201 protein-coding genes and 7 pseudogenes (2 of these 208 cut by a window edge) are annotated in these 230686 nt (G+C 60.6%); 121 read left to right on the forward strand and 87 right to left on the reverse strand.

The window, feature by feature from the left end; translation table 11 throughout:
* A protein-coding gene (locus CS390_RS00980; protein ID WP_065759791.1) for a LysR substrate-binding domain-containing protein crosses the window boundary here: on the reverse strand, positions 1–31 show its 5' portion. 854 nt of this gene lie to the left of the window's left edge; only the first 31 of its 885 coding nucleotides appear in the window; it begins with the start codon at positions 29–31; its stop codon lies beyond the left edge, outside the window.
* Positions 32–161: 130 nt separating this feature from the next.
* Between CS390_RS00980 and CS390_RS00985 the strand changes: the two genes are divergently transcribed.
* Entirely contained in the window at positions 162–1652 is a 1491-nt protein-coding gene (locus CS390_RS00985) for an aldehyde dehydrogenase family protein (protein WP_065759790.1), read from the forward strand.
* Positions 1653–1759: 107 nt separating this feature from the next.
* A complete protein-coding gene (locus CS390_RS00990; protein WP_099773270.1) occupies positions 1760–3046 on the forward strand; it encodes an FAD-binding oxidoreductase in 1287 nt (428 codons plus the stop codon).
* On the opposite strand, the gene CS390_RS00995 is transcribed toward CS390_RS00990, so the two are convergent.
* The gene (locus CS390_RS00995; RefSeq protein WP_099773271.1) at positions 3043–4473 is read right to left on the reverse strand and encodes a mechanosensitive ion channel family protein; all 1431 of its coding nucleotides are present in this window, start codon (positions 4471–4473) and stop codon (positions 3043–3045) included. The genes CS390_RS00990 and CS390_RS00995 overlap by 4 nt on opposite strands.
* 289 nt (positions 4474–4762) lie before the next feature.
* Between CS390_RS00995 and CS390_RS01000 the strand changes: the two genes are divergently transcribed.
* The gene (locus tag CS390_RS01000) at positions 4763–5068 is read left to right on the forward strand and encodes a DUF6124 family protein (RefSeq protein ID WP_099773272.1); all 306 of its coding nucleotides are present in this window, start codon (positions 4763–4765) and stop codon (positions 5066–5068) included.
* Positions 5069–5313: 245 nt separating this feature from the next.
* Here CS390_RS01000 and CS390_RS01005 read toward each other — a convergent pair.
* The 6 genes and pseudogenes from CS390_RS01005 to CS390_RS01030 form a co-directional block, all read right to left on the reverse strand.
* Positions 5314–5523: pseudogene (locus tag CS390_RS01005) on the reverse strand (IS5/IS1182 family transposase); the annotation flags it as partial.
* A 51-nt stretch (positions 5524–5574) separates the two neighbouring features.
* A complete protein-coding gene (locus CS390_RS01010; RefSeq protein WP_099773273.1) occupies positions 5575–8280 on the reverse strand; it encodes an HD domain-containing phosphohydrolase in 2706 nt (901 codons plus the stop codon).
* A 274-nt stretch (positions 8281–8554) separates the two neighbouring features.
* Positions 8555–8914, reverse strand: a pseudogene (locus CS390_RS01015) (ATP-binding protein); the annotation flags it as partial.
* 26 nt (positions 8915–8940) lie between these two features.
* Positions 8941–10434, reverse strand: coding sequence for a YifB family Mg chelatase-like AAA ATPase (locus CS390_RS01020; RefSeq protein WP_099773274.1), 1494 nt, complete (start codon positions 10432–10434; stop codon positions 8941–8943).
* A gap of 193 nt (positions 10435–10627) precedes the next feature.
* A complete protein-coding gene (locus CS390_RS01025) occupies positions 10628–12106 on the reverse strand; it encodes an APC family permease (RefSeq protein WP_065758065.1) in 1479 nt (492 codons plus the stop codon).
* Between the two features lie 55 nt (positions 12107–12161).
* Positions 12162–13655, reverse strand: a complete 1494-nt coding sequence (locus CS390_RS01030) for an aldehyde dehydrogenase (protein WP_065758064.1) — start codon at positions 13653–13655, stop codon at positions 12162–12164.
* A 244-nt stretch (positions 13656–13899) separates the two neighbouring features.
* On the opposite strand from CS390_RS01030, the gene CS390_RS01035 reads away from it, so the two are divergent.
* The 3 genes from CS390_RS01035 (at position 13900) to CS390_RS01045 (ending at position 15941) form a co-directional block, all read left to right on the forward strand.
* Positions 13900–14655: a FadR/GntR family transcriptional regulator gene (locus CS390_RS01035; RefSeq protein ID WP_099773275.1), complete on the forward strand. Its 756-nt coding sequence runs from the start codon at positions 13900–13902 to the stop codon at positions 14653–14655.
* Positions 14652–15377 carry a cache domain-containing protein gene (locus tag CS390_RS01040; RefSeq protein WP_099773276.1) on the forward strand — a complete coding sequence of 242 codons (726 nt, stop codon included), beginning with the start codon at positions 14652–14654 and terminating at the stop codon, positions 15375–15377. The genes CS390_RS01035 and CS390_RS01040 overlap by 4 nt, the downstream gene beginning before the upstream one ends.
* A 78-nt stretch (positions 15378–15455) precedes the next feature.
* Positions 15456–15941 carry an ester cyclase gene (locus CS390_RS01045; RefSeq protein ID WP_065758061.1) on the forward strand — a complete coding sequence of 162 codons (486 nt, stop codon included), beginning with the start codon at positions 15456–15458 and terminating at the stop codon, positions 15939–15941.
* 103 nt (positions 15942–16044) lie between these two features.
* Here CS390_RS01045 and CS390_RS01050 read toward each other — a convergent pair whose 3' ends face one another.
* The 3 genes from CS390_RS01050 to CS390_RS01060 form a co-directional block, all read right to left on the reverse strand.
* A complete protein-coding gene (locus CS390_RS01050; protein WP_099773277.1) occupies positions 16045–16776 on the reverse strand; it encodes a hypothetical protein in 732 nt (243 codons plus the stop codon).
* Positions 16773–17021: a hypothetical protein gene (locus CS390_RS01055; protein ID WP_065758059.1), complete on the reverse strand. Its 249-nt coding sequence runs from the start codon at positions 17019–17021 to the stop codon at positions 16773–16775. The genes CS390_RS01050 and CS390_RS01055 overlap by 4 nt, the downstream gene beginning before the upstream one ends.
* Positions 17022–17287: 266 nt before the next feature.
* Positions 17288–17563 (reverse strand): accessory factor UbiK family protein, encoded by a 276-nt coding sequence (locus CS390_RS01060; RefSeq protein ID WP_065758058.1) that lies wholly within the window; start codon positions 17561–17563, stop codon positions 17288–17290.
* Positions 17564–17971: 408 nt separating this feature from the next.
* On the opposite strand from CS390_RS01060, the gene glnK reads away from it, so the two are divergent.
* From glnK to sutA, 3 genes are all read left to right on the forward strand, one after another.
* A complete protein-coding gene (gene glnK, locus CS390_RS01065) occupies positions 17972–18310 on the forward strand; it encodes a P-II family nitrogen regulator (protein WP_002555808.1) in 339 nt (112 codons plus the stop codon).
* Between the two features lie 41 nt (positions 18311–18351).
* Positions 18352–19683 (forward strand): ammonium transporter, encoded by a 1332-nt coding sequence (locus CS390_RS01070; RefSeq protein ID WP_065758057.1) that lies wholly within the window; start codon positions 18352–18354, stop codon positions 19681–19683.
* 467 nt (positions 19684–20150) lie between these two features.
* Positions 20151–20471 carry a transcriptional regulator SutA gene (sutA, locus tag CS390_RS01075; protein WP_099773278.1) on the forward strand — a complete coding sequence of 107 codons (321 nt, stop codon included), beginning with the start codon at positions 20151–20153 and terminating at the stop codon, positions 20469–20471.
* 56 nt (positions 20472–20527) lie between these two features.
* On the opposite strand, the gene CS390_RS01080 is transcribed toward sutA, so the two are convergent.
* The 6 genes and pseudogenes from CS390_RS01080 to CS390_RS01105 form a co-directional block, all read right to left on the reverse strand.
* Positions 20528–21223, reverse strand: coding sequence for an HAD family hydrolase (locus CS390_RS01080; protein ID WP_065758055.1), 696 nt, complete (start codon positions 21221–21223; stop codon positions 20528–20530).
* On the reverse strand, positions 21220–22119 hold the full coding sequence (gene xerC, locus CS390_RS01085; RefSeq protein WP_065758054.1) for a tyrosine recombinase XerC: 900 nt from the start codon (positions 22117–22119) through the stop codon (positions 21220–21222). The genes CS390_RS01080 and xerC overlap by 4 nt, the downstream gene beginning before the upstream one ends.
* Before the next feature lie 2 nt (positions 22120–22121).
* Complete coding sequence (locus tag CS390_RS01090) at positions 22122–22856, reverse strand: DUF484 family protein (protein ID WP_099773279.1); 735 nt, start codon at positions 22854–22856, stop codon at positions 22122–22124.
* Positions 22857–22869: 13 nt separating this feature from the next.
* On the reverse strand, positions 22870–23700 hold the full coding sequence (gene dapF, locus CS390_RS01095) for a diaminopimelate epimerase (protein WP_065758052.1): 831 nt from the start codon (positions 23698–23700) through the stop codon (positions 22870–22872).
* A gap of 4 nt (positions 23701–23704) precedes the next feature.
* A complete protein-coding gene (lysA, locus tag CS390_RS01100; protein ID WP_099773280.1) occupies positions 23705–24952 on the reverse strand; it encodes a diaminopimelate decarboxylase in 1248 nt (415 codons plus the stop codon).
* Positions 24953–24964: 12 nt separating this feature from the next.
* A pseudogene (locus CS390_RS01105) lies at positions 24965–25099 on the reverse strand (lipoprotein); the annotation flags it as partial.
* 177 nt (positions 25100–25276) lie between these two features.
* Here CS390_RS01105 and cyaY point away from each other — a divergent pair.
* The 3 genes from cyaY to rnk all read left to right on the forward strand — a co-directional run bounded on the left by cyaY (position 25277) and on the right by rnk (position 26387).
* Positions 25277–25609, forward strand: coding sequence for an iron donor protein CyaY (cyaY, locus tag CS390_RS01110; protein WP_065758050.1), 333 nt, complete (start codon positions 25277–25279; stop codon positions 25607–25609).
* A 1-nt stretch (position 25610) separates the two neighbouring features.
* A complete protein-coding gene (locus CS390_RS01115) occupies positions 25611–25832 on the forward strand; it encodes a DUF1289 domain-containing protein (protein WP_065758049.1) in 222 nt (73 codons plus the stop codon).
* Between the two features lie 144 nt (positions 25833–25976).
* Entirely contained in the window at positions 25977–26387 is a 411-nt protein-coding gene (gene rnk, locus CS390_RS01120; protein WP_065758048.1) for a nucleoside diphosphate kinase regulator, read from the forward strand.
* Positions 26388–26394: 7 nt separating this feature from the next.
* Here rnk and CS390_RS01125 read toward each other — a convergent pair whose 3' ends face one another.
* The 3 genes from CS390_RS01125 to CS390_RS01135 all read right to left on the reverse strand — a co-directional run bounded on the left by CS390_RS01125 (position 26395) and on the right by CS390_RS01135 (position 30038).
* Complete coding sequence (locus tag CS390_RS01125) at positions 26395–29232, reverse strand: class I adenylate cyclase (protein ID WP_099773281.1); 2838 nt, start codon at positions 29230–29232, stop codon at positions 26395–26397.
* Positions 29233–29432: 200 nt separating this feature from the next.
* Positions 29433–29681, reverse strand: a complete 249-nt coding sequence (locus CS390_RS01130) for a TIGR02647 family protein (protein WP_065758046.1) — start codon at positions 29679–29681, stop codon at positions 29433–29435.
* 69 nt (positions 29682–29750) lie between these two features.
* Positions 29751–30038 carry a hypothetical protein gene (locus CS390_RS01135; RefSeq protein WP_099773282.1) on the reverse strand — a complete coding sequence of 96 codons (288 nt, stop codon included), beginning with the start codon at positions 30036–30038 and terminating at the stop codon, positions 29751–29753.
* 144 nt (positions 30039–30182) lie between these two features.
* Between CS390_RS01135 and CS390_RS01140 the strand changes: the two genes are divergently transcribed.
* Entirely contained in the window at positions 30183–30845 is a 663-nt protein-coding gene (locus tag CS390_RS01140) for a glutathione S-transferase family protein (protein WP_099773283.1), read from the forward strand.
* A 45-nt stretch (positions 30846–30890) separates the two neighbouring features.
* Here CS390_RS01140 and argH read toward each other — a convergent pair whose 3' ends face one another.
* Positions 30891–32285, reverse strand: coding sequence for an argininosuccinate lyase (gene argH, locus CS390_RS01145; RefSeq protein WP_065758043.1), 1395 nt, complete (start codon positions 32283–32285; stop codon positions 30891–30893).
* Between the two features lie 221 nt (positions 32286–32506).
* Between argH and CS390_RS25200 the strand changes: the two are divergent.
* From CS390_RS25200 to CS390_RS01180, 8 genes and pseudogenes are all read left to right on the forward strand, one after another.
* Positions 32507–32614 (forward strand): annotated as a pseudogene (locus CS390_RS25200) (sensor histidine kinase); the annotation flags it as partial.
* Positions 32611–33357, forward strand: coding sequence for a LytTR family DNA-binding domain-containing protein (locus CS390_RS01150; protein ID WP_065758042.1), 747 nt, complete (start codon positions 32611–32613; stop codon positions 33355–33357). The pseudogene CS390_RS25200 and the gene CS390_RS01150, both read left to right, overlap by 4 nt.
* A gap of 118 nt (positions 33358–33475) precedes the next feature.
* Positions 33476–34417, forward strand: coding sequence for a hydroxymethylbilane synthase (hemC, locus tag CS390_RS01155; protein ID WP_065758041.1), 942 nt, complete (start codon positions 33476–33478; stop codon positions 34415–34417).
* Positions 34414–35181 (forward strand): uroporphyrinogen-III synthase, encoded by a 768-nt coding sequence (locus tag CS390_RS01160; RefSeq protein ID WP_099773284.1) that lies wholly within the window; start codon positions 34414–34416, stop codon positions 35179–35181. The genes hemC and CS390_RS01160 overlap by 4 nt, the downstream gene beginning before the upstream one ends.
* A gap of 46 nt (positions 35182–35227) precedes the next feature.
* Positions 35228–36349, forward strand: coding sequence for a uroporphyrinogen-III C-methyltransferase (locus CS390_RS01165; protein WP_099773285.1), 1122 nt, complete (start codon positions 35228–35230; stop codon positions 36347–36349).
* On the forward strand, positions 36346–37587 hold the full coding sequence (locus CS390_RS01170) for a heme biosynthesis HemY N-terminal domain-containing protein (RefSeq protein ID WP_099773286.1): 1242 nt from the start codon (positions 36346–36348) through the stop codon (positions 37585–37587). Before CS390_RS01165 ends, CS390_RS01170 begins: the two co-directional genes overlap by 4 nt.
* 223 nt (positions 37588–37810) lie before the next feature.
* A complete protein-coding gene (locus tag CS390_RS01175) occupies positions 37811–38338 on the forward strand; it encodes a disulfide bond formation protein B (protein WP_099773287.1) in 528 nt (175 codons plus the stop codon).
* Positions 38339–38602: 264 nt separating this feature from the next.
* Positions 38603–39073, forward strand: coding sequence for an Rsd/AlgQ family anti-sigma factor (locus CS390_RS01180; protein ID WP_065758036.1), 471 nt, complete (start codon positions 38603–38605; stop codon positions 39071–39073).
* 4 nt (positions 39074–39077) lie between these two features.
* On the opposite strand, the gene CS390_RS01185 is transcribed toward CS390_RS01180, so the two are convergent.
* Positions 39078–39743: an FKBP-type peptidyl-prolyl cis-trans isomerase gene (locus CS390_RS01185; RefSeq protein WP_099773288.1), complete on the reverse strand. Its 666-nt coding sequence runs from the start codon at positions 39741–39743 to the stop codon at positions 39078–39080.
* A 226-nt stretch (positions 39744–39969) separates the two neighbouring features.
* Between CS390_RS01185 and CS390_RS01195 the strand changes: the two genes are divergently transcribed.
* Positions 39970–40911: an AlgP family protein gene (locus tag CS390_RS01195; protein ID WP_099773290.1), complete on the forward strand. Its 942-nt coding sequence runs from the start codon at positions 39970–39972 to the stop codon at positions 40909–40911.
* Here CS390_RS01195 and CS390_RS01200 read toward each other — a convergent pair.
* A complete protein-coding gene (locus CS390_RS01200; RefSeq protein ID WP_099773291.1) occupies positions 40887–41369 on the reverse strand; it encodes a TIGR02444 family protein in 483 nt (160 codons plus the stop codon). The two genes, CS390_RS01195 and CS390_RS01200, sit on opposite strands and share 25 nt — an antisense overlap.
* Before the next feature lie 50 nt (positions 41370–41419).
* On the opposite strand from CS390_RS01200, the gene CS390_RS01205 reads away from it, so the two are divergent.
* The 3 genes from CS390_RS01205 to CS390_RS01215 all read left to right on the forward strand — a co-directional run bounded on the left by CS390_RS01205 (position 41420) and on the right by CS390_RS01215 (position 44633).
* Positions 41420–43330, forward strand: a complete 1911-nt coding sequence (locus tag CS390_RS01205; RefSeq protein ID WP_099776501.1) for an ATP-binding cassette domain-containing protein — start codon at positions 41420–41422, stop codon at positions 43328–43330.
* Positions 43330–43917 carry a mechanosensitive ion channel family protein gene (locus tag CS390_RS01210; RefSeq protein ID WP_065758032.1) on the forward strand — a complete coding sequence of 196 codons (588 nt, stop codon included), beginning with the start codon at positions 43330–43332 and terminating at the stop codon, positions 43915–43917. Before CS390_RS01205 ends, CS390_RS01210 begins: the two co-directional genes overlap by 1 nt.
* Before the next feature lie 83 nt (positions 43918–44000).
* Positions 44001–44633, forward strand: coding sequence for a LysE family transporter (locus tag CS390_RS01215; protein ID WP_099773292.1), 633 nt, complete (start codon positions 44001–44003; stop codon positions 44631–44633).
* Between the two features lie 65 nt (positions 44634–44698).
* Here CS390_RS01215 and CS390_RS01220 read toward each other — a convergent pair whose 3' ends face one another.
* Genes CS390_RS01220 through CS390_RS01235 form a run of 4 tightly spaced genes read right to left on the reverse strand, consistent with a single transcriptional unit; the run spans position 44699 to position 47836 of the window.
* The gene (locus CS390_RS01220; RefSeq protein ID WP_065758030.1) at positions 44699–45439 is read right to left on the reverse strand and encodes a penicillin-binding protein activator LpoB; all 741 of its coding nucleotides are present in this window, start codon (positions 45437–45439) and stop codon (positions 44699–44701) included.
* Positions 45440–45442: 3 nt separating this feature from the next.
* Positions 45443–46030 (reverse strand): penicillin-binding protein activator LpoB, encoded by a 588-nt coding sequence (gene lpoB, locus CS390_RS01225; protein WP_065758029.1) that lies wholly within the window; start codon positions 46028–46030, stop codon positions 45443–45445.
* Positions 46031–46054: 24 nt separating this feature from the next.
* The gene (locus CS390_RS01230; protein WP_065758028.1) at positions 46055–46429 is read right to left on the reverse strand and encodes a YcfL family protein; all 375 of its coding nucleotides are present in this window, start codon (positions 46427–46429) and stop codon (positions 46055–46057) included.
* A gap of 15 nt (positions 46430–46444) precedes the next feature.
* Positions 46445–47836, reverse strand: a complete 1392-nt coding sequence (locus tag CS390_RS01235; protein WP_099773293.1) for a COG3014 family protein — start codon at positions 47834–47836, stop codon at positions 46445–46447.
* A 349-nt stretch (positions 47837–48185) separates the two neighbouring features.
* Here CS390_RS01235 and CS390_RS01240 point away from each other — a divergent pair, with 349 nt between their 5' ends.
* Both CS390_RS01240 and CS390_RS01245 read left to right on the forward strand, forming a co-directional pair.
* Positions 48186–50084, forward strand: coding sequence for a cytochrome c/FTR1 family iron permease (locus CS390_RS01240; protein WP_099776503.1), 1899 nt, complete (start codon positions 48186–48188; stop codon positions 50082–50084).
* 59 nt (positions 50085–50143) lie between these two features.
* Positions 50144–50605, forward strand: coding sequence for a YaiI/YqxD family protein (locus CS390_RS01245; protein ID WP_065758026.1), 462 nt, complete (start codon positions 50144–50146; stop codon positions 50603–50605).
* A gap of 6 nt (positions 50606–50611) precedes the next feature.
* Here CS390_RS01245 and elbB read toward each other — a convergent pair whose 3' ends face one another.
* Entirely contained in the window at positions 50612–51277 is a 666-nt protein-coding gene (gene elbB / locus CS390_RS01250) for an isoprenoid biosynthesis glyoxalase ElbB (RefSeq protein ID WP_099773294.1), read from the reverse strand.
* Between the two features lie 191 nt (positions 51278–51468).
* Here elbB and CS390_RS25205 point away from each other — a divergent pair.
* Positions 51469–51969 (forward strand): annotated as a pseudogene (locus tag CS390_RS25205) (sterol desaturase family protein); the annotation flags it as partial.
* 549 nt (positions 51970–52518) lie between these two features.
* Here CS390_RS25205 and CS390_RS01260 read toward each other — a convergent pair.
* A complete protein-coding gene (locus tag CS390_RS01260; RefSeq protein WP_177442388.1) occupies positions 52519–53199 on the reverse strand; it encodes a DedA family protein in 681 nt (226 codons plus the stop codon).
* A 208-nt stretch (positions 53200–53407) separates the two neighbouring features.
* Between CS390_RS01260 and hemB the strand changes: the two genes are divergently transcribed.
* Positions 53408–54418, forward strand: coding sequence for a porphobilinogen synthase (hemB, locus tag CS390_RS01265; RefSeq protein ID WP_065758023.1), 1011 nt, complete (start codon positions 53408–53410; stop codon positions 54416–54418).
* Between the two features lie 19 nt (positions 54419–54437).
* Positions 54438–56678, forward strand: a complete 2241-nt coding sequence (gene ppk1 / locus CS390_RS01270) for a polyphosphate kinase 1 (RefSeq protein ID WP_099773296.1) — start codon at positions 54438–54440, stop codon at positions 56676–56678.
* On the opposite strand, the gene ppx is transcribed toward ppk1, so the two are convergent.
* Positions 56665–58167, reverse strand: coding sequence for an exopolyphosphatase (ppx, locus tag CS390_RS01275; RefSeq protein ID WP_065758070.1), 1503 nt, complete (start codon positions 58165–58167; stop codon positions 56665–56667). The two genes, ppk1 and ppx, sit on opposite strands and share 14 nt — an antisense overlap.
* A gap of 241 nt (positions 58168–58408) precedes the next feature.
* On the opposite strand from ppx, the gene trxA reads away from it, so the two are divergent.
* The 5 genes from trxA to CS390_RS01300 all read left to right on the forward strand — a co-directional run bounded on the left by trxA (position 58409) and on the right by CS390_RS01300 (position 63713).
* Positions 58409–58738: a thioredoxin TrxA gene (gene trxA, locus CS390_RS01280; protein WP_099773297.1), complete on the forward strand. Its 330-nt coding sequence runs from the start codon at positions 58409–58411 to the stop codon at positions 58736–58738.
* Between the two features lie 229 nt (positions 58739–58967).
* Positions 58968–60227 (forward strand): transcription termination factor Rho, encoded by a 1260-nt coding sequence (rho, locus tag CS390_RS01285; RefSeq protein ID WP_065758020.1) that lies wholly within the window; start codon positions 58968–58970, stop codon positions 60225–60227.
* Between the two features lie 127 nt (positions 60228–60354).
* Positions 60355–61821 (forward strand): 4-hydroxy-3-polyprenylbenzoate decarboxylase, encoded by a 1467-nt coding sequence (gene ubiD / locus CS390_RS01290; protein WP_099773298.1) that lies wholly within the window; start codon positions 60355–60357, stop codon positions 61819–61821.
* Positions 61821–62792: a CDP-6-deoxy-delta-3,4-glucoseen reductase gene (locus tag CS390_RS01295; protein ID WP_099773299.1), complete on the forward strand. Its 972-nt coding sequence runs from the start codon at positions 61821–61823 to the stop codon at positions 62790–62792. Before ubiD ends, CS390_RS01295 begins: the two co-directional genes overlap by 1 nt.
* A 273-nt stretch (positions 62793–63065) precedes the next feature.
* Positions 63066–63713 carry a gamma-glutamylcyclotransferase gene (locus tag CS390_RS01300; RefSeq protein ID WP_099773300.1) on the forward strand — a complete coding sequence of 216 codons (648 nt, stop codon included), beginning with the start codon at positions 63066–63068 and terminating at the stop codon, positions 63711–63713.
* A 45-nt stretch (positions 63714–63758) separates the two neighbouring features.
* Here CS390_RS01300 and CS390_RS01305 read toward each other — a convergent pair whose 3' ends face one another.
* Positions 63759–66134, reverse strand: a complete 2376-nt coding sequence (locus CS390_RS01305; protein ID WP_099773301.1) for a penicillin acylase family protein — start codon at positions 66132–66134, stop codon at positions 63759–63761.
* Positions 66135–66241: 107 nt separating this feature from the next.
* Entirely contained in the window at positions 66242–66811 is a 570-nt protein-coding gene (locus CS390_RS01310) for a DUF6436 domain-containing protein (protein ID WP_065758015.1), read from the reverse strand.
* 97 nt (positions 66812–66908) lie between these two features.
* On the opposite strand from CS390_RS01310, the gene CS390_RS01315 reads away from it, so the two are divergent.
* Complete coding sequence (locus CS390_RS01315; RefSeq protein WP_065758014.1) at positions 66909–67850, forward strand: alpha/beta hydrolase; 942 nt, start codon at positions 66909–66911, stop codon at positions 67848–67850.
* Here the strand turns inward: CS390_RS01315 and CS390_RS01320 are convergent.
* Positions 67843–68592 (reverse strand): DUF2059 domain-containing protein, encoded by a 750-nt coding sequence (locus CS390_RS01320; protein WP_065758013.1) that lies wholly within the window; start codon positions 68590–68592, stop codon positions 67843–67845. The two genes, CS390_RS01315 and CS390_RS01320, sit on opposite strands and share 8 nt — an antisense overlap.
* Before the next feature lie 113 nt (positions 68593–68705).
* Between CS390_RS01320 and CS390_RS01325 the strand changes: the two genes are divergently transcribed.
* Together CS390_RS01325 and CS390_RS01330 are read left to right on the forward strand one after the other, a co-directional pair.
* Positions 68706–69338 (forward strand): 2OG-Fe(II) oxygenase, encoded by a 633-nt coding sequence (locus CS390_RS01325; RefSeq protein WP_065758012.1) that lies wholly within the window; start codon positions 68706–68708, stop codon positions 69336–69338.
* Between the two features lies 1 nt (position 69339).
* Positions 69340–69828 (forward strand): DUF523 domain-containing protein, encoded by a 489-nt coding sequence (locus CS390_RS01330; RefSeq protein ID WP_099773303.1) that lies wholly within the window; start codon positions 69340–69342, stop codon positions 69826–69828.
* Here CS390_RS01330 and CS390_RS01335 read toward each other — a convergent pair.
* Entirely contained in the window at positions 69825–70595 is a 771-nt protein-coding gene (locus tag CS390_RS01335; protein WP_065758010.1) for a transporter substrate-binding domain-containing protein, read from the reverse strand. The two genes, CS390_RS01330 and CS390_RS01335, sit on opposite strands and share 4 nt — an antisense overlap.
* 232 nt (positions 70596–70827) lie before the next feature.
* Here CS390_RS01335 and CS390_RS01340 point away from each other — a divergent pair, with 232 nt between their 5' ends.
* Positions 70828–71301 carry a DUF4399 domain-containing protein gene (locus tag CS390_RS01340; protein ID WP_065758009.1) on the forward strand — a complete coding sequence of 158 codons (474 nt, stop codon included), beginning with the start codon at positions 70828–70830 and terminating at the stop codon, positions 71299–71301.
* A gap of 59 nt (positions 71302–71360) precedes the next feature.
* On the opposite strand, the gene serA is transcribed toward CS390_RS01340, so the two are convergent.
* Positions 71361–72590: a phosphoglycerate dehydrogenase gene (gene serA / locus CS390_RS01345; RefSeq protein ID WP_065758008.1), complete on the reverse strand. Its 1230-nt coding sequence runs from the start codon at positions 72588–72590 to the stop codon at positions 71361–71363.
* 172 nt (positions 72591–72762) lie between these two features.
* Between serA and CS390_RS01350 the strand changes: the two genes are divergently transcribed.
* From CS390_RS01350 to CS390_RS01365, 4 genes are all read left to right on the forward strand, one after another.
* Positions 72763–74160, forward strand: a complete 1398-nt coding sequence (locus tag CS390_RS01350; protein ID WP_099773304.1) for an FAD-binding oxidoreductase — start codon at positions 72763–72765, stop codon at positions 74158–74160.
* Between the two features lie 42 nt (positions 74161–74202).
* A complete protein-coding gene (locus tag CS390_RS01355; protein WP_065758006.1) occupies positions 74203–74868 on the forward strand; it encodes a fumarylacetoacetate hydrolase family protein in 666 nt (221 codons plus the stop codon).
* A gap of 177 nt (positions 74869–75045) precedes the next feature.
* A complete protein-coding gene (locus CS390_RS01360) occupies positions 75046–75978 on the forward strand; it encodes an SdiA-regulated domain-containing protein (RefSeq protein ID WP_099773305.1) in 933 nt (310 codons plus the stop codon).
* A gap of 80 nt (positions 75979–76058) precedes the next feature.
* The gene (locus CS390_RS01365; protein ID WP_099773306.1) at positions 76059–76973 is read left to right on the forward strand and encodes an SdiA-regulated domain-containing protein; all 915 of its coding nucleotides are present in this window, start codon (positions 76059–76061) and stop codon (positions 76971–76973) included.
* Positions 76974–77020: 47 nt separating this feature from the next.
* On the opposite strand, the gene rpiA is transcribed toward CS390_RS01365, so the two are convergent.
* On the reverse strand, positions 77021–77692 hold the full coding sequence (rpiA, locus tag CS390_RS01370) for a ribose-5-phosphate isomerase RpiA (protein WP_099773307.1): 672 nt from the start codon (positions 77690–77692) through the stop codon (positions 77021–77023).
* Between the two features lie 136 nt (positions 77693–77828).
* Between rpiA and ilvA the strand changes: the two genes are divergently transcribed.
* Together ilvA and CS390_RS01380 are read left to right on the forward strand one after the other, a co-directional pair.
* Positions 77829–79343, forward strand: a complete 1515-nt coding sequence (gene ilvA / locus CS390_RS01375; protein ID WP_065758002.1) for a threonine ammonia-lyase, biosynthetic — start codon at positions 77829–77831, stop codon at positions 79341–79343.
* Positions 79344–79390: 47 nt separating this feature from the next.
* Complete coding sequence (locus CS390_RS01380; RefSeq protein WP_099773308.1) at positions 79391–79801, forward strand: DUF2269 family protein; 411 nt, start codon at positions 79391–79393, stop codon at positions 79799–79801.
* Positions 79802–79875: 74 nt separating this feature from the next.
* Here the strand turns inward: CS390_RS01380 and CS390_RS01385 are convergent, their stop codons facing one another.
* Entirely contained in the window at positions 79876–80532 is a 657-nt protein-coding gene (locus tag CS390_RS01385; RefSeq protein ID WP_099773309.1) for an HAD family phosphatase, read from the reverse strand.
* 140 nt (positions 80533–80672) lie between these two features.
* Between CS390_RS01385 and CS390_RS01390 the strand changes: the two genes are divergently transcribed.
* Both CS390_RS01390 and ptsP read left to right on the forward strand, forming a co-directional pair.
* Positions 80673–81152 (forward strand): RNA pyrophosphohydrolase, encoded by a 480-nt coding sequence (locus tag CS390_RS01390; protein WP_065757999.1) that lies wholly within the window; start codon positions 80673–80675, stop codon positions 81150–81152.
* A gap of 22 nt (positions 81153–81174) precedes the next feature.
* Entirely contained in the window at positions 81175–83454 is a 2280-nt protein-coding gene (gene ptsP / locus CS390_RS01395) for a phosphoenolpyruvate--protein phosphotransferase (protein ID WP_065757998.1), read from the forward strand.
* A gap of 87 nt (positions 83455–83541) precedes the next feature.
* On the opposite strand, the gene CS390_RS01400 is transcribed toward ptsP, so the two are convergent.
* Positions 83542–84288: an NRDE family protein gene (locus CS390_RS01400; RefSeq protein WP_065757997.1), complete on the reverse strand. Its 747-nt coding sequence runs from the start codon at positions 84286–84288 to the stop codon at positions 83542–83544.
* 112 nt (positions 84289–84400) lie between these two features.
* Between CS390_RS01400 and CS390_RS01405 the strand changes: the two genes are divergently transcribed.
* From CS390_RS01405 to CS390_RS01415, 3 genes are read left to right on the forward strand one after another with little or no spacing between them, the layout of a single operon-like run.
* On the forward strand, positions 84401–85183 hold the full coding sequence (locus CS390_RS01405; protein WP_099773310.1) for a sulfite exporter TauE/SafE family protein: 783 nt from the start codon (positions 84401–84403) through the stop codon (positions 85181–85183).
* Between the two features lie 16 nt (positions 85184–85199).
* Positions 85200–86012 (forward strand): prolipoprotein diacylglyceryl transferase, encoded by an 813-nt coding sequence (gene lgt / locus CS390_RS01410; RefSeq protein ID WP_099773311.1) that lies wholly within the window; start codon positions 85200–85202, stop codon positions 86010–86012.
* Between the two features lie 48 nt (positions 86013–86060).
* Complete coding sequence (locus CS390_RS01415; protein ID WP_099773312.1) at positions 86061–87032, forward strand: thymidylate synthase; 972 nt, start codon at positions 86061–86063, stop codon at positions 87030–87032.
* A gap of 53 nt (positions 87033–87085) precedes the next feature.
* Here the strand turns inward: CS390_RS01415 and lysA (CS390_RS01420) are convergent, their stop codons facing one another.
* On the reverse strand, positions 87086–88324 hold the full coding sequence (lysA, locus tag CS390_RS01420; protein ID WP_218195303.1) for a diaminopimelate decarboxylase: 1239 nt from the start codon (positions 88322–88324) through the stop codon (positions 87086–87088).
* Between the two features lie 194 nt (positions 88325–88518).
* On the opposite strand from lysA (CS390_RS01420), the gene CS390_RS01425 reads away from it, so the two are divergent.
* Complete coding sequence (locus tag CS390_RS01425) at positions 88519–89442, forward strand: LysR family transcriptional regulator (protein ID WP_065757993.1); 924 nt, start codon at positions 88519–88521, stop codon at positions 89440–89442.
* A 6-nt stretch (positions 89443–89448) separates the two neighbouring features.
* Here CS390_RS01425 and cadR read toward each other — a convergent pair whose 3' ends face one another.
* Positions 89449–89892: a Cd(II)/Pb(II)-responsive transcriptional regulator gene (gene cadR / locus CS390_RS01430; protein WP_065757992.1), complete on the reverse strand. Its 444-nt coding sequence runs from the start codon at positions 89890–89892 to the stop codon at positions 89449–89451.
* A gap of 82 nt (positions 89893–89974) precedes the next feature.
* Here cadR and CS390_RS01435 point away from each other — a divergent pair, with 82 nt between their 5' ends.
* The 5 genes from CS390_RS01435 to CS390_RS01455 all read left to right on the forward strand — a co-directional run bounded on the left by CS390_RS01435 (position 89975) and on the right by CS390_RS01455 (position 97184).
* A complete protein-coding gene (locus CS390_RS01435) occupies positions 89975–92230 on the forward strand; it encodes a heavy metal translocating P-type ATPase (RefSeq protein ID WP_065758068.1) in 2256 nt (751 codons plus the stop codon).
* A 6-nt stretch (positions 92231–92236) separates the two neighbouring features.
* Entirely contained in the window at positions 92237–93106 is an 870-nt protein-coding gene (locus CS390_RS01440) for a LysR family transcriptional regulator (protein WP_099773313.1), read from the forward strand.
* A gap of 225 nt (positions 93107–93331) precedes the next feature.
* Positions 93332–94396 (forward strand): putative 2-aminoethylphosphonate ABC transporter ATP-binding protein, encoded by a 1065-nt coding sequence (locus CS390_RS01445; protein ID WP_065757990.1) that lies wholly within the window; start codon positions 93332–93334, stop codon positions 94394–94396.
* A 1-nt stretch (position 94397) separates the two neighbouring features.
* Positions 94398–96122, forward strand: a complete 1725-nt coding sequence (locus CS390_RS01450; RefSeq protein WP_065757989.1) for a putative 2-aminoethylphosphonate ABC transporter permease subunit — start codon at positions 94398–94400, stop codon at positions 96120–96122.
* A 36-nt stretch (positions 96123–96158) separates the two neighbouring features.
* Positions 96159–97184, forward strand: coding sequence for a putative 2-aminoethylphosphonate ABC transporter substrate-binding protein (locus CS390_RS01455; protein WP_099773314.1), 1026 nt, complete (start codon positions 96159–96161; stop codon positions 97182–97184).
* A 10-nt stretch (positions 97185–97194) separates the two neighbouring features.
* Here CS390_RS01455 and CS390_RS01460 read toward each other — a convergent pair whose 3' ends face one another.
* Entirely contained in the window at positions 97195–98559 is a 1365-nt protein-coding gene (locus CS390_RS01460; protein ID WP_099773315.1) for a GTPase/DUF3482 domain-containing protein, read from the reverse strand.
* Positions 98552–99943 carry a DUF2868 domain-containing protein gene (locus CS390_RS01465; protein WP_099773316.1) on the reverse strand — a complete coding sequence of 464 codons (1392 nt, stop codon included), beginning with the start codon at positions 99941–99943 and terminating at the stop codon, positions 98552–98554. Before CS390_RS01465 ends, CS390_RS01460 begins: the two co-directional genes overlap by 8 nt.
* A 63-nt stretch (positions 99944–100006) precedes the next feature.
* On the opposite strand from CS390_RS01465, the gene CS390_RS01470 reads away from it, so the two are divergent.
* Entirely contained in the window at positions 100007–100528 is a 522-nt protein-coding gene (locus CS390_RS01470; RefSeq protein ID WP_099773317.1) for a dihydrofolate reductase, read from the forward strand.
* Between the two features lie 15 nt (positions 100529–100543).
* Here CS390_RS01470 and CS390_RS01475 read toward each other — a convergent pair whose 3' ends face one another.
* Positions 100544–101935, reverse strand: coding sequence for an L-cystine transporter (locus CS390_RS01475; protein WP_099773318.1), 1392 nt, complete (start codon positions 101933–101935; stop codon positions 100544–100546).
* A 927-nt stretch (positions 101936–102862) separates the two neighbouring features.
* Between CS390_RS01475 and CS390_RS01480 the strand changes: the two genes are divergently transcribed.
* On the forward strand, positions 102863–103183 hold the full coding sequence (locus tag CS390_RS01480; protein WP_065757983.1) for a DUF3077 domain-containing protein: 321 nt from the start codon (positions 102863–102865) through the stop codon (positions 103181–103183).
* Positions 103184–103313: 130 nt separating this feature from the next.
* On the opposite strand, the gene rpoH is transcribed toward CS390_RS01480, so the two are convergent.
* From rpoH to ftsY, 4 genes are all read right to left on the reverse strand, one after another.
* Complete coding sequence (gene rpoH, locus CS390_RS01485) at positions 103314–104168, reverse strand: RNA polymerase sigma factor RpoH (protein ID WP_065757982.1); 855 nt, start codon at positions 104166–104168, stop codon at positions 103314–103316.
* A gap of 113 nt (positions 104169–104281) precedes the next feature.
* Positions 104282–105310 (reverse strand): permease-like cell division protein FtsX, encoded by a 1029-nt coding sequence (ftsX, locus tag CS390_RS01490; RefSeq protein ID WP_065757981.1) that lies wholly within the window; start codon positions 105308–105310, stop codon positions 104282–104284.
* On the reverse strand, positions 105307–105978 hold the full coding sequence (ftsE, locus tag CS390_RS01495) for a cell division ATP-binding protein FtsE (RefSeq protein WP_010222191.1): 672 nt from the start codon (positions 105976–105978) through the stop codon (positions 105307–105309). The genes ftsX and ftsE overlap by 4 nt, the downstream gene beginning before the upstream one ends.
* On the reverse strand, positions 105975–107405 hold the full coding sequence (ftsY, locus tag CS390_RS01500; RefSeq protein WP_099773319.1) for a signal recognition particle-docking protein FtsY: 1431 nt from the start codon (positions 107403–107405) through the stop codon (positions 105975–105977). Before ftsY ends, ftsE begins: the two co-directional genes overlap by 4 nt.
* A 230-nt stretch (positions 107406–107635) precedes the next feature.
* On the opposite strand from ftsY, the gene CS390_RS01505 reads away from it, so the two are divergent.
* The 6 genes from CS390_RS01505 (at position 107636) to CS390_RS01530 (ending at position 115038) form a co-directional block, all read left to right on the forward strand.
* Positions 107636–108991, forward strand: a complete 1356-nt coding sequence (locus tag CS390_RS01505) for a pitrilysin family protein (RefSeq protein ID WP_065758165.1) — start codon at positions 107636–107638, stop codon at positions 108989–108991.
* On the forward strand, positions 108984–110480 hold the full coding sequence (locus CS390_RS01510) for a pitrilysin family protein (protein ID WP_099773320.1): 1497 nt from the start codon (positions 108984–108986) through the stop codon (positions 110478–110480). Before CS390_RS01505 ends, CS390_RS01510 begins: the two co-directional genes overlap by 8 nt.
* On the forward strand, positions 110480–111073 hold the full coding sequence (gene rsmD / locus CS390_RS01515) for a 16S rRNA (guanine(966)-N(2))-methyltransferase RsmD (RefSeq protein ID WP_065758167.1): 594 nt from the start codon (positions 110480–110482) through the stop codon (positions 111071–111073). Before CS390_RS01510 ends, rsmD begins: the two co-directional genes overlap by 1 nt.
* Positions 111074–111192: 119 nt before the next feature.
* Entirely contained in the window at positions 111193–112545 is a 1353-nt protein-coding gene (locus tag CS390_RS01520; RefSeq protein ID WP_099773321.1) for a pitrilysin family protein, read from the forward strand.
* Positions 112538–113980, forward strand: coding sequence for a pitrilysin family protein (locus tag CS390_RS01525; protein ID WP_099773322.1), 1443 nt, complete (start codon positions 112538–112540; stop codon positions 113978–113980). The genes CS390_RS01520 and CS390_RS01525 overlap by 8 nt, the downstream gene beginning before the upstream one ends.
* A 59-nt stretch (positions 113981–114039) precedes the next feature.
* Positions 114040–115038 carry a hydrolase gene (locus CS390_RS01530; protein WP_099773323.1) on the forward strand — a complete coding sequence of 333 codons (999 nt, stop codon included), beginning with the start codon at positions 114040–114042 and terminating at the stop codon, positions 115036–115038.
* On the opposite strand, the gene CS390_RS01535 is transcribed toward CS390_RS01530, so the two are convergent.
* Positions 115035–115889 (reverse strand): sulfurtransferase, encoded by an 855-nt coding sequence (locus CS390_RS01535; protein ID WP_065758171.1) that lies wholly within the window; start codon positions 115887–115889, stop codon positions 115035–115037. The genes CS390_RS01530 and CS390_RS01535 overlap by 4 nt on opposite strands.
* 51 nt (positions 115890–115940) lie before the next feature.
* Positions 115941–116606: a TetR/AcrR family transcriptional regulator gene (locus CS390_RS01540; RefSeq protein ID WP_065758172.1), complete on the reverse strand. Its 666-nt coding sequence runs from the start codon at positions 116604–116606 to the stop codon at positions 115941–115943.
* Positions 116607–116760: 154 nt separating this feature from the next.
* On the opposite strand from CS390_RS01540, the gene CS390_RS01545 reads away from it, so the two are divergent.
* From CS390_RS01545 to ggt, 6 genes are all read left to right on the forward strand, one after another.
* Complete coding sequence (locus CS390_RS01545; protein WP_099773324.1) at positions 116761–118197, forward strand: coniferyl aldehyde dehydrogenase; 1437 nt, start codon at positions 116761–116763, stop codon at positions 118195–118197.
* A gap of 57 nt (positions 118198–118254) precedes the next feature.
* Complete coding sequence (locus CS390_RS01550) at positions 118255–118746, forward strand: twin-arginine translocation pathway signal protein (RefSeq protein ID WP_099776506.1); 492 nt, start codon at positions 118255–118257, stop codon at positions 118744–118746.
* Between the two features lie 22 nt (positions 118747–118768).
* Positions 118769–120367 (forward strand): GMC family oxidoreductase, encoded by a 1599-nt coding sequence (locus CS390_RS01555; protein WP_065758174.1) that lies wholly within the window; start codon positions 118769–118771, stop codon positions 120365–120367.
* A gap of 112 nt (positions 120368–120479) precedes the next feature.
* A complete protein-coding gene (gene coaD, locus CS390_RS01560; protein WP_065758175.1) occupies positions 120480–120959 on the forward strand; it encodes a pantetheine-phosphate adenylyltransferase in 480 nt (159 codons plus the stop codon).
* Between the two features lie 107 nt (positions 120960–121066).
* Positions 121067–121318 (forward strand): YfhL family 4Fe-4S dicluster ferredoxin, encoded by a 252-nt coding sequence (locus CS390_RS01565; RefSeq protein ID WP_065758176.1) that lies wholly within the window; start codon positions 121067–121069, stop codon positions 121316–121318.
* Positions 121318–123006 carry a gamma-glutamyltransferase gene (gene ggt, locus CS390_RS01570; RefSeq protein ID WP_099773325.1) on the forward strand — a complete coding sequence of 563 codons (1689 nt, stop codon included), beginning with the start codon at positions 121318–121320 and terminating at the stop codon, positions 123004–123006. Before CS390_RS01565 ends, ggt begins: the two co-directional genes overlap by 1 nt.
* 6 nt (positions 123007–123012) lie before the next feature.
* Here the strand turns inward: ggt and mutM are convergent, their stop codons facing one another.
* Positions 123013–123825, reverse strand: a complete 813-nt coding sequence (gene mutM, locus CS390_RS01575) for a bifunctional DNA-formamidopyrimidine glycosylase/DNA-(apurinic or apyrimidinic site) lyase (RefSeq protein WP_099773326.1) — start codon at positions 123823–123825, stop codon at positions 123013–123015.
* A gap of 3 nt (positions 123826–123828) precedes the next feature.
* Entirely contained in the window at positions 123829–124695 is an 867-nt protein-coding gene (locus CS390_RS01580; protein ID WP_099773327.1) for an HDOD domain-containing protein, read from the reverse strand.
* A 181-nt stretch (positions 124696–124876) separates the two neighbouring features.
* On the opposite strand from CS390_RS01580, the gene CS390_RS01585 reads away from it, so the two are divergent.
* The gene (locus CS390_RS01585; RefSeq protein ID WP_065758180.1) at positions 124877–126073 is read left to right on the forward strand and encodes a class I SAM-dependent rRNA methyltransferase; all 1197 of its coding nucleotides are present in this window, start codon (positions 124877–124879) and stop codon (positions 126071–126073) included.
* A 39-nt stretch (positions 126074–126112) separates the two neighbouring features.
* Here the strand turns inward: CS390_RS01585 and CS390_RS01590 are convergent, their stop codons facing one another.
* Positions 126113–127795, reverse strand: coding sequence for a DUF4153 domain-containing protein (locus CS390_RS01590; protein WP_099773328.1), 1683 nt, complete (start codon positions 127793–127795; stop codon positions 126113–126115).
* A gap of 306 nt (positions 127796–128101) precedes the next feature.
* On the opposite strand from CS390_RS01590, the gene ilvD reads away from it, so the two are divergent.
* Positions 128102–129943 carry a dihydroxy-acid dehydratase gene (gene ilvD / locus CS390_RS01595; protein WP_065758182.1) on the forward strand — a complete coding sequence of 614 codons (1842 nt, stop codon included), beginning with the start codon at positions 128102–128104 and terminating at the stop codon, positions 129941–129943.
* A 148-nt stretch (positions 129944–130091) separates the two neighbouring features.
* Here the strand turns inward: ilvD and mtgA are convergent, their stop codons facing one another.
* Positions 130092–130814 carry a monofunctional biosynthetic peptidoglycan transglycosylase gene (mtgA, locus tag CS390_RS01600; protein WP_065758183.1) on the reverse strand — a complete coding sequence of 241 codons (723 nt, stop codon included), beginning with the start codon at positions 130812–130814 and terminating at the stop codon, positions 130092–130094.
* 84 nt (positions 130815–130898) lie between these two features.
* On the opposite strand from mtgA, the gene CS390_RS01605 reads away from it, so the two are divergent.
* The 4 genes from CS390_RS01605 to trmB all read left to right on the forward strand — a co-directional run bounded on the left by CS390_RS01605 (position 130899) and on the right by trmB (position 133151).
* Entirely contained in the window at positions 130899–131270 is a 372-nt protein-coding gene (locus CS390_RS01605; RefSeq protein WP_065758184.1) for a DUF423 domain-containing protein, read from the forward strand.
* A gap of 103 nt (positions 131271–131373) precedes the next feature.
* On the forward strand, positions 131374–131574 hold the full coding sequence (gene thiS, locus CS390_RS01610; protein WP_065758231.1) for a sulfur carrier protein ThiS: 201 nt from the start codon (positions 131374–131376) through the stop codon (positions 131572–131574).
* Between the two features lie 50 nt (positions 131575–131624).
* On the forward strand, positions 131625–132419 hold the full coding sequence (locus CS390_RS01615) for a thiazole synthase (RefSeq protein ID WP_065758185.1): 795 nt from the start codon (positions 131625–131627) through the stop codon (positions 132417–132419).
* A gap of 9 nt (positions 132420–132428) precedes the next feature.
* Positions 132429–133151 carry a tRNA (guanosine(46)-N7)-methyltransferase TrmB gene (gene trmB / locus CS390_RS01620; RefSeq protein ID WP_065758186.1) on the forward strand — a complete coding sequence of 241 codons (723 nt, stop codon included), beginning with the start codon at positions 132429–132431 and terminating at the stop codon, positions 133149–133151.
* 36 nt (positions 133152–133187) lie between these two features.
* Here trmB and CS390_RS01625 read toward each other — a convergent pair whose 3' ends face one another.
* From CS390_RS01625 to CS390_RS01665, 9 genes are all read right to left on the reverse strand, one after another.
* Positions 133188–133511, reverse strand: coding sequence for a DUF3392 domain-containing protein (locus tag CS390_RS01625; RefSeq protein WP_065758187.1), 324 nt, complete (start codon positions 133509–133511; stop codon positions 133188–133190).
* 9 nt (positions 133512–133520) lie between these two features.
* Positions 133521–134735, reverse strand: a complete 1215-nt coding sequence (hemW, locus tag CS390_RS01630; protein WP_065758188.1) for a radical SAM family heme chaperone HemW — start codon at positions 134733–134735, stop codon at positions 133521–133523.
* Complete coding sequence (rdgB, locus tag CS390_RS01635; protein WP_065758189.1) at positions 134732–135328, reverse strand: RdgB/HAM1 family non-canonical purine NTP pyrophosphatase; 597 nt, start codon at positions 135326–135328, stop codon at positions 134732–134734. The genes hemW and rdgB overlap by 4 nt, the downstream gene beginning before the upstream one ends.
* Entirely contained in the window at positions 135325–135759 is a 435-nt protein-coding gene (locus tag CS390_RS01640; RefSeq protein WP_065758190.1) for a DUF4426 domain-containing protein, read from the reverse strand. Before CS390_RS01640 ends, rdgB begins: the two co-directional genes overlap by 4 nt.
* Before the next feature lie 26 nt (positions 135760–135785).
* Entirely contained in the window at positions 135786–136406 is a 621-nt protein-coding gene (gene metW, locus CS390_RS01645; RefSeq protein ID WP_065758191.1) for a methionine biosynthesis protein MetW, read from the reverse strand.
* A gap of 7 nt (positions 136407–136413) precedes the next feature.
* The gene (locus tag CS390_RS01650) at positions 136414–137553 is read right to left on the reverse strand and encodes a homoserine O-acetyltransferase (RefSeq protein ID WP_065758192.1); all 1140 of its coding nucleotides are present in this window, start codon (positions 137551–137553) and stop codon (positions 136414–136416) included.
* A 152-nt stretch (positions 137554–137705) separates the two neighbouring features.
* Positions 137706–138296: a YggT family protein gene (locus CS390_RS01655; protein WP_099773329.1), complete on the reverse strand. Its 591-nt coding sequence runs from the start codon at positions 138294–138296 to the stop codon at positions 137706–137708.
* Positions 138297–138306: 10 nt separating this feature from the next.
* On the reverse strand, positions 138307–139125 hold the full coding sequence (proC, locus tag CS390_RS01660) for a pyrroline-5-carboxylate reductase (RefSeq protein WP_099773330.1): 819 nt from the start codon (positions 139123–139125) through the stop codon (positions 138307–138309).
* A gap of 36 nt (positions 139126–139161) precedes the next feature.
* A complete protein-coding gene (locus CS390_RS01665) occupies positions 139162–139848 on the reverse strand; it encodes a YggS family pyridoxal phosphate-dependent enzyme (RefSeq protein ID WP_099773331.1) in 687 nt (228 codons plus the stop codon).
* Between the two features lie 65 nt (positions 139849–139913).
* Here CS390_RS01665 and CS390_RS01670 point away from each other — a divergent pair, with 65 nt between their 5' ends.
* Entirely contained in the window at positions 139914–140948 is a 1035-nt protein-coding gene (locus CS390_RS01670; protein ID WP_099773332.1) for a type IV pilus twitching motility protein PilT, read from the forward strand.
* Here CS390_RS01670 and CS390_RS01675 read toward each other — a convergent pair.
* Complete coding sequence (locus tag CS390_RS01675; RefSeq protein WP_099773333.1) at positions 140945–141568, reverse strand: C40 family peptidase; 624 nt, start codon at positions 141566–141568, stop codon at positions 140945–140947. The genes CS390_RS01670 and CS390_RS01675 overlap by 4 nt on opposite strands.
* A 155-nt stretch (positions 141569–141723) precedes the next feature.
* Between CS390_RS01675 and CS390_RS01680 the strand changes: the two genes are divergently transcribed.
* A complete protein-coding gene (locus CS390_RS01680; protein ID WP_065758198.1) occupies positions 141724–142143 on the forward strand; it encodes a TM2 domain-containing protein in 420 nt (139 codons plus the stop codon).
* 21 nt (positions 142144–142164) lie between these two features.
* Here CS390_RS01680 and CS390_RS01685 read toward each other — a convergent pair whose 3' ends face one another.
* The 3 genes from CS390_RS01685 to CS390_RS01695 all read right to left on the reverse strand — a co-directional run bounded on the left by CS390_RS01685 (position 142165) and on the right by CS390_RS01695 (position 146983).
* The gene (locus tag CS390_RS01685) at positions 142165–142860 is read right to left on the reverse strand and encodes an SPOR domain-containing protein (protein ID WP_065758199.1); all 696 of its coding nucleotides are present in this window, start codon (positions 142858–142860) and stop codon (positions 142165–142167) included.
* A 1-nt stretch (position 142861) separates the two neighbouring features.
* Complete coding sequence (gene argS / locus CS390_RS01690) at positions 142862–144598, reverse strand: arginine--tRNA ligase (RefSeq protein ID WP_065758200.1); 1737 nt, start codon at positions 144596–144598, stop codon at positions 142862–142864.
* 165 nt (positions 144599–144763) lie between these two features.
* On the reverse strand, positions 144764–146983 hold the full coding sequence (locus tag CS390_RS01695) for a primosomal protein N' (RefSeq protein WP_065758201.1): 2220 nt from the start codon (positions 146981–146983) through the stop codon (positions 144764–144766).
* Positions 146984–147150: 167 nt separating this feature from the next.
* Between CS390_RS01695 and rpmE the strand changes: the two genes are divergently transcribed.
* The 3 genes from rpmE to CS390_RS01710 all read left to right on the forward strand — a co-directional run bounded on the left by rpmE (position 147151) and on the right by CS390_RS01710 (position 149639).
* A complete protein-coding gene (rpmE, locus tag CS390_RS01700; RefSeq protein ID WP_065758202.1) occupies positions 147151–147366 on the forward strand; it encodes a 50S ribosomal protein L31 in 216 nt (71 codons plus the stop codon).
* 35 nt (positions 147367–147401) lie between these two features.
* The gene (locus CS390_RS01705) at positions 147402–148190 is read left to right on the forward strand and encodes a thermonuclease family protein (protein WP_256587612.1); all 789 of its coding nucleotides are present in this window, start codon (positions 147402–147404) and stop codon (positions 148188–148190) included.
* Positions 148191–148370: 180 nt separating this feature from the next.
* Positions 148371–149639 carry a malic enzyme-like NAD(P)-binding protein gene (locus CS390_RS01710; protein ID WP_065758203.1) on the forward strand — a complete coding sequence of 423 codons (1269 nt, stop codon included), beginning with the start codon at positions 148371–148373 and terminating at the stop codon, positions 149637–149639.
* A 214-nt stretch (positions 149640–149853) separates the two neighbouring features.
* Here CS390_RS01710 and CS390_RS01715 read toward each other — a convergent pair whose 3' ends face one another.
* Complete coding sequence (locus CS390_RS01715) at positions 149854–152280, reverse strand: penicillin-binding protein 1A (RefSeq protein WP_371918251.1); 2427 nt, start codon at positions 152278–152280, stop codon at positions 149854–149856.
* Between the two features lie 183 nt (positions 152281–152463).
* On the opposite strand from CS390_RS01715, the gene pilM reads away from it, so the two are divergent.
* From pilM to CS390_RS01775, 11 genes are all read left to right on the forward strand, one after another.
* Complete coding sequence (pilM, locus tag CS390_RS01720) at positions 152464–153387, forward strand: type IV pilus biogenesis protein PilM (RefSeq protein ID WP_065758205.1); 924 nt, start codon at positions 152464–152466, stop codon at positions 153385–153387.
* Complete coding sequence (locus CS390_RS25030) at positions 153387–153929, forward strand: PilN domain-containing protein (protein ID WP_065758206.1); 543 nt, start codon at positions 153387–153389, stop codon at positions 153927–153929. The genes pilM and CS390_RS25030 overlap by 1 nt, the downstream gene beginning before the upstream one ends.
* Entirely contained in the window at positions 153926–154867 is a 942-nt protein-coding gene (locus CS390_RS01730) for a pilus assembly protein PilP (protein ID WP_099773335.1), read from the forward strand. Before CS390_RS25030 ends, CS390_RS01730 begins: the two co-directional genes overlap by 4 nt.
* 45 nt (positions 154868–154912) lie before the next feature.
* Positions 154913–156145 carry a type IV pilus secretin PilQ gene (locus CS390_RS01735; RefSeq protein ID WP_256587613.1) on the forward strand — a complete coding sequence of 411 codons (1233 nt, stop codon included), beginning with the start codon at positions 154913–154915 and terminating at the stop codon, positions 156143–156145.
* A gap of 4 nt (positions 156146–156149) precedes the next feature.
* Positions 156150–156668, forward strand: coding sequence for a shikimate kinase AroK (gene aroK / locus CS390_RS01740; protein WP_065758209.1), 519 nt, complete (start codon positions 156150–156152; stop codon positions 156666–156668).
* A gap of 94 nt (positions 156669–156762) precedes the next feature.
* On the forward strand, positions 156763–157860 hold the full coding sequence (gene aroB / locus CS390_RS01745; protein WP_099773337.1) for a 3-dehydroquinate synthase: 1098 nt from the start codon (positions 156763–156765) through the stop codon (positions 157858–157860).
* A 16-nt stretch (positions 157861–157876) separates the two neighbouring features.
* Positions 157877–159550: an AAA family ATPase gene (locus CS390_RS01750; RefSeq protein WP_099773338.1), complete on the forward strand. Its 1674-nt coding sequence runs from the start codon at positions 157877–157879 to the stop codon at positions 159548–159550.
* 363 nt (positions 159551–159913) lie between these two features.
* On the forward strand, positions 159914–164359 hold the full coding sequence (gene gltB, locus CS390_RS01760) for a glutamate synthase large subunit (protein ID WP_099773339.1): 4446 nt from the start codon (positions 159914–159916) through the stop codon (positions 164357–164359).
* Positions 164360–164391: 32 nt separating this feature from the next.
* Positions 164392–165810, forward strand: a complete 1419-nt coding sequence (locus tag CS390_RS01765) for an FAD-dependent oxidoreductase (RefSeq protein WP_099773340.1) — start codon at positions 164392–164394, stop codon at positions 165808–165810.
* 193 nt (positions 165811–166003) lie between these two features.
* Complete coding sequence (gene hemE / locus CS390_RS01770) at positions 166004–167068, forward strand: uroporphyrinogen decarboxylase (RefSeq protein ID WP_099773341.1); 1065 nt, start codon at positions 166004–166006, stop codon at positions 167066–167068.
* A 110-nt stretch (positions 167069–167178) separates the two neighbouring features.
* Positions 167179–167523 carry a YgiW/YdeI family stress tolerance OB fold protein gene (locus CS390_RS01775; protein ID WP_099773342.1) on the forward strand — a complete coding sequence of 115 codons (345 nt, stop codon included), beginning with the start codon at positions 167179–167181 and terminating at the stop codon, positions 167521–167523.
* Positions 167524–167542: 19 nt separating this feature from the next.
* On the opposite strand, the gene CS390_RS01780 is transcribed toward CS390_RS01775, so the two are convergent.
* Entirely contained in the window at positions 167543–168697 is a 1155-nt protein-coding gene (locus tag CS390_RS01780) for an MFS transporter (protein ID WP_099773343.1), read from the reverse strand.
* Between the two features lie 225 nt (positions 168698–168922).
* On the opposite strand from CS390_RS01780, the gene CS390_RS01785 reads away from it, so the two are divergent.
* Together CS390_RS01785 and CS390_RS01790 are read left to right on the forward strand one after the other, a co-directional pair.
* Positions 168923–169825 carry a LysR family transcriptional regulator gene (locus tag CS390_RS01785; protein WP_065758218.1) on the forward strand — a complete coding sequence of 301 codons (903 nt, stop codon included), beginning with the start codon at positions 168923–168925 and terminating at the stop codon, positions 169823–169825.
* Positions 169826–169878: 53 nt separating this feature from the next.
* On the forward strand, positions 169879–170652 hold the full coding sequence (locus tag CS390_RS01790; RefSeq protein WP_065758219.1) for a ParA family protein: 774 nt from the start codon (positions 169879–169881) through the stop codon (positions 170650–170652).
* On the opposite strand, the gene trxC is transcribed toward CS390_RS01790, so the two are convergent.
* The 4 genes from trxC to CS390_RS01810 form a co-directional block, all read right to left on the reverse strand.
* Positions 170649–171083: a thioredoxin TrxC gene (trxC, locus tag CS390_RS01795; protein ID WP_099773344.1), complete on the reverse strand. Its 435-nt coding sequence runs from the start codon at positions 171081–171083 to the stop codon at positions 170649–170651. The two genes, CS390_RS01790 and trxC, sit on opposite strands and share 4 nt — an antisense overlap.
* A 108-nt stretch (positions 171084–171191) precedes the next feature.
* On the reverse strand, positions 171192–172652 hold the full coding sequence (selO, locus tag CS390_RS01800; RefSeq protein ID WP_065758220.1) for a protein adenylyltransferase SelO: 1461 nt from the start codon (positions 172650–172652) through the stop codon (positions 171192–171194).
* Positions 172653–172710: 58 nt separating this feature from the next.
* On the reverse strand, positions 172711–176058 hold the full coding sequence (gene mscK, locus CS390_RS01805) for a mechanosensitive channel MscK (protein WP_099773345.1): 3348 nt from the start codon (positions 176056–176058) through the stop codon (positions 172711–172713).
* A 40-nt stretch (positions 176059–176098) separates the two neighbouring features.
* On the reverse strand, positions 176099–177841 hold the full coding sequence (locus CS390_RS01810) for a potassium/proton antiporter (RefSeq protein ID WP_065758222.1): 1743 nt from the start codon (positions 177839–177841) through the stop codon (positions 176099–176101).
* Positions 177842–178004: 163 nt separating this feature from the next.
* On the opposite strand from CS390_RS01810, the gene CS390_RS24880 reads away from it, so the two are divergent.
* Both CS390_RS24880 and CS390_RS01815 read left to right on the forward strand, forming a co-directional pair.
* Positions 178005–178145 carry a hypothetical protein gene (locus CS390_RS24880; RefSeq protein WP_157767109.1) on the forward strand — a complete coding sequence of 47 codons (141 nt, stop codon included), beginning with the start codon at positions 178005–178007 and terminating at the stop codon, positions 178143–178145.
* Positions 178146–178169: 24 nt separating this feature from the next.
* A pseudogene (locus CS390_RS01815) lies at positions 178170–180221 on the forward strand (dermonecrotic toxin domain-containing protein); the annotation flags it as partial.
* Between the two features lies 1 nt (position 180222).
* Here CS390_RS01815 and betA read toward each other — a convergent pair.
* From betA to betI, 3 genes are all read right to left on the reverse strand, one after another.
* On the reverse strand, positions 180223–181920 hold the full coding sequence (gene betA, locus CS390_RS01820; RefSeq protein ID WP_065758224.1) for a choline dehydrogenase: 1698 nt from the start codon (positions 181918–181920) through the stop codon (positions 180223–180225).
* 78 nt (positions 181921–181998) lie between these two features.
* On the reverse strand, positions 181999–183471 hold the full coding sequence (betB, locus tag CS390_RS01825; protein ID WP_065758225.1) for a betaine-aldehyde dehydrogenase: 1473 nt from the start codon (positions 183469–183471) through the stop codon (positions 181999–182001).
* A 29-nt stretch (positions 183472–183500) separates the two neighbouring features.
* Positions 183501–184166: a transcriptional regulator BetI gene (gene betI / locus CS390_RS01830; protein WP_099773347.1), complete on the reverse strand. Its 666-nt coding sequence runs from the start codon at positions 184164–184166 to the stop codon at positions 183501–183503.
* Positions 184167–184589: 423 nt separating this feature from the next.
* Here betI and betT point away from each other — a divergent pair, with 423 nt between their 5' ends.
* From betT to CS390_RS01845, 3 genes are all read left to right on the forward strand, one after another.
* The gene (betT, locus tag CS390_RS01835; RefSeq protein ID WP_065758227.1) at positions 184590–186593 is read left to right on the forward strand and encodes a choline BCCT transporter BetT; all 2004 of its coding nucleotides are present in this window, start codon (positions 184590–184592) and stop codon (positions 186591–186593) included.
* Between the two features lie 131 nt (positions 186594–186724).
* Positions 186725–187465: an ABC transporter substrate-binding protein gene (locus CS390_RS01840; protein ID WP_065758228.1), complete on the forward strand. Its 741-nt coding sequence runs from the start codon at positions 186725–186727 to the stop codon at positions 187463–187465.
* A 104-nt stretch (positions 187466–187569) separates the two neighbouring features.
* On the forward strand, positions 187570–192318 hold the full coding sequence (locus CS390_RS01845) for a dermonecrotic toxin domain-containing protein (RefSeq protein ID WP_099773348.1): 4749 nt from the start codon (positions 187570–187572) through the stop codon (positions 192316–192318).
* Positions 192319–192346: 28 nt separating this feature from the next.
* On the opposite strand, the gene CS390_RS01850 is transcribed toward CS390_RS01845, so the two are convergent.
* The 4 genes from CS390_RS01850 to gpmI all read right to left on the reverse strand — a co-directional run bounded on the left by CS390_RS01850 (position 192347) and on the right by gpmI (position 197472).
* Positions 192347–193114 (reverse strand): divergent polysaccharide deacetylase family protein, encoded by a 768-nt coding sequence (locus tag CS390_RS01850; protein ID WP_256587553.1) that lies wholly within the window; start codon positions 193112–193114, stop codon positions 192347–192349.
* 1 nt (position 193115) lies between these two features.
* Positions 193116–194435, reverse strand: coding sequence for a S41 family peptidase (locus CS390_RS01855; RefSeq protein WP_065762004.1), 1320 nt, complete (start codon positions 194433–194435; stop codon positions 193116–193118).
* An 87-nt stretch (positions 194436–194522) separates the two neighbouring features.
* Entirely contained in the window at positions 194523–195809 is a 1287-nt protein-coding gene (locus CS390_RS01860) for a murein hydrolase activator EnvC (protein ID WP_099773349.1), read from the reverse strand.
* A 127-nt stretch (positions 195810–195936) separates the two neighbouring features.
* The gene (gpmI, locus tag CS390_RS01865; RefSeq protein ID WP_099773350.1) at positions 195937–197472 is read right to left on the reverse strand and encodes a 2,3-bisphosphoglycerate-independent phosphoglycerate mutase; all 1536 of its coding nucleotides are present in this window, start codon (positions 197470–197472) and stop codon (positions 195937–195939) included.
* Positions 197473–197685: 213 nt separating this feature from the next.
* Between gpmI and CS390_RS01870 the strand changes: the two genes are divergently transcribed.
* From CS390_RS01870 to secB, 3 genes are read left to right on the forward strand one after another with little or no spacing between them, the layout of a single operon-like run.
* On the forward strand, positions 197686–198099 hold the full coding sequence (locus CS390_RS01870) for a rhodanese-like domain-containing protein (RefSeq protein WP_065761542.1): 414 nt from the start codon (positions 197686–197688) through the stop codon (positions 198097–198099).
* 3 nt (positions 198100–198102) lie between these two features.
* The gene (gene grxC / locus CS390_RS01875; protein ID WP_065761543.1) at positions 198103–198357 is read left to right on the forward strand and encodes a glutaredoxin 3; all 255 of its coding nucleotides are present in this window, start codon (positions 198103–198105) and stop codon (positions 198355–198357) included.
* 39 nt (positions 198358–198396) lie between these two features.
* Complete coding sequence (secB, locus tag CS390_RS01880; protein ID WP_065761544.1) at positions 198397–198885, forward strand: protein-export chaperone SecB; 489 nt, start codon at positions 198397–198399, stop codon at positions 198883–198885.
* Positions 198886–198933: 48 nt separating this feature from the next.
* Here secB and trmL read toward each other — a convergent pair whose 3' ends face one another.
* A complete protein-coding gene (gene trmL, locus CS390_RS01885; RefSeq protein ID WP_065761545.1) occupies positions 198934–199389 on the reverse strand; it encodes a tRNA (uridine(34)/cytosine(34)/5-carboxymethylaminomethyluridine(34)-2'-O)-methyltransferase TrmL in 456 nt (151 codons plus the stop codon).
* Here trmL and CS390_RS01890 point away from each other — a divergent pair.
* Positions 199388–199825, forward strand: coding sequence for a hypothetical protein (locus CS390_RS01890; RefSeq protein WP_099773351.1), 438 nt, complete (start codon positions 199388–199390; stop codon positions 199823–199825). The genes trmL and CS390_RS01890 overlap by 2 nt on opposite strands.
* Positions 199826–200120: 295 nt before the next feature.
* Here CS390_RS01890 and ntrC read toward each other — a convergent pair whose 3' ends face one another.
* From ntrC to glnA, 3 genes are all read right to left on the reverse strand, one after another.
* Positions 200121–201557 carry a nitrogen regulation protein NR(I) gene (ntrC, locus tag CS390_RS01895; RefSeq protein ID WP_099773352.1) on the reverse strand — a complete coding sequence of 479 codons (1437 nt, stop codon included), beginning with the start codon at positions 201555–201557 and terminating at the stop codon, positions 200121–200123.
* Positions 201554–202639 carry a nitrogen regulation protein NR(II) gene (gene glnL, locus CS390_RS01900; RefSeq protein ID WP_065761548.1) on the reverse strand — a complete coding sequence of 362 codons (1086 nt, stop codon included), beginning with the start codon at positions 202637–202639 and terminating at the stop codon, positions 201554–201556. The genes ntrC and glnL overlap by 4 nt, the downstream gene beginning before the upstream one ends.
* 514 nt (positions 202640–203153) lie before the next feature.
* On the reverse strand, positions 203154–204560 hold the full coding sequence (gene glnA, locus CS390_RS01905; protein ID WP_065761549.1) for a glutamate--ammonia ligase: 1407 nt from the start codon (positions 204558–204560) through the stop codon (positions 203154–203156).
* Between the two features lie 330 nt (positions 204561–204890).
* On the opposite strand from glnA, the gene thiI reads away from it, so the two are divergent.
* Both thiI and typA read left to right on the forward strand, forming a co-directional pair.
* Positions 204891–206345: a tRNA uracil 4-sulfurtransferase ThiI gene (thiI, locus tag CS390_RS01915; RefSeq protein ID WP_065761550.1), complete on the forward strand. Its 1455-nt coding sequence runs from the start codon at positions 204891–204893 to the stop codon at positions 206343–206345.
* A gap of 127 nt (positions 206346–206472) precedes the next feature.
* Positions 206473–208296 carry a translational GTPase TypA gene (gene typA, locus CS390_RS01920; protein ID WP_099773353.1) on the forward strand — a complete coding sequence of 608 codons (1824 nt, stop codon included), beginning with the start codon at positions 206473–206475 and terminating at the stop codon, positions 208294–208296.
* A gap of 97 nt (positions 208297–208393) precedes the next feature.
* Here typA and CS390_RS01925 read toward each other — a convergent pair whose 3' ends face one another.
* Positions 208394–208798, reverse strand: a complete 405-nt coding sequence (locus CS390_RS01925; RefSeq protein WP_065760654.1) for a YkgJ family cysteine cluster protein — start codon at positions 208796–208798, stop codon at positions 208394–208396.
* Positions 208799–208994: 196 nt separating this feature from the next.
* On the opposite strand from CS390_RS01925, the gene CS390_RS01930 reads away from it, so the two are divergent.
* The 3 genes from CS390_RS01930 to CS390_RS01940 all read left to right on the forward strand — a co-directional run bounded on the left by CS390_RS01930 (position 208995) and on the right by CS390_RS01940 (position 213199).
* On the forward strand, positions 208995–211445 hold the full coding sequence (locus tag CS390_RS01930) for a glycogen/starch/alpha-glucan phosphorylase (protein WP_099773354.1): 2451 nt from the start codon (positions 208995–208997) through the stop codon (positions 211443–211445).
* A 142-nt stretch (positions 211446–211587) separates the two neighbouring features.
* Positions 211588–212598, forward strand: coding sequence for a class 1 fructose-bisphosphatase (locus tag CS390_RS01935; protein ID WP_065760634.1), 1011 nt, complete (start codon positions 211588–211590; stop codon positions 212596–212598).
* 4 nt (positions 212599–212602) lie between these two features.
* A complete protein-coding gene (locus CS390_RS01940) occupies positions 212603–213199 on the forward strand; it encodes a DUF924 family protein (RefSeq protein WP_065760635.1) in 597 nt (198 codons plus the stop codon).
* 36 nt (positions 213200–213235) lie between these two features.
* Here CS390_RS01940 and CS390_RS25555 read toward each other — a convergent pair whose 3' ends face one another.
* Together CS390_RS25555 and CS390_RS25560 are read right to left on the reverse strand one after the other, a co-directional pair.
* A complete protein-coding gene (locus CS390_RS25555; RefSeq protein ID WP_371918252.1) occupies positions 213236–214066 on the reverse strand; it encodes a methyl-accepting chemotaxis protein in 831 nt (276 codons plus the stop codon).
* A gap of 24 nt (positions 214067–214090) precedes the next feature.
* Positions 214091–215128 (reverse strand): annotated as a pseudogene (locus tag CS390_RS25560) (cache domain-containing protein); the annotation flags it as partial.
* A 225-nt stretch (positions 215129–215353) separates the two neighbouring features.
* Here CS390_RS25560 and CS390_RS01950 point away from each other — a divergent pair.
* Together CS390_RS01950 and CS390_RS01955 are read left to right on the forward strand one after the other, a co-directional pair.
* Positions 215354–215608, forward strand: coding sequence for a hypothetical protein (locus tag CS390_RS01950; RefSeq protein WP_065760637.1), 255 nt, complete (start codon positions 215354–215356; stop codon positions 215606–215608).
* Positions 215605–216177, forward strand: coding sequence for a lipocalin family protein (locus CS390_RS01955; protein WP_099773356.1), 573 nt, complete (start codon positions 215605–215607; stop codon positions 216175–216177). Before CS390_RS01950 ends, CS390_RS01955 begins: the two co-directional genes overlap by 4 nt.
* Positions 216178–216213: 36 nt before the next feature.
* Here the strand turns inward: CS390_RS01955 and CS390_RS01960 are convergent, their stop codons facing one another.
* Entirely contained in the window at positions 216214–217578 is a 1365-nt protein-coding gene (locus CS390_RS01960; protein ID WP_099773357.1) for a formimidoylglutamate deiminase, read from the reverse strand.
* Between the two features lie 143 nt (positions 217579–217721).
* Here CS390_RS01960 and hutC point away from each other — a divergent pair, with 143 nt between their 5' ends.
* The 11 genes from hutC to mdoH form a co-directional block, all read left to right on the forward strand.
* Positions 217722–218432, forward strand: a complete 711-nt coding sequence (gene hutC / locus CS390_RS01965) for a histidine utilization repressor (RefSeq protein ID WP_177442432.1) — start codon at positions 217722–217724, stop codon at positions 218430–218432.
* The gene (locus CS390_RS01970) at positions 218429–219001 is read left to right on the forward strand and encodes a HutD family protein (RefSeq protein WP_099773358.1); all 573 of its coding nucleotides are present in this window, start codon (positions 218429–218431) and stop codon (positions 218999–219001) included. Before hutC ends, CS390_RS01970 begins: the two co-directional genes overlap by 4 nt.
* A 369-nt stretch (positions 219002–219370) precedes the next feature.
* A complete protein-coding gene (gene hutU / locus CS390_RS01975; RefSeq protein ID WP_176717446.1) occupies positions 219371–221035 on the forward strand; it encodes a urocanate hydratase in 1665 nt (554 codons plus the stop codon).
* A 67-nt stretch (positions 221036–221102) separates the two neighbouring features.
* Positions 221103–222635, forward strand: coding sequence for a histidine ammonia-lyase (gene hutH, locus CS390_RS01980; RefSeq protein WP_065760642.1), 1533 nt, complete (start codon positions 221103–221105; stop codon positions 222633–222635).
* An 85-nt stretch (positions 222636–222720) separates the two neighbouring features.
* The gene (locus CS390_RS01985) at positions 222721–224124 is read left to right on the forward strand and encodes an amino acid permease (RefSeq protein ID WP_099773359.1); all 1404 of its coding nucleotides are present in this window, start codon (positions 222721–222723) and stop codon (positions 224122–224124) included.
* Between the two features lie 15 nt (positions 224125–224139).
* Positions 224140–225345 carry an imidazolonepropionase gene (gene hutI, locus CS390_RS01990; protein WP_099773360.1) on the forward strand — a complete coding sequence of 402 codons (1206 nt, stop codon included), beginning with the start codon at positions 224140–224142 and terminating at the stop codon, positions 225343–225345.
* Between the two features lie 11 nt (positions 225346–225356).
* Positions 225357–226160, forward strand: a complete 804-nt coding sequence (gene hutG, locus CS390_RS01995) for an N-formylglutamate deformylase (protein ID WP_099773361.1) — start codon at positions 225357–225359, stop codon at positions 226158–226160.
* A 101-nt stretch (positions 226161–226261) separates the two neighbouring features.
* On the forward strand, positions 226262–227233 hold the full coding sequence (pip, locus tag CS390_RS02000) for a prolyl aminopeptidase (RefSeq protein WP_065760646.1): 972 nt from the start codon (positions 226262–226264) through the stop codon (positions 227231–227233).
* Positions 227230–227667: a D-aminoacyl-tRNA deacylase gene (gene dtd, locus CS390_RS02005; protein ID WP_065760647.1), complete on the forward strand. Its 438-nt coding sequence runs from the start codon at positions 227230–227232 to the stop codon at positions 227665–227667. The genes pip and dtd overlap by 4 nt, the downstream gene beginning before the upstream one ends.
* Positions 227668–227930: 263 nt before the next feature.
* On the forward strand, positions 227931–229643 hold the full coding sequence (locus CS390_RS02010; protein WP_065760648.1) for a glucan biosynthesis protein G: 1713 nt from the start codon (positions 227931–227933) through the stop codon (positions 229641–229643).
* Positions 229636–230686 carry the 5' end (the start) of a glucans biosynthesis glucosyltransferase MdoH gene (gene mdoH / locus CS390_RS02015; RefSeq protein WP_099773362.1) on the forward strand. 1523 nt of this gene lie beyond the right edge of the window, so the window shows 1051 of its 2574 coding nt (coding positions 1–1051); it begins with the start codon at positions 229636–229638; the stop codon falls past the right edge of the window. The genes CS390_RS02010 and mdoH overlap by 8 nt, the downstream gene beginning before the upstream one ends.

The following is a 230686-nucleotide window of genomic DNA, read 5'->3' on the forward strand; positions in this document are numbered from 1 at the left end:
CGGCCATCGAGGGCACGAGGCGTTTGGACATGGTGTTCTCGTTAATCATTACCTGGCGGAATGATGTGCTGAGTAAAGGTCGTTTGTTGTGCCAGAGTAATCGGATTAATACTGACCTCCGTCATTGAAATCAACTACTCATCGTATGCAGGAGAACAAAAATGGTTGATGGACTGCTTGATCGCCTGGGTGTACCGGCCAGTGCCTACACCAACGGCAACCATCCCATTCACACCCCCATCGATGGCAGCGTCATTGCCTCGGTCCACCTGGAGAGCAAAGCCCAGGTCGTGGGCAAGATCGACCAGGCTGAAAAAGCCTTCCAGGCCTGGCGCAATGTCCCAGCGCCACGCCGTGGCGAGTTGATTCGTCTGTTCGGCGAAGTGCTGCGTGAGCACAAGGCGCAGCTCGGCGAACTGGTGTCTGTCGAAGCGGGCAAGATCACCCAGGAAGGTCTGGGTGAAGTACAGGAAATGATCGACATCTGCGACTTCGCTGTTGGCCTGTCGCGTCAGCTGTACGGTTTGACCATCGCATCCGAACGCCCAGGCCACCATATGCGTGAAACCTGGCACCCGCTGGGTGTGGTCGGCGTGATCAGCGCGTTCAACTTCCCGGTTGCAGTCTGGGCGTGGAACACTGCGCTGGCCCTGGTCTGCGGTAACGCCGTAGTCTGGAAACCGTCGGAGAAGACGCCGCTGACGGCCTTGGCTTGCCAGGCCCTGTTCGAGAAAGCCCTGAAAGCCTTCGGTGATGCACCGGAAGGCCTCAGCCAGTTGATCGTTGGTGACCGTGAAGCGGGCCAGGTACTGGTCGACGACCCTCGCGTACCCTTGGTCAGCGCTACCGGTAGCACCCGCATGGGCCGCGAAGTCGGCCCACGTGTGGCCGCGCGTTTCGGTCGCAGCATCCTCGAGCTGGGCGGCAACAACGCCATGATCCTGGCGCCAAGCGCCGACCTGGACCTGGCTGTTCGCGGCATCCTGTTCAGTGCCGTTGGTACTGCTGGCCAGCGTTGCACCACCCTGCGCCGCCTGATCGTGCACCGCTCGATCAAGGACGAGGTGGTCGCACGCGTCAAAGCCGCCTACGGCAAGGTACGTATCGGTGACCCACGCAAAGACAACCTGGTCGGCCCGCTGATCGACAAGCAATCCTTCCAGGCCATGCAGGACGCCCTGGCCCGTGCCCGCGACGAAGGCGGCACGGTATTTGGCGGTGAGCGCCAACTGCAGCAGGACTATCCGAACGCCTACTACGTGGCCCCGGCCATCGTTGAAATGCCGGCCCAGAGTGAAGTCGTGCGTCACGAAACGTTCGCGCCGATTCTGTATGTGCTGGCCTACGACGAGTTCGAAGAAGCCCTGCGCCTGAACAACGAAGTGCCACAAGGCCTGTCCTCGTGCATCTTCACCACCGACCTGCGTGAAGCCGAGCGCTTCCAGAGTGCTGCCGGCAGTGACTGCGGCATCGCCAACGTCAACATCGGCACCAGCGGTGCAGAGATCGGTGGCGCTTTCGGTGGCGAAAAGGAAACGGGCGGTGGCCGTGAGTCGGGTTCCGATTCCTGGAAGGCCTACATGCGTCGTCAGACCAACACCGTGAACTACTCGCGTGAGCTTCCGCTGGCGCAGGGCATTGTGTTCGACTGATAGCCACTCAGGCCCTCGTCGCCGGTAACGCCTGCCTCTAATGGGCGCAGGCCTTGCCGGCGACGGGGTTTCCACCGATTAAAAAGATCAATAAAGCGGAGCCGACCATGACCGACCTGCGTCAAGAGTGTCTATGGGAGTTCGTTACACCGGCGGCGGCCCCGTCTGCCGAGTTGAGCGCGGACATCAAGGCCGATGTGTGCATCATCGGCGGCGGTATTACCGGCTTGTCCGCTGCGATCCATTTGCTCGAGCAAGGCAAGCGCGTGGTGCTGCTGGAGGCCTGGAAGATCGGCCACGGCGGCTCGGGACGCAACGTTGGCCTGGTCAACGCAGGCACCTGGATTCGTCCGGATGACGTTGAAGCGACCCTTGGCCAGCAACAAGGCAGCCGCCTGAACAAGGTACTTGGCGAAGCACCGGCCGAGGTGTTTGCCACCATCAAGCGTCTGGGCATCGATTGCCAGGCCCGTAACGAAGGCACGCTGCACATGGCGCACAATGCCAACGGTGTGGCCGATCTCGAGGCACGGCATGCCCAATGGAGCCGCCGTGGTGCCGACGTCGAGCTGCTCACCGGGGCTCGTTGCCAGGAATACTGCGGTACCGACAAGATTTCCGCCGCGCTGCTCGACCGCCGCGCCGGCACCATCAACCCGATGGGTTACACCCGTGGCCTGGCTGCTGCCGTGGCGCGCCTGGGCGGGCAGATTCATCAGCAGTCCGCAGTTCAGGGGCTGGAGCGCGAAGGCAGCGCCTGGCGGGTCAAGACCGCCAAGGGTTCGGTCTGCGCCGACAAGGTCATCATCTCCACCGGCGCCTACACCGAAGGTGACTGGACCGACCTGCAGCGCAACTTCTTCCGTGGTTACTACTATCAGGTAGCCTCGGTGCCGCTGACCGGTGCCGCAGCGGACAACGTGCTCAAGCATGGTCAGGGGTCCTGGGATACCCGCACCGTGCTCAGCAGCATTCGTCGTGACGATCAGGGCCGTCTGCTACTGGGCAGCCTGGGGCGTGTCGACAACAAACCGACCTGGTTCATTCGCAGCTGGGCCGACCGCATCCAGGGCCATTACTTCCCGCAACTGGGCAAGGTTGAATGGGAAATGCACTGGACCGGTTGCATCGACTTCACCCCCGATCACCTGATGCGGCTGTTCGAGCCGGCCCCGGGCATTGTGGCGGTAACCGGCTACAACGGGCGTGGCAACACCACCGGCACAGTGATTGGCAAGGCGTTCGCCGAGTACCTGCTCAAGGACAACCCGGACGAACTGCCGATTCCATTCTCGCCGATGAAACCGGTGACGGGCGCTTCGCTGCGTACCGGCTTCTACGAGACCGGGTTCTCGCTGTACCACGCCGGCCAGTGCCTGCGAGTCGTGCTTTAGTGCGGCTTTAGCCAGCTCAGGAAGCCGCCTTTCTTGAGCGCAGCCGGTCGCTGTAACAACAGCGACTGGCTGGCTTGCTGACGATGGCGCTGCAACTTGCTCAGCGCGCTTTTCACCTCTTCGCGTTGCTCCAGGCAACTGCGTACGGCGGTTTTCTCGATCCGGTAGAGCAGGCAGTTGGTCAGGCTGCGGAACTCCGCATTGGAGTCGTTACCGTCCAGCAGGCCCTCGGCACCGAGAATTTCCCCCGGCCCCATCCGTCCGGCTTCGACACTGCGCTCCCCGTCGCGAATTGACGCCGAGACCACCCCCGTACCGATCACCAGCAAGTAATCAGAGGCCTCATTGAGCCCCAGAATCACCTGATCGGCCAGGTACTCAACCGGCATCATGCGTTGGCTCAGGCTGTCCTTTTCCTCATCACTGAGCGAGCGAAAAATACGCACATCTTCCAGCAAACTGCGCTGACGGCTCCAGGGCTTGGGCACGGCGTCCGGGTTCCAGTTGACCCCGGCGGCTTCCAAGTGGCGGTGGGCGAGGTCGAACAGGTAATTGCGTGTTTCGGTTTTCGTACCCATGGCCGCGACGAAACCACTGGCCTCGTACTCCACCGACTCCAGGCTGACGCTCTTTACCGTGGCCTTGGCTTTGGGCATGGCGAGCAGGGCGCTGGTGCCCTGCAGGGCCTTTTCCAAGGCATCGAGGACGCGTCGCGGGCGAATCTGCGAGGGCACCACGACACTGATCGATACCCCATGAACATCGTTCGGGCGGCTGAAGTTCAACAGCTTGGCCTTGGCCGCCACCGAGTTTGGAATCACCGCCATACTGCCGTTGGCCGTGAGCAAACGGGTTGCACGCCAGTCGATATCCAACACCTTGCCTTCGGTGCCGTCGATGGAGATCCAGTCATCGATTTGATAGGGCCGCGTGGTGTTCAACACAATGCCGGAGAACACGTCGCTCAGGGTGCTCTGCAAGGCCAGGCCGACGATGATCGCCATGGCGCCCGAGGTGGCCAGCAGGCCCTTGACCGGCAACTGCATGACGTAGGCCGCCGCCGCAACGATCGCGATCAGGAAAATGACCGCCCCCAGCACATCCTGCAACAGCCGGCCGGTATGCCCGCTGCGAGCAATCAACATCAACCCGAGTACCACCGTCAACGTCCGCGCGGCGAACAGCCACCAGACGATCTCCAGCACGGTTGCCAGTAGATTGCGCGGTACATCCTCAACCCAAGGGGCCGGTTGCAGCGGGCTCATCCCTGCACTGATCAACACCCAGCTGAACAACAGAAAGGCCAGCAAACGTGCCGCCGTACGCGCATTGCGCCGCTCCGCCGGAATCGCGCGCCAAAGCAGCAGGTCGATCAGCAGCAGGGTCGTGCCGATCAGCAAGGGCCAGTTGTGGATAAGTTCAAACATGCGCGTCTCGGCTCGGTGAGCTGCTGAAAGTAAAGAGCAGAATCCGGGGAAATCCAGAGCGATCTGGGGGAAGCCATCTTGCTTGCGAGGGTATCAGTGAAGTGGGCGGTGGTGCGTGGTGGCTGTACGCTGGCCTTTATCGGTGCTTCTATCACCGTGTTATGGCGGCTGTACGTGGGGCACCTTCGGGTGCGCCGGTTCCTATGCCCGGTCTGCGAACCCGCGTACAGCTGCCACCCATTTCGTTTCGCAGCGAACGTGGCCGCTCCCTCCGCATAGGAGTTTTCCCATGAAGAAGCCTGTTCCTGATCCCCCTGCATTTGACCTCGCCAACACCGTCACCGTCGCCAAGCCTTTCGGGGCGATGGACGTGAATATCAAACAAATGTTCTCAGTGCGTGAAGGCATCTGCAGCGAAGACGCATTGATGCATGCCAGTGTGCTGCTCAGCTTTGTCGAGGCCACAGCCAGCGACGCCGCTGACCACTTGAGTTTGAACGATAAGGCGTTGGTGTTGAGCATTGCCCAACACGCGGAAATGGCGCGGGCGCTGGTGAATGCGGTGTTGGAGGGGGCGGGCTCGGTAGGGGTGTAGTACGGTCGTTGGCAAGGTTGGCTCTTCACGGTCTATGTGGTGAGCAGGCTTGCCTGCAAGGGCATCCGTGATGTGTCAGGTGCTGCAGGTTTTTAAATTGCGGCAGGGTATTTTGGGACGTCCAGTTTCACGCACACGTACATCGAAATGTGGCGCTACCAATTTTGGCAATTTCTTTGATTACCCCGAGTCGTGATTCGTTTGGCACCGCTATGTCGATTTGTGGCTTGGGGTAAAGGCTCGACGCTGTAAGTTCGTTCCACTACCCAGCGCTTGGGCATAACCATAAAACCACTCGGTGCTGGCACTGCCGTGAACAGGTCGCCTTGTTCTGAATGCCATTTCCCGGTACGGCGATTATTCGGTCCTCTTATGACCTGAACCTGGACAGCATGAGTGTCTTGCGTCCGCTGAGCCCACTTTCCTGCGTAGGCACTGTCAACGAACAGAGTAGTTCACGGATGGCTACTTGATCATCGAGGATGTCACCCTATCCCGCCACTTCATCAGTACCTCAAGAACTCATCGGCATAGCGCGCGGGAATCTCTGAGTGCGCAAACAACTCGAATAGTTCAACATCGAGATGCCCCCCATGCGCCATCTTGCGCATGATGTCGAGCGACTCTTCAGCGCTTTTCCCCGTTTTATAAGGGCGATCAGTTGCTGTGAGTGCTTCAAACACATCTGCAATGGCCATCATTCGCGCAGGGATGCTCAGGGAACCCGCAGGAATTGCGCGGGGGTAACCGCGGCTATCCATGCGCTCATGGTGCCCACCGGCGATTTCGGGCACATTCGTCAGATGCCTTGGGAAGGGAAGGGCCTCAAGCATCTTGATGGTCAGCACAATATGCTCATTGATTTTATAGCGCTCTTCTTCTGTCAGAGTTCCTCGCTGAATTGACAGGTTTTTCACCTCGCCGCGGTCATATAACAGCTCCGGTATCTGCATTTTGAAGCCCCATGGGTTGTCGTCGCCAAATGCCTGTCCGGGCGGGCGCGCGATCTGGTGTTCCGGTTGATCGCTAAGCAAATATTCCCGAATCGGCAATGCGGCGGCACCTTGATCTGAACGGCGGCTGATTTCGTCATGAGAAAGCCCTAGGCGGTCGTCAAGTGTTCGAAACCAGGTTCTGGCAGCTATTTCCTTGATGCGTTTGATGGCCTCTTCAGACATTGCTTCGCTACCCAGATTGCACTCGGCCACAAATGCAAATTCATCATCCAGCGCTTTTAGCTCGAGTGCGAGTTGTTCATTTGCCGAAGCAAGCAAGCCCTGGGGATAGGCAAGGCGCCAGTGCGCCAGTTCTGCATCGCGTTTGCAAACTTCAAAGCGCATGCGTATTTCGTGAATCCGATCGTATAATGTCTCGAGCTTGGTGGCCTTATCAACCACATATTCAGGTGTGACGATTTTCCCACAATCATGCAGCCATGCGGCTATATGAACAGCTTCGCGCATCTCGTTGTCTAGAGTAAAGTTGGCCACACATGGCGCGTCACTGCTTGCTGCTAGCTCAACCAGCCATTCGGTCAAGATTGGCACTCGATGGCAATGGCCCCCTGTATGAGGACTTTTTGCATCCACCGCTTCTGCAAGCAGCTTGATGAAGGATTCAAAAAGTTGCTTCTGCTGGGCAATGAGTTCTCTTGATTCCAGCGCCAGTGCAGCAAAACCGGAAATCGCCCCGACAAAACTTCTCTGATGGTCACTAAAAGGCGTTGAGCGTTCTACGATCAGGAGGCCAAGCAAATGACCGCGCCGCCCGAACAAAGGAACGAACAATACGTAAAGACCGTTGCATGATTTGACCGTAGGCTGCTTATCACCAAACCACTCCGCCAGCCAGTTTCGATCTGACGCCAGCCCGCGATGCGCGCGCAAACTCCAGGACTCGCCGTCATAAGTATGAAGCCATGCACTTTCCCCTTTAGCAACTTTGCTCGTTTCTTCGAGCACCAAGGGTAGGAAGCTTTCAAGGTCTGTCTCTCGAGAAACTTTATCCAATAAATTTAAAAAATTGGAGGTGGTCACTCGCGCTTGTTCAAGCCCAGCTTCCAGTTGAGAAATTTCAACAATATTGGCATTCGATAGCTCAATTGTTCTGAAATCAAAGTTGGTCAGGAAATTCGCTCTTTCTGCAAGCGTCTGCAGTACCGCCGCGACCTGGTTTGCGTTTCTTCGGGCAAGCAATAGCGTGACTGCCGTCAGTAACAGGGTCGCCATTAACAAGGCGTTGCGCAGTCGTTGCGCCTTGGCTAACAACCTGTCTCGCGGTACGGCAACATGGAGTTGAATTTCATCGAACTGTTCCAGTTTGATCTTCGCTTCACCTACCCACCAGGATTGCCCCTCTGGATCCACCATCCACTTGAATGCATTGCCGTCGTTATTCCATGGCGCAGCCACAAGCTTATTAAAAAAAGCTTCTTTCCCATTCTCGATGATGTCTGCAGAAATTACTGCGCCAGTATTTTCGAGCAAGGCAATACGTGCAGCTTGCTCTTTTGATAATCTGGCCAACTCGGGTTCAAGGCTCTCGACTCGGATATCCATGGCGATTACCCAGCCCTGTCCCATGTGCTTCGCGAGCGTGATGCCGCTTTTTTCAGTGGCAAAAAAATGATACACCGGGGTCCGCAGCACACCATCGCTTTCACGGCTGGCTTGATACCACGGGCGTGTCCGTGAGTCGTAATTATCCCAGAATGACGCAGGCTGACGACTCAGAACATTGAACTGCTCATCCAGACTTACCCAGTACTGCACCTCGCCCTCGGCCGGGTTGACTCGCTGCAATTGCAACAGCCAGCGAGACTGTGGTGGAGCATGAAACCGCTTCCGATCCCAGTCATCTCTTAAACTTCGTAGCAGCAGAAACTGACCGCCAGGGCCGCCAACGTAAATACTCGTCAACATCTTGTTGTCGCGCAGTATCGACGCCTGTGCGGGTAACCGGACTACCCAGTCCTGCTCCTTGCCGGTCTTAAGGTCAGGTACATTGGCAAGAAGATTCAATAGGGTTGTTGCCGGCTGGAGTAAACGATCGACAGCGTACCCTGACTCGCTAGTAATTAGCTTTAATGTCCTCTCGGCCTCATCTTCAGCCACTCTGCTGAGTAACAGATAGCCACCCATGCTGAATATCAGGCCGATGAGCAGAACAAGGCCTCCCATGCGATATTGCATGTACCTACGAATCTTGATCATGAGCTACCTTAGGCGCGAGATCAGAACAAATTCCCTTTAAACAAGGCACCTGTTTCGTCAAGACACTCAATGGGGGGCAAAAATGGGGCAGATCGTGTCAGGAGATTAGAGCATTGTGCTATGACCAATCAACTGGAGCGCCCCTGCTTTCCTAGGATTCTTGAAAATGTTTTCGCAATGTTAGGTGCACTCAACTCTAGGTGGAACGACAGGTTACGAATACGAGCCTGCTTCAGTCGCGTCTATTTCGAAAAAATCGCATTTAATTCGAAAACCTACAGCCACCGCCCACCAGCGCCGCCCCGGAGGCCGAGTGATGTGGGTGGCGAAACGGGCGCTGCGGCCAGCTGTTCAGCGGTACCGGGCTGGCCACCGACTGGATCGCCGCTACCTCCAGAGCTTCCCGCTCGTCCAGTGGTGGCAACAGGCCGGGCAAGCGGCTGGCGAGGAGCGTCTTGCCGGTGCCGGGCGGGCCGCTGAACAACAGGTTATGCGCCCCGGCCGCCGCCACCAACAATGCGCGCTTGGCAGCAATCTGGCCTTGCACTTCACTCAGCTCGGGGCAGGGCCGGCTTTGCTGGATCAAGCTGTTGGCGTGGTAGGGCGAGAGCGGCTCTTGAGCGTTGAAGTGTCCGCCATCTTTGGGCAAGCCTGCTCGCCTTACTGCGTTGCCGGACGATACTGCAGGGCTTCGGCCAGGTGCGCGCGGCTGATCTGCTCGGCCTGCTCCAGGTCCGCGAGGGTGCGCGCCACTTTGAGCAAGCGGTGGGCCGAGCGTAATGACAAGGTCAGGCGTTCGCAGGCGCTTTCCAGCCAGCGCTCGTCGGTTGTGGATAACGGGCAATGCATGCGCAGGCCGGGCAGGTCGAGGAAGGCGTTGGCGCAGCCTTGGCGTTGTTGCTGCAGTGCGCGGGCGGCGGCGACCTGGGCGGCAGCGTTGGCGCTGTTGTCATCACTGTGGGCGGTTGGTGCCAGCGCCGTGGCTTCGCGGGCAACGGTCAGGTGCAGGTCGATACGGTCCAGCAGCGGGCCGGAGAGTTTGTTGCGGTAACGCTGGACCTGCTCGCTGCTGCAGCGGCAGCGCCCGTTCGGGTCGCCCAGGTAGCCGCAGGGGCAGGGGTTCATCGCCGCCACCAGTTGGAAGCGCGCCGGGAAACGGATTTTGTCACGGGCCCGGGCGATCACGATTTCGCCCGATTCCAGGGGTTCGCGCAGCACCTCAAGTACGCGCCGCTCGAACTCCGGCAGTTCATCGAGAAACAACACGCCATGATGGGCCAGGGTGATTTCACCGGGTTGCGGTCGGCTGCCACCGCCCACCAGTGCCGCCCCCGAGGCCGAGTGATGTGGGTGGCGAAACGGGCGCTGAGGCCAGCTGTTCAGCGGTACCGGGCTGGCCACCGACTGGATCGCCGCTACCTCCAGCGCTTCCCGCTCGTCCAGTGGTGGCAACAGGCCGGGCAAGCGGCTGGCGAGGAGCGTCTTGCCGGTGCCGGGCGGGCCGCTGAACAACAGGTTATGCGCCCCGGCTGCGGCCACCAGCAATGCGCGTTTGGCGGCAATCTGGCCTTGCACTTCACTCAGGTCGGGGTAGGGCCGGCTTTGCAGGATCAGGCCGTTGGCGCGGTAAGGCGAGAGTGGCTCCTGAGCGTTGAAATGCCCGACCAGTTCCAGCAGGTGTTCGACGGCGAATACGGTGAGCCCGGAGGCCATGCAGGCTTCTTCGGCATTTTCCTTCGGCACCACCAGCGCCCGTCCGGCATCGCGTGCGGCCAGCGCTGCTGGCAACACACCCTGCACCGGGCGAATCGCCCCGGACAGCGCCAGTTCGCCAAGGCATTCAACGTCATGTAGCGCCATGATGGGGATCTGCCCGTTGGCAGCAAGAATGCCCAGCGCGATGGCCAGATCGAAGCGTCCGCCATCCTTGGGCAGGTCGGCAGGGGCGAGGTTGAGCGTGATTCGTCGGGCGGGAAACTCCAGGCTGGAGTTGAGTATCGCACTGCGTACCCGGTCTTTGCTTTCCTTGACCGTGGCTTCGGGTAGCCCAACCAGGGTGAGCGTGGGCAGGCCGTTGGCCAGGTGCGCCTCGACGGTAACGGCCGGGGCCAGCACGCCAACCTGGGCGCGGCTGTGAACGATAGCAAGAGACATGTTCGCTCCATGATCAGTACGGGGCCGCGTCCTGCGGCTAAGGCAAGGATAGTGGGGCAGGGCAGGGATGCTGGAGGGAGAGTGATGCTGGAGATTGCGAGGCAGGTAGCAGGTCACGTCTGATACTGGCCCCGAAAAACAAAGAAGGCCGTGCATTGCTGCAAGGCCTTCTTTTTTTAAGCGTACCAAGGCGCTACTTTTTGTGTAGCTCCCACGCATCAGCAAACGGTGCCGTGCCTTTGTCGTATGGCTTGAACAGGGTCATGTAGAGCAAGCCGAAGACGATCACGACGGCGGCGGTCAGCAAGATGCCGTAGTTGCTGTACCAAGGCGCCTCCGGGGTACGTGGCCAGGACATGTTGGCGACCGCCAGCAAGCCGTAGACCAGCGCCAGGATGTTCACGATCCAGCCCCAACCGCCAAGGGTGAATTGACCTGCTGGTTTCCAGCCGCGGATTCGAGCGAACAGCGCTCCGCCCACGATCATCTGGAAGGACAGGTAAATGCCAATGGCTGCGAAGCTGACGACGATCGCGATGGCGTTCTCCAGGAAAAAGCCTGCGCAGACGATGAATGCCGGGATCACACCGCAGGTGATCAGTGCAGCCGTTGGCACACGTGTTGTCGGCGAAAGACGCTTGAGTACATTGCTGCCCATGACCATCTCGTCCCGTGCAAAGGAGTAGAGCAACCGGCTGGCGGCAGCCTGCAAGCTCAGTACGCACGACACGAAGGAAATGGTGATGACCGCCGTCACGACGCGCCATCCGGTTGGCCCGAACGCATTGGCCATGATGGTGGACATCGGGTCTTTGTCATCGCCCGAGAGCACCTTGGCGATGTCCGGGACCGCCAGAATCAGTGCCAGTGCCGCAAAAATCGCGGCACCACCACCAATGTAGATGGTCATGCGCATGGCCTTGGGAATGCGTTTGCTCGGGTTGGGGGTTTCTTCCGCGACGTCGCCGCACGCCTCAAAGCCGTAGTAGAGGAACATGCCTGCCAGCGATGCGGTCAGGAATGCGGGCCAGTAGCTGCCGTCGATGCTGATGTCGAAGGTATTGAACAGCACCGAGAACGGCTGGTGGCGCTCGAAAATCAGCAGGTAACCACCGATGACAATGGCGCCCAGCAGTTCGCAGATAAAGCCGAACATGGCCACTTTTGCCAAGAGGCTGGTCCCGCTCAGGTTCAGCACGGTGGCCATTGCGGTGAGCGCCAGCGCGATCAGGGTGTTGGTCACCGGGCTGGGCTCGAAGCCCAGCATGGCGGCGATGTAGGGCCCTGCGCCCAGCGATACGGCAGCAATGGTCACACACAATGAGACGGAATAGATCCAGCCCACCATCCAGGCCCAGCGCTTGCCCACCAGGCGACGCGCCCACGGATAAACGCCCCCGGAGATCGGGAATTGTGAAACGACCTCGCAGAAAATCAGGCACACCAGCATTTGCCCGAGACCGACCAGTAAGTACGACCAGAACATTGGCGGCCCACCCGCCGCCAAACACAGGCCGAACAGCGTATAGACGCCGACCACCGGGGAGAGGTAGGTGAAGCCCAGGGCAAAGTTTTCCCAGAGGCTCATGCTTCTTTCAAAGTTGGACGTGTAGCCAAGCGCCCTTAACTGGGCGGCATCGCTATCAGCCATGGAAAATTCAGAGCTGTTCATGTTGTTGTCCTGAAAAGTGTGTCCTGCCGGCTGTTTTTGCTGTTGTCTTGCTGCCTTACAACTTGATCCAGGTGGCCTTCAGTTCGGTGTACTTGTCGAAGGCATGCAGCGACTTGTCACGGCCATTGCCCGACTGTTTGAAACCACCGAAGGGCGCGGTCATGTCACCGCCGTCGTATTGGTTGATCCAGACGCTACCGGCGCGCAAGGCCTTGGCGGTCAGGTGGGCCTTGGAGATATCGGCGGTCCAGATGGCCGCGGCCAGGCCGTACGGGGTGTCATTGGCGATCCGGATGGCATCGTCGACGTTGTCGAAGGCGATCACCGACAATACTGGGCCAAAGATCTCTTCCTGAGCGATCTTCATGGCGTTGCTGACGCCGTCGAAGATGGTCGGTTCAACGTAGGTGCCACCGGTTTCCTGCAAGATGCGCTTGCCGCCGGCTACCAGTTTGGCGCCCTCGGTATGGCCCGACTCGATGTACGAGAGCACGGTGTTCATCTGCTGGGTGTCGACCAGCGCGCCAACGGTGGTCGCCGGGTCCAGTGGGTTGCCTGGCTTCCAGTACTGGAGGGCCTCGATCACCCGTGGCAGGAAGGCGTCCTTGATCGAACGTTCTACCAGCAGGCGCGAGCCGGCGGTGCACACTTCGCCTTGGTTGAAGGCGATGGCCGCGGCAGCAGACTCGGCAGCGGCTTGCAGGTCCGGGGTATCGGCGAAGACGATGTTCGGGCTTTTGCCGCCGGCTTCGAGCCAGACGCGTTTCATGTTGGATTCGCCAGCATAGATCATCAGTTGCTTGGCGATTTTGGTTGAGCCGGTGAACACCAGTGTGTCGACGTCCATGTGCAGGGCCAGCGCCTTGCCGACGGTGTGGCCGAAGCCTGGTAATACGTTCAGCACGCCCGCCGGAATGCCTGCGTCAATCGCCAGCTGGGCAATGCGAATGGCGGTCAGCGGTGATTTTTCCGAGGGTTTGAGGATTACCGAGTTGCCGGTGGCCAAGGCCGGGCCCAGTTTCCAGCAGGCCATCATCAACGGGAAGTTCCACGGCACGATGGCGACCACGACACCGACCGGTTCGCGTGTTACCAGGCCCAATTGATCATGGGGGGTTGCCGCCACTTCGTCGTAGATCTTGTCGATCGCTTCGCCGCTCCAGCTCAGCGCTTGCGCTGCTTGCGGCACATCGACCGCCAGTGAGTCGCTGATCGGCTTGCCCATGTCCAGGGTTTCCAACAGCGCCAACTCGTCGGCGTTGGCCATCAGCAGGTCGGCGAAGCGCACCATGATCTGCTTCCTGTCCGCTGGCGCCATGCGCGACCAGACGCCAGAATTGAACGTGGCGCGAGCAACGCTGACAGCATGGTCGGCGTCGGCGGCCGTGCAACTGGCGACTTTGGTCAGCAGTCGACCGTCGACCGGGCTCAGGCAGTCAAACGTTCCGCCTTCGATCGCGTGGGTGTATTCCCCACCGACAAAGGCCCGCCCTTCTATCTTCAGTTCTCGTGCCCGGGTTTCCCATGTGCTTAGCGTTGGATTCGTCATGATCTGCCATTCCTCTGTGTCGATGCCAATGGCCCCTCAGCGCTATCGGTGAGTCGCGGAGCCGGGCTGCCTAGTAAACATTTAAAACCATATCTTATGAATTTGAGCCTGCCAATTGACCTGTCGTTTTTGCCTAAAAACGACATTTGAGCGACTGATTTTTGTTTGGCTTGTGCATTCCTGTTGAGTTTTTAAGCCGATATGGCTAAAAGAAAACTGGTTTCATATTTTTAGTGGCGAGTAGATGACTCAACTGAACAAAGTGAACCGCCTGTCCCTGTTGCAAGTCAGCCAGGAGGGCAAGCCCGAGGAAGTGGCTCGCCGACTGATCGAGGTCATTGAGCTGGGGCTGATTGGTGAAGGTGAGCAGTTGCCCAGTGAGAGTGAACTGGCGACTCGCTTCGGCGTGGCGACCGTGACATTGCGCGACGCGTTGGCGATTTTGCGTCAGCGGGGTGTTGTTGCAACCAAGCGCGGCAGAAACGGCGGCAGTTTCGTCTGTGCCCCTGTGGAGGTTTCCGATGACTTCCTCAAGGCCAGGCTCAGTGCGATGAGTTCGCTGGAGCTTCGCGACCTGTGCGACGAGCAAATCGCTATTTCGGCTACTGCCGCAGGCTTGGCGGCCAGCCGATCTACCAGTGCCCAGCATCAAAGGCTGGAGCATTTCGTGACGGCGCTCCAAGAGGCCACGACCCGAAGCGAGCTTCGCCGGGCGGATGCACGATTTCATATCGAGGTTGCGGTTGCTGCGCAGTCAGTGCGATTGACGCACGCAGAAATGCGCCTTCAGTCCCAAATGGGCGAGTTGCTATGGATCTCTATGGCGGACGCTCAAAAGAGTACGGTCATTGCGGAGCACCGGGCGATCCTGCAGGCCGTGATGGCCGGTGAGTCTAATCTGGCCAGTGCGCTGACAGAGGCTCATGTCAAAGAGGGCATAAAACGCCTGATGGATTTGCGCTACGCACTGCTTGAGCTGCAAGAGGCTACATCACCATGATCACAGTCGAACAAAACGAAGAGCTTCATCAGTGTGCCCAGCGATTGGAAGCGATCTTCTGCACCCTGTTCGAGCAATTGAACAGCTTGGCCGGGGAAGTGGTAACGGTCTGGGAGGCGCTGGATGCCGAAGGGCGGAAGCCGACCTCCAAAGACCTCGCTTTTCTTCAGGCGACCATTGAAGCGCGGCTGTTGGCAAACGACAGCTATATCCACGGGACGGGGGTGGTGCTGGAGCCGGGTGAGCTTGCGGACCAAGAATTGTTTCTTGAGTGGTTCTACCGCCCCTCCAGCGGCAAAGTCGCCCCGATGATGCTGAACTTCAATCGTCAAAGCGAGAGTTTCTACAACTACCAGGGCATGCCTTGGTTTACGCGTCCTAAACTGACGGGTGAAGCGTCGGTCGAGGGGCCGTTCGTGGACCTGTACGGTACAGAGCTTTACATACTGGCCTTCTCCGTTCCGATTGTTGCCAAGGGGCATTTTGTCGGCGTTGCCGCAGCGGATATCGCCCTGCACGAATTCGATCAGTTGCTCACCCGGTGCCTGCTGCGGATGAAAAACGAGGCGTTCATCATCAATGCTGAAGGCCGAATCGTTGCCGCCAATTCGGCCAACTGGTTCGTGGGGAACATTGCCAGCCGCCCTGCAGCTGCCAACGTGCGAAAGCTTGAACCGTTATCGATCGAGTGGTCATTGGTTGAACTGCCAACGCCGCGATAGGCCGTGGCCTACCCTCAACGCACCACTGATACCTGTTTCCGTTTCTACCACAACAGCAACAATCGAAGAGGAAATACCATGCGTCGACTGTCGATACGTCTCGTTAGCCTCCTTTGCATGCTCTTGTTCGCCCAGTTGTCGATTGCAGCGGAAAAACAGAGCACCCGGAGCATCATCGATGCTTACATGAGTGCCTGGAACAAGCATGACCCCAATGCGGCGGCGCAGTACTTCGCTGAAAACGGGGAGTTTCTGGATGCGTCCGTAGGGATCCCTCAAGTCGGCCGGGAAACGGCCAGGGATAAAGTCATCAAGCTGTTTATCGATGCCGTGCCGGATTTGAAGTGGCAGATGGTTGGCGAGCCGATCATTGAAGGCGACAACATTGCCTTTGAATGGCAGTTCGATGGCCATAACACCGGTGCCTGGGCACCTGAAACCCCTGCGACCAACAAGCCGTTGAGTTTCAAAGGGGTCAGCTTCATCCGCCTGAAGGATGGCAAGATCGCGACGCAGCATGATTACTACGATGCGTTGTCGTTCAACAAGCAGTTGGGCTGGTAAGCGGGCCGCGAGCGGGGCTGGTCAGCCCCGTTCGCTGTTTTCTGCCAGACGTTTCTGAACAAGATTGGCGGGTCGTTGCTCTGTTGCGCCGGCCTTTTCTGCGCTAGGTCGAGACTTTGTCTACATAGGCAGCCATGAACCAGTCCGGCATTTCTTCTGTTCGGAACTGTAAAGCTGTTCCGTCTGTAATCTCGGCAAGTAACACCAGATCAGGGCCCGAGTTGTCAAAAATATAGGCACGATTTGCTGCGGCTATTGCTGATGGCAGCAGATCCAGGCTGCGTGAGTAGCGCTGGATGATTTTGTCCCTTGGAACGTTATGGCCACCGGAGTCTACGCGGATCTTGACCCGGTTAATATTGATGTACGGGTCTTCTGTGGCCACAAAGTAAAGGTAGGTTCTATACCCTAGTGCTTTTGCCTTCAGCATGAACTCGATTTTGTCCTTTGAGGACATCACGGTCTCGAATGTAAACGAGAGGCATGCCTGAAGGAGTTTGTTTCTGATGAAGTCGGACGCCACGGAGGCAAAGTAGGAGTTTATCTGAACAGACCGAAAGTCCAGGCAGTTGTTACTGACGGTAAGTTTGCTGGCCTGTTCGGTCAGATTGGCGTTCAGGATCAGTCGATGATTCAGAAAAAAATCCAGAACCTCAGATGGTTCGACCTCTAGCTGAAAGTCACTAAATGACAGGAGGCCACTTTCGTTTGCCGTCTTCTCGATTTCGTCAGGATTGATGTAGATCCCAATCAGATGATGCGGAATCGCGCTCTTCATGGTGCTTTTTCCGGAACCGTTGGGGCCGGCAAAGACACGCAGACGAGGGATTTTCATGAAACCCGGCGCACGTTAATTACAGATCCAACGCTCACTTTATGTTTGGGCTTGGTTGAGCAGATCACTTTTCGATCACCGTCCGCAGAGGTCTCGACGATCATGCCGTCCACTACCTCAGCCACAGCACGACCCGAACCCAAAGCATTGATATAGGCAGAGCTGATAGCACCCGCAGCCATACCTGGGATCTTGTCCTCAAGGCAGTTCAGGAGGTCTTCATTCAATGCTTTGTCGGCTTTCATGTCTGCTCCGTATGGTCAGGGCGTGTGCTCTGCTCATCATCTTAGCCCCGCGTCTCAGGCTTTGACAGCATGGCTCTGTATAGGCTGCCACTCGCTGTCAGACGCTTCTGAAGCATGCCCTATCCGGGGGTGTTGTTATGTTGCGCTCGCCTTCTGCGCTGGTGAATGGATGGCTGGGGTTACTGGGGTGTCGCGCAGTCGCCGGTAAGGCACCTCACACCTGTAGGTGTCGGCCTTGCTGGCGATTAGCCGCTGCGCGTGGGTGATTACTGCTCGGTGGCTGTTTCTACCGGCGGGGTCATCCGCGCTTCCAGTTCCAGTACTTTGGCTTCCAGCGCCTCCAGGCGGGCGCGGGTACGGGCCAGTACCACCATCTGGCTGTCGAACTCTTCGCGGCTGACCAGTTCAAGCTTGCTGAAACCGCTTTGCAGCAGCGCCTTGAACTGGCTTTCCAGTTCACTGCGAGGCTGTGAGGTGTCGCTGCTGAAAAGGCGCGAGGCCTGGTCGCTCAGGGCATCGAGAAAGGCTTTGGGCGCGAGCATGGGCAGTATCCAGAAAATTCCACAAGGCCGGCAGTGTATCACGCAAGGAAACCGGGCTCGCATTGCACACTTTTTGCGCATCGCGGCGCAATGCCGCGCACCGTAGTTGTGCGCCCGAACCTTGCTGGCGAATGGCCAAACTGACCGGGTTGCCGTAAGTCGTTGTAATTGGTGAATTTGTCGGACATGGCAAGGTTTCTGCTTAGACCACTGTGACCCATGCACCGATGCTGTCGCTGTGACGATGCAGTGCGCAAATGGAGCGAAGGACGTGTTTCGTAAGACGTGGTTTGTGGCGTCGGCTTGATGATGAGTGGTCGACGACGCGTTACAAAGCCAAGCGCTGCGCTTAGACTTGAGTCGGGTTTGTTTTCCTGGGGCAAGTCCACCAATTCGGGAGAAAGTTTCATGAAGCTAGTCACTGCCATCATCAAGCCGTTCAAATTGGACGACGTGCGCGAGTCGTTGTCTGAAATCGGCGTGCAGGGCATTACCGTTACCGAAGTCAAAGGTTTCGGTCGGCAGAAAGGCCACACCGAGCTGTATCGCGGTGCGGAGTATGTGGTCGATTTCCTGCCCAAAGTGAAGATTGATGTCGCCATTGACGACAAGGATCTGGACCGGGTCATCGAAGCCATCACCAAGGCGGCCAATACCGGCAAGATCGGTGACGGCAAGATCTTTGTGGTGAATCTGGAACAGGCTATCCGTATTCGTACCGGCGAAACCGATACCGACGCGATCTAACAAAAAGCCGCCCCAAACCCAACGCCCCAGGAGATAACATCATGACTCTGCGTCAGTTCGCAGGGCTAGGAGCCCTTTTGTCCCTCGTAATGCCTGGCCTGGCCCTGGCAGAGGACGCAGCACCTGTGCTCAACTCCGGCGATACCGCCTGGATGTTGACCTCTACAGCCTTGGTGCTGTTCATGACCATCCCCGGCCTGGCGCTGTTTTACGGCGGCATGGTGCGGTCCAAGAACGTCCTGTCGGTGATGATGCAGTGTTTCGCGATCACTGGCCTGATCAGCATTCTCTGGGTCGTTTATGGCTACAGCATGGCGTTCGATACCACCGGTATGGAACAGGGCGTAGTCAACTTCAATTCTTTCGTCGGCGGCATGTCCAAGGCGTTCCTCGCCGGTGTGACGCCATCGAGCCTCACCTCCGCGACGGCGTTGTTTCCGGAAGCCGTGTTCATCACCTTCCAGATGACCTTCGCGATCATTACGCCGGCTCTTATTGTCGGTGCCTTTGCCGAGCGCATGAAGTTTTCGGCCATGCTGATCTTCATGGCCATCTGGTTCACCGTGGTCTATGCGCCTATTGCGCACATGGTCTGGAGTGGCAGCGGCGGCCTGATGTGGGACTGGGGCGTGCTGGACTTCGCGGGCGGCACCGTGGTGCATATCAACGCCGGTATCGCCGGCCTGGTGGCTTGCCTGGTGCTGGGCAAGCGTAAAGGCTTCCCGATCACCCCCATGGCGCCCCATAACCTGGGTTACACCCTGATGGGTGCGGCCATGCTCTGGGTCGGCTGGTTCGGCTTCAACGCCGGCTCTGCCGCCGCCGCCAATGGCACCGCCGGTATGGCCATGCTGGTCACCCAGATTGCCACTGCCGCCGCTGCGCTGGGCTGGATGCTTGCCGAGTGGCTGACGCACGGTAAACCAAGCGCTCTGGGTATCGCTTCGGGTGTGGTTGCAGGCTTGGTAGCCATCACCCCGGCCGCTGGCACTGTAGGCCCGATGGGGGCGCTGGTGATCGGCCTGGTGGCTTCGGTGATCTGCTTCTTCTGCGCTACCAGCCTCAAGCGCAAACTGGGCTATGACGACTCGCTGGATGCCTTCGGTGTACACGGCATCGGCGGTATTGTCGGCGCGCTCCTGACCGGTGTGTTTGCTGCGCCGTCCCTGGGTGGTTTCGGCACCGTCGAGGACATCGCCGCGCAAGTCTGGATTCAGGCCAAGGGCGTAGGCTTTACCGTGATTTACACCGCAATCGCCACCTACGTGATCCTCAAGGTTCTGGACCTGGTCATGGGCCTGCGGGTCAACGAAGAAGAAGAGTCGGTCGGCCTCGACCTGGCTCAGCACAATGAGCGTGGTTACGCACTGTAATCGCCAGAAAAAAACTGCCCGGTTCGCCGGGCATTTTTTTGCCTGCGATTTGAGCCGGAAATTACACGCAAACGGTTTCCTCAAATACTTGCGCAGGTACTGCCCTGAAGCGTTTGCCCTTAAGCACAAGACTTACAGGCAACAAGGATATTTAGACACTTTGTTTTTTCCCACAGCACGCTAGAATGCGCGCCGAAGGGTGCTTATCAGTGGTCCGCATACTTCGGTACCCTTTGCTAGGCTTGTCAATGGGCATGCCCATGACGCCAGGGTGGGCCGGCTCGGTGTCGCCGGTGGCTCTTTACTTTTTGTCGGGCTCGGTGTGTGTCGGGCTCGCATGGCGCTTGCCGGTAGGGCGAGCGTTGCAGGTGATGGGGCTTCATCACCTTTGAATTTTGCCCGGCGGCTGCGCTATTTGCGCCGCGGGTCCATAACTAATGTGCTTTTCGCAAGTCATGAGGTAGAACATGAGCGACGACGATCTGGAAAATGATGACCTCGAAGTAGGCGACGAAGACGAAGGCGACGAAGGCCTGGAAGCCGCTGCCGAAGACGTGGCAGACGACGGTGACGACAGTCCCGTACCGGTCGCCAAAGGCAAATCCAAGGCGGCTGTCTCGGTTGACGAGATGCCAAGCATGGAAGCCAAGCAGAAAGAGCGTGATGCCTTGGCCAAGGCCATGGAAGAGTTCCTGGCTCGCGGTGGCAAGGTGCAGGAAGTTGAGCCGAATGTGGTCGCTGACCCGCCCAAGAAGCCGGACAACAAATACGGTAGCCGCCCTATCTGAGTGGTTGTCGTAACAAAAAGCCCGCTGTCGCTGCGGGCTTTTTTGTGTGCGCTGTTTTAGCGCCAGCGGGACAGGATTTCAGGAAGCTGCGAGAGGCGCTGGATTTCGGCATCCGGGTGTTGTTCGGCCTCCCAGGTCTTGCCTTGAGGGTTGAACCAGATCGCCCGCAGGCCTGCTTGTTGGGCGCCCGCGATGTCGTCGCCGGGGTGATCGCCAATATGTACCGCCGCACTGGCTTCTACCTGGCCACGGCGAAGGGCTTCCTGGAAGGGCTGCGGGTCGGGTTTGCCGATGCCCAGGTCTTCTGCGCACAAGGTGAACTTGAAATAGTCGGCCAGCCCCAGGCGGCGCACATCGGCGTTGCCGTTGGTGACGACGCCCAGGCTGTAGTGACGGCAGAGCAATTCCAGCACCGGCTGCACTTCCGGAAAAATGTCGATTTGATGGCGGGCATGCAGGAAGACTTCAAAGCCCTCGTTGGCCAGCTCCCGGGCGTGCGCCTCACTGTAGCCAACCTCTTCCAGTGCATGGAACAGCACCCGGCGCCGTAGTGCGCTGATGCGGTGCTTGAGCCCCGGTTCGGCCTGTACCAGGCGCTCGCGAATGGCATACAGGTGCTCGACCGGCACGGGGCCCAGGTTGGGGGCATTGGCCGCCAGCCAATCTCGCAGTACGGCTTCGGCGCTGACAATAACCGGGGCGGTGTCCCACAGGGTGTCGTCCAGGTCGAAGGTGATCAGCTCGATACTCATGTGTCGCTGTCCTTACTGCGCTTGGCCCGTGGATGGGCGCTGTCGTAAACCGCAGCCAAGTGTTGGAAGTCCAGGTGAGTGTAGATCTGCGTGGTGGCGATGTCGGCATGGCCGAGCATTTCCTGGACGGCGCGCAGGTCTTGGGAGGACTCCAGCAGGTGGCTGGCAAAAGAGTGCCGTAACATGTGTGGGTGCAGGTTTTGCCCCAGCTCCCTTACGCCGGCGGCCTGTACCCGCAGTTGGATCGCCCGACGGCCAAGGCGACGGCCCTGGCGGGTGACAAACACCGCGCCATCTTCAGGCGCGCTCATGCCGCGCAATTTGAACCACTGTTGCAGGGCCTCGCGGGCTTTGCGGCCCACCGGCAGTACGCGGGTCTTGCTGCCTTTGCCATGCACCTGTACCAGGCCTGCGGCGAGGTCCAGTTGCTCCATGTTCAGGCTGGTCAGCTCCGACAGGCGCAGCCCGGAGGAGTAGAACAACTCCAGGATGGCCTGATCGCGCCGGCCGATGAAGTCGTCTTCAACGGCTCCGTCGAGCAATTGCAGGGCGCGGTCGGTGTCCAGGGTCTTGGGCAGGCGCCGCTCGCCTTTGGGGGCCGACAGACCGGTGGCCGGGTCGTGGCTGCATAACCCTTCACGGTTGAGGTAGCGATAGAAACCGCGCACGGCCGAGAGCATGCGGGCCAGGCTACGTGAGGACTGCCCGTGTTGATGCTGACGGGCAACGAACTGACGCAGCTGTTGGATCTGCAGGTCGTTCCAGCTGTTGATGCCGGCCTTGGCGCAGTACGCCAGGACATTGTCGAGGTCGCTCCGGTAGGCCAGTTGGGTATGCGGTGACACCTGACGTTCGTTACGCAGGTATGCACAGAACGCGTCCAACTGGCGTTGCATGGTTAGCGCACCGAACGCAGGGTTTGCGTGAAGCGTGGAACGACACGGCCCAGGACTTCGGCAATGTAGCCCAGGAACAGGGTGCCGACACTGCTCTTGTAGTGCTGCGGATCTCGGCTGCCGATCGCCAGCACGCCATGCAGGCCCTGATGGTTGAGTACGGCGACGGCGCTGGAGCCGACTTCTTCACGCTGCTCTTCACCGAACAGGAAGTCCAGCTCATGGTCGCGCAGCGAGCCGCTGACGGTCTTGCCGCCGCAGAGCAAGCTGCCAATGGCTTGTTGGGCCTCGGTACTGTTGACCCAGCGGCCCACCGAAGTGGCGTTGTCACTGAACAGTATGAGGCTGACAAACGGCACCTTGAACTCCTGGCGCAGGCTGTCTTCGACGGCCATGACCACTTCCTCGAGGCTGTTGGCATCGAGCAGGTCGAGGATCAAGCGGCGGGTCTTGTCGAACAGGCGGTCATTGTCGCGGGCGACGTCCATCAGCTGTGACAGGCGATGGCGCATCTCGATGTTGCGATCACGCAGGAGCTTGAGCTGGCGCTCGACCAGCGAGACGCTATCGCCACGCTGGTGAGGGACGTGCAGTTCCACCAGCAGTTCATCATGCTCGGTGAAAAATGCCGGGTTGGCGCGCAAGTAGGCGGCCACGGCCTCGGCCCCAAGGGCCGGTGTCATGCCCTGATCACTCGGGGCGGGGTGTTCGACGGGGGCCTGGGGCTGATCGGTCATGGCTGATACTCACTCATAGACGAACCTGTCCTTCGAAAACGCGCACGGCCGGCCCGGTCATCATCACCGGGTGGCCAGGTCCTGCCCATTCAATCGACAGGCGCCCGCCTGGCAGGTCGATAAGCAGGGGTGAATCCATCCAGCCTTGGCTGATCGCGGCCACTGCAGCAGCGCAGGCGCCGGTACCGCAGGCCTGGGTTTCCCCGGCGCCACGTTCCCAGACCCGCAGTTGTGCGCGGTGCCGATCAATGACCTGGATAAAGCCGACATTCACACGTTGCGGGAAGCGTGGGTGGTGTTCGATCTTCGGCCCCAGGGTATGTACCGGTGCCTGGTTGATGTCATCGACACGCAGCACGGCGTGCGGGTTGCCCATGGAGACGGCGGCCATTTCGACCTGCTGGCCGTCCACATCCACCGAATAGCTCAGGGCTTGTTCGGGGGCCTGGAACGGAATATCGGCCGGGACCAGCCGTGGTGGGCCCATGTCGACACAGATCTGCCCATCGCTACGGACATTGAGCTCAATGACGCCGCTACGGGTTTCGACGCGGATCTGTTTCTTGGCGGTCAGGCGTTTGTCCAGCACGAAGCGGGCGAAGCAACGTGCACCGTTACCGCACTGTTCTACTTCGGAGCCGTCGGCGTTGAAGATCCGGTAGCGAAAGTCCACGTCCGGATTGCTCGGTGCTTCGACGATCAGTAACTGATCGAAGCCGATACCGGTATGCCGGTCGCCCCATTGCTTGGCGTGCTTGGGCAGAATGTGTGCATGCTGGCTGACCAGGTCGAGGACCATGAAGTCATTGCCCAGGCCATGCATTTTGGTAAAACGCAGCAGCATGGGGTTACTCCGGCAACTGGCTTTCGCCTGCGAACAGTTCGGCTACGGTCTCGCGACGACGCACTTCAAAGGCCTTGTCGCCATCGACCAGAACTTCGGCGCAGCGGCCACGGGTGTTGTAGTTTGAGCTCATGACAAAGCCATAGGCACCCGCTGAATGCACAGCCAGCAGGTCGCCCTCGGCCAGGTTCAGTTGACGCGCTTTGGCCAGGAAGTCGCCGGTTTCGCAGATCGGTCCGACCACGTCATAGGTGCGTGGCTCGCCCGCACGCGGCTGCACGGCTGTCACGTCCATCCAGGCTTGATACAGGGCTGGGCGGATCAGGTCGTTCATCGCCGCATCGACGATGGCGAAATCCTTGTGTTCCGTGTGCTTGAGGTACTCGACACGGGTCAGCAGCACGCCGGCATTGGCGACGATGTAACGACCCGGCTCGAAGACCAGGGTCAGGTCACGTTCGCCGACACGCTCGCGTACGGCCTTGATGTAGTCGGCAATAAGCGGTGGCTGTTCGTCGTTGTAACGCACACCAACACCACCACCCAGGTCCAGGTGACGCAGGTGGATGCCACATTCGGCCAGGCGGTCGATCAGCGCCAGCAGGCGGTCGAGTGCGTCGAGGAACGGGGCGAGGGTGGTCAGCTGCGAACCGATATGGCAGTCGACACCCACCACTTCCAGGTTCGGCAGTTGAGCTGCGCGCAGATAGACGGCCTCGGCATCGGCGATGGCAATGCCGAACTTGTTCTCTTTCAGCCCGGTGGAAATGTACGGGTGGGTACCGGCATCGACGTCAGGGTTGACCCGCAGCGAAATCGGCGCGCGTACGCCCATCTCGGCGGCGACGACCTGCAGGCGTTCCAGTTCGTCAGTGGACTCGACGTTGAAGCAGTGTACGCCGACTTCCAGGGCCCGACGCATGTCTTCACGGGTCTTGCCAACGCCGGAGAACACCACGCGGTCGGCGCGTCCGCCAGCGGCCAGGACGCGTTCCAGCTCACCGCCGGAGACGATGTCGAAGCCTGCGCCCAAGCGGGCGAGCACGTTCAGCACGGCCAGGTTGGAGTTCGCCTTGACTGCAAAGCAGACCAGGTGCGATACGCCTTCCAGGGCATCGGTATAGCTGCGGTAGCGCTCTTCGATATGGGCGCGCGAGTAAACGTACGTCGGCGTTGCGAAGCGCGCGGCGATGGCTGACAGCGCTACGTCTTCCGCGAACAGTTCACCTTCGCGGTAGCTGAAAGCGTCCATGGGATTCCCTTATTGGTGCTGGTGCGATTGCGATTTTTTGCCATCTTTGCTGTCGTCAGGCAGGTACAGAGGACCCTTTTGACCACAGGCGGAGACGAGGCAGGCAACCGCGACGAGCGCCGCGAGGGAGGAGATCAGGCGCTTCATGGCGAAATCCTTTGAAATAAGCAGTATTGCGCCCGAGTATACCGAGCGCCCAGCGCCTTGCCTATGTGGCTTGCCCGCCATCGGACAGGGGCGGTGGTCGGTATCCTTTGCATTCGTCGCGCTGGCCTCGTATCGTGCCCGGCTTGCGCGTGAGCAGAAAATTTCGAGGTTCTTGCAATGAGTTTGAGCGAAGCACGTTTTCATGACCTGGTCGATGCCACCCAGCAGGCGCTGGAAGACCTGTTCGACGAAAGCGGCCTGGACCTGGACATGGAAAATTCGGCCGGTGTCCTGACCATCAAGTTCGATAATGGCAGCCAGTTGATCTTCAGCCGGCAGGAGCCTTTGCGTCAGCTGTGGCTGGCTGCCCGTAGCGGCGGTTTCCATTTCGACTACGACCCGGAAAGCAAGAAGTGGATGTGCGATACCACTGACGAACTGTTGGGCGAAATGCTGGTGCGCATCGTCTTTGAGCAGTCTGGCGAGAAGCTCGACTTCGACGAGATTTGAAATGAGTGTTGCCAGCAAACCGGCTAAGCCGCTGTACAGCAATGTCAGCCCGGCGGTGCCTTCGCCGTGTATCAGCCTGTGCCGGCTCGATGAGCAGAAGGTCTGTCTGGGTTGTTTCCGGCATGTCGAGGATATTCGTCAGTGGCGTTCGGCGGATGACGAGCAGCGTCGTCAGATTTGCCGCGAAGCAGGTGCCCGGCGCACCCAGGCCGAGGCTCGCTGAGCCAGGGCTGCCTGCCTCCCCTCTTGTGTATTTGCCGGGCTGTGGTAGTGTCGAACGTATATCGGCACTGCCGAATTCCTGAAAACCCCGCCCTTGGGCGGGGTTTTTCTTTATATCGCCTAGAAAAAGGAGTCTGACTGGATCATGAGCACCAAGCCTTCCCTTATCCTCACCCGATTGGACGTACAACGTCTTGAGCGTTTGATCGATAGCCTCGACGAAAACGTGCCGGGTGTGCTCGCCTTGCAGGACGAGCTGGACCGCGCCGAGCAGGTGGTCGGTCACGAGGAGGTCCCGGCCGGTGTGGTGACCATGAACTCCCGCGTGCATTGCCGCGAGGAAGCCAGTGGCAAGGACTATCACCTGACCCTGGTCTACCCGAAGGATGCGGGTGCCGAAGGCAGCGTATCGATCCTGGCGCCGATTGGCTGCGCATTGCTGGGCCTGTCGGTCGGCGAGCAGATCGATTGGCCAGCACCGGGCGGCAAGACCCTCAAGCTCAAGCTGCTGGAGGTTGAGTACCAGCCGGAAGCCGCTGGTGACTTTGACCTCTGAACCTGGCTTAGAGCAGGGCCATGGCGTCGTTCAGGCGCGCCTCCAGTTCGTCCTTGTAGCGCAGGTAGCGGATGCTTGAACCTGGGCTTTCAGCGAGCAGGTCGGACAGGTCCAGGTCAGTGATGTAGCAGCGGTAGGGCGCAGCTTCACGGCGCTGCTCGACGATCTCGCGCGCAACCATGGCATACAGTTGGTCGCCATGGTCGAGCGCTGAAAATTCCTTTTGATTACAGTACAGCGTGACGTGAGCTGACTCGGTTGCGCTCGTCTGTAGGATCGCCTGTACGTCGTAGAAAAACCTGCCGCTGCTGTCCTGTGGCGCGGGGCGGGGTTCGACCCGGCGCGCTCGGCCTCCGCCCGAGGGCATAATCTGGTAGTAATGGATTGCCAGCGAGCCTTGCGCCAGTGGCCGGCGCGCGTTCTGACGAAAAACCACCGCCTGCAGGAAGCGCTGCAACGGCAGCAGCAGGCTGCTCTCGTCATGCATCGGCAGGCGTTGCTGCCACAACACGTTATGTTCATCCAGCACGTAGACATCGGCCCAGTCATCCCACAGGCGGTAGAACACCTGAAGGGCGTGCGGCTGGCCAAGCGCAAGCACTTGTGCCAGGTCATGCTCCTGCAGTGCATTGGCATCCAGGTGCAGGTGGCTGTAACTGCTCCGCTCCTGGCCCAGATACGCCAGAAGGGCCGCGTGGTCGTTCAGTGTGGCTATTTCGGTTGCGCCAGGTTGCAGGTTGAGCACGTGGGTATGCTGCTGAACCTGAATCAGGTAGCGGTACTCGAGGGGTTGCTCCAGGAGTGCCTGAGCGCTCATGAACACTTCTTCGACACGCAGGGCAATGGCCTGGGCCCGGTTATGACAGAAGCAGCGTACCCTCAAGCGTGGCGCAGGTGCGCCGCGCTCAAGGCTGCTCAGGTAATCGCGCAGGCAGCGCAGCAGGGCATGTTCGCCGTCATAGCGTTGAACCTGCACTTCGTTCCAACTGTTGAGTGTGACCTGGTCGAGGGTCAGTACCAGGTTCTCGCGCACGCCAGCGTAGCTCAGCGAGTCGGTACGCTCGGTGGTCATCAGGATGTTCAGGTCGCGGTGTTGGCGCAGTGGGTCGATGCCGACATTCACCAGCAACAGCACCTCCTCGGCTACGCTGGGTTGCAGCAGGCGTTCCTCACTGACACGGGGCAGTGGCAGGGCTACGCTGTGCTGCAGGCTGCCGAGCAGGTTGAACAGCTCGTACTCGCTCAGGTCGCTGCTGCCTGGATACAGCGCTAGTCGCGTACTGCTGTCGATCACGCCATTGCGATGGGCCCAGGTCAGCAGTTCAAGTAACCCGCGGCACCGTTTGATCGGGGCGAAGTGCTCCCATTCCTGCGGGCCGAGGTTGCCGCTGTAGAGTGTCCATTGAATCCGCTCCGGTGCGTTGCCGGTACTTGATTGGACCAGCGTCAGGGTGTCTTCGGCCAGGTCAGGGGCCACGCCTGGGTTGATGAAGTCGACTTTGCCGGCCCGGCGCCCGAAAGCTGCATGCAAGCGTCGGCCAAGCACGTTGAGGTCGCGTTGGTCGATGCGATTGCTCGCCTGTTGGCTGCGTGCGAACTGGTTGAGAAAGCGGTAGCCGTAGTTCAACTCATCGACCAGCACCCGCCGCTCGCTCTCGACCTGACGAACTTTCCATTGGCTGCGGCTGTCGAGCAGGGCCAATTGGCGTTCGTCCCAACCCCATTCCTGGCAAAGGCGTGCAAGCTGCTCGCGTTGCCAGCCACTCACGCGCTGGCGTGCAAGGTTGCTGAGTTTCTTGTTGACCTTCAGGTACAGGCTGCGTCGCACCAGCTCCAGCCGCTGGCTGTCGCCGCTGGCCTTCAGGTAGCGCTCGATGCGCCGGTAAACCATCACGTAGGGGTCGAGTTCGTCTGGGTCCAGGCGGTTGGCGAACACGGCCTGTTTGAACTGCAGGCTGAGGCAGTGTACCTGTGGATGCTCGCTGGCATAGGCTTCGGTCAGTAGCAGTTTAAGTACAGATTTGTAGGGCGACTCAATCCCTTTGTACAACTGCCAGAGCCCGGCACCGATGAACTCGCCGGCCGGGATATGGGCCAGATGGCCAAGATCCAGAACCTCTTCTTCGCGGACAAACCGTTTGGACAGCAGCGTGCGGGTGAATTCGGCATAGCGCGCTTCTTCGTGCACAGGTACCAGCCACCAAAGCGGTGTGCGGCCGGCCAGCCAGATGGCGGTGCGGTAGAACTCATCAAGTAGCAGGTAATGCTGAGTGGTGCCGCAATCTTCCGAACTGAGCCTGGTGTTGCGTTCGCCCTGAACGAATCGCTGCGGGTCGATCAGGAACATGTGTGCTTCGGCGCCCTGGCTGGCGGCCCAGATCTCCAGCAACGTGCACTTCTTGCGCAGCTCGGCCAGGGCGGTGTCGTCCAGGTCGCAAGCGTGGCATACCCACACATCCATGTCGCTTTGTTCGGCCTGGGCCAGGGTGCCGAGGCTGCCCATCAGGAACAGCCCATGAATGGGGCGTGGCGGGTTGCCGTGGCGAGGCCTGTAGCTGAACGAGCGCGTCAGGCGCTGCGCTTCAGCCAACTGCTGTGCATCGGGCTCGTAACCGGAGACACCCGCTGGGGTAGAGCCTGATACATAGCCGGGAAACAGTGGGTGATTGACGTGGAAGAGCAGCGGTAGCAGGTTAAGGACGAGTTGCTGTCTGCTCGACAAACCGTCCATTGCGCGTGCCAGGCGACCTTCGTTCAGGCGCAGAAAACGCGCGCGCAACTGATTGAGCACCTTGCGGTCGATGCCTGCATCCAGGTCCGGGCGGATTTCATAGGGGTGGTTCATTATGGATTCAAACCGGCCTACAGGCTCGACAAGGGAACGTCAGTTAGCACTGGCGAGTTTAGCCCTAGTAATGCAGTCGGTTTAAGCCGTATTTGGTTTTTGACGCCATTTTTTCGTGGGCGGTGCAGCGTCGTGTACGGCCCGAAGGCCGTGCAAGACGCTGGCGCGTGAGGCTTGCCGGTGAAGGTGTCGGCGGGTATTCAGGCTGTTTCGGTCACGTTAAGGATGGTCAGCAGCTGCTGTGCATGCTCGGCGGCGTCCAGGCCCAGGCTGGTCAGGTAACCGCCATCGGGTTGGGTGATCAGTTCCTTGTCATGCAGGCGTTTGGCGGCGGCAATGGCTTGGGGCGCTGCCGTCTTGGTGTGAATTTTCAGGCCTTCCTGGGTATTGGCCAGGTTGAACAGTGCAAGTATTTCCAGTTCGGCAACCAACTCGGGGGTAAATGACATAGGTACTCCGACATTTCCTGAATTTGCGGTTGGCACCTTGGTAACGGATGCCTGGCTTTGGAGTGTAGTTCAGTCTTTTTCCGGCGGTAGTTCGGGCAGTGCGCGCAGGGCAGTTTCGTACCATTCGGTGTTGAATGCACGGTCTTCATCGAGCATGGCGTCAATCTCGATAGCCAGTACATGAGCCATCAGGTTGAGGATGTCTTCGCGCTCATAGCCCACCAGCGTCAGCTTGTTGAAAGCCGCCTTGGCGGCCGGCGGCTCACCGGACTCGATCTGATTCTCGATGGCCTGGGTCAGGGTGGCTTCGGCGAAGGTTTCTTCGTCGTCGCTGTCGATTTTGTTCTGTTCGCTCATGGTGATTCCTCGCGTTGAGTCTGCAGTTTGCCATGAGCGCACAGGTCATGTCGCAGTATCGACACGATCCATGATGCTGGTCAGCCCGGGCCAATCGTTCTATAACACCCCGGGCCAACTCCTTACGGCCTGGAGGCTGTTTTCATGCTCAAGCTTCATGGTTTTGCAGTCAGCAACTACTACAACATGGTCAAACTGGCACTGCTGGAAAAGGGCCTGCCCTTTGAAGAGGTGCCGTTCAACGGTGGCCAGAGTGATGACGCTCTGCAGGTCAGCCCGCGGGGCAAGGTCCCGGTACTGGAAACCGAGCACGGCTTTATCAGTGAGACCAGCGTGATCCTCGAGTACATCGAGCAGGTGCATCCTGAGCATGCCTTGCTGCCTGCCGAGGCCTATGCGCGTGCCAAGGTGCGCGAGCTGGCCAAGGAAATCGAGCTGTATATCGAACTGCCGGCACGGGCTTGTTACCCCGAGGCGTTTTTCGGCATGCAGGTGGACGCGGTCATCAAGGAAAAGGCCAAGGGCGAACTGTTGGCGGGGCTTGATACCCTCAAGCGCAACGGCGTGTTCTCGCCTTACGTTGCTGGTAACACGCTGACCCTGGCCGACCTGTATTTCTTCTACAGTGTCGATCTGGCGCGCGGTGTCGGCCTCAAGATATTTGGCCAGGACTTGCTGGAAGGCTTCCCGCAGGCCAAGGCACTGTTCGCCCGGCTCAAGGAGAACCCGCATGTGCAGAAGATCGCAGCGGACAAGGAAGCGCAGATGCCCGCCTTCCTCGAGATGATTCGCAGCGGCAAGCGCTGAGTTGAAACAGGCTCGCCGTGCTGCCCGGCGAGCCTGTATCGAGGCTTAACGGCTGGCCAGCAGGGCCTTGCCGCGTTGCACCGCAGCCCGTACCTGGGCTGGAGCGGTACCGCCAATGTGGTTACGGGCGTTGACCGAGCCTTCCAGGGTCAGGACGGCAAACACGTCTTGCTCGATCTGGTCGCTGAACTGGCGCAGTTCGTCCAGGCTCATTTCCGCCAGGTCCTTGCCGGTGTCGACGCCGTATTTTACTGCATGGCCGACGATTTCGTGGCAGTCACGGAACGGCAGGCCGCGCCGTACCAGGTAGTCGGCCAGGTCGGTGGCGGTGGAGAAGCCGCGCAGTGCGGCTTCGCGCATGATCGCATGACGCGGCTTGATGGCCGGGATCATGTCGGCGAAGGCCCGCAGCGAGTCGCGCAGGGTGTCGGCGGCGTCGAACAGCGGCTCTTTGTCTTCCTGGTTGTCCTTGTTGTAGGCCAGTGGCTGGCCTTTCATGAGGGTCAGCAGGCCGGTCAGGGCGCCGAATACACGGCCGCTCTTACCGCGCACCAGCTCTGGCACGTCCGGGTTTTTCTTTTGCGGCATGATCGAGCTGCCGGTGCAGAAGCGGTCAGGCAGGTCGATGAACTGGAATTGCGCACTGGTCCACAGCACCAGCTCTTCGGAGAAGCGCGACAGGTGCATCATCGCCAGGCTGGCGGCAGCGCAGAATTCAATGGCGAAGTCGCGGTCAGAGACGCCGTCCAGCGAGTTGCCGGCCACGGCTTCAAAGCCCAGCAGTTGGCAGGTCAGTTCACGGTCGATCGGGTAGGTGGTACCGGCCAGTGCGGCACTGCCCAGCGGCATGCGGTTGGTGCGCTTGCGGCAGTCGACCAGGCGCTCGTAGTCACGGCTGAGCATCTCGAACCAGGCCAGCAGGTGGTGGCCGAAGGTCACTGGTTGCGCGGTCTGCAGGTGCGTGAAGCCCGGCATGATGGTTTCCGCTTCGCGCTCGGCTTGCTCCAGCAGGCCTTGTTGCAGGCGGGTGATCTCAGCGAGGATCAGGTCGATTTCGTCACGCAGCCACAGGCGGATATCGGTGGCAACCTGGTCGTTACGGCTACGCCCGGTGTGCAGCTTCTTGCCGGTGATCCCGATGCGATCGGTCAGGCGCGCCTCGATGTTCATGTGAACGTCTTCGAGGTCGATGCGCCAGTCGAAGTTGCCGGCTTCGATTTCGCTCTGGATGGTTTTCAGCCCGTCGATGATGCTGTCGCGCTCGGCATCGGTGAGAACGCCGACCTTCGCCAACATGGTGGCGTGGGCGATCGAACCCATGATGTCGTGGCGATACAGGCGCTGGTCGAAGTTGACGGAAGCGGTGAAGCGGGCGACGAAAGCGTCGACGGGCTCACTGAAGCGGCCGCCCCAGGACTGGTTGGTCTTGTCAGTGCTCATGGATTCGCTCGTTGAAGGCGTGAACGGGAAAAGTGGCGCCGATAATAGCAGGATTGGCAGCATTGACGGCGTTCGGCGGTCGGCATAAATGGGTGATCGAGGTTCTGGCTGTCGCCGTTGAAGGTGTGTTCTTGACAGGATATTTGGCGAATGAACGGCAGCGTTCCGGCAACCGTCTACAGTTGGACTGAGGATTGGCATCTTTACTGCCGACCCAGTGAATTTTTAGCCATCGTGCGAGTCTGAGCGTGGATCGCCGTGACGGTCGTCACTTCACCTGTCTACGCTATCCTTGTGCGAGACTCACGCAGGAATCCAGCGCAATATGAATGTCCTGATCGTTGATGACGAACCCCAAGCCCGCGAACGCTTGAGCCGCATGCTCGGCGAGCTTGAGGGGTATACCGTGCTGGAGCCTAGCGCCACCAATGGTGAAGAGGCCCTGGCACTGATCGACAGCCTTAAACCCGATGTCGTCCTGCTCGACATTCGTATGCCAGGCCTGGATGGCCTGCAGGTGGCAGGTCGCTTGTGCGAGCGTGAAGCACCACCGGCGGTGGTGTTCTGTACGGCGGATGATGAGTTCGCGGTAAACGTATTCAAAGACAGCACCCTGGGCTGCCTGATCAAGCCGGTACGCGCCGAGGAGTTGCGGGACAGCTTGCGCAGGGCAGAGCGTCCCAGCCGGGTGCAGTTGGCGGCGTTGACGCGCCCGGCCGCTGAGAGCGGCATCGGGCCTCGCAGTCACATCAGTGCGAGAACCCGCAAAGGCATCGAAATGATCCCGCTGGATCAGGTCATTTACTTCATCGCCGATCACAAATACGTCACCCTGCGCCATGAGTCCGGCGAAGTCTTGCTGGATGAACCACTCAAGGCCCTTGAGGATGAGTTCGGTGACCGCTTTGTCCGTATCCACCGCAATGCGTTGGTCGCGCGTAACCGTATTGAACGCCTGCAGCGCACGCCGCTAGGGCATTTCCAGCTTTATCTGAAAGGGCTCAATGGCGATGCGCTGGTGGTCAGCCGTCGGCATGTGGCGGGCGTGCGCAAGATGATGCAGCAGCTCTAAAGGACAGTGCTGGAGCGAATCGTGCCAAGGACGGCGACCTTATCCGATAATTTAGATCTGCTAGCGCGTTGGACTGAGCTGTTATCATCCGTAGCAACTCTCTCGTACGGATCGTTCCATGTCCACTCGCGAAATCCGCATTGCCACCCGCAAAAGTGCCCTTGCCCTCTGGCAGGCTGAATATGTCAAAGCCCGTCTAGAGGAAGCCCATCCCGGCCTGCTGGTGACGCTGGTGCCAATGGTCAGCCGCGGTGACAAGCTGCTTGACTCACCGCTGTCGAAGATTGGCGGCAAGGGCCTGTTCGTCAAGGAACTGGAAACTGCACTGCTTGAGCGCGAAGCCGACATTGCGGTGCACTCGATGAAAGACGTGCCCATGGACTTCCCCGAAGGCCTGGGCCTGTATTGCATCTGCGAGCGCGAAGACCCGCGCGACGCGTTTGTTTCCAACACCTTCCCAAACCTCGAAAGCCTGCCGGCGGGCAGCGTGGTCGGTACCTCCAGCCTGCGCCGTCAGGCACAGTTGCTGGCGCGTCGCCCCGACCTGCAAATCCGCTTCCTGCGGGGCAACGTCAATACCCGCCTGGCCAAGCTCGATGCGGGTGAGTACGACGCGATCATCCTGGCGGCTGCCGGCTTGATCCGCCTCGGCTTTGAAGACCGTATCAGCTCTACCATCAGTGTCGATGACAGCCTGCCCGCCGGCGGCCAAGGTGCCGTGGGGATCGAATGCCGCAGTGCCGACAGTGAAATCCATGCGTTGCTGGCGCCGCTGCACCATCGCGACACCGCCGACCGTGTCAGCGCCGAGCGGGCGTTGAACAAGCACCTCAACGGCGGTTGTCAGGTACCGATTGCCTGTTATGCCGTGCTTGAAGGTGATCAGCTATGGCTGCGCGGCCTGGTAGGTCAACCCAGCGGTGGCACGTTGCTCAACGCCGAAGCGCGTGCGCCACGCGCCGATGCCGAGGCGCTGGGTGTTCGGGTCGCCGAAGACCTGCTCAAGCAGGGGGCCGGTGAGATCCTCAAGGCTGTTTATGGCGAGGCCGGTCACCCGTGAGCAGCTGGCGTCTGCTGCTTACGCGGCCGGCCGAAGATGGTGCAGCGCTGGCGCAAACGCTAGCGCAGAGCGGCGTCTTCAGCAGCAGTTTGCCTTTGCTGGAAATCGAACCACTGGCGCTTGATGCCGCGCAGCGCAGCACGGTGGCCCACCTGGATCGCTACTGTGCGGTTATCGTCGTGAGCAAACCGGCGGCGCGCCTGGGCTTGGCGCAGCTTGATCACTACTGGCCGCAACCGCCGCAGCAAGCCTGGTTCACGGTCGGCGCTGCTTCGGCGCAGATTCTGGAAGCGCATGGCCGGGAGGTGCATTACCCCCGCACTGGCGATGACAGCGAGGCACTTTTGCAGTTGCCCGCCTTGCATGAGGCGATTAACCGGCCCGATGCGCGTGTATTGATCATGCGCGGTGAGGGCGGGCGTGAGTTGTTGGCCGAGCGTTTGGCCGAACAAGGTGCTAGTGTCGACTACCTCGAATTGTACCGACGTTGCCTGCCTGTCTACCCGCCGTCGGCATTGCAGCGGCGTGTCGAGGAAGAGCGTTTGAATGGCCTGGTGGTCAGCAGCGGCCAAGGGTTTGAACATTTGCAGCAATTGGCCGGCGAGGACTGGCCGCAGTTGGCGCGGTTGCCTATTTTTGTGCCGAGCCCTCGGGTGGCAGCCCAGGCCCGTGCAGCCGGTGCCCTGAATGTAATAGATTGTCGCGGTGCCAATGCCGCGGCCTTGCTGGCGACGTTGCGGGAAACTCCTGCACCTGCCCTCTAAGGCGCTAAGCTGATTGGCGACGTGCCTCAATGCAAAGGATGGATACGTGAGCGAAACTGTCTTGCCCAACGATGAAGTGCAGTCGGCGCCCGAGGCGCCAGAACAAACGCCTGCCGCAGCGGCAAAGCGCGGCGGTAATGGTTTGGCGATTCTCGCGCTGTTGCTGGGTGCCGCGGGTGTAGCCGTGGGGGGCTGGGGCGTATGGCAAGTACGTCAGCTTCAAGGCGCCGATCAGGCCCAGGGCGAACACTTGCAAGCGCTGAACACCTTGGCCGAGGCTCTGCAAACACGTGAGCAGCAGCTTTCGGCGCAGCTTGCCGGCCTGCCACCGGCCGCCGAGCTGGAAGACCGTCGCCGCCTGGTCGCGCAGTTGCAGGGCGACCAGCAACGCTTGAGTCAGCGCCTGGAAAGTGTGTTGGGGGCGAGCCGCAAAGACTGGCGGCTGGCAGAGGCCGAGCACCTGTTGCGTCTGGCCAGCCTGCGTTTGTCGGCGTTGCAGGACATTGCCAGTGCCCGCGCCCTGGTTCAGGGTGCTGATGACATTCTGCGTGAGCAAAGCGACCCGGGTGCTTTCGCCGCCCGCGAGCAGTTGGCCAATAGCCTGGCCGCACTGCACAGCGTAGAGCAGCCAGACCGTACCGGGCTGTTCCTGCAATTGGCCGCGCTGCGTGATCAAGTGGTGCAGTTGAGCGCACTGGCCCCAGACTTCCAGGTCAAGGCTGAAGGCGATTCAGCCTTGATCGCCGATGGTGATGGCGCAAGCCGTTGGTCGCAGTGGTGGGACAAGATTTCCCGCTACATTCGCATCGATTTCAATGCCGATGAAAACATCCGGCCATTGTTGGCCGGGCAGGCGCTGAATCAGGTTCGTCTGGCCTTGAGCCTGACGCTTGAGCAAGCCCAGTGGGCTGCGCTCAATGGCGAGCCGAAAGTGTATGCCCAGGCGCTGGCAGAAGCGCGCAGCGTGCTGCTGGCCAACTTCAACCCTGATCATGCACAAAGCCGGATCATGCTTGAGCGTTTGCAGGCCTTGGCTGACGCGCCGGTATCGGTTGTCACGCCGGATCTGGCGCAAAGTCTGAGTGCGGTTCAGGCGTATATCGAGCGTCGTCATCTGCCTGCCGAAGAAGTGCCAGCCGGCAAGGCAACTGAGGAGGCGCGCCCATGAAGCGTGTCTACCTGTTGACGGTCGTGGCGATTGCGGTGGCCGCGCTGGTAGGTATCGGCATGGCACACCACAGTGGCTACGTGTTGATTTCCTACGGCAACTTCTTCCGCTACGAGTCCAGTGTGTGGGCAACGCTGGCGGTATTGCTTGGGGTGTGGCTGCTGTTTTTGCTTGTTCGCTACCTGCTCAGTGTGGTGTTCGTCTCGGGTGGGGTGGTCAACCCATGGTCTCGGCGTAACCGCGACCGGCGTACTCGCCTGGCCATCGAACAGGGCCAACTGGATCTGGCCGAAGGCCGTTGGGCCAGCGCCCAGCGCAACCTGCACCGTGCCGCCGAAGCTGAGCGTCAGCCCTTGCTCTACTACCTCGGTGCTGCCCGTGCTGCCAACGAACTTGGCCGTACCGAAGACTGCGACAACCTGCTGGAGCGTGCCCTGGAGCGTCAGCCCCAGGCCGAACTGGCCATCGCCCTGAGTCATGCCCAGTTGCAAACCGACCGTGGCGACCTCGATGGAGCGTTGGAGACCCTGCAAGCCATGCATGATCGCCATCCGCACAGTGTTCAGGTGCTGCGCCAGTTGCAACGCCTGCATCGACAGCGCGGCGACTGGTCTGCTTTGATCCGTTTGTTTCCGGCCTTGCGCAAGGAAAAAGCCCTGCCGGCTGCCGAGCTGAGCGAGTTGGAGCAGCGCGCCTGGGGTGAGAACCTGTCACTGGCAGCCCGCCGTGAAAACGACGACCAGACCGGGCTTCAATCATTGGCGCGTGCCTGGGAACAGTTGACCTCGGCGCAGCGCCAGGAGCCGCAACTGGTGCTGGCCTACGCCGAGCAACTGCGCCAGTTGGGTGCCGAGGCTCAGGCTGAAAAGGCGTTGCGTACGGCGCTCAAACGTCAGTACGAGAGCCATCTCGCCCGTCTTTATGGGCTGGTCCGGGGTGAAGATCCTGTACGTCAGTTGCAGACAGCCGAAGGCTGGTTGAAGCTGCACCCTGATGACCCAAGCCTGTTGTTGACCCTCGGTCGTCTGTGCCTGCAAAACCGCCTGTGGGGTAAGGCACGTGACTACCTGGAAAGCAGCCTGAACCTGCAGCGTAACCCCGAGACCTGTGCCGAGCTGGCGCGTTTGCTGGCGGGGTTGGGTGATACCGAGCGCAGCAATCAGTTGTTTCAGGAAGGCTTGGTGCTGCTGGACGAGCGTCTGCTGGCGCTCCCCTTGCCTGAGGGTGTTCGCAGCTAGCAACACTGTGTGCAGGCCCGCCTGGCACGGCGGGTCTGTACGACTGGGTAATTATTCCTACGGCATGTGGTTTATTGTGCCTTCGGCGGCCTCTCGCCAGTCCCTTCTGGTTTGCCGTACTTTCTGCTTTTTGTTGGCGAAGAGTCCCGAAGGGCTCGTATTGAAAGGGGTTGTGGCTTTCCTCTACCGTTGATGCCCCTTCATTCCGCTCTTGGAATTCTTCATGCCGTTGGTTCGTTTGCGCTCCTTGTTCCTCCTGGCCTTTGTGGCATCGCTGGCCATATTGGGGGGGACGTTCTACCTGGAGTTAGGTCTCGGCCTGGTGCCGTGTCCCTTGTGCCTGAGCCAGCGCATCCTGCTGTCGTTGTTCGCCATTGTCTGTCTGGGCGCGTTACTGCAGCGACCACGACTGCGCGGGCTGTGTCGCTACGCTGCTGTGGCCTTGGTGTGTGCCGTGCTCGGGGTCTTGCTGGCGGCCCGGCATATCTGGCTGCAAAGTGCTTCATTCGTGCCTGAAATGGAGTGTCATCCGCCCTTGGGCTACCTGGTCTACACACGGTCCTGGAGTCAGGTGCTGGAGGCCATGCTGCTGGGGAGCCCGGACTGCGTGCGAATCAGTTGGACCTTCATGGACCTGAGTGTTCCTGAATGGAGCCTGCTGGCGTTCATGGTCTTGACGCTTTTTACCCTGACCGTGACGTTTGTTGGCCTGCGTATACGGATGGCCCGTAGGCGAATGGCACGCCTCTGACCCCTTGGCAGCATGCTCGGCAGTATCGCAAGTCGCTGATTCGATTGACCTGGAACAGCTTTGTAGATGAGCGGCGCTACGTCGCAGGATTAAACACTTGTATGAACTTTGTCGCCTGCGTACCTTGAAGGCATGGGCGCACGGGAATAATCTCCCCAGCACGCAGACAAAAAAACTACGCTATGCCGGTTTGCTGCTTTCAACCGGTCACAACAATGCGTGACGCGGTGTAGTGCAGCACGACCCTGAAGGGAAGAGATCGCCATGCTCGATAGTTGTCAGAATGCTCAGGAACGCTGGGGTGGGGTTCATCGGCTGATTGACCGCTGGCTGGAGGAGCGGGCGGAGCTGGTGGAAGCCTTCCGTAAGCTGCGCGATGCAAAGCCGGCCTTCGCCGACAAGGACATGAATCGGGATTTCTGTGCGGTGCTGGTGGACTATGTGTCGGCCTGGCACTTCGAGGTGCAGGAGCAACTGGTCAGCGAGGCCAAGGCTTTTGGTGATAACCGCAGCCTGGAGTTGGCCGAACAGATCAGCCCGCGTATCGACGACATTACCCAGATTGCCCTTGCCTTTAACGATCACTGCGACAAAGGCAACTGCAACGACCCCGAGCGTTTCGCCAAGAAACTCCAGGAACTGGGCGGCCTGTTGCATGAGCGTTTTGAGCTGGAAGACTGCCTGATCGAGGTGCTGCACAACGCGCACAAGGAAGAGGGCGCGGTTCAGGCCTGAACCGTCAATTTGCTACGCCGAGCAGTTCAATCTCGAACGTCAGAGGCGTGTATGGCGCAATCAAGTCCCCTGCACCTTCAGCGCCATATGCGAGCGCTGAAGGAATGACCAGCCGCCATTTTGAGCCTGTCGCCATCTGCGGCAAGCTCACCTGCCACCCTTCAATCACGCTGTTCAGGCTGAACCACTGCGGTTGTTCGCTTCGGTCGAAGACCGTACCGTCTGGAAGTGTGCCGACATAGCGAACCTGAACCTTGCCGCCGCTGGTGGGCTTGGCCCCAGTGCCTGCTACCAGCTCGCTGACCAGGACACCTTCCGGCAACTCTCGTACGCCGGCCCTGGCACGTTCAGTGGCCATGAAGCGGCGTTCAACTCCGAGTAGCTGTTCGCTCTGCGCCTGTGCTGCGGCGTCGTTGGCCTGGGCATCGTGCTGGCTGAGCAGTGCCTCCATGCGCGTTTTACTCAGGGCCAGTGGTTTGTTCTGATAGGCCTGTTGCAGGCCGTCGATCAATGCCTTGAGTTGCAGGTCCGGGACTTCTTCGCGCAGGCGTTCTCCGAGGCTGGCGCCCAGGCTGTAAGCCAGGTCATGAGCGTCGTTGGCATTGCCATCTGCCTGCGCCATGGCCGGTGACAGCAAGACAAGAAACGGCAGTAGAAAGTAGCGCGGCATGGCAAGGGTCCAGGTTTCGGAGAAGCACAATTATGCCAGCCTGAAAGTATTGTCCAAGGCTTTATCGGCAGTGTTTCCAGCAGCATCTACACTTGCCTCCAGCGGCAACGATACGCACTTTGCCCAGGCATGCAACGCGGCGCATCCATTACGGTCAACATGCCCTAGCGGCGATAGCAGCAGAAGACTAGTATGAGCCGCAACTACATCAGCCAGGAGGTAAGCCATGTCGGCCAATAAGAAGCCAGTAAGTACGCCGTTACACCTGCTCCATCAACTCTCCAGCAGCCTGCTTGAGCATTTGGAAAACGCCTGCTCGCAAGCGCTGGCTGATGCAGAAAAACTGTTGGCCAAGTTGGAAAAACAACGTGGCAAGGCACAGGAAAAACTTCATAAAGCCCGCCTCAAACTTCAGGACGCTGCCACTGCAGGCAAGGCCAAGGCACAGAACAAGGCCAAGAATGCCGTAGCGGAGCTTGAGGAATTGCTCGATGCATTGAAGGAGCGTCAGGCGCAAACCCGCACCTATATCCTTGAGCTCAAGCGCGATGCTCAGGAAAGCCTGAAGCTTGCCCAGGGCGTGGGCAAAGTAAAAGAGGCTGCCAGCAAAGTCCTGACCCTGCGTAGCGACAAGGCAGCGGTTACCGCTACCGCCGCCAGCAAACCGACCACTGCCAAAGCAGTTGCCAAACCGGCTGCAACCAAAGCGCCGGCCAAACCTGCGACCGCCAAGGCACCTGCCCGAGCTGCAGCCAAGCCAGCCACCGCTGCGAAGGCCCCGGCCAAACCTGCCGCTAAAACTGCTGCTGCCAAGCCTGCTGCGGTCAAAGCCCCCGCTCGCGCTGCAGCCAAGCCTGCCGCTGCTGCCAAGGCGCCTGCTCGCGCTGCTGCCAAGCCTGCCGCTAAACCTGCCGCCGCCAAGGCGCCAGTCAAGGCCGCTGCCAAACCAGCTGCCGCTGCGAAAGCCCCAGCCAAGCCTGCCGCCAAACCAGACGCGGCCAAGGCTCCAGTTCGAGCGGCTGCGAAACCTGCTGCCAAAGCCCCAGCCAAGCCTGTCGCTGCCAAGCCTGCAAGTCCGGCCACGCCAGCACCAGCCGCCGCTGCACAACCGGCTGCACCTGCAAGCCCGGTAGCCCCTGCTGCTCAGTCGCCGTCGACCGCGTCTTGAGTGCTTGCTGCCGCGACGCGTAGCTTCTGCAACGCGTCGCGGTACGCCTTAACGCCATCCGGCGACAGTCGTTCCAGCCAATCCGACTCAGTCACTTCTGCGACTGGCCACGCCAGCGAGGCCGTTTGCAGGCGCTCTAGCAGCTCGCGTTCAGCAGCCAACTCCAGTGCCTTGAGTTGTTCGCGCAGGTGAGCCTGCGCTGGGTCCAGGCTTGCCGCTTCGCGCCATTGCTGGCGCAGTGAGCGTAGTGGCGTCACCACTTGGCGGTGCCAGGGTTCGGCCAACTGTTGCAACTGTGCCACGCGTGAGGCATCGGGCTTTACACCACGGGCTTCCAGCCAGGTAGCACAGAGCAGCAGGCAGACATTCCCCCCCTGGTCCTGCAGGCTCAGGCAGGCCGCTTCCACGCCTGGGCGGGCATAGAGGCTCACGGCAAAACTCCACAGGTCGGTGTACATGGTCCCACTCGCGCCAGTTGGCGGCGAAGCTGGTAGACTTCGCGGCCATTATGATCAGACTATCGAACCTCACTTTACAGCGTGGTCCACAGCGCCTGCTAGAAGGCGCTGAGCTCACGCTGCACCCCGGCCAGAAAGCCGGCCTGATCGGCGCCAATGGTGCCGGTAAATCCAGCCTGTTCGCATTGCTGCGCGGTGAGCTGACGCCCGACGCCGGTAACTGTCAGCTGCCGGGCGATTGGCGTATCGCGCATATGCGTCAGGAGGTCGATACCCTCGAGCGCCTGGCCGTGGACTATGTGCTCGATGGTGATGAGCGCCTGCGCACTATCCAGCGCGATCTGGAGGCAGCGGAGTCGGCTCACGACGGCACCGCTGTGGCCCGCCTGCATATCGAACTCGACAGTGCCGACGGTTACACGGCTGATGCCCGTGCCCGCAAGTTGCTGGCGGGTCTTGGCTTCAGCAATGAGCAGATGGAACGCCGGGTAGGTGACTTCTCCGGTGGCTGGCGGATGCGCCTGAACCTGGCGCAGGCGCTGATGTGTCCGTCCGACCTGTTGCTGCTCGACGAACCGACCAACCACCTTGACCTGGATGCGATCCTTTGGCTGGAAGACTGGCTCAAGGGTTACCCCGGCACCTTGCTGTTGATCTCCCACGACCGCGATTTCCTTGATGCGGTGGTCGACCATGTGGCCCATGTCGAGCAGTGCAAACTGACCCTCTACCGGGGTGGTTACAGCGCGTTCGAGCGTGCCCGTGCCGAACGCCTGGCGCAGCAACAGCAGGCCTATGAGAAGCAACAGGCCCAACGTGCGCACATGGAGAAGTACATCGCACGGTTCAAGGCACAGGCCACCAAGGCCCGTCAGGCACAAAGCCGGATCAAGGCCCTGGAGCGGATGGAGGAGTTGTCGGCGGCCCATGTCGACTCGCCGTTCGACTTCACCTTCCGCGAATCAGAGAAAATCTCCAGCCCCTTGCTCGACCTTTCTGAAGCGCGGCTGGGCTATGGCGATAAAACCATTCTGGAGAAGGTCAAGCTGCAGTTGGCGCCAGGTGCGCGCATCGGCTTGCTTGGCCCTAACGGTGCGGGCAAGTCGACCCTGATCAAGAACCTCGCAGGCGAGCTTGAGCCGCTGGCTGGACGCCTGGTGCGCGGTGAGAACCTGGTGGTGGGCTACTTCGCCCAGCACCAACTCGACTCGCTGGACAGCAAAGCCAGCCCATTGCTGCACCTGCAACGCCTGGCACCGACCGAGCGTGAGCAGACCTTGCGCGACTTCTTGGGTGGTTTCGACTTCCGTGGTGGTCGACTCGACGAGCCGGTACTGAATTTTTCCGGTGGCGAGAAAGCCCGCTTGGCGCTGGCGTTGATTGCCTGGGAGCGGCCGAACCTCCTGCTGCTCGACGAACCGACCAACCATTTGGACCTGGAAATGCGCCTGGCGTTGACCATGGCGTTGCAGGAGTTCAGCGGTGCAGTGTTGGTTGTATCCCACGACCGTCACCTGCTCAAGAGCACCACCGACGAGTTCCTGCTGGTGGCCGACGGCAAGGTCGACACCTTCGATGGAGACCTGGACGACTACACCCGCTGGCTGGCGGAGTACCGTCAGCGTAATGCCCCGGTCAGCAGTGCGCCGGCCAACGCCGACAAGACCGACAAGAAAGCCCAGCGTCAGGCGGCGGCAGCGCTGCGTCAGCAGTTGGCGCCGCACAAGCGCGAAGCGGAAAAGCTCGAGCGTGAGCTGGGTACCGTGCATGAGCAGTTGGCGAAAGTCGAAGCCAGCCTCGGCGACAGTGCCCTTTACGAAGCTGCCCGCAAGGATGAGTTGCGTGAGCTGCTGGCCCGCCAGGGCCAGCTCAAGGGCCGTGAGGCCGAGCTGGAGGAGGCCTGGATGGAGGCGCTGGAAGTGCTGGAGACCATGCAGGCGGAGCTGGAGGCACTGTCGTGATGGCGGCGTTGCGACAGTTGCTGCCGGTGGAGTGGATCGAGCCCTTGTGGCTCGGTTTGCAGATCCTGCTGATCCTGGTCGCGGCCTTTTTCCTGCAGCGCGTGGTCGCACGCTGTTTGAGCCGGCTGGCGCAACGCTACCCGTTGCCGCCAGAGTTGATAATGCCGCTGCGCGGTGGCCTGCGCTGGCTGATCATGGGCAGCGCACTGATTGTCGTGCTGGAGCGTCTGGGGGTGTCGGCCACCGTGCTCTGGACCGCACTGTCGGGGTTTGTCGCCGTCGCAGCGGTCGCATTCTTTGCCATGTGGAGTGTGCTGTCCAACCTGCTCTGCGCGGTGCTGATCTTCACTGTTGGGCCGTTCCGTCTGGGGGATGTGGTCGAGCTGGTGGATACCACTGACAAGCCGGGCGTCAAAGGCCGTGTCATTGCCATCAACCTGTTGTTCACCACGTTGGTCGAGCTGCCCGAGACTGGCGGTGCACTGGTGCAGGTGCCCAACAGCCAGTTCTTCCAGAAGTCGGTACGGCGTTGGCGCGGCGCTGATGCACTACCGCTGGTGGGTGAGGATGCGCCGAAGGGCAACTGATCGGCGGTCAAAAAAACCGTGGCGTTTTTTCCAGCGGCGCATTAGCGTTGGGCTTTGTACTAGAGTCCCCGCTGAGGTGTGTCATGTCGCTGGAAACATGGTTGGCGTTCTTTGTTGCATGTTGGGTGATTAGCCTGTCTCCGGGCGCTGGCGCCATTGCCTCGATGTCCTGTGGCCTGCAGTATGGCTTCTGGCGGGGCTACTGGAATGCGCTGGGCCTGCAATTGGGGTTGATCATGCAGATTGCGATCATCGCCGCGGGCGTGGGGGCGGTGCTGGCGGCATCCGCCACGGCCTTCCAGTTCATCAAGTGGTTCGGGGTCTGCTACCTGGTCTACCTGGCCGTCAAACAATGGCGTGCATTGCCCGCCGACCTCAGTGACAACGCCGCCGTGCGGCCGATTGGCAAGCCACTGAGCCTGGTGTTCCGCGGCTTTCTGGTGAACATCAGCAACCCCAAGGCGCTGGTCTTCATGCTGGCGGTACTGCCACAGTTCATTAACCCACACCTGGACCTGCTGCCGCAGTACCTGATCATCACGGCCACCATGGTGGCGGTCGACTTGCTGGTCATGGCGGGTTACACCGGCTTGGCGGCACGGGTGCTGCGCTTGCTGCGTACTCCGAAGCAGCAGCGGCGCATGAACCGTACCTTTGCCGGCTTGTTCGTGGGCGCTGCTGCGCTGCTGGCGACCCTGCGTCGGGCGACGGTCTGAGTTCCGGGCGCCAACTGCCCCGGTAGAAACAAGAAAGGCGACCCCAGGGTCGCCTTTCTTGTTGTTTAGCGCAGGATCTGCGCCGGTTCGTCCGGCGGCAGGTTGTTGCGCATCGGGCGCCGCTCGTGTTCCGGCATTGCCTGGCCAAGCTGCTCGCTCAGTTGCCGAGCCACATCCATGCCCAGCTCCTTGGAGACTTCACGGACCACACGTGGCCGGTTCAGGGTGACCCGCACATCGTCACCATTGACCAGCTTGGTGTCCTGGCCTTCGCCCATGGCGGTAAACGCCGAGGTAATTTCGAAGGTTTTGGTGTTGATCAGGCTGAAGTCGGCGACCAGGGTCAGGCCGAGCACTGCGGAGTAACTGTCAGTGCGATCCAACGAGGTGATATCACGCTGGAAGTCGATGTCCGACAAGGTGCCGAACAGCACATAGTCAGCACCCTTGAAATTACCATTCTTGATCCGTTTGATGACGTCGTAGACGTCTTCTTTGGCCTTGGCGGTATAGGGTGTGCCTTGTACCAGCTGAAACATTCCAGTTTTGAGAATCTCACCCTTGATGTCACCGCTGAACTTGCGCAGTTCGGTCTGCTCGACGTAGCTCTGGCTGCTCTCGTACTCGTTGTAGCTCGACGAGCTGTTGGCCGAGTACATGCTTGCGTTGGAGCTCTGTTGCGCGGAAACGGTGTGGATGTATTCCTCCACACGTTCCTGATAGGCGAGGTCGGTGACCGCGACTTTAGGGGCCGCGTGTGCGCTGAACGCACACGCCAGGCCGAGGCTTGCAATCCATGCACGCATTGCTTAGCGCTCCGTGGTCTTACGGATTTCTTTTTCGTCCATCCACTCGGCCAGACCGCTTTCGACGTCGATCAATTGCAGGCTGAACTTGTAGAAGACGTCCTTGTAGTCGCTGCTGCGTTTGACGATCGAGCTGATCGAGCCTTCCAGACGGTACTTGGCCGCGATCATGTTGCCGGTCTTGGCCACGGTGTTTTTCTTGTACAGACCGCTCTGGTTCTGCAGTTTCAGTTGGTCGACCTGGCTTTGCATCTGGGTGTTGTCGCTGGCGAAGCGCGCAGTGCCGGACTTCATCAACTGGGTCTTGATCGACGTGGTGATTTCGCGGGTATCAATGTACTCGCTGGTCTTGTTCTTCACATCGTAGACCTGCACGACAGGGCGGCCTTGAAGGATGCCGGACTGGGCCAGCGACCGGGTCATGCTCTCGGCGATCATTTGCAGGTCAGTGGAGCCGAACTCGTTGGTGACCAGTTCGACGGCCTTGCTGTCACCGTAGCCAATGTTCTTGCCACCCAGAACAGGGGAGTTGTTGGCGCAACCGCTGGCCAGGGCGACGACAACGGCGAGGATCGAAAAACGTGCGAACATAAAATGGATCTCCTGAAAATCGAATTACTGCGACTGGACTTCGAGACGGAAGTCGGTGGCTTGTGGCACGGGCGCGATGGCCGGCAGAATGCTGGATTGCGACCCGTACAGGGTCAGGGTTTTCCAGCCTTCTTCGTCGGCTACAGGGAAGCCATCGTTACCCAACCAGGCAAAGCGGTAGAACATCGCCTTGTTGCTGCTACTGGTGTTGTTCAGTGACACCTTGACGGTGAGAAAGCCGTTCTCGCGGGCAACCCGCATCTGGCCGACCTCAATGTTTTTCAACTTGCCCATGACCACGACTTTACTGGCGGCGCTGCCGGGTGCTGGTGGCGGCGGGGTCGCGCAGCCGGCCAGCAGGGCAACGGTGGTCAAGGCTGCGAGGAGTTTGATTCGCATGGCGCTTCCTTTGGGTTACTTGATGCTGGCGACAGCCTGGGCAGCGGTGTTCGGGATGACTTGGGTAGCAGGGCCGCCGGCGTAGACCTGGCTGCCGACCACGCGCAGGGTCACAACCTGATAGGGTCGCTCGATTTTGACCTTGACCTGTGTGCCGCCCAGGTTCGAAGGCAGGCTCAGGGTATGCTCGCCCTGGCTCATGCGTACGCGGACCACTTGGGTATCGTCTGGCAGGGTGCGCCAGGTGCGGGTGTCGGCACCTTCGACGACAGCCGAGGCGATGCCGACGGCCAGACCGGCCAGCGGGTTGGTGTCGTTGAGCTGCTTCTGGGCGACGCCGCGGCTGATCGCACGCACGCTGGTGCGCAGGATGATACCGGGCATGTCATCGCGCAGTGCGCGGCGAGACATGGCAGTGGTACTGTTCAGGGCCGTCAGCTCAAGGGTGTTGCGGTCCAGCCCGATTTGCGAAAACCGCGGCGTGGAAGTGTCTTCCTTGATGATCGGGAAGGAGAGCGGGGTGATCACCAGATTACCGCTGATGGGCAGTGGCAACGGCACGCGAATCGAGTCACGGGCTGGCGCCAGACCGCTTTGCACCACGATCAGCACGTCACTGTCGTTGTTTTTGGCCGCAGGTTTGTCCAGGTCGAGAAGCGCCTGCTCCAACAGTGGGGTGTTCGGGCGCAATTCGGCAGCCTTGCGGTAGCCAGGCGCGGCCAGACCACGTTCGCCCAAGGCTTCATAGACGTAACCGGACAGGTAGTGGCTGAAGGCACTCTGGTAGCTGTTTTTCAAACCGACCACTTCTGGCGCGTCGAGCGCGGCAACCGGATAACCCTGCAGGTCTTTGTACTCGGTCTTGATGCCTTCTTTCTCGGCGTCTTCTTCGCGCTTGAGGTATTCCTTGTCGCGCAGTTCGGCAATGACCGCTTCACGCTCATGGGTCTTCTTGATTTCGGTACGGGCAGCATCGAAGTCATTCAGGGCCAGCAGGTTCAGCGCCATCTGGGTGCTGAGCATGACTTTTTCGTAGTCGTAGCCTTCATAACGGCGCACCTTGTCATTGACCAGGTAGCTGCCGAACTGGGCCAGGTACTTGCCGGTGTCCAGCTTTACCGACTCTTCCCATTTGAACACGACATTGTCGGCCTGGTGCCACGCCTGTTGGCTGGCCGCCAGATCGCCTTTGGAGCGCAGCAGTTCGCCTTTCTCGAAGTAGTAGAGCAGGTCCTTGTCTTCGCCTTTATTGTTTTTTTCCAACAAAGCGAGGGCCGCATCGACGTTGCCACTGCTCAAGTGTTGGTTGGTTTGTTGGAGTTCACTGTCGTAGTTGCGAAAAGCCGCGCAACCAGTGAGTTGGACGATCGCACAGAGTGATGCGACGGTAAGGACACGGGATGCCATCTGAAACCTTCTTCCCTGATCAATGAAGAGCCACAACAGGCGGGAGGCTGTTATCCCTTTGAACGGCTAGTTCCAAATCCTCATTAACAGAGGAGCCTAAATTTCCATTCGCTATATGAAATGGCGCGGCATTATAAGCGCAATTTGCTGGCTAATTAATGGCGTTTTGACTCGGGATCTTCCTGTTTTGCCATCAGAGAATACGACCCGACGGGCGGCGGATTACACGCAGGGCGTTTACCACCTGATTTTGTGACAATTTTTTTCAAGGCAGACCTTCGCAAGCCTTGAGTGTGAATCAATGGAAGTGAACAATGTAATGCCACGCATTCTTGTTCGAGATTCGCTCATGACTTCCCGCTTCCGTTTGCTTGCCTGGTTGCTTTGGCCAGTGTTGGCGTTGAGCAGCACCTCTCTGTTTGCCGGTACGGTTGAGGGCGCCGCCCAGGCATTGCACCTGCTCGATTACATTGGCGCCGATTACCCGGCAACCGTTGAGGCAGGGAAGGTGGTAGACCCTTCTGAGTACCGTGAGCAGCTTGAATTCCTGGGGGTGTTGCAGGGTTTGATCAGTGCGCTGCCGCAGCGCCCTGAGCGCCAGGCACTGGAGCAGGGTGTGGCGCAATTGCGTGAGGCGGTCAGCCAGCGTGAGGAAGCAACCGTGGTGGCCACTCAGGCCCGGCAATTGGGGGCTCAGTTGGCGGCGGCGTATGAGGTAAGCCAGGCACCGGTCATCACGCCTGACCCTGTTCGTGGCGCCCCGTTGTATGCCCAGCATTGTGCTGTCTGTCACGGTGACAACGGTGTGGGTGACGGCCCGGCAGGTGTAGGCCTGACGCCGCCGCCCGCCAACCTGACCAGCAGCGAGCGGCTGGACCGGTTGAGCCTGTTTGACCTCTACAACACCCTCGGCCTGGGTATCGAAGGCACGGACATGCCGTCGTTTGCCGATCAGCTTGATGAGCGTCAGCGTTGGGATTTGGCTGCCTACATCGCAGGTTTCACCGCCGACCCGGCCAAGGCCAAGAGTGACAGGAAATTCAACCTCGCTGATCTGGCGCGGCATACCCCTCTGGAGGTCCAGGCCAACGAAGGGGCTGATGCCGTCGCCGTGTTCCGCGCCCAGCGAGCCCAGCCGCCGCAGGTGCAGCGTGGCGCCTCACAACTGTTGGGTTATACCGCCAGTACGCTGGACAAGAGCCTGGCAGCTTACCGGGCCGGTGATCGCGAACAGGCCTACGACCTTTCCGTTGCCGCCTACCTGGAAGGCTTCGAACTGGTCGAAAGCTCGCTCGATAACCTCGACACCAACGCGCGCAAGGACACCGAGCGGGCGTTGATGGCCTACCGGCAGTCGCTGCAGGACGGTTTGCCAGTGGCTCAGGCTGCCCAGAAGCTTGAGGTTGCCAAGAGCAAGCTGGCCAAAGCCGAAGAACTGCTCGGTGGCGGTGGCCTGAGTCAGTCGTTGAGCTTTGTTTCCGGTCTGTTGATTCTGCTGCGCGAGGGCCTGGAGGCCATTCTGGTGTTGGCCTCTGTCATTGCCTTTTTGCGCAACACCGGCCAGGCCGCAGCGGTGCGCGGGGTGAACATTGGTTGGGGGCTGGCGTTGCTGGCGGGGTTGGCAACCTGGGCATTGGCCGCCTATGTGATTGATGTCAGCGGCGCCCAGCGCGAACTGCTTGAAGGCTGCACGGCACTGTTTGCCAGTGTGATGGTGCTCTGGCTTGGCGTGTGGATGCATGATCGCCGTCATGCGGCTGCCTGGCAGGATTACATCAAGAGCAGCCTGGTCAGTGGCGGTGGGCGTTTTGGCTTTGCCTTGCTGGCATTCTTTTCGGTTTACCGCGAGCTGTTTGAGGTCGTGCTGTTTTACGAAACCCTCTGGCTGCAAGCGGGCCCGGCGGGCCACAACGCGGTGCTGGCCGGTGGGGCCACGGCACTGGTGCTGTTGGTTGGTTTGGCCTGGGTGATTCTGCGTGGCTCGGCGAAGCTGCCGTTGGCCCTGTTCTTCAGCATCAATGCCGGCCTGCTCTGCGCCCTTTCGGTAGTGTTTGCCGGGCATGGGGTCAAGGCGCTGCAAGAGGCCGGTGTCTTCGGTACTCGGCCTGTGGCGTTCTTTGAGTTCGACTGGCTGGGCATTCACGCTGACGCCTATTCGCTGGCGGCTCAGGCTGTGGCGCTGCTGGCGGTTGCGACACTGTATGGGCGCAGCCGCCTGGCTGAAAAGCGCCGGGTGCAGGTCGGTTGATTTGAAGCCGGGCAGGCGAGCAGGGATACTGTTCGCCTGTTCTTCCGGAAAATATAACCATGCGTGTCTGGATCGATGCCGATGCCTGCCCCAAGGCAGCCAAGGATCAGGTCGTCAAATTCGCCCTCAAGCGCCAACTCGAGGTGGTGCTGGTCGCTGGGCAAAGCCAGATCAAGCCCGCGTTTGCGTGTGTCAGGCTGATCGTGGTGCCGAGTGGTCCGGATGCTGCCGACGATTACCTCGTCGAACATGCGGTTCCCGGCGAGTTGGTGATTTGCAGCGATGTGCCGTTGGCCGATCGCCTGATCAAGAAGGGTGTCGCCGCGCTCGACCCACGTGGGCGTGAGTTTGACCCACACAACATGGGCGAGCGCCTGGCGGTGCGTAACCTGTTTACCGATCTGCGTGAGCAGGGCCAGGTGGGGGGTGGCCAGGCGCCTTACGGTGATCGCGAGAAGCAGGCATTCGCCAACTCGCTGGACCGCATCCTCACGCGCCTGGCACGCGAGTTCCCGGGGTAGGGCGACTCAGTCGTCCTGCGAGGCCAGCTCCAGCACCCGGTCCACCAGCTTGTTGATACCCGCGGCTGCTTCGCTGATCGATTGGGCCAGCATGTAGGCCGGGGTGCTTACCAGCTTGCGTGCAGTGTCTTCGACGATCTCATCGACCGGGCATTCCTGGTGGGTGCCGCCCATTTTTTCGATCGCTGCGCGGGTGCCGGCATCGTTGCCGATGGTGCAGATCACTCCCGGGCCATAGATCTTGGCTGCCAGGGCCGGCGAAATGCAGATCAGCCCCACCGGTTTACCGGCTTCGGCGAACGCTTCGGCCACGGCCAGCACGTCTGGGTGCACGCTGCAGCCCGCGCCTTCGGTGGCAAAATTCGACAGGTTCTTTGCTGCCCCGAAACCACCAGGCACGATCAGGGCATCGAAGTCCTTGGCATCGGCCTCTTGCAGGTCCTTGATACTGCCGCGGGCAATGCGAGCCGACTCCACCAGCACGTTACGCGACTCGGGCATCGTTTCGCCGGTCAGGTGGTTGATCACATGCATCTGGGCAATGTTCGGTGCAAAGCACTGCACCTGGGCGCCGCGCTGATCGAGGCGCAACAGGGTGATCACGCTCTCGTGGATTTCCGCACCGTCGTAGACGCCGCAGCCGGACAGAATTACTGCAACTTTTTTAGTCATGCTTACTCCTCCCGATTCGAGGCGCTAAATGTCCTCTAATTTGGCAGTTGTCGCCATAGGGATTCCAGCGAACCCGGCCTAATCTGGGTGAACAACCTGACGGTGGACGGGCCATGGACTTCATCCTCTATGCGGTGCCTTTTTTCTTTGTGCTGATTGCGCTGGAGCTGCTGGCCGACCATTGGCGGGGCATGCGCAATTACCGCGTGGCCGATGCTATCAATAGTCTCAGCACAGGTGTGCTGTCGACCACCAGTGGTTTGCTGACCAAGGGCGTTGGCTTGGTAACGTACGCCGTGGCCTGGGAGCATCTGGCGCTGTTTGCCCTGCCTGCCGAGCGCTTCTGGGTGTGGGGGCTGGCCTTTGTTGGCTATGACTTCTGTTACTACTGGCTGCACCGCTTCGGGCATGAGCGCAATGTGCTCTGGGCGGCACATTCGGTGCACCACCAGAGCGAGGACTACAACCTTTCCACTGCTTTGCGCCAGACCAGCACTGGCTTCATTTTCTCCTGGATCTTCTACTTGCCGTTGGCTGTCCTGGGTGTGCCACCACTGGTATTTGTCAGCGTCGCGGCGCTGAACCTGCTGTACCAGTTCTGGGTGCATACCCGGCATATTCCCAAGCTCGGCTGGTTTGAGTGGGTGTTTGTTACACCGTCCAATCACCGTGTACACCATGCTCAGAACCCTGTGTACCTGGACCGTAACTATGGTGGCGTGTTCATTTTCTGGGATCGCCTGTTCGGCACGTTCCGTGAGGAAGACGACAAGGAACCGGTTGTTTTCGGTGTGACCACGCCCTTGGCCAGTTGGAACCCGCTTTGGGCCAACCTGCAGGTTTATGCGCAGTTGTGGGCAGACGCCCGGCGCGCTGAGCGCTGGTGGGACGCGGTGCGAATCTGGTTCATGCCGACTGGCTGGCGCCCGGTCGATGTGGCTCGGCGTTATCCGCATGCCAAGCAGGACCTGAGTCGTTTCCAGAAGTTCGAGGTCCCGTTGGGCTGGCCAACGCAACTGTACGGGGTGGTGCAGTTTGCCGTTTACGTCGCCTTTGGCAGCTACCTGCTGGCGCAGGGTGAGCAGTTGTCGCTGGCGGCGCTTGGCCTGGGCTGGTGCCTGATGGCGTTGGGTTTGTATGCACTGGGCGCCGTGCTGGAGAATCGGCCCTGGGCCTTTCGGCTGGAATGCGCGCGGTTGCTACTGAATCTGCCGGCCATGGCGCTGGCCGGGCAGGTGGGGTTATGGGCTGTTACGACGCCGGGGTGGCTCATGCTGCTCGCTTACAGCGGCGTCAGTGTCCTCGCCCTGATCGGCCTCCACACCAGCCGCCATATTGGCTTGCAGCGCGTCAGCCGCTTCTTTCCTGGCAATACGAGCGGCCCTGAAGCGCCGACGCAACCACAACAGGCCACCCAGCAGCAGCAAACCGCCGAGCACCCATAGTTCGTAACGCTTCACGTTACCCAACAGGCCTTCGAGGATGGCCCCGAAGTGGTACGCAGCTGCGCCCAGTGCCGCAGCCCAGATGGCGGCACCGAGGCCATTGAGCAGCAGATAGCGGCGTGGCGGGTAGCCGGACAGGCCAATGGCGACTGGCATGACGGTACGCAAGCCGTAGACAAAACGGAAACTGAGTACCCAGATGTCCGGGTGACGGCGAATATGTTCCAGTGCGCGGTCGCCCATCAGTTGCCAGCGCGGCTTGCGCGCCAGCAGCTTGCGCCCGTGCCTGCGGCCCATGAAGTACCAGAGCTGGTCGCCGGCGTAGCTGCCGAAGAAAGCAACTAATACCACCAGATTGATGTCCATATATCCGCGGAACGCAAGGAATCCGGCAAGCACCAAAATGGTCTCACCTTCAAAAAAGGTACCGAGAAAAAGGGCAAAGTAGCCGAAATCCTGTAGGAATTGTTGGAGCATTTTCTGGAAGCTGGGCGAAATGAACGCGCAGCCTACCCCTTCGAGCGCGTTCGGGAAAGTGTCCAAATGTGTCTCGACGTGAACATTTCCTACAAGGACAATGTCTGCGTCCTCAAGTCGCAGGGTTGCCCATAGCTGTCATACACGCGTCATAATGGCTGCTTATAACTGTCGCGCTCGCCCGCCTGCGCGGGCTCAGGAGTCTGCCGTGAGCTTTACCCCCGCTAACCGTTTGTTTCCTGCCACCCGCCTGCGTCGCAACCGTCGCGATGATTTTTCCCGTCGTCTGGTTCGCGAAAATGTTCTGACTGTCGATGATTTGATCCTGCCGGTATTCGTGCTGGACGGCGAGAATCGCCGTGAAGAAGTCGCGTCGATGCCCGGTGTCGAGCGTCTGAGCATCGACCTGCTGCTCGAGGCAGCCGACGAATGGGTCAAGCTGGGCATTCCGGCGCTGGCGCTGTTCCCGGTCACGCCGGCCGAGAAGAAGTCGCTGGACGCTGCCGAGGCCTGGAACCCCGAGGGTATTGCCCAGCGTGCAACCCGTGCATTGCGCGCACGCTTCCCTGAGCTGGGTGTGATCACCGACGTCGCGCTGGACCCGTTCACGACCCATGGTCAGGACGGCATCCTCGACGAAGAAGGTTATGTGCAGAACGACATCACCGTCGATGCCCTGGTGCGTCAGGCTCTGTCCCATGCCGAAGCGGGTGCGCAGGTGGTTGCGCCCTCTGACATGATGGACGGTCGCATCCAGGCGATTCGCGAGGCGCTGGAGCTGGCCGGTCACGTCAATGTGCGGATCATGGCTTATTCGGCCAAGTACGCCAGTGCCTATTACGGCCCGTTCCGCGATGCGGTCGGGTCGGCACTTAACCTGGGCAAGGCCAACAAGGCCTCCTATCAGATGGATCCTGCCAACAGCAACGAAGCCTTGCATGAGGTGGCCGCCGACCTGGCCGAAGGTGCTGATATGGTAATGGTCAAGCCCGGCATGCCGTATCTGGATATCCTTTACCGGGTCAAGGAAGAGTTCAAGGTTCCGACCTTCGTCTACCAGGTCAGTGGCGAGTACGCCATGCACATGGCAGCCATTCAGAATGGCTGGCTCAGCGAAGGGGTTATCCTTGAGTCGCTCACCGCTTTCAAACGAGCAGGTGCTGATGGCATCCTGACTTATTTCGCTGTTCGCGCTGCTCAATTGATGAGAGGGCAGTAACGCCCTTCAGGAACGCTAGATGAATAACGAAGTGCTTAATGACGCTGCTATGAAGGATGCCCAGCCAGTGCCTGAGCCGATGGTAGAAACACCGCCAGAGCCGGCAGCGGTTCTGGCACCTGTGGTGGAAGCGCCCGTGGTCGAGGCCCCTGTGGTGGCTGCCGCCCCGGCAATCGCCATTCCGGGCCTGGACGACAGTAGCCTGTATATCCATCGGGAACTGTCGCAACTGCAGTTCAACATTCGGGTGCTGGAACAGGCGCTGGACGAGTCCTATCCACTCTTGGAGCGGCTCAAGTTCCTGCTGATCTTCTCCAGCAACCTGGATGAGTTCTTCGAAATTCGTGTAGCGGGCCTGAAAAAGCAAATTACCTTTGCCCGTGAACAGGCGGGTGCCGATGGCCTGCAGCCGCATCAGGCGCTGGCGCTCATCAGCGAGCTGGTTCACGGCGAAGTCGAGCGCCAGTATGCGATCCTCAATGACGTGTTGCTGCCGGAGCTGGAGAAGCACCAGATCCGTTTCATCCGCCGTCGCTACTGGAACACCAAGCTCAAGACCTGGGTGCGGCGCTACTTCCGTGACGAGATCGCTCCGATCATTACACCGATCGGTCTCGACCCGACGCACCCGTTCCCGTTGCTGGTGAACAAGAGCCTGAACTTCATTGTCGAGCTTGAAGGGATTGACGCCTTTGGTCGCGATTCCGGCCTGGCGATCATCCCGGCACCGCGTTTGTTGCCGCGAGTCATCAAGGTGCCGGAAGACGTTGGCGGCCCGGGCGACAACTATGTGTTCCTCTCGTCGATGATCCATGCCCACGCCGATGACCTGTTTCAGGGCATGAAGGTGAAGGGCTGCTATCAGTTCCGACTGACCCGAAACGCCGACCTGGCGCTCGATTCCGAGGACGTCGAAGACTTGGCGCGGGCCCTGCGTGGCGAGCTGTTCTCGCGTCGTTACGGCGATGCGGTACGCCTGGAAGTGGTCGATACCTGTCCCAAGCACCTGTCGGATTACCTGCTCAAGCAGTTCAGCCTGAGCGAGAGCGAGCTGTACCGGGTCAATGGGCCGGTCAACCTGACCCGACTGTTCAGCATTACCGGCCTGGATAGCCATCCTGAGTTGCAATACAAGCCGTTCACTCCGGCCATCCCCAAGCTGTTGCAGAACAGCGAGAATATTTTCAGCGTGGTCAGCAAGCAGGACATCCTCCTGATGCACCCCTTTGAGTCGTTCACTCCGGTGGTCGATCTGTTGCGCCAGGCCGCCAAGGACCCTCATGTCCTGGCCGTGCGCCAGACGCTTTACCGCAGTGGGGCCAACTCGGAAATCGTTGACGCGCTGGTCGACGCGGCGCGTAACGGCAAGGAGGTCACTGCGGTGATCGAATTGCGCGCGCGTTTCGATGAAGAGTCAAACCTGCAGATGGCCAGCCGCCTGCAGGCCGCAGGTGCCGTGGTGATCTACGGTGTGGTCGGTTTCAAGACCCACGCCAAGATGATGCTGATCCTGCGCCGCGAAGCCGGTGAGATCGTTCGCTACGCGCACTTGGGTACGGGTAACTACCATGCTGCCAACGCCCGCCTGTACACCGACTACAGCCTGCTGACCTCTGACGATGCCCTGTGCGAAGACGTCGGCAAGCTGTTCAGCCAGTTGATCGGCATGGGCAAGACCCTGCGCATGAAGAAGCTGCTGCACGCGCCGTTTACCCTGAAAAAGGGCATGCTCGACATGATCGCGCGTGAAACCCAGTTTGCCCTCGACGGCAAGCCGGCGCACATCATCGCCAAGTTCAACTCGCTGACCGATCCGAAGATCATCCGTGCGTTGTACAAGGCAAGCCAGTCCGGGGTGCGTATTGATCTCGTGGTGCGCGGCATGTGCTGCCTTCGCCCAGGTATCGCTGGTGTGTCGCATAACATCCATGTGCGCTCGATCATCGGTCGCTTTCTCGAGCACACGCGGGTGTTCTACTTCCTTAATGGCGGCGAGGAGCAGATGTTCCTTTCCAGTGCCGACTGGATGGAGCGCAACCTCGACAAGCGTGTGGAGACCTGTTTCCCGGTCGAGGGCAAGAAGCTGATCCTGCGGGTGAAAAAGGAGCTGGAAGGCTACCTGACCGACAACACCCACGCCTGGATTCTGCAGTCGGACGGCCGCTACGTACGCAGCATGCCAACCGGCAACCAGAACCCGCGCAGTGCCCAGGCGACTCTGCTTGAGCGCCTGAGCAACCCGGTCCTCAGCGTACGCTGAGGACGAAGCCGACCCGGGCCAGCCACTCCGCCTCAAGGGCGAAGTCGGCCTGGGTCAGCTGGTTCTGCTCCAGCCAGCCCTTCGGGAACTCCACGTCGAGGCTATCGCCTGCGGCATGCAGGGTGACTTGCGGCATCTGTTGAGTGCCACGAATGTGGTGGAACAGGATGGCAAAGCGCAGCAGCACGCACAGACGAATCAGCTTGACGCCGTCGTCGCCGAACTCGGCAAATTTGTCCTTGGGAATATTGCGCCGGTGACCGCGTACCAGTAGCGCCAGCATTTGCTGGTCTTCGCGGGAAAACCCGGCCAGGTCCGAGTGCTCGATCAGGTAGGCGCCGTGCTTGTGGTAGTGATAGTGGGCGATATCCAGGCCCACCTCATGCACCTTGGCTGCCCAGCTCAGCAGTTCACGCCAGATGCCGTCTTCCAGATCCCAGGCCGCCGCTACCTGATCGAAGGCATGCAGGGCCTTGCGCTCGACGCGCGCGGCCTGGCCTTGATCGACGTGGTAGCGCTCCATCAGCGAGCCGAGCGTGCGTTCACGCACGTCTTCGTGATGATGGCGGCCCAGCAGGTCGTACAGCACACCTTCGCGCAGGGCACCTTCGCAGTGATCCATGCGCTGCAGTTCCAGGGCGTCGAAGATGGCTTCGAGGATGGCAAGGCCGGCCGGGAAGATGGTCCGGCGATCTGGCTTGATCCCTTCAAAGTCGATTTTCTCGACATCGCCGAGCTTGAACAGCTTGCGCTTGAGCCACGCCAACCCTTCGGCATTGACCTCGCCCGAGCCCTGGCCACCTGATTTCAGGGCCAGGCCAATGGCGCGGATGGTGCCGGACGAGCCAATGGCTTCATCCCAGGTCAGGCGGTGCAAGGCGTTCTCGATGCTCATCAGCTCCAGCCGTGCTGCCGTGTAGGCCTGGGCATAACGAGCGGGCGTGATCTTGCCGTCGCGGAAGTAGCGCTGGGTGAAGCTGACGCAGCCCATTTGCAGGCTCTCGCGCAGCAGCGGCTCGAAGCGCTGGCCAATGATGAATTCGGTACTGCCGCCGCCGATATCGGCAACCAGGCGCTTACCCGGCGTATCGGCCAGGGTGTGGGAGACGCCCAGGTAGATCAGGCGGGCTTCTTCGCGACCGGAAATGACTTCGACCGGGTGGCCGAGAATGGCCTCGGCGCGGCGGATGAACTCACCGCGGTTGCGGGCCTCGCGCAGGGCGTTGGTACCGACGATACGTACGGCGCCGTCAGGCATGCCGTTGATAAGCTGGGCAAAGCGCTTGAGGCAATCGAGCCCGCGCTGCATGGATTCTTCGCTGAGCTGGCGCTCTTCATTGATGCCGGCGGCCAGCTGAACCTTTTCACCGAGCCGCTCAAGAATGCGGATCTCGCTGTGGATGGCCTTCGCGACGACCATATGAAAACTGTTGGAGCCCAGGTCGATAGCAGCGATCAAGGACAGGTTCTTGGCTGTGGTTTGCGGCATGATCATGGGTTCTCGGTCTTTAACCCGCCAATCCTGACATGATCCATCGCTGACGCCAACGCGCAGTGTAGGAAGGCTTGATATGGCGCAGGTTGCACGGGGGAATGTGACGTTGTTGTGACAAATCGATATGCAAAGTCATCCACAACTATAGTTACACTCAATCGCCTGCGACTTCCTGTCCGCCATCTGGGCAGCTATGATGGGCGACGTTTTTTTGCTTACGACCTTGGAGACTTCCATGAGCAGCGATCTTATCAAACACGTCACTGACGCCAGCTTCGAGCAGGAAGTGCTGAAGGCTGAGGGCCCAGTGCTGGTGGACTACTGGGCTGAATGGTGCGGCCCTTGCAAAATGATCGCTCCAGTGCTGGACGACATCGCCGCCACTTATGAGGGCAAACTGACCGTCGCCAAGCTGAACATCGACGAAAACCAGGAAACGCCAGCCAAGCACGGCGTGCGTGGTATTCCTACCCTTATGCTGTTCAAAAACGGCAACGTCGAGGCCACCAAGGTCGGCGCACTGTCGAAGTCTCAGCTGGCGGCCTTCCTGGACGCCAATATCTGAGTCAAAAAAGCCCCGCATTTGTCGGGGCTTTTCTTTGCTCGGTGACTAGACGCCAGAAAAAGCAAGTGGTACATTCGGCCTCGCACTGTTTCTTCGGTGCCCTCTGCACGCCGTCGCCGACGCATCCCCAATTCGAATCAGTACGCGATCCTGTCGCCTTCTTTGCGGCGCGGCTTCATTAAGCCAGAAGCTTAATTCTCCCTTCTTACATGATTACGTCACTCCCCTTATGAACCTGACTGAACTCAAGCAAAAGCCGATTACCGATCTGCTCGAAATGGCCGAACAGATGGGCATAGAAAATATGGCCCGTTCGCGCAAGCAAGATGTGATTTTCTCCCTGTTGAAAAAGCATGCGAAAAGCGGCGAGGAAATCTCCGGTGATGGCGTGCTGGAGATTCTCCAGGACGGTTTCGGTTTCCTGCGTTCGGCGGATGCCTCTTACCTGGCCGGCCCCGACGATATCTACGTTTCGCCTAGCCAGATCCGCCGCTTCAACCTGCGCACCGGTGACACCATCGTTGGCAAGATCCGCCCACCGAAAGAAGGTGAGCGTTACTTCGCACTGTTGAAAGTCGACACCATCAACTTCGACCGTCCAGAAAACGCGAAGAACAAGATCCTGTTTGAAAACCTGACGCCGTTGTTCCCGAACGTGCGCCTGAAGATGGAAGCCGGTAACGGTTCCACCGAAGACCTTACTGGCCGGGTCATTGACCTCTGCGCGCCAATTGGTAAAGGTCAGCGCGGCCTGATCGTCGCACCGCCAAAAGCGGGCAAGACCATCATGCTGCAGAACATCGCGGCCAACATCACCCGTAACAACCCCGAGTGCCACCTGATCGTTCTGCTGATCGACGAGCGCCCGGAAGAAGTGACCGAAATGCAGCGCACGGTGCGTGGCGAAGTGGTTGCCTCGACCTTCGACGAGCCGCCAACCCGCCACGTACAAGTGGCTGAAATGGTGATCGAGAAGGCCAAGCGCCTGGTCGAGCACAAGAAGGATGTAGTCATCCTGCTCGACTCCATCACCCGTCTGGCCCGTGCCTACAACACCGTCATCCCGAGCTCCGGCAAGGTACTGACCGGTGGTGTCGATGCCCACGCCCTGGAGAAGCCAAAGCGTTTCTTCGGTGCTGCGCGTAACATCGAGGAAGGCGGTTCGCTGACCATCATCGCCACTGCGTTGGTTGAAACCGGTTCGAAGATGGACGAAGTGATCTACGAAGAGTTCAAGGGCACCGGTAACATGGAACTGCCTCTGGACCGCAAGATCGCTGAAAAACGCGTCTTCCCGGCCATCAACATCAACCGTTCCGGTACTCGCCGCGAAGAGCTGTTGACCGCCGACGACGAACTGCAGCGCATGTGGATTCTGCGCAAGCTGCTGCACCCGATGGACGAAGTTGCGGCCATTGAGTTCTTGATCGATAAGCTCAAGCAGACCAAGACCAACGACGAGTTCTTCCTCTCGATGAAGCGCAAGTAAATTCGAGCAGGTCGCAAGAGCCGGGGAAACCCGGCTTTTTGCTATCTGCACATTGGCTATTCTGGCCGACCGGGTATAAGGCTACACTTTGCCACCCCGTCCGATACGGCCAACATGAGGCTTACGCATGCAGTATCGCGATTTGCGCGACTTTATCCGCGGCCTGGAACAGCGTGGCGAACTCAAGCGCATCCAGGTTCCGATTTCTCCTGTCCTGGAAATGACCGAAGTCTGCGACCGCACCCTGCGGGCCAAAGGCCCGGCCCTGCTCTTCGAGCGACCTACCGGGCATGATATTCCGGTGCTTGGCAACCTGTTTGGCACGCCTGAGCGCGTGGCCATGGGCATGGGTGCCGAGTCGGTCAGCGAGCTGCGCGAAATCGGCAAGTTGCTGGCTTTCCTCAAGGAGCCAGAGCCACCGAAAGGCTTGAAGGACGCCTGGTCGAAACTGCCGATCTTCAAGAAGGTCGTGTCGATGGCACCCAAGGTCGTCAAAGACGCGGTCTGCCAGGAAGTGGTTATCGAGGGTGATGATGTCGACCTGGGCATGCTGCCGGTGCAGACCTGCTGGCCAGGCGACGTCGCGCCGCTGATTACCTGGGGCCTGACGGTTACCCGCGGGCCTAACAAGGATCGCCAGAACCTCGGCATCTATCGTCAGCAGGTGATTGGCCGCAACAAGGTCATCATGCGCTGGTTGAGCCACCGAGGCGGTGCGCTCGACTACCGTGAGTGGTGCGATAAGAACCCGGGCAAGCCATTTCCGGTGGCGGTGGCCTTGGGCGCTGACCCGGCAACCATTCTCGGCGCTGTGACCCCGGTTCCCGACACCCTCTCCGAATACGCCTTTGCCGGCCTGCTGCGGGGCAACCGCACCGAGCTGGTCAAATGCCGTGGCAGTGATCTGCAAGTGCCGGCGAGCGCCGAGATCATACTGGAAGGGGTGATTCATCCTGGTGAAATGGCCCCAGAGGGGCCTTATGGCGACCATACCGGCTATTACAACGAAGTCGACAGCTTCCCGGTGTTCACCGTCGAGCGAATCACCCACCGGACCAAGCCGATCTACCACAGCACCTATACCGGGCGGCCGCCGGATGAGCCCGCGATTCTCGGTGTGGCACTCAACGAAGTGTTCGTCCCGATCCTGCAGAAGCAGTTTCCGGAGATCACCGACTTCTACCTGCCGCCGGAAGGCTGTTCCTACCGCATGGCGGTAGTGACCATGAAGAAGCAGTACCCGGGGCATGCCAAGCGGGTGATGTTGGGTGTGTGGTCGTTTTTGCGACAGTTCATGTACACCAAATTCGTTATCGTCACTGATGATGACATCAATGCCCGCGACTGGAATGACGTGATCTGGGCCATTACCACGCGCATGGACCCCAAGCGCGACACGGTGATGATCGACAACACGCCAATCGATTACCTGGATTTCGCTTCGCCGATCTCCGGGCTGGGTTCGAAGATGGGCCTGGACGCAACCCATAAGTGGCCAGGCGAGACCACCCGTGAGTGGGGCCGCGTCATCGTCAAGGATGAGGCTGTCACACGGCGAATCGATGAGTTGTGGAACCAGTTGGGAATAGACTGATGCAGGTAACGTTGCAGCCTTCCGGTGCGGTATTGACGATCAAACCCGGAGAACGGATTCTGGAAGCGGCGCAGCGTCTCGGTTACGACTGCCCACAGAGCTGTCGCAATGGCAACTGCCATGTCTGCGCCGCACTGCTGGTTGACGGTCGTGTGCGCCAGGAAGGGCAGGTGCGTGATCACGGCGAACTGTTCACTTGTATTGCCGAACCCCTCGAGGATTGCACCTTGCTATGGGACGGTGTGTTGGCGCTGGGCGAGCTGCCAGTGCGCAAGCTGGCTTGCCAGGTGAGTGAGTGTGTCGAGCTTGGCGGTGACGTCTGGCGCGTGCGCCTGCGTGCGCCTGCCGGCAAGCCACCGCGCTATCACGCTGGGCAGTACCTGATGATCGAGCGGGAAAACGGCGAGAAATCGGCTTTTTCCCTGGCCTCGGCGCCACATTGTGGGCGTGATCTGGAGTTGCACGTGCTGGCCCGTGAGAACAGTGCGCGTGATTTGATTGCCCAACTGCAGCGTCAGGGCATGGCCCGTGTTGAGCTGCCGTTCGGTGATACGCACTTGGCCGAGTTGCCGGAAGGCCCGTTAGTGTTGATCGCTGCAGGCACCGGTATGGCGCAGATGCACAGCCTGATCGAGCATTGCCGCGCGCAAGGTTTCAAGTACCCGGTGCACCTGTACTGGGGTGTGCGTCGTCCAGAAGATTTCTACGCGCTTGAGCACTGGGACGAGTGGCAGCAGCTACCTAACCTGTACCTGCACAAGGTCGTCAGTGACCTGTGTGGCTGGGAGGGGCGCTGCGGCCTGTTGCACGAAGCCGTGTGTGAAGACATTACCGAACTGTCTTCGGTACAGGTCTACGCCAGCGGTTCGCCGGCCATGATCTATGCCACGCTCGATGCTTTGGTGAGTGCCGGCATGGATGCGCATCAAATGCGTGCCGATGTCTTCGCCTATGCGCCGCGAAACGGCTAACGGGATCAAGGCGCGCTGCAATAGCGCGCCTTACTAACTAACCGTTATTGTCGCTTGTCATTATGAGTGGCTATTGTTGCAGGGGCTGAAATTAACTTTCGCGGCACTTGCAAGTGTCTGCTATTACTTGCTGAAACACTTGTACAGTGGCCCTGGCAGGCCGTTTGAGGGCTTGTTTTTCGTGGGCCATCTGCCGTACGGTAACTGCGCGGACTGTGTATTTGTTTTAGAGTGAGTTACTTAATTAACTCACGGGGAATTCTGGCGACGACTATGTCGGCAATTGAAACTGCATCTGTGAATGTGGCGTATCCTCCCTTGCTTGATTTCGGGTCGCAATTGACTCAAGAGCAACTTCTGCACTCGGTTCATCGCACCATGGCCTTGCATCAAGGGGGGCCGGTCTGGCTATTTGCCTACGGTTCGTTGATCTGGCGTCCAGAGTGCTCCGCCGAGGAGCGGCGTCGGGCGCGGGTGCATGGTTATCATCGCGGCCTCTACCTGTGGTCCCATGAGCACCGTGGCACGCCGGAGTGCCCAGGGCTGGTCTTTGGCCTGGACCGCGGCGGCTCCTGCAGCGGGTTTGCCTACCGTCTGCCGGAAGAGCATCTGCACGATTCGTTGCTGGCGCTCTGGCAGCGAGAAATGCCCTATCCGGCCTATCGGCCACATTGGCTGAGTTGCCGACTGGATGACGGCAGCAAGGTTCAGGCACTGGGTTTTGTCCTGGAGCGGCACTTGCCGTGTTACGCCGGCAATCTGCCGGATACGTTGCTCAGCCAGATCTTTGCCCAGGCCAAGGGGCGGTATGGCAGCACCCGCGACTATGTCGAGCAGACCTTGAACGCCCTGCGCAGCCATGCCATGCCCGATCGCAATCTGGAAGCACGCTTTCGTCGCTGTCATTCCCGCGAGGTGTAGCGGCCAGCAAGGCTGGCCTCTACCGACTTGCTGGTCGCAGGGCTGTCAGGGCTCCGGTGTCAGATGCAATATGCTTTTCGCTGGGATCACCCCCATTTGCGCCCGCTGGTACTTCCCGTCCATGTAATCCCGGGCCTGGTCGGCATAGTGGGTATCGAACAACACGCCACTTTGCCCAACCGGGTTGATGCTCAAGGACTGGCCTGCATCGGCAAAGTCGATCAGGCGGCGTGTCGAGGGGCCATAGGTCACCGGCCATGGTGCCGGGCCAATCTTCGCCGAGAAGTTGTTCGGCACTTCATGGCTGCCTGGGGCATTGAACGGCCCTACGTTAAACAGCCTGTCCAGCGGTTTCTGTTGGCCCAGCGGGTGGCCGTGGGTCAGGGTGTGTGCTTTGCCCCATTGCCAGCTTGCCGGGTCGTTGCCAAGGGTTTTGCGCAGGTGCGCCAGGCTGTTATGCCAGGCTTGGACAACAGCATCCTTGCGGCTGCCACGTTCGTTGCTGCCTCTATGCTCCCACCACGGCGAGTCAGGGTCAGCGGCCAGGCGCGGTAGCGCTGCGTCAATGACGCGGGTCGAGATCAGGGTGTCAAACCACAGATCGCCCAGCTCATCGTGCAGGGCGGCGCGGCTCAGCTCATAGAGGAATTGGTTGAACACGGTGGCGCTGATCGAATCCAGCGGATAGTCGCCAGGCCAGGCGGCCAGTTGCTCGACCAGTTCCTTTTCCTGTTCCCCCTCGGCGACTTCTCGCAGTACCGACAACAGCGGTGCGAGGGTGCGCGGGCCATAGCCGGTGGTGGTGCCCAACTGCAATGCCTGGCTGTTGTGTATATCCCATTGGGTCTGGTCGGTTGCAAGGTGGTGGGCCAGCTGTTGACCACGGTCGGCCGGGTTGTAATAGCCGGGAATGGGCATGCCGGTCGGTGACTGTGGCTGGGCATTGGCCGAGACGATATAACCGCTGGCCGGGTTTTCCTGTTGGGGGTTGGCGCTGAACGGGTAGAAGCCGAGCTTGTCGGCTTGTGCACTGCTGCCATCGAGGATGAATGCCGGGTTGACGCCCTCCGGACGGATCGGCAACCGGGCGGCGGCCCACCAGCCGATGTCGCCGCGGGCATTCGCCCAGACCAGGTTCAGGCCTGGCGCGTGGATCTTCGCGGCAGCGCTGCGCATTTTTTCCCGGGTATTGGCGCGGTTGATTTCGTAGAAACCATCCAGTATCGGGTTTTCACTTTCGAGAAACGTCCACCACATGGCGATCGGGGTGGTGCTGGCGGTTTTGCCTAGCACGTCGTTGACGATTGGCCCATGCGGTGAGCTGCGCAGTGCGAGGGTCACCGGGTGTTCGCCCTTGACCATGATCTGCTCTTCGCTACGTGTCAGCGCTTGCCATTGGCCGTTGATACGAACCTCATTGGGCTGTGTCGGGTTGACCTGTTCGGCGATCAAGTCGAGGTCGTCGTTCTGGAACATGGTCAGGCTCCAGCCGAACTCGCGGTTATGCCCCAGCGAGGCAAAGGGGTTCAGCGCCTGGTGGTAGCCGTACAGATTGAAGCCGGGTGCGGACAGCTCGGCTTCGTACCACACGGCTGGCACGGCAAAACTGATATGCGGGTCGCCTGCCAGCAGCGGCATACCGCTACGGGTGTGGCTACCGGCCACGGCCCAGGCGTTACTGCCTTCGAATTGCGGGATACCCGCGTCAAACAGTGCCTGCTGGCTGCGTTGGGCTAGCAGGTTGAGGCTTTGCCAGTCGGCGGCAGCGAGCTTGGGTGCTGCCTGTACCGCGCCTTCAGGGTGCCAGTCCAGGTCGAAGATTTTCAGGTAGTCCGGGCCCAGTTGGTCGCGGATATAGGTGAGCACCGGTTCGGTCCTGAAGGCGGCAGCAAAGCTGTACGCCATGTAGCCGGCGATGCTCAGGGTGTCCTCGGCCGTAAAGGGGCGTGGCGTGATACCCAGTATGTCGAACTCTATCGGTTTGGGGTGGGAGGCCTGCCAGGCGTTAACGCCGTCCAGGTAGGCTTGCAGGGCTATCCAGGCGGGCGATTGTTTGTCCTGACGGCTCACCATCAGTTTGGCCTGGTCGCGGATGCGCAGACTGCGGAACAGCGTGTCGGTTGGCACCAGTTTCGGCCCGAGCACCTCGGCCAGTTCACCTCTGGCCAGGCGGCGCATGATTTCCATCTGGAACAGGCGGTCCTGGGCATGTACGTAGCCCAGTGCTCGGTAAAGGTCGGTCTCGTTACGCGCTCGGATATGCGGTACGCCACGCTCGTCATAGCGTACGCTGACGGGGGCTTGCAGGTTGGCCAGGGTTACCTCGCCCTGACGTTGCGGCAATTTGCTCTGTACATACCAGAAGCCACCGGCGGCCAGTGCCGTGAGAGTGACGGCGAGTAAGCTCAGGCTGCGTTTCATCGAGACTCCTTGTGTGTGGCGAGTGACGGCTTCAACAACGGGCGCGTGTGTTTTCGGACAGAGGATAGACGTTGCAAACTCAACCCATCGGCAAGGGGGGTGAGAAATCAGGCGCCCCATGGGCAGTAGCAGCCCACTGCCAAGGTGTGCGTGGCGCTGACTGAGCGTCCTTGGCTCAGCGCCTGCAGAATCGGCTCGATAAAGCTGTTGCTCGAATTGCAGGTCGCGCCTTCGCTGTAAGGGCCGAAGTAGGCCAGCTTGCCGTCTCGGTCCCAGATCGCCACGGCCGGGCTGGCGGGCAGCTGTTCAGCGCCTGGCAGTGTCGGCAAGGGCTTCAGGGCGCTCAGGTTGGGCGGCAACTGGCCGTGGCTGCCTGCTTTCTGTACCGCATAGAAGGCTACGCCTTGGGGCGCAAAATGTGCGATCAACTCACCCAGGTGCTGTTGGTTGCCAACATTGCACGGGCAGGCCGGGTCCCAGAAGTGCACCACGCGGATCGGCCCGGGGCCGGCGAGGTCGGCAGGCAGGTGCAGGTTGTCACCGGCAAACAGTGCGGTCTGGTTGTCGAACGTGCGCAGGTAGCGGCTCTGGAAGCTGTCATAGGCCCACCACAGGATGGCTGCGCAAAGCAGCAGGGTCAGGCCGGTTAACAGCGTTTTTGCACGTGGTCGAGGCATGTCCATGGGTCCACAAAAGGGCGCATAGCTTGCCATGCCAGTGACGACAGATGAATATCGTGGATCAATCCTTTGTTTTTGTGCCTGGATGCCCGCTATGTCCGCTTCGTTCCAGCCAGATGCTTTGCGCGCCAGCTTGCAGCCGCTATCGGCTCGTCAGCCGCTGTCAGCGCAGGCGGCGGCGTATCAGCACTTTTATGGTCTGGACCTGCCGGCGCGCCCGGTACCGGTGGAGCGCTGGTTGGGGCGATTCCAGGTGGCCGGCTATGACGTGGTCGGCCAGGTCTGGCTGGCGCCGGCCCCGGTGGCGACACTGATCCTGTTGCACGGCTTCTACGACCATATGGGCTTGTACCGGCATGTCATCGACTGGGCGCTGGACCAGGGCTTCAGTGTGATTGCCTGTGACCTGCCCGGGCATGGCCTGTCCAGTGGCGAGCGGGCCAGTATCGATGACTTCGCGGTGTATCAACAGGTGCTTGAGGCCTTGTTCGCGCAAGCGGCCGCACTAGGCCTGCCACAGCCCTGGCACCTGTGCGGGCAAAGTACGGGCGGCGCCATCGTGATCGACCATGTACTGAATCACGGCGATGACAGCCCGATCCAGGGCCGGGTGATTTTGCTGGCACCGCTGGTGCGACCTCGCGCCTGGGGCTGGTCGAGGTTCAGCTACTACCTGTTGCGACCGTTCGTGAAGGGCATTGAGCGGCGTTTCAGCGAGAACACCAACGACCCGACGTTTCTGCCGTTCCTGCTGGCAGACCCCTTGCAGCCGCGGCGTTTGCCCACGGCCTGGGTTGGAGCACTGATTGAATGGGTCAAGCGTATCGAGGCGGCGCCGCCGAGTACGCGTCGGCCGCTGATCATTCAGGGGCAGTCGGACATGACCGTTGACTGGCCGCATAACCTGTTGGTGCTACGGGAGAAATTCGCCCAGCCTCAGGTGCTGATGCTGCCCGAGGCGCGACACCACCTGGCCAATGAACTGCCGACGATTCGCCAGCGCTACTTCGCGTTCATTGGCGAGCACCTTACTTGAGGTCGGCGCTGTTCTGGCCGACCGCCAGGCCGGCACGAATCGCCGCGAGGGCGGCCTTGTAGTAGGCCTGACCTTCTGCAGACTCGGCGAAACTGGCGAACTCTTCCAGCTCCGGGTCCGACAGGTCGCGGTAGACGTAGAGCAGGGTGTTGTTCAGGTCGTTGCCGATCTGCTCCATCAGCCGTGCGCGCTGGCCGTCAAGCATGCCCTGAGCCTGACCACCACCGAGCAGTCCCGGAATCATCTGGCTGAGGCTGTCCGCCGCCACGCCGGCAATCGCCAGGCTGACTTCGGCACCGGCTTCGCGGGCCGGCAGGGCCTTGGCCAGGTGACCAATGATCAACAGGCGGGTATCGCTGGCCTGAATACGCGGCAAGCCCTTGGCATTCTTGGCCAATTGGTCGCGGCGGGTGGCCAGCAGCTCGGCAGCGACGATCTTGCGTCCCAGCGGCGACTGGAAAAACGCCAGGGCCGGTGTCGGATTGCTCAGGTTGGCGCGTAACTGGGCGGCGGCGCGCGCGTCTACAGCCTTTGGCTCGAAACGCTGGTTGCTGTTGTTGACCAATGCTTGAAACACCGCAGGCGGCAGGCTGTTTTGGTAGCGCTGCTGGGCGGCATCGAGGGCATCGGTAAAGTGGGCGCGCTGCTCAGGCCAGCCGGCGACCTTGTAGAGTTGGTCGAGGCTGTCTGCCCAGACAGGCATGGTGCAGCTCAATAGCAGCAGAAAAAACAAACGACGCATTAAAGACTCCTGTCGGCAGAGCGCTATTGTCCGTGGCTTGGCGGGCCTTTGTCGAGACGCGATGTGTTCTGTCAGCCAAGTGGCGCTGTCGATTTTTTTGGCAGATAGATACTATGCGCGGCATGCGCATATCCTCTGATCACCCACTGTTGTTACGTATCGTTGATGACCTGGCCAGCCATGGCTGGTCGCAGCAGAATATTTTCCTGCCAGAAACCCTGACGCGGGCGCTGGCGGCTGAGTGCCGCAAGCGTGAGACCGAGGGTGATCTAGCCCCGGCAGCCGTCGGGCGCGGCGCTACCCAGGAGGTTCGCGAGGGCATTCGCGGCGACCATATTCAGTGGATCGAGCCCGGTGAGTCCGAGGCTTGCGATCAGTACCTGGGGGTGATGGACAGCCTGCGCGAGGCAATGAACCGCAGCTTGTTCCTTGGGCTTGAGGACTTTGAATGCCACTTTGCGTTCTATCCGCCAGGTGCGTTCTATCGCCAGCACCTGGACCGATTCCGCGACGATGACCGACGTATGGTGTCGGCGGTGCTTTACCTCAATGAAGCCTGGCTGCCAGAGAACGGCGGACAACTGCGCATGAGCCTCAAAGGTGGGGTCGAGCATGATGTACAGCCAACTGGCGGTTGCCTGGTGGTGTTCCTCTCCGGGGACATTCCCCATGAGGTGCTGCCGGCCACTCGTGATCGCCTGTCCCTGACGGGCTGGTTTCGCCGACGCGGCAACGAGCCGTTCTGACATGCACAAGGTGTTGGTCAGTGCCTGCCTGCTCGGCCAGCCGGTGCGTTATGACGGTCGTGCCAGCGGGTATCCGGATTGCCTGCTGCAATGGCAACGGCAAGGTCGTGTCGTGCCCTTGTGCCCCGAGGTGGCAGGTGGTTTGCCGACACCGCGGCCACCTGCGGAAATCCCCGGAGGCCAGGGCGCTGCCGTACTTGAGGGGCGTGTAGTGGTCGTGAACGTCGATGGCGAGGATGTCAGTACGGCCTTTTTGGCCGGTGCCGAGCGGGCATTGCAGCTGGTGCGGCAACACGGCATCCGTATTGCCGTGCTCAAGTCCGGTAGCCCGTCCTGTGGCAATGCCCTGACCTATGACGGCACGTTCAGTGGCACCAAGGTGCCGGGCGAGGGTGTTACCACGGCACTGCTGCGCCGCGAGGGCGTTCAGGTCTTCAGCGAGCTGGAGCTGGACGCCGCATTACAGGCATTGAGTGCGCTTGAGGCTTAAGGCTTCGGCGGTTTGCTGGCATCCATCCCGAACCATTTTTCCGACATCGCGCTCAACCGACCATCGTTCTTGATGCGCTGCAGTGCGCTGTCCAGAGCGCTGTGGAAAGCCGGGTTACCCTTCTGGAAGGGAATCGCCAGGTTGAGCACAGGGCCGACAGTTGCACCTTCGGTAACGGGCAGTTTGCTGTCGCGCACGGCATAGGGCACCAGCAAACGATCACTGATGACGGCGTCGATCTGATCGTCGGCCATGTCCTTTATGGGCTGGTGCGTATCCGGATAGCCGCGCAGGTCTACGCCTTCAATGACGCGCGCCTGTTCGGCAAACTGGCTGCCCTGAACGAAGCCCAGGGTGTGCCCCTTCAGGGCATCAAGGGTTGTCAGTGGGCGTTTTTCTTCCTTGCGCACGATAAGTTGGGCGCTGGAGTAGCTGTAGGGCGCGCTGAAATCCAGGCGATCCTTGAGCTCAGGGGTTGCGCTGATCTGATTGAGGGCGATGTCGTATTTGCCGCTTTCCACGCCCATGATCAGGTCGGTAGCGTCGGTCACGATAAACGAGGCGTTGACGTCCAGTTCATTTGCCAGGGCGCGTCCCAGTTCAATCTCGAAGCCGCTCAGTTGGTCATTGTCCTTGAAATTGAACGGTGGGTTGGATGCCTGGACGGCAATGCGCAGTTCGTTGCGGTCGTTAACGTCGTCGATCAGTTCCGCGTGCGCTGCTGTACTGAGCAGGGCTGCAAGCAATACCCCTATGGTCAAACGCATTGTTGCCCCTGTTTTATTTTGGCAGTTGAAGATCTGTTCGCCGCGACTTTATGCAAATGCTGCGGTCGAACGCCACCTAGGACCTTGGTCGGTAGTGGATGTTAGACGTTTCCTACAAAATATTTTGTAGGAACACAGACAAACACAGAGCGTTCCAATTGATCTATGGTTATTGGCTGCTGCCGCACTATTTTGCAGCCTCTGTTAGTGAAGTAAATCACAGGAGTAGTGAATGAAAAGCCTGATTTCGTGTGCAGCCATTGCTGGTCTGCTGATGGGCGTCTCCGTTGTGGCGGCAGCCGAGGGCCTGAAAAGCCAGGAACCGCCTGCAGGGGCCAAGGTTTCCATTCTGTCCCCTGCCGATGGGGCTACGGTGGACAAGACCTTTACCGTCAAGTTTGGTATCGAAGGCATGGCGCTCAAGCCTGCCGGCGATGATACCCCGCATACCGGTCATCACCACCTGTTGGTCGACGTGAGCAAAGAGCCTGCTGCTGACCAGGTACTGCCAGCCACGGTGTTGCCGGCCGATAATCAGCCGCTGCCGCCGGGTGAGCATGTTGTTCATTTCGGTAAGGCGCAGACTGAAACCCAGATCACCTTGACGCCAGGCAAGCACACGCTGCAACTGGTGCTGGGCGACAAGTTCCACGTGCCATTCAAGCCAAGTGTTGAATCGAAGAAGATCACAGTGACCGTCAAGTAAACACGGCACACAAAAAAAGGGAGGCCATCAGGGCCTCCCTTTTTTATGCCGCAGGATGCTTAGAACAGAACGCGGGAACGGATGGTGCCCTTGATCTGTTGCAGTTTTTCCTGGGCCAGGTCGGAGTACTCGGCATCTACGTCGATAACCACGTAACCCACCTTCTCGTTGGTCTGCAGGAACTGACCGGAGATGTTGATGGCGTTTTCGGCGAAGACCTTGTTGATCTCGCTGAGAACACCCGGGATGTTTTGGTGGATGTGCAGCAGACGGTGCTTGCCTGGGTGGGCCGGAAGGGCCACTTCAGGGAAGTTGACCGAGGATACCGACGTACCGTTGTCGCTGTACTTGACCAGTTTTTCTGCCACTTCCAGGCCGATGTTGGCCTGCGCTTCGGCAGTCGAGCCACCGATGTGCGGGGTCAGGATGACGTTGTCCAGGCCGCGCAGCGGGCTTTCGAACTCTTCATCGTTGGAGCGTGGCTCGACCGGGAATACGTCGATGGCGGCGCCGATCAGGTGCTTGTCCTTGATGGCGGCAGCCAGGTGGTCCAGTTCGACCACGGTGCCACGGGCGGCGTTGATCAGGATGCCGCCTTTCTTGATGGCGCGAATTTCCTTCTCGCCGATCATCCACTGGGTGGCTGCAGTTTCTGGAACGTGCAGCGAGACGATGTCGCACATGCCCAGCAGCTCGTGCAGGTTGTTCACCTGAGTGGCGTTACCCAGCGGCAGCTTGGTGATGGTGTCGTAGAAGTAAACCTGCATGCCCAGGCCTTCAGCCAGGACCGACAGTTGGGTGCCGATCGAGCCGTAGCCGACGATACCCAGCTTCTTGCCACGGATCTCGAAGGAGTTGGCCGCGCTCTTGATCCAGCCACCACGGTGGCAGGACGCGTTCTTCTCCGGGATGCCGCGTAGCAGCAGGATGGCCTCGGCCAGTACCAGTTCGGCAACGGAACGGGTGTTGGAGTACGGTGCGTTGAACACGGCGATACCGCGTTCGCGAGCCGCGTTGAGGTCGACCTGGTTGGTACCAATGCAGAAACAGCCGACAGCGACCAGTTTCTTGGCGCAGTCGAAAACCTCTTCGGTCAGCTGAGTGCGCGAGCGGATACCGATGAAGTGAGCATCGGCGATCTTTTCCTTCAGATCGGCGTCGGGCAGAGAGCCGGTGAGGTACTCAATGTTGGTGTACCCGGCGGCCTTAAGGACGTCCACGGCAGTTTGGTGGACGCCTTCGAGGAGAAGGAACTTGATCTTGCTCTTATCGAGAGAAGTCTTGCTCATCTGCGTAAACCTGTGTCCCGGAGAAAAAATGGCAGGGAAGAGAAGCTGTCGCAGATCGGCCTGAAGCACGATTAGCGGGGGGCATATGCTAGCATAACGACCCCTTGATACGCCCATCCCTGGCACGTGAAGAGTCCTCAGGGTGACTATGAATTGTTCGAGAGTTCTATCGATGACCAATCCTGCGCTGATTGATGAGCTGTTGACTCTGGTTGAACCTGGCAAGGTACTGACCGACGCTGCTTCCCTCGATACGTACGGCAAGGATTGGACCAAACATTTTGCGCCGGCACCGCTGGCCATCGTGTTTCCTAAGAGCATCGAACAGGTACAGACCATCGTCCGCTGGGCCAACCAGCGCAAGGTTGCGCTGGTGCCGTCGGGCGGGCGAACCGGGCTTTCCGCCGCAGCCGTTGCGGCCAATGGCGAAGTGGTAGTGGCCTTCGACTACATGAACCAGATTCTCGGTTTCAACGCCGGTGATCGTACGGTCGTCTGCCAGCCTGGGGTGATTACCGCGCAACTGCAGCAGTTCGCGGCAGACCAGGGGCTGTACTACCCAGTTGACTTTGCCTCAGCAGGATCAAGCCAGATTGGCGGCAATATCGGCACCAATGCCGGCGGTATCAAAGTTATTCGCTACGGTATGACCCGTAATTGGGTGGCTGGTCTGAAAGTCGTCACCGGCAAGGGCGACCTGCTTGAATTGAACAAGGACTTGATCAAGAACGCCACCGGTTACGATCTGCGTCAGTTGTTCATTGGGGCTGAAGGCACTCTGGGCTTTGTGGTTGAAGCCACGATGCGCCTGGACCGCGCGCCGAAGAATCTCACCGCGATGGTCCTGGGCACCCCGGACTTCGACTCGATCATGCCGGTGCTGCATGCTTTCCAGGGCAAGCTGGACCTCACCGCCTTTGAGTTCTTCTCCGACAAGGCCCTGGCCAAGATCATGGCGCGTGGCGATGTGCCTGCACCCTTTGACACCGACTGCCCGTTCTATGCCTTGCTGGAGTTCGAGGCGAGCACCGAAGAGGTGGCCAACGACGCCCTGGCAACCTTCGAGCACTGTGTGGAGCAAGGCTGGGTGATCGACGGTGTGATGAGCCAGAGCGAGCAACAACTGAAAAACCTCTGGAAACTGCGTGAGTACATCTCCGAGACCATTTCGCACTGGACGCCCTACAAGAACGACATTTCGGTCACCGTATCGAAAGTGCCGGCGTTCTTGAAGGATATCGATGCGATTGTCGGCGAGCACTACCCTGATTTTGAAGTCGTCTGGTATGGCCACATCGGCGACGGCAATTTGCACCTGAACATCCTCAAGCCGGAAAACCTGAGTAAGGACGAGTTCTTCGCCAAGTGCGCTACCGTCAACAAATGGGTTTTCGAAACGGTAGAGAAGTACAACGGCTCGATTTCTGCCGAGCACGGTGTTGGCATGACCAAGCGCGACTACCTGACCTACAGCCGTTCGCCCGTGGAAATCGAGTACATGAAGGCGGTTAAGGCCGCCTTCGACCCGAATGGGATCATGAACCCGGGCAAGATCTTCCCGGTCGAGTGACGCGTTTCCCCCAAAAGTGATTAACAGCGCCAGGAGTCGGCAATGAGCTACCAGCACCAGTATCTAGACGGCACGCGTATTCACTTCCCGTTGGGCAAGGTGGTGTGCATTGGCCGTAATTACGCCGAACATGCCAAGGAACTGAATAACCCGGTACCGACTGAACCCTTGTTGTTCATCAAGCCCGGCAGTTGTGTCGTGCCGCTCGAGGGTGGTTTCAAGATCCCGACCGAACGTGGCTCGGTGCACTACGAGGCGGAAATCGCCGTGTTGCTGGGCAAGTCGCTGTCGACCCAGCCCGACGAAGAAGAAGTGCTCGATGCGATCTCCGGCTTCGCCCCGGCACTGGACCTGACCCTGCGTGACGTCCAGTCCAAACTGAAGGAAAAGGGTTTGCCCTGGGAATTGGCCAAGTCGTTCGATGGTGCCTGCGTTCTGGCGCCGTTCGTGCCGGCCAGTACCTTCGAGGACCTGACCGATATCGGCATTCGTCTGAGCATCAATGGCGAGGTACGCCAGGATGGCAACAGCGAGCTGATGCTTAATCCGATTGTTCCGATGATCCAGTACATGGCGGCACAGTTTTCCCTGCAGGCCGGTGATGTGATCCTCACCGGTACGCCAGCAGGCGTCGGCCCGCTGAATCAGGGGGACGAACTGGTGCTGGAGCTGCCTGGCATCAGCCGTTTCGAAAGCAAGGTACTCTGAGCGCCGGTACGCCGGACCTGTGTGGCAGTCGTAATGGCTGCCACCTGCTTTATCGTTACAGTCAGCCTGCTTTTACCGATTTTTTCACAAGTCATCCGGATAATGCCTGCGCATTGGTTCACGTGAACCTGCCGGTGCTGTGCTATTAAATCGGTAAAAAACAAGCAGGAATCCTCGATGACCACACCGTTTCCTTCCGGCGACTCTCTGCCGTCTGTGCGCAAGCGTCCTTTTATGTTGCGTTGGTCGACCTGGTTGGCGACTGCGGCGGTCATCGGCTATGGCGTGGCCTATGCCATGCATTGGGATGACCGTGGCCTGCTCTGGATCAAAGAGCATTTCGAGAGCCCGGCAGAACAACGGGCTAGCGTCTGGTTGCCGGACTACCACGCCGACATTGATGCCAAGGTGCTGCCTGGCATGGAAGATGACGAAGCTTCCGATGTCTCCTACGACCCGCAAACCAAAACCCTGTTCGCGGTGATGGGCAAGAACCCGTTCCTGGTTCAACTGACGCTGGACGGTGATGTGCTGCGCAAAATGCCCCTCAATGGCTGGAGCAACCCCGAGGGGGTTGCCGTGCTGGAGGGTGGGCGCATGGCAATTGTCGATGAGCGCGATCATACCGTGACCATCATTCGGGTCGATGCCGATACCAAGGCCCTGAACAGCGCCGACTTCCCGCAATACGACCTTGGGCCGTCGAAGAATCAGAACAAGGCGTTCGAGGGGGTTGCCTGGGAGCCAAAACGCCAACGGTTGGTGTTGGGTGAGGAGCGGCCACCAAAGTTGTTCACCTGGAGTAGCGATAGTTCGGGCCAATTGAGCGGTCAGAAACAGTCGCTGTCCAGCGACGAACTCGATCTGCGCAATGTATCTGCCCTTGGCATCGATCCACGTACGGGCCATATGCTGGTGCTGTCGGCCGACTCCAACATGTTGCTCGAGCTGGATCAGCAGGGCCAACAGGTCAGCTTCATGACCCTGCAGGGCGGCTTCAACGGTTTGCAAAAACGTATTCCACGGGCTGAAGGGGTTGCCATGGATGAGCAGGGCACGCTGTATATGGTCAGCGAGCCGAACCTGTTCTATCGCTTCCGCAAGCACTAAGCGTGCTTGCCCTGGTGCTTTAAGCTTCGATTCAGGTGGGTATGGTTAGCTTCAGGTCGATTTTTGTTGAGTCTGCCTGAATGCGCCGTTTTATCCGTTTACCTCTGCTTGCTTTGCTTATCAGCCTGTCGGCCCTTTCTTTGTTGGCTTTGGCGGCGCACGAGTATCGATTGCTCGAGCGCGGTTGGTTCAACCTCAAGACCTGGTGGCAGCCGGTCGAGCACGGTATTGGCCTGGATCGCTATCAGGTCGTACTTGAAGCCAAGCCTATCGAGGGGCTGGACGATGACCTCTCTGCACTGACCTACGACCCTGATCGTAAAAGCCTGTTCAGTGTCACCAACAAGCGTTCAGAACTGATAGAGCTGTCGCTGGATGGCGTCATCGTGAGGCGCTTGCCGTTGATTGGTTTCGGCGACCCGGAAGCCGTTGAGTATGTCGGGCCTGGCAGCTATGTCATCACCGACGAGCGCCAACAGCGGCTGATCCTTGTTCAACTGAATGATGACACCCGCGTGCTGGATGCCAGTACCGCTGAGCAGCTGTCTCTGGGGGTTGGTCTGAACGGCAACAAAGGGTTCGAGGGTTTGGCCTATGACTCGGCAGGCAAGCGTCTGTTCGTGGCCAAGGAGCGCGACCCGATGTTGATCTACGAGGTGCAGGGGTTCCCTCATGAGGGCGACGGGCAGCCTTATTCCGTGCATGTAGTGCAGGATCGCCAGCGTGATTCACGGTTGTTCATGCGTGATTTGTCGAGCCTGGTGTTCGATGAGCGCAGCGGCCATTTGCTGGCCTTGTCGGACGAATCGAAACTGGTACTGGAGCTGGATACTGAAGGGAAACCGTTGAACAGCTTGTCTCTGCATAAGGGTTTTCAAGGGCTGCAGCAGAGCGTGCCGCAGGCAGAAGGTATTGCCCTGGACGATGCCGGGACGCTCTACCTGGTCAGTGAACCCAACCTGTTCTACATCTTCAAGAAGCAACCGGCCCCGTAAACGACCATCGTTGGGGGGGGGGGGCCGGCCTGCGCTTGACGGGTGTATCAGTTACGCAGTGTTTTTACGCCTTCCGGGGTACCCAGCAGTAGCAGATCGGCAGGGCGCGCGGCGAACAGACCATTGGTGACGACACCAACGATGGCGTTGATCTGGCTTTCCAGTTCCACCGGGTTGGTGATCTGCAGGTTGTACACATCGAGGATGATGTTGCCGTTGTCGGTTACCACGCCTTCGCGGTATACCGGATCGCCGCCCAGTTTGACCAGTTGGCGGGCAACGTGACTGCGGGCCATCGGGATCACTTCCACTGGCAGCGGGAAGGCGCCCAGTACCGGAACCAGCTTGCTGGCGTCAGCGATGCAGATGAAGGTCTTGGCCACGGCGGCAACGATCTTCTCGCGGGTCAGTGCGGCGCCGCCGCCCTTGATCAGGGCCAGGTGCTCGTTGCTTTCGTCGGCACCGTCGACATAGAACTCCAACTCGCTGACGGTGTTCAGCTCATACACCGGAATGCCGTGGCCTTTCAGGCGTGCAGCGGTGGCTTCGGAGCTGGCAACGGCACCGTCGAAGGCACCTTTGTGCTTGGCCAGGGCGTCGATGAAGCAGTTGGCGGTCGAGCCGGTGCCGACGCCGACGATGCTCTTGTCATCGAGCTTGGGCAGAATGAAATCGACAGCGGCCTGGGCGACAGCCTGTTTGAGTTGGTCCTGGGTCATGCGGGCTCCGAAGCGGGGAGGAGTATCTGAGGTTGCCTAGTATAACGGCTAAAACCCCAGGCTGGCGGTGGTCGCCCGACAGGGCGCTGGGGTAGACTCCCAGGCCTTGTCCCAGCCGCCCAGTGATGCTTTCCCGATGCTCGAACAGTACGTCAAGAAGATCCTCACCTCGCGCGTCTATGACGTCGCTGTCGAAACGCCATTGCAACGTGCCGGGCAGCTGAGCAAGCGCTTGGGCAATACCGTGCTGCTCAAGCGCGAAGACCTGCAGCCGGTGTTCTCCTTCAAGATTCGTGGCGCCTACAACAAGCTGGCCCAACTGACCCCCGAGGAACTCGCCCGTGGCGTGGTCACCGCGTCGGCGGGTAACCATGCCCAGGGTGTAGCACTTGCGGCGAAGGAGTTGGGCATCAAGGCAACCATCGTCATGCCCAAGACCACGCCCGAGATCAAGGTCGAAGGTGTGCGCTCGCGTGGTGGCAAGGTTGTGCTGCATGGCGATTCCTTTCCCGAAGCGCTGGCCTATTCGCTGAAACTGGTCGATGAGAAGGGCTTCGTCTACATCCACCCCTACGACGACCCGCACACCATCGCAGGCCAAGGTACCGTGGCCATGGAGATTCTGCGCCAGCACCCGGGCCAGTTGGACGCGATCTTCGTTCCGGTCGGTGGTGGTGGCCTGATTGCCGGTATCGCGGCCTACGTGAAGTACCTGCGCCCGGAGATCAAGGTGATCGGCGTCGAGCCGGATGACTCCAATTGCCTGCAAGCCGCCATGGCTGCGGGTGAGCGCGTGGTATTGCCGCAGGTCGGGTTGTTCGCCGATGGCGTGGCAGTCGCGCAAATCGGCCAGTACACCTTTGAGATCTGCAAAGACTACGTCGACGAGGTCATTACCGTCAGTACCGATGAGATCTGTGCGGCGATCAAGGATATTTACGACGATACCCGCTCGATCACCGAACCTGCGGGTGCCCTGGGTGTGGCGGGTATCAAGAAATACGTCGAACTGCGCGGTGTCAGCGGCCAGACGCTGGTGGCCATCGACTCCGGTGCCAACGTCAACTTCGACCGTCTGCGCCATGTGGCCGAGCGCGCCGAGCTGGGTGAAGGGCGTGAGGCAATCATTGCCGTGACCATCCCTGAGCAACCGGGCAGCTTCAAGGCGTTTTGCGAGGCCATTGGCAAGCGCCAGATCACCGAGTTCAACTACCGTTACCACGCCGAGGGCGAAGCCCATATTTTTGTTGGCGTGCAAACCCATCCTGACACCGACCCGCGCAGCGCCTTGTTGCAAAGCCTGAGTGAGCAGGGCTTCCCGGTGCTCGACCTGACCGACAACGAACTGGCCAAGTTGCATATCCGGCACATGGTCGGAGGTCATGCGGCGGGTGTCAGCAACGAGATGGTCCTGCGCTTCGAGTTTCCAGAGCGTCCGGGTGCGCTGTTCAACTTCCTCAACAAACTGGGTGGGCGCTGGAACATCTCGATGTTCCATTACCGTAACCACGGTGCGGCTGACGGCCGTGTGGTTGCAGGTTTGCAGGTGCCGGACGAAGAGCGCCATCTGGTGCCCGCAGCGCTGGCCAAGATCGGCTACCCCTACTGGGATGAAACCGAGAACCCGGCGTACCGGCTGTTCCTCGGCTGAGGCTGCTACGCTCAAGACGATGCTTTGACGGGGCGGGATGCTTTCGTATGGAAACTTTAAGCGTGATGAAAATGTTGCATGGCCTGGCGACGGCGTTGTCGCTGGGGTGTGCGCTGGGTCTGGTGTTCCAGGCGTGGCGTCAGCGCGCCAATACGGTAGCCGGCCCAGCGACGAGCCTGCAGCGGCCCTGGTTGTTCGTCTGGATTCTGATGGGCCTGAGCCTGTTCAGCCTGCCCTTCAGTGGCTGGTGGCTGGTGCACCTGATCGGTTGGCCGCTGGGGCAGGCCTGGCTGCTTGGCGGGGCCGTACTCTACCTGCTGGGGTGCGTGTGCTGGTTGCTGCTGGTGGGGCGATTGGGCAAGGCCACAGCCAGTCGACGTTCGGTCGTGATACTGGCAGCGCTGAGCGCGGTTATTTTCCTCAGCATCATTGGCCTGATGGTCGCTAAACCGGTGTAATCGTCGCGCCTGTCGCCAGTACACCCTGCCCCAATTGGGTGCAGGGCGTGCTGGCGATTGATTGCCTTCAGCCCTTAGTCACGCAGGCTGATGACTCTCCAGCCACGCTTTTCGGCTTCGGCGCGCAGTTTCGGATCCGGGTCGACCGCAATCGGGTGTTCGACCGCTTCCAGCAGTGCCAGGTCGTTCATCGAGTCGCTGTAGAAATGGCTGCCTTCCAGGCTGAAGCCGTTTTCCAGTAGCCAGCGATTGAGGCGTGTCACTTTGCCTTCACGGAAACACGGTATATCGGTACTGCGCCCGCTGTAACGGCCATCAACCATCTCGCATTCGGTTGCCAGCAGGGTTTGTACGCCCAGGCGCTTGGCAATCGGGCCCGTGATGAAACGGTTGGTGGCGGTGATGATCACCAGCTTGTCGCCTGCGCTACGGTGCTCTTCCAGCAGGCTGAGGGCCTTGGGCAGAATGATCGGCTCAACGCAGTCGCGCATGAAGTCGCGGTGCCATTCGTCGAGTTGCGCCATTTCGGTTCTGGCGAGGATTTCCAGGCTGAAGTTCAGGTAGTCATTCAGATTCAGCTTGCCGGCCAGGTAGTCCTGATAGAAGGCATCGTTGCGGTTCTGGTACTCGACAGGGTCGAGAATGCCGCGCTCGCAGAGGTAATCGCCCCATGCGTGATCGCTGTCACCGCCAAGGAGAGTATTGTCCAGATCGAATAAAGCCAGGCGCATTGCAGTCACTCGCATAACATCTGAAAAGGCCTTAAGAATACGGACTTTTCACATCGATGCACATAAGGTCCGCAGGCGCGTTGCTGGCCTTGTGGGCTTTGTGGAACAATGCGGGGACATGCGTTTGCGAGGTTGCTGCCGTGATCGACCCCGATGGTTTTCGCCCCAATGTCGGGATCATTCTGACGAATGATGCCGGGCAGGTGCTATGGGCTCGTCGTATCAACCAGGATGCCTGGCAGTTTCCCCAGGGCGGGATCAACCCCGAGGAAACACCAGAAGAGGCCTTGTACCGCGAGCTGAACGAAGAAGTGGGGCTTGAACGACATGATGTTGAAATTCTTGCCTGCACCCGTGGCTGGTTGCGTTATCGTTTACCCCAACGCCTGGTGCGTACCCACAGCCAACCGCTGTGTATCGGCCAGAAACAGAAATGGTTTCTCCTGCGCCTGGTGTCCAATGAGCAGCGAGTGCGGATGGATTTGACCGGGAAACCGGAGTTCGATGGCTGGCGTTGGGTCAGTTATTGGTACCCGCTGGGCCAGGTGGTGACATTCAAGCGCGAGGTTTACCGCCGCGCTCTCAAAGAGCTTGCACCGCGCCTGTTGGCGCGCGACTGACGACGGAGTTCGACCCCGAGCCATGCTCAATACGCTGCGCAAGATCGTCCAGGAAGTTAACTCCGCCAAGGATCTGAAAACGGCGTTGGGGATTATTGTCTTGCGCGTCAAAGAGGCCATGGGCAGTCAGGTCTGCTCGGTCTACTTGCTTGACCCGGAAACCAACCGTTTCGTCCTGATGGCCACCGAGGGCCTGAACAAGCGGTCTATCGGCAAGGTCAGCATGGCCCCCAACGAAGGCCTGGTGGGCCTCGTGGGCACCCGCGAAGAGCCGCTGAACCTCGAAAACGCCGCCGATCACCCGCGTTATCGCTACTTTGCCGAAACGGGCGAAGAACGCTTTGCCTCGTTCCTCGGGGCGCCGATCATCCACCACCGTCGCGTGGTTGGTGTTCTGGTTATCCAGCAAAAAGAGCGCCGCCAGTTCGATGAGGGCGAAGAAGCCTTCCTCGTGACCATGAGCGCGCAGCTTGCCGGGGTTATCGCCCATGCCGAGGCGACAGGTTCGATCCGTGGCCTGGGCCGCCAAGGCAAAGGTATCCAGGAAGCCAAATTCGTCGGTGTGCCGGGTTCGCCGGGTGCAGCGGTCGGTACCGCCGTGGTCATGCTGCCGCCGGCCGACCTCGACGTCGTGCCGGATAAGACCGTCACGGACATCGACGCCGAGCTAAGCCTGTTCAACAACGCCCTTGAAGGCGTGCGCAACGACATGCGCACCCTCTCGGCCAAGCTGGCTACCCAGTTGCGCCCAGAAGAGCGGGCGTTGTTCGACGTCTACCTGATGATGCTCGAAGATGCTGCCCTGGGCGGTGAAGTCGTGCAGGTGATCAAGACCGGCCAATGGGCCCAAGGCGCCTTGCGTCAGGTGGTCGGCGAGCACGTCAGCCGTTTCGAGCTGATGGACGACGACTACCTGCGGGAGAGGGCTTCCGACGTGAAGGATCTGGGCCGGCGACTGCTGGCCTACCTGCAGGAGGCCCGCCAGCAGACGCTGGTCTATCCCGACAACACGATTCTGGTCAGCGAAGAGCTGACCCCTGCCATGCTTGGCGAAGTGCCTGAGGGCAAGCTTGCGGGCCTGGTCTCGGTATTGGGTTCGGGTAACTCCCACGTTGCGATCCTGGCCCGGGCCATGGGTATTCCGACGGTCATGGGCCTGGTCGACCTGCCGTACTCCAAGGTCGACGGCATTCAGATGATCGTCGACGGCTACCACGGCGAGGTCTACACCAACCCCAGCGAGGTACTGCGCAAGCAGTATGCCGAGGTGGTGGAAGAGGAGCGCCAGTTGGCTCAGGGGCTCGACGCCCTGCGCGAGCTGCCGTGCATCACTACCGACGGCCATCGCATGCCGCTGTGGGTGAACACCGGCCTGCTTGCCGATGTCGCCCGCGCCCAGCAGCGCGGTGCCGAGGGTGTCGGCCTGTACCGCACCGAAGTCCCGTTCATGATCAACCAGCGCTTCCCCAGCGAGAAGGAACAGCTGGCGATCTACCGCGAGCAACTGGCGGCGTTTCACCCGCAGCCGGTGACCATGCGCAGCCTGGACATCGGCGGCGACAAGGCCTTGTCCTATTTCCCGATCAAGGAAGACAACCCCTTCCTCGGCTGGCGCGGTATCCGCGTGACCCTCGACCACCCGGAGATCTTCCTGGTGCAGACCCGCGCCATGCTCAAGGCCAGCGAAGGGTTGAACAACCTGCGCATTCTGCTGCCGATGATTTCCGGTATTCATGAGCTGGAAGAGGCCTTGCATCTGATCCACCGCGCCTGGGGCGAAGTGCGTGATGAAGGCACCGATGTGCCGATGCCGCCGGTGGGAGTGATGATCGAGATTCCTGCGGCGGTCTACCAGACCCGCGAACTGGCACGCATGGTGGACTTCCTGTCGGTCGGCTCCAACGACCTGACGCAGTACCTGTTGGCCGTCGACCGCAACAACCCGCGGGTTGCCGACCTGTACGACTACCTGCACCCGGCGGTGCTGCAAGCGTTGCAGAACGTAGTCAACGACGCTCATGCCGAAGGCAAACCGGTGAGTATCTGCGGTGAGATGGCCGGTGATCCGGCGGCGGCGGTGCTGCTCATGGCCATGGGCTTTGACAGCCTGTCGATGAACGCCACCAACCTGCCCAAGGTGAAGTGGATGCTGCGTCAGATCAGCCTGAGCCAGTCCAAGGACCTGTTGGCCCAGGCCATGAAGATCGACAACCCGCAAGTTATCCACAGCTCGCTGCAATTGGCCCTGAAGAACCTGGGCCTGGCGCGGATGATCAACCCGGCGTCGCCGAAGACCTTGTAGGGGCTGCTACGCCGCGTCATCGCTATAACCTTGCGCGGTGCCTGTCTCTCAGGCACCGCGCATTTCATAGGTTCGCATTTCATAGGGTCATAGGTGCAATGCCACCTCGCCCAAATGCCCGCCAAAGGGCCCGAAGCTGCGCTCTACCAACTGCCGCGAACCATCTGCCGACACCAGCAGCACCGTGCTGGCCCGTGTGCCGTAGCTCTGGCTGGCAATGAACACACTCGACAACAGCCGCTCCGTGGCCATGCCTACGCCGGTTTCCGGCAGTTCGCTTTCTGCCGCCTGTTGGCCATCGGCCAGCAACGTCAACAATGCCTCGGGCTGAGGCTCATGCAACTGTGCCTGCAGCGCGGCACGGGCCTTGAGCAACTTGGGCCAAGGTGTGTCGAGCCCGGCATTGGAAAGGCCATAGACGCCGGTATCCAGCAGCCTAGGTGTGGCCTCCCGCGCACTCAAGTACGCCAACTGTTGCCCATCGCTCAGCAGCAAATTGAAGCCGCTGTACTCCGAGGCACGGCTGGCCACCTGATCCAGATAGGCCTCGATAGGCTGCGTCCCGGTCAGAAACCCCGACACCAACTCGCCCCGTGAGCGCTGGCCCAGAGGCTGGTCGGGGTCGCGGATGTTGGTCAGTGCGGCGAAGCGACCGGCAGGGCCGACGCCCAGCCAGGTGCCACCGGCTTCCAGATCGCGGCCGGCATACACCCCTGGCGCATCGGCCCAATGGCTGAGCGGTTGGGCAGGGCGGGCATAGAATTCATCGCGGTTGGCGGCAACGATCAGCGGCTGGGGATGCCCCGGTCGCCAGGCAAAAACGATCAGGCACATGGCTGGACTTTCCTGGGTTTTCACTCACTGTAACAGAGCCTTCGCTGCGAGCCACTGGAGCCATTACCCCGGCTTCCGTTACCATGCCGGACAGAATTTTCCGGGGGCGACAATGGAATTCCTGCTCTATCTAGTGCTGGGTGCCTGTGCAGGCGTGCTGGCCGGGCTGTTCGGCGTTGGTGGCGGCATCATTATCGTGCCGGTATTGGTCTTCAGTTTCACCGCGCAGGGCTTTGACGCCTCGGTATTGACCCATCTGGCGGTCGGCACCTCGTTGGCGACCATCGTCTTCACCTCGGTCAATGCCATTCGCGAACACCATCGCAAAGGCGCGGTGCAGTGGCCGATCTTCATCTGGATGACCCTTGGGATCCTGATCGGCGCCGGCATTGGTGCGAAAACCGCCTCGGCGATCCAGGGCCCGAACCTGCAAAAGATCATTGGTGTGTTCGCCCTGATCATTGCCCTGCAGATGGCGCTGGACCTCAAGCCCAAGGCCAGCCGCAGTATCCCTGGCAAAGCCGGCCTTACCGCTGCCGGCAGTGTAATCGGCTGGGCCTCGGCGATCTTCGGCATTGGCGGCGGCTCGTTGACCGTGCCGTTTTTGACCTGGCGCAGCCTGCCGATGCAGCAGGCGGTGGCGACTTCATCGGCCTGCGGCTTCCCGATTGCCCTGGCCAGTGCGCTAAGTTTCATGGTTCTGGGCTGGCACGACCCGTTGTTGCCAGCGCATAGTCTCGGGTTCGTGTATTTACCGGCGCTGTTGGGTATTGCCCTGACCAGTATGTTTTTTGCCCGTTTTGGTGCGCGGCTGGCCCACAAGCTGTCGCCCCGCCTGCTGAAACGGCTGTTTGCCGCACTGTTGTTTTGTGTCGGCCTGAGCTTTTTGCTTTAAGAATAGAGGACGTTTGATGCTGCCTTATCCGAATATCGACCCCGTGGCCGTGGCCATCGGGCCGCTGAAAATCCACTGGTACGGTCTGATGTACCTGATCGGCATCGGCGGCGCCTGGCTGCTGGCATCGCGCCGGTTGAAGCGTTTCGACCCGACCTGGAGCCGCGAAAAGCTTTCCGACCTGGTGTTCTGGCTGTCCATGGGGGTGATTGTCGGTGGCCGCTTGGGGTACGTACTGTTCTATGACCTGAGTGCGTACCTGGCCAATCCCACGTTGATTTTCGAAGTCTGGAAGGGCGGCATGTCGTTCCATGGCGGCTTTATCGGCGTCATGCTGGCGGCCCTGTGGTTCGGCAAGCGTAACAACAAGTCGTTCTTTGAGCTGATGGACTTCGTTGCACCGCTAGTACCGATTGGCCTGGGTGCGGGGCGTATCGGCAACTTCATCAACGCCGAATTGTGGGGCAAGGCGACCGATGTGCCGTGGGCCATGGTCTTCCCGCCCTTCAGTGATCCGGCACAATTGCCGCGCCATCCGTCGCAGCTTTACCAGTTTGCACTGGAAGGTGTGGCATTGTTCCTGGTTCTCTGGCTGTATTCGCGCAAACCACGCCCGACGATGGCCATTTCCGGTATGTTCGCGCTGTTCTACGGCATCTTCCGCTTCATCGTCGAGTTCGTCCGCGTGCCCGATGCGCAACTGGGCTACATCGCGTTTGGTTGGTTGACCATGGGCCAACTGCTTTGCGTACCAATGATCCTCGGTGGTATCGGGTTGATCTGGTGGGCCTATCGCCGCGCGCCGACCGCCAAGGGCGCTGCGCTTTAAATGTGTAAGGCAGGGGTGCGCCTCTGCCTGTTTTGAAACAGGTAAGTCATGAAGCAATATCTAGATCTGGTCGCCCACGTGATCAAGCACGGCACCCTGCAGGGTAACCGTACCGGCATCCGCACCATCAGCTTCCCCGGTGCCATGCTGCGTTTCGACCTGCAGGAGGGCTTCCCGGCCATCACCACCCGCCGCCTGGCGTTCAAGTCAGCCATTGGCGAGATGGTCGGTTTCCTGCGCGGTGTGAAGAACGCTGCGCAGTTCCGCGAACTGGGCTGCAAGGTCTGGGACCAGAACGCCAACGAGAATGCGCAGTGGCTGGCCAACCCGTTCCGTCAGGGCGCCGACGACCTGGGTGAAATCTACGGCGTGCAATGGCGCCAGTGGCCGGCGTACAAACGTATTGCGCTGAGTAACCCGGCTGCCATCGCGCTCGCTCAAAGCCAGGGCTTCCAGACGATTGCCGAGGCTGAGGAAGACGGTGAAGCGTTCGTGGTGCTGTACAAGGCCATTGACCAGATTCGCCAGTGCGTCGACACCATCATCAATGACCCAGGCAGCCGACGCATCCTGTTCCACGGCTGGAACTGTGCCCAGCTTGACGAGATGGCCCTGCCGCCGTGCCACTTGCTGTACCAGTTCCACCCGAATGTCGAGACCAAGGAAATTTCCCTGACCCTCTACATCCGCTCCAACGACCTGGGCCTTGGCACGCCGTTCAACCTCACCGAAGGCGCTGCACTGCTGTCGCTGGTGGGCCGTCTGACCGGTTACACGCCACGCTGGTTCACTTACTTCATTGGCGATGCGCACGTCTATGAGAACCACCTGGACATGCTCAACGAGCAGCTCAAGCGCGAACCACTGGCCGCGCCGAAGCTGGTGATCTCCGACCGCGTGCCGGAATTCGCCAAGACGGGTATTTACCAGCCCGAGTGGCTGGAACTGATCGAGCCGAGCGACTTCAGCCTTGAAGGCTACGAGCACCATGCGCCGATGACCGCGCCAATGGCGGTCTGACCGCCGCCTCACAACACAGGCCATTGCGGCCTGTGTTGTGTTTGGTTACAGCCTCAGGCGTCCAGTTCAAGCGCCAGCAACGACTCAAGGCTTTGGCGTTTGCGGATCAACCGACAGGCCTCGCCGTCGATCAGTACTTCAGCGGCATGCCCGCGGCTGTTGTAGTTCGACGACATCGACGCGCCATAGGCACCGGCGGTATGGAACACCAGGTAATCCCCCACCTGAGCCGACGGCAGCAGGCGCGATTCGACAATGCCGCCTTCAAGCTGAGTAAACACATCACCGGATTCGCACAACGGGCCTGCTACCACGGTAGCGCGCGGCGGACGCGGCGCCTGCGCGGTGCCAGGCTGTGGAATCAGTGAAATCTCGTGGTAGCTGCCGTACATCGAGGGGCGCATCAGGTCATTGAAGCCGGCATCGACCAGTGTGAAGTGGTTGCCGCCCATCGGCTTGGTCCCGCGTACTTCAGCGACCAGCAGGCCGGACTCGGCCACCAGAAAACGACCCGGCTCGATTTCCAGGCGCACCGGGTGACCCAACTGCTGCTCGATCTGCTGTTTGGCTTCACGCCACTGCGTGAGGTAGTGCGCGATGTCTACGGCCTGCTCGCCATCGCGGTAAGGTACCGACAGCCCGCCACCGGTAGAGATCGCTTCGATGTCGTGGTCCAGGCGGCCAATCAGTTCCACCATGGCGCTGCATACTCGCTGCAGGTGGGAGTAGTCCACGCCCGAGCCGATATGGAAATGCAGGCCGACCAGATGCAGCTGATATTTGCGAACCTGGGCCAGCGCCTCTTGCAGCTGCTCGTGCCAGATTCCGTGCTTGCTGTTTTCACCGCCGGTGTTGGTCTTGTTGCTATGGCCGTGACCGAAGCCCGGGTTGATGCGCAGCCAGACCCGGTGCCCAGGGGAGCGCTCGCCCAGTTGCTCAAGCATGTCGATCGAGCCCACGTTGACCTCGATTTGCGTTTCTACCACGCGGTTCAGGGTGGCCCGGTCGAACAGGTCGGCGGTGAACACCACTTCGGCAGCACCTGAGGTGCGGCCGGTTTTGAAGCCGGCCTTGAGTGCGCGCTCGATTTCACCGAGTGACACGGCATCAACCGCTACCCCCGCTTCACGCATCAGGTGCAATACATGCAGGTTCGAGCAGGCTTTCTGTGCGAAGCGGATGGTGTCGAAGCCCGCCAGTTGCTGGATGCGCTGACGAATTACCTGGGCGTCGTACACCCACAGTGGGGTGCCGTGTTCGGCGACCAACCGGGTCAGCATGCTATCGGTGATGGCGGTGGTCCGGCATGGGCCTGGACGTTGTGCGGCGGCGTGTTCCAATGATGTTCTCCCTGGGGTTTGGCGCGGCCCCGGCGTGGCGGGGCGTGGATGGCCTGCATCATGGAGAAAGGTGGGGGCGGCATAAAATATCAATTTGCCGTGAGGTCATTCATTTATGATATGGCTTTCGATCTCCCGAGCGGCCCATGTCCATCTCCTTGCGTCACATTGAGGTTTTCCGTGCGGTCATGACCTCGGGCAGCGTGACCGAGGCCGCCGCCATGCTGCACACCTCGCAGCCGACCGTCAGCCGTGAACTGGCGCGCTTCGAGCAACTGTCCCGTTTGAAGCTGTTCGAGCGGGCCCGCGGTCGATTACGACCGACCTCACAGGCGCTGGCGCTGTTCGAGGAAGTGCAGCGGGCCTACTTTGGCCTTGATCGCATTCTCAATACGGTGGACGCCCTGCGCGAGTTCGAGCAGGGGCAGTTGTCGATTGTTTGCCTGCCGGTGTTTTCCCAGTCGCTGCTGCCCAAGACCTGCCAGCGCTTTCTGGCGCAGTTCCCCAAGGCCAGTGTCACCATCAGCCAGCAAGAATCGCCTTTGCTGGAAGAATGGCTCTCCGCGCAGCGGCACGACATCGGCCTGACCGAGGTGAGCAGCACGCCGCCTGGCACCGTGCTATCGCCGCTGATGACTGTGGATGAGGTCTGTGTATTGCCCAACGGGCATCCGTTGCTGGAAAAGCAACGCCTGGCGCCCGCCGACTTTTCCGGGCAACCCTTTATCAGCCTGTCCACACTGGACACCTACCGGCAGCAGATCGACGAAATCTTCCGGCAAGCGCAGGTCGAGCGGCGCTTGGTACTGGACACCCACAGTGCGGCATCGGTGTGCTCAATGGTCCGCGAGGGGATTGGCCTGGCGATCGTCAACCCGCTGACCGCCCTGGACTTCGTTGGCCAGGGTGTGCAGATCCGTCCCTTCACGGTGCCGATTCCCTTTACCGTGAATATCGTCAAACCCCTGCATCGGCCACCGTCACAGTTGGTCAGCCTGTTCGAGGACGCCCTGCGCCAGCAGGCAGAGGCGGTCAAGGCGCAGTTGGCGGTTAATCCCCAGGCACTGTGAGGGCCATCAGTGGCCGTGGCTGCGGCCTACGTGTGAATGCTCTGCGCCCGGCGCGGTGACCGCCCCGTTGACCTCCAGATGCTGCAGGATCGAGCACTGTTCCTCTTGGGCGTGGCAATGCTGGCGCAGTTCCAGCAACTGCTCCTGCAAGGCCAGCAACCCGTCGATCCGTGCCTTGACGTGCTGAATATGTTCATCGATCAGCGCGTTGACGCTTTCACACTGAGCCTCCGGGCTGTCGCGCAGACGCAGCAGGCTGCGGATTTCATCCAGGGTCATGTCGAGGGTTCGACAGTTGCGGATAAAGGTCAGGCGCTCGACATGCGCCTGGGTGTAGAGCCTGTAATTACCCTCGCTGCGCGCAGGCTCTGGCAGCAGGCCTTCGCGCTCGTAGTAGCGGATGGTTTCCACCGGGCAGTCAGTCGTTTTGGCCAGTTCACCGATTTTCATTGCACATTCCCCGGCAGATTGCTTGACCCTATAGTGGCTACAGGGTGTGTACTTGGCAACAGGACCTTTAGGGATGAACCGTATGCACCAGCCTGTCAGCCACAACCACGCCCATAAGGCGCATGATGACCACGACAATGACCACGCTCATGGCCATCAAGCGCACGGCCATGCCTGTTGCTCGGCTGCCGAGGCGCCGGCGCTGATTCAGTTGAGCGAGGCGAGCAGTGCCAACGCTCGCCTGAGCCGCTTTCGGATCGAGGCCATGGACTGCCCGACCGAACAGACCCTGATCCAGAACGCGCTGGGCAAACTGGCGGGGATCGAGCAACTGGAATTCAACTTGATCAACCGCGTGCTTGGCGTGCGGCATACCCTGGTTGAGGCAAAGGTTATCGAGCAGGTCATCGCTGGCCTGGGCATGCAGGCCGAACCGCTGACAGAGAACGCCGAGGCGCAGGATGAGCCGCGTGTAACGGCGAAGAAGCCTTGGTGGCCGCTGGCGCTTTCTGGCGTCGCGGCCCTGGTGGCGGAAGTCATTCACTTCACGGCGGTCGCGCCGAACTGGGTGGTGGCACTGGTCGCGCTGGTGGCGATCCTCAGCGGCGGCCTGGGTACTTACAAGAAGGGCTGGATCGCCCTGAAAAACCGCAACCTGAACATCAACGCCCTGATGAGCATCGCGGTGACCGGTGCAGTGCTGATCGGTCAGTGGCCGGAAGCGGCGATGGTGATGTTCCTGTTTACCTTGGCCGAACTGATCGAGGCCCGCTCGCTGGACCGTGCGCGTAACGCCATCGGCGGCTTGATGCAGTTGAGCCCTGACCGCGCCACCGTGCAACAGGCTGATGGCCAGTGGCTGGAGATGGAGGTCAAACACGTGGCGTTGGGCGCTCGTGTACGGGTTCGTCCCGGTGAGCGTATCGGTTTGGACGGTGAGGTACTGCTGGGGCAATCCAGCGTCGATCAGGCGCCGATCACCGGCGAAAGCCTGCCCGTCGAGAAAGGGCCGGGCGACAAACTGTTCGCCGGCACCATCAACCAGGGTGGGGCCTTGGAGTTCCGTGTAACAGCGCCCGCCGGTCAATCGACCCTGGCGCGGATCATCAAGGCCGTGGAGCAGGCACAAGGTGCGCGTGCGCCGACGCAGCGCTTCGTTGATCAGTTCTCGCGCATTTACACCCCGGTGGTGTTTGCCCTTGCCCTGCTTGTAGCGGTCGTGCCGCCAGTGTTCACTGGAGCCGCGTGGTTCGACTGGATCTACCGGGCCTTGGTCTTGCTGGTGGTCGCGTGCCCTTGTGCCTTGGTGATTTCTACCCCGGTGACGATTGTCAGTGGCCTGGCCGCTGCTGCGCGCAAGGGCATTCTGATCAAGGGGGGCGTGTACCTGGAGGGCGGTCGCAAGCTTGATTTCCTGGCCTTGGACAAGACCGGCACCCTAACCCACGGCAAACCGGTGCAGACCGATTTCCAACTGCTCGATCCACTGTTCGAAAGCGCCGCGCAGCGCATCGCCGCCAGCCTCGCCGCCCGTTCCGACCACCCGGTGTCCCATGCGGTAGCGCAGCAGGCCGAACAGCAGGGCATCGTCGTGCATGAGGTTCATGACTTCCAGGCCCTGCCGGGGCGAGGGGTTCGCGGGCTGGTCGAGGGCACCTTGTACCACCTGGGTAACCATCGGCTGGTAGAAGACCTTGGCCTGTGCTCGCCGCAACTGGAAGCCCGTCTCGATCTTCTGGAGCGTCAGGGCAAAAGTGTCGTGTTGTTGCTTGACGGCTCCGGCCCGGTGGCGTTGTTTGCCGTGGCCGACACGGTCAAGGACAGCAGCCGTGAGGCCATCGCTCAATTGCACGAACTGGGCATCCGCACCGTCATGCTGACCGGCGACAACCCGCATACCGCCGAGGCCATTGCCGCCCAGGTGGGCATCGATCAGGCCTACGGCAACCTGTTGCCCGCCGACAAGCTCAAGACCATTGAAGACCTCTACAGCAAAGGTCATCGGGTGGGCATGGTCGGCGACGGTATCAACGATGCTCCGGCACTGGCACGGGCCGAAATTGGCTTTGCCATGGCTGCAGCCGGCACCGACACGGCCATCGAGACGGCCGACGTGGCGTTGATGGATGACGACTTGCGCAAAATCCCGGCCTTCGTCAGGCTCTCGCGCAACAGCGCGGCGATTCTGAAGCAGAACATCGTGCTGGCGCTGGGGATCAAGGCGATCTTCCTGGGCATCACCTTTGCTGGCATGGCGACCATGTGGATGGCCGTGTTTGCCGATATGGGCGTCAGTCTGTTGGTGGTCTTCAACGGTCTGCGTCTGCTGAGAAAATGAGGATGTATGTTGAGTGCCGAGTTGAAAGCGTTCTACATGGTCGCGCGGTTGGGCAGCATTACCCTGGCGGCGAAGAAGCTCGGGCTCAGCCAACCGACCGTGACCACGCAGATCCGCAATCTGGAAAGCCAGTACGGGGTTGAGTTGTTTTACCGTGGCGGTCGTCGCCTGACCTTGAGTGACGACGGTGCGCGTCTGTTGCCGATGGTCAAGGTGTTGTTGCAGCAGGAAGCGGACATCGAGTTCTTCCTGCGTAACAGCGGCCAGGCCCAGGGCACCCTGCGCATCGCCGCGACGGCGCCGTACTACATTCTCGACCTGGTGAAGATCTTCCGTGAACGCTTGCCGCAGGTTGAGGTTTCGGTAGAGATCGGCAACTCCCAACAGGTGTTGGAGTTGCTGGAAGACTACCGGGTGGACCTCGCGGCGTCCTCGCAGTTACTCGAAGATGCCCGGCTGGTGCGGCGGGTACTTGGCACCGACCCGCTGGTGGTGGCGGTGCATCGCAATCATCCGTTGGCCAATCGCGGGTCTGTGCCGCTCAGCGCCTTGAGCGGGCATTGCCTGCTGATGCGTGAACTTGGTTCCACGACGCGTCGCCTGACTGAACAGATGCTGGCCGATGCCGGGGTGAAGGCGGGTTCGTTGTTGGAAATCGGCAGTCGCGAGTCGATTCGCGAGGGGGTGCTGCGCAACATCGGCATCAGCATCATTGCTCGCCATGAAGTGCCGCATAACCCGGAATTGCGCGTGCTGACCCTGGAGGGAGCTCCACACATGTACGAATACCTCTATTGCCTGAAGGAACGGCGCCAGGCCCGTCTGCCCGCAGCGTTTCTTGGCCTCGCCCAGGAAGTCGCGGCCTGCAACCTGTAGGCCAAGGCAAGCCTGCTGCGCCTATCCCTGTAGGAGCCGGGCTTGCCCGCGATGCAGGCGCTGCGCACCCACTGGCACCCCGCCGCTGCAAACGGTGCGGCTTTGCTGGCAATGGCAGTTAACCCAAATCTGCCTATACCACTATCGGTAGCTTTTGCCTGCGCGCCACAGAAGCTTCGCATTCGCCTCCTAGCATGACCCTCATCTGCTCGGTGAGGCCCTGCCATGAACAACCCACTCGTAAACCCTGGCGCACAGATGAAGGTGCGCGGCATCCACAAACGCTTCGGTGCTTTCACGGCACTGCAGGATGTATCCCTGGATATCGCCGCAGGCGAGCTGGTCTGCCTGCTTGGCCCTTCCGGGTGCGGCAAGACCACGTTGCTGCGTTGCATCGCCGGGTTGGAGCGTCAGGACCGTGGCACGCTGTACATCGGTGATCGTGATATTTCCGACCTGCCGCCGCAGGCGCGGGACTACGGCATTCTGTTCCAGTCCTATGCGCTGTTTCCCAACCTCACGGTCGAAGCCAACATTGCCTATGGCCTGAGCGGCAGTGGCCGTGATGAAGTGCGCCAGCGTGTAGCGCAGATGTTGGAACTGGTGGGCCTGTCGGGCAGCGAGAAAAAGTACCCCGGCCAACTCTCTGGCGGGCAGCAGCAGCGCGTTGCCTTGGCGCGTGCCCTGGCGCCAGCCCCCTCACTGTTGCTGCTCGATGAGCCAATGTCGGCGCTCGACGCCCGTGTGCGTGAGCACTTGTGCAGCGAGTTACGCCAATTGCAGCGTCAGCTTGGCATCACCACCCTGATGGTGACTCACAATCAGGACGAGGCCATGCTGATGGCCGACCGCATTGCCGTGATGAACAACGGGCAGGTTGAGCAGTACGCCTCCCCGCAGGCGATTTATGACAAACCGGCCACTCCGTTTGTGGCCGAGTTCGTCGGCCAGGGTAACTGGCTGCCGTTCCAGCGCAGCAGCGACAGCCATGCGCAGGTCGGTTCGATGAACATGCGCCTCGACCAAGGCGCTAGCCAGGCCCGCAGCGGTCGGTTGTTCTGCCGCCCCGAGGCGATCAGTGTCAACCCGCCGACCCACGAAGAAAACCTGTTCCCGGCCCGGGTGCGGGAGATCACGTTCCTCGGCAACCGCTGCCGCATGAGCTTTGAGTTCAACGAACTGCCTGGCCATCCGCTGTTGGCGGAAGTCGCGCCGGAGGCCATGCCGCGCCTTGGTTCACAGGACATCTGGGTCGCCCTGCCACCGCGCAGCCTGCAGGTGTTTGCCTGAGATGGCTGCGCCAATCGCACTGCCGGGCGCTCAGGCGTCCCGCACTCAATCGGCCCGCATCGCACGGGGTGATCGCCTGTTCGTGGTCGGCGGTAAGGTGGTGTTGCTGCTGCTGTTGACCGTCGCTGTCCTGCTGCCGCTGCTTGCGATCTTCTGGCGTGGTTTCAGCAGCGAGGCCGGGCAGGGCGGTGGCCTGACGGCGGCCATTGAGCTGGTGACCAGCGCCAATTTCCATTGGTTGCTGGGCAACAGTCTCAAGGTATCGCTGAGTGTGGCAGCCATCGTCGTGCCCGTGGCCTACCTGTTCGCCTATGCCCTGCAGCGCACGCTGATTCCGGGCAAGTCGATCTGGCGCGGGATTTCGCTGTTGCCACTGCTGGCGCCGTCGATGTTGCCGGCCATTGCGCTGGTCTACCTGTTCGGTAACCAGGGGCTGTTGCGCGGTCTGCTCAACGACAACATCTACGGCTTCTGGGGCATTGTCCTTGGCGAGGCGATCTACACCTTTCCTCATGCCCTGATGATCCTGCTGTCGGCACTGTCGCTGGCCGATGCACGGTTGTTCGATGCAGCCTCCAGTATGGGCGCAGGCCCTTGGCGGGCGTTCCACAGCATTACCTGGCCTGCAACCCGGCAGGCGGTCTTCGCTGCATTCTGCCTGGTATTCACCCTGACCATCACGGACTTCGGTGTGCCGGTCGTGGTGGGCGGCGACTATCAGGTGTTGGCGCTGGAAGCCTACAAGGCGGTAGTGGGGCAGCAGCAGTTCGGTCGCGGCGCACTGATCGGTATGGTGCTGTTGCTGCCAGCGCTGTTCAGCTTCGCGGTCGATGCCTGGTTGCGCCGCCGTCAGGGCGATGCAATGAGTGGCCGGGCACAGGTGTTCCTGCCGGCGCCATCGCGGCAGCGCGATGGCTGGTTCCTGGCGCTGGTACTGCTGGTGTGCGCGATTCTGTTGCTGGTGGTGGGTATGGCGGTTTACTCGTCGCTGGTGAAGTTCTGGCCTTACAACCTGTCGCTTTCGCTGAAGCACTACCAGTTCGACGACACCGCCGGTGGCGGCTGGCTCGCTTATCGCAACAGCCTGACCATGGCCCTGGGTGTGGCACTGATTGGCAGTGTGGTGATCTTCACCGGTGCCTACCTGATGGAGAAAACCCGCGGCCAACGCAGCCTGAACCTGCTGCTGCGCCTGCTCAGCTTTGTGCCGATGGCTGTGCCGGGGCTGGTGCTGGGTCTGGGCTATGTCTTCTTCTTCAACTTGAGCGGCAACCCGTTGCATGTGTTCTACGGCAGCATGACGCTGCTGGTGGTGTGCACCATTGCACATTATTTGACCACCGCTCAGATGACCGCGACCACCGCACTGCGCCAACTCGACGGCGAGTTCGAGGCCGCCGCACTGTCGCTCAAGGCGCCGCTGTACCGGCATTTCCTGCGGGTGACTGTGCCGATCTGCCTGCCCGCACTGCTGGACATCATTCGCTACCTGTTCGTCTCGGCGATGACCACGGTGTCAGCGGCGATCTTCCTCTACAGCCCCGACACCATCCTCGCCGCCGTCGCTGTGTTGAACATGGACGATGCCGGCAACGTCGGCGGCGCGGCGGCCATGTCCACCCTGATTCTGCTGACCAGCGCGGCCGTCTCGTTGCTGCTGGCCTGGGCCTCGCGCGGCCTGCTGCAACGCTCCCAAGCCTGGCGCCAGCGTGCGCCAGGCCACTGATCACCCTCTAACCTGTACCGCTCAAGGAACCGCACCATGTTCAAGCCACTTGCTCTTGCCGCTGCCGTCCTCACTGCCATGACTGTGCAGGCCCAGGCCGCTACGACTCAACTGACGGTGTACACCGCACTGGAGGCCGAGCAGTTGAAGACCTACAAACAGGCCTTCGAGAAGGCCAACCCGGATATCGAGATCAAATGGGTACGTGACTCCACCGGCATCATTACCGCCAAGCTGCTGGCGGAAAAGGATCGCCCGCAAGCCGATGCGGTCTGGGGCCTGGCGGCCTCCAGCCTGGCGGTTCTTGACCAGCAGGGCATGCTGCAGCACTACGCCCCCAAAGACCTGGAAAAGATCGGTGGCAACTACCGCGACGCGGCCAATCCACCGGCCTGGGTTGGCATGGACGTCTGGGCGGCGACCATCTGCTTCAACACCATCGAGGCCGAGAAGCAGGGCCTGAGCAAGCCTCTGAGCTGGCAGGACCTGACCAAGCCGGAATACAAGGGCAAGATCGTCATGCCGAACCCTGCGTCCTCCGGCACTGGCTTCCTGGACGTCAGCGCCTGGTTGCAGACCTTTGGTGAACCACAGGGCTGGGCGTACATGGATGCTCTGCACCAGAACATCGGCCAGTACGTTCACTCCGGTTCCAAACCCTGCAAGTTGGCCGCGGCCGGTGAATTCCCGATTGGTATTTCCTTCGAGTACCCGGCGGTTCAGCTCAAGCGCCAAGGTGCGCCGTTGGATATCGTCTTGCCAAAAGAAGGCCTGGGCTGGGAGATCGAGGCTACTGCCGTACTCAAGGGCAGCCAGCATGAAGCAGCCGCCAAGCGCTTGGCCGACTTCTCCGCCAGCCCGGCGGCGATGGAGTTGTACAAGGAAAACTTCGCCGTGCTGGCTCAGCCGGGCATCGCCAAGCCGCAGACCGAACTGCCAGCCGACTATGAACAGCGCCTGATCAAGAACGACTTCGCCTGGGCCTCGAAAAACCGTGACGGTATCCTGGCTGAATGGCGCAAGCGCTATGACGGCAAGTCGGAAAAGGTGGCGCAGCAGTAAGTGACAGGGCCTACAGCTCTTGCACCAAGGCTTCAAGCTGCTCCAGGCGCTCTGCCTGGCTCAGCCGCGCCCCCGCATTGAGCGATGACCACTGCGGGTGCGCCCGAGCCTTGTTGAGGGCTTCGGGCAGCTTGCCGTCACGCCAGCTGTTGTCCTGTGGTGTGCCCAGTGTGATGCGCGCCTGTGCTGCGTGCCCACGGTGGTCCAATGCCTGAGCCAGCTGGCGCTGACGCAAGGCCAGCAGGCGTAACACACCATCGTCCACTGTCAGTTCACGTTGCCCTTTGAGCTTGCCCAGCAAGCGCGAGCCATAGTTGCGTGCGGTCTGCAGCGCGCCGCCGGCAATGGCGCCAGCCAATGCTGCCGCGCCCAGGGTCAGGCCACCTACCAGCAAGTCAACGCCCGCACCTGCGGCAGCCCCTGCCGCCACGCCGCTACCCAGGCGAACACCCAGCAGCTTGAGGGTTTCCGGGTTGAACAGGTCATCGCCCCAGCGTCCGTCGAGCAACGGCAGATCCTCGGCGCTGGCATCCTGGCTGCGGAACGCATAGAGCTTGAGCAAGGCGTCGACGCAACGTTGTTCACGTTGGCGTATGGTCTGGCGCAACTGCTCGATAGCCGCCGCCTCCTGTGCGGGGTCGGCCAGTACACTGCGGCGACAGGCTGCGCAGTCGAGCAGCAGCTCGGCGATCAGTTGGCGGGCGCTGTGACGACGCGCTTCGCGCTGCGCCTGTTGGTCGTCGATCAAGCGCTGCAGGGCAGGGCGGGCACTTTCCAGCAGAATGCCAAGGCTCTCATAAAGCCTGCGTTCGCCATCTTCCGGTGGGGCCACGCTATCGAAGCGCACCAGCGCATGCAGCCCCAAACGGGCCAGCGCTTCGCGCCAGTCCGGTTCACGATGGTTGCTGCTGGCGACGAAATTGAGCACCGGCAGCAGCGGTTTACCGCAGCCTGCCAACACCTCCAGTTCATCGCGGTATTTGGCCAGCACCGGCTCGCGGGCATCGATCACGTATAGCCCGGCATCGCTGGCCAGTAACTGGCGCAGCACCTTGGCTTCCTGTTCAAAACGCTGGCGGGCTTCGCTGCCCTGCAGAAAGCGCTCCAGTCGCGCCGGGCCGTCGAGGCGTTCGCCGGGGCGCTCCAGGCGTTCGAGGTAGTCGAGCAGGGCGATGGCGTCTTCCAGGCCGGGTGTGTCGTAAAGCTCCAGCAGGGGCTCGCCCGCCACCGACAACCGTGCGCCTTCCACGTGGCGGGTGGTGCTGGGCCGGTGTGACACTTCACCAAACCCCACATCGCGGGTGAGGGTGCGCAGCAGCGAGGTCTTGCCGACGTTGGTGTGGCCGACCACGGCCAGCTTCAAGGGCTCAGTCATGGCCATGCTCCAGCCAGTGCAAGGGCGCCGTGTCGGCGAACGTCAGGTCAAGTTTTTCCAGCGCCTGATGCCAGTCGCCCAGTCGCTCGCTGTCCAGTGCTTGCCCAGGTGGCGCTTGCATCAGCCAGATCCGCGTGGCCCCGGCGCTGCGCGCCAGTTCGGCGATCAACGCCAGGCTGCCACGGTCCGGCGAGCGGCGTGGGTCGCAGGCTATCGCCAGACGTGCAGGGGGGAAGCGGCTCAGTTGTTCCAACAGCCGGTTGCGCGACTCGCGGCTGTCGAGGATGCCGGCATCCACGACGCTGGCGGGTAGCGCGGGTGGCCACGGGCGCTGGTCGTCCAACTCAAGGCCCACCAGCAGGGCGCCTGCGCTGTGTTCCGCGTCGGCCAGGCGAGTGACCTCTGGCATGGCCGCGGGTTCTGGGTCGTTGATGCCCAAGCGTTCGCTACTGGGTATCAGGGCCTCACGCAGGGTGTTGTAGCCCGGTAGTTTCAGGTCCAGGCTCAGGTGCTGACGGCCACGTCGCCAGCGCCACAGGCAAGTCGCGGCCAGCAGCAGGCGCGGCAGCAGGCCGTAGACCATCAGCACGCCCAGCAACCAGCCGGCCCACGCCTGACGGGCCAGTTCCAGCACCGGCTGGCTGACGCCGCTGGCGCGGATCATGGCCACGTCCGGCACGCTGAAACCCAGCAGTGCCGGCAAGGCACCGAGTGCCTGGGTCAGGTCAATGAAGGTCTGGTCGCCGAGGATGGTGGTCTCCCAGACAAAGCCGTAACGGCGGGTTGCCAGCAGTACCAGCAGCACCAGCAGGGCGCTGCCCAGTGCCAGTAGCCAGAGGCCGTTGACCAGAGCCCCGAGCAGCCAGCGGTTGAGCCGCTGGCGTTGCAACAACAGCAGTAAGGCCGGCGCCAGATGCACCGCCTGCGCGTCGCGTGCGAGCTTCTCGCTCAGCCATAGCCATACACGGCCCAGGCTTGCACCTTGCTCGCCAGCCAGGGAAAAGCTCATGGCCCAGCTCAGCAACAGCAGCAAGTTGACCCCGAGCAGGCTGCCCACGGCCCAGAACACATTCACCGGTCGCTGGCCGTCGCCCAGCGCGGCAAAGGCCAAACCGGCACCGCTCAGCACAGCCACCGCCAGCAGCACCAGCAGGGCCAGTCGCGCGCCCTGTTTCCAGTGCAGTAGCGCGGCACGCATGCCGTCACGTTCAGCCAGCCAGAGCGCACGGTTTTCGATCCGCGTTGCGAGGTCGCCCCCCAGTTGGCGGGCACGGCGATTAGCCTCCTGATCGTCCAGAGGGCCGGCGTGTTCTTCGCGCAAGCGTACCGCTTCGGTAAGCCAGCGTTTGTCCAGGTCTGTCAGTCCAGTCACGCAAAAGTCCATTGATCACGTCAGTCCAGAGCATAACCCAGGCGTGGCACAGCGGGCTTTGCTATCCTCGCCGACATGAAAACATCACTTCCCCTCAGCCTGATCGCGGCGCTCGCCGAGAACCGTGTGATCGGCATCGACAACCGCATGCCCTGGCACCTGCCGGGGGATTTCAAGTACTTCAAGGCCACCACCTTGGGCAAGCCGATCATCATGGGTCGCAAGACCTGGGATTCGCTCGGTCGACCATTGCCGGGTCGGCTCAACCTGGTGGTCAGCCGCCAGCCCGGGCTGACACTGGAAGGTGCCGAGGTGTTCGATTCGCTAGAGGCGGCCATCGCCCGTGCCGACGCCTGGGCGCGTGAGCAGGGGGTGGACGAGCTGATGCTGATCGGCGGTGCGCAGCTCTACACCCAGGCGCTGGCGCGTGGTCTGGCAGATCGCTTGTACCTGACCCGGGTCGAGTTGAGCCCGGAAGGGGACGCCTGGTTCCCTGAGTTTGATGCTGCGCACTGGCGCTTGGCATCCACCCAGGAAAACCCGGCCAATGAACAGACCCCGGCGTATCACTTCGAGGTCTGGGAGAAGGCCTTGTAGGCGCTGACGCCCTACTCAGGTATTTGACAGCGCCGCGTGTTCATCCGCTGCCAGCAGTGCCTTGTCGGTCTGCTGCATCATCTGGCTGGTAATCACGCCCGCTGTCATTGAGCCACTGACGTTCAGCGCTGTGCGGCCCATGTCGATCAGCGGTTCTACGGAAATCAGCAGCGCCACCAGTTCCACAGGCAAGCCCATCGCTGGCAGCACGATCAGTGCGGCGAAGGTAGCTCCGCCCCCCACGCCCGCCACACCGGCCGAACTCAGGGTCACAATCGCTACCAAGGTTGCGATCCACAGAGGGTCGAGCGGGTTGATGCCCACTGCAGGCGCAACCATTACCGCCAGCATTGCCGGGTACAGGCCGGCACAGCCGTTCTGGCCAATGGTGGCGCCGAACGAGGCAGCGAAGCTGGCAATCGACTGCGGCACGCCCAGGCGCTGGGTTTGCGCTTCGATATTCAGCGGAATACTGGCTGCACTGGAGCGGCTGGTGAAGGCGAAGGTCAGCACCGGCCAGACCTTGCGCAAGAAGCGCAGCGGGTTGATGCCGCTCAGCGACAGCAACAGGCCATGCACCACGAACATCAGCCCCAGGCCGATGTAGGACACCACCACAAAGCTACCCAGTTTGAGGATGTCGTCCAGGTTCGAGCTGGCCACCACCTTGGTCATCAGTGCGAGCACGCCGTAGGGGGTCAGCTTCATCACCAGGCGAACCAGGCGCATCACCCAGGCTTGCAGGGTGTCGATGGCCGCCAGGGCACGGTTGCCTTTCTCTGCATCGTCCTTGAGCAGCTGCAGCGCGGCCACGCCGAGGAAGGCCGCGAAGATCACCACACTGATGATCGAGGTTGGCTTGGCCCGGGCTAGATCACCCACCGGGTTCTGCGGGATGAACGACAGCAGCAATTGCGGGATATTCAGGTCGGCGACCTTACCGGCGTAATCGCTCTGGATGGCCTGCATGCGCGCCATTTCCTGAGTGCCGGCGACCAGCCCTTCAGCACTCAGACCGAACAGGTTGGTCAGCACGATGCCGATCAGCGCGGCAATGGCCGTGGTGAACAGCAGGGTGCCGATGGTCAGGAAGCTGATCCGGCCCAGTGACGAGGCGTTGTGCAAACGGGCCACAGCGCTGAGGATCGACGCGAAGATCAGCGGCATGACGATCATCTGCAGCAACTGCACATAGCCGTTACCGACCAGATCGAGCCAACTGAGGGTGGCCTTGAGCACTGGGTGGCCGGCGCCATAAATGGCATGCAGAGCGGTTCCGAACAGTACGCCGAGGATCAGGCCCGCGAGAACCTTCTTCGCCAGGCTCCAGGTGCTGTTACGGGTTTGTGCCAGGCCTAGCAGCAATGCGAGGAACGCCAGCAGGTTAAGGGTTAACGGCAGATTCATTGAAGCTCCAAAACAAAGCAGGGGCATCGCTTCTGTGTGCGATTGCGAACAGAAATGCTAACAGCATGAAAACTGACGAATTTATATCGAAATGGAATTTGCTTAGTTGTTTTTGGAATAAAAAGTGTTGCGAAGCGTAGATGCGATAGTAAATGGGCGTGATGGACTACGGTAATTCTAGGTGCCAAGAACTGTCCTACGAGCGCTGTCGAACTTGAAAGGTTGCTCGGGGGAGGGTGTGAGACTACTTTCGCTCAATTGATGCTCAATCGGCGATCGTGTGTGGGAAACCGAAGACCTGACGTGCATCAGCGAAGTTTTGGCGGCTGTGCGCAGGCAGGCTTATGCCTGGCCGGTTTCCAAACTCGCCGGTTTCTCACCCCGCGTACAGCTGCCACCCAATTTTGTGAGAGTGATTCCGTCTGTTCTCGGTTGAGAGCGTACTGGACGTGATGCCGGTTTCATCAGCCGGGTCGACACCTTGCTTAACATTGTGAGCGCGTTAGGGTGGGGTGCCAGCCCGTTTGCGGCGCCTGCATCGCAGGCAAGCCTGGCTCCCACAGGATTGCGCAAGGCTGCGTGGGCGTTGGCTTGCCAACGATGTGCCCGAACCCTGCTTATCGCGCTGCTGTAATTCTAGGCTTTAGGAACTATCCTACGAGCGCTGTCGCCTTGGGGTGATTGCCCTATGTGTGTCTCGGTATTAGCTTCGACCTGTCACTGAACGTTCAGTGATCGGGCGTGAGAACCCGGAAGTCAGATACAGGGCGCAGTCCTTTATGGCGTTATGTCATGGTAGCCGTGCGCGGGCAGATTTCGGTCTGGCCGAGCTCCTGTATCCTCGGTTTCTCACCCCGCGTACGGCTGCCACCCTATCTCGTGAGAAAGATCGGATGGCAGCTCCTTCATCAGGTACAGGAGTGCACCATGAAAAAAATCGTCCCCGATCCACCTCCCGCCCTTGGCACCACTGCCGCCATCCCTTTTGGCACCTGCCAGTCCAGTCATCCTCCGATGTTCAGCGTTTGCAGCGGTGTCCAGGCCGAAGACGCGCTGGTTCATGCGACTCTATTGCTGCGCGGTATCCGTGACGTTACCGACTACTACTGCCAGCACCATGCCGAAGAAACCGGGCGTGGGATGTTGTGGTCGGTGCTGCATTCGGCGGAAATGGCCAAGGCATTGGTTGAAGGCGTATTGGATGGGATGCCGGTGTCGTCGGCAGGGCCGGCGCCTACGTCAACGTAGCGAGCGCATGATTCTGCAGGGCAGTCGGTTCGCGGCGCCTGTATCGCAGGCAAGCCTGACTTCCACTGGATTGCACAAGGCGGTGTGGGAGTTGGCTTGCCAACGATGGGTTTGGGCCGCTAAGGCGGTCTCAGGCGACGATCAGCGCCTTGACCTTGTTCATCGCGTTTTTCTCCAGCTGGCGAATACGCTCAGCCGACACGCTGTATTTCTCAGCCAGGTCATGCAGGGTGGCCTTTTCTTCGGCCAGCCAGCGCTGGTAGAGAATGTCGCGGCTACGCTCATCCAGGCCTTGCAGGGCTTCGTGCAGGTTGCTGGTGGAGTTGTCGCTCCAGTCTGCATCCTCAAGCTGACGGGCCGGGTCGTAACGGTGGTCTTCCAGGTAGTTGGCTGGAGACTGGAAGGCGCTGTCGTCGTCCGCTTCAGCGGCTGGGTCGAAGGCCATGTCCTGACCGGTCAGGCGGCTTTCCATCTCGCGGACTTCACGCGGCTCTACACCCAGGCTTTCGGCTACACGATGCACTTCATCGTTGTTCAGCCAGGCCAGACGTTTCTTTTGGCTGCGCAGGTTGAAGAACAGCTTGCGCTGAGCCTTGGTGGTCGCGACTTTGACGATTCGCCAGTTACGCAGGATGAATTCGTGGATCTCGGCCTTGATCCAGTGCACGGCGAACGACACCAGACGAACGCCCATTTCCGGATTGAAGCGTTTGACCGCCTTCATCAGGCCAACGTTACCTTCCTGGATCAGGTCAGCCTGGGCCAGCCCGTAACCCGAGTAACTGCGGGCGATATGCACGACAAAACGCAGGTGGGCGAGCACCATTTGCCGAGCCGCCTCAAGATCCTGCTGGTAGTAGAGACTCTCGGCCAGTTCACGCTCCTGCTCGACGGTCAGCAAAGGGATGCTGTTGACCGTGTGTACGTAGGCCTCCAGGTTTGCACCGGGGACCAGGGCATAAGCAGGTTGCAACGAAGTGGTCATACGAAAAAACCTCCGACTCACTGAATTCGTGCCCGTGGGCACTGCCAACATTGACCGGGGAACCCAGAACAAGTTCCCCCAAACGCTACGTCAATGCAGGCAAAAAGACACTTTTATCGCGGTGCGAGCTCGCTCAAGTGACGAGCGACCGCAATCCAAGCACCGATATACCCTAACAACACTGCACCAAGCAAGAGCGATAGACCATCGGCTGGCGGCACACCTGCCAGTGCGAAATCGCTACCGTAGAGGCCAGAAAGCCCGATCACCGCATCATTCAGCCAGTTCAAGCCAAATGCCAGCACGCCCCAGGACAGTACACCTGCGCCAAATCCGTAGAGTGCGCCCATGTACAGGAACGGTCGACGGACATAGCTATCGGTACCACCGACCAGCTTGATGACTTCAATTTCGATGCGGCGGTTCTCGATATGCAGACGAATAGTGTTACCAATTACCAGCAGCAACGCCGAGACCAGCAGCACGGTCAGACCGAATACAAAGCGGTCACCCAGCTTCAGGATCGCTGCCAGGCGCTCGACCCAGACCAGGTCCAGCTGGGCCAGTTCAACCCGTGGCAGTTCGGCCAGGCGCTGGCGCAAGGCCTCGAGGGCCGGTTTGTCGACTTCCTTCGGGGTGACCACGATTACACCGGGTAACGGGTTTTCGGGCAGCTCGCGCAGGGCTTCGCCCAGGCCGGACTGCTTCTGAAACTCGTTGAGGGCTTGATCACGGCTGACAAACTCTGCCTCGGCGACACCCGCAATGCCTTTGATCTGGTCGCGCAAGGCTTCGCCGTCACGGCTGCTGGCGTCCAGCTTCAGGTACAAAGAGATTTGCGCTGCGCGCTGCCAGGAGCCGCCGAGCCGCTCGACATTGCTCAGCAGCAATGACAGGCCCATGGGCAGACTCAGGGCGACGGCCATCACCAGGCAGGTGAAGAAGCTACCAATCGGTTGTTTGCCCAGGCGACGCAGGCTGTCGAGCAGGCTCGAGCGGTGGCTTTCCAGCCACGCATGCAGCAGGGTGCCGAAGTCCGGGCCGTCATCGTCGTCGTTGCCGCGTTTTTTCTTCTCCGGGGCAGGGTCGGCCGGTTTCGGTGCCACCCGCTCGGAAACCTTGGGACTACGTGTTGCACTCATTGCCCGGCCTCCCCATCGCCGATCAGACGGCCGCGCTGCAAGGTCAGCATACGGTGACGCATGCGTGCGATCAGTGCCAGGTCGTGGCTGGCGATCAGCACGCTGGTGCCCAGGCGGTTAATGTCTTCGAAAACACCCATGATCTCTGCCGCCAGGCGCGGGTCAAGGTTACCGGTCGGTTCGTCGGCCAGTAGCAAGGCCGGGCGGTGAACGATCGCCCGGGCGATACCGACACGCTGCTGTTGCCCTGTGGACAAGTCGCCGGGGTACAGCTCGGCTTTGTCCGACAAGGCCACGCGTTCAAGTGCGGAGTCGACCCGCTTGGCCACCTCGGCCTTGGACAGGCCAAGAATCTGCAGCGGCAGGGCGACGTTGTTGAACACGGTGCGGTCGAACAGCAACTGGTGGTTCTGGAACACTACGCCAATCTGGCGGCGTAAGAACGGGATCTGTGCGTTGCTGATCTGCCCCAGGTCCTGGCCAGCCAGCAGCAACTTGCCGCTGGTCGGACGCTCCATGGCCAGCAGCAGGCGCAGCAAGGTGCTCTTGCCGGCGCCGGAATGGCCGGTGACGAACAGGAATTCGCCCCGACGTACCCGAAAACTCAATTCATGCAGGCCAACGTGACCATTCGGATAGCGTTTGGCGACCTGTTCGAATCGGATCATGGATGCTCCCGCTCGGCAAACAGTGCTTTCACAAAGGGTTCGGCCTCGAAGGTCCGCAGATCGTCGATGCCTTCGCCCACACCAATGTAACGAATTGGCAAGCCAAACTGCTTGGCCAGGGCGAAGATCACCCCGCCTTTGGCGGTGCCGTCGAGTTTGGTCAATGCCAGGCCGGTCAGCTCAACGCTCTGGTTGAAGTGCTTGGCCTGATTGATGGCGTTCTGCCCAGTGCCGGCGTCCAGCACCAGCAGGACTTCGTGTGGGGCAGCCGCATCGAGTTTGCCCATTACCCGACGGACCTTCTTGAGTTCTTCCATCAGGTTGTCTTTGGTGTGCAGGCGGCCTGCGGTGTCGGCGATCAGCACGTCGATACCGCGGGCTTTGGCGGCCTGCAGTGCGTCAAAGATGACCGAGGCCGAGTCGGCGCCGGTGTGCTGGGCAATGACCGGGATATTGTTGCGCTCACCCCACACCTGCAACTGCTCGACTGCGGCGGCACGGAAGGTGTCGCCTGCTGCCAGCATGACTTTCTTGCCTTCAAGCTGCAGTTTCTTCGCCAGTTTGCCGATGGTGGTGGTCTTGCCCGCGCCATTGACACCGACGACCAGAATCACGAAAGGCGTGCTCTGCGACTGGATGCGCAACGGTTGTTCAACAGGCTTGAGCAGGTCGGCCAGTTCGCCTTGCAGCGATTTATACAGGGCATCGCTGTCAGCCAACTGCTTGCGCGCGACCTTCTGGGTCAGGCTCTGGATGATTACCGATGTGGCTTCAACGCCGACGTCGGCGGTCAGCAGACGGGTTTCGATTTCGTCGAGCAGGTCGTCGTCGATGGCCTTCTTGCCCAGGAACAGGCTGGCCATGCCTTCGCCGATGCTGGCGCTGGTTTTCGACAGGCCTTGCTTGAGGCGGGCAAAGAAACCGGTTTTGGCTTCTTCGGTACGCTCTGGCGCTGGCTCGACTGGCGCAGCCACAGGCGCAGGTGGCGCTGCCTGAGCGACCGGCGCAGGTACGACCGGTGCAGGTGCAGGTTCGGCGGCTGGCGCAGGCGCTGCAACCACCGGCGGGGTCGATTCGAGCGGCGCCACCGGTGCGTCGCGATGGGGAATCGGGGGCGGCGAATGCGGCTCGAGGTCAGCCATCAGTGCCACCGGCTCCTCTGGAACCGGCAAGGTCAACCCGGCATGCGGTGTTGCCGGGGCCGCAGCGGGGGCAACCTCTGCAACAGGCGTTGCGGGTGTCGGGGCCGAAACAGGGGCGACGTTGATCGCCGGCTCGGCGACGGTTGGCGCGACCTGCTCAGGTACATCCTGGGCGGGCGGCTGTGGCTGTTCGACAACCGGCTGCTTCTTGCGCAGCCAACCGAACAGGCCCTTCTTTTCACCGGCCGGGGCCGGGTTCTTTTTGTCGTCGTTGGAACCAAACATGGAAGACGGCTATCTCAGGGTAGCGATGCGCCACTGTGGCGCCTCAAAAAATTCTTTCAACGCAGAACAGACTATGTTTAAACCGGCTTGTTCATGCGCACATTTTGTCGAGAAGCCTTCGGGCTTGAACCCCGACAGGCATGGTCGTCTGGCAACCGGATCAGTATCCTAGCACCTCCTCGCCCGCAGACGCTAAGACCAAGCGGGCAGTCCTACAGGTTGAACAACGAATGAATGCTCTAGCCCGCCGTGCCACTGGCCTGCTGCTCAGCACAGTTATTCTGCCGTTCGCGGCCTTTGCCGCCGATCCGCAGCCCACTCACGAGTTCACCCTCGATAACGGCCTCAAAGTGGTCGTACGCGAGGACCACCGCGCCCCCGTGGTGGTTTCGCAGGTCTGGTACAAGGTGGGTTCCAGCTATGAGACGCCGGGGCAGACCGGTTTGTCCCATGCCTTGGAGCACATGATGTTCAAGGGCAGCGAGAAACTTGGCCCTGGCGAAGCTTCTCGCATCCTGCGTGACCTGGGCGCCGAAGAAAACGCCTTCACCAGCGATGACTACACCGCCTATTACCAGGTGCTGGCCCGCGACCGTTTGCCGGTGGCCTTTGAGCTGGAAGCCGACCGCATGGCCAGCCTGCGCCTGCCTGCCGACGAATTCAGCCGTGAAATCGAAGTCATCAAGGAAGAGCGCCGCCTGCGCACCGACGATCAGCCGACTGCCAAGGCGTACGAGCGGTTTAACGCGATGGCTTACCCGGCCAGTGGCTACCACACACCGACCATCGGCTGGATGGCCGACCTTGAGCGCATGACCGTCGAAGACCTGCGCCATTGGTACCAGTCCTGGTATGTGCCGAACAACGCCACCTTGGTCGTGGTCGGCGACGTCACTCCAGACGAGGTCAAAACCCTCGCCCAGCGCTTTTTCGGCGGTATTCCCAAGCGTCCTGTGCCCTCGGCGAAGCTTCCGCTGGAACTGGCCGAGCCTGGCCTGCGCCAGCTGACGCTGCATGTGCGCACCCAACTGCCGAGCCTGATCTACGGCTTCAACGTACCGAGCCTGGCAACCGCCAAGGACCCGCGTACCGTACACGCCCTGCGCCTGATCTCGGCCCTGCTTGATGGGGGCTACAGCGCCCGCCTGTCTACCCGCCTCGAGCGTGAGCAGGAACTGGTTTCCGGGGCGTCTACCAACTACGACGCCTTTGCCCGTGGTGACAGCCTGTTCGTGATTTCGGCCACGCCCAATACCCAGAAGAACAAGACCCTGGCCGACGTCGAGGCCGGTATCTGGAAACTGCTCGAAGAGCTGAAGACCACACCGCCGTCGGCTGAAGAGCTTGAGCGTGTACGCGCCCAAGTGATCGCCGGGTTGGTCTACAACCGCGACTCCATCAGCAGCCAGGCCACCACCATTGGCCAGTTGGAGACGGTTGGCCTGTCCTGGAAGTTGATCGACAACGAACTGGACGAGCTGAAAAACGTGACCCCGGCTGATATCCAGAAGGCCGCGAGCACCTACTTCACCCGCGAGCGCCTGAGCATCGCCCACGTATTGCCCGAGGAAAAGGCTCATGAGTGAGCGCACGACTCCCCGTTACACCCTGATGGGCCTGGGTATCCTGCTGGCGGTGGCACTGCTGGCATTTTTCCTGGCCCGCCCCGCCCAGTCCGATAACGCTGCAGTCGCGGAAAAACCGGCGGCAAAGCCAAGCAATACCTTGCAGTCGCTGGCTGAGCTCGACGACAAGGCGCCGAGTCGCCGCCAACTGGATATCCAGACCTGGAACACCGCTGAGGGCGCCAAGGTGCTGTTCGTCGAAGCCCGTGAGCTGCCGATGTTCGACCTGCGCCTGACTTTCGCTGCAGGCAGCAGCCAGGATGGCGATGCCCCTGGCTTGGCGACCCTGACCAATGCCATGCTCAACGAAGGCGTTGCCGGTAAGGACGTCAGTGCCATTGCCGAAGGTTTCGAAGGCTTGGGGGCCGATTTCGGTAACGGCGCCTACCGCGACATGGCCGTTGCCACCCTGCGTAGCCTGAGCAGCACGAGCAAGCGTGAGCCTGCGCTCAAACTGTTCGCTGAAGTGGTCGGCAAGCCGACGTTCCCGAGCGATGCATTGGCGCGAATCAAGAACCAGTTGCTGGCGGGTTTCGAGTACCAGAAACAGAACCCCGGCAAGCTGGCGAGCCAGCAACTGTTCGAACGCCTCTATGGCAGCCACCCCTACGCTCACCCGAGCGATGGCAATGCCAAGAGCATTACCCCGATTACCGTCGAACAACTGCGTGCTTTCCATGCCAAGGCCTACGCCGCAGGTAACGTCGTGATCGCACTGGTGGGTGACCTGAGCCGCGAAGACGCTGAAAAGATCGCTGCCCAGGTGTCTGCCGCGCTGCCTAAAGGCCCGGCACTGGCCAAAGTTGCCGAGCCGAGCGAGCCCACGCCGGGCGCCAGCCATATCGACTTCCCGTCCAAGCAGACCCACCTGCTGCTCGCCCAATTGGGCATCGACCGCAACGATCCGGATTATGCCGCGCTGATGCTGGGTAACCAGATCCTGGGTGGCGGTACATTCGGCACGCGGCTGATGAGCGAAGTACGGGAAAAACGCGGCCTGACCTACGGGGTGTACTCCGGGTTCACGCCGATGCAGGCACGTGGGCCGTTCCTGATCAACCTGCAGACCCGCGCCGAACTCAGCGAGGGCACCCTGAAACTGGTTCAGGACATTCTGCGTGACTACCTGAAAACCGGCCCTACCCAGCAAGAGCTGGACGACGCCAAGCGTGAGTTGGCCGGCAGCTTCCCGCTGTCCAATGCCAGCAACGCCAGTATCGTTGGCCAACTGGGCGCTATCGGCTTCTACAACCTGCCGCTGACCTACCTGGAAGACTACATGCAGCAGTCCCAGAGCCTGACCACCGAGCAGGTCAAGGCGGCGCTGAACAAGCACCTGGTGGCTGACAAGATGGTCATCGTTACGGCGGGGCCGAGTGTGCCGCAAAAGCCGTTGCCACCCCCTACAAACAAACCCGCCGAGCAACCGCTCGGTGTTCCGGAGCATTAATGGCCAGTCCATCCGCAAAACCGGCCCGTGCCCACAATGGCCAGGGCCAACTGCGCATCATTGGCGGCGAATGGCGTAGCCGTCGTCTGAATTTCCCCGACGGCCCAGGCTTGCGCCCGACCCCGGACCGGGTGCGAGAAACCCTGTTCAACTGGCTGGCTGCCTACATCGAAGGCGCGCGTGTGCTGGATGCTTTCAGTGGCAGCGGGGCGTTGTACCTTGAGGCGTTGTCGCGCGGTGCCGCCTCTGCGGTAGCGCTGGACAACAATCCGGCTGCGATTGCCAGCCTCAAGCAGAACCTGGAACTCCTGCGTTGCTCGCTTGGCCAGGTGATCCAGAGTGACGCCCAGCGTTACCTGCAGGGCGAGCCAGGTGCTCCCTTTGATGTGGTGTTTCTCGATCCGCCGTTTCACCAGGACCTGCTGAGCACGACCTGCAGCCTGCTTGAAGAGCGCCAATGGCTGGCGCCACGCGCGTGGATCTACACCGAGAGTGAGACCGCGCCGTCGAGCCTGCACATGCCCGGCAACTGGCGGTTGCACCGGGAGAAAAAGGCCGGCCAGGTGCACTACGCGTTGTGGCAGCGCAGCTGATCGCACATCAGGCCCGCCGCTCGGCGGGCCTGACACCTCAATAACTATCTACACCCATCCCCTTTGGCAGAACACAGAAGCTACTCCGGCAATTGATGCCACTTTATGGAGTACTTCCCATGATCAAAAAAACCTTGCGATGGGCGCTCGCCTGTCTTGCCCCCGGCCTGCCGCTATTGGCAACGGCCAGTGAACCCGCCCCCTTGCAGCACTTCACCCTCGACAATGGCCTGCAGGTTATTTTGCGAGAAGATCGCCGTGCCCCTCTCGTTGAATCGCAGCTGTGGTACCACGTCGGCTCCAGCTACGAATACCCCGGCCAATCGGGATTGTCCCATGCACTGGAACACTTGATGTTCGAGGGCAGCAGCAAAATCGGCCCCGGCCAGATTGCAAAGATATTCGGCCGCATCGGGGCCACGGAAAACGCCTTCACTACACATGACGCCACGGTTTTTCACCAGACCTTGCCCAGCGACCGGCTTGCAATCGCCCTGGAGGCAGCCGCTGACGCGATGGAAACTGCGCGTTTGGGCGCAACGGAATATGCGCGTGAGATCGAGGTAGTAAAGGCTGAGCGCCGCCGCCGCGTGGACAACGCGCCGATCATGTTGGCTCAGGAACGGGTCCAGGCCCACGCCTATGCACAGAGCAGCTACCGGACGCCGACAATTGGTTGGGCAAACGACCTTGAACAGATGCGCGTCGAGGAGCTGCGGCAGTGGTATCGCGACTGGTATGTCCCCAACAACGCCACCCTTGTGGTGGTGGGTGACGTAAACCTTGAAACGCTTAAACCCTTGGTTGAGCGCTATTTCGGCGCCATTGCGCGCCGAGACACTCCGGTGAAGAAAGTGCCTCGCGAGCAGGGTAGCGTGGGCGAGCGTCGCCTGGACCTGCGCCTGCCCCAGTTGGAGCCTGGCCTGATACTGGCCTTTAACGTCCCCAGTGCTGCAACGGCTGAAGCGCCTCATCTGCCCCTGGCATTGCGCCTAATTCCTCAGATACTCACGGAAGGCTTCAGTTCACGCATGAACGCCCAACTGATCCGTCATGAAAAAATGCTGTCCTATGTACAGTCTTCCTACGAGCCCTACCGGCGCGGCGACACACTGCTGACGCTGGATGCGTTCCCAAACCCGACCACCCAGCCCGCATTGGCTGACGTCGAAATGCGGATCTGGGAAATGCTCGAAGCACTCAAGTCCACGCCACCTACAGCAGCCGAACTGGCACGTGCCAAAGCGCGTTTGATCGCTTCGCAGGTGTATGTCCGCGACGAATTGGGTGCACAGGCCGACGCCATCGGCGAGTTCGTCGGCAGCGGTTTACCGCTGACCTACCTCAACGACGAAATCCAGGCACTGCAAGCTGTCACCGCCGAGGATGTTCAGCGCGCCGCTCAAAGCCTGTTGACGCGTGAGCGTTTGACCATTGCCCATCTGCAGGCCAAGGAGGCCGACCATGAATAACCTCACGGCACGTATGCGTCATGGCGTGATTGGCGTATTAAGCGTTGCGCTCTTCACCCTGATGAGCTCTACCGCCGCAACAGCAACGGACGAACTGTTCGGTGGGCTTACCTCGCCTCACGAGATTGATCTGCTCAGCCACCCCGAGATAAAGCAGGACATTCAGACCTGGCGTACCGATGCAGGCACTCAGGTGCTATTCGTGCATTCGCCTGGCCTGCCCATGTTTGATCTGGTGCTGAAGATTGATGCCGGCAGCGTCCGGGATGGCGACACGCCCGGGTTATCAGCGCTTACCGTGAGCATGCTCAACGAAGGAACCAAGGACTACAACACCGACGAAATTGCCGAACTGTTCGAGCGGCACGGCGCTAAGTTCTCGACCCGTTACGAAGCGGACTCTGTCTCTGTTTCGCTGCGCAGCCTGAGCGCTGCCGAGCACCGTATACCGCTGGTTGAGCTGTTCGCCGAGGTGGTTGGCAAGCCCGCACTGGGCGCCACTCAGTTGCAGCGGTTGAAAGGGGAGATGCTCAATCAGTTGAACGATGACAACAATTGGATGCCGTTTTTCCTGAAGAACGAGTTATATGCCCAGCTCTTTCGTGGCCACCCCTACGCCCAGCCGTCAGGGGGCACGCCAGAGGGTATTGCAGCGGTTACCCGCGAAGCCTTGCACAGGTTTCACAGCCAGACCTACACCCCCCAGAACATGGTCATTTCACTGATCGGTGATCTGGCGCTGGAGGAGGCCAAGGCCATTGCCGAAACCGTTAGCCAGGCGCTGCCCGAGGGGCCGGCTCAACCTCCGATTGCCAGTACGCCAGAAGCTGAGCCTGAGGTTCTGCATTTTGAGCGCTCGAATGCACAAACCGATGTCATGCTGGCATTTCCGAGCGTCACGCTAGACGACCCGGATTACGTTGCCATGGAGATTGCCAGTATTTTATTGGGCAACCATCCCAACGCACGTCTGACGAATGAACTGCGCCATAAACGTGGGCTGACCTATGGTGTTGTGGCCACGTTCATGCCGTTCAAGGCTGGCGGGTCGTTGCAGATCAAATGGGATGTAGAGCCTCGCTACAACGAGGCTTCTCAAGCGTTGGTCAGTGAGATGCTGGAGACATTCCTGCGTAACGGCCCCACCCAGGAAGAGCTGGACCTGGCCAGACAGCTATTTCGTAGCGAAGCGCTCAACTCAATTTCGGTCAACGCCCTCGCGGTGCGGAAAATTTCTGCCATAGGCTTCAACGGTAGGCCGCTTGATTACATTCAGCGGCAACAGGAAGAGGCTTTCGCCTTGACGCCAGAGGCTGTCAGGCTTGCCGTAAATCGCAACTTAGACCTTAAGAAGTCGGTGTTCATCAGTGTTGGTCCCGAGGTGCCTCAGGAGCCGTTGCCCGAGCTATTGTTGATTACACAAGCCGACGAATAGTGGCGGTACAACGATTATGGTTTGTGGCAACTTAGTTGACGCCAGAAGAGGAATCGAAGTTGCCCCAGAGCCTCAATACACCCGTATTTCGCCCAGCCCCCGGGCTGGGCAACCCCCATCTGCAAACCTTGTGGGGGCCGCTATGGCGCAAGCTCGCCCAGCCGTCACGCAGCCGTGAGCGACTTTGGTTAAAGGACGGTGATTTTCTCGACCTGGACTGGTACGGCCCGCACCGCATTGATGCTCCCCAGGTACTGCTGCTACATGGCCTGACGGGGTCCTCATCATCGCCCTATATCCTCGGCTTGCAGCAGGCACTCGCGGAGCAGGGCTGGGGCAGTGTTGCGGTGAACTGGCGAGGCTGTTCAGGCGAGCCGAACCTGTTGCCGCGCAGCTACCACTCTGGCGCCAGCGAGGACCTTGCCGAAGTCATTGCTCACCTGCAGGCTCAGCGCCCTATTGCACCGCTCTATGCTGTTGGCTACTCGCTGGGTGGCAACATACTGCTTAAATACCTGGGCGAGACCGGTACAGCCTGTCCTTTGCAGGCCGCCGTGGCGGTGTCGGTGCCGTTTCGCCTGGATCAGTGTGCCGACCGAATTGGCCAAGGCTTTTCGCGGGTGTATCAAGCCCATTTCATGCGCGCGATGCGGGCTTACGTGAAAGACAAGCAGCGGCATTTCCAGCGCCACGGCCATCAGGAGGGGTTGTCGGCTATCGAGCGCCTGGGGTCACTGGAGCATTTGCGCACGTTCTGGGATTTCGACGGCAAGGTCACCGCGCCGCTGAACGGCTTTGCCGACGCCCATGACTATTACCGGCGTTCATCGAGCCGTTACTTTCTCGGGGAGAATCGGACGCCAACGCTGATCATCCAGTCCAGCGATGACCCCTTCGTGTTTCGCCACAGCCTGCCGGGTAACAACGAGCTGTCGACGCAGACCACTCTGGAACTGCATGCCCACGGTGGGCATGTCGGTTTTATCGACGGGAGCCTGCGCCACCCCGGCTATTACCTGGAGCGGCGCATTCCGCAGTGGTTGGCCAGCGGTGCTTAATCGCCGGTGGCGACAGCGTTTTGCGGGTCGGTAATCCACTCGCTCCAGGAACCGGCGTACAGCGTTGCCAGCGGGTAACCGGCCAGGCACAGGGCAAACAGGTTATGGCAGGCGGTCACGCCTGAACCGCAATAGGCCACCAGGTTTTCTGGCTGACGCGCGCCCAGAACAGCAGCAAAGCGTTGACGCAGCTGCTCGGCCGGCAGGAAACGGCCATCAGCGCCCAGGTTATCGGTGAAGGCTGCGCATTGGGCGCCCGGGATATGCCCTGCGACCGGGTCGATAGGTTCTACTTCGCCACGGAAACGCGGCAAGGCACGGGCATCAAGCAAGGTCAGCTCCGGTGAGCCCAGACGTTTGTTCAGTTGCTGCGCCGAAACCAGCATGGCCTGATCCGGTTTGCCGGAAAAATGTCCTTCTCGTTTTTCTGCGGGGTCCAGGCTCAACGGTAACCCTGCGGCGTGCCAGGCCTTGAGCCCGCCGTCGAGCACATAGACGCCACTACGCTTGCCCAGCCAGGCCAACAGCCACCAGGCTCGCGCGGCAAAGGCGCCCGGGCCATCGTCATAAAGCACGACGTCACTGTCGTTATCCACGCCCCAGCTTTGCAGGCGTTCAATCAACCGCCCTGGCTGGGGGAGCGGGTGACGTCCACTCACGCCCTTGACCACCGGGCCGCTAAGGTCGCGCTCCAGATCGGCGAAATGCGCACCGGCGATATGCCCTCCGGCATAACTGCGCTGACCGTAATCGACATCGTCCAGGGCAAAGCGGCAATCGAGCACCACCAGCTTTGGCTGTTCGAGCCGTTCGGCCAGTTGCTCAGGGCTCATCAGTTGCGCGAGGGGCATGACCATCTCCTTATTGTTCAAACTAGGGGTGAGTAGCAAAGGCTGGGGGCGTCACTGCTCCAGTGCCTTGTTCAGCGAAACGTAGAATTCTTCACACAGGGCATCCACTGCCGGGCGCGCCTGGGCGGTGACGAAGCCCAGCTCAAGTACCAGCACCTGATAAACGCCACGCTTGAACGCTTCCTCACTCAGGTGCGCGGAATGCTCGCGGGTCGTGCAGAGAAACCGCACCCAGGAGGTCAGCACGATCCAGGCGTTGAGCGTCAGCGACTCGATCTGTACGGCGTCCATCGCAACGATGCCGGCTTCGACGAAACCGCGATAGATCGCCTGCCCCTGCAGCAGGCAGCGTTGAGAAAAGCGGCGGTAACGCGAGGCCAGTTCCTGATCGCTGTCGAGCAGGTGCTCAAGGTCGCGGTGCAGGAAGCGATAGTTCCACATCGCGGCCAGCAATTCCTTGAGGTAGAAGCGCTTGTCTTCCACGGTCGCCATCCGCCCTTCGGGCGGGCGCAGGAAGCTGTCCACCTGTTCTTCGTACTGCGTGAACAATACGGCGATGATTTCCTGCTTGTTGGCAAAGTGGTAGTACAGGTTTCCGGGCGAAATCTCCATGTGAGCGGCGATGTGGTTGGTACTCACACTGCGCTCGCCTTGCTGGTTGAACAGCTCCAGGCTGTTCTGCACGATGCGTTCGCGGGTATTGATTCGTGGGGCCATGGGTCAGCTCCCAAAACATGAGCTTGAATGATTAGGCCCATCTTACGGTTTATCGACCGCAGGATGTACCCGGCCAGAGGCTTTTAAAATTGGTACAACAGTGCAATATTAGAGCATTAGCTCTATTCATATTGCCCCTGTCGTGGAGCACTGCATGACCGTCGACACTGCCAGTACGCTACCGCTAGCCACTGCACTTGATGCAATGAACGCGACCTTTGCCGCTCAACGACAGGCCTTTGCCGGTAACCCGATGCCGCCTGCGGCCCAGCGTCGGCAGTGGTTGAAGCACCTGCGCCTGGCGCTGTTGGAGCATCAGGACGAACTGGTCGAGGCGATTGGCTGCGATTTTTCCACGCGCAGTGCCGATGAAACCCTGCTGGCCGAACTGATGCCCAGTGTTCAGGGCCTGCGCCATGCCGAGCGACACCTGCAGCGTTGGATGAAAGCGGCTCGGCGCCCGGTCGGCCTGGCGTTCCAGCCTGCCCGTGCGCGGGTGGAGTACCAGCCATTGGGCGTAGTCGGGGTGATCGTGCCCTGGAACTACCCGCTGTTTCTTGCCATAGGTCCGCTGACCGGTGCTCTGGCAGCCGGCAACCGAGTGATGCTCAAACTTAGCGAAGCGACGCCGGCCACTGGCGATCGGCTCAAAGGCCTGCTGCAGAAGGTCTTTCCCGATGACCTGGTCAGTGTGGTGCTGGGCGAGGCCGAGGTTGGCGAGGCGTTCTCGCACTTACCGTTCGACCACCTGTTGTTCACGGGCGCGACCTCCATCGGGCGCAAGGTCATGCAGGCCGCCGCACAAAACCTGACCCCCGTGACGCTGGAACTTGGGGGTAAATCCCCGGCGATCGTCTCGGCGGATGTACCACTGGAGGCTGCAGCCGAACGGATTGCTTTTGGCAAAACCCTGAATGCCGGGCAAACCTGTGTTGCCCCGGACTATGTACTGGTGCCTGAACAGCGCTTGGCCGGGTTTGTCGACGCCTACCGCAAGGCGGTACAGCGGTTCTATCCACAGATCGCAGGTAACCCGGACTACAGCGCCATCATCAACACGCGCCAGTTGGCCAGGCTCAACGACTACCTCAGCGATGCGCGCGACAAGGGCGCACAGGTGCTCGACCTGTACCCCGGGGAGCACAGCGAGGGCCGGCAGTTGGCACCTCACGTGCTGCTGCAGGTCAACGACGACATGCGGGTCATGCAGGACGAAATCTTCGGCCCGCTGTTACCTGTTGTGCCCTATCGCCAGCTTGACGATGCCCTGGCCTACGTCAACCAGCGGCCTCGCCCGCTGGCGCTGTATTACTTCGGCTATAACCGCCGAGAGCAGCAGCGCGTGCTGGAGCAGACGCACTCCGGTGGGGTGTGCCTGAACGACACCCTGTTGCATGTTGCTCAGGATGACCTGCCGTTTGGTGGCGTCGGCCCTTCTGGCATGGGCCATTACCACGGGCATGATGGTTTCCTGACCTTCAGCAAGGCTAAGGCTGTGCTGGTCAAGCAGCGATTGAATGCGGCACGGCTGATCTACCCGCCTTATGGCAAGGCCCTGCAAAAGCTGGTGTACAAACTGTTCATCCGTTAATCGGCGATACCCCCGGGCCCAATAACAATGACGACATGCCTGCCTGACCTGCACACACTGAACCGGCGCAGCCTGCTCAAATTGGGGCTCGGCGCCACCGCGCTGCTTGCCACGGTTGGGCTGGGTGGTTGCACACCGGCGCCGTCGGCCAAGGGCTTGCAGGTACTGCGCGACAGCGACCTGCCGATGCTGCGGGCGCTGATCCCTGTGGTTCTGGAAGGCACGGCTGCAGTGCACACGGTGGAGGCGGTGCTGCGTAGCCTGGATGACAAGCTCGCCTGCCTCTCCCCAGCCATGCTGAAACTGACCCGGCAGCTACTCGATGTGCTGAGCCTGCCCCTGACCCGAGGCCCGCTCACCGGCGTATGGGGCGCGTGGGACCAGGCGAGTAGCGAGCAGATCCATGCCTTTCTGAAACGATGGCAGCACAGCACCTTCGACCTGCTACGCATGGGGCATGGCTCGCTGCTTCAACTGTTACAGATGGCGTGGTACAGCCTGCCCGATGCGTGGGCCGACTGTGGCTACCCCGGCCCGCCGAAAATCTGACCCCCTTATCCAGAGCACCGACATGCCCGTACCCGATCTGTTCCGCGAAGGCCTGGCCCGCGGCTGGAAGACCTACGACGGTTCGACACTGAGCCAGGATCTGACGCTGGAAGCCGATGTGGCGATCATCGGCAGCGGTGCCGGCGGCGCTACCACTGCCGAGTTGCTCAGCGCCGCCGGGCTCAAGGTGCTGCTGATCGAAGAGGGGCCGTTGAAGACCAGTAGCGACTTTCACCTGCTCGAAGACCAGGCCTATGCCAACCTCTATCAGGAGGGCATCGGCCGCATGAGCAAGGACGGCGCCATTACCATCCTGCAAGGCCGGGCGGTCGGTGGCACGACGCTGATCAACTGGACCTCAAGTTTTCGCACGCCGGCGCAAACCCTGGACCACTGGGCCACCGAGCACGGGGTCAAAGGCCACAGTGCCGAAGCACTGGCGCCATGGTTCGAACGCATGGAAAAGCGCCTTGGCATTGAGCCCTGGGCCATGCCGCCGAATGCCAACAATGAGGTGCTGCGCCGCGGCTGTGAGCAGTTGGGTTACGCCTGGAAGGTCATTCCTCGCAATGTGCGTGGCTGCTGGAACCTGGGCTATTGCGGTATGGGGTGCCCGGTCAACGCCAAGCAGTCGATGCTGGTCACCAGTATTCCGGCGACGCTGGAGCGCGGCGGCGAGCTGCTGTACCTGGCCCGTGCCGAGCGGCTGGTGCATAACGGCGAACGTATCGCACAGTTGGAGTGTGTGGCCATGGACAGCCGCTGCGTTTCGCCCACGGGCCGGCGCATCACCATCAAGGCGCAGCACTATGTGCTGGCCGGTGGCGGTATCAACAGCCCGGCCTTGTTGTTGCGCTCCGATGCGCCAGACCCACATCAACGTCTTGGCAAACGCACCTTCTTGCACCTGGTCAATTTCAGCGCCGCGCAGTTCAAGGACACAGTGAACCCGTTTTACGGCGCCCCTCAGTCGATCTACTCCGACCATTTTCAATGGCGTGACGGCGTTACCGGGCCAATGGCCTACAAGCTGGAGGTGCCGCCCCTGCACCCGGCGCTGGCCAGTACCCTGCTAGGTCACTTTGGTCGCGAGAATGCCCTGCGCATGGCGCAACTGCCGAACACCCATGTCATGCTGGCACTCATGCGTGACGGCTTCCATCCACAGAGTGTCGGTGGCGAGGTGTCGCTGCGTGATGATGGTTCACCCGTGCTCGACTATTCGATATCCGATTACACCTGGGATGGCCTGCGTCGCGCCTTCCACAGCATGGCCGAGATCCAGTTCGCCGCTGGGGCCGAGGCGGTGCTGCCGCTGCACAGTGACGCGCATTACGTGAAAAGCCTGGCCGAAGCCCGGCTGATGATCGACGGCCTGAACCTCGAACGCTTTCTTGTCCGCTTGGGCAGCGCCCATGTCATGGGTGGCTGCGCCATGGGTGAAGACCCGCGCCAGGCGGTGTGCAATAGCCTTGGCCAGCATCATCAGTTGGCCAATCTGTCGATTCACGACGGCTCGTTGTTCCCTACCAGCATTGGCGCCAACCCACAGTTATCGGTGTATGGCCTGAGCGCCAGGCTCAGTGATGCCTTGGCCAAGCGCCTGTCGAAAGGCGGGTGACAAGCCTTATTCATGCTGTCTATAGTGCCATCAGCCTGTGCATGCGACTTGGCCGACTGCAGAGGCTGCGCTACCATCCGACTCCCCAACGCACTCCTGCCAGGACGACGCGATGAACCGAGTGTTGTACCCAGGGACATTCGACCCTATTACCAAGGGCCATGGCGATCTGGTCGAACGCGCCTCGCGCCTGTTCGACCACGTGATTATCGCGGTTGCCGCCAGTCCCAAGAAGAACCCGCTGTTCCCACTGGAACAACGGGTCGAGTTGGCGCGCGAGGTCACCCGTCATCTGCCCAATGTCGAAGTCATCGGCTTCTCCACGCTGCTGGCGCATTTTGCCAAGGAGCAGCAAGCCAATGTCTTCCTGCGAGGTTTGCGCGCAGTGTCCGACTTCGAGTACGAGTTCCAGCTGGCGAACATGAACCGCCAATTGGCCCCGGATGTCGAGAGCCTGTTCCTGACGCCCTCCGAACGCTATTCGTTTATCTCCTCCACCTTGGTGCGTGAAATCGCAGCCTTGGGTGGAGACATCAGCAAGTTCGTTCATCCAGCGGTGGCCGACGCCCTGACCCAACGCTTCAAGAAGTGATTCTTCCGGCCTGAACCGAGCGCCCGCGTGCATCGCGGGCGCTAATGCGGCACAATTACGCCATTGGTTTTCACATGCCAGGGCCAGATGCCCAGGCCGGAGTCCCCATGTCCCTGATCATCACCGACGACTGCATCAACTGCGACGTCTGCGAACCCGAGTGCCCGAACGCCGCTATTTCCCAGGGCGAAGAGATCTACGTGATCGACCCGAACCTGTGCACCCAGTGCGTCGGTCACTACGACGAACCGCAATGCCAACAGGTTTGCCCGGTTGACTGCATCCCGCTGGATGAAGCCCACCCAGAAACCCATGAAGAGCTGATGATCAAGTACCGCAAGATCACCGGCAAGGCCTGATGACCGGTAGCGCCGCGCTTCGCTCACTGTTGCTTGGCGCCGCGCTGGCGCTGTGTGCCACGCAGGCCTTGGCCGACGGCCCGGGGCGGGCGGCGATTGCCAGCCCGCACCCGGAAGCCACGGCAGCCGCCCGGGAAATGCTGGAGCAGGGCGGTAACGCGTTCGATGCGGCAATTGCCGTGAGTGCCGCCCTGGCGGTGGTTGAGCCTTATGGCTCGGGGCTGGGTGGCGGCGGGTTCTTCCTGCTGCGCCAACCCGGCTCACCGGCCCGCTATCAGTTCATCGATGCCCGCGAGCGTGCGCCGGGCAAGGCCACCGCGACCCTGTACCTCAAGGACGGCAAGGTTCAACCGGGCCTGTCGATCAATGGGCCGCTGGCTGCCGCTATTCCAGGCCTGCCTGCCGCGCTGGCCGACCTCGCTGCCAACTACGGCAGGCTGCCGCTAAACCGCTCGCTGGCGCCGGCCATTCGCCTGGCCAATCAGGGTTTTGCTGTCGACCGGGTTTACCGCGACCGTGCCCAGATGCGCCTGGCTGCCCTGCGTGACGACCCGGAAAGTGCGCGCTTGTTCTTGAAAGACGGTGACGTCCCGGCGTTGGGTACGTTCATCCGCCAGCCTGAACTGGCCGTCACCCTGACACGCTTGGCCGAGCAGGGTCATGACGGCTTCTATGCCGGCGCCACGGCCAAGGCACTGCTCAGTGGCGTGCAGGGTGCAGGCGGTATCTGGCGCCAGGACGACCTGAACGACTACCGCGTCGTTCACCGTGAACCGTTGCGCTACCCGCTGGCTGAGCACCGCGAGCTGATCAGCGCACCACCGCCGTCTGCCGGTGGTGTGGCCCTGGCACAGAGCCTGGCCATGCTTCAGCGCCTGCCCTGGCAGAGCGCCGACAGCGTACAGCGCAGTCATTACGTGCTTGAAGTGCTGCGCCGCGCCTACCGAGACCGTGGCCTGCTTGGCGATCCGGATTACGTCAGTAACCCGATCCCCCAGTTGCTTTCGCGCGGTTACCTGCAGGGGTTGGCCGATGGCATTGATACCTACAAGGCGACCCCCAGTGCCGATTTGCCGCCAGCGCCGGCCTGGCGCGAAGGCGACCACACCACTCATTTCGCGGTGATCGACGCCGAAGGCAATGCGGTAGCGGCCACCTTGTCGGTCAACCTGCCGTTTGGTGCCGCCTACAGTGCCCCTGGTACGGGTGTGGTGCTGAACAATGAAATGGACGACTTTGCAGCAGACCCCAGCGGCAGCAACAGCTACGGGCTTGCCGGCAGCCAGGCCAATGCGGTAGCCGCCGGCAAGCGCCCGCTGTCGAGCATGAGCCCCACGTTTATCGAGAGCCCCAGCCAGTTCGCCGCCTTTGGTACGCCTGGCGGCAGCCGCATCCCGAGCATGGTGCTGTTATCGGTCATGGCGTTTCTTGATGGCCGGCCCGTGGCCACCTGGCCAGCGGTACCGCGCTACCACCACCAGTACCTGCCGGACGTGGTTGAACACGAGCCGGGGGCGTTCAGTGCCGAGCAGCAGCGCGAGTTGCAGGCGCGTGGTTACACGCTCAAGGACGTGGGCCGCGCCTATGGCAATCAACAGGTGCTGTTCTGGGATAAGGCCGGGCACACCCTGGAGGCGGCCAGCGATCCACGCGGGCTGGGCACCTCCGAGGTATTCAGCCCGCGCTGAGGCGGCTCAGCTCTGGCAGCGTGGGCAGTACACGCTGGCGCGCTGCCCGAGGCGTACTTCTCGCAAGGTGCTGCCACACACCTTGCACGGTTCTTCCCCGCGCCCGTAAACGAACAGTTCCTGCTGGAAATAGCCAGGCTGGCCGTCGCCACCGATAAAGTCACGCAAGGTGGTACCGCCACGTTCGATGGCACTGGCCAGGATTCGTTTTATTTCGATAGCCAGTTTCAGGTAGCGCGCCCGGGAAATGCTCCCCGCTTCGCGTCGAGGGTCAATGCCGGCGGCAAACAACGCCTCGGTCGCATAGATATTGCCGACGCCCACCACCACCGCGTTGTCCATGATGAATGGCTTGACCGCCATCGAGCGTCCCCGCGATAGCTGGAACAGGCGCTCACCGCCAAACAGATCGGTCAGCGGCTCAGGCCCCAGCTTGATCAGCAGTTCATGGTGCAGCGGGTCGAGGCTCCAGAGCATCGCGCCAAAGCGCCGGGGGTCGGTGTAACGCAGTGCCAGCCCAGACTCCAGCTCGATGTCCACGTGCTCGTGCTTGAGCGCTGGAAGGCCGATTTCTACCAGCCGCAGGTTGCCGGACATGCCCAGGTGACTGATCAATGTACCGACTTCGGCGTTGATCAGCAGGTACTTGGCCCGCCGTTCGACGCTGACGATACGCTGGCCTGAGAGGCGAACATCAAGGTCTTCGGGGATCGGCCAGCGCAGGCGCCGGTCACGCACGATCACCCGTTTGACCCGCTGACCTTCCAGATAGGGTGCGATCCCGCGTCGTGTTGTTTCGACCTCTGGCAATTCAGGCATCGATCAATGCCCACCCAGGTCGCGGATGGTTTGCTTGAGGTTTTCGAAGTCGTACTCAGGCAAGCCGACGTAATCGAGCACCAGATGGCTGATGGTGTTCCACTCATGGTCTTCGCTCTGGCCACCCAGCACCCGGTGCGAAGCGCAAATATGCTCGGCCATCTTCAGGATCGACAGCAGGTTCTTCAACTGGCTGTTACGCGCCGATTCATCACTGAATACCGCCAGGGCGTTGTGATGATTGGCAATGGCATTGCTCAGGTGTTCCGGCAGGCGCCACGACTTTGCGGTGTAGTAGCCGACCACGGCATGGTTGGTGTTGAACACCTGGTTTTCGGTATCGACCACCCGCTGGCCGGGCCCGGCGCTGGCGTAGGCGTCTTCGACCACGCTCATGTACTCAGGGAAACGCTTGAGCATCAGCGGGATGCCACAGTCGTGGAACAGCCCCAGGGCATAGGCCTCGTCCACCGCTTGTGAGCCCAAGCGCTTGGCCAGGGTCATGCAGGTCATGGCCACGTCCTGGGCGTTGTCCCAGAAACGGTTCAAGGTGACGATGGTTTCATCGCTCATCTCGCCCTTGATCGACTGCGCATTGATCAGGTTGATGATCGAACGGCTACCGAGCAGATTCACCGCGCGCTGAATCGAAGCGATCTTGTTGGTCAGGCCGAAATGCGCTGAGTTGACCAGCTTGAGCAGTGCCCCAGAAAGCCCCGGGTCCTGGGAAATCAGCTTGGCGATCATCTCCAGGTCTGGATCAGGCATGTACTGCTCCATTTGCAGATCAACCATGATTTGCGGCTGGGGCGGTACACTGATGCCCTGCAGGGCCTGCTGAATCTGTTCGGAGGAGAGCTCTTGGGACATAAGTACACACTCGGGGCTGAGCGGCGATTTTAACCTTGCCCTGCGCCCAAGGAACACCGGCAGATGGCGCAATTGCAACTAATTGCCACCTCGGTTCACCACTTGGCGGCTATTTATCCTCGGCCACGCGTTGAACCTCGTCGACGCGTTATACTCCCGCTCTTTTTTCCGGAGCGACGTCATGTCCCTGCCCAGCCTTCGCCTCAAAGCCAACGCCGACCGCCGCCTGCGCGCCGGCCATCTATGGGTTTACAGCAACGAAATCGACGTCGCCGCGACCCCGCTGCATGGCTTCAAGGCCGGTGATCAGGCCGTGCTGGAAGCCGCGGGCGGTAAAGCCCTTGGCATCGTCGCGATGAGCCCGAACAACCTGATCTGTGCTCGCCTGCTGTCGCGTGATGCCAAGCTGCCGCTGGACAAGTCGCTGCTGGTGCACCGCCTGAATGTGGCCCTGTCGCTGCGTGAGCGCCTGTTCGACAAGCCTTACTACCGCTTGGTCTACGGTGATTCCGACCTGCTGCCGGGCCTGGTGGTCGACCGTTTCGGCGACATTCTGGTCGTGCAACTGGCTTCGGCCACCATGGAACTGCACCGCGACGACATCCTTGCTGCGCTAATCCAGGTGCTCAAGCCAAGTGGCATCCTGTTCAAGAACGACTCCGCTGCACGTGATGCCGAAGGGCTGAATCGCTATGTGGAAACCGCATTCGGCCTGGTGCCCGAGTGGGTTGCACTGGAAGAAAACGGCGTGAAGTTCGAAGCGCCGGTGATGGAAGGCCAGAAAACCGGCTGGTTCTATGACCACCGCATGAACCGTGCGCGCCTGGCGCCGTACGTCAAAGGCAAGCGTGTTCTCGACCTGTTCAGCTACATCGGTGGCTGGGGCGTGCAGGCCGGTGCCTTTGGCGCCAGCGAAGTGTTCTGCGTCGACGCTTCGGGCTTCGCCCTGGACGGCGTTGAGCGTAACGCTGCACTCAACGGTATTGCCGAGAAGGTCACCTGCGTCGAAGGTGATGTATTTGAAGCACTGAAAGAACTGAAAGCTGCCGAAGAGCGTTTCGACGTGATCGTGGCCGACCCACCGGCGTTCATCAAGCGCAAGAAAGACCTGAAGAACGGCGAGGGCGCCTATCGTCGCCTGAACGAGCAAGCCATGCGCCTGCTCACCAAGGACGGCATCCTGGTCAGCGCGTCGTGCTCGATGCACCTGCCTGAAGACGACCTGCAGAACATTCTGCTGACCAGCGCCCGCCACCTGGACCGCAACATCCAGTTGCTGGAACGTGGCGGCCAGGGCCCGGATCACCCGGTACACCCGGCGATTCCGGAAACCCGCTACATCAAGAGCCTGACCTGCCGTTTGCTGCCTAACAGCTAACATGCGGTGCCGGTGTTGGGCTGCTCGGCAGCTCAACACCTAGTCGTGCGTTGGCAATGCGCTCAGTTCCACACCGTCGATGTTGAACGTGTTAAAGCGTGGTTTGACCGGCTTTAGCGCACCCTGGCGGATCAACTCGATCACGCGCGCCGGGTCGTCCTGCCCCTCCAGGTCTGCAGCCGCTCGCCACTCGCCGTGCTCATCACGCTCCAGAATGTAAGCCTTGAACGCCCATTCCTCCTTGGACACGAGCAGCACCTCGTTGCGACCGTCGTCGTTCAGGTCCATGGCGTGCAGTACGCAACCAGCCCCCTGGCAATGCATGCCGATGAACGCGCCTTTCAGCATCGTCTCGACACCGTCCTCGGTATTGCCGACCCACTCGATCTTCAAGGCGTTATCACGGCCGTCAAATTCTGCCGAGTTCGAGCGGTAGGTCGGCTCTTTCAAAATCTCACGCAGCTGCTCGCGCCCTTGAGCGTCCAGAATCTGCCCGCGGTCCACTTCGGCCGTGAGCCATTCGAGCTGCTCGATTCCAGGCGCACCAAGCCGGTAGCGCAGGGTCCAGGCATCGAAGTCCGCCACCGCTGTACGCCCGCTGAGCAGGCGTTGCACCTGGTGCTTTGCGCTCCAGGTCTCAGGGCTCACCAGTGGCGTATGCACCAGTACCAACACCACGCAGCCAAACAGGGCAATGGGCGGGTTACTGGTACGCAGATGCCCCAGCCACACCGACTGCCGGCGAACAACCGCCCACACCGCCGCAAGGCTATACAGCAGCGCGACCAGCAGCAGCGGGATCGCCATGAAACGCTGTGGCGTCAGGCCGTATTGCTCAATGCGCAGCCAGGTCGAGTAGCCTGCCAGTACGACCAGCACCGGCAAGCAGAGCAGGGACAACTCCACCAAAAGCCGCAAGCCTCTGGCGTATGGTGCGCTGTCGTGACCGTCCTGGAACACACCATTGACCAGAAACAGGTTAAGCCCCACCAGGCACAGCAGGATCAGGGTCGAAGAACCGGTATCCCAGACAGGTTGCAGGCCACTGAATGGCAAGGTCAGGATGAACAGCACGGTCATCAGTGCTCCGAATGGCAGCAGGAAGCGGCACACCGCCAGAAGCACGCCACGCAGCAGCCCAATGACCGTCTCTTTCTCGCGGCCTATGCGCATGCCGAGGGAAAACACCAGTGTCAGGGCGATCGCGAGGAACAGCGGTGACTCGAGCACCGCCTTGACCTGCGGCACGCCCAGCATCTTGAACAGCGCACCACACAACAACGCCAGCAGCATCACCACCATGACCAGTTGCTGGGCGAGGAGCACGATGAAAATGTTGTTCCAGGCATGCCTGAACAGGTCTTCATAGCGTGGCCAGCGGCCTTCACGGGTTGGCCAACTGGCGATGAAGGCGCAGCCGATGTAGCCCAGCAGGCTCGCGCAGACCACCCAGGACCCTTGCAACCACTGCGAGCCGTTTTCGGAAAAGACCCAGCCGCTGATCGCCGTCATCACCAGTGTCATCAGTGCAACCAGTACCCAGGTGCCACGCTGCAGTACTGAACGCCCTAGCAGTTGCAGGTTGATCCCGCCGACGGTAGCCAGTGTCACCAGCATGGTGCTGATCCAGGGGATCTCCAGCCAAAGTGCGCTCAAGAGCAACAGCCCCTGAAGGGCGCCAACGAGCAGATAGAAATACAACGAAGGGGATAACGCGGGCATGCCAAGTCCTTTTGCCGGGGGAGCTGCGAAGGGCGGCAGTCTAACCAAGTGCCGCCAGATTTTCCCCTTCGAGGCACCGCTGACGCACCAACCCGCTATAGCGCCATTCCTTCCCGCGGCCAGCCGTGTAGAATCGGCCTATTCATCGCCAGTCATCCCCGGCGGGTTTATGAGCTCTGGCCGAGCGCACGGCGATCCCGCGGCGTTCTCGGCTTCATCCGCACCAGCGGCCACCTGCCTTCGGTGCAAAGGACAAGAGACGCTCACTCCCCTTTTTGTTACCTGCTTAGCCGCCAGGAGTGCTCCATGCCAGATTACCGCTCGAAAACGTCCACCCACGGCCGCAACATGGCCGGCGCACGCGCCCTGTGGCGCGCCACGGGTATGAAAGACGACGATTTCAAGAAACCGATCATCGCCATTGCCAACTCGTTCACCCAGTTCGTACCGGGCCACGTCCACCTCAAGGACCTCGGCCAACTGGTCGCCCGTGAGATTGAACGCGCCGGTGGCGTGGCCAAGGAATTCAACACCATCGCGGTCGATGATGGCATCGCCATGGGCCATGACGGCATGCTCTACTCGCTGCCAAGCCGCGAGATCATCGCCGACTCGGTCGAGTACATGGTCAACGCTCACTGCGCTGACGCCATTGTCTGCATCTCCAACTGCGACAAGATCACCCCCGGCATGCTGATGGCCGCCCTGCGCCTGAACATCCCGGTGATCTTCGTTTCCGGCGGCCCGATGGAAGCCGGCAAGACCAAGCTGGCCAGCCACGGCCTGGACCTGGTCGACGCCATGGTCATCGCAGCCGACTCCTCGGCCTCCGATGAAAAGGTCGCCGAGTATGAGCGCAGCGCCTGCCCGACCTGTGGTTCCTGCTCCGGCATGTTCACCGCCAACTCGATGAACTGCCTGACCGAAGCCCTGGGCCTGGCCCTGCCGGGCAACGGCTCGACCCTGGCCACCCACAGCGACCGCGAACAACTGTTCTTGCAGGCTGGCCGGACCATCGTCGAGCTGTGCAAGCGTTACTACGGCGAGAACGATCAGAGCGTTCTGCCGCGCAATATCGCCAGCTTCAAGGCGTTCGAGAACGCCATGACCCTGGACATCGCCATGGGTGGGTCGACCAACACCATCCTGCACCTGCTGGCCGCGGCTCAGGAAGCCGAAATCGACTTCGACCTGCGCGACATCGATCGCCTGTCGCGCAAAGTGCCGCAGTTGTGCAAAGTGGCGCCGAACATCCAGAAGTACCACATGGAAGATGTGCACCGCGCCGGTGGCATCATCAGCATCCTCGGTGAACTGGCCCGTGGTGGCCTGTTGCACACCGACCTGCCGACCGTACACAGCAAGACCATGGCCGATGCCATTGCCAAGTGGGACATCACCCAGAGCGATGACCCCGAGGTGCATACCTTCTTCCGCGCGGGCCCGGCCGGCATTCCGACCCAGACCGCCTTCAGCCAGTCGACCCGTTGGGAAACCCTCGACGCCGACCGTGAAAACGGCTGCATTCGCAGCGTTGAGCACGCCTACTCGCAAGAAGGCGGCCTGGCTGTGCTTTACGGCAACATCGCCCTGGACGGCTGCGTGGTGAAAACTGCCGGCGTCGATGAGTCGATTCACGTGTTCGAAGGCAACGCGAAGATCTTCGAAAGCCAGGACAGCGCGGTACGTGGCATCCTCGCCGACGAAGTGAAGGAAGGTGACATCGTCATCATCCGTTACGAAGGCCCGAAAGGTGGTCCGGGCATGCAAGAGATGCTCTACCCAACCTCGTACCTGAAGTCCAAAGGCCTGGGCAAAGCCTGCGCGCTGCTGACCGACGGTCGTTTCTCTGGTGGTACCTCGGGCCTGTCGATTGGCCATGCTTCGCCAGAAGCGGCAGCCGGTGGTGCAATCGGCCTGGTACGTGATGGCGACAAAGTGCTGATCGACATCCCGAACCGCTCGATCAACCTGCTGGTGGACGACGCCGAACTGGCCGCACGCCGGGTTGAGCAGGACAAGAAAGGCTGGAAGCCGGTTGAAGTGCGCCCACGCAAAGTGACCACTGCGCTGAAAGCCTACGCCCTGCTGGCCACCAGCGCCGACAAGGGTGCGGTACGCAACAAGGCCCTGCTCGACGGGCTGTAAGGCGCTACGCCAAGCCCCACAAACAAAGCCCCTGACCGAAAGGCCAGGGGCTTTTGTTTGCGGGCGTTTGCTCAACAAGGCGACCTGTACCACATGGCCTTGTTCACATCCTGTGGCAACTGGTTTGTCAGTGATACAGGGCAGCGGCTTACTGATTCCAGGGCGCCGCACGTCGGCTGTCGAGCAGGCTCAGGTAACTGCTGCCGCCCAACTGGCGCATTTGCTGGCGTATCCAGCTGGCACGTCGCGCGACGTAGCTGCTGGGGTGGCTGGCGCTCCATTTGCGTGGGCTGGGCAGCACGGCAGCAAGCAGGCTGGCCTGTTGCTGGGACAGGTTACGGGCGTTGACACCGAAGTGGTGTCGGGCGGCGGCCTGTGCGCCAAACACCCCGTCATCCCATTCAGCGCTGTTGAGGTACACCTCAAGGATGCGCTCTTTCGACCAAAACACTTCGATCAGCGCCGTGAACCAGGCTTCCAGCCCCTTGCGCAACCAACTGCGCCCCGACCAGAGAAACAGGTTCTTCGCCACCTGCTGGCTCAGCGTACTGGCCCCGCGGATGCTGCCACCACGTTCGTTGTGGGCCAGCGCGGCCTGGATTGCCGTGAAATCGAAGCCCCAATGCTCAGGGAATTTCTGATCTTCTCCGGCGATCACCGCCACTTTCAGATCGTCAGAGATCTGTTCCCAGGGTTGCCAGTCGCGCTGCAGGTCTATCGGTTGGCCGTTGAACCAGGAGGCAACCTTGCGCTCGACCATCAGTGCAGTGCCCGGTGGCGGCACCCAGCGAAAGAGCAGCACCAGCAGGGCACTGCCGGCCGCGAACCAGAGCAGGGCACGAGTGAGGCGACGCAGTAGGGATGACAGCATAGGAGAGATGGCTTGGCCGAACCGATGGAGCGGGCCATTATACAGACCCTCTGCCTCGCCATGGTCCTGACTGGGAGTTGTCTTATGCTTCGTAGTTTCTTGTTGCTCGCTGCCTTTTTCGGTTTTACCGGTGTCGCCCTTGGCGCCTTTGCCGCGCACGGCCTGAAAGCACGCTTGAGCAGTGAGTACCTGGCGATCTTTCAAACCGGGGTCACGTATCAACTGATTCACACCCTGGCCCTGCTGGCGGTAGCGTTGCTTGCCACGCAGCTCCCCGGGCGCCTGGTGGGCTGGGCCGGCGGCCTGTTCAGCCTGGGTATCGTGCTGTTCTCTGGCAGCCTGTACCTGCTGACACTCACCGGCGTCGGCAAGTTGGGCATCATCACGCCACTGGGCGGTGTGGCGTTCCTCGCGGGCTGGTTGTGCCTGGGGCTTGCCGCCTGGCGCCTGAGTTGACTGATCGGTCGAAAACCGGGACGAATGGCGCTGCTTTGCCTTGGTCATCCGCGTGGATCGGGGCTAGAATGCTGGCCCCCTGAAAATAATGGCTGCCGTCCGCATGCGCATTCAATTGAACGGTGAACCCTATGAGCTGCCTGACGGTACGACCGTCGAGGCATTGTTGACCCGGCTGGAGTTGGTCGGCCGCCGGATTGCAGTGGAACTCAACCTGGATATCGTGCCGCGCAGTCAGCACGCCGCCACCGCCCTGCGCGAAGGCGATCAGGTCGAAGTCGTCCACGCCATTGGTGGCGGCTAGGCCGCCCCGCGATTCACCTGCAAGCCCCTCAACCCCCAAGAGGATTTCCGATGAGCAATGTTCGTAGCGACAAGCCTTTCACCCTGGCTGGCCGTACCTTCCAGTCGCGCCTGCTGGTGGGTACCGGCAAGTACCGTGACATGGAAGAAACCCGTCTGGCCATCGAGGCCTCGGGGGCTGAGATCGTCACCGTCGCCGTGCGCCGTACCAACATCGGCCAGAACCCGGGCGAGCCGAACCTGCTCGACGTGCTGCCGCCAGACCGCTACACCATCCTGCCGAACACCGCCGGTTGCTATGACGCCGTCGAAGCCGTGCGTACCTGCCGCCTGGCCCGCGAACTGCTCGATGGGCACAACCTGGTGAAGCTGGAAGTACTGGCGGACCAGAAGACCCTGTTCCCCAATGTGATCGAAACCCTGAAGGCCGCCGAAGTGCTGGTCAAGGACGGTTTCGACGTGATGGTGTACACCAGCGATGATCCGATCATCGCCCGGCAACTGGCCGAAGCTGGCTGCATTGCCGTGATGCCGCTGGCGGGCCTGATCGGCACCGGCCTGGGTATCTGCAACCCGTACAACCTGCAAATCATCCTGGAAGAAGCCAAGGTGCCTGTGCTGGTCGATGCCGGTGTCGGTACCGCGTCGGACGCGACCATTGCCATGGAGCTGGGTTGCGAGGCCGTGCTGATGAACTCGGCGATTGCCCATGCTCAGCAGCCGATCATGATGGCCGAGGCCATGAAACATGCAATCGTTGCCGGCCGCCTGGCGTACCTGGCCGGTCGTATGCCGAAAAAACTCTATGCCAGCGCCTCGTCGCCGCTGGATGGTCTGATCAAGTAAGAGCCCCCGATGACTGAATCGCAACAACCGCCGATCTCTACTGAAGGCGAAGAGCGTCAACACCGCCGCATCAAGAGTTTTGTGATGCGTGCCGGCCGCATGACTGAAGGCCAGCAGCGTGGCCTGGACCAGGGCGCGCCGCTGTTTGTCCTGCCGCTGAGCGACAGCCCGGTGGATTTCGACCAGGTTTTCGGTCGCGCCGCTCCGCGCACGCTGGAGATTGGTTTCGGCATGGGCCATTCCCTGTTGGAAATGGCTGCTGCTGCGCCTGAACAGGACTTCATCGGTGTCGAAGTGCACCGGCCGGGTGTCGGTGCGCTGCTCAATGGCGTGCTGACCCAGGGCCTGAAGAACCTGCGGGTGTATGACTGCGATGCCATCGAAGTGCTGAACAAGTGCGTGGCTGACAACAGCCTTGATCGCTTGCTGCTGTTCTTCCCGGACCCTTGGCACAAGAGCCGTCACCACAAGCGGCGCATTGTTCAGCCGGCATTCGCCGAGCTGGTACGCAGCAAGCTGAAGGTCGGTGGTGTGCTGCACATGGCCACGGACTGGGAGCCCTATGCCGAGTACATGCTGGAAGTCATGAACGTTGCACCGGGTTACCGCAACCTGGCAGCAGACGGCAAATGCGTACCGCGTCCTGAAGAGCGCCCGGTTACCAAGTTCGAGCGTCGCGGTGAGCGGCTCGGGCATGGCGTCTGGGACTTGAAGTTCGAGAAGCTGGCGTAAGCCTCTGCGCGAGCCGGCACTGCCGGCTCCTGCAGGTCAGCGGCGGTCGGCGACAACGCCGATCAGCACCAGTACCACCAGCAGTACCGGTGCCAGGGCATAGTTGTTGAACTGGCTCAGGCCGCGCACCACCCAGGGTGTGGCATAGATCAGCGCTGCACCACTGCCGATCAGGCACAGCAGGGCCATGAACGGGACGCGCAAGGCGCCCGCCAGATTGCCGATCCGTTGTTCGATCCAGCCCTTGATATCCGTGCCGAACAGCACCAGCAGGCAGCCGACCAGCGCCAAGGAAATCTCCGACAGGTTACTGCGGCTCCAGCGGGAAACGGTTGAGAGCAGGTCGAGTACCAAGTCCATTCGCAATCCTTAGGTCAAGAAATACTGCAGCAGGTCGTTGAGGAACAACTGGCCGCGTGGCGTGGCTACCAGTCGCGTCGGTTCGACCTGCAAAAGTCCCTTTTGTTCGGCTTCGCGACGTGCCGCCGCCAACTGTTCCATCGGCAGCCCGGTACGCTGGCTGAACAGCTCCGCGTCCACCCCTTGAGTCAGGCGCAGGGCGTTCATCAGGAACTCGAACGGCAGCTCGTCTACGGGCAACAGCTTTTCACCCGCCTTGAAGGCTTTGGCCGGGTTCAGGTAGTCCTTGGGCAGGCGAGTCTTCCAGGTGCGCACGATGCGCCCGTCCGGGTGGCTGAGCTTGCCATGGGCGCCCGCGCCAATACCGATGAAGTCGCCGAAACTCCAGTAGTTCAGGTTGTGCCGCGCAGCACGCCCGGGTTGGGCGTAGGCGGACACTTCGTACTGGGCGTAGCCATGCTCGGCAAGCAGGGCCTGGCCGGCTTCCTGGATGTCCCAGAGGATGTCGTCTTCGGGCAGCACCGGTGGCTGGTTCCAGAACACCGTGTTCGGCTCCAAGGTCAGCTGGTACCAGGACAGGTGGGTCGGGCCCATGGCGATGGCTTGGCGCAGGTCGCTCAGGGCGTCATCCAGGGACTGATCGGGCAAACCGTGCATCAGGTCCAGGTTGAAGTTGTCGAACCCGGCCCGTCGTGCCATGTCGGCCGCACGCACGGCTTCTTCACCGTTGTGGATACGCCCCAGGGCTTCGAGCTTGGCCTGTTGGAAGCTCTGGATGCCGATCGACAGGCGGTTGATGCCCAGTTGCCGGTAGGCGGTGAACTTCTCCTGCTCGAACGTTCCGGGGTTGGCCTCCAGGGTGATTTCAATGTCACTGGCGAACGGGATGCGCTGTTCGACACCGGCCAGCAACCGGCCCAGTGCTTGTGCGCTGAACAGGCTAGGGGTGCCACCACCGAAGAAGATCGAACTCAGCGGCCGGCCATAGACGGCAGGCAACTCCTGCTCAAGGTCGGCCAGGAGTGCGTCGACATAGGCCTCTTCCGGCAGCTCGGCACTGGCCGCATGAGAGTTGAAGTCGCAGTACGGGCATTTGCGCACGCACCAGGGGATGTGGATATACAGCGCAAGGGGTGGCAGCTGTGGCAGCGCCAGCCGAGGTGCCTGGGAGCTGAACCCAGCCTCGCTCAGGTGCAGAGGCTGTGCTGGTGAATGCTCGGTCATGCCAAGCCCAGGCGCTGTCGCAGCAGGCTCATGGCGCGAGCACGGTGGCTCAGCTGATTTTTCTCGATTGGGTTCAGCTCGGCGCTCGAGCAGTTGCGTTCCGGCACCCAGAACAGCGGATCATAACCAAAGCCGTTGGCACCGCTGGCTTCGGTCAGGATGCGACCGTGCCAGAGACCTTCGCAGAGAATGGGTAGCGGATCGTCAGCGTGCCGTACCAGTGCCAGCACGCAAACGAACTGGGCCGTGCGCTGGTCGTGCGGAACGTCCTTGAGAACGTCGAGCAGCTTGGCGTTATTGGCTGCGTCGCCCTGGCCATCGGCGTAGCGTGCCGAGTAGATGCCTGGGGCGCCACCGAGGGCGTCCACGGCCAGCCCTGAATCGTCGGCCAACGCCGGCAACCCGGAAATACGCGCCGCATTACGGGCCTTGAGGATGGCATTCTCAACGAACGACAGGCCGGTTTCCTCGGGCTCTACGCTACTGAATTCACCGATTGAACGCAGTTGAACCGAGTCGCCGAGCATGGCCTGGAGTTCTTTCAGTTTGCCGGCGTTATGGCTGGCCAATACGAGCTGTGGAAAAGTCATCATTCGCCTGGGAATACTTCCTGGTTAAAGCTGAAACTGTTGGTTTTGCCAGCGGCACCGACAGTGACCGTGAAGGTATAGGTTTCTGGCTGCTGCACCGGGAACTGGGCAATGTAGTACGTCGCGCCCTGATCATTGATCTGCTTGAAGGTCAGGTCGGTCTTGCGGCTGGTCAGGTCACTGACCGTGCCGCTGACCGAGGCGGCGCTGGGCTTGCCGTCCTTGAGAACGGTGATGTTCAGCACGCCCTGGTTCTTGCTGCGTACAAGGCCAGCAGCCTGGGCCGTCGCCGGTTGCAGGAAGCCGGAGTTGAAGACGCTGTAGTGAACGGTCACATCACCGAAGACTTCCTTGCGCTCGGGCTTGGCGGCATCGGCAGCCAGGACCGGGATGGCCAGGCACAGGCTGCATAGAAACAGGACTAGACGGCGCATGATCGTACTCCTCGAAAAGGGCGGGGTTAAACCGCGACCTGATGTTCCTGCAGGCCCGGGCTGTTGACACGGTAAATGCCGATCTCACCTAGTAGATTAGGCCAAAGCTTGCTTGCCCACCCGTGGCGGTGCAAGTGGTCTACTGCCAGGCGGTCGAGTACTTGTGCCCGGCGCTCGCGGCACAGCGCCTCGAAGTCTTCAAAGGTGCAGAAGTGGATGTTCGGCGTGTTGTACCAGGTATACGGCATGAAGTCCGACACCGGCATGCGACCTTTGGTCGCCAGGTACCAGCGGCAGCGCCAATGACCGAAGTTGGGGAAGGTGATGATGCACTGGCGACCGACCCGCAGCATTTCGTCGAGAATCCGGTCCGGGTATTCGACAGCCTGCAGGGCCTGGGTCATGACCACGACATCGAAGCTGTTGCTGGCAAAGTTGCCCAGGCCCTTGTCGAGGTCCTGTTCGATGACGTTGACACCCTTGGCCACGCACTCGGCGATGTTGTCGGGGTCGATTTCCAGGCCGTAGCCGGTTACCTGTTTGTTGGCGCGCAGCGAAGCCAGTAGCTCGCCATTACCGCAGCCAAGGTCGAGTACCCGGCTGCCAGCGGGGATCCAGTCTTGGATGATTTCCAGATCGGCTCTCATGGGGTCCTCAGAGGGCAATGCGGTTCATGTAGCGGGAGAAGGCCTGCAGGTACCGTGGGATCGGGATCAGGAAGGCATCGTGGCCTTGTGGTGCATCGATCTCCAGGTAGCAGACGTTTTTCTTCGCGGCCATCAGTGCGTCGACGATCTCCCGCGAGCGGGCGGGCGAGAAGCGCCAGTCGGTGGTGAACGACATCACGCAGAAATCGGCTTTGACGCCGGCCAGGGTCGCGGCCAGGTCACCCCCGTGGGCGGCGGCCGGGTCGTAGTAGTCCAGGGCCTTGGTCATCAACAGGTAGGTGTTGGCGTCGAAACGCCCCGAAAATTCTTCGCCCTGATAGCGCAGGTAGCTTTCAACCTGGAATTCCACGCTGTGGAAGTCGTAGTTGAGCTTGTCGCTTTTCAGTTCGCGGCCAAACTTCTCGCCCATCGAGTCATCGGACAGGTAGGTAATGTGCCCGACCATGCGCGCCAGCATCAGGCCGCGCTTGGGGATTACCCCGTGCTCCTGGAAGTAACCGCCGTGAAACTCCGGGTCGGACAGGATGGCCTGGCGCGCCACTTCGTTGAAGGCGATGTTCTGTGCCGAGAGTTTCGGTGCCGAAGCGATAGTCAGGCAGTGGCGTACCCGCTCGGGATAACTGATGGTCCACTGCAGCGCCTGCATGCCGCCGAGGCTGCCGCCAACGACCGCCGCCCAGGTGCTGATGCCAAGCCGGTCGGCCAGGCGTGCCTGGCTGTGTACCCAGTCTTCCACGGTGAGCACCGGGAACTCGGCACCAAAAGGCTTGCCGGTCGCCGGGTTTATGCTGCTTGGCCCGGTGGAACCGTTACAGCCGCCGAGGTTGTTCAGGCTGACGACGAAGAAACGGTTGGTGTCGATAGGTTTGCCGGGGCCGATGCAACTGTCCCACCATCCGGGCTTGCGGTCGTCGGCGCTATGGTAGCCCGCCGCGTGGTGGTGCCCCGACAGGGCATGACAGATCAGCACGGCGTTGCTCGCGCTGCTGTTGAGTGTGCCGTAGGTTTCGTACATCAGGTCGTAGGCGGCCAGCGAACGACCGCAGGCCAGGGCCAGGGGATCGCTGAAGTGCGCCAGTTGCGGTGTTACCAGACCGACCGAATCTTCGGGAAAGACAGTGGACATCGACCCTGCTCACGCTTAAATGAGGCGTAAGTCTAAAGACCGCTGGGGTGGGGGGCAAGCCGCGTGGTAGATGGCTGGCCTTGCCGACGAAGCCATGTGAATTCATCGTCGGCAAGGCCGCCTCTGCGGGCGTGGTGTCGTCAGGCCTGAAATCAGACCAGCAGGCGCAGGATCTCTGGCATTGCGGTCATGGCTGCCAGGTTGTTGATGACCAGCATGTCGATCAGTTTCAGCGCCATGAACGCCAGGATCGGCGAAATATCCAGGCCGCCGAGGTTTGGCAGCAGGCGACGGAACGGGGCCAGGAACGGATCGCAGATCTGGTTGACCAGTTCGGCACCAGGGTTGTGGCTGCCCGGTGCGACCCAGGACAGGATCACGCTGACGATCAGGGCGAAGAAGAAGATCTTCAAGAACAGCGCGGTGACGCCAATGATCGACCAGATCAGCAACTGTACCGGGTTGCCGGTGGTGCCGTAGGCCAGCAACAAGGTCAGGCCCATCAGCAGCAGCTGCACGGCCAGTGCCAGCAACAATGACGACATGTCCAGGCCGAACAGGCTGGGGATGATCCGGCGCAACGGTTTGAGCAGCGGCTGGGTGGCGCGTACGGCAAACTGGCTGAGCGGGTTGTAGAAGTCTGCGCGAACCAGCTGCAGGATGAAGCGCAGCATCACGACCAGCAGTAACAGGCTGCCGAGGGTCTGCAGAATGTAGATTGCAGCGGTGTTCAGTCCGATCATCTTCGGCTCCTTAGTTGCCTAGTTGTTCGGCCAGTTCGGCCGAGCGGTGCGCAGCTGCGCCCAGCGCTTTTTCCACCAGCGCTTCGAATCCATCAGCCTGGAAGGACTTGATCGCCGCCTCCGTGGTGCCGGCTGGCGAGGTCACCCGACGGCGCAATTCAGCTGCGTCGACATCACTGGTAACTGCCATTTGCGCGGCACCCAGTGCGGTCTGCAGGGTCAGGCGTGCTGCGGTTTCACGTGGCAGGCCAAGTTTCTCGCCGGCTGCAGTCATGGCTTCGATCAGCAGAAAGAAGTAGGCCGGGCCGCTGCCGGATACGGCAGTGACGGCGTCCAGTTGCTGTTCCTGTTCCAGCCACAGTGCGATGCCTACGGCCGAGAGCAGTTGTTCGGCCTGCTGGCGCTGTTCGGCACTGACCTGGGCGGTGGCGAACAGGCCGCTGACGCCCTGGCGCAGTAGCGCTGGGGTGTTGGGCATGCAGCGTACGATCGGCTGGGCGCCAAGCCATTGGTTCATGCTGGCGCAGGTGATGCCGGCAGCAATCGAGACGACCAGTTGGTTCGGCTTGAGGCTGGGTTGCAGGGCCAGGCAAACGGCTTTCATGGCCTGCGGTTTGACGGCCAGCACGATCACGTCGGCGCCGTCGATGGCCTCGGCATTGTCGGCGAACATCTCGATGCCGTGTTCGGCGTGAACTTTGGCGCGTTGTTCGGCGCCAGGGTCGCTGGCGCGAATCTGCGCAGCCTCCAGGCCCTGTGCGCGCAGGCCGCCGATCAGGCTGGCGGCCATGTTGCCGGCACCGATAAAGGCAATACGAGTCTTGCTCATGTCAGGTCCTTGTCGAAAAAGGTGAGTAAAGCAGGGTCAGGGTTGGCCGTAGTCACGGGCGCCAAACAGCGCGGTACCGATGCGCACCCAGGTTGCACCCTGTGCAATCGCCGACTCCAGGTCGTGGCTCATGCCCATGGATAACGTGTCGAGTGGCAAGCCCAGGCTGGCCTGCAGGTCGCGTACCTTGGCAAAGGCTGCATCCTGCGCGGTGCGGTCTTCGGTGGGCTCGGGTATCGCCATCAAGCCGCGCAGCCGCAGCCGTGGCAGCACCGCTATAGCAGCGGCCAGCGCGGGCAGTTCCTCCGGGGTGCAGCCGGACTTGCTGTCTTCGCCACTGACATTGACCTGAATACAGATGTTCAATGGTTCCAGCGATTCAGGGCGCTGCTCGGAAAGGCGTTGAGCGATTTTCAGGCGATCCACGGAATGTACCCAGTCGAAGTGCTCGGCGATAGCGCGCGTCTTGTTCGACTGAATGGGGCCGATGAAGTGCCAGGTCAAGGGCAGGTCGGTCAATTCGGCCTGTTTGCCCAGGGCTTCCTGCAGGTAGTTCTCGCCCATGTCGCGCAGGCCTGCAGCGAAGGCTTCGCGCACGGCGGCGGCAGGTTTGGTTTTGCTCACGGCCAGCAGCTTGATGCTGGCCGGATCTCGCCCGGCAGCCTCGGCGGCACGGTGGATGCGCTCGGCGAGGGTGGAAATGTTGTCTGCTATGGTGGACATGATCGATGCCAGCGGCTCTTTGGGTCTGCGGCATTCTACCTGCTTGGCGGTGTTTGGGGAGTCTTATGGATGTGACTGAACTGCTGGCCCTTGCTGTCAAGGAGGGGGCCTCGGACCTGCACCTGGCTGCGGGTGATGTGCCAATGATCCGCCTGGATGGCGAGATGCTGCGACTGGATTTGCCGCCGCTTGAGTCTGATCAGGCGCGGGCGTTAATCGCGCAAATCATGACGGATCAGCAAAAAAAGGATTTCAAAACCCTTCAGGATCTCGATTTCTCCTTTGCCATGGCGGGGGTAGGGCGCTTCAGGGTAAATGCCTTCGAGCAGTTGCAGGGCGTGGGGGCGGTATTCCGGTTGATCCCCTCATCGGTGCGTGGCCTGGCTGAGTTGGGGCTGGGGGCTGTTTTCCGGCAAATCGCCGAACTGCGTAGTGGGCTTGTATTGGTGACCGGGCCCACCGGCTCGGGAAAGTCCACCACCCTGGCAGCCTTGATTGATCACCTGAACCGCGAGCGCGCCCTGCATATTCTCACGGTCGAAGACCCGATCGAATTTATCCACAGCCCGGTGCGTGGACGGATCAGCCAGCGTGAGGTACAGCGTCACAGTCACAGTTTTGCGGCGGCGCTACGGGCCGCCCTGCGTCAGGACCCGGATGTGATCATGCTCGGGGAATTGAGGGACCTGGAGACGATTCGCCTGGCCCTGACGGCGGCCGAAACCGGGCATCTGGTGCTGGCCACCCTGCATACGGGCTCGGCAGCGAAAACCGTTGACCGGATCGTCGATGTATTTGCTGCCGAGGAAAAGCAATTGGTACGTGCGATGCTGGCCGAGTCCCTGCAGGCAGTGGTGTCTCAGGTGCTGGTGCGCAAGCCAGGTGGTGGCCGGGTGGCCGCGCACGAGATCATGCTGGCGACGCCGGCGATTCGCAATTTGATCAGGGAGGGGAAAGTGGTGCAGATCCAGTCTGCAATCCAGACCGGCGGGGCGCTGGGCATGCAGACCCTGGACAGTTGTCTGCAGGGTCTGATGGCAAGGGGGGAGATCAGTGCTGATACGCGCCGGGCGGTGGGATGCGCGCCCGGTGGGTTTTAGCGCTTGGCCAGGTTCAGCTGTTGCTGGTCCTTGGGCAGTACGCGCTTTGCAACCACATAATGGTTCTGCCAGTAAGGCTTGTTCAGCGTATCAATGCTGACGCGCTTGCCGGTGCGTGGCGCATGGATGAAGCGGTCGTTGCCCAGGTAAATGGCAACGTGGTTGACCTTGCGGCTCTTGATGTTGAAGAACAGCAAGTCGCCCGGTTTCAGGTCTTTCTGATCGACCTTGATGCCGTGGCCGCTGGCCATGGCGTTGGAGGTACGAGGCAGGTCGACTTCATCGATATCGTTGAAGGCGTACTTGACCAGGCCGCTGCAGTCGAAGCCTTTGCTTGGGCTACTGCCACCCCAGCGATAGGGGGTGCCCAGCGCGTTGACGGCGCGGCTCAGCACATCGCTGCTTTGCTTGGCCGACAGGTTGGCCGTTGATTTTGTCGGTTTTGCACTACGGTTGGCATAGTGGATCGGTGATGCCGAACCTTTGTTGGCGTGTACGCCGGTGGCATTGGCGGTATAGCCAGAGAAGCCATTAGGAAGACGTTGCTCACGATTGGTGGCGTGGGCGGCCAGGGGCAATAATAGGCAAATAGTCAGCCATGTCTTGAAAAGGGGACGCATAGGCAGGGCTCTTGTTGGTTAGCGCGCAACTTTATAACAGCTTTTTTGCGCGGATCTGCCCCGTTGGTCGATTTCGACGGCACCATACGTCGGCTTGCTACTGAAAAGTCACATTTTTGTTTAGAAAATTTTCACATAACCCGCTGAGGCTACGAATGAACAGTTATCAACAGAGCCCACCCTTCCATGACACGCACAGCAAGGTTGTAGGCTATCTGCTGTGGTGCTTCGGTTTTCTCGGTGCGCACCGCTTTTACTATGGCAAGCCAGTCACAGGCACAATCTGGTTCTTTACCCTGGGGTTGCTCGGCATCGGCTGGTTGATCGACCTGTTCCTGATCCCGTCGATGGACCGTGAAGCCGACTTGCGCTTTCACTCTGGGCCTTTGGATTACAACATCGCCTGGATTCTGCTGACGTTTCTTGGGGTGTTTGGCGTGCATCGCATGTACCAGGGCAAATGGATCAGTGGCCTGATCTACCTGGTGACGGGCGGTCTGTTTCTGGTGGGCGTGCTGTACGACTTCTGGACCCTGAACGACCAGGTGTCGCTGAGAAACGCCCAACGGCGCTAAGGCGCCGCTGGGCGAGGGGGCTTACTGGCGGTTTTGGCGCTGCTGCAAGAGCAGGTTGTTGAAGCCGCTACCGGCCAACTGCTTTTGGGCCACGGTCAATTGTTCGCGGTTGCTGAACGGGCCCACCAGCACGCGGTACCAGGTTTCGTCGCGGACCATGCCGGACTCGACCTGCACGGCCTGGCCGAGCAGGATGATCTGCGCACGGACCTTGTCGGCGTCAGCCTGCTTGCGGAACGAGCCGGCCTGCAGGAAGAACTGGGTGGTCGCTGCCGGTTTCACCACGGGAGGTGGCGGTGGCGGCGTTTGCCCCAGCAGTGCGGCCTGGGCCCTGGCGGTGTCGATCTTCGCGGCTTCAGCCGGTGTCACCGGCTGCTGTGGCTGGGCGGGTACCGGCGGGGTTTTCTCCGGTACGGCTTCCGGCGGCACGATGACTTCCGACTCTGGCAGCAAGGTGTAGAAGTCGTATTTCGGCTTCACCGGTTGCTGTGGGCTGGGCGGTGTCTTGTTCGCTTCGGCAGCGCGCTCGGCTTTCTGCTGTTCGGGCTTGCTCCGCTTGACCTCGTCGGTGCTCGGATCAAGCTTCATCAGAAAGACAATGAACGCGCCCACGGTCAGGCCGACAGCCAGCCACAGCCAGCCGGGGATCGGTTTCTTCTCCGGTGCCTGATAGCGGCTGGCGCCGCGCTTGGGGGCGGGCTTTTTCTTGGCTGCCACCTTACATGCGCTCCAGGGTTTCCAGGCCCAGCAGTTCCAGGCCCTGCTTGAGGGTGCGACCGGTCAGTGCGGCCAGGCGCAGGCGGCTCTGCTGCTGTTCGGCCGTTTCGGCGGCCAGGATCGGGCAGTTCTCATAGAAGCTGGAGAACAGGCCGGCGACGTCGTACAGGTAGCTGCAAAGCACGTGCGGCGTACCTTTTTCAGCAACGTTGTTCAGGGTTTCGCCGAATTGCGCCAGGCGTGCCGCGAGGTCGTGTTCCTGGGCGGCTTGCAGGGTGATATGGCCGTCAACTTCGCTGAAGTCCTTGCCCAGCTTGCGGAATACGCCCGCCACGCGGGTGTAGGCGTACAGCAGGTACGGCGCGGTGTTGCCTTCGAAGTTGAGCATCAGGTCGAAGTTGAAGCTGTAGTCGCTGGTGCGGTGCTTGGACAGGTCGGCGTATTTCACCGCGTCGATACCGACAACCTGGGCGATGGCGCGCAGTTCATCTTCCGCCAGTTGCGGGTTCTTTTCCTTGACCAGGGTGTACGCACGTTCCTTGGCTTCGGTGAGCAGGTCGATCAGCTTGACCGTGCCGCCGTCGCGGGTCTTGAACGGGCGGCCATCGGCGCCGTTCATGGTGCCGAAGCCCATGTGCTCCATGATCATGTCGTTACCGACGAAGCCAGCGCGGCGGGCGACTTCGAACACCTGCTGGAAGTGCAGTGCCTGGCGCTGGTCAACGAAATACAGGGCGCGGTCGGCCTTGAGGACGTTGCTGCGGTAGCGCACGGCTGCCAGGTCAGTGGTCGCGTACAGGTAGCCGCCATCGGCCTTCTGCACGATCACCGGCAGTGGGTCGCCGTCGGCGGTCTTGTACTCTTCGAGGAATACGCACTGGGCACCGTTGCTTTCGACCAGCAGGCCCTTGGCCTTGAGGTCGTTGACCACGTTGATCAGGTCGTCGTTGTAGGCGCTTTCGCCCATGACGTCAGCCATGGTCAGTTTGACGTTGAGCTGCTCGTAGGTCTTCTGGCAGTGCGACAGCGAGATGTCCTTGAAGCGGGTCCACAGCTTCAGGCATTCGGCATCACCGGCTTGCAGCTTGACCACCAGGCCGCGCGCGCGGTCGGCGAAGGCTTCGGACTCGTCGAAGCGCTTTTTCGCGGCGCGGTAGAAGTTTTCCAGGTCCGACAGCTCGTCGCTGGTGATCGGGTTTTCTTCCAGATAGGCCATCAGCATGCCGAACTGGGTGCCCCAGTCGCCGACGTGGTTCTGCCGGATCACGTTGTCGCCGAGGAACTCGAGTACGCGGGCGACGGCATCGCCGATGATGGTCGAGCGCAGGTGGCCAACGTGCATCTCTTTGGCCAGGTTGGGTGCCGACAGGTCAACGACCACTTTCTGTTGTGGGCCGGCTTTCTGTACGCCAAGTTTGCTGTCGGCCAGCGCGGCGTCGAGGCGTGACGCCAGGGCCTGGGTATTCTGGAAGAAGTTCAGGAAGCCGGGGCCGGCGATTTCCACTTTGCTGACCTGGGCATCGGCGGGCAGGGCCGCGATGATTTTTTCGGCTAGGTCGCGTGGCTTCATGCCGGCCGGCTTGGCCAGCATCATCGCGATATTGCTGGCGAAGTCGCCGTGGGTCTTGTCCCGGGCGTTTTCCACCTGGATCGCCGGCGTAAGCCCTTCAGGCAGCACACCGTCGGTGACGAGTTGGGTGAGGGCTTGCTGGATCAGCTGGCGAATGGTGTCTTTCATGGGATTCTCTTTCGACCGCAAGCGCGGCGGCGCTTGGATGCGCAGGTGGAAAAACTGAACATTATCCGTTGCTGGCACGAGCTTGCCAACCTTTGGGGCTGTCTTGCGTTCGATCCTCTGCAATACGTACTCAAACCGGCCTCGTCGACGATGAGGCCGGATGGGTCAGTAGAGGTCGACCGGGTCCACATCCAGCGACCAGCGTACCTGCCGCCCGCTGGGCATGTGTTCCAACAATAGCAGCCAGGCATTGATCAGCCGATGCAGCGGCGCGCGTGCGTTGGCCTGCAGCAGCAACTGTGCGCGGTAACGACCGGCCCGACGCTCCATTGGCGCAGGTACTGGCCCGAGCAGCTCGATGCCATGCAGGTTGTGCTCGGCCAGCAGTTGTTCGGCGGCGGCGCAGGCTTCATCGAGAAAGCCCTCGGCCTGCCCCGGCTTGTGGGCTTCGGCGCGCAGTAGGGCAAGGTGTGCGAAGGGTGGCAGGCCGGCTGCACGGCGCTCGCTCAGGGCCTGCTCGGCAAAGGCGAAGTAGCCTTGTTCGGTCAGTTGCACCAGCAGTGGATGGTCGGCCAGGTGGGTCTGGATAATGACTCTGCCGGGCTCTTCTGCGCGCCCTGCGCGGCCCGCAACTTGAACGATCAACTGGGCCATGCGCTCGCTGGCGCGGAAATCGCCGGAAAACAGTCCACCATCGGCATCGAGAATGGCAACCAGCGTGACCCTCGGGAAGTGGTGACCCTTGGCCAGCATCTGGGTGCCGACCAGAATGCACGGCTGACCGCGCTGGATGGTGGCAAACAACTGGTTCATCGCATCCTTGCGCGAGGTGCTGTCGCGGTCGACGCGTAGCACCGGGTAGTCCGGAAACAGGATGCTCAGGCGTTCTTCGGCGCGCTCGGTGCCGGCGCCGACCGGGCGCAGGTCGACCTTGTTGCATTGTGGGCACTGGCGAGGCATGCGCTCTTCATAGCCGCAATGGTGGCAGCGCAACTCGCCGGAGCGCTGGTGAACGGTCATCCGCGCATCGCAGCGCGGGCACTCGGACATCCAGCCGCAATCGTGGCAGAGCAGTGTCGGGGCAAAGCCTCGGCGGTTGAGGAACACCAGTACCTGCTGCCCCGCTGCGAGTGTCTGGCCGATGGCTTGTTGCATCGGGCCGCTGATGCCGCTATCCAGTGGGCGACTCTTGACGTCCAGACGCAGAAAACGCGGTGCCTGGGCACCTCCGGCGCGGTGGTTCAGGCGCAGCAGGCCGTAGCGACCCGTGTAGGCATTGTGCAGGCTTTCCAGCGATGGCGTGGCGGAGCCCAGCACGATCGGGATGTTTTCCTGGCGAGCGCGTACCAGTGCCAGGTCGCGTGCGTGGTAACGCAGGCCTTCTTGCTGTTTATAGGAGCCGTCATGCTCTTCATCAATGATGATCAGCCCCGGGTTCTTCATGGGGGTGAACAGGGCTGAACGGGTGCCGATGATGATGTCGGCCTCGCCATCGCGGGCCGCCAGCCAGGCATCCAGGCGTTCGCGATCGTTGACCGCGGAGTGCAATAAGGCGATGCGGGCATTGAAGCGCTGCTCGAAGCGGGCCAGGGTCTGTGGGCCAAGGTTGATCTCGGGGATCAGAATCAGCGCCTGTTTGCCGGCTTCCAGGGCTTCACGGATCAGTTGCAGGTAAACCTCGGTCTTGCCGCTGCCGGTGACACCAGCAAGGAGGAAGGCGTGGAAGCTGTCGAAACCGGCTCGCACGGCGTTGAAGGCGGCGTGCTGTTCCTCGTTGAGCGGCAGTTCCGGTTGTGCCAGCCAATGCTCATGGCGCTGTTGCGGCGCATGGCGGCGTACTTCAACCTGCACCAGTTCTTTGCTCAGCAGCAGGTCAAGGCTGTCTTTGTTCAGGCCCAGTTTGCCGAGCAGGCCGTGGGCGACGCCGTGCGGGTGCTGGGCCAGGGTCGACAATGCTTCGCGTTGGCGTGGTGCCCGGGCAATGCGCGGGTCGTCCAGGCGTGCGCCAGGTGCAATCTGCCAGAAGCGCTCCTGCCGCGCTTCGGCCGGTTCACCCTGGCGCAGAAACACCGGCAGCGCCCAGCTGAAGGTGTCGCCCAGGCTGTGCTGGTAGTACTGCGCGGTCCACAGGCACAGCTTGAAGAAGGCTGGCGGCAGTGGAGAGACCGGATCGAGCAGCGCGATGGCGGGCTTGAGCTTGTCGGCTGGGACGTCACTGTGGTCGCAGACCTCCACCAGGATGCCGATCATTTCGCGCCGACCGAATGGCACACGAATGCGCATGCCGGGTGTCAGTTCGACGCGGGCCATGCTCGCTGGGGCCCTGTAGTCGAACAGTCGCCGCAGGGGCGAGGGCAGAGCAAGGCGCAGAATGACGTCGGACACGCGGTAATTTCTCTGAAGGGGGATTCCTGGACCGCCGAGCCTAGCAGACGACCGCCGGTGCAAGCGACAACTTGCGTCGACCGTCGGCTCTGGTATTATTCGCCGCCTAATTACGTGCGGTATTCAACAATGGTGTTGGATGGCGGCACGCAGTCGAGGAAGTGACCATGAAGCCAGAAATTCATCCAACATACGAAGCCGTTACTGCCACCTGCAGCTGCGGCGCTGTCATCGAAACCCGTTCGACTCTGTGCAAGCCACTGAGCCTCGACGTGTGCTCGCTGTGCCACCCGTTCTACACCGGTAAGCAAAAAGTACTGGACACTGGCGGCCGCGTACAGAAGTTCGCCGATCGCTTCGGCATGTTCGGTGCCAAGAAGTAAGATTGCGCGCAAGGCTAGCCCCTGTGGGCCTGTCAATGCTGCTGAAGAAGGCGTCCCTCGTGGGCGCCTTTTTTATGGGCGCGATTTGGCAGGGCGTCGCCCTGGCGTTCTGTCCTGCCCCGGCCGGCGTACAGTCGGTCAGCGTCACGCAGGTGGTCGATGGCGATACCGTGCGTCTGGAGGATGGGCGCAGCGTGCGCCTGATTGGGGTAAATGCCCCGGAAATCGGTCGCAAAGGCCGCAGCAGTGAACCGTTTGCCGAAGCTGCCCGGCAACGCCTGCAAGCGTTGGTCAAGGCCAGTGGCGGGCGTATTGGCCTGCAGCCCGGCGTGCAAGGTCGCGACAAGTATGGGCGTACACTTGCACATATCTACACACGCAATGGCGACAATATTGAGGCGCAGTTGTTGGCTGAAGGCTTGGGCTATCGCGTGGCAGTGGCGCCTAACGTTGCGCTGGTGACGTGCCAGCAGGACGCCGAGCGAGTGGCTCGCCAGGCGGGGCTGGGGCTTTGGCGCGCACCTGCAGTGCGTACTGCCGGGCAAATCGAACAGTCGGGCTTTGCGCTGATTACTGGCCGGGTTCGGGGCATTGAGCGTAACCGCGGCGGCGTCTGGATCGAAATCGACGAAGGGTTGGTGCTTCAGGTCAGCCCACGCTTGCAGGGTGACTTCCCATCGTCCTTTTTTGAGGGGCTCAAGGGGCGTCAGGTCGAAGCACGGGGTTGGGTGCTGGATCGTTCCCGCAAAGGCGGGCTGAAATCGGGGCAGGCGCGTTGGTTGCTGCCGCTGACTGACCCAAGCATGCTCGAGCGGGTTGATTAAGTAAAAATTGTGGACATTTTTAAAATAAATTGTACACACTGAAAGCCTTGCAGGACGCGGCTCTTGGCGGAAAGTCGTAGGTTAAAGGCCTTGACACTAGTGACCGGGCAGTCTTGTCGGCCCCTTGCTCTTTGCGTATCCTCGGCGGCTCGTCAGAACAGTAAAAGCGGAATGCCCATCATGTCAGATTTGAAAACTGCCGCTCTCGAATACCATGCTCAGCCTCGTCCGGGGAAACTGAGCGTCGAGCTCACCAAGCCTACTGCGACTGCTCGCGACCTGGCCCTGGCCTACAGCCCGGGCGTCGCCGAGCCGGTACGTGAAATCGCTCGCGATCCAGAGCTGGCCTACAAGTACACCGGCAAGGGCAATCTGGTAGCAGTCATTTCCGACGGCACTGCCATCCTCGGCCTGGGTAACCTGGGCCCTCTGGCTTCCAAGCCTGTCATGGAAGGCAAGGGTGTTCTGTTCAAGCGTTTCGCCGGTATCGATGTGTTCGACATCGAAGTCGACTCGGAAAGCCCACAGGCGTTCATCGACACCGTCAAGCGTATCTCCATCACCTTCGGTGGTATCAACCTGGAAGACATCAAGGCGCCAGAGTGCTTTGAGATCGAACGTGCTCTGATCGAGCAGTGCGACATCCCGGTATTCCACGATGACCAGCACGGTACTGCGATCGTGACCGCTGCGGGCATGATCAACGCCCTGGAAATCGCTGGCAAAACCTTGGGCGAGGCGAAAATCGTCTGCCTGGGCGCCGGCGCTGCTGCCATCTCCTGCATGAAGCTGCTGGTGAGCATGGGTGCGCAGATCGAAAACATCTTCATGGTTGACCGTACTGGCGTTATCCACGCTGGCCGTGACGACCTGAACCAGTACAAGGCGGTGTTCGCTCACGCTACCGAGAAGCGCACCCTGTCCGAAGCGCTGGAAGGCGCTGACGTGTTCGTAGGCCTGTCCGGCCCGAACCTGCTGAGCGCTGAAGACCTCAAGCGCATGGCGGCCAACCCGATCGTGTTCGCCTGCTCCAACCCGGATCCAGAGATCTCGCCGGAACTGGCTCACGCCACCCGTAACGATGTGATCATGGCCACCGGCCGTTCGGACTACCCGAACCAGGTCAACAACGTACTGGGCTTCCCGTTCATCTTCCGTGGTGCCCTGGACGTTCGCGCCAAGCGCATCAACGAAGAGATGAAGATCGCTGCTGCCAACGCCCTGCGTGAGCTGGCCAAGCTGCCAGTGCCGAAGGAAGTGTGCGACGCCTACGGCGGTATCGCGCTGGAGTTCGGCCGTGAGTACATCATTCCGAAGCCAATGGATGCTCGCCTGATCACCGTGATCTCCGATGCTGTGGCCAAGGCTGCGATCGAGACTGGTGTAGCAACCCTGCCGTATCCGAAGAACTACCCGCTGAAAAGCGTGGATGACGTGTTCAACGGCTAAGCCGTTGTAGCGCTCCAGCAAAAAGCCCCGGCGCGTGAGCACCGGGGCTTTTTTTGTGCGCCGTAGAAGCCATCGCGGGCAAGCCTGCATCCCGCACCTGTAGGGGCAGGCTTGCCTGCGATGCAGGCGCCGCGATAGGGCTTGTACCCCAACGATGACGCCGTCGCCTGCAAGAGCCGTACTCCTGCGGTGTAGGAGTACGGTTGCTATGGCGTCAGAACAGGTCGATCGGAGCCGCTTCATCTGCGGGCAGCGGGCTGCCCGGCAGGTTGCTGTTGCCCAGTTCGTTGACTGACGGCGGTGAGTCTTCAGCCTTGAACAGTTCAAAGTAGGCGTTTGGCGTGCTAGGTGTCGCTGCACGACCACTGGCCGGGTCAATTCGCAGGCTGAGGATGCCCTCCGGCTCTGCCAGGCTGTGCGCAGGTTTGTCCTTCAGCGCTGCGCCCATGAAGTTGATCCAGATCGGCAGGGCTACCGTGCCGCCATACTCGCGATGGCCGAGGGTCTCGGGCTGGTCGAAGCCCGTCCACACCGTGGTGGTGTAGTCGGCGTTGTAGCCAGAGAACCAGGCATCCTTGGCTTCGTTGGTGGTGCCTGTCTTGCCGGCTAGGTCGGTTCGCCCCAGGACCATCGCCCTGCGCCCGGTGCCACGCTTGATCACGTCTTCCAGCATGCTGGTAAGGATGTACGCGGTGCGGCCATCGATTATACGTGGCGCGATCACTGGCGCTTGCACCATGGTCGTAGGGTTGGCGGTATCGACGCTGATTGGCCCGGCTTCGGGGGCGGCAATGCCGTTCTGGTCTTCATTACCTTGCGGCACGCGCGCCGGGTTGGCAGTGAACAGTGTTTCGCCGTTACGGCTCTCGATGCGCTCGATCAGGTACGGGGCGATCTTGTAGCCGCCGTTGGCAAAGGTGCTCCAGCCGGTGGCGATCTCCATCGGGGTCAGGGTTGCCGTGCCCAGGGCCAGCGACAGGTTGCGTGGCAGGTCCTGTTTGTTGAAGCCAAATTTGGTGATGTAGTCGATCGTGGTGTCGACGCCCATGCTCTGCAGCAGGCGGATCGAAACCATGTTGCGCGACTTGTACAGTGCCTCACGCAGGCGGATCGGGCCAAGGAAGGTGTTGGTGTCGTTCTTCGGGCGCCAGACCTTGTCCAGGTATTCGTCGACAAACACGATAGGGGCATCGTTGACCAGGCTGGCGGCGGTGTAGCCGTTATCCAGTGCAGCACTGTAGATGAATGGCTTGAAGCTTGAGCCTGGCTGACGCTTGGCTTGCATGGCGCGGTTGTAGTTGCTCTGCTCGAAGGAGAACCCGCCGACCAGTGCGCGGATAGCGCCGCTGTGGGGGTCGAGCGAGACCAGTGCGCTCTGCGCTGTGGGTACCTGGCTGAACTTCAGGATGCCGCTGCTCAGGCGTTGCACCCGGATCAGGTCGCCGATCTGGGCAACATCTGCAGGTTGTTGTGGGCTGCGGCCCTGGCTGTTGGTGCTGAGGAATGGGCGGGCCCATTTCATGCTGTCCCAGGCAACCGGCAGCTCTTCGCCGGTGCGGGTCAGGACATGCAGGCCGCTCTTGTCAACCTGGGTCACGATAGCCGGCTCCAGGCCTCCCAGCGGTCGTTGCTTGTTCAGTTCCTGCAGCCATGCCGCTCGGGTTTTACCGGGCAGGCGCGATTCCGGTCCGCGGTAGCCGTGACGTTGGTCATAGGCGAGCAGCCCTTCCAGTACGGCATTGTTGGCCATTTCCTGGAGGTCGCTAGGGACGGTAACCGTCACCCGGAAACCTTCTGTGTAGGCGTCGCTGCCGTAGCGGCCAACCATCTCGGCGCGGGCCATCTCGGCGATGTAGGGCGCGTTCACTTCGGGGGTCGGTACGTGGTAGCTGGCGTTGATCGGCTCAGCCAACGCGCTCAGGTAGCTGGCTTCGTCGATTTTGCCAAGCTTGTACATACGGCCGAGGATCCAGTCGCGGCGCTCTTTGGCGCGTACCGAATTGGCCAGCGGGTTGAAGCGCGAGGGCGCCTTGGGCAGGCCGGCGATCATCGCCATTTGCGCCAGGCTTACGTCACGAATCGATTTGCCGTAGTAAACCTGGGCTGCGGCTTCAATGCCGTAGGCGCGGTTACCCAGGTAGATCTTGTTCACGTACAGCTCAAGGATTTCATCTTTGGTCAGTTCGCGCTCGATCTGCAGGGCCAGGAGAATTTCGTTGGTCTTGCGCGAGAAGCTGCGCTCGCTGCTCAGGAAGAAGTTCTTCGCCACCTGCATGGTGATGGTGCTGCCGCCACTCTGGATGTGGCCCGACTTGATCAATTGTGTTGCAGCGCGCATCAGGCTGCTCGGGTCGACCCCGTAGTGATTGGCGAAGTTGTCGTCTTCGGCAGCCAGCAATGCCTGGATGAAATGCGGCGGAATGTCGGCAAAACGGATGGGTGAACGACGCATTTCGCCAAACTCGGCGATGAGCTTGCCGTCACTGCTGTAGACCCGCAGGGGGATCTGCAACTGGATGCTTCTGAGGGCCTCTACCGAGGGCAAGCTGGGGCTAAGATACAGAAACGCGCCGCTCAGACCGAGTACGAGCGCACAAATGACTGCGACGAAAGACCACCAGAAGAACTTCAGCAGGCGTATCAAGGCTTTGGGGTGTCCAGGTAGAGGAGTGAGTTGAGCACAGGCCCGGCAGACGTCAAAAAACGCTGGGCATTATAAGCAAATTTCACCTCGGCGCGTTATGCGAGCTCTTGTCAAGGTGCTCGATTGCCGCTGGCGCAAGCGCTGCGCGGTGGATGGTGACTATAAAAATAGGGAAAGCCAATGTTTGGACGTTTCGGCAAGGATGCCGGTTCACTTTTGGGTATTGAAATTGTCGCTACTGCCGTACGCCTGGTGCAACTGGAGCGTCGTGGGGGCGGTTGCGCAGTGCGCGCCTGGGCGATTGAGCCACTGGCTGCTGGGGCGGTGATCGATGGGCGCATGGTGGCGCTTGATGTGATCGCAGCGGCGTTGGCCCAGGCATTCAGGCGCAGTGGTGCTACAGCGGTTGATGCCGCACTGTCGCTGCCGGCATCGGCGGTCATGTGTTGTGAGGTGACGTTGCCGCGTGGGCTCGGTGAGGCGGAAATGGCTAACCGTTTGTCTGACGAGCTTGCAGGTAGCATCCCTTACCCGCTCGATGATGCTGCCATCGACTTTCAAGTGATGGGTGTCAATGCGCAGGCACCGGGCGCGCTCGATGTGGCGGTAGCGGTATGCCGCTGGGATGCGCTGGAGGTGATCGAGGAGGTCCTGGCGCTGGCTGGCCTGTGCCCACAGGTTGTCGATATCGACAGCCATGCCTTGCAGCGGGTTGCCTGTCGGGCGTCAGGTGAGGTGTCTGCGGTGCTAGTGGTCGAGACAGACCATCTTGTCTTTCATCATCTGCGCGAGGCCGGTGAACACCGTCGGGACGAATTACGGGGCGGGGATGCGGCCCTGCAGTTGGAGTCCATTGTGCGTGCGCTCGACCACTGGTTGCTGGATAGCCTGGAGCGTGGCCGCGGATCAATGCCGGAGCAGTTGCTGTTGGTGGGTACTGGTGCCATTGCGGCGCTTGCCGAGCAGTTGCAGCCGAGGTTGGGTATTGCCTGCTCGGTGCTTGACCCCTTTGACGGCATGCCCGGTGTGCGGGATGGCGCATTGCGTGCAGCGGCGCCTTGCCTGGCGATTGCCAGCGGCCTTGCGCGCAGGAGCTTTGACTGATGCGGCGGGTCAACCTGCTGCCGTGGCGCGAGGCCAGGCGCCAGGCACGGGGTAAGCAGTTGCAGGTAATGCTGGTTGCAACCCTCGTGCTGGGGGGCGCAGGTGTGTACCTGGTGGATCGTGCGGTCGAACGGCGGCTAAGCGGACAGGAGGCGCGCAATGCCGGGTTGCAACAAGACAGTGAGCAGCTTGATGAGTTGATCGCCCGCCTGTCCGATCTGGCAGAGCAACGTGATGCCTTGCTGGAGCAGTTACAGGACGTTGAGGTGTTGCAGGAGGGCCAGGGATTCGACGTGCTTGAGCGTTTGGTTTACGCCGTGCCGCAGGGTGTACAGCTCACCGGATTGCTCTTTGAGGCTGCGCAGTTGAACGTCTCGGGGTTGGCCCCTTCAAGTGCAGCGGTTGCCCGCTTCCTGCGTAACCTTGGCACCGTACCGGGCTTGCAGAGGCCTGAGCTGCAGGATGTGCAGTCGATCGGAACGGGGGTGGCCTTCCAGCTGCTGGTGGGCGTGCAGTTGGCTGATTCGGAGCCTGCGCCATGAGCCGGCTGGCAATGCTTGCCGGTTTGGAGTGGGGCGTGCTGGGCAGTTGGTCCTGGCGGGCGAAGGCCGCGCTGCTGGCAGCCTCCTTGGCTGCCGTGACAGGGTTAGGCTACGGGGTTCAGGTACGTGATGGGCTGCTGGATCTTGAGCGCTCCATGGGCCGAGAGGTAGCGCTCAGGGGCGAAATTGCCGAAAAGTCGGTGCAGGCCGCGCTTTCGGAGGGCTATCACCAGCAGATCGATGCCTTGCAGCACCGTCTTGAGTCTGCAAGGCAGCGGTTGCAGCAGGGCGATGCTGCACGGTTGCTGGAGGATGTCGCGCGGCTGGGCGACGGGCTTTGGGTCGAGCAGTTCAAGCTGCTTGATGAGGTGCCTCATGCCTATTTTGTCGAACAGCCGCTGGAATTGAACGCCATAGGCGCTTATCCACAACTGACGGCCTTGCTCGCCGGTCTGGCCGGGCTGTCCCGTATCGTCACCTTGACGTCGTTGCAACTGGCCCCGGCGGAGGCGAAGGCACCGGGGCAACTGCAGCTGCGCCTGCTTGCCAGTACCTATCGTGCTGGCGATCAGTCTCAGGCGCTGGAACCTGCCACGTTGCCGGTGATCGTCGACGCTTCAGCGCCACTGCCACATGATCCGTTTGCTGCTGTTGAGCCACTTGAGTCGCGCACGCTGCTTGAGCGGCTTGCGCTTGAGCAGTTTGAAATGGTCGGCAGCCTGCGCGGTCGGCAGGGGAGAGTGGCTCTGCTAAGAGGGGCGGGTTCGATACACCGTATTCAGTTGGAGGATCGCTTGGGGCCTGATCACGGACGCGTCGTGGCCATCAGCGAGCATCAAGTGGAGCTTGTCGAGCAAGTGTTCATTGAGGGCAGGGGCTGGCTTGAGCGGCCCCGAACCCTTGTGTTGAAGCAGGCAGACCGAGGAGACGGTCGCTGACACTGGAGGTCATGGATGAGCAAGCGGTGTTGGGTGTTTGGGGTGTTGTTTTTAGTCGTGGCAGACACAGATCTGCGCGCGGCTGTATCGACAGGTCCTTATGTTGGAGAGCCATTGTCGCTGAACTTTCAGGATGTCGAGGTGCGTTCGGTGTTGCAGGTGCTGGCCGATTTCACCGAGCTGAATCTGGTAACCAGCGATGCGGTGCAGGGCACTGTCACCCTGCGCTTGCAGGACGTGCCTTGGGATCACGCGTTGGACCTGGTGTTACGCAGCAAGGGGCTTGGCAGGCGTCTGGACGGTAATGTGCTGATGGTGGCACCGCTGGAAGAATTGGCGGGGCTGGCGACATTGCAGCGTGAGGTGTTGCAGGTCACGCATGCCAGGGCGGCAGATATCGCTGAGCTCTACCTGGGCTTGTTCACAGGGGATGCAGCAGGCGCTGAGCGCGGTGCGATCGTGATTGATGAACGCACCAACACGATTCTCGCGAACCAGACTTCGGCGCGCCTTGACGCGTTGCGCCAGCTCGTCGCGCAACTGGACGTGCCTGTGCGTCAGGTGCTGATCGAGGCAAGGATCGTTGAGGCCAATGTCGACTACGAGAAAAGCTTTGGCATTCGCTGGGGTGGCGAGTTGAGCCTGGGTGCTGGCGTGGCGCTCTACGGGCCGGGTGAGGTGGGGCGGCCTTTTGTCGACCTTGGGGCGGAACGGGCGAGCTCGGGCATCGGCTTGGGGCTGGTTCGTGACAGCCAATTGCTGGACCTTGAGCTCACTGCGATGGAAAAATCCGGTAACGGGGAGATCATCTCGCAGCCCAAGGTGGTGACTGCTGACCGAGAAACTGCACGGATCCTCAAGGGGACCGAGGTGCCTTATCAGGAGTCGGGCGCCAATGGCACCACCTCGATCACCTTTCGCGAGGCGTCCCTGTCACTTGAAGTGACGCCGCAGATCATGGCGGACAACCGTGTGGTGATGGCCGTCAAGGTGACCAAGGATGAGCCTGATTACCTCAATGCCCAGGCTCAGGTGCCGCCGATACGGAAGAATGAGGTCAACGCCAAGGTTCAGGTGGGTGATGGGGAGACCATCGTGATTGGCGGGGTGTATTCGACGGTGCAAAGTAAAGTGGTGGATAAGGTGCCATTTTTGGGCGATGTGCCGTATGTTGGGCGGCTGTTTAAGCGCGATGTCGTACAAGAAAAAAAATCTGAGCTGCTGGTCTTCCTGACTCCGCGTATCATGAGTGACCAGGCGATTGCTGTGAGTCGTTGATTCTGTGCGAAATTTGATACTTGTTGGGCCGATGGGTGCTGGCAAAAGCACCATTGGCCGTCTGCTTGCCAAAGAGCTGCGTCTGCCGTTCAAGGATTCCGATAAGGAAATCGAGCTGCGTACGGGCGCCAATATCCCATGGATCTTCGACAAGGAAGGCGAACCGGGATTTCGTGATCGTGAGCAGGCGATGATCGCCGAGCTGTGCGAGGCCGATGGCGTTGTGCTTGCAACCGGCGGTGGTGCTGTGATGCGTGAAGCCAATCGCCGGGCATTGCATGCCGGTGGGCGAGTGGTTTACCTGCATGCCTCGGTTGAACAGCAAGTCGGGCGCACCGCGCGTGACCGCAATCGACCGTTGTTGCGTACCGCCGATCCTGCTGCGACCTTGCGTGCCTTGCTGGAGCTGCGCGATCCGCTGTACCGGGAGATCGCCGATCTGGTCGTCGAAACCGACGAACGGCCGCCGCGCATGGTGGTGCTGGATATTCTCGAACGCCTGGAGAAGTTGCCGCCCCGTTAGGCTATCCTCGGCGGCCAGTCATGCCGTGACAGGGCACCTCGTTACTGCGCGGGCCGCGCTATTGCTCCCGCGCCCTAGTTCATTGTGGGGAAACATGCAGACACTTAAGGTCGAGTTGGGTGAACGTAGCTATCCGATCTACATTGGTGAGGGCTTGCTGGATCAGCCCGAGTTGCTGGCGCCGCACATAGCGGGTCGGCAGGTTGCCATCGTTTCCAACGAGACCGTTGCCCCCCTTTATCTGGAGCGCCTGACCCGTACATTGGGCGCTTATTCAGTGCTGCCAGTGGTATTGCCGGATGGCGAAGCCTTCAAGAACTGGGAAACCCTGCAGCTGATTTTCGATGCCCTGCTGACCGCGCGTCATGATCGTCGGACCACCATTATTGCCCTTGGCGGCGGTGTGATCGGCGATATGGCCGGTTTTGCGGCGGCGTGCTACCAGCGTGGCGTGGATTTCATCCAGGTGCCGACCACGCTCCTGTCGCAGGTCGACTCCTCGGTGGGCGGCAAGACCGGTATCAACCATCCGTTGGGCAAGAACATGGTCGGTGCGTTCTATCAGCCCAATGCAGTGCTGATCGATACCACCAGCCTGAATACACTGCCGGCCCGCGAACTCTCGGCAGGCCTGGCGGAAGTCATCAAGTACGGCCTGATCTGCGATGAGCCGTTCCTGGGCTGGCTGGAAGCGAATGTCGATGCCCTGCGCCGGCTTGATCAAGCCGCGCTTACCGTTGCCATTCAGCGCTCCTGCGCGGCCAAGGCCGCCGTGGTCGGCGCTGATGAGCGTGAGTCCGGCGTGCGCGCCACGCTGAACCTGGGACATACCTTCGGTCATGCGATCGAGACTCACATGGGCTATGGTGTCTGGTTGCACGGTGAAGCCGTTGCCGCTGGCACAGTCATGGCGCTGGAAATGTCCATGCGTCTGGGCTGGATCAGTCAGCAGGCCCGAGATCGGGCCATCCGCCTGTTTCAACGCGCAGGCCTGCCGGTGGTGCCTCCACAGGAAATGACCCCGGCGCATTTCATGGAGCATATGGCAGTCGACAAAAAGGTACTCGACGGTCGCCTGCGGCTGGTGCTGTTGCGCCAGTTGGGTGAGGCCGTGGTTACCGACGACTATCCAAGAGAGATTCTTCAGGCCACGCTGGACGCGGATTACCGCGCGATCGTGGCCCAGCTTTGAGGTTGATAAGAGTTCGATGACTAGTTTGCATGCCGACGAGGCCTTTCTCGGCCATTACCAGTTGAGCCACGACCCCTTCGCTGCGCGGGTGCCTGGTTTCAAATTCTTCCCGGCCCAGCGCAAGCCGGTGTTGGGCCAGCTCCATCACCTGGCGCGTTACAGTCAACTATTGCTGGTGGTCACCGGGCCACTGGGCAGCGGCAAGACCTTGCTGCGCCAGGCCCTGGTCGCCAGTACCAACAAACAGTCCGTACAGAGCATTGTGGTCTCGGCACGTGGGGCCAGCGATGCCGCCAGTGTGCTGGGGCAGGTCGCCCAGTCGTTGAACCTGGCCAAGGCCGAGGTTCCAGAGATTCTCGCTCAGGTGGTGCAGTTGGCACTGACCGGGCAGGAAGTCTATTTGCTGGTCGATGATGCGGAACAACTCGACGAGTCGGCACTCCAAGCCTTGCTGGAACTGGCTGCGGGCACTCCTGAGGGGCGTCCGCACGTGTTCCTGTTCGGTGAGCCGTCACTGATCGCCGGGCTGGATGCGCTGAATGCCGAGCAGGAGCGCTTCCACATCATTGAGCTGCAGCCTTACAGCGAGGATGAAACCCGGGAGTACCTGGAGCAGCGCCTGGAAGGTGCCGGAAGTGGCCTCAATGTGCTGACCAGTGAGCAGATCGCCGATATTCACGAGCATTCGGAGGGTTGGCCTGGCGTAATCAACCAGGTTGCCCGGGATGCCTTGATCGAAGCCATGATTGCCAGCCGCACGACGGCGAAGCGACCATCAATGGGGTTCAAAATGCCTAAGAAGCACGTACTGGCGTTGTCTGCTGTGGTAGTGGTCGCCGTTGCAGCGGCGGTGTTGATGCCCAAGAAGGGCGACCAGGCGCCTGCCGGAGCGCCTGCAGAGCAGGCACAGCTGCCATTGGGCCAGGGGCAGCCAAGCACTGCCCAGTCCAACAATGGTGGCCCGGCCATCGAATTTGCTGGCTCCTCGCAGCCTATGCCATTGCCACTGGTGGGGCAGTCTCAACCGGTGATGCGTGGTCCGCTGGCTGAAGCGGCGGGCATGGGGGACGGTGATGAAAGTACGCCTGCTGGCGAAACTGCATTGCAGCCGCCTACTGTGACGACCATCGCCCCCCCTGCTGGTGTTCCCGCTGGCCCTGCACCGACACCTGCCCAACCGGTAGCGTCTACTCAGGTGCAACCGGCTGCACACGCTCAGCAAGCCCCGGTCGCCGCTGCCAGCAAGCCGGTTGCACCTGCACCTGCAGTGAAGCCTGCACCTGCAGTGAAGCCTGCACCTGCAGTGAAGCCTGCGCCTGCCCCTGTGCAGGTCGCCGCAGCCAAGCCGGCGCCGAAACCGGTAGAAAAGCCGGCAGAGAAACCGGTCGCGAAGGCCGCCGCCGGTGGTAACTGGTACGCCGGGCAAAAGCCGAGCAACTATGTGGTTCAGATCCTCGGTACCAGCTCTGAAGCGACGGCTCAGGCCTATGTCAATTCTCAGGGTGGCGACTATCGCTACTTCAAGAAAAACCTGCAGGGCAAGCCGCTGTTCGTCGTTACCTACGGCAACTTTGCCAGCCGTGATGCCGCACTTGCTGCAATCAAGGCCTTGCCAGCCAAGGTCCAGGCTGGTAAACCTTGGCCTCGTAGTGTTGCCAGCGTCCAACAAGAGCTGGCAGCGACCCGCTGAAATAGCTCGGTGGCACCACCCCCGCCACCTGCTGAGCGTCTCCTGAATTTCGGTCAAGCCTGCTGCGCCATGCGCGGCAGGCTTTTCTGTCCCAGACTGACGGCCAAAAGCCATTGCAGTCCAGGCTGAAACGCTTCAGACTCAAGCGAAGCCGCTATCACGGCAGTGCTCATAAAAACATTCAAAAATGCGACATGGATTTGCGTGGTTTCGTCGCGCTAATTTGTGGGCTACCTTGTCGCTGTGCAACAATGACTGCCCTTTTGCCCCCGCAAAGCTGGCGTTCGTTCGGCGTGGATGGTAAGTGGTTGTACTAAAAAGAGATTTGCCTTGGTGAGAGGCGAACCTGGTGAGAAAGTGTCTATGAAAACAGGTCTGTACCATCCCGAAGAATTCAAGGATAACTGTGGTTTTGGCCTGATCGCCCATATGACGGGCGAACCCAGCCACCACCTTTTGCAAACGGCCATCGAGGCCCTGACCTGCATGACCCACCGTGGTGGGATCAACGCCGACGGCAAGACCGGTGACGGCTGCGGTCTGCTGATGCAGAAGCCCGATCAGTTCCTGCGAGCCGTCGCTCGCGAGCAGTTCGGCAGCGACCTGCCCAAGCAGTACGCCGTGGGCATGGTCTTCTTCAATCAGGATGATGCCAAGGCGCAGGCGGCACGCGCCAACATGGACAAGGAAATCCTTGCCGCGGGCCTGCAATTGCTGGGCTGGCGCAAGGTGCCGATCGATACCAGCGTTCTGGGCCGTCTGGCCTTGGAGCGCCTGCCGCAAATCGAGCAGGTGTTCATCGGCGGTGAAGGCCTGAGCGATCAGGAATTCGCCATCAAGCTGTTCAGTGCGCGTCGGCGCTCGTCGGTGGCCAACGCTGCCGATACCGACCACTACATCTGCAGCTTCTCGCACAAGACGATCATCTATAAGGGCCTGATGATGCCGGCAGACCTTGCCGCCTTCTATCCGGACCTCAGCGACGAGCGCCTGCAGACTGCGATCTGCGTGTTCCACCAGCGCTTCTCCACCAACACCCTGCCGAAATGGCCGCTGGCTCAGCCATTCCGCTTCCTCGCCCACAACGGCGAGATCAACACCATTACGGGTAACCGCAACTGGGCCCAGGCGCGTCGGACCAAGTTCGCCAACGAACTGATTCCTGATCTGGAAGAGCTCGGCCCGCTGGTCAACCGCGTCGGTTCCGACTCTTCGAGCATGGACAACATGCTGGAGTTGATGGTCACCGGCGGTATCGACCTGTTCCGTGGCGTGCGGATGATCATTCCGCCAGCGTGGCAGAACGTCGAGACCATGGACGCTGACCTGCGTGCGTTCTATGAGTACAACTCCATGCATATGGAGCCATGGGATGGCCCAGCCGGTGTGGTCATGACCGAAGGTCGCCACGCCGTATGCCTGCTCGACCGTAACGGCCTGCGTCCAGCCCGTTGGGTCACCACCAAGAACGGCTACATCACCTTGGCGTCGGAAATCGGCGTGTGGGACTACAAGCCTGAAGATGTGATCGCCAAGGGCCGTGTCGGCCCGGGCCAGATCTTCGCCGTGGACACTGAAACCGGGCAGATCCTCGACACCGACGCCATCGACAACCGGCTGAAGTCGCGTCACCCGTACAAGCGCTGGCTGCGCCAGAACGCCCTGCGTATCCAGGCAACCCTGAGCGATGACCAGGGCGTGGCCAGCTACGATGCTGACCAGCTCAAGCAGTACATGAAGATGTTCCAGGTCACCTTCGAGGAACGTGACCAAGTGCTGCGTCCGCTCGGTGAGCAAGGCCAGGAAGCTGTGGGCTCGATGGGTGACGACACGCCGATGGCAGTGTTGTCGCAGCGCGTGCGTTCGACGTACGACTACTTCCGTCAGCAGTTTGCCCAGGTCACCAACCCGCCGATCGACCCGCTGCGCGAAGCGATCGTCATGTCCCTGGAAATCTGCCTCGGTGCCGAGCGCAACATCTTCCAGGAATCGCCTGAGCATGCCTCGCGGGTGATCCTCAGCTCCCCAGTGATTTCGCCCGCCAAGTGGCGTTCGCTGATGAGCCTGGATCGTCCAGGTTTCGAGCGTCAGTTGATCGACCTCAACTATGAGGAAAGCCTCGGCCTTGAGGCAGCGGTCCGCAACATTGCCGATCAGGCTGAAGAAGCGGTGCGCAGTGGCAAGACTCAACTGGTGTTGAGCGACCGCCATATTGCCCCGGGCAAGCTGCCGGTGCATGCATCGCTGGCTGTCGGTGCCGTACACCACCGCCTGACCGAGCAAGGCCTGCGCTGCGACAGTAACATCCTGGTGGAAACTGCGACCGCGCGTGACCCGCATCACTTTGCGGTACTGATCGGTTTCGGCGCGTCTGCTGTGTACCCGTACCTGGCGTACGAAGTGCTGGCCGACCTGATCCGCACCGGGGAAGTGCTGGGTGACCTGGATGAGGTCTTCAAGTATTACCGTAAAGGCATCTCCAAGGGGCTGCTGAAGATCCTGTCGAAGATGGGTATCTCCACCATTGCTTCTTACCGCGGCGCCCAGTTGTTCGAGGCCGTTGGCCTGTCGGATGAAGTGGTCGCGCTGAGTTTCCGTGGCGTTGCCAGCCGCCTGAAAGGCGCACGTTTCGTTGATATCGAGAACGAGCAGAAGCTGCTCGCTGCCGAAGCCTGGAGCCCGCGCAAGCCCATCCAGCAAGGCGGTTTGCTCAAGTTCGTTCACGGTGGCGAATACCACGCCTACAACCCGGATGTGGTCAACACCCTGCAAGCCGCTGTGCAGCAGGGCGACTATGCCAAATTCAAGGAATACACCGCGCTGGTCGACAAGCGTCCGGTGTCGATGATCCGCGACCTGCTGAAGGTCAAGGTCGCAGACCAGGCTCTGGCGCTGGACGAAGTCGAGCCACTGGAAGCAATCCTCAAGCGGTTCGACTCTGCTGGTATCTCGCTTGGCGCCCTGTCGCCAGAGGCGCACGAAGCGCTGGCTGAAGCCATGAACCGCCTGGGTGCGCGTTCCAACTCCGGTGAGGGCGGTGAAGACCCAGCCCGTTATGGCACCATCAAGAGCTCCAAGATCAAGCAGGTGGCCACAGGCCGTTTCGGCGTGACGCCGGAATACCTGGTCAACGCTGAAGTGTTGCAGATCAAGGTGGCCCAGGGCGCCAAGCCGGGTGAGGGTGGGCAACTGCCTGGTGGCAAGGTCAATGGCCTGATCGCCAAGCTGCGTTATGCCGTACCTGGCGTAACCCTGATCTCGCCGCCGCCGCACCACGACATCTACTCCATCGAAGACTTGTCGCAGCTGATTTTCGACCTCAAGCAGGTCAACCCGCAGGCGCTGGTCTCGGTGAAGCTGGTGGCAGAGGCGGGCGTCGGTACCATCGCTGCTGGCGTGGCCAAGGCCTATGCCGACCTGATCACCATCTCGGGTTACGACGGTGGTACTGGTGCTTCGCCACTGACGTCGATCAAGTACGCCGGTGCTCCGTGGGAACTGGGCTTGGCCGAGACTCACCAGACCCTGCGCGGCAACGATTTGCGTGGCAAGGTTCGCGTGCAGACCGACGGTGGCCTGAAAACCGGCCTGGACGTGATCAAGGCCGCCATTCTTGGCGCTGAAAGCTTCGGTTTCGGCACGGCGCCAATGATCGCCCTTGGCTGCAAATATCTGCGTATCTGTCACCTGAACAACTGCGCCACTGGTGTAGCGACCCAGAACGACAAACTGCGCAAGGACCACTACATCGGTACCGTCGACATGGTGGTGAACTTCTTCACCTACGTCGCCGAAGAAACCCGTGAGTGGCTGGCCAAACTGGGCGTGCGTAGCCTCGGTGAGCTGATCGGGCGTACCGATCTGCTGGAAATGCTCCCGGGCGAAACTGCCAAGCAGCAGCACCTGGACCTCAGCCCGCTGCTGGGCAGTGAGCATGTACCGGCTGACAAGCCGCAGTTCTGCCAAGTTGACCGCAACCCACCGTTCGACAAGGGTGTGCTGGCCGAGAAGATGGTCGAGATGGCCCTGCCAGCGATCAAGGATCTGGCAGGCGCCGAATTCAACCTGGATATCTGCAACTGCGACCGTTCGATCGGCGCGCGGATTTCCGGCGAGATCGCCCGTCTGCACGGCAACCAAGGCATGGCCAAAGCGCCGATCACCTTCCGCTTCAAGGGTACTGCAGGCCAGAGCTTCGGCGTCTGGAACGCAGGTGGCCTGAACATGTATCTGGAAGGCGACGCCAACGACTATGTCGGCAAAGGCATGACTGGCGGCAAGCTGGTGATCGTACCGCCAGCAGGCAGCCCGTTTGCTACGCAGCACAGCGCGATCATCGGCAACACCTGCCTGTATGGCGCTACTGGCGGCAAGCTGTTTGCTGCGGGTACTGCCGGCGAGCGTTTTGCTGTGCGTAACTCCGGCGCCCACACGGTTGTGGAAGGCACTGGCGACCACTGCTGCGAATACATGACTGGCGGTTTCGTTTGCGTACTGGGCAAGACCGGCTACAACTTCGGTTCTGGTATGACCGGTGGTTTCGCCTACGTGCTCGACCAAGACAACAGCTTCGTTGACAAGGTCAACCACGAACTGGTGGAAATCCAGCGGATCACCGGCGAAGCGATGGAAGCGTACCGCAGCCACTTGCAGCGCGTGCTCGGCGAGTATGTCGAAGAGACGGGTAGCGAGTGGGGACGTGAGCTCTGGGAGAACCTGGACGACTACGTGCGCCGCTTCTGGCTGGTCAAGCCGAAGGCTGCGAGCCTGAAGAACCTGCTGTCCAGCACCCGTGCCAACCCGCAGTGATATGCGCCTGAAGAGTTTGATGAGGTTTAAACATGGCTGAACGTCTGAGTAATGACTTCCAGTTCATCGAGGTCGGGCGCAAGGATCCGAAGAAGAAACTGCTGCGTCAACGCAAGAAAGAGTTCGTGGAAATCTACGAACCCTTCAAACCCCAGCAGTCGGCCGAACAGGCCCACCGCTGCCTGGGCTGTGGCAACCCGTACTGCGAATGGAAGTGCCCGGTGCACAACTTCATTCCCAACTGGTTGAAGCTGGTGTCCGAGGGCAACATCCTGGCGGCGGCGGAACTGTCGCACCAGACCAACACCCTGCCGGAAGTCTGCGGCCGGGTGTGCCCGCAGGACCGCCTGTGCGAGGGTGCGTGCACCCTCAACGACGGTTTTGGTGCGGTGACCATCGGTTCGGTCGAGAAGTACATCACCGACACCGCGTTCGCCATGGGCTGGCGCCCGGACATGTCCAAGGTCAAGCCGACCGGTAAGCGTGTCGCGATCATCGGTGCCGGTCCGGCTGGCCTGGGCTGTGCCGACGTGCTGGTGCGTGGTGGGGTAACCCCGGTGGTGTTCGACCGGAACCCGGAAATCGGCGGTCTGCTGACCTTCGGTATCCCCGAGTTCAAGCTGGAAAAGACCGTGTTGAGCAATCGTCGCGAAGTCTTCACCGGCATGGGCATCGAGTTCCGCCTGAACACCGAAGTGGGCAAGGACATCAGCATGGAACAGCTGCTGGCCGAGTACGATGCCGTGTTCATGGGCATGGGTACCTACACCTACATGAAAGGCGGTTTCCCTGGTGAAGACTTGCCGGGTGTGCATGATGCGCTGGACTTCCTGGTGGCCAACGTCAACCGCAACCTGGGCTTTGAAAAGTCGCCGGAAGATTTCGTCGACATGAAAGGCAAGAAGGTCGTGGTGCTGGGCGGTGGTGACACGGCGATGGACTGCAACCGCACGTCCATCCGTCAGGGTGCCAAGGCGGTAACCTGCGCCTATCGTCGTGACGAAGCCAACATGCCAGGCTCGCGCAAAGAGGTGAAGAACGCCAAGGAAGAGGGCGTGAAATTCCTCTACAACCGTCAGCCAATCGCCATTGTGGGCGAAGACAAGGTTGAGGGCGTGAAGGTTGTCGAGACCCGTCTCGGCGAGCCGGATGCCCGTGGCCGTCGCAGCCCTGAGCCGATTCCCGGCTCCGAGGAAATCATCCCGGCAGACGCCGTGGTGATCGCCTTTGGCTTCCGTCCAAGCCCCGCGCCATGGTTCGAGCAGTTCAGCATCCAGACCGATAGCCAGGGCCGTGTGGTGGCGCCGGAGCAGGGCGCGTACAAGCACCAGACCAGCAACCCGAAGATCTTCGCCGGTGGCGATATGGTCCGTGGGTCTGACCTGGTGGTGACTGCGATCTTCGAAGGGCGCAACGCCGCTGAAGGGATCCTGGACTACCTGGGCGTCTGAAAAAGCATCGCGGGGCGAGCCCGCTCCCACAGGGTCAGCGTCACTGCGACCGTGGTGGGGCGAGCTCGTCCGGCGATGAAGTTTGGAAAATCTATTGACCTAGTGCAGGTCGATAGACAAAAGGCACGGTTCATACCGTGCCTTTTACGTTGGTGTCTGAGAAAATGCCCCCACTTTTTTTCCGGATGCCGACATGACTGCCTTGAAGAACGATCGTTTTCTGCGCGCCCTGCTCAAGCAACCCGTAGACGTTACCCCTGTATGGATGATGCGCCAGGCTGGCCGTTACCTGCCGGAGTACCGCGCCAGCCGCGCCAAGGCCGGCGATTTCATGAGCCTGTGCATGAACCCGCAGTTTGCCTGCGAGGTCACCCTGCAGCCGCTGGACCGCTATCCGCTGGACGCGGCGATCCTGTTCTCCGACATCCTCACCATTCCCGACGCCATGGGCCAGGGCCTGTACTTTGAAACTGGCGAAGGCCCGCGTTTCAAGAAGGTCGTCAGCACCCTGGCTGACATCGAAGCCTTGCCGATCCCCGATCCGCAGAAGGACCTGGGCTACGTGATGGATGCGGTCAGCACCATCCGCCGTGAGCTCAATGGCCGGGTGCCGCTGATCGGCTTCTCCGGCAGCCCATGGACCCTGGCCACCTACATGGTCGAAGGCGGTTCGTCGAAAGACTTCCGCAAGACCAAGGCCATGCTCTACGACAACCCGCAGGCCATGCACCTGTTGCTGGACAAGTTGGCGCAGTCTGTAACCTCGTACCTCAACGGGCAGATCCTCGCCGGAGCACAAGCCGTACAGATCTTCGACACTTGGGGTGGCAACCTGTCGGCGGCGGCCTACCAGGAGTTCTCCCTGGCCTACATGCGCAAGATCGTCAGTGGCCTGATCCGCGAGCACGAAGGGCGCAAGGTTCCGGTCATCCTGTTCACCAAGAATGGCGGCCTGTGGCTGGAAAGCATTGCCGAGGCTGGCGCCGACGCCCTTGGTCTGGACTGGACCTGCGACATTGGCGAAGCCCGTCAGCGCGTCGGCGCCAAGGTTGCCCTGCAGGGCAACATGGACCCGACCGTACTCTACGCCAAGCCTGAAGCTATCCGTGCTGAAGTGGGGCGTATCCTGGCCAGCTACGGGCATGGCACCGGTCACGTGTTCAACCTCGGCCATGGCATCACCCCGGAAGTCGATCCTGAGCATGCTGGTGTCTTCATCAACGCCGTTCATGAGTTGTCGGCGCAGTACCACCAGTAAGCACTGTTGAATAAAAAAACGCCCGGCCAATGCCGGGCGTTTTGCATTAAGTTTGAATTCAGCGTGCCTGCTTATGCTGGTCCCATCGAAACCAAGATTGGATCACACTTATGAAAACCCGCTATCTCGCACTGCTTCTCGCTCCCCTGTTCAGCACCGCTGCCCTGGCCGCTGGCTACACGGGCCCTGGCGCACAATCGGTGGCCACGGTTGCCGAGGCCCACAACGCGGCTGACGACACCCCAGCCGTGCTGCAAGGTCACATCACCCAGAAGCTGAAGAACGAGAAGTACGAGTTCAAGGATGCTACCGGCAACATCATTGTCGAAATCGACGACGAAGACCTGCCGCCAGTGGCCTTCAACGACAAGACCCTGGTCAAACTGACTGGCGAAGTCGACAAGGGCCTGATGAAGCGTGATGTCGATGTGGATCTGGTCGAGGTATTGAACTGAGTCTGCGCAGAAACGGCCTCTAACTTTTCGCCGGCAACTTGCTCAGGTGCAGTGCCACCAGCAGGGCAATGACCAGCAAGCTGCCGATGAAGAGGCCGATGCCGTTCCAGCCGCCCTGGTGCCAGAACACACCACCGGCGGTGCCGGCGACACTGGAGCCGGCGTAGTAGCTGAACAGGTACAGCGACGAAGCCTGGCCCTTGGCCTTGAAGGCACGGCGGCCGATCCAGCTACTGGCCACCGAGTGTGCGCCGAAGAAGCCGAAGGTGAAGATCAGCATGCCGATGACGACTAGTGGCAGGGGTTCGAGCAGGGTCAGCAGCAGGCCGCCGAACATCAGCACAATGGTTGCCCAGAACACCTTGCGCCGGCCCAACTTGTCGGCCAGCGCGCCAATTTGTGCCGAGCTGTAGATGCCCGACAGGTAAACCACCGACAGCAGCCCGACCAGGGCCTGGTTCATGTGGTAAGGCTCTGCCAGCAGGCGGTAGCCGATGTAGTTGAAGAGGGTAACGAAGGCGCCCATCAGCAGGAAGGCTTCAAGGAACAGCCAGGGCAGCCCGGCATCGCGAAAGTGCAAGGTGAAGCCGTCCAGCAGGCTGCGAGGATTCAGCGGGCGCGCACGGAAGTTACGGGACTCGGGGAGCATTTTCCAGAACAGTACCGCGGCGATCAGTGCCAGCCCACCGATGGCCAGCAGTGCCGTGTGCCAACTGACGAAGTCGATCAGTACGCCAGTAATCAAGCGTCCGCTCATGCCACCAATGGCATTGCCGCCGATGTACAGGCCCATGGCCAGGCCAAGATGCTGAGGGTAGATCTCTTCGCTGAGGTAGGTCATGGCCACCGCAGCCAGCCCGCTCAAGGACAGACCGACCAGTGCGCGCATCGCCAGAACCCCTTCCCAGGTGGGCATCAGCGCACTGGCGATTGTGCATAGTGCAGCGCAGAACAACGCTGCAACCATCACGGGCTTACGCCCAATACGGTCTGAAACAGGCCCGGTGACCAGTAGACCGAACGCTAGCAGCGCAGTCGACACCGACAGCACCAGGCTGCTCTGCGCCGCATTGATGGAGAACTCCCGGGACAGCAGCGGCATCATGGGTTGCACGCAATACAGCAGCGCGAAGGTGGCGAAGCCACCACAGAACAATGCCAGCACCGTGCGCATGAACGCCGGTGTGCCCTTTTCGATCCAGTGGTCAGTGGTGGTGGCTGCGTCCGTGGTGGGTGCAGGGGGCACGTCGTGGGCGAGGGGAGCAACAGCAATTTTCACGGTAAACCTCGGAAGGGCTACGGCCAGTCAGGCAGTGAAAAAAGCATATAGCTAGCTAATGATCATTTCCAATATATTGTTCGACCTGTTTAAGATGTTTTGCGACCTGTTGAGGGTGTCATGGAATTACGCCACTTGCGGTACTTCATTGCAGTTGCCGAAGAGCTCCACTTCGGGCGGGCGGCACAGCTGTTGGGCATCTCCCAGCCACCCTTGAGCCAGCAGATCCAGGCTCTGGAGCAGGAGTTGGGGGCGCGTTTGTTCGAGCGGACCAACCGACGAGTGGAGCTGAGTGAAGCCGGCCGCTTGTTCCTCGATGAGGCGCGACAGGTGCTGGCTCAGGTCGATAAGGCTGCCGATGTCGCTCGGCGCGCCCAGCTTGGCGAGCTGGGTGAAATGAAAATTGGCTTCACGACCTCGGCCCCGATTAATTCGGGTATCCCCAAGGCGATTTATGCCTTTCGTCAGCGCTTCCCCGCCGTGCACCTGAACCTCAAGGAAATGAGCAGCCGTGATGTTGCCGATGCGCTGCTCGACGAGACCATCGAGATCGGTCTGATGCGCCCGCTGGCCTTGCCGGAGAGCCTGCTCGCCACGGAGTTGTTCCGTGAACCTCTGGTGGCGGTGCTCAGCGCTACACACCCGCTGGCGGAGGGCAGCGAGCGTGGCTTGTTGTTGTCGACGCTGGCCAATGAGCCGTTTGTATTTTTCCCGCGCAGCTATGGCAGTGGCCTGCATGCGCAATTGATGAGCCTGGCACGGCAGGCGGGCTTCAGCCCGCACTTTGCCCAGGAGGCGGGTGAGGCCATGACGATTATTGGCTTGGTGGCAGCGGGCCTGGGGGTGTCAGTGTTGCCGGCCTCTTTTCAGCGCATGCGTATTGACGGTGTGGTCTATCGGACCCTGCTTGATGCCGACGCGGTTACCGCTGTGTGGTTGGTGCAGCGACGCGAGTCGGCCTCGGTCATGGCCCATGCCTTTGTCGAGCTGCTGGCGGGCCAAGGGCTCAATGGTGCTGGCTAAACCGCCGTCACGCCCACATACTCGGTCATTCACTGATACACGGAGGTCATTCCATGCGGCGCGTGGTGTTTAATCAGAAAGGTGGCGTGGGTAAGTCGAGTATTGCTTGCAACCTGGCGGCGGTGAGTGCCAGTGAAGGCTACCGAACCCTGTTGATTGACCTGGATGCCCAGGCCAACTCGACCCAGTACCTCACCGGCCTGACTGGCGAGGATATCCCCATGGGGATTGCCGATTTCTTCAAGCAGACATTGTCGTCCGGCCCCTTTGCCAGGAAGAACAAGGTCGACATCTACGAGACGCCGTTCGACAACCTTCATGTCGTCACCGCTACTGCGGAGTTGGCTGACCTGCAACCCAAGCTCGAGGCCAAGCACAAGATCAACAAGCTGCGTAAGTTGCTCGATGAGTTGTCCGAAGACTACGACCGGATTTATCTCGATACGCCGCCAGCGCTGAACTTTTATGCGGTATCGGCATTGATTGCAGCCGATCGGGTACTGATTCCCTTCGACTGCGACAGCTTCTCGCGCCAGGCCCTATACGGTCTGCTGGCCGAAATCGAGGAACTGCGTGAGGACCACAATGAGCACCTGCAGGTCGAGGGCATTGTGGTCAACCAGTTCCAGGCCCGGGCCAGCCTGCCCCAGCAGATGCTCGACGAGTTGCTGGCTGAAGGCTTGCCGGTGCTGCCGGTCTACCTGAACAGCTCAGTGAAGATGCGCGAGTCGCATCAGGCCAACCTGCCGTTGATCCATCTGGAACCACGGCACAAGTTGACCCAGCAGTTCGTTGAACTGCATTCGCTGCTGGAAGAAAACGCTTAAATCCCCTGACTGCGCAGCCACTCCAGCAAGTGCTGGAGTGGGAAGGCGCCGCTTTGGCGTGCGACTTCGCGGCCATTTTTGAACAGGATCAGGCTGGGAATTGAGCGAATACCCAACTGCGCAGCCAGTTGCGGGTTGGCCTCGCTGTCGAGCTTGGCCAGGCGACAGCGCCCGCTTAGCTGGCTGGCCGCCTGTTCAAAGATCGGCGCAAAGGATTTACACGGGCCGCACCAGTCGGCCCAGACATCAACCAGCAGTGGCAGATCACCCTTGATCTGGCTGGCATAGTCCCCCTGTTTCAATTCAAACGGTTTGTTCAGCAGCACGGCGCCTTTGCAGCGTCCGCACTTCGGGGCGTCGCCCACGCGTGCGGCGGGGATGCGATTCAGGCCATTGCAATGAGGGCAGGGTATCAGCAGCGGGTCGGTCATGGTGGCGTCCGGGAAGCGAGTCGATAGAGGTTATCTGGAGCGTACGCGCAGCTTTTTCAATGTCGGCTCCGAGTGATTCTCATCTGATTCATTGATGTTGGCAGTTGCTCACGAGGAGCAACTGATCTCCAGATGCTTGCCCCACTCGGGTGGCCGCTCTGCGTACGCCTCCATGCCTGGTTGTTCGTCGAATGGCGTGCAGAGTACCTGGTGCAGGCGACGCACCTCGCTGTAGTCACCCGCTTCAGCGGCTTCTATCGCGCGTTGGGCCAGGTAGTTGCGCAGGATGTACAGCGGGTTGACCGCATGCATCCGGGCGCGGCGTTTTTCGCTGTTGCCCGGTTCACGGGCGATGCGTGCCAGGTAGTCTTCAGACCAACGGTCAAAACCGGCGAGGTCGACGAAGTCGTCGCGAACCACACGCAGCGCCGCTTCTGCGGGCTGGTCGCCGAGCTTTCTGAAGAACAATGTGTAATCCACCGCACCCTGTTGCATGACCTGCAGGAGCCCCTCGATCAGCGCCTTGTCGGCGTCTTCAGCGTGCGTCAGGCCGAGTCGACGACGCATCAGGTCCAGGTAGTGGGCTTCGTACAGCGGCAGGAACAACGCAAGGGTTTCGCGCAGGGCCTCGACGCTGATGAAGGGCGTCAGGGCCTGGGCCAGGGCGCTGAGGTTCCAGTGGGCAATCGGCACTTGATTGCTGTAGCTGTAGCGTCCCTGGTCATCCGAGTGGTTGCAGACGAAGCGGGCGTCGAAATCGTCCAGGAATGCAAAGGGGCCGAAATCAAAGGTGATGCCCAGGATCGACATGTTGTCGGTATTCATCACGCCGTGGCAGAAACCATAGGCTTGCCAATGGGCGATCAGTTCGGCGTTGCGCTCAACGATGCTACGGAACATCGCCAGGTACGGCTCGGGCTGGTCACGGCACTCTGGGAAGTAGTGGTTCAGCACGTGCTCGGCGAGGATCTTCTGCTGCTCCGGCTGGCGGGTGTAGTAGAAGTATTCGAAGTGACCGAAGCGAACATGGCTGGGTGCCAGGCGCAACAGCATGGCTGCGTGCTCCTGGGTTTCGCGCCACACAGGTGTGTTCGAGCCGATTACGCACAGCGCTCGGCTGCTGGCGATACCCAGGGCATGAAGGGCCTCGGAGGCGAGGAACTCGCGAATCGAAGAGCGCAGAACCGCACGACCATCTCCCATGCGCGAATAGGGCGTCTGCCCGGCGCCTTTCAGGTGCAGGTCCCAATACTCGCCCGCGTCATTGCGCACTTCGCCCAGCAACAGGCCGCGGCCATCGCCCAGGCGAGGGTTGTAGGAGCCGAACTGGTGACCGGAGTAAACCATCGCCCGAGGTTCAGCCTCGGCCCAGAGTTTATGGCCACTGAAAAGCTCGGCAAACACCGGTGAGTGGGCCTCGGTAGGGTCGAGGTCGAGCAGGGCCATGGCGGCATCGCTGGCAACCACCAGGCGTGGCTCGGCAATCGGCTCGGGCAGTACCGACGTGGAGAACGCATCGCCCAGACGGGCGAAGCGGTTATCGAAGGTGAGTTCGTCGAGGGCTTTCAACGGCCATCTCCAGGAGAATGTCCGACCATTCTGCAAGGGTATGGCCGTTGACGTCCAGTCAGGCGGGATTGGAACCTGATGCCAGATCATCCGGCTTGCCGATCAAAGGGATTGGCGCGGCGGTCTTCTGATCCTCTGCGGGAGCGATGTTGAACACCTGTCCCTGCATGTTTTTCAGGTAGATTTCCAGTTGGCGGTACGCGATGTTGATGTTGTTTTTCTTGAACTCGCTGTTGATGACGCGGTTGACCTCATCCAGCGCCGGGTTGCGGTCACCGAGGTCGCGTACATGCATGCGCAGTTCGTGGTCCAGTGTGCTTTCGCCAAAATTGAGGAAGTAGACCGTCGGGGCCGGCTCCTTGAGCACGCGTGGGTTGTCGTTGGCGGCCTTGAGCAGCAGGTTGCGCACCAGCTCCAGGTCCGAGCCATAGTCGACGCCGATCTTGAGCGTGACTCGGGTGATGGTGTCAGTCAGCGACCAGTTGATCAGTTGCCCGGTAATGAAGGTCTTGTTCGGGACAATGATGTCCTTGCGGTCGAAGTCGGTAATGGTGGTTGCTCGGATGCGGATCTTGCTCACGGTACCGGACAGGTTGCCGATGGTGATGGTGTCCCCGATACGCACCGGGCGTTCGAACAGGATCATGATCCCCGAGATGAAGTTGGCGAAGATTTCTTGCATCCCGAAGCCCAGGCCGACCGACAGCGCAGCCACCAGCCACTGCAGCTTGTCCCAACTGACGCCGAGGGTCGACAGCGTGGTGACGAAGCCGATCCCGGCAATTGCATAGGACAACAGCGTGGTCGCCGCGTAGGCACTGCCTTGGGCCAGGTTCAGCCGCGACAGTACCAGCACTTCCAGCAAGCCTGGCAGGTTGCTGGCCAGGGCAAAGGTGATACCGACGATTACCAGTGCACCCAACAGGTCACCGAGGCTGATCGGGACCATGCTCATGGCTGCACCGGTGCCGCTGGTGTATTCGTAGAGGGTGATGTTGTCGAGGTAGGCAAACACACTGATCAGGTCTGCCCAGACCCAGTACAGGGCGCCAATGAAGATGCCGAGCAGCGCGAGGCGGATCAGGCGCAGCGACTGCTGGTTGACCTGTTCGATGTCCAGGGTCGGCTCTTCAATCATCGTTTCACCGTCCGGGCCTTCCTTGACGGCCTGACGTTTACTCTGCGCACGCTGATAAGCCAGGCGGCGTGCGGCAACTGCCAGGCCACGGACGAATGCAGCCTCGATCACCAGCCAGAGCATCAACAGATACAGCGTGTCTATCAGCCGGTCGGTGAGCTTCAGCGCGGTGTAGTAGTAACCAAAACAGACCGCGACGAACAGGGCGATTGGCAACACGGTGAAGGCCAGCCCCACGGCCATGCGAAATAGCGAGGCCTGGTTATGGTTCGGGCTGCTTAGCAGCAGGCGGCTGAGCAACCAGGTCATCAGGGCGTAGCAGGTCAGTACTACGCCGATACCCAGCACGTCGTCGGCCAGGGCCGAGGGTTGGTGCTCGGCGACCGCCACCACGGCCACCAGTGCCAACACCACTGCGCCAAGACGCCGGATCCAGCTGCGGAGGAACTCCACCTGCGGTTTCTCCCAGCGAAAATGCAGCTCGGCAACACCCGCGGGCGCGAGAATCCGGTACGCGGTGTAGAACACCATCCAGGCTTGGGCAATCTGTAGCAGGGCGGCACCGAGGTTGGCATTCTGACCGCGTGCGTCGATCTGCAAGGCAAAGCCGCACAGGGCCAGCGCCAGGCTGATCGGCAGCGCCAGCAGCACGTTGATCAGGAGCGCCTGAGGGGTGTGCCACTGACTATCGCGCTTGAAGTGACCGATATCCCGATGGACCTTGCTCAGGCGCGCATACAGGTAGTTGCGGCGCCAGAGCAGGGCACCGATCAGCAACAGCAGCGGCAGGAACAACAGCGGGCGTTGTACCAGACCGTCAGCCAGTTCACTCACACTTGAGGCCCACGGCAGGCTCACGACCTGCTTTTGCAGGCGCTCAGGTACGCTGCGTAGCCATTCCAGTTCCAGCGGCTTGTTGCTGGGGATCCAGAACATCTGCTCGTCGAGGGTGGCGCGCAGGTTCTGCGCCGTGCTCAGCAGCTGCTTCTGGTTCAGTTGCAGGGTGATGGATTCGTTGAGCAGTGCACTCAGTTCACGGTTAAGTCGTTCAAGCAGGTCACTGCGGGTGATCGCGACTTCAAGCAACGCCTTGCGCAATTGCGGCGTAGCGCTTTCCTCTGGGTGGCTGGCCAGCAGTTTGTCGACATAGCTACTCGGGCTGCTGATCTGCTCACGCTGCTGGTTGACCTCAAACTGGTAGAGGCGGATATCGGCAATCTGGTCCGCCAGGTCACCGTCGACTTTCAAGTGCGGCAGGGACTGTTTCTGTTTGTAGAGAATCTTGGACAGCAGCAGGCTGCCCTTGAGCACACTGATTTGTTCGTCCAGCGCCAGGTCGCTCTGGGTCAGGGCATCAAGTTGCTGCTTGGTCTTGAGGTTTTCCTGAGTCAGTTGGTTGAGCCGGTCTGTGCTCAGCAGCAGGTAGTCGGAGAGCTTGAGGTTGGCAGCACTTTCGGTGGCCAGAACACTGCTGCCCCCGGCTTTCTGCGCCTCGATGGATTGTTCGGTGACGGTCTGCTGCGACTGGGCCAGGCGCTTCTGGTTGATCAGGGTCTGCAGGTCCTGAATCTCTTGCTCCAGGCGTGCCGCGCGCTCGATCAGCAAGTCATGCTGGCTGCTACCCAGATCTTGCAGCAAGCTGTTGCCGGCCAGTTCCTGCCGGCGTAGCAGGGTCAGGGCGTTGAGGGCGGCTAGCTCGGCATTGAGTTGGTTGCGCTGTTCTGGCGACAGCACCTTCCCGGCTTCTTTGCCCAGTTTCAGGCTGGTATTGATCTGTTGGCTGCGTGTCTGGTTGTCGCTGATTTCGGCCTGGGCCCGCTCCGGGCGAGTCTGGGATGTAATGGTCAGGCTGTTGGCTTCGGAGAGTGCCTTTTGCAGGTCACTCTGTTGGGTCGTGCGTTCGGTGAGCAACTGTTCCAACTGGGGAACATCAAGGCTGGCATAACGCTCAGCCACCGGAATGACCGTGCTGCTCTTGAGCTTGGCCAGTTCGCGCTGGTTTTCACCGGTCTTTTTTGGGGCATCGCTGAGTTGCTGCTTGAGCGCGGCCAGGCGTTTTTCACTGTCATCCTTGCTGTTGAGGAAGACCAGGGTTTGTTCCAGCACCTGACGCAGGGCTTTCTGCTCCGCCTCAGGCAGCTTGCGCTCGGCAATCTTGTCGAGACTTTGCTGAACAGCGGCAGCGTTGGGTGGCTCCGCAGCGAAGGCGAAGGTTGCAGAAAGGCACAGCCCCAGCAGGGCTGCGCAGACAAGCGTGCGCAAGGACATAGGCAGAAAATTCGTACAAGCAGATGTAAGAAAGCGGAGTTTAGAGGAACAGGCCCGGGCCGGGGCGACTTCCTTCGGGAAATTTGACGCCCACTTTGAGGATCTTGTTCCCCTCCATCAGCGCAACGGTCCACAAGGTGTTGTTCCATTCGATCTGGTCACCCACTACCGGCGCACCACCAACCTTCTGTTGGATGAAGTGGCTCAGAGGCGTGTGTGGGTCCTGACCGTCGAGCTTGAGGCCGTACAGGGCCGCTACAGCCCCCAGTTCTGCGTCACCTTCAAGGACGAAGTCACCGAAGAAGCGCAGGTCCAGACCACGTTGTGGTGCCTGGCTGAACAGCTTGCCCAGGGCCGGGAGATCGTGTTCATGGCCGATAACACAGAGCAGGTCACCCACCTCCAGGGTGGTACTTCCCGACGGGTGGAGCAGTTGCTGACCACGGAAAAGCGCTGCAATGCGGGTACCCTCAGGCATTTTCAACTCGCGCAGCGCTGCGCCGATGCACCATTTTTCAGCACCCAGACGGTAGACGAACAGCTCCCATTCACTGGTGATGTGCACTTCCAGTGCAGAGCGGGAGATGGGTGCCGGGTCAGGTGGCACGGTGACTTTCAGCAGCTTGGCCACCCACGGCAGGCTGGTGCCTTGCACCAGCAGCGAGACCAGGACGATGAAGAAGGCCAGGTTGAAATACAGTTGTGCGTTGGGCAGCCCGGCCATCAGCGGGAACACCGCCAGAATGATCGGTACCGCGCCGCGTAGGCCGACCCAGGAAATAAAAGCCTTTTCGCGGCCATGGAAGGCCTTGAATGGCAGCAACCCGGCCAGCACCGACAGCGGGCGGGCGAAGAGGATCATCCACAAGGCCAGGCCCAGTGCCGGCAGGGCAATTGGCAGCAGGTCGTGCGGAGTGACCAGCAACCCCAGCACCAGGAACATGCCGATCTGTGCCAGCCAGGCCATGCCGTCGAGCATGTGCAGAATGCCGTGGCGGCTGCGGATCGGGCGGTTGCCCAGTACCAGGCCGCAGAGGTACACGGCGAGGAAGCCACTGCCGTGCAGGGCGTTGGTCAGGGCAAATACCAGCAGGCCACCACTGATCACCAAGATCGGATAGAGGCCGCCGGCCAGGTTGATCCGGTTGACCAGTTGCAGCATCAGCCAACCGCCGCCCAGGCCGAGCACCGCGCCAATGCCAAACTCGCGCACCAGGTGCCCGAGCAGGCCCCAGTGCAGGCCTGTCTGACCGCTGGCGAGCATGTCGATCAGGGTCACGGTGAGGAACACCGCCATGGGGTCGTTGCTGCCCGATTCGATTTCCAGCGAGGCGGTGACCCGTTCATTCAGGCCCTTGCCGCCCAGCAGGGAGAACACCGCAGCAGCGTCGGTCGAACCGACAATGGCGCCGATCAGCAGGCCCTGGATCAGGTTCAGGTCAAACAGCCAGGCCGCCATCATGCCGGTCAGGCCGGTGGTAATCAGTACCCCGACGGTCGCGAGCGATAACGCTGGCCACAAGGCAACACGGAAGCTCGCGACCCGCGTACGCAGGCCGCCATCGAGCAGAATCACGGCCAGTGCCAGGTTGCCGACGAGGTAGGCGGTGGGGTAGTTGTCAAAGATGATGCCGCCGCCATCGACCCCGGCTGCCATGCCTACGGCGAGGATGATCACCAGGATGGGGATGCCCAGTCGCGAAGACAGTGAGCTGACCAGAATACTTGCACCTACCAGCAACGCGCCGATCAAGAACAGGCTGTTGATGGCGGTCGCATTCAAAGGCAGTACTCCAGGACAATCGGCGGGAAAGGTGTGCAGAAACAAGCAGGTCGCGTGCCAAGGATTCTAACCTGAGCGCTTGGAAAACTGTCTAGATAGTTACCACCGCGATGTGCTTGATAGCGTTTGCAATGCCGTATCAGCAACCAATACGGCAATTATCATGACGTCATTCGCATCCGCTTCTCTGCAGAACATCGCTCAAGGCTTCCTCGTGGCCTATCCCGATATCCATAGCCTGGCCCGGCTTGGCGCAGGCCATATCATCGAAAATGCACTCGGCTATTGGCTCGACCCCGACTAGGTCTACTGGCACCGCTTTGATAATGCCGTCAGCAGCAACCGAACCTTCAGTGGTTGGGCGCACTACAGCGCGCCGATCGAGTCGATGACGTTGAGCGAGCTGATTCAACGGCGTTTCACCCTCAACGACCAGCTCAATCCCGACCTGCTCAGCAATTACGGTGGTTTTTACCGAGTGGGCGCTGGCCATGGGCACTATGACGAGCGTGTCGAGGTTCGTCTGGCACCTGAAAATGTCATGGAGGCCTTCTGGGCGCTCGACCTGCAGTCGGTGTACCTGCAAACCCTGGAGCGGTTCTGGGCGCAGCATGCCGATAACTTCTGTCTGCTTGCCCGGGCGCAGTTTCTGACAGCATTGGCGCATGCACGAGAGAAGGAGGGCTTGTCCGACGCCGAGCAACAGGCGGTGTTGCGTGCGGCAGTCGGTTCGATCCGCTTCCCGGCAACGCTCGCGCGCTTGCGCCAGTCGCAGGGGGAGGGTGTGAGCTCCGGCTTCAGCGCCCTCAGCTTCAGTGGGCAGGTGGCGCGCGATATGTTCTGGTTGGTACTCCCGAGCAATGCCTTGCTGCTGTACCTGGCCAGCGAGACGCCTGCCCTGATCCGTTTTACCGGCAAGGACCAGCTCTATGCCTGGATAAAGGAGCAAGTGGCGGACGAGCCAGGCCGGCAGCGTTTTCGGCAACACTTTCCTGACCTTGATCCGGCCGCGGGGAAGGTGTTGTGTGAGCGTCTATCAGCCGGTCAGCGAGTGCTCAATTGGGATGTCGCGCCCGTTGCAGGGGATGTCTTTGTGCATCTGCGAGAGGCCGCCAAGCAGGAACTCAAGGCCGTTGCCTTGGCACGAATCACCGCCAATAGTGACTTGCGCAAGGCCAAATGGCTGGCATGGCTGGGAGTTGTCAGTCGTGTGGTTTCACCGCTGGCGCCGCTGGGCTGGCCGCTCGCCCTGGCGGCGGTCGGTGCCGGGGCGGCAAGCCTGGGATTGCACCTGGACCAGGCTGTCAACGCGAGCGATATACGCCAGCGCCGGCGCGGTTGGGTGTTGGCGGTTGTGGACCTGTTGTTTGTGTTGCTGGATGCCAAGATGCTTGAAGCCGATGCCTTCAACGGTGAAGCGCGTGCTGTTCGTACACCGGGTGGTTCTGAGGCTGTACCATTGACCCGAGCCCCGCAGGTGGCGTTGCCGCCGCTCCCGGTTGATGCGCAGCCTGTGGGGGCACCGCCGCTCTCTGACGGCAACTCTACGTTCTGGACGGCCTGCATGCGGCCCGCCGCCGATGAATTGCTGGCACTGTCCGATCAGGCGTTGGCACGTCAGCGAAGCCTGTTGACGCACCTGCCTGAAGCCGATCTGGAGCGGGTCTCGGCCAGCGGCGACTACCTGGATCCGTTTGGTGAGCCTTATGTGGTGTACCGCGATGAACTGGGTTTTGGCGCACGTCACATCAAGCAGTACAGCCATTCGCCGCAGCGCTACAACAACCTCTTGCGCGGCCTGCCGCTGGAAGGCACGGTTGACGCCAATGTGGCCAGGATTCATGCATTATCCAAGGAGTTGGGCATGGTTGGCTGCGATAATCAGGTGCGGCTGTATCGCGCTGCGTCTGCGGCGAGAGGCACATCCGGTGCATGGCTCAAGCGTGGGCAGGTGAAGGTTGGGGACGTGCTCCTGACGACTGACTTTACGTCGTTTACAGAAAACCCGTACACCCTCTGGGAGTTGTTCCGTGAAGACAGGAGTGCCGTTCAGGCACGTTTCGACGAAAGCTCCGTGGTGTTCGTTCTGGAGCCTGGTGGGCCTGCCTATGCGTCGCCCGTAGCAGCCTTTTCCGACCTGGAACATGAGGCCGAGGCACTGATCTTGCCGGGTCGGCCGCTGCGCATTCTCGACATTGCCGAGGTCGTCGGGGCGGATTTTCGCTTCACTCAAGTCCGTTTGCAGGGGGTTGAGTCGGTTGCTCCTGACGAGGCGATGTTCGAGTTTCGTACCGGGGAGCCGTTCCAGCGAGCGGCGTATGCCCGACGCCTGGGGGGCGTCGGGCAGAGCCTGGTCGAGCGCTTTTTTCCGCAGCCTTAGCTTATGCCTGCTTCACTTCACGCAGCGGCTTGCCCTTGACCGGCGCATCGTTGGCCACGTAGTACTTGGCGGTGCTGCGTGGCAGTGGCTGACGCCCACGAATCTTGTCGGCGATTTTCTCGGCCATCATGATCGTTGGGGCGTTCAGGTTGCCGGTAGTGATGATCGGCATGATCGAGGCATCGACCACGCGCAGGCCTTCCATGCCATGTACGCGACCCTGGCCATCGACCACGGCCATGTCGTCGGTGCCCATCTTGCACGAGCAGGACGGGTGGAACGCGGTTTCGGCGTGCTCGCGAATGAACGTGTCCAACTCTTCGTCGGTTTGCACATGCGCACCCGGGCTGATTTCACGACCACGGTATGCGTCCAGCGCCGGCTGCGCCATGATCTCACGGGTCAGGCGGATGCCATCGCGGAACTCCTGCCAGTCCTGTTCGGTTGCCATGTAGTTGAACAGGATGCTTGGGTGTTGGCGTGGGTCCTTGGACTTGACCTGGATGCGCCCACGGCTTGGCGAACGCATCGAGCCCATGTGGGCCTGGAAGCCGTGCTCCTGCACACCGTTGCTGCCGTTGTAGTTGATCGCGACCGGCAGGAAGTGGTACTGGATGTTCGGCCACTCGAACTCGGGGCGGGTGCGGATGAAGCCACCAGCCTCGAACTGGTTGCTGGCGCCGATACCGGTTCCGGCAAACAGCCACTGGGCACCGATAGCGGGCTGGTTCCACCACAGCAGCGAAGGGTACAGCGAGACCGGCTGGGTGCAGGCGTACTGCAGGTACAGTTCCAGGTGGTCTTGCAGGTTTTCACCCACGCCCGGCAGGTCGTGGACCACCGGAATGTCCAGGCTCTGCAGCAGTTTGGCCGGGCCGACACCGGAGCGTTGCAGCAACTGCGGCGAAGCGATGGCGCCGCTGCAGACGATGACTTCCCTGCGTGCACGGGCTTCGACACGCTCTTCGCTGTCGCCTTGCAGGTAGGTCACGCCAATAGCGCGTTTGCCGTTGAACAGCACGCGATCGGTCAGGGCATGAGTGACGATGGTCAGGGTCGAGCGCTTCTTGGCGATGTCCAGGTAGCCGCGTGCGGTACTGGAGCGACGGCCTTCAGGGGTCACCGTACGGTCCATCGGGCCAAAGCCTTCCTGCTGGTAGCCGTTCAGGTCTTCGGTGCGCGGGTAGCCGGCTTGCACGCCAGCTTCAACCATGGCGTGGAACAGTGGGTTGTTGCCCGCCTTTGGCGTGGTCACGCGGACCGGGCCTTCGCCGCCATGGTAGTCGTTCGGGCCGATGTCACGGGTTTCCGCTTTACGGAAATACGGCAGGCAGTCCAGGTAGCTCCAGTCTTCCAGGCCTGGCAGTTTGGCCCAGCCGTCATAGTCCATGGCGTTGCCACGGATATAGCACATGCCGTTGATCAGCGATGAACCACCCAGGCCCTTGCCACGGCCACATTCCATGCGACGGTTGTCCATGTAGGGCTCAGGATCGGTCTCGTAGGCCCAGTTGTAGCGGCGACCCTGCAGCGGGAAGGCCAGGGCGGCAGGCATCTGGGTACGGAAGTCGTAGCGGTAATCCGGGCCGCCGGCTTCAAGCAGCAGTACGGTGACGCCTTCGTCTTCGGTCAGGCGGGTGGCCAGGGTGTTACCGGCCGAGCCTGCACCGACAATGATGTAATCGAATTCTTGGGACATGAATGTACCCTCTTGGCAGTGAACGAGGTGAGCGGATGGCGCCCGGGTCTCGCGACTCGGGCGCGGCTACAAGGGTGCTTAGAACACCGAGTTGTAGTTGCCCAGCTCGACCTGTACCGACTTGATGCGAGTGTACTGAGCCAGCGAGCTGATACCGTTTTCACGGCCGACACCGGACTGCTTGTAACCGCCGACCGGCATTTCGGCAGGCGACTCGCCCCAGGCGTTGATCCAGCAGATACCGGCTTCCAGCTGGTGGATGATGCGATGCGCACGGGTCAGGTCGTTGGTGCAGACACCCGCGGCCAGGCCGAAGTCGGTGTCATTGGCGCGACGGATGACTTCTTCTTCGGTTTCGTAGGTGAGGATGCTCATCACCGGGCCGAAGATTTCCTCGCGAACAATGGTCATGTCGTCGCGGCAGTCGGTGAATACGGTCGGCGCAACGAAGGCACCCTTGGCGAAGTCACCGGTGGTCAGGCGTTCGCCACCGCACAGTACGCGTGCGCCTTCTTCCTTGCCCTTGGCGATGTAGCCGAGGACATTTTCCATGTGGGCGAAGCTGACCAGTGGGCCGAAGTTGGTGTTTTCGTCTTCCGGGTTACCCACGCGGATGCGCGCAACGCGCTCAACGATCTTGGCTTCAAAGGCGGCTTTCAGAGCGGCAGGCACGAACACGCGGGTGCCGTTGGTGCAGACCTGACCGGAGCTGTAGAAGTTGGCCATCATGGCGATGTCGGCGGCGCGATCCAGGTCTGCGTCGGCGCAGATGATCAGTGGCGACTTGCCGCCCAGTTCCATGGTGACTTCCTTGAGCGAGGAGCTCGAAGCACTGGCCATGACCTTCTTGCCGGTGTCGGTGCCACCGGTAAAGGATACTTTTTCAACGCGTGGGTGCTCGGTCAGCCAGGTACCGACTTCGCGACCGCTGCCGGTCAGCACGTTGAACACGCCGTCTGGCAGGCCGGCTTCGGTGTAGATTTCGGCCAGTTTCAGTGTGGTCAGCGAGGTGACTTCACTGGGCTTGAAGATCATCGCGTTACCAGCGGCCAGGGCCGGGGCGGATTTCCACAGGGCGATCTGGATCGGGTAGTTCCAGGCGCCGATACCGACGGTCACACCCAGTGGTTCGCGGCGGGTGTAGACGAAGGAGCTGTCGCGCAGCGGGATCTGCTCGCCTTCGATGGCCGGTACCAGGCCGGCGTAGTATTCGAGTACGTCGGCACCGGTCACGATGTCGACGTAGCGGGTTTCGGAGTAGGACTTGCCGGTGTCCAGAGTTTCCAGCGCTGCCAGCTCATCGTTGCGCTCGCGCAGGATGTCGACGGCACGACGCAGGATGCGCGAACGCTGCATGGCGGTCATCGCGGCCCAGACTTTCTGGCCACGTTCGGCGCTTTCGACGGCGCGCTCGACGTCTTCTTTGGTGGCACGTTGCACGTGGGCGAGGACTTCGCCGTTGGCCGGGTTGATGGCTTCGAAGGTGGCATCGCCGCCAGCGTCGACATAACCACCATCAATGTAGAGTTTTTGCAGTTCGAAACGGGCCATAGTGTCCTCGCAAGTGCATTGTGGTTTGGCTATCCGCGCAGCGCTCCTGCCTGTGTGGCAATCGCCGGGCGCGGTGCATCAGAGGCCTGGTTGTGTGTGTCCGGGCTCGTCTGTTTTGCCAGTTGTAGATCCATGTATTCGTAAGCGATTTGCTGCGCCTGGTCGGTGTCGAAGGCGTCTCCGGATAACGCACCACGCAGCCACAGGCCGTCGATCAAGGCTGCCAGCCCGCGTGCTGCACTGCGTGCTTCAGGCAACGGCAGGACGCGGCGGAACTGACAGCACAGGTTGGAATACAAGCGGTGATCGTTGATCCGCTGCAACCTGTGCAAAGACGGCTGGTGCATGCTGGTTGCCCAGAATGCCAACCAGGTTTTCATTGCCGGGCCGTTGACCTGGCTGGCGTCGAAGTTGCCTTCGATGATCACCTGCAGGTGGGCGCGCGGGCTGTTGTCCTTGAGCGCATGCCGACGTACGGCGACGCTCTCGGTGAGCACGCTCATCAAGTACCGCATGGTCGCTGCGATCAGGCCATTCTTGTCCTGAAAGTAGTGACTGATGATGCCATTCGACACACCGGCCAAACGGGCGATCAGCGCAATGCTGGCATCTCCCATGCCGACCTGATCGACCGCCATCAACGTGGCTTCGATCAACTGCTGGCGGCGGATGGGTTGCATACCGACCTTGGGCATCTTGCAAATCTCCTCAGGCCTGCGGGCAGACGACAAGCGGCTGCCTCGGCGAAGGCCAGTCTATTTTGTTTTGATTGAACGTTCAATCAACAAAGAATAAGCTCTGCGACAATCTGCACCATTGACAGGTTTTTCTGACCTTCTGTTGGCGCAAATTGGCACCCAAAAATGACGTGTAAGCCCCGTAACACAAGGCGTTGACGGTTTTTTGCGGAATATTGAACAGATCGGCCGAACGGCACGCAGCCATGCGGCAAACCTTCTGGTCGGGGTTTTCGGTCTGTTTTTTAACGCAATCGTTCGGGATTACAGTTTTTTCCAAGGTGCTTTTATAACACCTGAGACAATGTGGCTATTGCACCATTTGCTCAGGTAACGGGTCGTTCTGTTGTTTTTTCTCGCACTGCCTGGAGCCTCTGTGCAATGAGTTCTGCCTCTTTGATAAAGACCCCTGTTGAGAGGGTCCGGGTCAATAGCGTGGTGTTCTTCACCTCGGCGCTGTTGATTCTTGTACTGACTGCCTTGCTGATCGCGGTTCCTGAAACTGCAGGTCGTGTGCTTGGCCAGGCCCAAGCCTGGTTGTCGCGTAGTTTCGGTTGGTACTACATGCTGGTGATTGGCGGCTACCTGCTGTTCGTCATCGTTCTGGCGTTTTCCTCCTTCGGCAAGTTGAAGCTGGGCGGCAAGGACGACACACCGGACTTCAGCTACGGTGCCTGGGCCGGCATGCTGTTCTCCTCCGGCATCGGTATTTCGCTGCTGTACTTCGGCGCCTCCGAACCGCTGGATCACTACTTCAACCCGCCAGAGGGCGCTCCGGCCAGCCTGCAAGCGGCCCGTCAGAGCCTGCAGTTGACGTTCCTGCATTGGGGGCTGCATGGCTGGGCGATCTACGCGTTGGTTGGTCTGTCAGTGGCCTACTTCGCCTATCGTCACAACCAGCCGCTGGCCCTGCGTTCGGCGCTGTACCCGCTGATGGGCGAGCGCTGGGTCAAGGGCGCAGCCGGTCATACCGTTGATATCTTCGGGATGTTCGTGACCCTGCTGGGCCTGGTGACCAACCTGGGTATCGGCTCGATGCAGGTATCGTCGGGCCTGGAGTACCTGTTTGGGATCGACCATAGCAAGACCAACCTGCTGATCGTCATTCTGGTGATGAGCACGGTGGCCACCATTGCTGCGGTATCGGGTGTGGAAAACGGTATTCGTCGCCTGTCCAACCTGAACATCCTGCTGTTCAGCGGCCTGCTGCTGTTCGTGCTGTTCAACGGCCCGACCCTGCACCTGCTCAACAGCTTCGTACAGAACACGGGTGACTACCTCAACGGCGTGATCCTGAAGACCTTCGACCTCTACGTCTATGAGGGCGACAGCGCCAAGTCGGAGCGCTGGTTGGGCCTGTGGACGGTGTTCTATTGGGCCTGGTGGATCTCCTGGGGCCCATTCGTGGGTATGTTCATCGCGCGTATTTCCCGTGGTCGTACCGTGCGTGAATTGGTGGCCGGCGTGCTGCTGATTCCGTTGGGCTTCACCTTGGCCTGGCTGTCGATCTTCGGCAATACCGCGCTGGACCTGGTGATCAACCAGGGCGCGGTGGAGTTGGGGCGCACGGCGCTGGAGCAGCCTTCAATGTCGATCTATCAACTGCTGGAGCACTATCCCGCGGCCAAGATCGTCGTGGGTGTGGCCGTGTTCGTCGGTTTCGTGCTGTTCCTGACCCCGGCCGATTCCGGTGCAGTCATGATGGCCAACCTGTCTTGCAAGGGTGGCCAGGTCGACGAAGACGCACCGCACTGGCTGCGTATTCTCTGGTCGGCGATCATCACTCTAGTGACCATCGGCCTGCTGTTCGCAGGCAATTTTGAAGCCATGCAGACCATGGTGGTGTTGGCAGGCTTGCCGTTCTCCGTGGTGCTGGTGGTGTTCATGTTCGGCCTGTTCAAGGCGATGAAACAGGACACTCAGGTCGAGCAGGAGCAAGCCGAATTGGCGGCCCGGGGCCGTCGCGGCTTCAGCGAGCGTCTGAGCCAACTGGACCTTCAGCCGACCCAGGCCATGGTTCAGCGCTTCATGGACAAGCAGGTCAGCCCGGCGCTTAAGGAAGCGGCCGAGCAACTGAAGACCCTGGGCTATGAGGTGCAGACCCGCCTGGGCCAGTCGCGTGCGGCGATGGGCCTGCGGATCGACATGGAGGAGGGCAACCCCTTTGTCTATGAAGTCAGCCTGGATGGCTACCTGGCCGCGCCAAACGAAGCGCCGGCTGACGGTGCCAGCGATGTACGGCAACGCTTCTATCGGGCCGAGGTTTACCTGCATAACGGTAGCCAGGAGTACGACCTGATGGGCTTCACGCCGGAGCAGATTACCCGGGATGTACTCGATCAATTCGAGAGCCATCGCCAGGTGTTGGGTCGGGTGTACAGCTGACCATTATCCGCTGAAAGCCAAGGGCTCTGTTCGCAGGAACAGGGCCCTTTCTTTTTCATGTGTGCTGCGGTGCTGGACAGCCGCTCAGGTGCCCGGCACTCTTGAAGGCGCCAAGGATCCCGGTGCCTGCCATGTTCAAGCTTCCTGCTTTTCTGATCTTCAGCGTATTCCTGCTCAGCAGTGTTGCTCGTGCAGACGAGCCATTGGTGCTGCTGACCGAGAACTTTCCGCCTTACAACATGGCCACGAACGGCAAGAGCTTCGCTCAGGATGCCAATATCGAAGGCATTGCGGCCGATATCGTTCGGGAAATGTTCAGGCGTGCGGATGTCTCCTATAGCATGACTCTGCGCTTTCCTTGGGAGCGTATCTATAAGCTGGCCCTGCATACGCCAGGCTACGGTGTGTTTGTCACGGCCCGCCAGCCGGAGCGCGAGGCGCTGTTCAAATGGGTAGGCCCTATCGGGCCGGATGACTGGATCCTGCTGGCGCGTGAGGGCAGCCCGATCACCCTGGAACGCCTGGAAGACGCTCGTGGCTATCGGATAGGCGCCTACAAGGGCGATGCCATTGCCGAACACCTGAGCAAGCAAGGGCTACGACCTTCCATCGTGCTGCGGGATCAGGACAATGCCGGGAAGCTGCTCCGGGGGGAGATCGACCTGTGGGCGACGGGCGACCCGGCGGGTCGCTACCTGGCCCGCCAGATCGGCATCAACCAGCTCAAGACGGTGCTGCGTTTTAATGGTGCAGAGTTGTACCTGGCACTGAACACGAGCGTTTCGGACGCAGTTGTCAGTCGGCTTCAGCAGGCACTGGAGCAGATGCGCGAGGATGGGTTTGTTGACGCGACGTTTGCCCGCTATCTGTAAGGCGAGAAGGGCGCTTCTGCCTGGTGGTAGATAGTTATTGATCGGCCGTACAAGGCTGACGTTACGCTCCTGTATGTGTTCTATCGCACTGACAGGAGTTGTGCATGTCTGGTTCTTTACACCCCAGTGATATCAACATTCAGGCGATGGTTGCCTTGCAATTCGCCTCGCGCCCTACCTTGCGTAGCGTGCTTGAGCGGCGGATGCTTGAGGTGCTTTTCGCACGTTACCCATCCCTCGCCAGGAACTACCCCGGCCTGGTCTCGGCCAGTCAAATCAGCCTGATGGTGCCCGAAAGGCGTGAGAATCGCCTGTTCTATTCGCGCCAGTCACTGCTTGATGTCTTCATGCTGCATTTCGCACAGGGCAAAACGCTGGTATTTGCCAATGAGACTCAGGAGGCCTACCGGCTCAGCTATGACTACCCCGCAGTCATGCAATCGGGTGACCTGAAGAATCGTCTGGACATGGAGGATGTGGCTCAGTCGCTGAATGAGTTGCAGGCGACGATTCATATCAATTTGCAACAAGCCTTGGTCGATTACTGGCAGCAGACGGGCAGCACACAGGTGCCACGGACGCTGTGGCTCAGCGAGGTGCTCAAGACCGTTTTGACTGCAAGCCAGTCCACTGCAGAGTTAGGGCGTGAGGAGCGTGCTGCACTGTCCCAAGTCGTCGAAGTACCGATGAAAATGAGTCGACAGCGGCGCTATGGCAATGACTGCACGCAAGCCTACCTGATTGATATCCATGTGGATGGGGCTGCCGGTCCCTATGCCTTGCTGAGTGGTGACGTGCTGTTGAAGTCTCGGGTAGACGGGCACGACAGGTTCCTCTGGTGTCAGCCTTCGGGGCGGGTGGAATCGTTTACCCGCGAAGAGGCGTTTTCCGAGGCCTTGCATGCGTGGGTCGCCAAGCGTTTCGTGGTGTCTCAGGTTACCTGGAGCTGTCATGAGCCTGAAGAAAACCTGTTCGAGGTGCAGGCCAGTGTACTGTTGACTCGTCAGTTAGAGGCATTGACGCCGTTGGCGTCGCGTCGATTTGCCGATGTGCAGGCGCTGGAGCAAGGCTTTAGTGCGCTCACGGATCCTTCGGTGTTCTTCCTGCCCACCGCGCTGCTGACGGTGGTGCCACAGGCCGTACTCAGCGACAGCCTGCCAGACTGGTTAAGTGATGCCTCGGCATCCGATCAGTTTGCCTATATGGGCCTTTTGCTGGGGCTGGCCAATGCGCAGGCAACGTCTCGCGGGCAATCATTTCTTTATGATGTGCCGAGCTTGAAGGCTTTTACCGCTCAGTCACTGCGCGATCAGCTACTGAATGATCACCCATCGGACGGCGACTACTTTGCGGATGATCTGATACTGACGTTCGCGATTGCCGAAGGGCAACTGGGTACAGCTGGCATGATCAGGCACGAGGCCATGACCTTTACCGACTATGCCATCGGCAATCTGGTCTCAAAGCCCAGTGGCACTGTGGTCATCAGCCATCGGAACGACAAGCCGATCATGGCCTGGATGACGCCTGAGTACATAGATGAACTGGTGCAACGGGTGAACATCGGTGAGGTGTACCCCAAGCACGTCGCGGCGTTACTGGGCGACCCTGCCCAGCTCAAGCATCGACAACAGCTGTTTTGCCGTGAGCTTGAAGTGCATTTACCGCTTGTGGCGCTGGAGGCCAAAATCCGTGGGCAGGCCGGTTTCAGTGAAGTGGGCTACAACTATGTGCGGAGTGCGACGCTGGGGCTGAGTGATGATTTAACGGGCGATGAGGCCGCCGTGTTGATCAGGCCGCTTGCCTTCAAGCGCGAGCCTGACAGCGAGGTCGCGGATGAGGTCGTCAATTTCTTTGTCATTGCTCCCCGTGATATGACAACAGGTCCGTGCGTGCTGTACCGGCCGCTTGACACCGAGCAACCGTTGCTACAGTTCCCCAGCACTGAGGCGCTGTTTGATGCCATCAAGGAAGAGGGAGCGTTACAGGAGAGTGTCCTCAGTTGGTTCAGTGATGATACCCGTCAAGTCTACGCCAACGGTGGTTTCGACGAGCCGCACATATCCAGGGTGATCATTGACACTTTATTGCCGCTGGAACGGTCAGCACCTGCTCAGTTGGTTGCGGTGGACGTGGTGGGAACGGCCTGTGAGCGGCTCTTTGAGGGCAATACCCGTATGTTGGTCGAGCTGGCCAACCGAGACTCGGTGTCCAATGCCGAAAGCCGTTGGGCACTGATTAAGAAAGGTGCGTGGCTGGTGTTCGGCGCGGTAGTGCCACTACTGCGTGGTCCTGTCGCTGTGGTTATCTGGGTCGTTCAACTGGTTAGTAGTCTGAACGAGGATTTCAAGGCGTTGCGCAGCGGGGATGAGTTTCAGCGGGACGCGGCGATTGTTGATTTGCTGTTCAATCTGGGCCTGCTCCTGTTGCACCGCTCATCGCCGCCCGGTGAGGCCGCGCCGCCCAAGCCTGTTGCCTTGCCAGAGATTGCCGGCCCTGCGCGCAGGCTTGAGGGCGATGTGGTGCCATTGGTGAAAGTGCAAAAAGACCAGTCGTTCTCGACTACCGCCACGCTTGGCGGCAATGGCACCGCACTGGATTTTTCCTGGAGCAACCCCGCGAACCACCTGAGCGCAGTGCAGCGTGAAAAGCTTCGGCGCTGGCAGGTGGATCCGATGACAGACCTGGGAGGCTATCGCGAGGATGACGAGGCGCGGGGGCTGTATGGTACCGATGACAACCTGTATGCCAAGGTTGCAGGGGCTGTCTATCGTGTCGACCGGGCGGCAGGGGAGGTCTGGGTGGTCAACCCCATTTACCGTCTTCAGCGTGGCCCGCGGTTGCGGCACCTGTCGGCTGATGAATGGGCGCTGGATTTGAGATTGGCCTTGCGTGGCGGCGGCCCGAAGCGTCAGATCAGTGCATTGGCCGAGGCCAACAAGGCGCATTATGAAGCGACGCTCGAGCAGATGAGCAAGGCCATGCAAGACTACGTGACGGAGAAAGACGCTTTCGAGAAACTGATCGAGACCTCGCGGAGTTTGGTGGCCGAAAAAGACAACGCAGCGAAGACTCTGGCGGGCTTCAAGGCCAAGCATGAGGTCGCTGATGGACCGGCCAAGACGGTGCTTGAAGGGGTCATCGCAAAAGTACAAGCGCTTCAGCTTGAGCGGGAAAATGTGCTGGCGGCGCAGTACAAGAACCAGATCACGCATCTACGGCGGATGGTGGATATTCAATGGCAAGTCAGGGACATTGTTATCGACTTGGGTAAGCCTCAATACGCGAAGTTCTATGCGCGCACAGGGGTCTCCAAGAACCTTGACGCGGTGTTGACCCAGTTGGCCATTGATTCTGCCACCCTGTACCAACGGCTTTACCTTTGCACCGATTGGGACACGCTTGCCGAGAGTCGTGAGCGTGTTGTCAGATGGCCGCGTAGTGAGCTTGAAATCGATCATTACAATCAGTTTGTCGATGCTTTGACGACCAACATTCAGGAGCAGAAGGAAATCCTGGACTTCCTGGCGCAACTCGATCATCTGGACGGCCTGCTGGTTGAGGCGGGGTTGAGCGACGCCGTTGCCAAGGTGCGTGCCGAGCGTTTGTTCAGCACGAAAGAGCTTCGCTTTGCCTACCTGACCGACCTTGGCGAGTTGGTCATGAACAGGGCTGCGATGTCCGACCCGGATGACTTCCTGTGGCTGGAACATCTGCTGATCGGTTCGGATTTAAAGCGTGCAGGGTATTCCCATGCCTCCCTGGAGCAGGAGGACGTTTCGCTGTCTGATCGAATCAGCATTTTGAACAGTAGCCTTGAAGTCTATGACACAACGTTACAGATCTGTGAGTTTCTTCAGGAAAACCCGTACGACAACGTGCGTGCCGACGCGCTGGAGCGCTACAGGGCGGAGCTGAAGGATTTGAAACACAGCGCCGAGACAGACTTGGCGCTCGCGATCAGGGCCCAGGAGCTGGATCAACCCCGTACCCCTGCCAGGCCGCGTCCGACGCCGAAGTTTTCCGCCAAATCGCGCACCATCACCACGCATGACCAGCGCGTACTGGTAGGGAAGGAAGTGACCGAGGGTGATCAGGTCTATGTTGAGCAGCGTAATAAGGTGACGGGGGAGCGCCTGAGCCGCTTTCACCAGCATGGTGATCAGTGGGTCGAAGTGGTTGAGCAGGCGCAAGGCAGCAATGAGTTGCCCGCTCCTCAGGAAGGTGCGCCCTCTGCTGATGCATTGCGCCTGGCCAGGGAAAAAGCCAATCGCATGTTGAAAAGGCGTGAAGGTGCGTTGCGCAAACTGCGTGGTTACCTGAAAAAAACCGATTCGCTGAAGAGCCTTGAGCACATTTTTGAGCATGAAGAGCGTAATTTCCGTGAGGCGGCTCAGCAGCTTGAGGCACTAGGGGAGCAGTTGACTGAGGGCGACCAGGGCAAAATCGTCGCGCTTCGTGAGGCGGCTGATGCCCTCCGCGAGGATTTGATTACCTTCTACAAGGAGAGCCCGCCACAGGCTGAAAGTCTGAAGTACCTGTACAAGTATGCAAAGCTGCAGATCGCACGGGTAGGGAGTCGAACGCCGGTCGAAGGGTATGCCAATGACTTCATTGAAAAATATGAAATCAGAACGCAAAAGCTGGAGCCGCTGTGGGAAATACACCTCCACTACCCGGACAATGCCACGCCACGTCGGCAGTTCGTCAAAGGCCACCTGAAGGCCTGGAAGGATCGAAACCTTGGGCGCCGCTATCAGTTGGCCAATGCGCGGGATGACGGAAGCCTCATCAATATCCACCGGGGCGATGTGACGTTGGCTGACGTGGACAAGATACTGCAGCTCGACTGATCGTCGCCTGGAGCACGAGCGGGAGCGTTCAGCGGGCGGGCAGGTACCGGCCATGTTTGCCATGGCCGGGCATGGCCTGGTTGCTGCGTTCGGCAATCATCTGGTGTATTTCAATCCAGGTGATGCCTTGGGCTTTCAGTTTCGGCAGCTCGCGCTCCAGCACGTCAAGTGTTTGCGGGTAAGGGTGGCCAATCAGTACCGCCGAGCCCTGTTTGTGCGCCAGGTCGATGCCCTGTTGCAACTGCGCCGCGATGGCGGCAGTGGTGCGGACATCGTCCAGAAACACATCACGTGAGACGCTGGCCAGGCCCTTTTCCTGGGCCTTGGCTGCGGCCACCGTCCTGGCGCTGGTGCGGCTGTCGACAAAGAACAGATCGCGTTGGTGCAGTTCATCCATCAGCCAACCCATGGCCTCGGGCTCTGCGGTCATCCGGCTGCCCATGTGGTTGTTCAGGCCCGCCGCGAAGGGCACCTTGACCAGGGCGGCGTCCAGGCGGCGCATCAGTTCAGCCTGTGGCATGCCTGGATGCCAGGCATAGGGCCCTGTTGCCGGGTCCATGGGCATGTGCAGAATGACCGTTTTGCCCGCCAGGTGAGCCTGGCGAGCAAGCTCGCTGGCATGTGGCGTGTCGGGCATCACGGCGAGTGTCACTGGGCCGGGCAGGGCGAGCACACGGCTGTCTCGTGCCGGGTTTTGTCCCAGGTCATCGATGATCAGGCTCAGGTAGGCCGGCGCCGCAGAGGCGGCACCGGCCAGCCCGCACAACAGTACGAGCGCGAGGCAGCGCAAGAACACCTTACTTGTCGCGCGTGATGCTCAAGCCCTTGAGCAGGCTGAGGGCCTGGCTGAGCTGGAAGTCGTCATCCTGCGGCCGTGCCTTGCGTGCGGAGCCTTTGCCCGATGGACGGTCTGCGCCGCCATTGCCATTGCCCAGGTGACCTTGCAGGTCGGCTTCCTTGAAGTTCTCGCTGTCCTGCTCGCTGGTGATCTTGGCGCGGCGCACCTCGATGTCGGGAACAATGCCCTGGGCCTGGATCGAACGTCCGTTGGGGGTGTAGTACAGCGCGGTAGTGATCTTCAGTGCGCGGTCATTGTTCAGCGGCAGTACCGTTTGCACGGAGCCTTTACCGAAGCTGTCGGTGCCCATCAGTACACCCCGTTTCTGATCCTGGAGTGCGCCGGCCACAATTTCGGATGCCGAAGCACTGCCACCGTTGATCAGCACCACCAGCGGCACGCCTTCACTGGCGTCGGCCGAGTCAGCCGAGAAGCGCAGTTCGGAGTTGGCGATACGGCCCTTGGTGTAGACGATCAAGCCCTTGGTCAGGAAGTGGTCGGCCACCTCGACCGCCGACTGCAGCACGCCGCCGGGGTTGTTGCGCAAGTCCAGGACCAGGCCACGCAGTTTCTTGCCGTTGTCCTTGCGCAGCTTGGCCAGCGCCTTGCCGACTTCCTCGCCGGTCTTGACCTGGAACTGGGTGATACGAATGTAGCCATAGCCGTCTTCGAGCATCTGGCTCTTGACGCTCTTGACCTGGATGATGGCGCGGGCCAGTGTCACGTCGAACGGTGTGCCACCATCGCGGACCAGGGTCAGGGTGATTTTCTCGCCGACCTTGCCACGCATTTTATCGACGGCTTCGGTCATGGTCTGGCCACGGGTCGGCTGGCCGTTGATCTTGACGATCAGGTCGCCGGCCTCGATGCCTGCACGGGACGCCGGGGTATCGTCGATGGGCGACACCACCTTGATGAAGCCATCCTCGCTGCCGACTTCGATACCCAGGCCACCGAACTCGCCGCTGGTGCTTTCCTGCAGTTCCTGGAAGTCTTCCGGGCCCAGGTAGGCCGAGTGCGGGTCGAGGTTGCTGAGCATGCCCTTGATGGCATTCTCCAGCAGGGTCTTGTCATCGACGGGTTCGACATAGGCTGCCTTGATGCGGTCCATCACCTCGGCGAAGGTGCGTAGCTCATCGAGTGGCAGTGGCGCCTTGGCGCTGACGGTCGTGGCCGGCATCGCTGCTGGCTGTGCCGGTTCGGCGGCGTTGGCCAGAGGCGCGCCGATGACCAGGGCAGCAGCCAGGGCCAGCGAGGTGAGGCGGGGCGAGTGCAGCATGTCGAACGAACTCCTGATCCGGGTTTCGCCCCGTTCGGGGCATCGGCATGACAGATAGCGGTCAGGCCGTGAACAATAAGGTAATGCCTATCCCTGGGACCTGCACCATTGCGCCGGATCGCTCGGGCGACCCTGCTGGCGAATGGCGAAATACAACGCCGAAGTATTTTGGCCACCGCTGTTGCCGACGGTGGAGATGGCCTCACCGGCTTTGACGATGTCGCCGGCATCCTTGAGCAGGGTCTGGTTATGGCCATAAAGGCTCAAGTAACCGTTGCCATGGTCGAGGATGACCAGAAGTCCGGCACCGCGCAACCAGTCGGCGAAGACCACGCGGCCCCCGTGTACGGCATGCACCTGGCTGCCCGCAGAGGCGCTGATCATCACGCCGTCCCACTTGGCCCGCGAGTCATCGCCACGGGTTTCACCAAAGCGTGCCAGCAAGCGGCCATTGACCGGCCATGGCAGTTTGCCACGAGCTGCGGGAAATGCCCCGCCAAATGCGGCTCCATCACTGGAGACCAGGGGGCCAGGGGTTGTCTGAGGCTTCTTCGGCGCATCGTTTTCACGGGCCGCAAGGGCTTCGCGCTGGCGCTGTTTCTCGGCTTCCTGTTGGGCAAGCAATGCACGCTGGCGTGCTTCTTCGGCCTCGCGCGCCTGACGGGCCAGGGTTTCCTCGATGGTCTTGAGGACGCGGCTCAGGTCAGCCTGCTCTTGCTCGCGCGCCTGTAGCTTCTGGTCACGGGCTTTTACGTCGGTGTCGAGCTTGGCCAGTACCTGCTGGCGTTCCTCACGGACCTTTTCCAGCTCCTGGCGCTGACTGTCGAGGCTGCCTTGCTGGGCCAGTAACTGGGCCTGCTGCAGGGCAATGTCGTTTTCCACATTGGCAAGCTGGCGCAGGGTTTCATTGAAGCTGCGCAACTGGTTCAAGCGCGCCTGACTCAAGTAGTCATAGTAGGTCAGGGTGCGGGCGAATTTTTCCGGGTTCTGCTGGTTGAGTAGCAGTTTGAGGTATTCCTCACGGCCATTCTGGTAAGCAGAACGCGCCTGGATCGCGATCAGGCGTTGCTGTTCAATGCGGGCGCTCTGGAGTTTTTTTTTCTCACTGTTCAGGCGCTCCAGCTCGCCCTCGGTCTTTTTTAGTTCCTTCTGCAATGCCTCCACCTGTTTTTCCAGCTTGCCGATGTCGGTTTCGGTCGAGCGCAGGTCTTTCTGCACGCCGGATTTTTCCTGCTGCAACTGGCCAAGGAGCTTTTTCAGCTCGGCAATATCCTGACGCGTAGCGTCCAGTTGCTGCTGGGTTTGTGCGCGTTCATCGGCGAATGCCGGGCTGAACAGGCAGGTCAGGGCTAGAAGGATCAGGGCGCGAAGCATCTGAAGGGCGATACCAAGAGGGAGACCGGCCTAGTATGCCCGGCACGCGCCGCAAAAAAAACGCCTCAAGGCAACTGCCTTGAGGCGTTTGTCCGGAAAACCGACCGTTATGGCGGGTTTACGCAGGTCAGGCGTCGATCAGGATCGAGGACCCGGTCATTTCCCGGGGTTGTTCCAGGCCCATCAGTTTCAGCATGGTGGGGGCGACATCTGCCAGTACGCCGCCGTCACGAACGGTGAACGGGCGTTTACCGACGTAGATGAACGGGACCGGTTCGGTGGTGTGCGCGGTGTGCGCCTGCCCAGTGCATTCGTCTTCCATCTGCTCGACGTTGCCATGGTCGGCAGTGATCAGCGCTTCGCCGCCGACCTTCTCCAGTGCTTCGACCAGCCGGCCGACGCAGGTATCCAGGCACTCCACGGCCTTGACCGCAGCCTCGAACACACCGCTATGGCCAACCATGTCGCCATTGGCGTAATTGACCACGATCACGTCATAACGCTGCTGCTCGATGGCTTCGACGATTTTGTCGGTCACCTCGGGGGCGCTCATTTCCGGCTGCAAGTCGTAGGTGGCGACCTTGGGTGACGGGATCAGGATACGCTCTTCACCGGGGAACGGTTCTTCACGGCCACCGGAGAAGAAGAAGGTGACGTGGGCATATTTCTCGGTTTCGGCGATACGCAGTTGGGTCTTGCCCTGCTTGGCCAGGTATTCCCCGAGCACATTGTCCAGGCTTCCTGGGGCGAAGGCGGCCGGAGCCGGGATCTTTGCCGAGTACTGGGTCAGGCCGATGTAGGCCGCCAGCTTCGGCAGGCGTGCGCGAGGGAATTCATTGAACTCGGTCTCGACAAAGACCCGCGACAGTTCGCGGGCACGGTCGGCACGGAAGTTCATGAAGATCACAGCATCGCCGTCTTCAACCTTGACGGCATCACCAATACGCGTGGCTTTGACGAACTCATCGCTCTCGTCGCGGGCATAGGCTGCTTCCAGGCCAGCCTGGGCGCTGTCGGCGCTGAACTCGGCGACACTGTCGACGATCAGGTTGTAGGCCGCAGCGACGCGGTCCCAGCGGTTGTCACGGTCCATCGCGTAGTAGCGACCGATCAGGCTGGCAATACGGCCCTTGCCCAGGCGGGCGAAGGTGGCGTCGAGCAGTTCGATGGACGATTGCGCACTCTTTGGTGGCGTGTCGCGGCCATCGAGGAAGGCGTGCAGGTAGATTTTCTCTGCGCCGCGCTGAACGGCCAGTTCTGCCATGGCGATCAGGTGGTCCTGGTGGCTATGTACGCCACCATCGGAGAGCAGGCCAAGGATATGTACGGCCTTGCCAGCACCGACCGCCTTGTCCACGGCACCACACAGCACGGGGTTCTGGAAGAACTCGCCGTCCTTGATGGCCTTGGTGACACGGGTGAAGTCCTGGTACACCACGCGCCCTGCACCCAGGTTCATGTGGCCAACCTCGGAGTTGCCCATCTGGCCGTCCGGCAGGCCCACGTCCATGCCGGAGCCGGAGATCAGGCCATGCGGCTGTGTAGCACGCAGGCGATCATAAACCGGGGTGTTGGCCGAGTAGATGGCGTTGTACTCGTGGCTTTCGCTGTGACCGAAACCATCCAGGATGATCAGGACCAGGGGTTTTGGCGTGCTCGTCATGAATCCCACTCGCGCTTGTTCAGATGAAAAAGAAACGCATTTTAGGGCATCTTGGTCCCGGATGACGAATTCCCTTTGTGTGGTTAACGGAATAAGCCGACAAGCTGCAACACATTAAGCGGAATTACTGCAGGCGGGGTCGTCGGGCGGGCTTTGGCCGACCTTGGCGGCTGTGTATACTGGCCAACATTTTTAATGGCCCGGAACCCTCTGATGGTTGCTCACCTGATTGAATTCGCCACTAACCACTATTTGCTCGTCGCACTGTTCGCGGTGCTGCTGGTACTGCTGATTCTCACCGAGGCCCGTCGCGGCGGTCGCAGCCTCAGCAGCGGCGAACTGACCGCTCTGGTCAACAGCGAGAAGGGCCTGGTCATCGACATTCGCACCAGCAAGGACTTCGCTGCCGGTCATATCGTCGGCGCCCTGAACATTCCTCAGGACAAGCTGGCTGCACGCATTGGCGAGCTGGAAAAACACAAGGCCAAGACCTTGATCGTGGTCGACAACATGGGCCAGCATTCCGGTACTACCTGCCGTGAGCTGCTCAAGGCCGGCTTTACCGCTGCCAAGCTGTCTGGCGGTGTGTCCAGCTGGCGCGCCGATAACCTGCCATTGGTGAAGTGATCCATGCCTGATGTCATCGTCTACTCCAGCGATTACTGCCCTTACTGCTCGCGCGCCAAGCACCTGCTCCAGAGCAAAGGTGTAGCCTTCGACGAGATCAAGGTCGATGGCAAGCCGCAGCTGCGCGCTGAAATGAGCCAGAAGGCCGGGCGTACATCGGTGCCGCAAATCTGGATCGGCGCTACCCATGTGGGTGGCTGCGACGACCTGTATGCCCTTGAGCGAGCGGGCAAGCTGGACGCTTTGCTCAAGGCTTGATTCAGAACCCCTACAAGACCCTGGAAAGAAGGATCTGTCATGACTGATCAACAGAACAACGGCGCAGAAGCGCTGGATGAGAACGCACCGCAGTTTTCCATGCAGCGCATCTATGTGCGCGACCTGTCGTTCGAAGCGCCGAAAAGCCCGGCGATCTTCCGTCAGCAATGGGAGCCGAGCGTCGCACTGGACCTGAACACCAAGCAAAAAGGTCTGGAAGGCGATTTCCACGAGGTCGTGCTGACCCTGTCGGTCACGGTCAAGAACGGTGAAGAAGTAGCCTTCATCGCTGAAGTGCAGCAGGCCGGTATCTTCCTGATCAAGAACCTCGATGCCGCTTCGATGAGCCACACCTTGGGCGCATTCTGCCCGAACATCCTGTTCCCTTATGCGCGTGAAGCGCTGGACAGCCTGGTGACCCGTGGCTCGTTCCCGGCACTGATGCTGTCGCCAGTGAACTTCGATGCCCTGTACGCCCAGGAAATGGCGCGTATGCAGGAAGCCGGTGAGGCGCCGTCGCTGCAATAAGCGACTGCTGTCACCTGAAAGCGCCTCACGGGGCGCTTTTTTCTTGGTTCAGGCAAAGCCTTGCTGGCGCCAGGCCTCGTAGACGGCCACCGCGACGGTGTTGGACAGGTTCAGGCTGCGGCAGCCTTCGCGCATGGGCAGGCGCAGGCGTTGCTCGCTGCTCAGCGCGTCGAGCACTTCGGCTGGCAGGCCGCGGCTTTCCGGACCGAACAAAAACGCATCGCCGGGCTGGAAGCTGGCATCATGGAAGGGCCGCGAGGCCTTGGTGGTGAACGCGAACAGGCGCGGCTGTCCCAGGCTTTCCAGGCAGCTTGGCAGGTCGGCATGACGCTTGAGTGTGGCGTACTCGTGATAGTCGAGGCCCGCTCGGCGCAAGCGCTTGTCGTCCAACTCAAAGCCGATAGGCTCGATCAGGTGCAGGTGGCAGCCGCTGTTGGCGCACAGCCTGATAATGTTGCCGGTATTCGGCGGAATCTCTGGTTGAAAGAGGATGACGTGAAACATGCACGGCTCCGGGCAAAAAGACGAAGGGCATTCTACTCCTGAACCGGACCCACGTTCGCAACTCTGGCCGCGAGTGATGTTCTCGCTGGCAATCTTCGGCATGTTGGTCGGGCTGATGATCGGTCGCTTGACGGCGCCCGAGCCTCGGGAGTTGGAGCAGGTCGAGGTCATCGAAGGAGGGCTGAACCTGTGGTTCAACGAAGAACCCAAGCTGCATGGCGAAGAGGTCGAGGGCGCTGTTGCACTGCTGTTCGAGGCTGATGGGCGGCCTCAGCGTGGTCAGTTGCAACTTGAGGGCAAGCCCGTGAGTTGGCGGGTGCAGAAGACCGATAAGGGCTTGCTGGTGAACCTGGTAGCGGCCCGTCCTCTGCACGGCGATTGGGCCGGTGCAGAGCAGGACGGGCGTTGGCGCTTGCAGGTATTGTTGCGCGAATAAAAGAGGGGATTCCCCGGCCTGCCTGTACCAAGGTCCCCAAAACGGGTGATACCTATGTTATGCACTGTGTGTGCCAGTTTTGTTGCAGGGCTGAAAATGGCTGATTACAGCCGTTTTACCGGAAGAAGAAGGCTCTAGGACGGGGATTTTTGCCTTGTCGCGGTGCATCGCGAGCGGGTTTGGTGCAGGGTGGCGCGTTCAGCAGGAGAGGGCAGCTTCTACATCGGGGGCTGCAGGAGCCGGCGCCGCGTCATGTGAAACGGGCGCCAAGGCGTGCTCCTGCAGTAATGGGGCGTCAGGCGTCGTCAGCCTCGTCCTCTTCGCCGCCCGCTACGTTCATTCCCAGCTCCTTGATCTTCCGGGTCAGGGTGTTGCGCCCCCAGCCCAGCAGCACGGCGGCATCCCGGCGGCGCCCTGCAGTGTGTTTGAGGGCGGTTTCGATCATGATCCGCTCAAAACTAGGCACGGCACTGTCGAGCAGGTTCGACTGCCCACGCGCCAGGGCCAGGTCTGCCCACTGCCGCAAGGCCTGCTCCCAGTTGGTGACGGGCGCGGCGTCCTGCGGCAGGTTCAGCAGTTCGGGCGGCAGGTCGCCAATGTGCACTTCCCGACCGGAGGCCATGACGGTGATCCAGCGGCAGGTGTTCTCCAACTGGCGAACATTGCCCGGCCATGGCAGGTTGCGAATGAACTCTTCGGTTTCAGGCTTGAGCAGCTTGGGCTCGACGGCCAGTTCCTGAGCGGCACGGCTGAGGAAGTGCCGGGCCAGGGTCGGGATGTCTTCGCGACGATCCGACAAGCGCGGGATGTGAATGCGGATCACGTTCAGGCGGTGGAACAGGTCTTCCCTGAACTTGCCAGCCTGAACCAGCGTTTCCAGGTTCTGATGGGTCGCAGCAATGATTCGTACATCGACTTTGACCGGCACGTGGCCGCCGACCCGATAAAACTCGCCATCGGCCAGCACGCGCAGCAGGCGCGTCTGGGTGTCGGCCGGCATGTCGCCAATTTCATCGAGGAACAGGGTGCCGCCGTCCGCCTGCTCAAAGCGCCCGCGCCGCAGGTTGGCCGCGCCGGTAAAGGCGCCTTTTTCGTGGCCGAACAGCTCTGACTCCATCAGGTCCTTGGGGATTGCCGCCATGTTCAGTGCAATAAACGGCGATGCTGCCCTTGGGCTGTGGCGGTGAAGGGCGTGGGCGACCAGCTCTTTGCCGGTACCCGACTCGCCGTTGATCAGCACGGTAATGTTGGAGTGGCTCAGGCGACCAATGGCACGGAACACCTCCTGCATCGCCGGTGCTTCGCCGATGATTTCCGGGGTGCGGGTCAGGCTGGGTGCCACATCCATGCCCTGTTGCTCCTGGGCATGCTGGTTGGCACGTTTGACCAGTGAGACGGCTTCGTCAACGTCGAAAGGCTTAGGCAAGTACTCGAAGGCCCCGCCCTGATAAGACGCAACGGCGCTGTCGAGGTCCGAGTGGGCGGTCATGATGATGACCGGCAGGCGAGGGTACTGCTCGCGAATCTGCGCGAGCAGGTCCAGGCCGCTGGCCCCAGGCATGCGGATATCAGAGATGATCACATCCGGCTGCTGCCGGGACAAACGACCCATGACGCCATCAGCGCTGTCGAAGCTCTGGGTGGTCATGCCTTCCTGCTGCAAGGCTTTTTCCAGAACCCAGCGGATGGAGCGATCGTCATCGACGATCCAGACAGTTTCACTACGGCTCATGAGGACATGGCTCCTTGTTCCAGCGGCAGGAAGATCGAAAAGTTGGTGTGACCAGGGTGGCTGTCACACTCGATCAGCCCTTGGTGCTGGCTGATGATGTTCTGGGTAATGGCCAGGCCCAGCCCGGTTCCGTCTGGACGGCCGCTGACCATTGGATAAAAGATGGTTTCCTGCAGTTCGGCGGGAATGCCTGGGCCGTTGTCGATGATTTCGACCTTGGCCACCAGGCGATGGCGTGTATGGCCAATGGTGAACTGGCGCATGGCTCTGGTACGCAGGCTGATACGGCCCAGGCGCAGTTCGTTCTGGGCGCTTATGGCCTGCATGGCGTTGCGAACGATGTTGAGCACGGCCTGGATCATCTGCTCGCGATCGATCAGGACGTCCGGCAGGCTAGGGTCATAGTCCCGCACCAAGGTGATGCAGCCTTGGCTTTCTGCTTCGACCAGGCTACAGACCCGCTCCAGTACTTCATGGATGTTGGTCATGGCCAGTGACGGCAGTTTGTTCGAGCCCAGCATGCGATCAACCAGGTTGCGCAGGCGATCTGCCTCTTCAATGATGACGTTGGTGTAGTCCTTCAGGCTTTCTTCAGGTAACTCGCGAGCCAACAACTGTGCCGCGCCGCGAATACCGCCAAGCGGGTTCTTGATCTCGTGGGCCAGGCCACGGACCAGCATCTTGGTGGTCTCTTGTTTGGACAGCTGAGCCTCTTCCTTGGTGATCCGCAGCAAGCGGTCCCGCGGATGGACTTCAAGCAACAGCAGGGTCTTTCCGTTGCTCAGGATGGGCGTTACCGCGTAGTCGACGGTCAGGGTCTGGCCGGCCAAGGAGGTGAGCAGGGCTTCGCGTTTAGTGAACGGGTGAGCGTGTTCCACGGCCTGGCGCAAGGAGTTCAGCGCTTCGGTCGATTCCGTGAACAGCTCGCTGATGAACTGGCCATGGCTGCGCTGACCACTGATGGCGAGCAGCATCTCCGCCGCCGGATTCATGTACTCAAGACGCAGTTCGGCATTGAGCAGAATGGTGGCAGTGGTCAGGTTGTCCAGTAGCAGTCGGTGCAGAGCATCGCTGATGGTCATGGGGCGTCGTTGACCTCTTTTGGTACATGACAACCGTGGCTGAAGCCAGGGTCGCGCGCACTGGTAATCCGCTGATACGAAGAAAATGCAAAAAACAAACCAAGGCTCCGAAAAGAAGCGGATTCGCCTGAAAAAGACCTGTATATGCCCAAAAAAGGACTACAAAGCCCTAGGCTTGCGATTTTCTTGAACCAAAATGGGCTGTTAACAGCGGATGCAGGCGGCTCATTGCACCAATATAGAGCATTGAGCCGGGATCGGTTCTGCATTAAAGGCGTTGCCCGGAAAGAGGCTTCCGAGGGCGCTTCAAACCGCGTTTTCTGTGGGATGCAGGCTTGCCTGCGCTGGCGTCGACGGGTGTGTCGGCGAGTACGTGGTGCCTGCATCGTTGGCAAGCCAACTTCCCGCAGGGCTCAGTGCCAGGCGTCTGGGCTTTGCGTAGGTGACACGTCAGAAACAAGAAAGGCCTCCCGAGGGAGGCCTTTCTTACGCCGCTTGCGCGAGCGTCACGGGATTAGCAGCTGTAGTACAGCTCGTATTCCAGTGGGTGTACGAAGGTGCGAACCTTGATTTCTTCTTCGCTTTTCAGGGCGATGTAGGCGTCGATGAAGTCGTCGCTGAAAACGCCGCCTTTGGTCAGGAACGCACGGCCCTTGTCCAGCTCTTCCAGGGCTTCTTTCAGGCTGCCACAAACCTGTGGGATTTCCTTGGCCTCTTCAGGCGGCAGGTCGTACAGGTTCTTGTCGGCGGCATCGCCTGGGTGGATCTTGTTCTGGATACCGTCCAGACCTGCCATCAGCAGCGCTGCGAAGCACAGGTATGGGTTGGCAGCCGGGTCCGGGAAGCGCGCTTCGATACGACGAGCTTTCGGGCTGGAAACGTATGGAATACGGATCGAGGCGGAGCGGTTGCGCGCCGAGTAGGCCAGCATTACAGGGGCTTCGAAGCCTGGGACCAGACGCTTGTAGGAGTTGGTCGAAGGGTTGGTGAAGCCGTTCAGTGCCTTACCGTGCTTGATGATACCGCCGATGAAGTACAGGGCGGTGTCGGACAGGCCGGCATAGCCTTCGCCGGAGAAGGTGTTCTTGCCTTCTTTGGAGATGGACATGTGAACGTGCATGCCCGAACCGTTGTCACCGTACAGTGGCTTCGGCATGAAGGTAGCGGTACGGCCGTAAGCGTCGGCAACGTTGTGTACGCAGTACTTCAGGGTCTGAACTTCGTCGGCTTTCTTCACCAGGGTGTTGAAACGCACACCGATTTCGTTCTGGCCGGCAGTTGCCACTTCGTGGTGGTGAACTTCGATGACCAGGCCCATTTCTTCCATGGCATTACACATGGCAGTACGGATTTCGTGGTCATGGTCGAACGGAGGAACTGGGAAGTAACCGCCTTTGACGCCTGGGCGGTGACCTTTGTTGCCGCCTTCGACGTCCTGGTCGGACATCCACGAACCTTGTTCGGAGAAGATCTTGAACATCGAGCCCGAGATGTCGGACTTGAATTTCACTTCGTCGAAGATGAAGAACTCTGGCTCCGGGCCGACCAGTACGGTGTCGCCGATAGCGGTGGACTTCAGGTACTCCTCGGCACGCTTGGCGATGGCGCGTGGGTCGCGGTCGTAGCCTTGCATGGTCGAAGGTTCGATGATGTCGCAAACGATGATCAGCGTTGGCTCTTCGGTGAACGGATCGAGCACGGCAGTATCGTCGACCGGCATCAGGATCATGTCGGACGCTTCGATGCCTTTCCATCCAGCGATGGAGGAGCCGTCGAACATCTTGCCGGCTTCAAAGAAGTCTTCATCCAGCGCATCACGGGCTGGCATGGTCACGTGGTGCTGAGTGCCTTTGGTGTCAGTGAAGCGCAGATCAATCCATTTAACGTCATGATCTTTGATGAGTTGAACCGACTTCGACATAGTGTCCTCCGGGTGGGGTAGAGCTTGCCTGTGCAGCCCTTGAATTTGGGTGATGCCGGGCGCGAATAGTCCGCCAAGGCAACCTGCCTCACAAGGGAGCAAATTGCATGCCAGTGCCCCGACTTGGGTTTTTTGCCCCAAACATAGGCGTTTGCGCCGTAAATACTGAAAAAGCGGATTTTTTTCGCACTCTTATGATGCGATTTTTAATCAAGATGACCTGTTTTGGTGCGTTAGATGCCGTCCGTACAATAGTTGGTCAAACCTTGAGCAATTTCCGCTATAATCCGCGCCCCCCTTTTTCGCTTGGCACATTGCGCGCAGTTTTTCATGAAACTAATCGTCAAGATTTTCCCAGAGATCACCATCAAGAGCGGCCCGGTGCGCAAGCGCTTCATTCGCCAGCTCTGCCGCAACATTCGTGTCGTGCTCAAGGATCTCGATCCAGAGCTCGTGGTCAAGGGTGTCTGGGATAATCTCGAGATCATCACGCGCCTGGACGATGAAAAAGTGCAGCGCGAGATGATCGAGCGCCTGTCCTGCACGCCGGGCATTGCGCATTTCCTGCAGGTCGACGAATACCCGCTGGTCGATTTCGACGATATCGTCGCCAAGTGCAAGCTTCATTATGGTGCGCAGCTGGCCGGCAAGCATTTTTCGGTTCGCTGCAAGCGTGCCGGCAAGCACAGCTTCACTTCCATGGATGTCGATCGTTATGTTGGCAGCCAACTGCGCCAGCAGTGCGGCGCCGCCGGGATCGATCTGCGCAACCCTGAAGTGGTCGTGCGTCTTGAGCTGCGTGATGAGCGCCTGTTCGTGGTGCACAGCCAGCACCCGGGCATCGGCGGCTACCCGCTGGGCGCGCTGGAACAGACCCTGGTGCTGATGTCGGGTGGTTTCGACTCTACCGTGGCGGCCTACCAGATGATGCGTCGCGGCCTGATGACCCATTTCTGTTTCTTCAACCTCGGTGGCCGTGCCCACGAGCTTGGCGTAATGGAAGTCGCACACTTTCTCTGGAAAAAGTACGGCAGCAGCCAGCGTGTGCTGTTTGTCAGCGTGCCGTTCGAAGAAGTGGTCGGCGAAATTCTCGGCAAGGTCGGTAACAGCTATATGGGCGTTACCCTCAAGCGTATGATGTTGCGTGCTGCAACCCGCATTGCCGATCGCCTGGAAATCGACGCACTGGTGACCGGTGAGGCGATTTCCCAGGTCTCCAGCCAGACCCTGCCGAACCTGGCAGTGATCGATTCGGCGACCGAGAAACTGGTGTTGCGCCCGCTGTTGGCCAGCCACAAGCAGGACATCATCGATCAGGCCTACCAGATCGGGACCGCCGAGTTCGCCAAGCACATGCCAGAATACTGCGGCGTGATTTCGGTGAACCCGACTACCTGTGCCAAGCGTCACCGCGTCGAAAGCGAAGAACGCAGTTTCGACATGGCGGTGCTGGAGCGTGCGCTGGAGCGTGCCCGCCTGATCTCGATCGACAATGTCATCGATGAGCTGGGCCAGGATATTCAGATTGAAGAAGTCAGCCAGGCGTTGGCCGGGCAGGTGGTGATCGACATCCGTCACCCCGACGCCCAGGAAGACCAGCCACTGGTACTCGAAGGTATCGAAGTTCAGGTGCTGCCGTTCTATGCCCTGAACAGCCGTTTCAAGGAACTGGATGCTACCCGCCAGTACCTGCTGTATTGCGACAAGGGCGTAATGAGCCGCCTGCATGCCCACCACTTATTGAGCGAGGGACATGCCAATGTGCGTGTTTATCGCCCGGCATAAGACGCCAGGGCTGTATGGCGGCAGCATCCGCCACCGCCCTCCCGACCGGCGGGCCCGTTGAGCGTTTTTCATTCATATTCGCCGCCTAAACTGGCGGCAACCCGAATCCTCTGCTCGAGATACACAAGTGATCGAAAATCTCCGTAACATCGCCATCATCGCCCACGTTGACCATGGTAAAACCACCCTGGTAGACAAACTCCTGCGTCAGTCCGGCACTCTGGAGCGCAACGAGCTCAACGACGAGCGCGTGATGGACTCCAACGACCAGGAAAAAGAGCGCGGCATTACCATTCTGGCGAAGAACACCGCCATCAACTGGAACGGCTACCACATCAACATCGTGGATACCCCCGGCCACGCCGACTTCGGTGGCGAGGTTGAGCGCGTAATGTCGATGGTCGACTCCGTGCTGCTGCTGGTTGACGCTCAAGACGGCCCTATGCCGCAAACCCGTTTCGTGACCAAGAAGGCCTTCGAAGCCGGCCTGCGTCCAATCGTGGTAATCAACAAGGTTGACCGTCCAGGCGCGCGTCCTGATTGGGTTCTGGACCAGATCTTCGACCTGTTCGACAACCTCGGTGCTACCGATGAACAGCTGGACTTCAAAGTCGTCTACGCCTCGGCCCTGAACGGCATTGCCGGTCTGGACCACACCGACATGGCGGAAGACATGACCCCGCTGTACCAGTCGATCGTCGACAACGTACCAGCGCCTTCCGTTGACCGTGACGGCCCGTTCCAGATGCAGATCTCTGCCCTGGACTACAACAGCTTCCTCGGTGTTATCGGCGTTGGCCGTATCGCCCGTGGTCGCGTCAAGCCGAACACCCCGGTTGTAGCCATCGACGTTGACGGCAAGAAGCGCAACGGCCGTATCCTGAAGCTGATGGGTCACCACGGTCTGCACCGCGTTGACGTTGAAGAAGCACTGGCGGGCGATATCGTTTGCGTCAGCGGTTTCGACGAGCTGTTCATCTCCGACACCCTGTGCGACCCACTGAACGTCGAAGCGATGAAGCCACTGACCGTTGACGAACCAACCGTTTCGATGACCTTCCAGGTCAACGACTCGCCGTTCTGCGGTAAGGAAGGCAAGTTCGTCACCAGCCGTAACATCAAGGAACGTCTGGACAAAGAGCTGCTGTACAACGTTGCACTGCGCGTTGAAGAAGGCGACTCGGCTGACAAGTTCAAGGTTTCCGGCCGTGGTGAGCTGCACCTGTCGGTTCTGATCGAAACCATGCGTCGTGAAGGCTTCGAGATGGCTGTAGGCCGTCCTGAAGTAATCATCCGTGAAGTCAACGGCGTCAAGCAGGAGCCGTTCGAGAACGTCACCATCGACATCCCTGAAGAAGCTCAGGGCAAGGTCATGGAAGAGATGGGTCTGCGTAAAGGCGACCTGACCAACATGTCGCCGGATGGTAAAGGTCGTGTGCGTCTGGAGTACAACATTCCAGCCCGTGGTCTGATTGGTTTCCGTAACCAGTTCCTGACCCTGACCAACGGTGCAGGCATCCTGACCTCGATCTTCGATCGCTACGACACCATGAAGTCCGGCCACATGTCCGGCCGTCAGAACGGTGTACTGGTATCGGTTGAGACCGGCAAGGCACTGACCTACTCCCTGGAAACCCTGCAGGCACGTGGCAAGCTGTTCATCGAGCACGGTCAGGACATCTACAACGGTCAGATCGTTGGTCTGAACAGCCGTGACAACGACCTGGGCGTCAACCCTACCAAGGGCAAGAAGCTCGACAACATGCGTGCTTCGGGTAAAGACGAAACCATCGCTCTGGTTCCACCGGTTCGTTTCACCCTGGAACAGGCTCTGGAGTTCATCCAGGACGACGAGCTGTGTGAAGTTACGCCGAAGTCGATCCGTCTGCGCAAGAAGATCCTCGACGAAGGCGAGCGTACCCGCGCTGCCAAGAAAGCCAAGGCTAACTAAGCTCGGCTAAATGAAAACGCCCCCGGTCGAAAGGCCGGGGGCGTTTTTTTATGTGCGTTTGTCGCCAGCCAGGCCGACGACTACCCGTTGGTAGCGCTTAGCGCGCTGGAGGCTTTGGCTTGTAGGCGCAATAGCCCGGCCGAGGGCCGATTTTCGGGTGGTTGCGGCAGGTGTCCGGGCGCTTGTCGTAGATGGTGCAGAGGCGGCTCTTGCGGTCCAGGTACAGGCAATCGTCGTTGCTCATCCGCGCCAGGGTGAAGATGCCCGACTTCTGATTGAAGCGCTCGACAATCCCTTCCTTTTGCAGCCGCTTGGCAACGTTCTTCGGCGGCTCGTCCTTTTCAAATTCGTCGACCACCCCGATACGGATCAAGTCCTTGATGCGCACTTCCACTGGCAGGGTGCAGCAACTGGACATGCAGCCTCCACACATGTGGCTGGCATATTTTTGCCAGGTATCCAGGCGGTCTAGTTCAGCTGCTGCGATCAGGGTCGGTTTCATCGGGTTCGACTTTCGGCGGTCATACGGGCGCGCGATGATACCGGGGTTGGTGAAAGAATGAACAACCATTTGCCGGTTTTTCTCGATGAAAGTTTCTGGCGTCACGCAGAAAACCACGAACCAGGGCTGTCGGTCTGTGCTGGAGCGTCTAGGCTGATAGATCGCACCCGAACGTCAACCTGCTTGAGGACGACGAATGTCTCAGGAAACGCTTGCTCGTGACGAAGAGGTGGCGGCCTTCCGCGCCGCTGTATTGGCCAAACTGACGTATGCGGTTGGCAAGGACCCGGAGCACGCTTTCGACCATGACTGGTTTGAAGCCATTGCCCTGGCGGCCCGTGATCATATGGTCAACCACTGGATGGACCATACGCGGGAGATCTACCGAAGTAACCAGAAACGGGTCTATTACCTGTCACTGGAGTTCCTGATCGGTCGCCTGCTGTATGACAGCCTGAGCAACCTGGGCTTGCTTGACGTTGCACGTGAAGCCTTGACCGGGTTGAACGTTGACCTGGAGCGTATTCGCCTGCTCGAACCGGATGCTGCCCTTGGCAATGGTGGCCTGGGGCGCTTGGCAGCCTGTTTCATGGAAAGCATGTCAACGCTCGGTATTGCGGCGCACGGCTACGGCATCCGTTATGAGCACGGTCTGTTCCGTCAGGCGGTCGTCGATGGCTGGCAACAGGAGCAGACTGAAAACTGGCTGGATTTCGGTAACCCCTGGGAATTTGAACGGGCCGAAGTCATTTACCCCATCAGTTTTGGTGGCAGCGTGGAGACCGTCAAGCAGGCTGACGGATCTTCCCGGCAAGTATGGTGGCCGGCCGAGACGGTACGCGCGGTGGCGTACGACACGCCGGTCGTCGGTTGGCGTGGCGCCAGTGTGAACACGTTGCGCCTCTGGCGGGCGCGGGCGCTGGAAGAACTGCACCTGGAGCGCTTCAATGCCGGTGACCACTTGGGTGCCGTGGCTGAGGTGGCGCGCGCCGAGAGCATTTCGCGGGTGTTGTACCCTGCCGACAGCACCGAAGCCGGTCAGGAATTGCGGTTGCGCCAGGAGTACTTCTTCGTTTCGGCCTCGCTGCAGGACCTGCTGCGCCGCCACCTGAACATGCATGATGACTTCCTTAGCCTGCCCAAGCAGGTGGCGATCCAGCTCAACGATACCCACCCCTCGATTGCCGTGGCTGAGTTGATGCGGCTGTTGGTCGATCAACACGAAGTGCCCTGGGATACCGCCTGGCAGTTGACCGTCGATACCCTGGCCTATACCAATCACACGCTATTGCCCGAAGCGCTGGAAACCTGGCCGGTGGGCCTGATGGAACGGATGCTGCCACGGCACATGCAGATCATTTACCTGATCAATGCCTTCCATATCGACGCCCTGCGGGCCAATGGCATTCATGATTTCGATGTGCTGCGGGCGGTCTCGCTGATTGAAGAGGACAACGGGCGCCGTGTGCGCATGGGTAATCTGGCGTTTCTAGGGTCACACAGCGTCAACGGTGTTTCGGCGCTGCATTCCAAGCTGATGCGCAGCACGGTGTTTGCCGAACTGCACAAGTTGTACCCCGACCGGATCAACAACAAGACCAACGGCATCACCTTTCGCCGCTGGCTCTACCAGGCCAATCCACGCTTGACCGGCATGATGGTGGAGGCACTCGGTGCCGACTTGCTCGACAATCCGGAGACACGTTTGAGGGGGCTTGAGCCTTTCGCTGAACAGGCCGGCTTCCGCAAACGTTTCGCCGAGCAGCGCCTGCACAGCAAGCGGGTACTGGCGCAAATGATTCAGGACCGCTTGGGTATCACCATCAGCCCTGAGGCGATGTTCGATGTGCAGGTCAAGCGCATCCACGAGTACAAGCGCCAACTGCTCAACCTGTTGCATACCGTGGCGCTGTATCAGGCGATCCGTGCCGAGCCCGAGACCAACTGGGTGCCAAGGGTGAAACTGTTCGCGGGCAAGGCGGCAGCCAGCTACCACCAGGCCAAGCTGATCATCAAGCTGGCCAACGACATTGCCAAGGTGGTCAATAACGATCCGACGGTGCGGGGCCAGCTCAAGGTCGTATTCCTGCCCAACTACAACGTCAGCCTGGCGGAGAGCATCATTCCGGCGGCAGACTTGTCCGAGCAGATCTCCACTGCTGGTTATGAGGCGTCTGGCACCAGCAATATGAAGTTCGGCCTCAATGGCGCCTTGACCATCGGCACGCTGGATGGCGCCAACGTCGAGATGTCCGAGCAGGTCGGTGCCGAGCACATGTTTATCTTTGGCCTCACCGCCCAGCAGGTCGAGGCACGCAAGCGCAGTGGCGATTTCAGCGCCCATGCCACTGCAGCCGCCTCACATCGCCTCAATGATGTGCTTCATGCCATTCGTGGCGGAGTGTTTTCGCCGGATGATCCATCGCGGTACGTCGGGTTGATCGACTCGCTGCTGGCCTATGACCGCTTCCTGGTGTGCGCTGATTTTGACGCCTACTGGGAGGCGCAGCGGCGCGTAGAGGCGTTGTGGCGCGAACCTGAGCTGTGGTGGCGTTCGGCGGTACTCAACAGTGCGCGCATGGGCTGGTTCTCTTCGGATCGGACCATTCGCGAGTACGCCACCGAGATCTGGCATGCGCTGGAGTGAGTGGCTGCATGTGGCCCGAGGGGGTGAACTCTCGGGCCAATGTGCCGTCTGATCAGACGAGCCCGTCCTATTGCTCGCTAGCGCTTCACTCTCCCTGTAAACTGCGTGGGTTTTTTACTACCCCCTTCCTTCGGAGCCTTACATGTCCCGCGTTACCCTGAGTCGCTATTTGATTGAGCAGACCCGCAGCAACAGTACCCCTGCCGATCTGCGCTTCCTGATCGAAGTGGTGGCGCGTGCGTGCAAGGAGATCAGCCACCACGTCTCCAAAGGCGCCCTGGGCGGCGTCCTCGGCAGCATGGGTACTGAAAACGTGCAAGGCGAAGTCCAGAAGAAACTGGACGTGATTTCCAACGATATCCTGCTTGAGGCCAACGAGTGGGGCGGCCACCTGGCCGGCATGGCGTCCGAGGAAATGGACAACGCCTACCAGATCCCGGGCAAATACCCGAAGGGTGCCTACCTGCTGGTGTTCGACCCGTTGGACGGCTCTTCGAACATTGACGTCAACGTGTCGGTCGGCACCATCTTTTCGGTACTGCGTTGCCCGAATGAGTACCTGAGCCAGAACGAAAGCCTGAACGAGAAAGCCTTCCTGCAGCCAGGCACCAAGCAGGTTGCTGCCGGTTACGCGATCTATGGCCCGCAGACCATGCTGATCCTGACCCTGGGTGATGGCGTCAAAGGCTTCACCCTGGATCGCGAGCTGGGCAGCTTCGTCCTGACTAACGAGAACATCAGCGTGCCGGAAAGCACCGCCGAGTTCGCCATCAACATGTCCAACCAGCGTCACTGGGAAGCCCCGGTACAGCGCTATGTCGGCGAGTTGCTGGAAGGCGAAACCGGCCCGCTGAAAAAGAACTACAACATGCGCTGGATCGCGTCGATGGTTGCCGATGTGCACCGCATCCTGACCCGTGGCGGCCTGTTCATGTACCCACGTGACTCCCGCGAGCCTTCCAAGCCGGGCAAGCTGCGCCTGATGTACGAAGCCAACCCGATGTCGTTCATCATCGAGCAGGCCGGTGGTGCTGCCACTGACGGTCATCAGCGTATTCTCGACATTCAGCCAGACAGCCTGCACCAGCGCGTTGCAGTGTTCCTCGGCTCCAAGCAGGAAGTCGAGCGCGTGACCGGCTACCACAAGGAGTAATTCCATGCTCGCACCTTGGCAGCCGTTACTGGAGTGGTGGTTCGGTTGGGGCACCAGCCCTCAAGACGTGGCTGACGAGAAGAGCACCTTGTGGTTCGGCAAGCACCACGATGCCGAGGCGCATGAGCGCTTCGGTGATCTGGTCGAGCAGGCACTGGCTGGCGGCCTGGATGAGTGGTTGCAAAGCCCTCAGGGGTGGTTGGGCCTTGTATTGTTGCTGGATCAACTGCCGCGGATGATCTATCGCGATACGCCGCGAGCCTTCGATGGCGACCGGCGTGCACAGGTGCTGGTGATGCAGGGCCTGGACAAAGCCTGGGATTATCAGCTTTTGCCGATCCAGCGGGTGTTCATCCTGCTGGTACTGGAACATGCCGAAGTGCTGGACTGGCAGAATATCTGCGTCGAGCGTTACCGGCTGTTGCTGGCGGCCCAGCCTGAGTCTGATCGTCGCCTGTTCGAGGGTTTTCTCGATTATGCCGAGCAGCATCAGCGCGTCATAACCCGTTTCGGGCGCTTCCCGCACCGCAATCTGGTACTCGGTCGGCCCAGCACCGACGAGGAAATGGACTTCCTGCTGGAGCCGGGCTCTCGGTTCTAAGGCGCATCGCCGGCCTGGCCGGCGATGCAGCGCTGTTTAGATCCTGAAACTGCCGACCAGATGTTTCAAGCGGGTGGCCTGGTGTTCCAGGTCATTGCACGCCTGCAGAGTGGTTTGCAGGTTTTGCACCCCCTCCTGATTCAGCGTGTTGATCTCGGTGATGTCGACGTTGATCGACTCCACCACGGCGGTCTGCTCCTCGGTGGCCGTAGCGACCGATTGATTCATGCCATCGATCTCGCTGATCCGCTGGGTCACACTGCCCAGGCGCTCACCGGCCTGGTTGGCGATACCGACACTGCGTTCACTCTGGCTCTGGCTTTCGGTCATGGTGTTGACCGCATCCCGCGCCCCGCTCTGCAGTTCTTCGATGATCCGTTGTACCTGCTGCGCTGAGTCCTGGGTGCGATGGGCAAGGTTACGCACTTCATCGGCCACCACCGCGAAACCACGCCCGGCTTCACCGGCACGCGCTGCTTCGATGGCAGCGTTAAGCGCCAACAGGTTGGTCTGCTGGGAAATGCCACTGATGACGTCGAGGATTTGCCCGATGTTCACCGTGTTGGCGTTCAGGGTTTCGATATTGCCGCAGGAGTCGCTGATCTTCGTCGACAGCTGATTCATCACCGAAATGGTTTGATCAACCACCTGCTGACCGTCTTCGGCCAGGTTGCGCGCTTCACTGGAGTGTTGCGACGCTAGCGCGGCGTTTTGCGCGATCTCCTGTGCGGCGGCGCCGAGCTGGTTGATGGCTGCAGCAACACTGTTGGTCCGGCTGGCCTGCTGGTCGGCATTCTGAATCGAGGCGTTCGAGGCGCTGACCACGCGGGTGGCTACTTCATTGACCTGACCGGTAGCCGAGGACACTTCGCGGATCGACTCGTGGATACGTTCGACAAAGCGATTGAACGACTGCCCCAATGCACCGAATTCGTCCTGAGCATGGATGCGCAGCCGCTTGGTCAGGTCGCCTTCACCTTCGGCAATGTCGTGCATCGCACGGCCCATCACATGCAACGGCTCCATCAGCACGCGAATCAGCATGCCGAGCAGGCCGATGATGATCAGCACGGCAATCGCCATGGCAATCATCGCCGAGGTGCGGAACTCGCCGAGCATGGCAAAGGCCGCCTCTTGGTCCAGTTCCAGTGCGACGTACCAGTTGACCGACGGAATGCCGCTGACCTGTGTGAAACTGATGAACTTCTTGTGCCCATTGACTTCAACTTCCTTGAGCCCGCTGCCAATAGTCGGTGCACCTTGTGGGTACACATCGGCCAGTGTCTTCAGGTTCAACGAGCTGTCCGGGTGGATCAGGATCTTGCCGTCGCTGCCGACGATGAACGCGCGGCCATGCCCATCGAAGTTCAAGGCGTTGATGATCGAACTGATGGTGTTCAGGCTTGTATCGACACCCGTCACCCCAACCCGCCGGCCATCATGCTGCACCGGGGTCGCAATGGTAATGACCAGCTTGCCCATGGAGGCCGATACATAGGGCTCGGTGATAATGGTGCTGTTGGCGTTGCTGGCAGCCTTGTACCAGCCACGTGCGCGTGGGTCATAGTCGGCGGCACGGTTTCCGGCAGGCACTGACAACATGCTGCCATCCTCGCCGCCGAAGTAGGTCATCAGGAAGTTATCGCTATAGACCGACAACTCAATGCTGCGCGTCAGGCTGTCTTTTTGGGTGCCGTCCACGGCAATTTGCTGAGCCAGAGAATTCAGGATCTGAATACGGCTGCCTAGCCAGTTCTGGATGTTGCTGGTGGTCAGGCTGCCCAGTTCCTGCATCGATGCTTCGGTGCTGTCGCGCAGGGCCTCGCGTTGCCGGTAATCGTTGAACAGGATGAAACCGGTGAATGCGACGACGACCACAAGGGCCGCAGCGAGAAGGATCTTGTGGCTGAACTTCAGGTTTTTGGTCATTACGAGGTCTTTTTACGCAAGGCGAATCAATGGTGAGGGCGCGGCAAAAGGTCGCAGCGCACTCTAGGTGTCGTCCAAGCGGTAAAAAAGATTAATGCTCATTTCACCTGAGCCGACCAACGTCATCGATCAATGTTCTACTGCGGGGAACCACAGGGGCTTTTCCCCTTCTAAGCTGATGGCAGGCTATCCGCCCAGCCCCCTCATGTTCAGGAGTGACCTTTCATGTCGTTGCGTTCCCTCGCTCTGTTGTCCTTGTGCGTGTTTCTGACTGCGTGCAACAAAATCAATCAGGAAAACTACTCACGGCTCAAGGCGGGCATGGCAAAGGTCGACGTTGAAAAGCTGCTCGGCAAGCCAACTGATTGCTCAGGTGCGTTGGGCATCTCCAGCTGTACCTGGGGTGACAAAGACACCTTCATCAGTATCCAGTTTGCGGGTGACAATGTATTGATGTACTCAGGACAGGGGCTCAAATGAAACGACTCTCTCACCTGCTGGGGCTGAGCGCGGCTCTGCTTCTTGGCGGTTGCGCGCACTCTGATAGCGGGCCACTGCCGCCCAAGACAGTCGAGCGTGTCGACCTCAAGCGCTACCAGGGCACGTGGTATGAACTGGCGCGTTTGCCGATGTTCTTCCAGCGTGATTGTGCGCAATCTGAAGCGCATTACAGCCTCAAGCCAGATGGCAATGTCGGCGTTCTCAATCGCTGTCGCACCTTAGAAGGGGAGTGGCAGGAGGCAAGCGGTACCGCCACGCCACAGGTGCCAGGCAAGACCGACAAGCTCTGGGTCGAGTTTGATAACTGGTTCTCGAGACTGCTGCCGGGCGTCGCCAAGGGCGACTATTGGGTGCTGTACCTCGACGATGACTACCAGACCGCACTGGTTGGCAACCCGAACCGGCGTTACCTCTGGCTGCTCTCGCGCAAGCCGACGGTGCCGGCCTATGAGCGCGAAAGCCTGCTGGCCAAGGCACGCCAGCAGGGGTACGACACGACGCGCTTGATCTGGCGGGTGTCTGATCAGGATATTGCCAGGCAGCCGTGATTGCTTGCCTGGCTGGCCCCTGCATCAACTCCCGCGTCAGCCCAACAGTTCTCTCAGCACACGGGTAAAGGCCTGGGCGGTCTGTTCTTCGGCGGCATGATGGCCTTGGCGTACCACCCATTTGCCGTTGACCATCACATCGCGGACCTGACGATCGCCTCCGGCAAACAGCCAGCGATTGAGGATGCCATCGCCCTTGGCCGTTGCCAGGTAGGGGTCGTTGCCGTCGAGCACCAGCCAGTCGGCGCGGTGACCTTCTGCCAGCGTGCCCACCGGCTGCCCTAATGCTTGTGCTCCGCCACTGAGGGCTGCATCGAACAGTGTGCGCCCAACCATCGGCTGCTCCGCACGGTACAGTCGGTTGCGTCGCTGGTCGCGCAGGCGTTGGCCGTATTCGAGCCAGCGCAGTTCTTCCACCACGCTGAGCGAAACATGGCTGTCCGAGCCAATACCCAGGCGACCGCCACGGGCCAGGTAGTCGACTGCAGGGAAGATGCCGTCGCCCAGGTTGGCCTCGGTGGTCAGGCACAATCCAGCTACCGCGCCGCTGGCCGCCATCAGCGCGACTTCGTCGGCTTCGGCGTGGGTGGCATGGACCAGGCACCAGCGCTGATCAACCTCGGTGTTCTCGTACAACCATTGCAGTGGGCGTCGGCCGCTCCAGGCCAGGCAGTCGTCGACTTCTTTCTGTTGCTCCGCAATGTGTATGTGCACAGGGCAGTGTGGGTCGCTGGCGGCCATGACCTGAGCGATCTGTTGCGGAGTGACGGCGCGCAGCGAGTGGAAGCACAGCCCCAAATGTTGCGCGGGTTGCTGCGCCAGCAGTGGTGCCAGGCGCTCGTGTAGCCGCAGATACTGCTCGGTGTTGTTGATAAAGCGGCGCTGCGCATCGGTGGGCGCTTGGCCACCGAAACCTGAGTGGCTGTAGAGCACGGGGAGCAGGGTCAGGCCGATGCCGCTGTGGCTGGCAGCCTGGCTGATACGCTGGGACAGTTCCGTCGGGTCGGCATAGGGAGTGCCATCAGCATCGTGGTGCACGTAGTGGAACTCGGCGACCGAGGTGTATCCGGCCTTGAGCATCTCGATGTACAACTGGCGGGCAATCACTTCCAGTTGTTCCGGGCTGATCTGGCCGACCATGCGGTACATCAGTTCGCGCCAGGTCCAGAAGCTGTCATTGGGGTTGCCAACCACTTCAGCCAGGCCGGCCATGGCGCGCTGGAAGGCATGTGAGTGCAGGTTCGGCATGCCCGGCAGCAGTGGGCCTGCCACGCGTTCGGCGCCCTCGGCCGAGGCATCGGTATGGACGCGGCCGATTCGGCCGTCGGTACCGACCTCGATGCGGACATTGTTGGCCCAGCCGGTAGGCAGCAAAGCACGTTCGGCAAAGAAGACGGACATCGACACGGCACCTCGTTTTGTTTATTTGTATATACATATACAGACGTTTGCCTGCTGGGTAAACTCCGGCAATCTATGGAGTACTCATTTTGAACAAGGATCTCGACGTGCCGACACCACCTGTCTCCGCGCTGGTTGCCCAAATGGGCGAGGGGCCGGCGCCGCTGTATGCCCGGGTCAAGCAAATGATTGCCCTGCAAATCAAGAACGGTAGCTGGCCACCGCACCACCGTGTGCCGTCGGAAAGCGAACTGGTCAGTGAGCTGGGCTTCAGTCGCATGACCATTAACCGCGCACTGCGCGAGCTGACAGCCGAGGGGCTGTTGGTGCGCATGCAGGGCGTCGGGACCTTTGTTGCCGAGCCCAAGACCCGTTCCGCATTGTTCGACGTCAACAACATTGCAGACGAGATCGCCGCGCGGGGTCACAAACACACCTGCAAGGTGGTGACCCTGGCTGAAGAGGCCGCCGGCTCCGAGCGGGCGCTGGCACTGGATATGCGCGAAGGTCAGCGGGTGTTCCATTCGTTGATCGTGCATTACGAGAACGACATTCCGGTGCAAATCGAAGACCGCTTCGTCAATGCTCAGGTTGCACCGGACTACCTCAAGCAGGATTTCACCGTGCAGACCCCTTATGCCTACCTGTCCCAGGTGGCACCCCTGACCGAGGGCGAGCATGTGGTCGAGGCGATTCTGGCTGAGCCGGAGGAATGTCGTCTGCTGCAGATCGAGCAGGGCGAGCCGTGCCTGCTGATTCGACGTCGCACGTGGTCCGGCCGTCAGCCGGTGACGGCGGCACGTTTGATTCACCCTGGTTCCCGTCATCGTTTGGAAGGACGTTTCAGTAAATGAGTCAGATGCAGGTACTTCGCGCGGTCAATTACCCCCGCATGCCCTGGAAGAATGGTGGTGGTAGCACCGAAGAAATCGCCCGTGACGCCGGAGAGGGCCTTGAGGGCTTTGGCTGGCGTCTTTCGATTGCCGATATTGCCGAGTCGGGTGGCTTCTCCAGCTTTGCCGGATACCAGCGGATCATCACCGTGCTGCAAGGTGATGGCATGGTGCTGCAAGTCGATGGCGAGGCAAGTCGTGCACTGCTGCCCTTCGATGCCTTCATGTTCTCGGGTGAAAGTCAGGTGAGCTGCCGCTTGTTGGGTGGGCCGATCCGCGATTTCAACCTGATCTATGCGCCGCAGCGTTACCGCGCACGCCTGCAATGGCTTGATGGCGAGAGTCGTCTCTTCAGTTCGGCGCAGACGCTGTTGGTCTTCGCTGCTGGCGAGCAGGTTCGCGCCGCGCTGGGCGGGCATGCGGTGCAGACGCTGTCGCGCCACGATTGCCTGCAGGTCGAAGGAAACGCGGGGTTGCAGGCGCTTGAGCTGAGTGGACACTGCTGCCTGATCGAGCTGAGCCACTGCTGAGATTGTTACCGCGGTTACTGATGAGTTGCGCGCGGGTGTGTTACTGATTGACCCAAGGTGGTGCAACGCCACCTTGTCTGACGGCGTTGTTCTGCACCCCTGTCCCCCTCCCATACGTTTTCTTTTGCTGCCAGAACCCCGGATTTCTTGCGCTGCGTTGGCCGTGGCGTGCCTCTTTGGCAGTTCGTCGGAGAAGTTGGCACTTCAATTGCCTATGCTTGTACATACAAGTAAGTATGTGTTTGTATGAGTGTACATGGCAGCCCTGCTGCCATCCCGAATTTGCCTGCCACCACTGGCACGCTCGCCCACAGCCTGGGTTGGGCGGGATCGATCGCTTGAGGAGCCGTTACCGTGACTGACAAGAACATGAACAAATTCCGTGACGTCGAAATTCGCGCCCCGCGCGGCACTACGCTGACCGCCAAAAGCTGGCTGACCGAAGCGCCGCTGCGCATGCTGATGAACAACCTCGACCCTGAAGTCGCGGAAAACCCGAAAGAGCTGGTGGTGTACGGCGGCATTGGCCGTGCGGCGCGTAACTGGGAGTGCTACGACAAGATCGTCGAAAGCCTGACCAACCTGAACGACGACGAAACCTTGCTGGTGCAGTCCGGCAAACCGGTCGGCGTGTTCAAGACCCACGCCAACGCCCCACGCGTGTTGATCGCCAACTCCAACCTGGTGCCGCACTGGGCCACGTGGGAGCACTTCAACGAACTGGATGCCAAGGGCCTGGCCATGTACGGCCAGATGACTGCCGGCAGCTGGATCTACATCGGTAGCCAGGGCATCGTTCAAGGCACCTATGAAACCTTCGTCGAGGCCGGCCGCCAGCACTACAACGGCAGCCTCAAGGGCAAGTGGGTACTGACCGCCGGCCTGGGTGGCATGGGTGGCGCGCAGCCGCTGGCCGCAACCCTGGCCGGTGCCTGCTCGCTGAACATCGAATGCCAGCAGAGCCGCATCGACTTCCGCCTGAGCACCCGCTATGTCGACGAACAGGCCAATGACCTGGACGACGCCTTGGCGCGCATTGCCAAGTACACCGCTGAAGGCAAAGCCATTTCCATTGCCCTGCACGGCAACGCGGCTGAGATCCTGCCTGAACTGGTCAAGCGCGGCGTGCGTCCAGACATGGTCACCGACCAGACCAGCGCCCATGACCCGCTCAACGGCTACCTGCCAGCAGGCTGGACCTGGGAACAGTACCGTGACCGCGCACAAACCGAGCCGGCTGCCGTGGTCAAGGCGGCCAAGCAGTCGATGGCCGTGCACGTTCAGGCCATGCTCGATTTCCAGAAGCAGGGCATTCCGACTTTCGACTACGGCAACAACATCCGTCAGATGGCCAAGGAAGAAGGCGTAGAAAACGCATTCGACTTCCCAGGCTTCGTACCGGCTTATATTCGTCCGTTGTTCTGCCGTGGCATCGGCCCGTTCCGCTGGGCGGCCTTGTCGGGTAACGCCGAAGACATCTACAAGACCGACGCCAAGGTCAAGGAACTGATCCCTGACGATGCGCATCTGCATAACTGGCTGGAAATGGCCCGTGAGCGCATCAGCTTCCAGGGCCTGCCAGCACGTATCTGCTGGGTTGGTCTGGGGCAGCGCGCCAAACTGGGCCTGGCCTTCAACGAGATGGTTCGCCGCGGCGAGTTGTCGGCACCGATCGTGATTGGTCGTGACCACCTGGACTCGGGCTCGGTGTCGAGCCCGAACCGCGAAACCGAATCGATGATGGATGGCTCCGACGCTGTGTCCGACTGGCCATTGCTCAACGCACTGCTCAACACCGCCAGTGGCGCGACCTGGGTCTCGCTGCACCACGGCGGCGGTGTCGGCATGGGCTTCTCGCAGCACTCCGGCATGGTCATCGTCTGTGACGGTACCGACGAGGCCGCCGAGCGAATCGCTCGCGTTCTGACCAACGACCCGGCCACTGGCGTGATGCGCCATGCCGATGCCGGTTATCAGATCGCCATCGATTGCGCCAAGGAACAAGGCCTGAACCTGCCGATGATTACGCGCTGATTGGCGCGCAATGGTTGATACTGAATTAACGACAGGCGTAATCGCCTCTCTGTAGCGGAGCAACAACGTGACTGAATTGACCCTGAAGCCTGGCACCCTGACCTTGGCTCAGCTGCGTGCCATCTACAAGAACCCGCTGAAACTGAAGCTGGATGCCAGCGCCGACCAGCAGATCGACGACAGCGTTGCCTGCGTCGAGCAGATTCTTGCGGAAAACCGTACCGCCTATGGCATCAACACGGGTTTCGGCCTGTTGGCATCGACCCGTATCGCCAGCCATGACCTGGAAAACCTGCAGCGGTCGCTGGTGCTGTCTCACGCCGCAGGTGTCGGCGAGCCGATCTGCGATGAGCTGGTGCGCCTGATCATGGTGCTCAAGGTCAACAGCCTGAGCCGTGGTTTCTCGGGCATCCGCCGCAAGGTCATCGATGCGCTGATCGCGCTGATCAACGCGGAGGTTTACCCGCACATCCCGCTCAAGGGTTCGGTGGGGGCATCCGGTGACCTGGCGCCGCTGGCGCACATGTCGCTGGTCCTGCTGGGCGAGGGCAAGGCTCGTCATAAAGGCCAGTGGCTGTCGGCGACCGAAGCACTGGCAGTAGCCGGGCTTGAGCCGCTGACCCTGGCTGCCAAGGAGGGTCTGGCCCTGCTCAACGGTACCCAGGCGTCCACGGCCTATGCGCTGCGTGGCCTGTTCCAGGGTGAAGACCTGTTCGCAGCGGCCATGGCCTGTGGTGGCCTGACCGTTGAAGCCGTGCTCGGTTCGCGTTCACCTTTCGACCCGCGGATTCACGCCGCTCGTGGTCAGCGCGGTCAAATCGACGCAGCAGCCTGCTACCGTGACCTGCTGGGTGACGGCAGTGAAGTCTCGGCGTCCCATGAGCATTGCGGCAAGGTCCAGGACCCATACTCGCTGCGTTGCCAGCCTCAGGTCATGGGGGCTTGCCTGACCCAGTTCCGTCAGGCGGCCGAAGTACTGGTCATCGAAGCCAACGCCGTATCGGACAACCCACTGGTATTCGCCAAAGAGGGCGACGTGATTTCCGGCGGCAACTTCCACGCCGAACCGGTGGCCATGGCTGCCGACAACATGGCCTTGGCCATTGCCGAGATCGGCTCGCTGAGCGAGCGCCGTATCTCGCTGATGATGGACAAGCACATGTCGCAGCTGCCACCGTTCCTGGTGGCCAATGGTGGGGTCAACTCCGGCTTCATGATCGCGCAGGTCACGGCAGCAGCGCTGGCCAGCGAGAACAAGGCCCTGGCTCACCCGCACAGTGTCGACAGCCTGCCGACCTCGGCCAACCAGGAAGACCACGTGTCGATGGCGCCGGCTGCTGGCAAGCGCCTCTGGGAAATGGCTGACAACGTTCGCGGCATCCTCGCCGTGGAATGGCTGGCCGCCTGCCAGGGCCTGGACCTGCGTGAAGGGCTGAAGACCTCGCCGAAGCTGGAAACGGCTCGTCAACTGCTGCGCAGCAAGGTGGCTTATTACGAAAAGGACCGGTTCTTCGCGCCGGACATCGAGGCAGCCAGCGCCTTGCTGGCTGAAGGGCACTTGAACGGTCTGCTGCCGGCTGGCGTTCTGCCGAGCCTCTGATCCGTTGGGCTGATATCGCCTTTGCCGTACGGGCCCGAAAGGGCTCGTACCGCTTTTCGCCTACAAAAATAATCAGGACCGCGAAATGCAATCTCAATCGCAAGGACTCAAACGCGGGCTAACGGCTCGCCATATTCGTTTCATGGCCCTGGGCTCGGCCATTGGTACGGGCCTTTTCTACGGCTCTGCTTCGGCGATCCAGATGGCGGGCCCGGCAGTGCTGCTGGCCTACCTGATCGGCGGTGCTGCCGTCTTCATGGTCATGCGCGCCCTGGGGGAAATGGCCGTACACAACCCGGTTTCGGGCTCGTTCGGTCAATATGCCTCCACCTATCTGGGGCCGATGGCCGGGTTTGTGCTCGGCTGGACCTACGCATTTGAAATGGTCATTGTCTGTTTGGCCGACGTGACGGCCTTCGGCATTTACATGGGCTTCTGGTTCCCCGAAGTCGCGCGCTGGATCTGGGTGCTGGGTATTGTCTTCCTGATCGGCGGGCTGAACCTGTGCAACGTCAAGGTCTACGGCGAGATGGAATTCTGGCTGTCGCTGCTCAAGGTCGTTGCCATCGTCGCGATGATCCTGGCCGGCTTCGGCATCATGCTCTTCGGGCTGGGCAGCGCCAATGGCGACACGGTCAGTGGTATCGCCAACCTGACGGCCCACGGCGGCTTCATGCCCAATGGCGTGAGCGGCCTGATCGCCTCGTTTGCCGTGGTGATGTTTGCCTTTGGCGGTATCGAGATCATCGGTATCACTGCCGGTGAAGCGAAAGACCCTCAGCGCGTGCTGCCCAAGGCGATCAATGCTGTTCCGCTGCGGATACTGCTGTTCTATGTGCTGACCCTGTTCGTCCTGATGTGCCTCTACCCGTGGCCGCAGATCGGTACCCAAGGTAGCCCGTTCGTACAGATTTTCAGCAATCTGGGGATCGGTTCGGCTGCGGCCGTGCTGAACATTGTGGTGATCTCGGCGGCGGTATCGGCGATCAACAGCGATATTTTTGCCGCTGGGCGCATGATGTACGGCTTGGCTCAGCAAGGTCAGGCACCGAAGGGGTTCGCCAAGGTTTCCCGTCAAGGTGTGCCATGGATGACCGTACTGGTCATGGGTGTGGCACTGCTGAGCGGCGTCGTGCTGAACTACCTGATCCCGGAAAACGTCTTCCTGCTGATCGCCTCCATTGCCACGTTCGCCACGGTATGGGTCTGGCTGATGATTCTGGTGACCCAGGTCGCCATGCGTCGCAGCATGAGCCGTGAAGAAGCCGCACAACTGAAGTTCCCGGTACCGTTCTGGCCCTATGGTCCAGCGGCAGCGATCGCCTTCATGGTGTTCATCTTCGGTGTGCTGGGTTATTTCCCGGATACACAGGCAGCGCTGCTCGTCGGCGTGGCCTGGGTGGTGTTCCTGGTTGCCTCTTACCTGCTCTGGTGCAAGCCGCGCGTGGCTGTGGCGCCTGCTCAGGTATTGTCCAACACTCAACGATAGTCACGGAGACGGTGCATGAAAACCCTCTGGCAGCACTGCCATGTGGCAAGCATGGCGCAAGGTGTTTACTCGATCATCGAGGATGCGGCAATTTTGACGTCCGGCGAGCGGATCGAGTGGATCGGCCCGCGCCAGTCCCTGCCGGTCACGGCAGATGCCAGGGTGGTCGAGCTTAACGGTGCCTGGGTAACCCCGGGCCTGATCGACTGCCACACCCATACCGTGTTCGGCGGTAACCGCAGTGGCGAGTTCGAGCAACGCTTGCAAGGTGTCAGCTATGCCGATATCGCCGCCCAGGGTGGTGGTATCGCCAGCACCGTGCGCGCTACGCGCGCCGCTACGGAAGAACAGTTGTACGCCAGCGCTCGGCAACGCCTGCAGGCCTTGTTGCGCGATGGCGTGACCACCGTCGAAATCAAGTCCGGGTATGGCCTGGACCTGGCCAGTGAGCGCAAGTTGCTCCGGGTCATTCGTCGGCTGGGCGCCGAGTTGCCGGTGACGGTGCGCGGTACCTGCCTGGCGGCGCACGCCATGCCGCCGGAGTTCGCCGGTCGGGCAGACGACTACATTGAACACATCTGCACTGAAATGCTCCCGGCTCTGGCCGCTGAGGGGCTGGTCGACGCCGTGGATGCGTTCTGTGAATACCTGGCGTTTTCCCCGGCCCAGGTCGAGCGGGTGTTTATAAAAGCCCGTGAATTGGGCCTGCCGGTCAAATTGCATGCCGAACAACTGTCGTCGCTGCACGGCTCCAGCCTGGCGGCGCGCTATCAGGCATTGTCGGCGGATCACCTGGAGTTCATGACCGAGGAGGACGCCATCGCCATGGCGGCAGCCGGCACCGTTGCGGTGCTGTTGCCCGGCGCTTTCTACTTCCTGCGTGAAACCCAGCTGCCGCCGATGGACGCTTTGCGCAAGCACGGTGTGAAGATCGCCATCGCCACCGACCTCAACCCCGGGACCTCGCCAGGGCTGTCGTTGCGTCTAATGATGAACATGGCCTGTACGCTGTTCCGCATGACGCCGGAAGAAGCCCTGGCCGGGGTGACCCTGCATGCTGCCCGCGCCCTTGGGCTGGGAGACAGTCACGGGTCGCTGGAAGTGGGCAAGGTCGCCGATTTCATTGCCTGGGACATCGAGCGTCCTGCCGACCTGTCCTATTGGTTGGGCGGCGACTTACCCAAGCGGGTCATTCGCCATGGCCTTGAAACCCATTTTTGAAGAGCGTCTTTATGGATAAGGTTCTGAACTTTCACCAAGGCACCTTGCCGCTATTGATCAGCATGCCCCATGCCGGCGTGCGTTTGACACCGGCAGTCGAGGCCGGCCTGATCGAACCGGCACGCAGCCTGCCGGATACCGATTGGCACATTCCACGGTTGTATGACTTTGCGGTGAGCATGGGCGCCAGCATTGTTTCCGCCGAATATTCACGGTTTGTCATCGACCTCAACCGTCCAGACGATGACCAGCCGCTGTATACCGGTGCCACCACCGGGCTGTACCCGGCCACCCTGTTCGACGGTACGCCGTTGTTCAAGGAAGGGCTGACGCCATCGGCCCGCGAGCGAGCTGACTATCTGGAGCGTATCTGGCGGCCGTATCACGACACCTTGCGCCAGGAACTGGCGCGTCTGCGTGAGCAGTTCGGCTACGCGCTGCTGTGGGATGCCCACTCGATCCGCTCGCACGTCCCGCACCTGTTCGACGGCACGCTGCCGGACTTCAACCTGGGCACGTTCAATGGGGCCAGCTGCGACCCGCAACTCGCCGAGCAGTTGCAAGCGGTGTGCGCTTGCGCCGAGGGTTACAGCCATGTGCTGAACGGGCGCTTCAAGGGTGGGCATATCACCCGTCACTATGGTGACCCGGCCAGGCACATTCATGCGGTACAGCTGGAGTTGGCGCAGACTACCTATATGGAGGAAGTCGAGCCGTTCCATTATCGCGAGGATCTGGCGCAACCCACCCAGCAGGTGCTGGAACGCCTGCTCAACGCAGCAGTGGCCTGGGGCAAGGCGCGCTACGCAGTGTGAACGGTTTTATGCGGTGTCAGATGTTGCGGGGGGCATGCTCAAAGCGCAATTCGGGTTTATGATGCCCAACGGCAGAATAATTCCCCCACACGGAGTGCGTAATGCAGACCTTGTACCCGCAGATCAAACCCTACGCCCGACACGATCTGGCCGTGGAGGCGCCGCATGTGCTGTATGTTGACGAGAGCGGTTCGCCCGAGGGATTGCCGGTGGTGTTTATCCACGGTGGGCCGGGAGCAGGGTGTGATGCACAGAGTCGCTGCTATTTCGACCCGAACCTGTACCGCATCATTACCTTCGATCAGCGCGGCTGCGGGCGCTCGACTCCTCATGCCAGCCTGGAGAACAACACCACCTGGCATTTGGTCGAGGATCTTGAGCGCATTCGCAAGCACCTGGGTATCGACAAGTGGGTGGTGTTCGGTGGTTCCTGGGGGTCGACCCTGGCCTTGGCCTATGCCCAGACTCACCCGGAACGCGTACATGGTTTGATCCTGCGCGGTATCTTTCTGTGCCGCCCACAGGAAATCGAGTGGTTCTACCAGAGTGGCGCCAGCCGCTTGTTCCCTGACTACTGGCAGGACTACATCGCGCCGATTCCCGCCGAGGAACGCGGCAACCTGGTCCAGGCTTTCCACAAGCGCCTGACCGGCAATGATCAAATTGCCCAGATGCATGCCGCCAAGGCCTGGTCGACCTGGGAAGGACGTACCGCTACCCTGCGGCCCAACCCGTTGGTCGTCGACCGCTTCTCCGAGCCTCAGCGCGCGTTGTCTATTGCGCGGATCGAATGCCATTATTTCATGAACAATGCATTCCTTGAGCCCGACCAACTGATTCGCGACATGCCGAAGATCGCCCACCTGCCTGCAGTGATCGTGCATGGTCGTTATGATGTCATCTGCCCATTGGATAATGCCTGGGAGCTCCATCAGGCCTGGCCAAACAGCGAGCTGAAGGTGATTCGCGATGCAGGGCATGCGGCGTCTGAGCCGGGTATCACCGATGCGCTGGTGCGTGCTGCCGACCAAATGGCCCGGCGTTTGCTGGACTTGCCACTGGAAGAAGCGTGAAGGGCCTGTTGCAGCGCGTGCGTAGCGCACGCGTTGAGGTGGACGCAGAGATTGTCGGGGCGGTCGACCAGGGATTGCTGGTGCTGGTTGCCGTCGAGCCGGGCGATACCCGCGCCCATGCCGACAAGCTGCTGCACAAACTGCTCAATTACCGCGTGTTCAGTGATGAGCAGGGCAAGATGAACCTGTCGCTCAAGGACATTCAGGGCGGCTTGCTGCTGGTCTCGCAGTTCACCTTGGCGGCTGATACCCAGAGCGGATTGCGCCCGAGCTTCTCCAGCGCTGCACCACCTGCGCTGGGCGCGGAGCTTTTCGAGTACTTGCTGGGGCAGGCGAGGGCGTTGCACGCTACAGTTGAAAGCGGGCGTTTCGGTGCCGACATGCAGGTACATCTGGTCAATGATGGCCCCGTAACATTTATGTTACAAATATAAGGCTGAAAACCTCCTTTTTTGCAGGAAAAAAGGAGGGTTCTAGCAGAAATAGTTGTGTTGCCCTGATGCGTTGTAGCGCCGCCTGCTAGATAATCGCGCGCTACCAAGATCGGCGTTCGCCGATTTGTTTTACTTTAACTTGAGAACTGTCTGACGCCGTTTAGGGAATCATTACGCCCTTTCGGAGTCCGAACAGTGCTCGCCAACCCGGCAAGCGATGGCTGGCAGTTGGTTCTTTGATCTGTTTTCGGCGAGGGTTGCTCGTGATTGTAAGTCCCTGTAATGCACCAAGAACTTCTGGCAATCGGCTGCGCAAGGCTCTGGCAGCCGGCTCGGCGCTCGTCTGCCTGCTCGGCGCAGGCCAGCTCTGGGCGTTCAACCTTGACGATGTAGCGGCCAAGGCGAAGGATCTTGCCGGGCAGAAGTACGAGGCGCCGAAGAGCAACCTGCCCGCAGTGTTCCGCGAAATGAAATTCGCGGACTACCAGAAAATTCGCTTCCGTGAAGACAAGGCCGAATGGGCCAAGGCCAAGACGCCGTTCAAGCTGTCCTTCTATCACCAGGGCATGCACTTCGACACCCCTGTGACGATCAACGAGGTTGTCGGCAGCAAAGTCCACGAAATCAAGTACGACGCCAGCCGCTTTGACTTCGGTGACCTGAGCTTTGACAGCAAGGCCACTGAAAAGCTCGGTTACGCCGGCTTCCGCGTGCTGTACCCGATCAACAAGGCTGACAAGCAAGACGAAATCATGACCTTGCTGGGCGCCAGCTATTTCCGCGTGGTCGGCAAGGGGCAAGCCTATGGCCTGTCTGCCCGTGGTCTGGCTATCGACACGGCACTGCCTTCTGGCGAAGAGTTCCCACGCTTTACTGAGTTCTGGATCGAGCGTCCAAAGGCGACCGACAAGCAACTGGTCATCTATGCGTTGCTTGACTCGCCACGTTCCACCGGTGCTTACCGTCTGACCCTGCGTCCGGGTAGCGACACCATCGTTGACGTCAAGTCCAAGGTGTTCCTGCGTGACCGTGTCAGCCGCTTGGGCATTGCCCCGCTGACCAGCATGTTCCTGTTCGGTGGCAACCAGCCATCGAAGGTGCTCAACTACCGTCCTGCCCTGCACGACTCTGAAGGCCTGTCGATTCATGCCGGCAACGGCGAATGGCTGTGGCGCCCGCTGAACAACCCGAAACACTTGGCCGTCAGCAACTTCAGCGTGGAAAACCCACGTGGTTTTGGCCTGTTGCAGCGTCAGCGCGAGTTCAGCCAGTTCGAAGACCTGGATGACAACTACCATAAGCGCCCAAGCGCCTGGATCGAGCCTGTTGGCGACTGGGGCAAGGGCACGGTCGACCTGGTGGAAATTCCAACTGCCGACGAAACCAACGACAACATCGTTGCGTTCTGGAGCCCGGAAAAACTGCCTGAGCCTGGCACTGCTGCCGAGTTCGAGTACCGTCTGCACTGGACCATGGATGAGTCCGAACTGCATTCGCCGAAGCTGGGTTGGGTCAAGCAGACCCTGCGTTCGACCGGTGATGTCAAGCAATCCAACCTGATCCGTCAGCCTGATGGTAGCGTGGCCTTCCTGGTCGACTTTGAAGGCCCGGTGCTCAAGGCGTTGCCGGAAGACACCGCTGTACGTAGCCAGGTCAGCCTTGGCGACAACGGTGAGTTGGTCGAAAACAGCCTGCGCTACAACCCGGAAATCCAGGGCTGGCGCCTGACCTTGCGGTTCAAGGTCAAGGACCCGAACAAGTCCACTGAAATGCGTGCTGCGCTGGTACGTGACGTTCCTGTTGAGCCGGCCAAGCCGACCAAGCAGGAAAAAGCCGCTGCCAAGCAGGCCAAAGACAAGGCCGAGAAAGCGGCCGCACAGCCAGCCGCCGATGCGGCATCCACCACCACGGCTCCGGCCACGACCGAACAAGTCCTGACCGAGACCTGGAGTTATCAGTTGCCTGCCGATGAGTAAACACTCTGCACAACCAGGGTCGCTGAGCGAATACCTGGAACACCTGCCACTGAGCGACGAGCAGCGGGCCGAACTGGCCAGCTGCACCTCGTTCAGCGAGCTGCATCAACGCTTGTCCGCACAACCGTCTGCCGGGGAGGCCGAGGCCGCCCAGGCGTCGGTTGCAGGTCGCCTTACCTTGGGTACGGCTGAGGAGCTGGAGGAGGCCGAGATGCTCGGCCTCGATGCCAGCGGTCGGTTGTGCCTGAAGGCTACCCCGCCAATTCGTCGCACTCGGGTGGTTCCTGAGCCGTGGCGGACCAATATCCTGATTCGCGCCTGGCGTCGTTTGACCGGCCGGACAAACGCCCCTGCGCCCGAAAAGCGCGAGCTACCGGCTGCACGCTGGCGCTGGGTTGGTTCGGTGCGCCGCTACATCCTGCTAACGCTGATGCTGGGGCAGACCATCGTTGCCGGTTGGTACATGAAAGGCATCTTGCCTTATCAGGGCTGGTCATTCGTCGACCTCGACGAGGTCCTGAACCAGCCGCTGCTGACCACCGTCCAACAGGTCTGGCCGTATGCATTGCAGACCAGCATCCTGGTCTTGTTCGGTATCCTCTTCTGCTGGGTATCCGCGGGTTTCTGGACGGCCTTGATGGGCTTCCTTGAGCTGCTGACCGGGCGCGACAAGTACCGTATCTCTGGCAGCAGCGCTGGCAACGAGCCGATTGCGCCGCAGGCGCGTACTGCGATCGTCATGCCGATCTGTAACGAAGATGTCCCGCGTGTATTTGCAGGGTTGCGGGCGACCTTCGAGTCGGTGGTTGCGACGGGCGATCTCGACCGTTTCGATTTCTTTGTGCTCAGTGACACCAACGACACCGATATTGCCGTGGCCGAGCAACAGGCCTGGCTGGAGGTTTGCCGCGAGGCCAAAGGCTTTGGGCGGATCTTCTATCGCCGCCGCCGTCGCCGTGTGAAGCGCAAGAGTGGCAACCTGGACGACTTCTGCCGCCGTTGGGGTGGGGACTACCGTTACATGGTGGTACTCGACGCCGACA

The sequence above is a fragment of the Pseudomonas sp. HLS-6 genome (assembly GCF_002753995.1).
Taxonomy (GTDB): Bacteria; Pseudomonadota; Gammaproteobacteria; order Pseudomonadales; family Pseudomonadaceae; genus Aquipseudomonas; species Aquipseudomonas defluvii.

Coding starts and splice junctions, on each gene's coding strand:
- CS390_RS00985 (WP_065759790.1), top strand. CDS start 162: ATGGTTGATGGACTGCTTGATCGCCTGGGTGTACCGGCCAGTGCCTAC.
- CS390_RS00990 (WP_099773270.1), top strand. CDS start 1,760: ATGACCGACCTGCGTCAAGAGTGTCTATGGGAGTTCGTTACACCGGCG.
- CS390_RS00995 (WP_099773271.1), bottom strand. CDS start 4,473: ATGTTTGAACTTATCCACAACTGGCCCTTGCTGATCGGCACGACCCTG.
- CS390_RS01000 (WP_099773272.1), top strand. CDS start 4,763: ATGAAGAAGCCTGTTCCTGATCCCCCTGCATTTGACCTCGCCAACACC.
- CS390_RS01010 (WP_099773273.1), bottom strand. CDS start 8,280: ATGATCAAGATTCGTAGGTACATGCAATATCGCATGGGAGGCCTTGTT.
- CS390_RS01020 (WP_099773274.1), bottom strand. CDS start 10,434: ATGTCTCTTGCTATCGTTCACAGCCGCGCCCAGGTTGGCGTGCTGGCC.
- CS390_RS01025 (WP_065758065.1), bottom strand. CDS start 12,106: ATGAACAGCTCTGAATTTTCCATGGCTGATAGCGATGCCGCCCAGTTA.
- CS390_RS01030 (WP_065758064.1), bottom strand. CDS start 13,655: ATGACGAATCCAACGCTAAGCACATGGGAAACCCGGGCACGAGAACTG.
- CS390_RS01035 (WP_099773275.1), top strand. CDS start 13,900: ATGACTCAACTGAACAAAGTGAACCGCCTGTCCCTGTTGCAAGTCAGC.
- CS390_RS01040 (WP_099773276.1), top strand. CDS start 14,652: ATGATCACAGTCGAACAAAACGAAGAGCTTCATCAGTGTGCCCAGCGA.
- CS390_RS01045 (WP_065758061.1), top strand. CDS start 15,456: ATGCGTCGACTGTCGATACGTCTCGTTAGCCTCCTTTGCATGCTCTTG.
- CS390_RS01050 (WP_099773277.1), bottom strand. CDS start 16,776: ATGAAAATCCCTCGTCTGCGTGTCTTTGCCGGCCCCAACGGTTCCGGA.
- CS390_RS01055 (WP_065758059.1), bottom strand. CDS start 17,021: ATGAAAGCCGACAAAGCATTGAATGAAGACCTCCTGAACTGCCTTGAG.
- CS390_RS01060 (WP_065758058.1), bottom strand. CDS start 17,563: ATGCTCGCGCCCAAAGCCTTTCTCGATGCCCTGAGCGACCAGGCCTCG.
- glnK (WP_002555808.1), top strand. CDS start 17,972: ATGAAGCTAGTCACTGCCATCATCAAGCCGTTCAAATTGGACGACGTG.
- CS390_RS01070 (WP_065758057.1), top strand. CDS start 18,352: ATGACTCTGCGTCAGTTCGCAGGGCTAGGAGCCCTTTTGTCCCTCGTA.
- sutA (WP_099773278.1), top strand. CDS start 20,151: ATGAGCGACGACGATCTGGAAAATGATGACCTCGAAGTAGGCGACGAA.
- CS390_RS01080 (WP_065758055.1), bottom strand. CDS start 21,223: ATGAGTATCGAGCTGATCACCTTCGACCTGGACGACACCCTGTGGGAC.
- xerC (WP_065758054.1), bottom strand. CDS start 22,119: ATGCAACGCCAGTTGGACGCGTTCTGTGCATACCTGCGTAACGAACGT.
- CS390_RS01090 (WP_099773279.1), bottom strand. CDS start 22,856: ATGACCGATCAGCCCCAGGCCCCCGTCGAACACCCCGCCCCGAGTGAT.
- dapF (WP_065758052.1), bottom strand. CDS start 23,700: ATGCTGCTGCGTTTTACCAAAATGCATGGCCTGGGCAATGACTTCATG.
- lysA (WP_099773280.1), bottom strand. CDS start 24,952: ATGGACGCTTTCAGCTACCGCGAAGGTGAACTGTTCGCGGAAGACGTA.
- cyaY (WP_065758050.1), top strand. CDS start 25,277: ATGAGTTTGAGCGAAGCACGTTTTCATGACCTGGTCGATGCCACCCAG.
- CS390_RS01115 (WP_065758049.1), top strand. CDS start 25,611: ATGAGTGTTGCCAGCAAACCGGCTAAGCCGCTGTACAGCAATGTCAGC.
- rnk (WP_065758048.1), top strand. CDS start 25,977: ATGAGCACCAAGCCTTCCCTTATCCTCACCCGATTGGACGTACAACGT.
- CS390_RS01125 (WP_099773281.1), bottom strand. CDS start 29,232: ATGAACCACCCCTATGAAATCCGCCCGGACCTGGATGCAGGCATCGAC.
- CS390_RS01130 (WP_065758046.1), bottom strand. CDS start 29,681: ATGTCATTTACCCCCGAGTTGGTTGCCGAACTGGAAATACTTGCACTG.
- CS390_RS01135 (WP_099773282.1), bottom strand. CDS start 30,038: ATGAGCGAACAGAACAAAATCGACAGCGACGACGAAGAAACCTTCGCC.
- CS390_RS01140 (WP_099773283.1), top strand. CDS start 30,183: ATGCTCAAGCTTCATGGTTTTGCAGTCAGCAACTACTACAACATGGTC.
- argH (WP_065758043.1), bottom strand. CDS start 32,285: ATGAGCACTGACAAGACCAACCAGTCCTGGGGCGGCCGCTTCAGTGAG.
- CS390_RS01150 (WP_065758042.1), top strand. CDS start 32,611: ATGAATGTCCTGATCGTTGATGACGAACCCCAAGCCCGCGAACGCTTG.
- hemC (WP_065758041.1), top strand. CDS start 33,476: ATGTCCACTCGCGAAATCCGCATTGCCACCCGCAAAAGTGCCCTTGCC.
- CS390_RS01170 (WP_099773286.1), top strand. CDS start 36,346: ATGAAGCGTGTCTACCTGTTGACGGTCGTGGCGATTGCGGTGGCCGCG.
- CS390_RS01175 (WP_099773287.1), top strand. CDS start 37,811: ATGCCGTTGGTTCGTTTGCGCTCCTTGTTCCTCCTGGCCTTTGTGGCA.
- CS390_RS01180 (WP_065758036.1), top strand. CDS start 38,603: ATGCTCGATAGTTGTCAGAATGCTCAGGAACGCTGGGGTGGGGTTCAT.
- CS390_RS01185 (WP_099773288.1), bottom strand. CDS start 39,743: ATGCCGCGCTACTTTCTACTGCCGTTTCTTGTCTTGCTGTCACCGGCC.
- CS390_RS01195 (WP_099773290.1), top strand. CDS start 39,970: ATGTCGGCCAATAAGAAGCCAGTAAGTACGCCGTTACACCTGCTCCAT.
- CS390_RS01200 (WP_099773291.1), bottom strand. CDS start 41,369: ATGTACACCGACCTGTGGAGTTTTGCCGTGAGCCTCTATGCCCGCCCA.
- CS390_RS01205 (WP_099776501.1), top strand. CDS start 41,420: ATGATCAGACTATCGAACCTCACTTTACAGCGTGGTCCACAGCGCCTG.
- CS390_RS01210 (WP_065758032.1), top strand. CDS start 43,330: ATGGCGGCGTTGCGACAGTTGCTGCCGGTGGAGTGGATCGAGCCCTTG.
- CS390_RS01215 (WP_099773292.1), top strand. CDS start 44,001: ATGTCGCTGGAAACATGGTTGGCGTTCTTTGTTGCATGTTGGGTGATT.
- CS390_RS01220 (WP_065758030.1), bottom strand. CDS start 45,439: ATGCGTGCATGGATTGCAAGCCTCGGCCTGGCGTGTGCGTTCAGCGCA.
- lpoB (WP_065758029.1), bottom strand. CDS start 46,030: ATGTTCGCACGTTTTTCGATCCTCGCCGTTGTCGTCGCCCTGGCCAGC.
- CS390_RS01230 (WP_065758028.1), bottom strand. CDS start 46,429: ATGCGAATCAAACTCCTCGCAGCCTTGACCACCGTTGCCCTGCTGGCC.
- CS390_RS01235 (WP_099773293.1), bottom strand. CDS start 47,836: ATGGCATCCCGTGTCCTTACCGTCGCATCACTCTGTGCGATCGTCCAA.
- CS390_RS01240 (WP_099776503.1), top strand. CDS start 48,186: ATGACTTCCCGCTTCCGTTTGCTTGCCTGGTTGCTTTGGCCAGTGTTG.
- CS390_RS01245 (WP_065758026.1), top strand. CDS start 50,144: ATGCGTGTCTGGATCGATGCCGATGCCTGCCCCAAGGCAGCCAAGGAT.
- elbB (WP_099773294.1), bottom strand. CDS start 51,277: ATGACTAAAAAAGTTGCAGTAATTCTGTCCGGCTGCGGCGTCTACGAC.
- CS390_RS01260 (WP_177442388.1), bottom strand. CDS start 53,199: ATGCTCCAACAATTCCTACAGGATTTCGGCTACTTTGCCCTTTTTCTC.
- ppk1 (WP_099773296.1), top strand. CDS start 54,438: ATGAATAACGAAGTGCTTAATGACGCTGCTATGAAGGATGCCCAGCCA.
- ppx (WP_065758070.1), bottom strand. CDS start 58,167: ATGCCGCAAACCACAGCCAAGAACCTGTCCTTGATCGCTGCTATCGAC.
- trxA (WP_099773297.1), top strand. CDS start 58,409: ATGAGCAGCGATCTTATCAAACACGTCACTGACGCCAGCTTCGAGCAG.
- rho (WP_065758020.1), top strand. CDS start 58,968: ATGAACCTGACTGAACTCAAGCAAAAGCCGATTACCGATCTGCTCGAA.
- ubiD (WP_099773298.1), top strand. CDS start 60,355: ATGCAGTATCGCGATTTGCGCGACTTTATCCGCGGCCTGGAACAGCGT.
- CS390_RS01295 (WP_099773299.1), top strand. CDS start 61,821: ATGCAGGTAACGTTGCAGCCTTCCGGTGCGGTATTGACGATCAAACCC.
- CS390_RS01300 (WP_099773300.1), top strand. CDS start 63,066: ATGTCGGCAATTGAAACTGCATCTGTGAATGTGGCGTATCCTCCCTTG.
- CS390_RS01305 (WP_099773301.1), bottom strand. CDS start 66,134: ATGAAACGCAGCCTGAGCTTACTCGCCGTCACTCTCACGGCACTGGCC.
- CS390_RS01310 (WP_065758015.1), bottom strand. CDS start 66,811: ATGCCTCGACCACGTGCAAAAACGCTGTTAACCGGCCTGACCCTGCTG.
- CS390_RS01315 (WP_065758014.1), top strand. CDS start 66,909: ATGTCCGCTTCGTTCCAGCCAGATGCTTTGCGCGCCAGCTTGCAGCCG.
- CS390_RS01320 (WP_065758013.1), bottom strand. CDS start 68,592: ATGCGTCGTTTGTTTTTTCTGCTGCTATTGAGCTGCACCATGCCTGTC.
- CS390_RS01325 (WP_065758012.1), top strand. CDS start 68,706: ATGCGCGGCATGCGCATATCCTCTGATCACCCACTGTTGTTACGTATC.
- CS390_RS01330 (WP_099773303.1), top strand. CDS start 69,340: ATGCACAAGGTGTTGGTCAGTGCCTGCCTGCTCGGCCAGCCGGTGCGT.
- CS390_RS01335 (WP_065758010.1), bottom strand. CDS start 70,595: ATGCGTTTGACCATAGGGGTATTGCTTGCAGCCCTGCTCAGTACAGCA.
- CS390_RS01340 (WP_065758009.1), top strand. CDS start 70,828: ATGAAAAGCCTGATTTCGTGTGCAGCCATTGCTGGTCTGCTGATGGGC.
- serA (WP_065758008.1), bottom strand. CDS start 72,590: ATGAGCAAGACTTCTCTCGATAAGAGCAAGATCAAGTTCCTTCTCCTC.
- CS390_RS01350 (WP_099773304.1), top strand. CDS start 72,763: ATGACCAATCCTGCGCTGATTGATGAGCTGTTGACTCTGGTTGAACCT.
- CS390_RS01355 (WP_065758006.1), top strand. CDS start 74,203: ATGAGCTACCAGCACCAGTATCTAGACGGCACGCGTATTCACTTCCCG.
- CS390_RS01360 (WP_099773305.1), top strand. CDS start 75,046: ATGACCACACCGTTTCCTTCCGGCGACTCTCTGCCGTCTGTGCGCAAG.
- CS390_RS01365 (WP_099773306.1), top strand. CDS start 76,059: ATGCGCCGTTTTATCCGTTTACCTCTGCTTGCTTTGCTTATCAGCCTG.
- rpiA (WP_099773307.1), bottom strand. CDS start 77,692: ATGACCCAGGACCAACTCAAACAGGCTGTCGCCCAGGCCGCTGTCGAT.
- ilvA (WP_065758002.1), top strand. CDS start 77,829: ATGCTCGAACAGTACGTCAAGAAGATCCTCACCTCGCGCGTCTATGAC.
- CS390_RS01380 (WP_099773308.1), top strand. CDS start 79,391: ATGGAAACTTTAAGCGTGATGAAAATGTTGCATGGCCTGGCGACGGCG.
- CS390_RS01385 (WP_099773309.1), bottom strand. CDS start 80,532: ATGCGCCTGGCTTTATTCGATCTGGACAATACTCTCCTTGGCGGTGAC.
- ptsP (WP_065757998.1), top strand. CDS start 81,175: ATGCTCAATACGCTGCGCAAGATCGTCCAGGAAGTTAACTCCGCCAAG.
- CS390_RS01400 (WP_065757997.1), bottom strand. CDS start 84,288: ATGTGCCTGATCGTTTTTGCCTGGCGACCGGGGCATCCCCAGCCGCTG.
- CS390_RS01405 (WP_099773310.1), top strand. CDS start 84,401: ATGGAATTCCTGCTCTATCTAGTGCTGGGTGCCTGTGCAGGCGTGCTG.
- lgt (WP_099773311.1), top strand. CDS start 85,200: ATGCTGCCTTATCCGAATATCGACCCCGTGGCCGTGGCCATCGGGCCG.
- CS390_RS01415 (WP_099773312.1), top strand. CDS start 86,061: ATGAAGCAATATCTAGATCTGGTCGCCCACGTGATCAAGCACGGCACC.
- CS390_RS01425 (WP_065757993.1), top strand. CDS start 88,519: ATGTCCATCTCCTTGCGTCACATTGAGGTTTTCCGTGCGGTCATGACC.
- cadR (WP_065757992.1), bottom strand. CDS start 89,892: ATGAAAATCGGTGAACTGGCCAAAACGACTGACTGCCCGGTGGAAACC.
- CS390_RS01435 (WP_065758068.1), top strand. CDS start 89,975: ATGCACCAGCCTGTCAGCCACAACCACGCCCATAAGGCGCATGATGAC.
- CS390_RS01440 (WP_099773313.1), top strand. CDS start 92,237: ATGTTGAGTGCCGAGTTGAAAGCGTTCTACATGGTCGCGCGGTTGGGC.
- CS390_RS01445 (WP_065757990.1), top strand. CDS start 93,332: ATGAACAACCCACTCGTAAACCCTGGCGCACAGATGAAGGTGCGCGGC.
- CS390_RS01450 (WP_065757989.1), top strand. CDS start 94,398: ATGGCTGCGCCAATCGCACTGCCGGGCGCTCAGGCGTCCCGCACTCAA.
- CS390_RS01455 (WP_099773314.1), top strand. CDS start 96,159: ATGTTCAAGCCACTTGCTCTTGCCGCTGCCGTCCTCACTGCCATGACT.
- CS390_RS01460 (WP_099773315.1), bottom strand. CDS start 98,559: ATGACTGAGCCCTTGAAGCTGGCCGTGGTCGGCCACACCAACGTCGGC.
- CS390_RS01465 (WP_099773316.1), bottom strand. CDS start 99,943: ATGGACTTTTGCGTGACTGGACTGACAGACCTGGACAAACGCTGGCTT.
- CS390_RS01470 (WP_099773317.1), top strand. CDS start 100,007: ATGAAAACATCACTTCCCCTCAGCCTGATCGCGGCGCTCGCCGAGAAC.
- CS390_RS01475 (WP_099773318.1), bottom strand. CDS start 101,935: ATGAATCTGCCGTTAACCCTTAACCTGCTGGCGTTCCTCGCATTGCTG.
- CS390_RS01480 (WP_065757983.1), top strand. CDS start 102,863: ATGAAAAAAATCGTCCCCGATCCACCTCCCGCCCTTGGCACCACTGCC.
- rpoH (WP_065757982.1), bottom strand. CDS start 104,168: ATGACCACTTCGTTGCAACCTGCTTATGCCCTGGTCCCCGGTGCAAAC.
- ftsX (WP_065757981.1), bottom strand. CDS start 105,310: ATGAGTGCAACACGTAGTCCCAAGGTTTCCGAGCGGGTGGCACCGAAA.
- ftsE (WP_010222191.1), bottom strand. CDS start 105,978: ATGATCCGATTCGAACAGGTCGCCAAACGCTATCCGAATGGTCACGTT.
- ftsY (WP_099773319.1), bottom strand. CDS start 107,405: ATGTTTGGTTCCAACGACGACAAAAAGAACCCGGCCCCGGCCGGTGAA.
- CS390_RS01505 (WP_065758165.1), top strand. CDS start 107,636: ATGAATGCTCTAGCCCGCCGTGCCACTGGCCTGCTGCTCAGCACAGTT.
- CS390_RS01510 (WP_099773320.1), top strand. CDS start 108,984: ATGAGTGAGCGCACGACTCCCCGTTACACCCTGATGGGCCTGGGTATC.
- rsmD (WP_065758167.1), top strand. CDS start 110,480: ATGGCCAGTCCATCCGCAAAACCGGCCCGTGCCCACAATGGCCAGGGC.
- CS390_RS01520 (WP_099773321.1), top strand. CDS start 111,193: ATGATCAAAAAAACCTTGCGATGGGCGCTCGCCTGTCTTGCCCCCGGC.
- CS390_RS01525 (WP_099773322.1), top strand. CDS start 112,538: ATGAATAACCTCACGGCACGTATGCGTCATGGCGTGATTGGCGTATTA.
- CS390_RS01535 (WP_065758171.1), bottom strand. CDS start 115,889: ATGCCCCTCGCGCAACTGATGAGCCCTGAGCAACTGGCCGAACGGCTC.
- CS390_RS01540 (WP_065758172.1), bottom strand. CDS start 116,606: ATGGCCCCACGAATCAATACCCGCGAACGCATCGTGCAGAACAGCCTG.
- CS390_RS01545 (WP_099773324.1), top strand. CDS start 116,761: ATGACCGTCGACACTGCCAGTACGCTACCGCTAGCCACTGCACTTGAT.
- CS390_RS01555 (WP_065758174.1), top strand. CDS start 118,769: ATGCCCGTACCCGATCTGTTCCGCGAAGGCCTGGCCCGCGGCTGGAAG.
- coaD (WP_065758175.1), top strand. CDS start 120,480: ATGAACCGAGTGTTGTACCCAGGGACATTCGACCCTATTACCAAGGGC.
- CS390_RS01565 (WP_065758176.1), top strand. CDS start 121,067: ATGTCCCTGATCATCACCGACGACTGCATCAACTGCGACGTCTGCGAA.
- ggt (WP_099773325.1), top strand. CDS start 121,318: ATGACCGGTAGCGCCGCGCTTCGCTCACTGTTGCTTGGCGCCGCGCTG.
- mutM (WP_099773326.1), bottom strand. CDS start 123,825: ATGCCTGAATTGCCAGAGGTCGAAACAACACGACGCGGGATCGCACCC.
- CS390_RS01580 (WP_099773327.1), bottom strand. CDS start 124,695: ATGTCCCAAGAGCTCTCCTCCGAACAGATTCAGCAGGCCCTGCAGGGC.
- CS390_RS01585 (WP_065758180.1), top strand. CDS start 124,877: ATGTCCCTGCCCAGCCTTCGCCTCAAAGCCAACGCCGACCGCCGCCTG.
- CS390_RS01590 (WP_099773328.1), bottom strand. CDS start 127,795: ATGCCCGCGTTATCCCCTTCGTTGTATTTCTATCTGCTCGTTGGCGCC.
- ilvD (WP_065758182.1), top strand. CDS start 128,102: ATGCCAGATTACCGCTCGAAAACGTCCACCCACGGCCGCAACATGGCC.
- mtgA (WP_065758183.1), bottom strand. CDS start 130,814: ATGCTGTCATCCCTACTGCGTCGCCTCACTCGTGCCCTGCTCTGGTTC.
- CS390_RS01605 (WP_065758184.1), top strand. CDS start 130,899: ATGCTTCGTAGTTTCTTGTTGCTCGCTGCCTTTTTCGGTTTTACCGGT.
- thiS (WP_065758231.1), top strand. CDS start 131,374: ATGCGCATTCAATTGAACGGTGAACCCTATGAGCTGCCTGACGGTACG.
- CS390_RS01615 (WP_065758185.1), top strand. CDS start 131,625: ATGAGCAATGTTCGTAGCGACAAGCCTTTCACCCTGGCTGGCCGTACC.
- trmB (WP_065758186.1), top strand. CDS start 132,429: ATGACTGAATCGCAACAACCGCCGATCTCTACTGAAGGCGAAGAGCGT.
- CS390_RS01625 (WP_065758187.1), bottom strand. CDS start 133,511: ATGGACTTGGTACTCGACCTGCTCTCAACCGTTTCCCGCTGGAGCCGC.
- hemW (WP_065758188.1), bottom strand. CDS start 134,735: ATGACCGAGCATTCACCAGCACAGCCTCTGCACCTGAGCGAGGCTGGG.
- rdgB (WP_065758189.1), bottom strand. CDS start 135,328: ATGATGACTTTTCCACAGCTCGTATTGGCCAGCCATAACGCCGGCAAA.
- CS390_RS01640 (WP_065758190.1), bottom strand. CDS start 135,759: ATGCGCCGTCTAGTCCTGTTTCTATGCAGCCTGTGCCTGGCCATCCCG.
- metW (WP_065758191.1), bottom strand. CDS start 136,406: ATGAGAGCCGATCTGGAAATCATCCAAGACTGGATCCCCGCTGGCAGC.
- CS390_RS01650 (WP_065758192.1), bottom strand. CDS start 137,553: ATGTCCACTGTCTTTCCCGAAGATTCGGTCGGTCTGGTAACACCGCAA.
- CS390_RS01655 (WP_099773329.1), bottom strand. CDS start 138,296: ATGATCGGACTGAACACCGCTGCAATCTACATTCTGCAGACCCTCGGC.
- proC (WP_099773330.1), bottom strand. CDS start 139,125: ATGAGCAAGACTCGTATTGCCTTTATCGGTGCCGGCAACATGGCCGCC.
- CS390_RS01665 (WP_099773331.1), bottom strand. CDS start 139,848: ATGTCCACCATAGCAGACAACATTTCCACCCTCGCCGAGCGCATCCAC.
- CS390_RS01670 (WP_099773332.1), top strand. CDS start 139,914: ATGGATGTGACTGAACTGCTGGCCCTTGCTGTCAAGGAGGGGGCCTCG.
- CS390_RS01675 (WP_099773333.1), bottom strand. CDS start 141,568: ATGCGTCCCCTTTTCAAGACATGGCTGACTATTTGCCTATTATTGCCC.
- CS390_RS01680 (WP_065758198.1), top strand. CDS start 141,724: ATGAACAGTTATCAACAGAGCCCACCCTTCCATGACACGCACAGCAAG.
- argS (WP_065758200.1), bottom strand. CDS start 144,598: ATGAAAGACACCATTCGCCAGCTGATCCAGCAAGCCCTCACCCAACTC.
- rpmE (WP_065758202.1), top strand. CDS start 147,151: ATGAAGCCAGAAATTCATCCAACATACGAAGCCGTTACTGCCACCTGC.
- CS390_RS01705 (WP_256587612.1), top strand. CDS start 147,402: ATGCTGCTGAAGAAGGCGTCCCTCGTGGGCGCCTTTTTTATGGGCGCG.
- CS390_RS01710 (WP_065758203.1), top strand. CDS start 148,371: ATGTCAGATTTGAAAACTGCCGCTCTCGAATACCATGCTCAGCCTCGT.
- pilM (WP_065758205.1), top strand. CDS start 152,464: ATGTTTGGACGTTTCGGCAAGGATGCCGGTTCACTTTTGGGTATTGAA.
- CS390_RS25030 (WP_065758206.1), top strand. CDS start 153,387: ATGCGGCGGGTCAACCTGCTGCCGTGGCGCGAGGCCAGGCGCCAGGCA.
- CS390_RS01730 (WP_099773335.1), top strand. CDS start 153,926: ATGAGCCGGCTGGCAATGCTTGCCGGTTTGGAGTGGGGCGTGCTGGGC.
- aroB (WP_099773337.1), top strand. CDS start 156,763: ATGCAGACACTTAAGGTCGAGTTGGGTGAACGTAGCTATCCGATCTAC.
- CS390_RS01750 (WP_099773338.1), top strand. CDS start 157,877: ATGACTAGTTTGCATGCCGACGAGGCCTTTCTCGGCCATTACCAGTTG.
- gltB (WP_099773339.1), top strand. CDS start 159,914: ATGAAAACAGGTCTGTACCATCCCGAAGAATTCAAGGATAACTGTGGT.
- CS390_RS01765 (WP_099773340.1), top strand. CDS start 164,392: ATGGCTGAACGTCTGAGTAATGACTTCCAGTTCATCGAGGTCGGGCGC.
- hemE (WP_099773341.1), top strand. CDS start 166,004: ATGACTGCCTTGAAGAACGATCGTTTTCTGCGCGCCCTGCTCAAGCAA.
- CS390_RS01775 (WP_099773342.1), top strand. CDS start 167,179: ATGAAAACCCGCTATCTCGCACTGCTTCTCGCTCCCCTGTTCAGCACC.
- CS390_RS01780 (WP_099773343.1), bottom strand. CDS start 168,697: ATGCGCACGGTGCTGGCATTGTTCTGTGGTGGCTTCGCCACCTTCGCG.
- CS390_RS01785 (WP_065758218.1), top strand. CDS start 168,923: ATGGAATTACGCCACTTGCGGTACTTCATTGCAGTTGCCGAAGAGCTC.
- CS390_RS01790 (WP_065758219.1), top strand. CDS start 169,879: ATGCGGCGCGTGGTGTTTAATCAGAAAGGTGGCGTGGGTAAGTCGAGT.
- trxC (WP_099773344.1), bottom strand. CDS start 171,083: ATGACCGACCCGCTGCTGATACCCTGCCCTCATTGCAATGGCCTGAAT.
- mscK (WP_099773345.1), bottom strand. CDS start 176,058: ATGTCCTTGCGCACGCTTGTCTGCGCAGCCCTGCTGGGGCTGTGCCTT.
- CS390_RS24880 (WP_157767109.1), top strand. CDS start 178,005: ATGACGTCATTCGCATCCGCTTCTCTGCAGAACATCGCTCAAGGCTTC.
- betA (WP_065758224.1), bottom strand. CDS start 181,920: ATGTCCCAAGAATTCGATTACATCATTGTCGGTGCAGGCTCGGCCGGT.
- betB (WP_065758225.1), bottom strand. CDS start 183,471: ATGGCCCGTTTCGAACTGCAAAAACTCTACATTGATGGTGGTTATGTC.
- betI (WP_099773347.1), bottom strand. CDS start 184,166: ATGCCCAAGGTCGGTATGCAACCCATCCGCCGCCAGCAGTTGATCGAA.
- betT (WP_065758227.1), top strand. CDS start 184,590: ATGAGTTCTGCCTCTTTGATAAAGACCCCTGTTGAGAGGGTCCGGGTC.
- CS390_RS01840 (WP_065758228.1), top strand. CDS start 186,725: ATGTTCAAGCTTCCTGCTTTTCTGATCTTCAGCGTATTCCTGCTCAGC.
- CS390_RS01845 (WP_099773348.1), top strand. CDS start 187,570: ATGTCTGGTTCTTTACACCCCAGTGATATCAACATTCAGGCGATGGTT.
- CS390_RS01855 (WP_065762004.1), bottom strand. CDS start 194,435: ATGCTGCACTCGCCCCGCCTCACCTCGCTGGCCCTGGCTGCTGCCCTG.
- CS390_RS01860 (WP_099773349.1), bottom strand. CDS start 195,809: ATGCTTCGCGCCCTGATCCTTCTAGCCCTGACCTGCCTGTTCAGCCCG.
- gpmI (WP_099773350.1), bottom strand. CDS start 197,472: ATGACGAGCACGCCAAAACCCCTGGTCCTGATCATCCTGGATGGTTTC.
- CS390_RS01870 (WP_065761542.1), top strand. CDS start 197,686: ATGGTTGCTCACCTGATTGAATTCGCCACTAACCACTATTTGCTCGTC.
- grxC (WP_065761543.1), top strand. CDS start 198,103: ATGCCTGATGTCATCGTCTACTCCAGCGATTACTGCCCTTACTGCTCG.
- secB (WP_065761544.1), top strand. CDS start 198,397: ATGACTGATCAACAGAACAACGGCGCAGAAGCGCTGGATGAGAACGCA.
- CS390_RS01890 (WP_099773351.1), top strand. CDS start 199,388: ATGCACGGCTCCGGGCAAAAAGACGAAGGGCATTCTACTCCTGAACCG.
- trmL (WP_065761545.1), bottom strand. CDS start 199,389: ATGTTTCACGTCATCCTCTTTCAACCAGAGATTCCGCCGAATACCGGC.
- ntrC (WP_099773352.1), bottom strand. CDS start 201,557: ATGAGCCGTAGTGAAACTGTCTGGATCGTCGATGACGATCGCTCCATC.
- glnL (WP_065761548.1), bottom strand. CDS start 202,639: ATGACCATCAGCGATGCTCTGCACCGACTGCTACTGGACAACCTGACC.
- glnA (WP_065761549.1), bottom strand. CDS start 204,560: ATGTCGAAGTCGGTTCAACTCATCAAAGATCATGACGTTAAATGGATT.
- thiI (WP_065761550.1), top strand. CDS start 204,891: ATGAAACTAATCGTCAAGATTTTCCCAGAGATCACCATCAAGAGCGGC.
- CS390_RS01925 (WP_065760654.1), bottom strand. CDS start 208,798: ATGAAACCGACCCTGATCGCAGCAGCTGAACTAGACCGCCTGGATACC.
- CS390_RS01930 (WP_099773354.1), top strand. CDS start 208,995: ATGTCTCAGGAAACGCTTGCTCGTGACGAAGAGGTGGCGGCCTTCCGC.
- CS390_RS01935 (WP_065760634.1), top strand. CDS start 211,588: ATGTCCCGCGTTACCCTGAGTCGCTATTTGATTGAGCAGACCCGCAGC.
- CS390_RS01940 (WP_065760635.1), top strand. CDS start 212,603: ATGCTCGCACCTTGGCAGCCGTTACTGGAGTGGTGGTTCGGTTGGGGC.
- CS390_RS01950 (WP_065760637.1), top strand. CDS start 215,354: ATGTCGTTGCGTTCCCTCGCTCTGTTGTCCTTGTGCGTGTTTCTGACT.
- CS390_RS01955 (WP_099773356.1), top strand. CDS start 215,605: ATGAAACGACTCTCTCACCTGCTGGGGCTGAGCGCGGCTCTGCTTCTT.
- CS390_RS01960 (WP_099773357.1), bottom strand. CDS start 217,578: ATGTCCGTCTTCTTTGCCGAACGTGCTTTGCTGCCTACCGGCTGGGCC.
- hutC (WP_177442432.1), top strand. CDS start 217,722: ATGGGCGAGGGGCCGGCGCCGCTGTATGCCCGGGTCAAGCAAATGATT.
- CS390_RS01970 (WP_099773358.1), top strand. CDS start 218,429: ATGAGTCAGATGCAGGTACTTCGCGCGGTCAATTACCCCCGCATGCCC.
- hutU (WP_176717446.1), top strand. CDS start 219,371: ATGAACAAATTCCGTGACGTCGAAATTCGCGCCCCGCGCGGCACTACG.
- CS390_RS01985 (WP_099773359.1), top strand. CDS start 222,721: ATGCAATCTCAATCGCAAGGACTCAAACGCGGGCTAACGGCTCGCCAT.
- hutI (WP_099773360.1), top strand. CDS start 224,140: ATGAAAACCCTCTGGCAGCACTGCCATGTGGCAAGCATGGCGCAAGGT.
- hutG (WP_099773361.1), top strand. CDS start 225,357: ATGGATAAGGTTCTGAACTTTCACCAAGGCACCTTGCCGCTATTGATC.
- pip (WP_065760646.1), top strand. CDS start 226,262: ATGCAGACCTTGTACCCGCAGATCAAACCCTACGCCCGACACGATCTG.